Origin of the sequence: Micromonospora sp. CA-263727 (assembly GCF_050942455.1) — a bacterium.
Classification (GTDB): Bacteria; Actinomycetota; Actinomycetes; order Mycobacteriales; family Micromonosporaceae; genus Micromonospora.
The window spans coordinates 3,955,968-4,186,653 of sequence record NZ_CP192031.1; the positions used below are offsets into that span (position 1 = coordinate 3,955,968).

Annotated in this window: 180 protein-coding genes and 5 pseudogenes (2 of these 185 only partly in view); 75 read left to right on the plus strand and 110 right to left on the minus strand. The window is 72.4% G+C overall.

The window, feature by feature from the left end; translation table 11 throughout:
* Positions 1-375, minus strand: partial view of an NAD(P)-dependent alcohol dehydrogenase gene (locus ACQPYA_RS17385; RefSeq protein WP_433528133.1) — the beginning only. The gene continues 579 nt to the left of window position 1, outside the view; only the first 375 of its 954 coding nucleotides appear in the window; it begins with the start codon at positions 373-375; the stop codon falls past the left edge of the window.
* 84 nt (positions 376-459) lie between these two features.
* On the opposite strand from ACQPYA_RS17385, the gene ACQPYA_RS17390 reads away from it, so the two are divergent.
* On the plus strand, positions 460-1,242 hold the full coding sequence (locus ACQPYA_RS17390; RefSeq protein WP_433528134.1) for a TetR/AcrR family transcriptional regulator: 783 nt from the start codon (positions 460-462) through the stop codon (positions 1,240-1,242).
* A 90-nt stretch (positions 1,243-1,332) separates the two neighbouring features.
* On the opposite strand, the gene ACQPYA_RS17395 is transcribed toward ACQPYA_RS17390, so the two are convergent.
* The 12 genes from ACQPYA_RS17395 to ACQPYA_RS17450 all read right to left on the minus strand — a co-directional run bounded on the left by ACQPYA_RS17395 (position 1,333) and on the right by ACQPYA_RS17450 (position 13,941).
* Positions 1,333-1,770: a DUF4395 domain-containing protein gene (locus ACQPYA_RS17395; RefSeq protein WP_433528135.1), complete on the minus strand. Its 438-nt coding sequence runs from the start codon at positions 1,768-1,770 to the stop codon at positions 1,333-1,335.
* A 154-nt stretch (positions 1,771-1,924) separates the two neighbouring features.
* Positions 1,925-2,371 (minus strand): thioredoxin family protein, encoded by a 447-nt coding sequence (locus tag ACQPYA_RS17400; protein ID WP_433528136.1) that lies wholly within the window; start codon positions 2,369-2,371, stop codon positions 1,925-1,927.
* Between the two features lie 104 nt (positions 2,372-2,475).
* Entirely contained in the window at positions 2,476-3,591 is a 1,116-nt protein-coding gene (locus tag ACQPYA_RS17405; RefSeq protein ID WP_433528137.1) for an LLM class flavin-dependent oxidoreductase, read from the minus strand.
* 18 nt (positions 3,592-3,609) lie between these two features.
* Positions 3,610-4,677, minus strand: a complete 1,068-nt coding sequence (locus ACQPYA_RS17410) for an LLM class flavin-dependent oxidoreductase (protein WP_433528138.1) — start codon at positions 4,675-4,677, stop codon at positions 3,610-3,612.
* Positions 4,674-6,029, minus strand: coding sequence for an NtaA/DmoA family FMN-dependent monooxygenase (locus ACQPYA_RS17415; protein WP_433528139.1), 1,356 nt, complete (start codon positions 6,027-6,029; stop codon positions 4,674-4,676). The genes ACQPYA_RS17410 and ACQPYA_RS17415 overlap by 4 nt, the downstream gene beginning before the upstream one ends.
* A 15-nt stretch (positions 6,030-6,044) precedes the next feature.
* The gene (locus tag ACQPYA_RS17420; protein WP_433528140.1) at positions 6,045-7,253 is read right to left on the minus strand and encodes an LLM class flavin-dependent oxidoreductase; all 1,209 of its coding nucleotides are present in this window, start codon (positions 7,251-7,253) and stop codon (positions 6,045-6,047) included.
* Between the two features lie 11 nt (positions 7,254-7,264).
* Complete coding sequence (locus tag ACQPYA_RS17425; protein WP_433528141.1) at positions 7,265-8,890, minus strand: dipeptide ABC transporter ATP-binding protein; 1,626 nt, start codon at positions 8,888-8,890, stop codon at positions 7,265-7,267.
* Complete coding sequence (locus ACQPYA_RS17430; protein WP_433528142.1) at positions 8,890-9,783, minus strand: ABC transporter permease; 894 nt, start codon at positions 9,781-9,783, stop codon at positions 8,890-8,892. Before ACQPYA_RS17430 ends, ACQPYA_RS17425 begins: the two co-directional genes overlap by 1 nt.
* Before the next feature lie 2 nt (positions 9,784-9,785).
* Complete coding sequence (locus tag ACQPYA_RS17435; protein WP_433528143.1) at positions 9,786-10,721, minus strand: ABC transporter permease; 936 nt, start codon at positions 10,719-10,721, stop codon at positions 9,786-9,788.
* A gap of 1 nt (position 10,722) precedes the next feature.
* On the minus strand, positions 10,723-12,360 hold the full coding sequence (locus ACQPYA_RS17440; protein ID WP_433528144.1) for an ABC transporter substrate-binding protein: 1,638 nt from the start codon (positions 12,358-12,360) through the stop codon (positions 10,723-10,725).
* Between the two features lie 125 nt (positions 12,361-12,485).
* Complete coding sequence (locus ACQPYA_RS17445) at positions 12,486-13,025, minus strand: flavin reductase family protein (protein ID WP_433528145.1); 540 nt, start codon at positions 13,023-13,025, stop codon at positions 12,486-12,488.
* A gap of 28 nt (positions 13,026-13,053) precedes the next feature.
* Positions 13,054-13,941 (minus strand): DUF1684 domain-containing protein, encoded by an 888-nt coding sequence (locus ACQPYA_RS17450; RefSeq protein ID WP_433528146.1) that lies wholly within the window; start codon positions 13,939-13,941, stop codon positions 13,054-13,056.
* Between the two features lie 633 nt (positions 13,942-14,574).
* On the opposite strand from ACQPYA_RS17450, the gene ACQPYA_RS17455 reads away from it, so the two are divergent.
* Genes ACQPYA_RS17455 through ACQPYA_RS17465 form a run of 3 tightly spaced genes read left to right on the plus strand, consistent with a single transcriptional unit; the run spans position 14,575 to position 17,227 of the window.
* Complete coding sequence (locus ACQPYA_RS17455) at positions 14,575-15,399, plus strand: ABC transporter ATP-binding protein (RefSeq protein WP_433528147.1); 825 nt, start codon at positions 14,575-14,577, stop codon at positions 15,397-15,399.
* Positions 15,396-16,391: an aliphatic sulfonate ABC transporter substrate-binding protein gene (locus tag ACQPYA_RS17460; protein WP_433528148.1), complete on the plus strand. Its 996-nt coding sequence runs from the start codon at positions 15,396-15,398 to the stop codon at positions 16,389-16,391. The genes ACQPYA_RS17455 and ACQPYA_RS17460 overlap by 4 nt, the downstream gene beginning before the upstream one ends.
* Positions 16,388-17,227: an ABC transporter permease gene (locus tag ACQPYA_RS17465; protein ID WP_433528149.1), complete on the plus strand. Its 840-nt coding sequence runs from the start codon at positions 16,388-16,390 to the stop codon at positions 17,225-17,227. Before ACQPYA_RS17460 ends, ACQPYA_RS17465 begins: the two co-directional genes overlap by 4 nt.
* A gap of 113 nt (positions 17,228-17,340) precedes the next feature.
* Here the strand turns inward: ACQPYA_RS17465 and ACQPYA_RS17470 are convergent, their stop codons facing one another.
* Both ACQPYA_RS17470 and ACQPYA_RS17475 read right to left on the minus strand, forming a co-directional pair.
* Entirely contained in the window at positions 17,341-18,672 is a 1,332-nt protein-coding gene (locus ACQPYA_RS17470) for an amylo-alpha-1,6-glucosidase (RefSeq protein WP_433528150.1), read from the minus strand.
* Between the two features lie 233 nt (positions 18,673-18,905).
* Positions 18,906-19,457 (minus strand): glycogen debranching N-terminal domain-containing protein, encoded by a 552-nt coding sequence (locus ACQPYA_RS17475; protein WP_433528151.1) that lies wholly within the window; start codon positions 19,455-19,457, stop codon positions 18,906-18,908.
* Positions 19,458-19,598: 141 nt separating this feature from the next.
* Here ACQPYA_RS17475 and ACQPYA_RS17480 point away from each other — a divergent pair, with 141 nt between their 5' ends.
* The 4 genes from ACQPYA_RS17480 (at position 19,599) to ACQPYA_RS17495 (ending at position 23,917) form a co-directional block, all read left to right on the plus strand.
* A complete protein-coding gene (locus ACQPYA_RS17480) occupies positions 19,599-20,591 on the plus strand; it encodes a LacI family DNA-binding transcriptional regulator (RefSeq protein WP_433528152.1) in 993 nt (330 codons plus the stop codon).
* A 32-nt stretch (positions 20,592-20,623) separates the two neighbouring features.
* Complete coding sequence (locus ACQPYA_RS17485; protein WP_433528153.1) at positions 20,624-21,874, plus strand: sugar ABC transporter substrate-binding protein; 1,251 nt, start codon at positions 20,624-20,626, stop codon at positions 21,872-21,874.
* 76 nt (positions 21,875-21,950) lie between these two features.
* Complete coding sequence (locus ACQPYA_RS17490; RefSeq protein ID WP_433528154.1) at positions 21,951-23,033, plus strand: carbohydrate ABC transporter permease; 1,083 nt, start codon at positions 21,951-21,953, stop codon at positions 23,031-23,033.
* Positions 23,030-23,917, plus strand: a complete 888-nt coding sequence (locus tag ACQPYA_RS17495; RefSeq protein ID WP_433528155.1) for a carbohydrate ABC transporter permease — start codon at positions 23,030-23,032, stop codon at positions 23,915-23,917. Before ACQPYA_RS17490 ends, ACQPYA_RS17495 begins: the two co-directional genes overlap by 4 nt.
* 7 nt (positions 23,918-23,924) lie before the next feature.
* Here ACQPYA_RS17495 and ACQPYA_RS17500 read toward each other — a convergent pair whose 3' ends face one another.
* Positions 23,925-25,277, minus strand: a complete 1,353-nt coding sequence (locus tag ACQPYA_RS17500) for a Tat pathway signal protein (protein ID WP_433528156.1) — start codon at positions 25,275-25,277, stop codon at positions 23,925-23,927.
* Between the two features lie 1,150 nt (positions 25,278-26,427).
* On the opposite strand from ACQPYA_RS17500, the gene ACQPYA_RS17505 reads away from it, so the two are divergent.
* The 4 genes from ACQPYA_RS17505 to ACQPYA_RS17520 all read left to right on the plus strand — a co-directional run bounded on the left by ACQPYA_RS17505 (position 26,428) and on the right by ACQPYA_RS17520 (position 29,893).
* Positions 26,428-27,171, plus strand: a complete 744-nt coding sequence (locus ACQPYA_RS17505) for a hypothetical protein (protein WP_433528157.1) — start codon at positions 26,428-26,430, stop codon at positions 27,169-27,171.
* A gap of 80 nt (positions 27,172-27,251) precedes the next feature.
* Positions 27,252-27,629, plus strand: coding sequence for a hypothetical protein (locus ACQPYA_RS17510; RefSeq protein ID WP_433528158.1), 378 nt, complete (start codon positions 27,252-27,254; stop codon positions 27,627-27,629).
* Between the two features lie 3 nt (positions 27,630-27,632).
* A complete protein-coding gene (locus tag ACQPYA_RS17515; RefSeq protein WP_433528159.1) occupies positions 27,633-28,313 on the plus strand; it encodes a class I SAM-dependent methyltransferase in 681 nt (226 codons plus the stop codon).
* A gap of 179 nt (positions 28,314-28,492) precedes the next feature.
* Positions 28,493-29,893, plus strand: a complete 1,401-nt coding sequence (locus ACQPYA_RS17520; RefSeq protein ID WP_433528160.1) for an IS4 family transposase — start codon at positions 28,493-28,495, stop codon at positions 29,891-29,893.
* A gap of 69 nt (positions 29,894-29,962) precedes the next feature.
* Here ACQPYA_RS17520 and ACQPYA_RS17525 read toward each other — a convergent pair whose 3' ends face one another.
* From ACQPYA_RS17525 to ACQPYA_RS17560, 8 genes and pseudogenes are all read right to left on the minus strand, one after another.
* A complete protein-coding gene (locus ACQPYA_RS17525; RefSeq protein WP_433528161.1) occupies positions 29,963-30,973 on the minus strand; it encodes a sulfate/molybdate ABC transporter ATP-binding protein in 1,011 nt (336 codons plus the stop codon).
* Positions 30,970-31,806: a sulfate ABC transporter permease gene (locus tag ACQPYA_RS17530; protein WP_433528162.1), complete on the minus strand. Its 837-nt coding sequence runs from the start codon at positions 31,804-31,806 to the stop codon at positions 30,970-30,972. Before ACQPYA_RS17530 ends, ACQPYA_RS17525 begins: the two co-directional genes overlap by 4 nt.
* A complete protein-coding gene (cysT, locus tag ACQPYA_RS17535; RefSeq protein ID WP_433528163.1) occupies positions 31,799-32,647 on the minus strand; it encodes a sulfate ABC transporter permease subunit CysT in 849 nt (282 codons plus the stop codon). Before cysT ends, ACQPYA_RS17530 begins: the two co-directional genes overlap by 8 nt.
* Positions 32,644-33,663, minus strand: coding sequence for a sulfate ABC transporter substrate-binding protein (locus ACQPYA_RS17540; protein ID WP_433528164.1), 1,020 nt, complete (start codon positions 33,661-33,663; stop codon positions 32,644-32,646). The genes cysT and ACQPYA_RS17540 overlap by 4 nt, the downstream gene beginning before the upstream one ends.
* 290 nt (positions 33,664-33,953) lie before the next feature.
* Positions 33,954-34,400: an RrF2 family transcriptional regulator gene (locus ACQPYA_RS17545; RefSeq protein WP_433528165.1), complete on the minus strand. Its 447-nt coding sequence runs from the start codon at positions 34,398-34,400 to the stop codon at positions 33,954-33,956.
* 148 nt (positions 34,401-34,548) lie between these two features.
* A pseudogene (locus tag ACQPYA_RS17550) lies at positions 34,549-36,078 on the minus strand (ABC transporter substrate-binding protein); the annotation flags it as partial.
* A gap of 138 nt (positions 36,079-36,216) precedes the next feature.
* Complete coding sequence (locus ACQPYA_RS17555) at positions 36,217-36,867, minus strand: M23 family metallopeptidase (protein WP_433533527.1); 651 nt, start codon at positions 36,865-36,867, stop codon at positions 36,217-36,219.
* A gap of 101 nt (positions 36,868-36,968) precedes the next feature.
* Positions 36,969-39,380, minus strand: a complete 2,412-nt coding sequence (locus tag ACQPYA_RS17560; RefSeq protein WP_433528166.1) for a glycoside hydrolase family 95 protein — start codon at positions 39,378-39,380, stop codon at positions 36,969-36,971.
* Between the two features lie 244 nt (positions 39,381-39,624).
* On the opposite strand from ACQPYA_RS17560, the gene ACQPYA_RS17565 reads away from it, so the two are divergent.
* From ACQPYA_RS17565 to ACQPYA_RS17600, 8 genes are all read left to right on the plus strand, one after another.
* The gene (locus ACQPYA_RS17565; protein ID WP_433528167.1) at positions 39,625-40,458 is read left to right on the plus strand and encodes a fumarylacetoacetate hydrolase family protein; all 834 of its coding nucleotides are present in this window, start codon (positions 39,625-39,627) and stop codon (positions 40,456-40,458) included.
* Entirely contained in the window at positions 40,455-41,789 is a 1,335-nt protein-coding gene (locus ACQPYA_RS17570) for an L-fuconate dehydratase (protein WP_433528168.1), read from the plus strand. Before ACQPYA_RS17565 ends, ACQPYA_RS17570 begins: the two co-directional genes overlap by 4 nt.
* Positions 41,786-42,550: an SDR family NAD(P)-dependent oxidoreductase gene (locus tag ACQPYA_RS17575; protein WP_433528169.1), complete on the plus strand. Its 765-nt coding sequence runs from the start codon at positions 41,786-41,788 to the stop codon at positions 42,548-42,550. Before ACQPYA_RS17570 ends, ACQPYA_RS17575 begins: the two co-directional genes overlap by 4 nt.
* Positions 42,551-42,617: 67 nt before the next feature.
* Positions 42,618-43,664, plus strand: coding sequence for a sugar ABC transporter substrate-binding protein (locus tag ACQPYA_RS17580; RefSeq protein WP_433528170.1), 1,047 nt, complete (start codon positions 42,618-42,620; stop codon positions 43,662-43,664).
* On the plus strand, positions 43,664-45,199 hold the full coding sequence (locus ACQPYA_RS17585; protein WP_433528171.1) for a sugar ABC transporter ATP-binding protein: 1,536 nt from the start codon (positions 43,664-43,666) through the stop codon (positions 45,197-45,199). The genes ACQPYA_RS17580 and ACQPYA_RS17585 overlap by 1 nt, the downstream gene beginning before the upstream one ends.
* The gene (locus ACQPYA_RS17590) at positions 45,196-46,221 is read left to right on the plus strand and encodes an ABC transporter permease (RefSeq protein ID WP_433528172.1); all 1,026 of its coding nucleotides are present in this window, start codon (positions 45,196-45,198) and stop codon (positions 46,219-46,221) included. Before ACQPYA_RS17585 ends, ACQPYA_RS17590 begins: the two co-directional genes overlap by 4 nt.
* Positions 46,222-46,233: 12 nt before the next feature.
* Positions 46,234-47,244 carry an aldo/keto reductase gene (locus ACQPYA_RS17595; RefSeq protein WP_433528173.1) on the plus strand — a complete coding sequence of 337 codons (1,011 nt, stop codon included), beginning with the start codon at positions 46,234-46,236 and terminating at the stop codon, positions 47,242-47,244.
* Between the two features lie 28 nt (positions 47,245-47,272).
* Complete coding sequence (locus tag ACQPYA_RS17600; RefSeq protein WP_433528174.1) at positions 47,273-47,944, plus strand: FadR/GntR family transcriptional regulator; 672 nt, start codon at positions 47,273-47,275, stop codon at positions 47,942-47,944.
* A 7-nt stretch (positions 47,945-47,951) separates the two neighbouring features.
* On the opposite strand, the gene ACQPYA_RS17605 is transcribed toward ACQPYA_RS17600, so the two are convergent.
* Positions 47,952-48,431, minus strand: a complete 480-nt coding sequence (locus ACQPYA_RS17605; RefSeq protein WP_433528175.1) for a MerR family transcriptional regulator — start codon at positions 48,429-48,431, stop codon at positions 47,952-47,954.
* A gap of 42 nt (positions 48,432-48,473) precedes the next feature.
* On the opposite strand from ACQPYA_RS17605, the gene ACQPYA_RS17610 reads away from it, so the two are divergent.
* Both ACQPYA_RS17610 and ACQPYA_RS17615 read left to right on the plus strand, forming a co-directional pair.
* Positions 48,474-49,655: an MFS transporter gene (locus tag ACQPYA_RS17610; protein WP_433528176.1), complete on the plus strand. Its 1,182-nt coding sequence runs from the start codon at positions 48,474-48,476 to the stop codon at positions 49,653-49,655.
* A gap of 89 nt (positions 49,656-49,744) precedes the next feature.
* Entirely contained in the window at positions 49,745-50,389 is a 645-nt protein-coding gene (locus ACQPYA_RS17615; protein ID WP_433528177.1) for a helix-turn-helix domain-containing protein, read from the plus strand.
* A gap of 65 nt (positions 50,390-50,454) precedes the next feature.
* Here the strand turns inward: ACQPYA_RS17615 and ACQPYA_RS17620 are convergent, their stop codons facing one another.
* The 21 genes from ACQPYA_RS17620 to ACQPYA_RS17720 all read right to left on the minus strand — a co-directional run bounded on the left by ACQPYA_RS17620 (position 50,455) and on the right by ACQPYA_RS17720 (position 74,351).
* Positions 50,455-51,573, minus strand: coding sequence for an alpha/beta hydrolase family protein (locus tag ACQPYA_RS17620; RefSeq protein ID WP_433528178.1), 1,119 nt, complete (start codon positions 51,571-51,573; stop codon positions 50,455-50,457).
* Positions 51,574-51,582: 9 nt separating this feature from the next.
* The gene (locus ACQPYA_RS17625) at positions 51,583-52,581 is read right to left on the minus strand and encodes an LLM class flavin-dependent oxidoreductase (RefSeq protein ID WP_433528179.1); all 999 of its coding nucleotides are present in this window, start codon (positions 52,579-52,581) and stop codon (positions 51,583-51,585) included.
* Positions 52,581-52,910 (minus strand): TIGR04076 family protein, encoded by a 330-nt coding sequence (locus tag ACQPYA_RS17630; RefSeq protein WP_433528180.1) that lies wholly within the window; start codon positions 52,908-52,910, stop codon positions 52,581-52,583. Before ACQPYA_RS17630 ends, ACQPYA_RS17625 begins: the two co-directional genes overlap by 1 nt.
* 2 nt (positions 52,911-52,912) lie before the next feature.
* Entirely contained in the window at positions 52,913-53,911 is a 999-nt protein-coding gene (locus tag ACQPYA_RS17635) for a zinc-binding dehydrogenase (RefSeq protein WP_433528181.1), read from the minus strand.
* Positions 53,908-54,321 carry a nuclear transport factor 2 family protein gene (locus tag ACQPYA_RS17640; protein ID WP_433528182.1) on the minus strand — a complete coding sequence of 138 codons (414 nt, stop codon included), beginning with the start codon at positions 54,319-54,321 and terminating at the stop codon, positions 53,908-53,910. The genes ACQPYA_RS17635 and ACQPYA_RS17640 overlap by 4 nt, the downstream gene beginning before the upstream one ends.
* A complete protein-coding gene (locus ACQPYA_RS17645; protein ID WP_433528183.1) occupies positions 54,318-55,568 on the minus strand; it encodes an amidohydrolase family protein in 1,251 nt (416 codons plus the stop codon). The genes ACQPYA_RS17640 and ACQPYA_RS17645 overlap by 4 nt, the downstream gene beginning before the upstream one ends.
* Positions 55,565-57,295: a hydantoinase B/oxoprolinase family protein gene (locus tag ACQPYA_RS17650; RefSeq protein ID WP_433528184.1), complete on the minus strand. Its 1,731-nt coding sequence runs from the start codon at positions 57,293-57,295 to the stop codon at positions 55,565-55,567. The genes ACQPYA_RS17645 and ACQPYA_RS17650 overlap by 4 nt, the downstream gene beginning before the upstream one ends.
* On the minus strand, positions 57,288-58,976 hold the full coding sequence (locus ACQPYA_RS17655) for a hydantoinase B/oxoprolinase family protein (RefSeq protein ID WP_433528185.1): 1,689 nt from the start codon (positions 58,974-58,976) through the stop codon (positions 57,288-57,290). The genes ACQPYA_RS17650 and ACQPYA_RS17655 overlap by 8 nt, the downstream gene beginning before the upstream one ends.
* On the minus strand, positions 58,973-61,024 hold the full coding sequence (locus ACQPYA_RS17660) for a hydantoinase/oxoprolinase family protein (RefSeq protein ID WP_433528186.1): 2,052 nt from the start codon (positions 61,022-61,024) through the stop codon (positions 58,973-58,975). Before ACQPYA_RS17660 ends, ACQPYA_RS17655 begins: the two co-directional genes overlap by 4 nt.
* Positions 61,021-63,078: a dipeptide ABC transporter ATP-binding protein gene (locus tag ACQPYA_RS17665; RefSeq protein ID WP_433533528.1), complete on the minus strand. Its 2,058-nt coding sequence runs from the start codon at positions 63,076-63,078 to the stop codon at positions 61,021-61,023. The genes ACQPYA_RS17660 and ACQPYA_RS17665 overlap by 4 nt, the downstream gene beginning before the upstream one ends.
* Before the next feature lie 2 nt (positions 63,079-63,080).
* Entirely contained in the window at positions 63,081-63,956 is an 876-nt protein-coding gene (locus ACQPYA_RS17670; RefSeq protein ID WP_433528187.1) for an ABC transporter permease, read from the minus strand.
* Positions 63,956-64,966: an ABC transporter permease gene (locus ACQPYA_RS17675; protein WP_433528188.1), complete on the minus strand. Its 1,011-nt coding sequence runs from the start codon at positions 64,964-64,966 to the stop codon at positions 63,956-63,958. The genes ACQPYA_RS17670 and ACQPYA_RS17675 overlap by 1 nt, the downstream gene beginning before the upstream one ends.
* Positions 64,967-64,984: 18 nt before the next feature.
* A complete protein-coding gene (locus ACQPYA_RS17680) occupies positions 64,985-66,640 on the minus strand; it encodes an ABC transporter substrate-binding protein (RefSeq protein ID WP_433528189.1) in 1,656 nt (551 codons plus the stop codon).
* Between the two features lie 480 nt (positions 66,641-67,120).
* Positions 67,121-68,107: a zinc-dependent alcohol dehydrogenase family protein gene (locus ACQPYA_RS17685; protein ID WP_433528190.1), complete on the minus strand. Its 987-nt coding sequence runs from the start codon at positions 68,105-68,107 to the stop codon at positions 67,121-67,123.
* The gene (locus ACQPYA_RS17690; RefSeq protein ID WP_433528191.1) at positions 68,104-68,982 is read right to left on the minus strand and encodes a carbohydrate ABC transporter permease; all 879 of its coding nucleotides are present in this window, start codon (positions 68,980-68,982) and stop codon (positions 68,104-68,106) included. The genes ACQPYA_RS17685 and ACQPYA_RS17690 overlap by 4 nt, the downstream gene beginning before the upstream one ends.
* Positions 68,979-69,911, minus strand: a complete 933-nt coding sequence (locus ACQPYA_RS17695) for a carbohydrate ABC transporter permease (protein ID WP_433528192.1) — start codon at positions 69,909-69,911, stop codon at positions 68,979-68,981. Before ACQPYA_RS17695 ends, ACQPYA_RS17690 begins: the two co-directional genes overlap by 4 nt.
* 54 nt (positions 69,912-69,965) lie before the next feature.
* Entirely contained in the window at positions 69,966-71,330 is a 1,365-nt protein-coding gene (locus ACQPYA_RS17700) for an ABC transporter substrate-binding protein (protein ID WP_433528193.1), read from the minus strand.
* 53 nt (positions 71,331-71,383) lie between these two features.
* A complete protein-coding gene (locus ACQPYA_RS17705) occupies positions 71,384-72,145 on the minus strand; it encodes a DeoR/GlpR family DNA-binding transcription regulator (RefSeq protein WP_433528194.1) in 762 nt (253 codons plus the stop codon).
* A 221-nt stretch (positions 72,146-72,366) separates the two neighbouring features.
* Positions 72,367-72,783 (minus strand): hypothetical protein, encoded by a 417-nt coding sequence (locus ACQPYA_RS17710; protein WP_433528195.1) that lies wholly within the window; start codon positions 72,781-72,783, stop codon positions 72,367-72,369.
* Between the two features lie 366 nt (positions 72,784-73,149).
* Positions 73,150-73,665, minus strand: coding sequence for an RNA polymerase sigma factor (locus tag ACQPYA_RS17715; RefSeq protein WP_433528196.1), 516 nt, complete (start codon positions 73,663-73,665; stop codon positions 73,150-73,152).
* A gap of 20 nt (positions 73,666-73,685) precedes the next feature.
* Positions 73,686-74,351 carry a hypothetical protein gene (locus ACQPYA_RS17720; RefSeq protein ID WP_433533529.1) on the minus strand — a complete coding sequence of 222 codons (666 nt, stop codon included), beginning with the start codon at positions 74,349-74,351 and terminating at the stop codon, positions 73,686-73,688.
* 210 nt (positions 74,352-74,561) lie between these two features.
* Between ACQPYA_RS17720 and ACQPYA_RS17725 the strand changes: the two genes are divergently transcribed.
* Positions 74,562-76,193 (plus strand): GMC family oxidoreductase, encoded by a 1,632-nt coding sequence (locus ACQPYA_RS17725; protein WP_433528197.1) that lies wholly within the window; start codon positions 74,562-74,564, stop codon positions 76,191-76,193.
* A 21-nt stretch (positions 76,194-76,214) separates the two neighbouring features.
* On the opposite strand, the gene ACQPYA_RS17730 is transcribed toward ACQPYA_RS17725, so the two are convergent.
* The gene (locus ACQPYA_RS17730; protein ID WP_433528198.1) at positions 76,215-77,279 is read right to left on the minus strand and encodes an LLM class flavin-dependent oxidoreductase; all 1,065 of its coding nucleotides are present in this window, start codon (positions 77,277-77,279) and stop codon (positions 76,215-76,217) included.
* The gene (locus ACQPYA_RS17735) at positions 77,276-78,415 is read right to left on the minus strand and encodes an acyl-CoA dehydrogenase family protein (RefSeq protein ID WP_433528199.1); all 1,140 of its coding nucleotides are present in this window, start codon (positions 78,413-78,415) and stop codon (positions 77,276-77,278) included. The genes ACQPYA_RS17730 and ACQPYA_RS17735 overlap by 4 nt, the downstream gene beginning before the upstream one ends.
* A gap of 452 nt (positions 78,416-78,867) precedes the next feature.
* On the opposite strand from ACQPYA_RS17735, the gene ACQPYA_RS17740 reads away from it, so the two are divergent.
* The 11 genes from ACQPYA_RS17740 to ACQPYA_RS17790 are packed head-to-tail and all read left to right on the plus strand — an operon-like array spanning position 78,868 to position 93,101.
* Positions 78,868-80,583, plus strand: coding sequence for an ABC transporter substrate-binding protein (locus ACQPYA_RS17740; RefSeq protein ID WP_433528200.1), 1,716 nt, complete (start codon positions 78,868-78,870; stop codon positions 80,581-80,583).
* The gene (locus ACQPYA_RS17745; protein WP_433528201.1) at positions 80,580-81,605 is read left to right on the plus strand and encodes an ABC transporter permease; all 1,026 of its coding nucleotides are present in this window, start codon (positions 80,580-80,582) and stop codon (positions 81,603-81,605) included. The genes ACQPYA_RS17740 and ACQPYA_RS17745 overlap by 4 nt, the downstream gene beginning before the upstream one ends.
* A gap of 12 nt (positions 81,606-81,617) precedes the next feature.
* Positions 81,618-82,544 carry an ABC transporter permease gene (locus ACQPYA_RS17750; RefSeq protein WP_433528202.1) on the plus strand — a complete coding sequence of 309 codons (927 nt, stop codon included), beginning with the start codon at positions 81,618-81,620 and terminating at the stop codon, positions 82,542-82,544.
* The gene (locus tag ACQPYA_RS17755) at positions 82,541-84,229 is read left to right on the plus strand and encodes a dipeptide ABC transporter ATP-binding protein (RefSeq protein WP_433528203.1); all 1,689 of its coding nucleotides are present in this window, start codon (positions 82,541-82,543) and stop codon (positions 84,227-84,229) included. The genes ACQPYA_RS17750 and ACQPYA_RS17755 overlap by 4 nt, the downstream gene beginning before the upstream one ends.
* A 12-nt stretch (positions 84,230-84,241) precedes the next feature.
* Complete coding sequence (locus ACQPYA_RS17760) at positions 84,242-85,477, plus strand: LLM class flavin-dependent oxidoreductase (protein WP_433528204.1); 1,236 nt, start codon at positions 84,242-84,244, stop codon at positions 85,475-85,477.
* A 34-nt stretch (positions 85,478-85,511) separates the two neighbouring features.
* Positions 85,512-86,480: an LLM class flavin-dependent oxidoreductase gene (locus tag ACQPYA_RS17765; RefSeq protein WP_433528205.1), complete on the plus strand. Its 969-nt coding sequence runs from the start codon at positions 85,512-85,514 to the stop codon at positions 86,478-86,480.
* Positions 86,477-87,706 (plus strand): acyl-CoA dehydrogenase family protein, encoded by a 1,230-nt coding sequence (locus ACQPYA_RS17770; protein ID WP_433528206.1) that lies wholly within the window; start codon positions 86,477-86,479, stop codon positions 87,704-87,706. The genes ACQPYA_RS17765 and ACQPYA_RS17770 overlap by 4 nt, the downstream gene beginning before the upstream one ends.
* Before the next feature lie 16 nt (positions 87,707-87,722).
* Positions 87,723-88,763 carry an aldo/keto reductase gene (locus ACQPYA_RS17775; RefSeq protein ID WP_433528207.1) on the plus strand — a complete coding sequence of 347 codons (1,041 nt, stop codon included), beginning with the start codon at positions 87,723-87,725 and terminating at the stop codon, positions 88,761-88,763.
* 18 nt (positions 88,764-88,781) lie between these two features.
* Complete coding sequence (locus ACQPYA_RS17780; RefSeq protein WP_433528208.1) at positions 88,782-89,813, plus strand: aldo/keto reductase; 1,032 nt, start codon at positions 88,782-88,784, stop codon at positions 89,811-89,813.
* Between the two features lies 1 nt (position 89,814).
* Complete coding sequence (locus ACQPYA_RS17785; protein ID WP_433528209.1) at positions 89,815-90,945, plus strand: LLM class flavin-dependent oxidoreductase; 1,131 nt, start codon at positions 89,815-89,817, stop codon at positions 90,943-90,945.
* A complete protein-coding gene (locus ACQPYA_RS17790; RefSeq protein WP_433528210.1) occupies positions 90,942-93,101 on the plus strand; it encodes an NtaA/DmoA family FMN-dependent monooxygenase in 2,160 nt (719 codons plus the stop codon). Before ACQPYA_RS17785 ends, ACQPYA_RS17790 begins: the two co-directional genes overlap by 4 nt.
* A 42-nt stretch (positions 93,102-93,143) precedes the next feature.
* Here the strand turns inward: ACQPYA_RS17790 and ACQPYA_RS17795 are convergent, their stop codons facing one another.
* The 5 genes from ACQPYA_RS17795 to ACQPYA_RS17815 are packed head-to-tail and all read right to left on the minus strand — an operon-like array spanning position 93,144 to position 96,641.
* Entirely contained in the window at positions 93,144-93,389 is a 246-nt protein-coding gene (locus ACQPYA_RS17795; protein ID WP_433533530.1) for a GNAT family N-acetyltransferase, read from the minus strand.
* Between the two features lie 6 nt (positions 93,390-93,395).
* Entirely contained in the window at positions 93,396-93,857 is a 462-nt protein-coding gene (locus tag ACQPYA_RS17800; protein WP_433528211.1) for a hypothetical protein, read from the minus strand.
* 13 nt (positions 93,858-93,870) lie between these two features.
* A complete protein-coding gene (locus ACQPYA_RS17805) occupies positions 93,871-94,836 on the minus strand; it encodes an ABC transporter substrate-binding protein (RefSeq protein ID WP_433528212.1) in 966 nt (321 codons plus the stop codon).
* A gap of 39 nt (positions 94,837-94,875) precedes the next feature.
* Positions 94,876-95,628, minus strand: coding sequence for an amino acid ABC transporter ATP-binding protein (locus ACQPYA_RS17810; protein ID WP_433533531.1), 753 nt, complete (start codon positions 95,626-95,628; stop codon positions 94,876-94,878).
* 8 nt (positions 95,629-95,636) lie between these two features.
* The gene (locus tag ACQPYA_RS17815; RefSeq protein ID WP_433528213.1) at positions 95,637-96,641 is read right to left on the minus strand and encodes an amino acid ABC transporter permease; all 1,005 of its coding nucleotides are present in this window, start codon (positions 96,639-96,641) and stop codon (positions 95,637-95,639) included.
* Between the two features lie 226 nt (positions 96,642-96,867).
* Here ACQPYA_RS17815 and ACQPYA_RS17820 point away from each other — a divergent pair, with 226 nt between their 5' ends.
* From ACQPYA_RS17820 to ACQPYA_RS17830, 3 genes are all read left to right on the plus strand, one after another.
* The gene (locus tag ACQPYA_RS17820; protein WP_433533532.1) at positions 96,868-98,091 is read left to right on the plus strand and encodes a multidrug effflux MFS transporter; all 1,224 of its coding nucleotides are present in this window, start codon (positions 96,868-96,870) and stop codon (positions 98,089-98,091) included.
* A 70-nt stretch (positions 98,092-98,161) separates the two neighbouring features.
* Positions 98,162-99,499, plus strand: coding sequence for an SWIM zinc finger family protein (locus ACQPYA_RS17825; protein WP_433528214.1), 1,338 nt, complete (start codon positions 98,162-98,164; stop codon positions 99,497-99,499).
* Positions 99,496-102,156: a DUF6493 family protein gene (locus tag ACQPYA_RS17830; RefSeq protein ID WP_433528215.1), complete on the plus strand. Its 2,661-nt coding sequence runs from the start codon at positions 99,496-99,498 to the stop codon at positions 102,154-102,156. Before ACQPYA_RS17825 ends, ACQPYA_RS17830 begins: the two co-directional genes overlap by 4 nt.
* A gap of 179 nt (positions 102,157-102,335) precedes the next feature.
* Here the strand turns inward: ACQPYA_RS17830 and ACQPYA_RS17835 are convergent, their stop codons facing one another.
* Positions 102,336-102,959, minus strand: coding sequence for a class I SAM-dependent methyltransferase (locus ACQPYA_RS17835; protein ID WP_433528216.1), 624 nt, complete (start codon positions 102,957-102,959; stop codon positions 102,336-102,338).
* Positions 102,960-103,106: 147 nt separating this feature from the next.
* Here ACQPYA_RS17835 and ACQPYA_RS17840 point away from each other — a divergent pair, with 147 nt between their 5' ends.
* The gene (locus tag ACQPYA_RS17840) at positions 103,107-103,532 is read left to right on the plus strand and encodes a hypothetical protein (protein ID WP_433528217.1); all 426 of its coding nucleotides are present in this window, start codon (positions 103,107-103,109) and stop codon (positions 103,530-103,532) included.
* Positions 103,533-103,565: 33 nt separating this feature from the next.
* Positions 103,566-106,184 (plus strand): caspase, EACC1-associated type, encoded by a 2,619-nt coding sequence (locus ACQPYA_RS17845; RefSeq protein WP_433528218.1) that lies wholly within the window; start codon positions 103,566-103,568, stop codon positions 106,182-106,184.
* A 63-nt stretch (positions 106,185-106,247) separates the two neighbouring features.
* On the opposite strand, the gene ACQPYA_RS17850 is transcribed toward ACQPYA_RS17845, so the two are convergent.
* Complete coding sequence (locus tag ACQPYA_RS17850) at positions 106,248-106,496, minus strand: CstA-like transporter-associated (seleno)protein (RefSeq protein WP_433528219.1); 249 nt, start codon at positions 106,494-106,496, stop codon at positions 106,248-106,250.
* On the minus strand, positions 106,493-108,724 hold the full coding sequence (locus ACQPYA_RS17855) for a carbon starvation CstA family protein (RefSeq protein ID WP_433528220.1): 2,232 nt from the start codon (positions 108,722-108,724) through the stop codon (positions 106,493-106,495). The genes ACQPYA_RS17850 and ACQPYA_RS17855 overlap by 4 nt, the downstream gene beginning before the upstream one ends.
* A gap of 217 nt (positions 108,725-108,941) precedes the next feature.
* Between ACQPYA_RS17855 and ACQPYA_RS17860 the strand changes: the two genes are divergently transcribed.
* Genes ACQPYA_RS17860 through ACQPYA_RS17870 form a run of 3 tightly spaced genes read left to right on the plus strand, consistent with a single transcriptional unit; the run spans position 108,942 to position 112,455 of the window.
* A complete protein-coding gene (locus ACQPYA_RS17860) occupies positions 108,942-110,627 on the plus strand; it encodes a circularly permuted type 2 ATP-grasp protein (protein ID WP_433528221.1) in 1,686 nt (561 codons plus the stop codon).
* Entirely contained in the window at positions 110,621-111,577 is a 957-nt protein-coding gene (locus ACQPYA_RS17865) for an alpha-E domain-containing protein (protein ID WP_433528222.1), read from the plus strand. Before ACQPYA_RS17860 ends, ACQPYA_RS17865 begins: the two co-directional genes overlap by 7 nt.
* Positions 111,574-112,455, plus strand: coding sequence for a transglutaminase family protein (locus tag ACQPYA_RS17870; protein WP_433528223.1), 882 nt, complete (start codon positions 111,574-111,576; stop codon positions 112,453-112,455). Before ACQPYA_RS17865 ends, ACQPYA_RS17870 begins: the two co-directional genes overlap by 4 nt.
* Here ACQPYA_RS17870 and ACQPYA_RS17875 read toward each other — a convergent pair.
* The 15 genes and pseudogenes from ACQPYA_RS17875 to ACQPYA_RS17945 all read right to left on the minus strand — a co-directional run bounded on the left by ACQPYA_RS17875 (position 112,439) and on the right by ACQPYA_RS17945 (position 133,642).
* Positions 112,439-113,695 carry a TIGR02679 family protein gene (locus ACQPYA_RS17875; protein WP_433528224.1) on the minus strand — a complete coding sequence of 419 codons (1,257 nt, stop codon included), beginning with the start codon at positions 113,693-113,695 and terminating at the stop codon, positions 112,439-112,441. The genes ACQPYA_RS17870 and ACQPYA_RS17875 overlap by 17 nt on opposite strands.
* Positions 113,692-117,837 (minus strand): TIGR02680 family protein, encoded by a 4,146-nt coding sequence (locus tag ACQPYA_RS17880; RefSeq protein WP_433528225.1) that lies wholly within the window; start codon positions 117,835-117,837, stop codon positions 113,692-113,694. The genes ACQPYA_RS17875 and ACQPYA_RS17880 overlap by 4 nt, the downstream gene beginning before the upstream one ends.
* Positions 117,838-117,851: 14 nt before the next feature.
* On the minus strand, positions 117,852-119,219 hold the full coding sequence (locus tag ACQPYA_RS17885; RefSeq protein WP_433528226.1) for a TIGR02678 family protein: 1,368 nt from the start codon (positions 119,217-119,219) through the stop codon (positions 117,852-117,854).
* A gap of 22 nt (positions 119,220-119,241) precedes the next feature.
* Complete coding sequence (locus ACQPYA_RS17890; protein ID WP_433528227.1) at positions 119,242-120,810, minus strand: TIGR02677 family protein; 1,569 nt, start codon at positions 120,808-120,810, stop codon at positions 119,242-119,244.
* Positions 120,811-121,091: 281 nt separating this feature from the next.
* A complete protein-coding gene (gene pntB, locus ACQPYA_RS17895; protein WP_433528228.1) occupies positions 121,092-122,510 on the minus strand; it encodes a Re/Si-specific NAD(P)(+) transhydrogenase subunit beta in 1,419 nt (472 codons plus the stop codon).
* Between the two features lie 4 nt (positions 122,511-122,514).
* A complete protein-coding gene (locus tag ACQPYA_RS17900; protein ID WP_433528229.1) occupies positions 122,515-124,275 on the minus strand; it encodes a Re/Si-specific NAD(P)(+) transhydrogenase subunit alpha in 1,761 nt (586 codons plus the stop codon).
* 73 nt (positions 124,276-124,348) lie between these two features.
* Positions 124,349-124,591, minus strand: a pseudogene (locus ACQPYA_RS17905) (hypothetical protein).
* A gap of 405 nt (positions 124,592-124,996) precedes the next feature.
* Positions 124,997-125,458, minus strand: a complete 462-nt coding sequence (locus tag ACQPYA_RS17910; protein ID WP_433528230.1) for a hypothetical protein — start codon at positions 125,456-125,458, stop codon at positions 124,997-124,999.
* Between the two features lie 310 nt (positions 125,459-125,768).
* Positions 125,769-126,575: an SAM-dependent methyltransferase gene (locus ACQPYA_RS17915; protein ID WP_433528231.1), complete on the minus strand. Its 807-nt coding sequence runs from the start codon at positions 126,573-126,575 to the stop codon at positions 125,769-125,771.
* Between the two features lie 160 nt (positions 126,576-126,735).
* On the minus strand, positions 126,736-127,143 hold the full coding sequence (locus tag ACQPYA_RS17920) for an OsmC family protein (protein WP_433528232.1): 408 nt from the start codon (positions 127,141-127,143) through the stop codon (positions 126,736-126,738).
* Positions 127,144-127,236: 93 nt separating this feature from the next.
* On the minus strand, positions 127,237-128,556 hold the full coding sequence (locus ACQPYA_RS17925) for an NtaA/DmoA family FMN-dependent monooxygenase (RefSeq protein WP_433528233.1): 1,320 nt from the start codon (positions 128,554-128,556) through the stop codon (positions 127,237-127,239).
* Entirely contained in the window at positions 128,553-130,184 is a 1,632-nt protein-coding gene (locus ACQPYA_RS17930; protein ID WP_433528234.1) for a dipeptide ABC transporter ATP-binding protein, read from the minus strand. The genes ACQPYA_RS17925 and ACQPYA_RS17930 overlap by 4 nt, the downstream gene beginning before the upstream one ends.
* Positions 130,181-131,002, minus strand: a complete 822-nt coding sequence (locus ACQPYA_RS17935) for an ABC transporter permease (RefSeq protein ID WP_433528235.1) — start codon at positions 131,000-131,002, stop codon at positions 130,181-130,183. Before ACQPYA_RS17935 ends, ACQPYA_RS17930 begins: the two co-directional genes overlap by 4 nt.
* Positions 130,999-131,958 (minus strand): ABC transporter permease, encoded by a 960-nt coding sequence (locus ACQPYA_RS17940; protein WP_433528236.1) that lies wholly within the window; start codon positions 131,956-131,958, stop codon positions 130,999-131,001. The genes ACQPYA_RS17935 and ACQPYA_RS17940 overlap by 4 nt, the downstream gene beginning before the upstream one ends.
* Positions 131,959-132,022: 64 nt before the next feature.
* Positions 132,023-133,642, minus strand: a complete 1,620-nt coding sequence (locus tag ACQPYA_RS17945; protein WP_433528237.1) for an ABC transporter substrate-binding protein — start codon at positions 133,640-133,642, stop codon at positions 132,023-132,025.
* Between the two features lie 219 nt (positions 133,643-133,861).
* Here ACQPYA_RS17945 and ACQPYA_RS17950 point away from each other — a divergent pair, with 219 nt between their 5' ends.
* Positions 133,862-134,518, plus strand: coding sequence for a CGNR zinc finger domain-containing protein (locus ACQPYA_RS17950; RefSeq protein ID WP_433528238.1), 657 nt, complete (start codon positions 133,862-133,864; stop codon positions 134,516-134,518).
* A gap of 426 nt (positions 134,519-134,944) precedes the next feature.
* On the opposite strand, the gene ACQPYA_RS17955 is transcribed toward ACQPYA_RS17950, so the two are convergent.
* Positions 134,945-136,150 carry an IS256 family transposase gene (locus tag ACQPYA_RS17955; protein WP_433533476.1) on the minus strand — a complete coding sequence of 402 codons (1,206 nt, stop codon included), beginning with the start codon at positions 136,148-136,150 and terminating at the stop codon, positions 134,945-134,947.
* 357 nt (positions 136,151-136,507) lie between these two features.
* Here ACQPYA_RS17955 and ACQPYA_RS17960 point away from each other — a divergent pair, with 357 nt between their 5' ends.
* Positions 136,508-136,864: a hemerythrin domain-containing protein gene (locus tag ACQPYA_RS17960; RefSeq protein WP_433528239.1), complete on the plus strand. Its 357-nt coding sequence runs from the start codon at positions 136,508-136,510 to the stop codon at positions 136,862-136,864.
* Positions 136,865-136,949: 85 nt separating this feature from the next.
* On the opposite strand, the gene ACQPYA_RS17965 is transcribed toward ACQPYA_RS17960, so the two are convergent.
* The 3 genes from ACQPYA_RS17965 to ACQPYA_RS17975 form a co-directional block, all read right to left on the minus strand.
* A complete protein-coding gene (locus tag ACQPYA_RS17965; RefSeq protein WP_433528240.1) occupies positions 136,950-137,573 on the minus strand; it encodes an AAA family ATPase in 624 nt (207 codons plus the stop codon).
* 11 nt (positions 137,574-137,584) lie between these two features.
* Positions 137,585-139,561: an ABC transporter ATP-binding protein gene (locus ACQPYA_RS17970; RefSeq protein WP_433528241.1), complete on the minus strand. Its 1,977-nt coding sequence runs from the start codon at positions 139,559-139,561 to the stop codon at positions 137,585-137,587.
* Positions 139,562-139,694: 133 nt separating this feature from the next.
* Positions 139,695-140,015 carry a hypothetical protein gene (locus tag ACQPYA_RS17975; RefSeq protein WP_433528242.1) on the minus strand — a complete coding sequence of 107 codons (321 nt, stop codon included), beginning with the start codon at positions 140,013-140,015 and terminating at the stop codon, positions 139,695-139,697.
* A gap of 257 nt (positions 140,016-140,272) precedes the next feature.
* On the opposite strand from ACQPYA_RS17975, the pseudogene ACQPYA_RS17980 reads away from it, so the two are divergent.
* Positions 140,273-140,947: pseudogene (locus tag ACQPYA_RS17980) on the plus strand (helix-turn-helix domain-containing protein); the annotation flags it as partial.
* Between the two features lie 696 nt (positions 140,948-141,643).
* Here the strand turns inward: ACQPYA_RS17980 and ACQPYA_RS17985 are convergent.
* Positions 141,644-142,576 (minus strand): AraC family transcriptional regulator, encoded by a 933-nt coding sequence (locus ACQPYA_RS17985; protein ID WP_433528243.1) that lies wholly within the window; start codon positions 142,574-142,576, stop codon positions 141,644-141,646.
* 81 nt (positions 142,577-142,657) lie between these two features.
* On the opposite strand from ACQPYA_RS17985, the gene ACQPYA_RS17990 reads away from it, so the two are divergent.
* The 10 genes from ACQPYA_RS17990 to ACQPYA_RS18035 all read left to right on the plus strand — a co-directional run bounded on the left by ACQPYA_RS17990 (position 142,658) and on the right by ACQPYA_RS18035 (position 155,008).
* A complete protein-coding gene (locus tag ACQPYA_RS17990) occupies positions 142,658-143,479 on the plus strand; it encodes an NAD(P)H-binding protein (protein WP_433528244.1) in 822 nt (273 codons plus the stop codon).
* A 292-nt stretch (positions 143,480-143,771) separates the two neighbouring features.
* Entirely contained in the window at positions 143,772-144,401 is a 630-nt protein-coding gene (locus ACQPYA_RS17995) for a response regulator transcription factor (protein ID WP_433528245.1), read from the plus strand.
* Between the two features lie 29 nt (positions 144,402-144,430).
* Positions 144,431-145,036 carry a response regulator transcription factor gene (locus tag ACQPYA_RS18000; RefSeq protein ID WP_433528246.1) on the plus strand — a complete coding sequence of 202 codons (606 nt, stop codon included), beginning with the start codon at positions 144,431-144,433 and terminating at the stop codon, positions 145,034-145,036.
* Positions 145,037-145,159: 123 nt separating this feature from the next.
* A complete protein-coding gene (gene ectB / locus ACQPYA_RS18005) occupies positions 145,160-146,467 on the plus strand; it encodes a diaminobutyrate--2-oxoglutarate transaminase (RefSeq protein ID WP_433528247.1) in 1,308 nt (435 codons plus the stop codon).
* A 9-nt stretch (positions 146,468-146,476) separates the two neighbouring features.
* Positions 146,477-147,409 (plus strand): ornithine carbamoyltransferase, encoded by a 933-nt coding sequence (locus ACQPYA_RS18010; protein ID WP_433528248.1) that lies wholly within the window; start codon positions 146,477-146,479, stop codon positions 147,407-147,409.
* Entirely contained in the window at positions 147,403-148,641 is a 1,239-nt protein-coding gene (locus ACQPYA_RS18015) for an MFS transporter (protein WP_433528249.1), read from the plus strand. Before ACQPYA_RS18010 ends, ACQPYA_RS18015 begins: the two co-directional genes overlap by 7 nt.
* Positions 148,634-150,943, plus strand: coding sequence for a lantibiotic dehydratase (locus ACQPYA_RS18020; protein ID WP_433528250.1), 2,310 nt, complete (start codon positions 148,634-148,636; stop codon positions 150,941-150,943). Before ACQPYA_RS18015 ends, ACQPYA_RS18020 begins: the two co-directional genes overlap by 8 nt.
* Before the next feature lie 4 nt (positions 150,944-150,947).
* Positions 150,948-152,444 carry an amino acid adenylation domain-containing protein gene (locus ACQPYA_RS18025; RefSeq protein ID WP_433533533.1) on the plus strand — a complete coding sequence of 499 codons (1,497 nt, stop codon included), beginning with the start codon at positions 150,948-150,950 and terminating at the stop codon, positions 152,442-152,444.
* Between the two features lie 34 nt (positions 152,445-152,478).
* On the plus strand, positions 152,479-152,733 hold the full coding sequence (locus ACQPYA_RS18030) for a phosphopantetheine-binding protein (RefSeq protein WP_433528251.1): 255 nt from the start codon (positions 152,479-152,481) through the stop codon (positions 152,731-152,733).
* 1 nt (position 152,734) lies between these two features.
* Positions 152,735-155,008: a lantibiotic dehydratase gene (locus tag ACQPYA_RS18035; protein ID WP_433528252.1), complete on the plus strand. Its 2,274-nt coding sequence runs from the start codon at positions 152,735-152,737 to the stop codon at positions 155,006-155,008.
* Positions 155,009-155,183: 175 nt separating this feature from the next.
* On the opposite strand, the gene ACQPYA_RS18040 is transcribed toward ACQPYA_RS18035, so the two are convergent.
* From ACQPYA_RS18040 to ACQPYA_RS18060, 5 genes are all read right to left on the minus strand, one after another.
* A complete protein-coding gene (locus ACQPYA_RS18040) occupies positions 155,184-155,975 on the minus strand; it encodes a 2-keto-4-pentenoate hydratase (protein ID WP_433528253.1) in 792 nt (263 codons plus the stop codon).
* Positions 155,975-156,958 carry a class I SAM-dependent methyltransferase gene (locus ACQPYA_RS18045; protein WP_433528254.1) on the minus strand — a complete coding sequence of 328 codons (984 nt, stop codon included), beginning with the start codon at positions 156,956-156,958 and terminating at the stop codon, positions 155,975-155,977. Before ACQPYA_RS18045 ends, ACQPYA_RS18040 begins: the two co-directional genes overlap by 1 nt.
* Positions 156,959-157,025: 67 nt before the next feature.
* Positions 157,026-158,063, minus strand: a complete 1,038-nt coding sequence (dmpG, locus tag ACQPYA_RS18050) for a 4-hydroxy-2-oxovalerate aldolase (protein WP_433528255.1) — start codon at positions 158,061-158,063, stop codon at positions 157,026-157,028.
* Positions 158,060-158,950, minus strand: coding sequence for an acetaldehyde dehydrogenase (acetylating) (locus tag ACQPYA_RS18055; protein ID WP_433528256.1), 891 nt, complete (start codon positions 158,948-158,950; stop codon positions 158,060-158,062). The genes dmpG and ACQPYA_RS18055 overlap by 4 nt, the downstream gene beginning before the upstream one ends.
* 64 nt (positions 158,951-159,014) lie before the next feature.
* A complete protein-coding gene (locus ACQPYA_RS18060; RefSeq protein ID WP_433528257.1) occupies positions 159,015-166,139 on the minus strand; it encodes an amino acid adenylation domain-containing protein in 7,125 nt (2,374 codons plus the stop codon).
* Positions 166,140-166,339: 200 nt separating this feature from the next.
* Here ACQPYA_RS18060 and sbnA point away from each other — a divergent pair, with 200 nt between their 5' ends.
* Positions 166,340-167,347 carry a 2,3-diaminopropionate biosynthesis protein SbnA gene (gene sbnA / locus ACQPYA_RS18065; protein WP_433528258.1) on the plus strand — a complete coding sequence of 336 codons (1,008 nt, stop codon included), beginning with the start codon at positions 166,340-166,342 and terminating at the stop codon, positions 167,345-167,347.
* Positions 167,341-168,327: a 2,3-diaminopropionate biosynthesis protein SbnB gene (gene sbnB, locus ACQPYA_RS18070; protein ID WP_433528259.1), complete on the plus strand. Its 987-nt coding sequence runs from the start codon at positions 167,341-167,343 to the stop codon at positions 168,325-168,327. The genes sbnA and sbnB overlap by 7 nt, the downstream gene beginning before the upstream one ends.
* 199 nt (positions 168,328-168,526) lie before the next feature.
* Here the strand turns inward: sbnB and ACQPYA_RS18075 are convergent, their stop codons facing one another.
* Entirely contained in the window at positions 168,527-168,730 is a 204-nt protein-coding gene (locus ACQPYA_RS18075; protein WP_433533534.1) for an MbtH family protein, read from the minus strand.
* Between the two features lie 259 nt (positions 168,731-168,989).
* Between ACQPYA_RS18075 and ACQPYA_RS18080 the strand changes: the two genes are divergently transcribed.
* Both ACQPYA_RS18080 and ACQPYA_RS18085 read left to right on the plus strand, forming a co-directional pair.
* Entirely contained in the window at positions 168,990-169,967 is a 978-nt protein-coding gene (locus ACQPYA_RS18080; protein WP_433528260.1) for a TauD/TfdA family dioxygenase, read from the plus strand.
* Positions 169,964-176,350, plus strand: coding sequence for an amino acid adenylation domain-containing protein (locus ACQPYA_RS18085; protein ID WP_433528261.1), 6,387 nt, complete (start codon positions 169,964-169,966; stop codon positions 176,348-176,350). The genes ACQPYA_RS18080 and ACQPYA_RS18085 overlap by 4 nt, the downstream gene beginning before the upstream one ends.
* A 15-nt stretch (positions 176,351-176,365) precedes the next feature.
* On the opposite strand, the gene ACQPYA_RS18090 is transcribed toward ACQPYA_RS18085, so the two are convergent.
* From ACQPYA_RS18090 to ACQPYA_RS18100, 3 genes are all read right to left on the minus strand, one after another.
* Positions 176,366-179,245, minus strand: a complete 2,880-nt coding sequence (locus tag ACQPYA_RS18090) for an AAA family ATPase (RefSeq protein WP_433528262.1) — start codon at positions 179,243-179,245, stop codon at positions 176,366-176,368.
* A 93-nt stretch (positions 179,246-179,338) separates the two neighbouring features.
* Positions 179,339-179,584, minus strand: coding sequence for a hypothetical protein (locus ACQPYA_RS18095; RefSeq protein ID WP_433528263.1), 246 nt, complete (start codon positions 179,582-179,584; stop codon positions 179,339-179,341).
* A gap of 5 nt (positions 179,585-179,589) precedes the next feature.
* On the minus strand, positions 179,590-182,715 hold the full coding sequence (locus tag ACQPYA_RS18100) for a type 2 lanthipeptide synthetase LanM family protein (RefSeq protein ID WP_433528264.1): 3,126 nt from the start codon (positions 182,713-182,715) through the stop codon (positions 179,590-179,592).
* A gap of 490 nt (positions 182,716-183,205) precedes the next feature.
* On the opposite strand from ACQPYA_RS18100, the gene ACQPYA_RS18105 reads away from it, so the two are divergent.
* The 3 genes and pseudogenes from ACQPYA_RS18105 to ACQPYA_RS18115 all read left to right on the plus strand — a co-directional run bounded on the left by ACQPYA_RS18105 (position 183,206) and on the right by ACQPYA_RS18115 (position 184,371).
* A complete protein-coding gene (locus tag ACQPYA_RS18105) occupies positions 183,206-183,496 on the plus strand; it encodes a hypothetical protein (RefSeq protein WP_433528265.1) in 291 nt (96 codons plus the stop codon).
* A gap of 447 nt (positions 183,497-183,943) precedes the next feature.
* Positions 183,944-184,057 (plus strand): annotated as a pseudogene (locus ACQPYA_RS18110) (uridylate kinase); the annotation flags it as partial.
* Between the two features lie 182 nt (positions 184,058-184,239).
* Complete coding sequence (locus ACQPYA_RS18115) at positions 184,240-184,371, plus strand: hypothetical protein (RefSeq protein ID WP_433528266.1); 132 nt, start codon at positions 184,240-184,242, stop codon at positions 184,369-184,371.
* A 352-nt stretch (positions 184,372-184,723) separates the two neighbouring features.
* Here the strand turns inward: ACQPYA_RS18115 and ACQPYA_RS18120 are convergent, their stop codons facing one another.
* Together ACQPYA_RS18120 and ACQPYA_RS18125 are read right to left on the minus strand one after the other, a co-directional pair.
* Positions 184,724-184,969, minus strand: a complete 246-nt coding sequence (locus tag ACQPYA_RS18120) for a DUF397 domain-containing protein (RefSeq protein WP_433528267.1) — start codon at positions 184,967-184,969, stop codon at positions 184,724-184,726.
* A complete protein-coding gene (locus ACQPYA_RS18125; protein WP_433528268.1) occupies positions 184,966-185,820 on the minus strand; it encodes a helix-turn-helix domain-containing protein in 855 nt (284 codons plus the stop codon). The genes ACQPYA_RS18120 and ACQPYA_RS18125 overlap by 4 nt, the downstream gene beginning before the upstream one ends.
* A gap of 546 nt (positions 185,821-186,366) precedes the next feature.
* On the opposite strand from ACQPYA_RS18125, the gene ACQPYA_RS18130 reads away from it, so the two are divergent.
* The 9 genes and pseudogenes from ACQPYA_RS18130 to ACQPYA_RS18170 all read left to right on the plus strand — a co-directional run.
* Positions 186,367-186,621: a hypothetical protein gene (locus tag ACQPYA_RS18130; protein ID WP_433528269.1), complete on the plus strand. Its 255-nt coding sequence runs from the start codon at positions 186,367-186,369 to the stop codon at positions 186,619-186,621.
* A gap of 900 nt (positions 186,622-187,521) precedes the next feature.
* The gene (locus ACQPYA_RS18135) at positions 187,522-189,324 is read left to right on the plus strand and encodes a reverse transcriptase domain-containing protein (RefSeq protein ID WP_433528270.1); all 1,803 of its coding nucleotides are present in this window, start codon (positions 187,522-187,524) and stop codon (positions 189,322-189,324) included.
* 74 nt (positions 189,325-189,398) lie between these two features.
* Positions 189,399-189,920 (plus strand): hypothetical protein, encoded by a 522-nt coding sequence (locus ACQPYA_RS18140; RefSeq protein ID WP_433528271.1) that lies wholly within the window; start codon positions 189,399-189,401, stop codon positions 189,918-189,920.
* Positions 189,917-190,561 carry a helix-turn-helix domain-containing protein gene (locus ACQPYA_RS18145; RefSeq protein WP_433528272.1) on the plus strand — a complete coding sequence of 215 codons (645 nt, stop codon included), beginning with the start codon at positions 189,917-189,919 and terminating at the stop codon, positions 190,559-190,561. The genes ACQPYA_RS18140 and ACQPYA_RS18145 overlap by 4 nt, the downstream gene beginning before the upstream one ends.
* A 105-nt stretch (positions 190,562-190,666) precedes the next feature.
* On the plus strand, positions 190,667-191,011 hold the full coding sequence (locus ACQPYA_RS18150; RefSeq protein WP_433528273.1) for a hypothetical protein: 345 nt from the start codon (positions 190,667-190,669) through the stop codon (positions 191,009-191,011).
* Positions 191,012-191,377: 366 nt separating this feature from the next.
* Positions 191,378-191,914 carry an AAA family ATPase gene (locus ACQPYA_RS18155; protein WP_433528274.1) on the plus strand — a complete coding sequence of 179 codons (537 nt, stop codon included), beginning with the start codon at positions 191,378-191,380 and terminating at the stop codon, positions 191,912-191,914.
* A 218-nt stretch (positions 191,915-192,132) separates the two neighbouring features.
* Positions 192,133-192,915: a transposase family protein gene (locus ACQPYA_RS18160; RefSeq protein ID WP_433528275.1), complete on the plus strand. Its 783-nt coding sequence runs from the start codon at positions 192,133-192,135 to the stop codon at positions 192,913-192,915.
* 172 nt (positions 192,916-193,087) lie between these two features.
* Positions 193,088-194,293: an IS256 family transposase gene (locus ACQPYA_RS18165; protein ID WP_433533476.1), complete on the plus strand. Its 1,206-nt coding sequence runs from the start codon at positions 193,088-193,090 to the stop codon at positions 194,291-194,293.
* Positions 194,294-194,550: 257 nt separating this feature from the next.
* A pseudogene (locus tag ACQPYA_RS18170) lies at positions 194,551-195,000 on the plus strand (uridylate kinase); the annotation flags it as partial.
* A 13-nt stretch (positions 195,001-195,013) separates the two neighbouring features.
* Here the strand turns inward: ACQPYA_RS18170 and ACQPYA_RS18175 are convergent.
* The 8 genes from ACQPYA_RS18175 to ACQPYA_RS18210 form a co-directional block, all read right to left on the minus strand.
* Positions 195,014-198,940, minus strand: a complete 3,927-nt coding sequence (locus ACQPYA_RS18175) for an amino acid adenylation domain-containing protein (RefSeq protein WP_433528276.1) — start codon at positions 198,938-198,940, stop codon at positions 195,014-195,016.
* The gene (locus tag ACQPYA_RS18180; RefSeq protein WP_433528277.1) at positions 198,937-199,848 is read right to left on the minus strand and encodes an isochorismatase family protein; all 912 of its coding nucleotides are present in this window, start codon (positions 199,846-199,848) and stop codon (positions 198,937-198,939) included. Before ACQPYA_RS18180 ends, ACQPYA_RS18175 begins: the two co-directional genes overlap by 4 nt.
* Positions 199,845-201,512: a (2,3-dihydroxybenzoyl)adenylate synthase gene (locus tag ACQPYA_RS18185; RefSeq protein ID WP_433528278.1), complete on the minus strand. Its 1,668-nt coding sequence runs from the start codon at positions 201,510-201,512 to the stop codon at positions 199,845-199,847. Before ACQPYA_RS18185 ends, ACQPYA_RS18180 begins: the two co-directional genes overlap by 4 nt.
* Positions 201,509-202,651 carry an isochorismate synthase gene (locus tag ACQPYA_RS18190; RefSeq protein WP_433528279.1) on the minus strand — a complete coding sequence of 381 codons (1,143 nt, stop codon included), beginning with the start codon at positions 202,649-202,651 and terminating at the stop codon, positions 201,509-201,511. Before ACQPYA_RS18190 ends, ACQPYA_RS18185 begins: the two co-directional genes overlap by 4 nt.
* Positions 202,648-203,418: an SDR family oxidoreductase gene (locus tag ACQPYA_RS18195; protein ID WP_433528280.1), complete on the minus strand. Its 771-nt coding sequence runs from the start codon at positions 203,416-203,418 to the stop codon at positions 202,648-202,650. Before ACQPYA_RS18195 ends, ACQPYA_RS18190 begins: the two co-directional genes overlap by 4 nt.
* Before the next feature lie 84 nt (positions 203,419-203,502).
* Positions 203,503-204,762: an enterochelin esterase gene (gene fes, locus ACQPYA_RS18200; RefSeq protein WP_433528281.1), complete on the minus strand. Its 1,260-nt coding sequence runs from the start codon at positions 204,760-204,762 to the stop codon at positions 203,503-203,505.
* A complete protein-coding gene (locus tag ACQPYA_RS18205; protein WP_433528282.1) occupies positions 204,750-206,132 on the minus strand; it encodes an amidohydrolase in 1,383 nt (460 codons plus the stop codon). Before ACQPYA_RS18205 ends, fes begins: the two co-directional genes overlap by 13 nt.
* A 67-nt stretch (positions 206,133-206,199) precedes the next feature.
* Positions 206,200-207,204 carry a glycosyltransferase family 2 protein gene (locus ACQPYA_RS18210; RefSeq protein ID WP_433528283.1) on the minus strand — a complete coding sequence of 335 codons (1,005 nt, stop codon included), beginning with the start codon at positions 207,202-207,204 and terminating at the stop codon, positions 206,200-206,202.
* A gap of 139 nt (positions 207,205-207,343) precedes the next feature.
* Between ACQPYA_RS18210 and ACQPYA_RS18215 the strand changes: the two genes are divergently transcribed.
* Both ACQPYA_RS18215 and ACQPYA_RS18220 read left to right on the plus strand, forming a co-directional pair.
* Positions 207,344-209,893, plus strand: coding sequence for an alpha/beta fold hydrolase (locus ACQPYA_RS18215; protein ID WP_433528284.1), 2,550 nt, complete (start codon positions 207,344-207,346; stop codon positions 209,891-209,893).
* A gap of 79 nt (positions 209,894-209,972) precedes the next feature.
* The gene (locus ACQPYA_RS18220; protein WP_433528285.1) at positions 209,973-210,662 is read left to right on the plus strand and encodes a FadR/GntR family transcriptional regulator; all 690 of its coding nucleotides are present in this window, start codon (positions 209,973-209,975) and stop codon (positions 210,660-210,662) included.
* A 24-nt stretch (positions 210,663-210,686) separates the two neighbouring features.
* Here ACQPYA_RS18220 and ACQPYA_RS18225 read toward each other — a convergent pair whose 3' ends face one another.
* Both ACQPYA_RS18225 and ACQPYA_RS18230 read right to left on the minus strand, forming a co-directional pair.
* Positions 210,687-211,940, minus strand: a complete 1,254-nt coding sequence (locus tag ACQPYA_RS18225; RefSeq protein ID WP_433528286.1) for a 4-hydroxybenzoate 3-monooxygenase — start codon at positions 211,938-211,940, stop codon at positions 210,687-210,689.
* Positions 211,937-212,743, minus strand: a complete 807-nt coding sequence (locus ACQPYA_RS18230) for an arylamine N-acetyltransferase family protein (RefSeq protein WP_433528287.1) — start codon at positions 212,741-212,743, stop codon at positions 211,937-211,939. Before ACQPYA_RS18230 ends, ACQPYA_RS18225 begins: the two co-directional genes overlap by 4 nt.
* Positions 212,744-212,806: 63 nt before the next feature.
* Between ACQPYA_RS18230 and ACQPYA_RS18235 the strand changes: the two genes are divergently transcribed.
* On the plus strand, positions 212,807-213,619 hold the full coding sequence (locus tag ACQPYA_RS18235; protein ID WP_433528288.1) for a 2-amino-3,7-dideoxy-D-threo-hept-6-ulosonate synthase: 813 nt from the start codon (positions 212,807-212,809) through the stop codon (positions 213,617-213,619).
* A gap of 43 nt (positions 213,620-213,662) precedes the next feature.
* On the plus strand, positions 213,663-214,823 hold the full coding sequence (locus ACQPYA_RS18240; protein WP_433528289.1) for a 3-dehydroquinate synthase II family protein: 1,161 nt from the start codon (positions 213,663-213,665) through the stop codon (positions 214,821-214,823).
* A gap of 74 nt (positions 214,824-214,897) precedes the next feature.
* Here the strand turns inward: ACQPYA_RS18240 and ACQPYA_RS18245 are convergent, their stop codons facing one another.
* From ACQPYA_RS18245 to ACQPYA_RS18305, 13 genes are all read right to left on the minus strand, one after another.
* Entirely contained in the window at positions 214,898-215,932 is a 1,035-nt protein-coding gene (locus tag ACQPYA_RS18245) for a FecCD family ABC transporter permease (RefSeq protein ID WP_433528290.1), read from the minus strand.
* Complete coding sequence (locus ACQPYA_RS18250; RefSeq protein WP_433528291.1) at positions 215,929-217,071, minus strand: FecCD family ABC transporter permease; 1,143 nt, start codon at positions 217,069-217,071, stop codon at positions 215,929-215,931. The genes ACQPYA_RS18245 and ACQPYA_RS18250 overlap by 4 nt, the downstream gene beginning before the upstream one ends.
* Positions 217,068-217,826: a hypothetical protein gene (locus ACQPYA_RS18255; RefSeq protein WP_433528292.1), complete on the minus strand. Its 759-nt coding sequence runs from the start codon at positions 217,824-217,826 to the stop codon at positions 217,068-217,070. Before ACQPYA_RS18255 ends, ACQPYA_RS18250 begins: the two co-directional genes overlap by 4 nt.
* Positions 217,823-219,049, minus strand: a complete 1,227-nt coding sequence (locus tag ACQPYA_RS18260; protein WP_433528293.1) for an LPXTG cell wall anchor domain-containing protein — start codon at positions 219,047-219,049, stop codon at positions 217,823-217,825. The genes ACQPYA_RS18255 and ACQPYA_RS18260 overlap by 4 nt, the downstream gene beginning before the upstream one ends.
* Positions 219,046-220,029, minus strand: coding sequence for an ABC transporter substrate-binding protein (locus ACQPYA_RS18265; protein ID WP_433528294.1), 984 nt, complete (start codon positions 220,027-220,029; stop codon positions 219,046-219,048). Before ACQPYA_RS18265 ends, ACQPYA_RS18260 begins: the two co-directional genes overlap by 4 nt.
* Complete coding sequence (locus ACQPYA_RS18270; protein ID WP_433528295.1) at positions 220,019-221,197, minus strand: COG1470 family protein; 1,179 nt, start codon at positions 221,195-221,197, stop codon at positions 220,019-220,021. Before ACQPYA_RS18270 ends, ACQPYA_RS18265 begins: the two co-directional genes overlap by 11 nt.
* Position 221,198: 1 nt before the next feature.
* Positions 221,199-223,250: a YncE family protein gene (locus tag ACQPYA_RS18275; RefSeq protein ID WP_433528296.1), complete on the minus strand. Its 2,052-nt coding sequence runs from the start codon at positions 223,248-223,250 to the stop codon at positions 221,199-221,201.
* A 110-nt stretch (positions 223,251-223,360) separates the two neighbouring features.
* The gene (locus ACQPYA_RS18280) at positions 223,361-224,176 is read right to left on the minus strand and encodes a glycoside hydrolase family 16 protein (protein WP_433528297.1); all 816 of its coding nucleotides are present in this window, start codon (positions 224,174-224,176) and stop codon (positions 223,361-223,363) included.
* Positions 224,173-224,469, minus strand: a complete 297-nt coding sequence (locus ACQPYA_RS18285; RefSeq protein ID WP_433528298.1) for a hypothetical protein — start codon at positions 224,467-224,469, stop codon at positions 224,173-224,175. Before ACQPYA_RS18285 ends, ACQPYA_RS18280 begins: the two co-directional genes overlap by 4 nt.
* A gap of 2 nt (positions 224,470-224,471) precedes the next feature.
* The gene (locus ACQPYA_RS18290; RefSeq protein WP_433528299.1) at positions 224,472-226,673 is read right to left on the minus strand and encodes a hypothetical protein; all 2,202 of its coding nucleotides are present in this window, start codon (positions 226,671-226,673) and stop codon (positions 224,472-224,474) included.
* Positions 226,673-228,907 carry a glycosyltransferase gene (locus tag ACQPYA_RS18295; RefSeq protein WP_433528300.1) on the minus strand — a complete coding sequence of 745 codons (2,235 nt, stop codon included), beginning with the start codon at positions 228,905-228,907 and terminating at the stop codon, positions 226,673-226,675. Before ACQPYA_RS18295 ends, ACQPYA_RS18290 begins: the two co-directional genes overlap by 1 nt.
* A complete protein-coding gene (locus ACQPYA_RS18300; RefSeq protein ID WP_433528301.1) occupies positions 228,897-229,829 on the minus strand; it encodes a glycosyltransferase family 2 protein in 933 nt (310 codons plus the stop codon). The genes ACQPYA_RS18295 and ACQPYA_RS18300 overlap by 11 nt, the downstream gene beginning before the upstream one ends.
* Positions 229,826-230,686 carry the 3' portion of a lipopolysaccharide biosynthesis protein gene (locus tag ACQPYA_RS18305; RefSeq protein WP_433528302.1) on the minus strand. The gene runs 420 nt beyond the window's last position, so only the last 861 of its 1,281 coding nucleotides appear in the window; its start codon lies off the right edge, out of view — the gene reads right to left on this strand; it ends in the stop codon at positions 229,826-229,828. The genes ACQPYA_RS18300 and ACQPYA_RS18305 overlap by 4 nt, the downstream gene beginning before the upstream one ends.

A 230,686-nucleotide genomic window follows, 5' to 3' on the forward strand; every position in this document is an offset into this window, starting at 1 on the left:
CTCGGCGGGCTTGCGGGCGAGCCGGTCCGCCCGCACCGCCACGTACTCGGCGTGCGCGCCGAGGCTGAGGCCGGTCATGCCGCACACCTCGTCACCGGGGGCGACGTCACCGACCCGGGAGCCGACCTGCTCGACGACGCCGGAGAAGGAGCCGCCCAGGGTCGGGCGGCGGGGCCGGACGACGCCGAACATCAGCCTCGCCGGGACGCCGAACCCGGCCGGGAACCGCGCGCCCCGGATCCGCGAGTCGGCCGAGGTCACCGCCGACGCCCTGACCCGCACCAGCACCTCGCCAGCGCCCGGTACCGGCCGGGCGACCTCGGCGACGCGTACCACGTCGGGCGTGCCGTATCGATCCATGACTGCTGCCAGCACCGGGCTCTCCTTACGCTCGTAAGTCTGGTTGGATGGTAACCTTACGACCGTAAGTCGGCAATCAGGACCGGAGAAACGTTTGTGATGGCCCGTCGCCCAGCGCTCAGCCACGACCGCATCATCGAGGCGGCGGTCCGGGTCGCCGACCGGGGCGGGATCTCCCAGGTGAGCATGCGCAACGTCGGCAAGGAGCTCGGTGTCGAGGCGATGTCGCTCTACCACCACCTCGCCGGCAAGGACGCGTTGCTCGACGGCCTGGCGAACTGGATCTTCACGCAGATCGAGCTGCCCGACCCGCAGCGGCCGTGGCGGCCGGCGATGGCCGAACGCGCCGAGTCGAGTCGGCGCGCCTTGTCCCGGCATCCCTGGGCCCTGGGTCTCGTCGAGTCGCGCCGCTCACCCCTGCCGGCGCTCCTGCGGCACCACGAGACCGTGCTCGCCTGCCTGCGACGCAACGGCTTCCCGGTCACCCTGGCGTCACACGCGTTCTCGGCGATCGACGCCTACGTGTACGGCTTCGTGCTGACCGAGCTCAACCTCCCGTTCGAGGCCGACGGGGGAGCGGACGGGTTCGTCGACGAGATCCGACACGCGCTGCCGGCCGACGAGTACCCACACCTGGTGGAGATGATCACCAACCAGGTCGTCGGCCGGAACTACAGCTACGGCGACGAGTTCGGGTTCGGTCTCGACCTCATCCTCGACAGCCTCGAACGGCACCTCGCCGGTCAGCGGCTGCCGGAGGACCCCCGGGCGGGCGAGGCGGATCCCAGACCGCGATCCGGCCCGGCAGAGCCTGGTCCGGACGCCGGTGTTGTGTCCGGACCAGGCGCCAACGCCGCCGGCCGTCGGCTGGGCCCGCCGTAGCCGCCGCGCTGCTCTCCGGCCGCCGGCATGACGTCGTGACCGGTTCCGGCCCCCGGCGGCTGCGCGACGCCGGGGCACCGGACCGGCCGGTCAGGAACCGGCCGGGACCCGGGCCGCGAGCGGGCGGCCGACGAGCCGGCGCAGCGCCAGGTAGCCCACGCAGCCGAGGCAGAGGTCGAACGCGGCGTTGAGAAACGCCGCAGCCAGGGCCGCGCCCGTCGCGACCAGGGCGAGCACCGGCAGTCCGGCGAGCTGGCCGACCAGCGCCGCCCCGACGAAGACCAAGCCGACCACCTGCGCGAACCGGACCGGAGCGGCCGGTTCCAGCTCGCTGGGCGGGGCGAGTCGCGGAGCGACGAGCGTGCGGTAGAGCAGCCCGTACGGGCCGAGGCGGGGGTTGGCCGCGGTGATCGCGAAGACCACGGCCTGGACGAACAGCAGCGGGGTTCCGCCGCCGAGCAGGGCGGCGGCGAGCACGACGGTGGTGACGGCCGCGGCGAACCGGGGCGCACGAGGATCGAGAAGCATGGCGATTCCTGGGGGCTTGGGCACGGCGGGCCGGGTGGCCGGCACCGGCACGGAGGGATGTACGGAAACGGTCAGCGGCGACGGTCGGGGCGACAGAGGCTGGCCGCCAGCCGGCCATGGTCCACCGTCCGGCGGCGGGTGAGCGCCACGGCCCTCACCGGGTCACCCCGGCGGTCAACTCGCGCAACGCCGTGGCCAGCTGACCGGCGTCCGGCACCCCGGAGACCCGCCGGACGACCCGACCGCCGGCATCCACCAGCAACACCGTCGGCGTACGCCAGATGCCCAGTTCACGCGCGGCGTCGAGGTGCTGCTCGGCATCCACCTCCAGCAGACGCACCCCGCTGACGGTGGCGGTGACCCGGTCCAGGACCCGTCGGGTGGCCCGGCAGGGCGCGCAGACGGCCGAGGAGAACTGCACCAGCGTCGGCCCGCCGGCGACGACGCCGAGGCCAGCGAGCGCGGCGGAGGGACCAGCGGCCGGCGACGACGACACGGCTCGGATCCGCCCGTTGCGCCGGCTGTGCCACACGCCGACGACGGTGGCCGCCAGCAGCACGCCGGCCAGCACCACCGCCCTGATCAGCCCGGGGTCTCGCACCGCTCTAGCTTGCCACGCCGTGGTGGCGGGCCGCCTCCGCCACCTGCCTGGTGTTAAGAGGGGGCCCTGCTCTACAGCAGGCGTTAACAGGGGGCCCTTCCTTCTCAGAGCCATTGTTTGGCGAGGAGGTCGTAGGAGGTTGCGCGGTCGGCGGGGTCGTGGGTGATGGTGGTGACGAGCAGTTCGTCGGCGCCGGTGACGTCGCGCAGGGTCCGCAGCAGCGCGGCCACCGTCTCCGGCGAACCGACGAACTGGGTGTCCACCCGGTCGGCGACCAGATCCTGATCCGCGTCGGTCCAGGGCTGCCCGGCGACGTCCTCGGGCCGGGGGAACGGGATCGCCCCCTCGCCGGTGCGGATGCTGCGTACCCAGGTCGGGTAGGGGGCGGCCAGCCGCCGGGCCGCGTCGTCCGTGGCGGCGACCACCACGTCGGCGGAGACCATCACGTAGGGCTGGGCGAGCACCGGCGACGGCTGGAACGCCGCCCGGTAGGCGCTCACCGCGTCGAGCACGGAGGCGGGGCTGACGTGGTAGTTGGCGGCGAAGGGCAGGCCCAGCGTCCCGGCGAGCTGGGCGCTCTCCCCGCCGCTGCTGCCGAGCAGCCAGACCTGTAGGTCGGCGCCCTCCCCCGGCGTCGCGTGCGCGTCGAGCCCGTCGGCGTCGCGGTAGTCGCCCCGGATGAGGGCGAGGATGTCGGCGACCTGCCCGGCGAACGGCGGCGGTACCGCGCCGGGCTGGTGCAGCAGGGCGCTGGCCTGGGCGAACCTCGGTGAGGCGAGCACCTGCGCGTAGGCGAACGGCGGCGGGATGAGCAGGCCGTCGACCACCCGCGCCGGTGCTGGAACCGGTGCAGACTGCGCCTGGACCGCCTCGACCCGGCGCTGGCCGGAGCGACCGATCCCGAGGTCGATGCGGCCGGGATGAAGGGCGTCCAGGGTGCCGAACTCCTCGACCACGGACAGCGCGGTGCGGTGACCCACCTGGACCGCGCCGGAGCCGACCCGGATGGTGCTGGTGGCGGCGGCGACCTGCCCGATGAGTACCGCCGGGGCGGAGCTGGCCACCCCGCTGGCGAGGTGGTGTTCGGCCAGCCAGTACCGGTGGTAGCCGAGGTCTTCGGCCCGGCGGGCCAGATCGACGGTGGCGCGCAGCGCGTCGCCGGCGGTGCGCCCGGCGCTCACCGGGGCGAGGTCGAGCACGGACAGCGGGGTGGGTGGCATGGCGCTTCCTAACTTCACTCAGGCCGTCACGGCGGCGGACGACGGGGGGCGCAGAGGGCGGCTGGGTATCTCCCGGCGCAGCACGGGCGCGATCTCAGCCTGGAAGAGTTCCAGGCTCGCCCGGTGCTCCGCGTCGGTGAGCCCGTCGCGGTCGGTCGGTAGATGGATCACCTCGTGACCGAGCGCCGCGTGATAGCGCGACACCTTGTCGATGATCTGCTGCGGGCTGCCGACCAGGATCGAGCTGCGTTCCACGGCGTCCTCCAGGGTCGGGAAGACCGGTGCGACGCCCAGCCGGCGGAACGCCTCCAGGCGGGCCTGATAGATGGGCCGGTAGGTGTCGATCGCCTCCTGCGAGGTGCGGGCGGCGTAGAACCCGGCGGTGCCGGCGCCGACCAGCGCGTCGGCGGGATCGTGGCCGTAGTGGACCCAGCGGTCCCGGTAGTGCCGGACGAGTTCCGCGTAGGGCTCGACGGGGTTGGTGACATTGGCGGAGAAGATCGGATCACCGTGGCGGGCGGCGAGGTCGACCGAGTCCCTGCTGGTGGCGCTGCCGTGCCAGACCCGGATGGGCTGTTGCAGCGGTCGGGGCCAGGTTTCCGCCTCGGTCAGCGACGGCCGGTACCGGCCCGTCCAGGTCACCCTCTCCTCCCGCCAGAGCCTACGGAACAGCTCGTATCCCTCGCGGTTGCGGTCCCACTGGTCGGCGGGGGTGACGTGGAACAGCTGGGCCTGGGCGGTGCCGTTGCCCTTGCCGATGATCAGTTCCAGCCGGCCGCCGGAGAGATGGTCGAGGGTGGCGTAGTCCTCGTAGGCGCGTACCGGGTCGAGCAGGCTCAGCGTGGTGACCGCGGTGAAGAGCCGGATGGTGCTGGTCTTCGCGGCGATGTGGCTGAGCACCACCGGGGGCGAGGAGGAGATGAAGGGCCGTTCGTGCCGTTCGCCGACGCCGAAGCCGTCGAAGCCGAGTTCCTCGGCGAGCACCGCGCCCTCGACGACGTCGCGGAACCGTTCGGTGGTGCTGCGCAGCCGGCCGGTGACCGGGTCGGGCAGGTGCGCGATCAGGGTGATCAGCAGGAACTTCATGCCACTGCCTCCGCGCGGACCGGTCGGGCCGCCGGCAGGCCGAGGTGCTCGCGCAGCGTGGCGCCGGTGTACTCGGTCCGGAAGACGCCGCGCTCCTGGAGCAGCGGAACCACCTGGTCGACGAACTCGTCCAGGCCGCCGGGGGTCAGGTGGGGCACCAGGATGAAGCCGTCGGCGGCGTCGGCCTGCACGAAGTGGTTCATGCGCTCGGCGACCTCCCCTGGCGTGCCGACGAACGACTGCCGACCGGTGACCTCGATGACCATGTCCCGGATACCGAGGTTCTTCTCCTCGGCCAGCGCGCGCCACCGGTGGGCGGTCGCGACCGGGTCGTCGAAGAGGCGGGTCCGCCCCTTGCTGATCGAGTCGTCGGAGACCTGCGGGTCGTCGGTGGGCAGCGGGCCGTCCGGGTCGTAGCCGGACAGGTCCCGATTCCAGAGCTGTTCCAGCAACAGGATCGCCGTCTGCGGGGAGACCTGCTGGCGGCGGATGTGGGCGGCCCGTTCCTGGGCCTCGGCGGCGGTGGCCCCGAGCACGAAGGTGACCCCAGGGATGATCTTCAGTTCGTCGGCTGCCCGGCCGTGCCGGGCCAGGCGCGACTTCACGTCCCGGTAGAACTCCTGGCCGTCCTCCAGCGTGCCGTGCCGGGAGAAGATCGCGTCCGCGCTGCCGGCGGCGAACTCCCGGCCCTCCGGTGAGTCGCCGGCCTGGAGGATCACCGGGTGCAGCTGCGGGCTGCGGGGCACGGTGAAGTGTCCGGAGATGTCGAACTGGTCGCCCCGGTGGGCGAAGGCCCCGGCCTCGGCGGTGGCGAGGTAGCGACCGGCGGCGCGATCCCCCACCACCGCGTCCGGCTGCCACGACTCCCACAGCTCCCGGGCGGTACGCACGAACTCCGCGGCCCGCTGGTAGCGCAGCGACCGGTCCAGGTAGCCGCCCCGGCGGAAGTTCTCCCCGGTGAAGGCGTCCGAGGTGGTGACCACGTTCCAGGCGGCCCGGCCGCCGGAGAGGTGGTCGAGGCTGGCCAGTTGCCGGGCCAGCTCGTACGGCTCCCGGTAGGTGGTGTTCAGGGTGCCGGCCAGCCCCAGGTGGGTGGTGACCGCGGCGAGGCCGGCCAGCACGGTCAGCGTGTCCGGCCGGCCGACGACGTCCAGGTCGTGGATCCGGCCGCGCTGCTCACGCAGCCGCAGTCCCTCGGCGAGGAAGAAGAAGTCGAACTTGCCCCGCTCGGCGGCGCGGGCCAGGTGCACGAAGGAGGCGAAGTCGATCTGGCTGCCGGACTCGGGGTCGCTCCACACGGTGGTGTTGTTCACGCCGGGGAAGTGCGCGGCGAGGATGATCTGCTTGGGCATGGCGGTCTCCTCAGGTCAGGCGGGCGACGCGGCGGCGAAGCGGTTGGCCGGTCGGGCCAGGCCGAGCAGGTCGCGCAGGGTCCCGCCGGGATAGCGGGTGCGGAACAGAGCCCGGTCCCGCAGCGCCGGCACGAGGGCGCGGGCGATCGTGGTGAGGTCGTCGGGCAGCACGGCAGGGCGCAGCCGGAAGCCGTCCACGCCGGACCGACGCCAGTCGGCGAGCAGGTCGGCCAGCAACGTGGGGGTGCCGGTGAAGACGGCCGCGTCCGAGACGTGCTCCGCGCCGTCGAGGCCGTCGAGGCGGTCCCGTCGCCGGCGGGCCAGCGTGGGCGTCTCGTCGAGCAGCACCACGAGGTCGGCGAGGATCCGCAGCGGTGGGCCGGTACGTCCGGCGGCGGTCTCGGCGGCACGTACCTCGGCGACGATCGCGGCGGCGTGGTCGGCGTCGGACGGCGTGACGAAGACGATGTCGGCCTGCGCCGCAGCGAACGCGTACGCGACCGGCACGTGGGCCAGCGCGGCGACCGGCGGCTGGCCCTGCGGCGGCCGGGGCACGATGGACGGTCCTTTCACCGCGAACCACCGGCCCGTGAAGTCGGCGTAGTGCAGCCGTTCCCGGTCGACGAACCGGCCGGTCGCCACGTCCCGGATCACCGCGTCGTCCTGCCAGCTGTCCCAGAGCCGGCGGACCACCTCGACCGCGTCGGCGGCCTCGGCGAACAGCTCCTCGACGAGCCGCGCGGTGGCCGGGTCGTCGAGCCGACGCAGGTCGATCGGTGGCACGTCCCGCCGGCCGAAGTGCCGGGCCTCGGCCGGCGTGGCCGAGACGCGGGGGCGCCAACCGGCCCGTCCGCCGCTGACGTAGTCCAGGGTCGCCACGGCCGTGGACACGTGGAACGGCTCGGTGTGCGTCACGCTGGTCGTCGGGACCAGCCCGACGTGCCGGGTCGACGGGGCGATCCGGGCCGCGATCTGGACCGCGTCGAGGCGTCCCCGGAGCTGGTCGGTACGGCCGTCGGGGCCGTCGGGCCGGGACGACTGCACCGCGAGACCGTCCTCGATGGTGAGCAGGTCCAGCGTGCCGCGTTCGGCCTCGGCGGCCAGGTCGAGCCACCACCGGGCGGTCAGCGGCGCGGTGGGTTCGGCCGGGGAGAGCCGCCAGGCGGCGGGGTGCCAGCCGAGACCGTCGAGGGCGACGGCGAGATGCAGGGTGGAGTCGGGCACGGGTGGGCCTCCTACGGTCGGCCGGTGGTGACGAGCGCCGGCAGCGCGGCGATCAGCGAACGGGTGTGGTCGTGCCGGGGGTAGTTGAAGACGTCGCCGACCGGGCCCTGCTCGACGACCTCGCCGTCCTGCATGACCAGCACCCGGTCGGCGAGGTGGTGCACCACGCCGAGATCGTGGGAGATGAAGAGCAGGGCGGTGCCGTCGACCGCCCGCAGGTCGGCGAGCAGGTCGAGGACCTGGGCCTGGACGGAGACGTCGAGCGCGGAGACGGGTTCGTCGCAGACGAGCAGGCTGGGGCGGGGGGCGATGGCGCGGGCGATGGCGACCCGTTGCCGCTGCCCGCCGGAGAGCCCTCGGGGGTGGCGGCCGAGCAGGTCCGGACCGAGACCGACCCGCCGGAGCAGGCCGACGACGTGGTCGAGCCGGTCGGCCCGGGGCAGGCTCGGGTCGAGGTTCTCGGCCACCACCCGCCCGACGGTCCAGCGGGGGTCGAAGGAGCCGAGCGGATCCTGCGAGATCACCTGAAGCCGGCGGCGACGAGGGCGACGGGTCCGCTCCGGCACCCCACTCCAGCGCTCACCCTCGAAGGTGACCGTGCCGGTGTCGGCATCGAGCAGGCCGGCGACGATCCGGGCCACCGTGCTCTTGCCGGAACCGGATTCGCCGACCAGCCCGAGCGTCTCGCCCCGGGCGACGGCGAGGCTGACGTCCCGCACGACGGTGTGCCGACCGTACCTCTTGACCAGCCCGATCGCGTCGAGAACCGGGTCGCCACGGCGGACCTCCGGTCGGGGCGGCAGCTCGACCCGGGCAGCACCGGCGCTGGCGGCGAGCCGCCGGCCGCGCGACGACGCCGACGGCACCGCGCCGAGCAGTTGCCGGGTGTACGGGTGCTCCGGTGCCCGCAGCAGCCGAGCGGTGGGCCCCTCCTCGACGACCTGCCCGTCCCGCATGACCAGGACCCGGTCGGCGATCTGGGCGACCACTGCGAGGTCGTGGCTGATCAGCAGCAGGCTCAGCCCGGCGGCCCGCCGCTCGGCGAGCAGGTGCAGGATCTGCGCCTGCACGGTGACGTCCAGCGCGGTGGTGGGCTCGTCGGCGATCAGCAGGGCCGGCTCCCCGGCCAGCGCCGAGGCGATCAGCGCGCGCTGCCGGAGGCCGCCGGAGAGCTGGTGCGGGTACTGCCGGGCCCGCCGGTCGGGTTCCGGCACGTGCACCAGGTCGAGCAGATGGCGGACCCGGCCGGCGCGTTCCCGACGGCCGACGATGCCGTGGGTGGCCAGCACCTCGGCGATCTCGGCACCGACGGTGCGCAGCGGGTCCAGGGAGACCAGGGCGTCCTGGAGGACCAGCCCGGCGAACCGGCCGCGCAACCGCCGCCAGTCCCGGGGGCGGTGCCCGCGTACGTCGATGCCGGCGAGTTCCAGTCGGGCGGCGTGCACCCGGGCGCCGGGGCCGGCGAGACCGACCAGGGTACGCGCGGTCACGCTCTTGCCGGAGCCGGACTCCCCGACGACCGCCACGCACTCGCCCGCCTCGACGGTGAGGCTGACCCCCCGCACGGCGGCGACCTCGCCGGTCGGGGTGTCGAAGGTGACGTGCAGGTCCTCGACCGCGACCAGCGGGCCGCCCATCAGCGCTGCCGCCCGTCGAGGCGGGCCTGCCAGTGCCGGCCGAGGGCGGTGAGCGACACCACGGTCGCGGTGACCGCGAGGCCGGGCAGGACGCTGATCCACCAGGCCACCTGGAGGTAGTTGCGTCCCTCGGAGAGCATCGCGCCCCACTCCGGTGACGGTGGTTGCGGCCCCAGGCCGAGGAAGCTCAGGCCGGCGGCGATGATGATCGCCTCGCCGAGCCCGATCACGACGAGCACCGGGACGGGGCCGATCGCGTTGGGCAGCACGTGCCGCAGCACCAGCCGGGGCCGGGACAGTCCGAAGGTGACGGCCTGTTCGACGTAGCCGGAGCGGCGTACCAGCAGGGTCTGTCCCCGGACCACCCGGGCGAAACGGGGCAGGGCGGCGAGGCCGATGGCGCCGATCAGGCTCGCCGTGCCCGGGCCGGCGACGGCGATGAACAGCAGTGCGAGCAGCAGGATCGGGAACGCCGAGAGCGCGTCGAAGGAGCGGCTGAGCGCCTCGTCGGCGAGCCGGTGCAGCAGCCCGGCGAGCAGGCCGAGCAGCACCCCGGCGGTGACCGCGACGGCGGTCGCGGCGACTCCGATGGTGAGCGAGTGCCCGGCGCCGTGCACCACCCGGGTCCAGACGTCCCGCCCCAGCTGGTCGGTGCCGAACCAGTGCCCGGAGTCCGGTGGGGACAGCACCCGCAGCGGGTCGGCGGCGAGCGGGTCGCCGGGGGCCAGGGCGGCTGGCCAGACCGCCGCCACGAGCAGCACGGCGAGGTACGCCCCGGCGGCGAGCAGCCCGATCCGGGGCCGGCGGCGACGGCCGGCCGCGGGTGCCGCCGACTCGGCGGCGGGGGTGCGGCGGACGGCGCCGGCCGGTACGCCGCCGAACGTCACGGTCATCGTCAGCTCCTTCGCAGCCGCGGGTCGACGATCAGGTACGCCAGGTCGGCGGCGGTGCTGACCACCACGTAGACGGCGGCGGAGAGGGTCACCACGGCCAGCACCACCGGCATGTCCTTGCTGGTCACCGCCGTGAGGGTGACCTGGCCCAGGCCGGGGCGGCCGAACACCTGCTCGACGATGACGGCGCCGCCGAGCGCCGTGCCGAAGAGCCAGCCGGCGAGGGTGACCGCCGGCAGGGTGGCGTGCCGCAGCGCGTGCCGCAGCAGTACCGCCCGCTCCCGCAGTCCGCGCGAGCGGGCGGTGAGCACGAACGGCTCCTCCAGGGCCCGGTCGATGCCGTCCCGGAGCACCTGGGCGAGCAGCCCGGCGATCGGCAGGGCGAGGGTGACCGCCGGCAGGACCAGCGCGGCGAGGCCCTGGTCGCCGGCGACCGGGAACAGCCCGAACCGGAACGACAGCACGCTGAGCAGCACGATTCCGATCAGGAACGGCGGGGTGGAGACCAGCAGCAGTTCGGTGCCGGAGCTGACCCGGCGCAGCCAGGGCCGGCGGTCGCCGGCGGTGACGACGGCGATGACCAGCGCCAGCAGCACGCCGAGCCCGGCGGCGGTGACCGCGAGGAGCAGCGTCGGGCCGAGCTGCTCGCCGATCACCTCGGCCACCGGCCGCTGCAACAGGTAGGACCGGCCGAGGTCGCCGCCGGCGAGCCGCCACAGGTAGTCGAGGTACTGCAGGACGGCCGGGCGGTCCAGGCCCCACTCGGCGACGATCTCGGCGCGGATCTGCGGGGTGTCCGCCCCGTCGCCGATGATGCTGTCCACGGTCTCCCCGGGCGCGGCCAACAGCACCAGGTAGGCGGCGGTGGCCGCGGCCCAGAGCACGGCCAGGCCGGCGCCGACCCGGCGGATCACCTCCCGCAGTCGCGGCCGTGCCATGTCACTGGCCGATCCACAGGTCGTACGCGCTGGCCGGTACCCCGGCGGTGGGTTCGAACCGGACGCCACCGACGGCGGTGCTGGCGGCGATCTGGTCGGCGGGGGCGTAGAGCGGCAGCGCCAGGGCCTGCTCGGCGACGACCCGCTGTTGCAGGTCGGCGTAGAGGACGGCCCGCCGGGCCGGGTCGGCGGTGGCCTGCCCCTGCTCCAGCAACTGGTCGACACGCGGGTCGTTGGCCCGGGTCCGGTTGATGCCGCCGCCGGAGTGCAGCAGCAGGTTGAGCGCCGCCCCGGCGTCGGTGTCGGCCCGCGAGTTGTCGAAGACCTCGTACTCGTTGGTGTCGAAGGCCTCCTGGGCGGTGCCCTGGTCGACCAGGCTGACCTTGAGGTCGATGCCGGCGCTCTGCTTGACGGCGGCCTGCACGGCCTGGGCGAGGACGTCGCGGCGGTCGCGGACGAACGGTGCGGCCTGGAGCAGCCGTACGGTGAGCCGCCGGCCCTCCTTGACCCGGTATCCGTCGGCGTCGCGCCCGGCCCAGCCGGCCTGGTCGAGGAGGCTGTTGGCCTTGGCGGTGTCGCCGCCGTAGCCGCCCTCCAGGCGCTTGTCGTAGAGCGGGCTGGCCGGGCTGACCACGCTCCAGGCCCGGGTGGCGGTGTCCCGGTAGACGGCGGTCAGCACCGTCTGCACGTCGACGGCCTCCCGGAACGCCTGCCGGACCCGCAGGTCGTCGAAGGGTGCCCGGGAGGTGTTGAAGTAGTACGAGTAGGCCGAGCCGGAGTTGAGTTCCCGGGTCAGCCGCAGCCGTGGGTCTGCGGTGACCAGGGGCACGTCGGTGGCGGGTACGCCCTCGACGAGGTGCACCTGACCGGAGGTGAGCGCGCCGACCCGGACCGCGGACTCCTTGAGGAAGCGGTAGGTGATGCCGTCGAGGTGGGCCGGTCCGGTGTGGCGGGCGGTGGGTGGCGCCCAGTCATAGGTGGGGTTGCGGACGTAGCGCAGTTCCTGGCCGGGGACGTACCGGTCGAGGAGGAACGGGCCGGTGCCCGCGACGTCGGTGCCGCCGGCCTTGAGGTTCTTCGCTTCGACCAGGGACCGGGGCGAGACCTGGGCGCCCTGCGGCGAGGCGAGGAAGTCCAGGATCAGCACGTCCGGCGCGCTGAGGACCAGCCGCACGGTACGCGGGTCGACCACCTCGACGGCCTTGAGGTTGCGCAGTTGCACGGCGGCGACGCCCGGTGCGTAGCCGGCCTCGCGGAGCTTGTCGAAGTTGGCCTTGACGGCGGCGGCGTCGAAGGGGACGCCGTCGGTGAAGGTGACCCCGTCGCGCAGCGTCAACGTGTAGGCGAGACCGTCGGGTGCCGCCTGCCAGCCGGTGGCCAGCCACGGGACGAGGTCACCCCGCTCGTCGTAGGCGAGCAGCGCCTCGAAGCTGTTCCACACCAGCAGACGGGCCTTGGCCTGGGCATACTGGTGCGGGTTGAGCGTGATCGGCTCGGTCTCGATCGCCCAGGTGACGGTGCCGCCGGAGCGGGGCTGGCCAGCGGCCTCGGCGGACGGCGCGGCGGTGCTGGCACAGGCGGTGACGAGCAGCAGCAGGGGTAGGGCGACGGCGAGGGCGGGTGAGCGGCGGACGGGCATGGCGAACTCTCCTGTCCATTCAGGCAGAAGGGGTACGACGGCGTCCCGGCCGGCACGGTGCTGCGGGCCGCCGCTTCGATGCGGGTGCCGTCGTGATGGTCGACGCAGGCGGTGAACCGCTCCGGTCAGGCGGCTATCCGCCCGGCCCAGCCGTCGGAGCCGGCCGCCAGGCCGGTGTAGCGACCCCGGTGGTAGAGCAGCGGCGAGCCGGTGTCCGGGCTCCGCACCAGTTCCGGCTCGGCCAGCACGATGGCGTGACTGCCGACGGTCACCCGGTCGACCACCCGGCAGAGCAGCCAGGCGAGGGTGCCGTCGAGAATCGGTACCCCCTCGGGCCCGGTCAGCCAGCGGGTCGGCGCGGCGAACCGGTCGATCCCGCTGGTGGCGAAGGTGCGCGCGAGCTCCTGCTGGTGCTGGGCGAGCAGGTGCACCCCCACGTGCCGGGCGGCGGCCACCGTGGGCCAACTGGACGAGTCGAGGTTCAGGCAGAACGACACGACCGGCGGCGACAGCGACACCGACGTGAAGGACGTGGCGGTGAAACCGACCGCGGGCGGTCCCGGCGCCGTGACCACGGTGACGGTGCTGGCCTGGTGGCGCAGCAGGGTCCGGATCTCCTCGGCGTTGGCGTCGACGGGCGGTTGAACGTTGGTGGGCGGGGTCATGGGTCCTCCCGGGGGCGGTCGGAGGTGGCTAGGGCTGGGCGGGGAGATCCGCCGCCAGCCGCTCGTACGGGATCTGTTCGCCGGCCTCGATGGCGATCGGCAGCCGGTTCTCCGCCGGTGGCAGGGGGCAGGTCGCGAAGTCGGTGTAGGCGCACGGCAGGTTGATGGCCCGGTTGAAGTCCAGCGTCACCCGGCCCTGCTCGTCGGGCGGGTCGATCGCCAGGGCCCGGTTCGCGGCGTACGTCGTCACACCGGAGGTCCCGTCGGTGAACAGCACCGACAGGCTCCCCGGTGACCTGCCGTTGAACGCGGTCAGCCGCAGCGGCACACCGTCCACGGCAAACTCGACCGCACCCGGCGCGTCGTACACGTGTTGAAGCCCTTCCACCGCCGCGCCGACCCGGGTCGGCCGCGCGGTGTCGAACGGCACGAACCGTCCGGACAGGACCCAGCGGGTGGTCGGCGGGTACGCCGGGGTGCCCCGGTAGCCGGTGCGCAGCGGGTGCTCCGGGCGGCGTGGCCGCAGGATGTCGTATCCGCCCCGACGGGCGATCTCCAGCACGCCGCCGTCGATGCCGACGGTGATGCCGTCGCGTTCCTCGATCGGGCCGAACTCGTGACGGCCGGTCACCGGCCGGTCGTCGACGACGACCAGTTCGCCGTCGGCCAGCGAGACGACCACGCCGCGCGGTCCGCTGTGCCACTGCCCCGGCACGCCGGGGAAACGCCGGGGACGCGCGGCGAGCCAGTGCAGTCCGGTCACCGCGAGGAACCCGTGCGGGTCGGCCAGGGCCCGCTCGTGGTGGTCGTGCCATTCCTGCCATTCCCGGACGAACGTGTCGGGCTGCCGGTCGCCGCCCTCGGACGCGCCGGCCGACGATGCCACGGCTGCCGCGTGCGGGTGGGTGCGGGTCATGTCGGGATTCCTTCCCGTCGAAGGTGGACGCTGCGGGCGCGACGTGGCTGCGGCGGCCCGTGCGGGTGGGCGGTCGCGGCACGACAGGGCTGGCGGCCGGGGGCGATGAGCCGGGACCCGGTCGGTTGGATGGATGGGACGTCGACCAGGACGCGACCGCGGCCGTCGAGAGATGGAGGTGACGCGTCGACGCGGCGGGCCACGGTGGCCGCGGCGGCGGGACGTGTCGCGACGGTGTTCCGGTGTCACCTCACCCAGCGTCAGGCAAGGATCGAGGGGGTTCAGCGGGTTCGGTCGCTCGGTGGCGCCGTCGGACTCAACAGGCGCTGCTACACACCCGGAGGAAGTCGACGAAGCGGCGCCGAACGAGACGCGTGCTCCGGTACATGCCAGGACCGTAGCGCGGTGTTCGCGCCGAGTCACCCTGACTGTGACTGCGCTCACAGGCCCTTCCCTCCCCTGGACGGACCACTCGACGCCGCCCGAAAGAGCAGCTCAACCACGGTCCACCAGCGACGGTCCACGACCCACCCCCGAGTGCCGGCCGACGAGAGCACGACGATAAACTCTACTCAGCCGGTAGGTTATATAGGTATTGTGAGCCCATCGGCCCGGTGTGACAAGGAGGTGTCCATGACGACAAGCGTCGCGCCGCTCGCGCCGGGGCTGCACGCCGACCCCGCGCCCGTCGAGTTACGCCAGGTCGGACGGGCCTTCACCGGACGCCGCGGCAGGCACCACGTGCTCCGCGACGTCACATTGCGAATCGCCGCCGGGGAGGTGGTGGCGCTGCTCGGCGCCTCCGGCTGCGGGAAGTCGACCCTGCTCCGGCTCGTCGGCGGGCTCGACCAGCCGAGCGCCGGTGAGATCCGCGTCGACAGCCACCCGGTGCGCGGGGTGGAGTCGCGTACCGCGATGGTCTTCCAGGATCCCCGCCTGCTGCCGTGGCGGAGCCTGGCCGGCAACGTGGCCTTCGGCCTCTCCCCCGGCCGCGACCGCGCGAGCGCCCGCGCCGACGTGCGGCAGTGGCTGGAGGTGGTCGGGCTGGCCGCCTTCGCCGAGCACCGCCCCCGGCAGGTCTCCGGCGGGATGGCCCAGCGCACCGCGCTCGCCCGGGCGCTCGCCCGCCGGCCCGGCGTGCTGCTGCTCGACGAGCCCTTCGCCGCCCTCGACGCCCTCACCCGGCTACGCATGCAGGACCTCGTCGAGCAGGTGCAACGGGCCGCCGGCACCACGGTGCTGCTGGTTACCCACGACGTCGACGAGGCGCTGCGGCTGGCCGACCGGATCGTCGTGCTCGGCCCCGTCGGGCCGGCCGGGCCGGGGTCGACGATCCAGCTGATCACCACGGTTCCGGGGGCCCGACCCCGGGACCGCAACCTCTCCGCCCTGGCCACCCTGCGTACCGAACTACTCGACCGCCTCGGCGTACCACGTGAAGGAGACCGAACCCCATGAGGAAGACGGCCGCTGTCGTGCTGACCGCTGCCCTGCTGCTGCTCACCGGCTGCGTGGCCGGCGAGGACACCGACGGCTCGTCCGCCACCGGCACGACCCAGCTACGCCTCGACTACGCGTACTGGAACCCGGCGAGCCTGGTGCTGCGCGAGCAGCGCTGGCTGGAGGACGACCTCGCCGACGACGGGGTGTCGGTCAGCTGGTTGCAGTCCGCCGGCAGCAACAAGGCCAACGAGAACCTGCGCGCCGCCGCGCTCGACATCGGCTCGACGGCCGGCGTCGCCGCGCTGGTGGCCCGGGCCAACGGCTCCCCGATCAAGACCATCGGCGTGTTCAGCCAGCCGGAGTGGGCCGCCGTCGTGGTGGCCAAGGGCTCCCCGATCACCTCCGTGCAGCAGCTCAAGGGCCGCAAGGTCGCCGCGACCAAGGGCACCGACCCGTACTTCTTCCTCTTGCAGGCGATCGACGAGGCCGGGCTGACGCCGAGCGACGTCACGGTGGTCAACCTCCAGCACGCCGACGGCAAGACGGCGCTGGAGCGGGGCGACGTCGACGCCTGGGCCGGCCTCGACCCGCACATGGCCCAGACCCAGGTCGACGCCGGCTCCACGCTGCTCTACCGCAACGTCGCCTTCAACACCTACGGCGTGCTCAACGCCCGCGAGGAGTTCATCTCCGCCCACCCCGAGCTGGTGCAGGAGGTGGTGAACGCCTACGAACGAGCCCGGCAGTGGATCGTCGAGCACCCCGACGAGGCGGTGGCGCTGCTGGCCCGCGAGTCGAAGGTCTCCCCCGAGGTGGCCCGGGTCGTCCTCGCCGAACGCACCCGGTTCGACGTCGATCCGGTGCCGGGAGCGGCGCAGCAGCAGGTCTTCGCGCGGGTGCTGCCCATCCTGGTCGCCGACGGCAACGTACGCACCGACGCCGAGGCCCGCACGGCGCTGGAGAGCATCTTCGAGCCGCGCTTCGCCCAGGCCCGGCCCAAGCCGTGAGCGCGAGCAGTCCGGTGGCGGTCGAGCCACCGCCGACCCACCCGGCCGAGACGCCGGAGCCGGTCGCCGCCGGTCGCCGTGGCCCCGCCCGGTTCGGGTACGCCGTCGCCGGTCTGCTGCTCCCGCTCGCCCTGCTCGCCGGCTGGCACCTGCTGGCCGTCTCCGGCGGCTACTCCCGGGCCCAGCTGCCGCCGCCGTACGACGTGCTGCTGGCGCTGCGGGAACTGATCTCCCGGGGCGAGCTGTGGCAGCACCTGGCGATCAGCGTGCAGCGGGTGCTGCTCGGCTTCACCGCCGGCTCCGCCGCCGGTCTGCTGCTCGGCGGCCTGGTGGGACTCTCCCGGGCCGCCCGTTCGCTGTTCGGCCCGACCGTCCAGGCGGTCCGGGCCATCCCGTCCCTGGCCTGGGTGCCGTTGCTGCTGCTCTGGTTCGGCATCGGCGAGACGCCGAAGATCACCCTGGTCGCGATCGGCGCGTTCTTCCCGGTCTACACCACCGTCGCCGCCGCCCTCTCCCACGTCGACCCGCACCTGGTCGAGCTGGGGCGGGCGTACGGGCGCACCGGGGTCCGGCTGCTCGGCACGGTGCTGCTGCCCGCCGCCACGCCGCCGGTGCTGGCCGGCCTGCGCCTGGCCATGGCGCAGTCCTGGCTCTTCCTGGTGGCGGCCGAGTTGATCGCCTCGTCGATGGGGCTGGGCTTCCTGCTCATCGACAGCCAGAACACCGGCCGCACCGACATCATCCTGCTCGCCATCGTGCTGCTGGCGGTGCTGGGAAAGCTCGCCGACACCCTGCTCGGCCTCCTGGAACGCCGGATTCTCGCAGCCTGGACCTGACCTCGCCGCGCCGCTCAGCACCGGGGGCGGCCGCGGTCGCGGCCCGGAGCAGCGGAACGACCAGCTGGCGGCGCCGGGCCGGCCAGCGGCGTGGCCGGCCCGGCGAGCGACACTCACCGCCGGGGCGCGGTCTCCGGCTCCGGGATCCGCTGGGCGGGGATCGCGGCCGTGGTCACGGTCAGCCCGTCCGGCAGCCCCGAGACCGTGGCGTGCCCGGCGGCGTCGACGGTGACCCCGAGTTCGGCGTCGGCGACCCGCAGGCCGGTCACCGACACCGCGCCGAAGCCCGGACCGGCCAGCGGCGCCACGCGTACCGTGCCGGCGGGCACGTCGGGGTAGACGCCGGCGGCGACGTGCAGCAGCGACACCGCGGCGGCGGCCGACCAGGCCTGCGGACGGCAGGCGGCCGGGTACGGCACGGGACGGCCGAGCGCGTTGCGGTCATCGCCGCCGTGCAGCTCCGGCATCTGGTAGTCGAACGCCTCGGCGGCGGCCAGCAGCCCGTCGGCCAGGCGCAGGGCGGGCTCGTGGAACCCGGCGCGGGCCAGTCCGGCGAGCACGATGGCGGTGTCGTGGGTCCAGACCGAGCCGCAGTGGTACGACAGCGGGCTGAAGCCGGCATCGTGGGTGGACATCGTACGCAGCCCGAACGCCCCGGAGAGCGCGTCGCCGCCGAGCAGCCGGGCGACCTGTGCCTGCTCCTCGCCGTCGAGCAGGCCGGTGCCGAGCAGATGGCCGATGTTGCTGGTCAGCGAGTTGACCGGGCGCTTGTCGCGATCCAGGGCGAGGGCCGGTTGAGGGCCCTCCGGACCGTCCACCCAGTAGGCGGCCCGGAACCGGGCGGCGAGCCGGCCGGCCCACTCGCGCCAGCGGTCGGCGCCCGGCCGGTCGAAGGCGTCGAGCAGGGCGGCTCCGTTGACGGCGGCCTCGTGCGCGTACCCCTGCACCTCGGCGAGGGCGATCGGCGCGGTGGCCAGCCTCCCGTCGCGGAACCGGATGGCGTCGCCGGAGTCCTTCCAACCCTGGTTGGAGAGCCCGTGTCCGGTGCTGTCGACGTACTCCAGTAGGCCGTCGCCGTCGGCGTCGGCGTGGTCGCGTAGCCAGCCGAGCGCGGCGTCCAGGTGCGCGAGCAGCGGCTCGACCTGCTCGGCGGGGAGCCCCCAGCGCCAGGCGTCGTGCAGCAGGTTGATCCAGAGCAGGGTGGCGTCCACCGTGCCGTAGTAGGCGGGCGGCAGCCGCAGGCCCACGTCGGGCAGGCTGACCTCGCCGCGGCGCAGCTCGTGCAGGATCTTGCCGGGCTGCTCGCCGGTGGCCGGGTCGGTGCGCCGGCCCTGCCGCCGGGCCAGCACCCGCAGGGTGCCGGCGGCCAGCTCGGTGCCGAGCGGCAGCAGCATCCGGGCGCCCCAGAGGCTGTCCCGCCCGAAGAGGGTGAGGAACCAGGGCACGCCGGCGGCGAGGAAGACGTCGCCGGGGGCCTCGGGGTCGGCCAGGCGTAGCGCGTGCAGGTCGTCGAGGGCGCGGTGGAGCAGCCGGTTCAGCCGCCGGTCGTCGGCGTGCAGCCGCGGCCGGGCCCAGGTCGGCTCGGTCGGCGGGTACGCGACGACGGCGCGGGGGTCGGTGACGGTGAGCCGCCAGCGCAGGGTCAGGCTGGCCCGGGGCGCGAGGGTGACCGGCCAGGTCAGCCGGGGGCGGTGGCCCGGTCCCCGGCGAGGTCGAGTGCCGCGTCGGCGGCGGTGACGGTGACGGTGGCGCCGCCGGTGGCCCAGCTGAGCTGGCCCGGCGCCGGGGCCCGGGCCGGCAGCGGCGGGCTGGTGAAGCCGGTCTTCACCCGCTCGATCGGGGCGAGGTCGCAGCCGAGGTCGAGGGTGACGGTGGCCGACACGGGCTCGGCGGCGGTGGAGACGAGGTGGATCTCCTCGGTCAGGCCGTGCTGGTCGAGGCGGCGGGTCCGTTCGACGCGGACCGTCGGGTCGGCGCCGGGGTCGCCGAGCCAACGGGCCAGGCCGACGAAGCGGGTGGCGTGGGCGGTCACCGGCGCGTGGCCGATCGCCTCGGGCTCGCGCTCGTCGACGCGCAGTTCGGCGCGGGACAGGACGCGGCTGTCGGCGTGGAAGACGCCCTGGACGCCGAGCGGCCGGATCTGCCCGGCGGAATCCCCGAGCGCACTGGTGGGAGCGAGCACGACTCCCACCAGATCGTGCAGCAAGGGTTGCAGGTGGCGTGCGGTCACGTACGGCTCCAGGTTCGTTATGGAACGGCGTCTTGACAGGCGGTTCCGGGAGGGTGCAGAGTCCGAAACACTCCAGCAACTTGAACGATCCAATCCTGCCCCATCCAAATTGGATCGTTCAAGCCCCACGAAAGGTGTGATGTGGCGGAAAAGGTGACCATTGCCACGGTGGCCCGGCATGCCCGGGTCAGCCGGCAGACCGTGTCGAACGTCATCAACGCGCCGCACATCGTGCGGCCGGAGACCCGGCAACGGGTCCAGGAGTCCATCGTCACCCTCGGCTACCGCGCCAACCAGGCCGCCCGGCAGATGCGTACCGGCCGTTCCCGGCTGATCGCGGTCCGTATCGAACCGACCCGGGACGGCATCAACGGCTCGGTGCTCGACCGCTTCCTGCACGGGCTCACCGAGACCGCCGAAGCGGCCGGCTACCGCGTCATGCTCTACACCGCCGCCGACGTCGACCGCGAGATCGCCGCCTACGGCGACCTGCTCAGCGCGTACGACCTGGACGGGTTCGTGATCACCGGCACCGACCACGGTGACCCGCGTACCGCCTGGCTGGCCGAGCGGGAGATCCCGTTCGTCACCTTCGGCCGGCCGTGGGACCACCCGCAGGCGCACAGCTGGGTCGACGTCGACGGCGCCGCCGGCACCCGGGAGGCGACCGCCTACCTCATCGAGGCCGGCCATCGCCGGATCGCCTTCCTCGGCTGGCCGGCCGGCTCGGGCGTCGGCGACGACCGGCGGGCGGGCTGGCGTCGCGCCCTGCTCGCCGAGGGCATCGACCCCGACGGGCTCGATGCCGAGACCGAGGACGGCATCGCCAAAGGCGCGCGTACCGCCCGCGAAGTGCTCGACCGGCCCACCCCACCCACCGCCGTCATCTGCGCCAGCGACTCCCTCGCCCTCGGCGCCCTCCAGGCCGCGCGCGCGGCCGGCACCGCCCTACCGGTGATCGGCTTCGACGACACCCCGGTCGCCGCCGCGATCGGCCTGAGCAGTGTCAGCCAACCCCTCGGCGACGCCGCCGCCCGCTGCGTCGACCTGCTCACCGACCTCCTTGACGGGCCGCACCGCGACCCGCGGCAGGTGCTGCTACGACCCGCGTTGGTCCTGCGGCACCTCGCCTGAACTCCCCGTCCCTCACCTCAGGAGAAAGCACGATGACACCCCGCGTTCTCACCCGAGCCGCCGTGGCCGGCCTCACCGCCGCCGCGCTCTTCGGCTCGACCGCCTGCGGCGGCGGCTTCGACGACCCCGCCGGCGAGACCACCCAGTCCACCGGGCCGGCCAGCCTGCAAATCATGATCGGCTCCTCCGGTGACGCCGAGACCAAGGCCGTGCAGGATGCCGCCGCCGCCTGGGCCGCCGCCTCCGGCAACCAGGCCACCGTCGTCCCCGCCCAGGACCTGACGCAGCAGCTGGGCCAGGGCCTGGCCGGCGGCAACCCGCCGGACGTGTTCTACGTCGACGCCAGCCGCTTCGCCGACTACGCCAGCGTCGGCGCTCTCGAACCGTACGGCGACAAGATCAGCAACGTCGGCGACTTCTACGAGAGCCTGCGCAACACCTTCACCTACGACGGCAAGCTGTACTGCGCGCCCAAGGACTTCTCCACCCTGGCCCTTCAGATCAACACCGAGCTCTGGTCGAAGGCCGGCCTGACCGACGCCGACGTGCCGACCACCTGGGACCAGCTCACCGCCGCCGCCCGCAAGATCAAGGCCAAGGGCATGGTGCCGCTGGTGCTCGGTGACACCCGCGACCGCATCGGCGCGTTCTTCGTACAGAACGGCGGCTGGCTGCTCAGCGCGGACGGCAAGTCCGCCACCGGCGAGACCCCGCAGAACGTGGCCGCGCTGACCCACGTCAAGGAGATGATCACCGAGGGGCTGGTCCGCTTCCCGAAGCAGCTCGACGCGGGCTGGTCGGGTGAGGCGTTCGGCAAGGGCGCCGCGGTGATGACCGTCGAGGGCAACTGGATCAAGGGCGCCATGCAGAACGACTTCCCGAAGGTGAAGTACCAGGTCGTCGAGCTGCCGGCGGGTCCCGCGGGCAAGGGCACGCTCTCCTTCACGCAGTGCTGGGGCATCGCGGCCAAGAGCCAGTACAAGGAGCAGGCGATCAAGTTCGTGGAGGCGATGACCAGCGGCGAGCAGCAGATGGCCTTCGCCAAGGCGTTCGGCGTCATGCCGTCCCGGGAGTCGGTCCGCGACCAGTACACCGCCGAGTTCCCCGCCGACAAGCCGTTCATCGACGGCGCCGCGTACGCCCAGGGCCCGGTGAACGCCCCGAAGATGGACAGCGTCCTGCAGGACCTTGAGGCCGGTCTCCAGGGTCTGGCCAACGGCGACCCGAAGAGCATCCTGGCCAACTTCGACAAGAACGCGAAAGCCGCGCTCGGCGGCAGCTGAGTGATTGCAGGGGCCCCCTCCTATACCCCAGGCGTTAAGAAGGGGCCCCTGCTTATCCCCGCCGAAGGGAGGAAAGATGGCCGAGGGCCGCAGGCGTGGCGTACGCGCCAACGAGAACATCGCCGGCTGGCTGTTCGTCGCGCCGGTGATCGTCATCCTCGGGCTGTTCCTGCTGCTGCCGATCCTGATGGCGCTCTGGGTGAGCCTGACCGACTGGAACGGGCAGGGCAGCCCGTTCACCGGTCAGGTGCCGTTCGTCGGCACCGACAACTACACCCGGCTCTTCACCGAGGACGGCCTGGCCCGCCGGGACTTCATGACCGCCATCCGCAACAACATCTACTACGTGGCGCTGGTCGTGCCGACGCAGACGGTGCTCGCCCTGGGGCTGGCGCTGGTGGTCAACAACCGGCTGCTCAAGGGCAAGAGCTTCTTCCGGACCGCCTTCTACTTCCCCTCCGTCACCAGCTCGGTGGCGATCAGCGTGGTCTTCCTGTTCCTGTTCGCCAACTCCGGCGCGGTCAACAACCTGCTGCGGATGTTCGGCATCAGCGGGCCACAGTGGTTCGCCGACTCCCGGGGTGTGCTGCACCTGCTGCTCGGCGTGGTCGGGGTGGAGAACCCACCGGCCGCGCTGACCCAGGGCGGGCCGTTGGGGCTGAGCTGGTGGGAGTGGATCTCCGGCCCCAGCGTCGCGATGATGTCCATCATCACGCTGGTCATCTGGACCACCTCCGGCACCTTCATGCTGATGTTCCTCGCGGCCCTACAGAACGTGCCGGTCACGCTGGAGGAGGCGAGCACGCTCGACGGCGCGAGCCGCTGGCAGCGGTTCCGCCACGTCACCCTGCCGATGATCAAGCCGACAATGTTCCTGGTGCTCACCCTCGGCCTGATCGGCTCCTGGCAGGTCTTCGACCAGGTGTACGTGATGAGCCAGGGCGACCCGGCCAAGACCACCCTCACCCCGGCCTACCTGTCGTACCGCACCGCGTTCCGGGACTTCGAGTACGGCTCCGGCGCGGCGATCTCGTTCGTGCTGTTCCTGATCATCATCGTGCTCACCCTCGTGCAGCGCCGGGTGATGGCCGACCGGGACCCCGACCGGCCCCGGTGGGGTCGGCGGCACCGGCGCGCATCGGAAGGATCCGCGAGATGACCACACTGGCCGACCGGCCCACGACGCCCACCCGGCGCCGCGGCGACCAGGGCGCCCGCACCCTGGCCACCCGGTTCCTGGGGTACGCCGTCCTGGTCTTCTTCTCGCTGGTCTTCCTGTACCCGTTCGTGATCCAGATCGGGAACTCGCTCAAGACCGAGCCGGACGCCGCCGCCAACCCGCTCTCGCCGATCCCCGACACGGTGGTGCTCGACGGCTTCGTCCGGATCTTCACCGGCACCAACTTCCCGCTCTGGCTCGGCAACTCCCTGCTGGTGACGGTGGTGGCCACCACCGGGCGGGTGTTCTTCTGCTCCCTCGCCGGGTACGCGCTGGCCCGGCTGCGCTTCCGGGGTCGGGCCGGACTCTTCGCGGCGGTCATCGCCGTGATGGCGGTACCCGGTGTGGTGCTGCTGATCCCCAAGTTTCTGGTGCTCAACCAGCTCGGCATCTACAACAGCTACACCGCCCTGATCGTGCCCCTGCTCGCCGACGCGGCCGGCGTCTTCATCATGAAACAGTTCTTCGAGTCCATCCCGGTCAGCGTGGAGGAGGCGGCCCGCATCGACGGCGCGAGCATCTTCCGCACCTTCTGGTCCGTGGTGCTGCCGATGGCGAAGCCGGCGCTGATCACCCTGACCATCCTCTCCTTCCAGGGCACCTGGAACGAGTTTCCGCACAGCCTGGTCTCGGTGCAGGATCCCAGCCTGTTCACCCTGCCCCGGGGCCTCGCCGACCTGGTCAGCGGCTCGCTCGGCAAGGGCACCCAGTACCCGCTGAAGCTCGGCGCGGCGCTGCTCGCCACCATCCCGGTAGCGATCATCTTCGTCCTTTTCCAGCGCTACTTCGTCCGGGACGCCAACGAGGGAGCCGACAAGGGATAGACCAGGGTTAGGCCGTCCGGAGACAATCGGCAGCGCGCTGGTCGAGTCGCTTGGCGAATGTAGGCAGGCGCGGGCCGAGGCTACTGAGGCGGGTACGGATGTTCGTCACCGCCGAATGCGCGCGGCCCGACTTGACGCCTGCCATCGCGTCCATGGCATGGTTCCAGTTCTCGGCCGCCTCGCTCAACCGTCCCTGCGTGCATTGCACGTCGGCAAGATTAGCCAACGTCAGGGTGTGGATCCGGCGGTACGTTTCAGCGTTTCGAGTGGCGATCGATCGACGGAGTTGCCTTTCGGCACCCGGTAGATCACCCAGGTCACGAAGGGCCTGGCCAGCTTGGCTGGCTAGGGAGGTTTCGGTGAACCCGCTGGTACGAATCCACATGGGCTCGTCTTCGGGTGAGGCGTTCGAGAGGTGGGTTTCGGCAGCAGAGATTGCCGAAGAAGTGCGCGCGCTGTCGCTTGTCGCCGCATGGCCACGAGCAGTGAGGATAGTAAAGAGCGCGGTCGCGGCCGGCGTTGCCCTTCCCTTCGACCATTCGAGGGATGAACTGGCGAGTTCAAGTGCTTCCTGCCCGTGGCCGAGGTCAACGGCTTGGTGCGCCATAGCGCGCAGCGTGAATCCGGCGAGTGCCCGGTCATCGGCTTCGTTCGCTAGACGTAGAGACTGGACGTAGTAGCGCTGGGCCAGACCGTGCAGAGACGAGTCGAAGGCTTTCCATCCAGCAAGGTAGGTCATCTCCGCTGCGGCGCTGAACATGGCCCTGCGATCGGCATCAGAGGAAAAGCTTCCGCGAAGGTACCCGGCGACATCGGAGGTGAGGTACTGGACCACTGCTAGGCGGGCGTGGCCGCCCCCAAACCGCTCGTCGGCTTTGCCGAACACAGCCAGCATGTCCCGTACAGCGGCGATCTCGCTGCGGCCCACGGCGACATCGCCGCCTTGCGCCCGTCGTCCACGCTCTGCGATCTCCTGCCAGGAGTCCAGAGGGACGGCGAGCGCTGCCAGCGAGTAGAGGGCGGTGAGCCCGAACGCCCGTCGCTCCAAGTCGGCCCTCCCGACTGTCAGGAGATCGGTGGCTGGATCGTGCTTCCACCAGTCCAGACCACCTAGGTCAGGCTCCAGGCTACCGCCTGTGGAGAATCCGAGATCGGTTGGATGGACCACGTAGCCGAGGCGACGAGAGATCGCTTCGGCTAGGTATCGCTGGGTTTGTGCGCTGGGCCTTACCCCGCCGACCCAATGCCCGACATGGGACCGGTCGCAGGACGACAGGTCATCGTTGTGTTCGCGGGCGACAGCGCGGACGGCGGCCGCACACGCGTCATAGGACCACTGGCATTCCTTGACTGCTGCCAACAACTTCTCGTTGCGCTGCCTCGGCGTCCGCGCCATCCGCCGGCCTTCCTGCTCGATCTGCGTTCAACGCGTTCAACATGCCCAGTGTCCTATCAGGCTACCGACGGTGATGGCGAGCCAGTTCACTACACGTAGACCTTATGACACGGGAGGTGAGCGTGGCGATGACCGTTCCAGCACCGTCGGTGAGCGAGAACGCAACGGTGATGTCAGTGATGGCCGCGCACACCGAGCACAAGGCGGCCCTGACGGCTCGGAATGAGTGTCAGCCGGGCGACCAGGGTCGCCACACGAACGAGGGCCAGAGGCTCGGGATTACTCCCCGACACCACGTGACTAAGGGCTCCGTGATGTCGGGTGAACGGGTAGAGCGCACCGCGCGGCCCACTGGCGCGTCGGACGTGCGCGGCCGAGCGGTGCGCTCCACTCACCAGAACGAAGGTAGGGGAAGGTGACGACGTATCACGGTGGACCACAGCTTGATCAGGCGCAGGCGACATTGGAGCGTCACGCGGTATCCAGCGCGGACGGTCTCTGCCTGGCCTGTCGGGTGCCCGGTCCGTGCGGTGAGCACGAGGCTGCGATGCGAGTGTTCTGGTTGTCTGCGCAGCTGCCTCGGCGGGTGCCGGGCGCGACCCGTCCGGAGTTGATCGGCGCGCGGCGTCTCGGCCGCCCTGGGATGCTGGTCCGGGTGCGCTGAAATGCCCGCGCCGCTACGCGACTGCGAGGTTGCCGGAAGCATCCCTCGCGCCAGCGATGACGACTGGATGCGCTTTGTGGCTAGCGCGCAGGAGACCGCTGGTTTCCACCGGCGAGGAACGGGCGGTCTGTGTATCGGCTGCCTCGATGCCTGGCGGCGCGCTGTCCCGTATCCCTGCATGCAGGCCGAGTGGGCTTGGCAGGTTCTCGATCGCATCGCCGCGATCTCCGTACGAGATGGCGCGGATGCGTCGCGTTCCGCGCCCCGGGTGGTGGTCTCCGCGTGATCAAACTGCTCCCGGTCAGGGTGCGTGGCCCACCGCCGCTGCCTTGGAGGTACATGCACCCGATGACACAAGGAAGGGTGATCCTGCCCGCCGTCACGCATGACAGGACCACCCGACCACCGGCAACGACGAACTCGATACGAGATGTAGAGGAGTAGGCCGCTATGACGGTGGCTACCGACGAGATTATCAACGTCACTCTGCCGACAGAGTTCACGAAAGCCTGGGAGCGGATCCCCGGCCTGAAGGTCGACGGTAGGACGTTGACCATCGATCCCGCGCAGTTCTTCTTCCGCTTCGAGAACCCGACCTGGTTGCTCTGCGACTGGCGGCAGGTCCGCGACCGGCTGCTACCGATGGTGGAGACCACGGAGACGGCCATCGAACAGATGGTGCTCGACTTTGTGCGCACCCACAGCTACCAGAGCACCGATCCAGCCGAGGTGCTGCGCACCGCGCACGATGTCTACACGTACATGTTCCGCGAGGAACATCTGGAGGACCCGGGCCTGGACTTCGTACCGCCGAACACGCTGCTGATGCTGCGGGAGTGCGGCACGCTGATGGCGCTCAACCGCGTTGAAATGGACGGGCACATCAGCAACGTCTCCCCGGCCTGGATGCTGTGCGCCGCCGCGCAGGTGGTCTACGATCTGGACAAGGCGACCGCTGAAGTGCTCGATGAGCTGTATCACGGCACCTGGTTCAACGAGTCGCGGCGGCGTGAGAGCGTCCTCGCGCACGCGGCTCTGGGCGGCAGGCTGGTTCACGCCTGCCAGGGAGCACCGAACATGTCCGGTGGCTGCGTCGTGCCCTTCGGGGCCGACGTGGAAGCTATGCGCCGCGAGCTGGCCGGCATGCGCGTTCCCTGGATCGAGGCCACCCTCGCCCCCGCCACCGACCAGTAGCGACGACCGGTCAGCGGTCGCGCGTACCCGCACCTCGGGTACGCGCGACCGTCCCGATTCCGTGAAAGCGAGCAGCAGCCATGATCACCAATTCGGTACCCAGGGACAGCGGCGGCCGAGTGGCCCAGGTCCACGACGGGCTCAACGGCATCAGCACCAGCCTCAAATACGTCAACTACCAGCTCGACACGGCCGGTCCCGGCCACGAGCCCCACCCCTGGCTGTGGACCGCCTCCACCGGCCATCTCCGCAGCGTCGTCACCAAGGAAGCGGAACTCGTCGGACACCTGGCCACCGCGATAGAACGCTGGATCAAGGCAAACCCCGACGCCGACCCGCCGAACGTCGCGGCAATGCGGCAAGCGGTCAAGCACTACCGAAGTATCGCCCGCAGCCTGCTCACCTGTGCCCGAAACGCCCGCAACGCGCAGGCCAACCTCGATGTCACGAACACCTGACCCATGGACGGCGCCTCAATCAACCGGAACGCGTGGAACGCCCAGGCACACGCCCTCCTACCGAACGATCACGCGCAGAACGCACCGGGCCGGTTCGAGTGGACCCAATACCCCGGACACGGCCCCGGCATCGAGTTGTTCGGGCAGCTACACGGGCAACACGTGGTCGAACTCGGTTGCGGCAACGGAGACAACCTCGCCGCCGTTGCCATGACTGCTGCGCGCTGCACCGGCGTTGATGTCGCCCCAGGGCAAATCCGCCGCGCACGCATACGTTGGGGCCACCTCGGTATCCGCTACGCCTGCGATGACGCCGGGACGTACTTGACCTTGCACCGCGCCCCACTGGACATCTGCTACTCAGTGTTCGGTGCGATCGGGCACACGCCACCAGCACAGATCCTTCCGCTCATCGCGGCACGCCTACGTCCCGGCGGACATCTTCTGTTCTCGGTGGCCGATCCGGACTGGCTCGGTCAGAATCGCCGAGCCCTCCAGCTACCAAGCGGCGGCACCGTCCCGGTGGCCCGCTGGCTAGCCAGCCCTACCGGCTGGCGACAAGCAACCCGCGCCGCTGGCTTCGTGGTCACCGACACCCACGAGGTAGACGCGCCCGCTGGCAGCGCACGTTGCTGCTTCGTCATCTCAGCGACCAAACCGAAACAGCGTTCGGCGGCAAGATAGCCGTTCCCCACGCTCGATCCCGGATCGAGTGGCATCCCAGCGGCCATGAGGCCACTCGATCCGGGACAACGTTGTTGCGTTAGCGGTGTGGTCGGTGGGTCAACCCCTGCCGGGTAGCGGGAACGGGACTCCTGGTAGATCAACTTGTGTCGAGCAAGGCGATCATCGGGAGTCCCGTCATGGAGAAGTCTGTCATCACCAGGTTGGTGGAGGTGGCCGGGGGTGTGTACGCGCCGGGGCATCTGGGTGAGTTGACGCAGGTCATCGATTTCGACCTGGTGGACGCGGTGGTGCAGGAGACGGGGGTGCGGGAGAAGCGGGTGCGGCTGTTGCCGTCTCGGGTGGTGGTGTATTTCGTGCTCGCGCTCGCGGTGTTCGAGGATTGTTCGTATCGGGCGACGTGGGGGAAGTTGACCGCTGCTCTGGCCGGGTTGGGGCTTGTCCGGCCGAGCGTGTCGGCGCTTGCGCGGGCCCGCCGTCGGGTCGGGCCGGCGCCGTTGCGTCGGTTGTTCGAGACGTTGGCCGGTGTCGTGGGGCTGCCTGGTCAGCCTGGCGTGTTCTACCGGGGCCTACGCACCGTGGCCGTTGACGGCACGTATCTGCACATACCCGAGCGGGAACAGATCACCCGCTGCTATCGCAAACGGGTAGGCCGGCGCGAGGCCGGCTATCCGCTGCTGCGGCTGCTCGTGCTGATCGAGTGCGGCACCCGCGCGTTGCTCGCCTGCGCGTTCGGCCCCGACAGCGACGGCGAACCGGTCTACGGACGCCAGCTGCTGGACGCTCTGGACTCCCCGATGCTGCTGCTGGCCGACGCCAACTTCGACGACGCGGCATTCCTGCACGCCGTCGGTGAACACGGCGCACACTTCCTGGTCCGCTCGACGGCCTGCCGCCGCCCCGTCATCGGCCAACGCCTACCCGACGGCTCCTACCTGACCCGCATCGGCTACGGCAAACTACCCGCCCTCATGCTCGTGCGGATCATCGAAGCGCAGGTCACCGTCACCCTCGCCGACGGCACCGTCCGCCACGAACCCTGGCGGCTGATCACCAGCCTGACCGACCACACCCGCTACCCCGCCCACGAACTCATCGACCTCTACCACGAACGCTGGCAGAGCGAAACCACCTACTACTCCATCAAAGCCACCATGCTCCACGGCCGTGTCCTGCGCTCCCGCAGCATCCCCGGCATCGAACAAGAGGTCTACGCCCTACTCACCGTCTACCAGACGCTCATCCGCACCGCCGCGGACACCGTCTACACCCAACCCGGACTCGACACCGACCGGATCAGCTTCACCACCCTGCTCACCACCGCCGCCGACACCATCACCACCGCCACCGCAGTCCTACCCACCACCCCCACCACCCTGATCGGCCCGATCGGCCACGCCGCACTGACCCATCTCCTACCCACCGGACGTCCCCGACGCGTCAAAGCCCGCACCCGCAAAAACCCCACCAGCAAATACGGCCCCAACGCCGGCCAACACCCCGCAACCACACAGACCTACACCTTCCACGCCACCATCACAATCTTCGAAAAAGGACTTGACCCCCGCACAAAACGCTAAACGCAACAACGTTGCGATCCGGGATCGAGCATGATCTTGCACGGTGCGCGCCGAGGGGCGCGTGTCGGTTCAGTGGGTTGCGGCGAGGGTGGGCGCCGCAGCCCGTTGCGTGGGCGAGGTGACCGTGGTGGTGGGGCTGTTCGGGGCGAGGCGGATCCGCACCGTGGAATCGACCTCGGTGCCCAGGGCGAGGAACTCGTTGCGGGTGAGGGTCACCGTCACGGTCTGACCGTCGTCGGCGGTGATCTCGACACGGATCTCGAAGCCGATCCGGGTGATCCGGGTGACCCGGCCGGGCAGGCCGGCGTTGTCGCCGTCCTCGGTGGAGAGTTGGAGGTCGTGCGGGCGCACCAACTGGTCGCCGAGCTGGGTGACCGGGCCGAGGAAGCGCATGACGAACTCGTTGGCGGGGCTGTCGTACAGGTCGTCGGGGGACCCGATCTGTTCCACCCGCCCGTCGTTGATCACCACGATCTCGTCGGCGACCTCAAGGGCCTCCTCCTGGTCGTGGGTGACGAAGACGGTGGTGACGTGCACCTCGTCGTGCAGCCGGCGCAGCCAGTCCCGCAGTTCCTTGCGGACCTTGGCGTCGAGCGCGCCGAACGGCTCGTCGAGCAGCAGCACGGTCGGCTCGACGGCCAGCGCCCGGGCCAGCGCCATCCGCTGGCGCTGCCCGCCGGAGAGCTGCGCGGGGAGCCGGTCGGCGAACTGTTCCAGGTGGACCAGCGCGAGCAACTCGTCGACGCGGCGACGGATCTCGTCCTTGGGCCGCTTGCGGATCTCCAGGCCGAAGGCGACGTTGCGCCGCACCGACAGGTGCTTGAAGGCCGCGTAGTGCTGGAACACGAACCCGACGTTGCGCTTCTGCGGCGGCAGCCCGGTCGCGTCCACGCCCTCGATCTCGATCTTTCCAGTGTCGGCGCGTTCCAGGCCCGCGATGATCCGCAACAGCGTGGACTTGCCGCCGCCGGAGGGGCCGAGCAGCGCCGTGAGCCGGCCGGACGGGATGCTCACCGACACGTCGTCCAGCGCGACGAAACTTCCGAAACGCTTGCCGACGTTGACAATCTCGATGCTCAACGGTCTTCCTTCGGCCTCAGGACGGATACGACGATGATGCAGGCGACGGCGACGAGGGCGAGGAGGAAGGCGGTGGCGTACGCGCCGCCCTTGTCGAAGTTGAGGTACTTCTCCTCGACCACGAGCGTGGCCGTACGGGTCTCACCGAGCACGTTGCCGGAGACGACCTTGACCGCGCCGAACTCGCCGAGCGAACGGGCCAGGCTGAGCACGACACCGTAGATCACGCCCCACTTGATCGACGGCAGGGTGATCCGGCGGAACGTCTGTAGGGCGTTGGCCCCGAGGCTGCGGGCGGCCTGTTCCTGCTCGTCGCCGACCTCCTGGAGAATCGGCACGACCTCCCGGATGACCAGCGGCAGCGCCACGAACACGGTGGCCAGCACCATGCCCGGCACGGCGAAGATGATCTGTAGGCCGGCCGCTTCGAGCGTCGGGCCGAACCAGCCGTCCCGACCGCCGTAGACCAGGATCAGGGCGAGGCCGACGACGATCGGTGATACCGACAGCGGCATGTCGAGCAGGGCGTTGAGCGCCCGCTTGCCGGGGAAGTCGTAACGGACCAGCAGGATCGAGATGCCGACGCCGAACACCGTGTTGATGATCACGGCGGTCACCGCGATGACCACGGTGAGCCGCAGCGCGTGGGTCACGTCGGGATCGGTGAGGATGTCGTTGAGGTTGGTGAACCCGTCGGCGAACGCGTTCCGCCCGACGAGGTACAACGGCCACGCCACCAGGAAGAACAGGTACGCCGTGACGACGACCCGCAGGGCGTACCGGCCCGGACCGCGACCCACCTGGGTGCGGGCGGCGATCGAGTGGTCAGCCACGGCGCATCACCCTCCGCTGGATGGCGTCGAGCACGACGATGACGGCCAACGAGATGGCCAGCAGCACCACCGCGACCGCCGCCGCGCTGTCGGGGTTGTCGTTCTCGATGCTGCTGAGGATGCGGACCGAGGCCACCTCGGTGCGCATCGGCAGGTTGCCGGAGAGCAGGACCAGTGAGCCGTACTCGCCGACCGCGCGGGCGAAGGAGAGCGCGGCGCCGGCCGCGATGGCCGGGGTGAGGCTCGGCAGGACGATGCGGCGGAAGGTGGTGTAGCGGCTGGATCCCAACGAGGCCGCGGCCTCCTCGACCTCCGGGTCGAGTTCGGCCAGCACCGGCTGCACGGTACGCACGATGAACGGCAGCGTGACGAAGAGGAACGCGAGGAACACCGCGATCCGGGTGTTGGCGATGTTGACCCCGAGCGGGCTGTCCGGCCCGTAGAGCGACAGCAGCACCAGCCCGGCGACGATGGTCGGCAGCGCGAAGGGGACGTCGATGAGGATCTCCAGCGCGCGCTTGCCGAAGAACCGGTCCCGCACCAGCACCCAGGCGATCAGGGTGCCCATGACGATGTTGACCAGCGTGACTGCCAGCGCGGTGCCCACGGTGAGGCGGATGGTGGCGGCGGTCTGTTCGTTGGTCACCGTCTGCCAGAACCCGGCCCACCCGCCCTGCGAGGCGGTCACCGCCACGGCCGCCAGCGGGATGAGCACGAGCAGGCTGAACCACACCATCGCCACGCCGAGGCCCAGACCGGAGACCCGGGTGAGCGGCAGGCCGCCCCGGGCCGACCGGCGGTTGCCCGCCGGCCGGTCCGGGACGAGCGTGGTCGAGGTCACTTCGCCTTCCCGGAGGCCGCGATGACCTTGGTTACGATGCCCTCTTTCTCGTCGAAGAACTTCTTCGACAGCGCCGACCAGCTCTCGAAGTCCTGCTCGACCGTCAGCAGCTTCTGCGGGGCGGGGAACGGGTTGGCCGGGTCGATCGCGCCCTCGATACCGCTGGTGTCGACGCCGTCGATGATCGGCCGGAAGCCGGTCAGCGCGAACTGCCGCTGACCCTGCGGTCCGAGCACGAAGTCCAGCCACTCCTTCGCCTTCGGATCGGCGGCCTTGAGGATCGCGCCCGGATTCTGGATCAGGATGGTCGTGGCGGGCAGCACCCAGTCGAGTTCCTCGCCGTTCTGCCGGGCCAGGATGGTCTCGTTCTCGTAGGCGAGCAGCACGTCACCGGTGCCACCGAGGAAGGTGGTGGTGGCGTCCCGGCCGCTGTTGGGCAGCGACACCACGTTGGTGAAGAGCTTGGTGAGGAACTCCTCCGCCTGGGCGTCCGTTCCGCCGTTGGCGGCGACGTGCCCCCAGGCGGCGAGGGCGTTCCACCGGGCGGCGCCCGACGACGCGGGATTGGGCGTGACGATGCCGATGCCGGGCTTGATCAGGTCGTCCCAGCCCTGGATGTTCTTAGGGTTGCCCTTGCGTACCGCCAGCACCACGACCGAGGAGGAGACGATGCCCTTGGTCGGGCCGTCGTCCCAACTCTCCTCGACCAGACCGGCGTCGACCAGCCGGGTCACGTCGCTGGTCACGGAGAAGTGGACGTAGTCGGCCTTCAGGCCGGACACCACCGCGCGGCTCTGGTCGCCGGAGGCACCGTAGGAGGTCTTGAACCTGACCCCCTTGCCCGCGTCGGTCTTGTTCCACTCCGCGGCGATGGCCTTGTTCGCCGCCTCGGGCACCGCGAAACCGACGATGCTCAGCGTGGCGGAGCTGCCCGCCGCGTCGCCGCCACCGCAACCCGACAACGCCAGGCCGGTCACCATGGCAAGAGCGACTGCCGCTCTGATCCGGTGTCTCATCGCAGATCCCGTCCTCCATCCAGTGCGCGCCCGCACTATATAAATCCGACCAATTAGATAGGGAATTTGCCCGTTTTGAGTTGCCGTGGAGCATGAACAGTGATGGGTGCGGTCACGGATCGGGCCTCGATGCCCGGCTGGCAAACACCTCGACCGCGGCGATCAGCCGTCGCGCCCGGCCCCGTGCCGGCGCGGCAGCCGTGATCCCCCGCGCCGACCGCGCACCGAATATCCCACCAACTCGACAGGTTTTCAAGCCTTACCTGCGCGGCGCGGCCACCCGACCCCCGTCACGCCACGCACGGTGGACGATCGGCGGCATCGCGCGCCGGTCGATCGACCGGCGCGAGCAGGTCGGCCAGGCTGGCCCGGTCGACCACCCCCTCGATGGCCCGGTGCACCGAAAGCCACACCTCACCCAGCCCGACGGCCACCCCGCGATACGCCGTCACCTCGGCCGGCACTCCCCGGACGGTCGTCAACGCCCCGCCGGTAGCGCGCAGCACGTCACCCACGGTGATCTCCCCGGGCGCACGGGTCAGCGCGTATCCGCCGTCGGCGCCGCGCAGGCTGTGCAGCAGTCCGGCCCGCCGCAGATCCAGCAGGATGCCCTGTAGGAACGAGTAGGGGATGTCCTGATTCGCCGCCAGCACCGCCGCCTTCACCACCTCCGGATGACGCTGCGCCACCGCCAGCATGGCCCGTACGGCGTAGTCCGATCGCGCCGAGACGTACACGACTACACCCCCGATCCCCCACATACTCCATCAGACATATAGGGATAGTGGCCAGAGCGCGGGTGGCACGTCAAGACGAGTTTTTGGCGGGCAGCTCACCGCACCCGCATCGCCCGCACGGCCTCCCCCGCAAACGGGCAGACCACCCGGCGAGGGCCACGTCACGGAACCGGATCGCCCGGTCGGTGCGTACCTCATAGCCGGAGACCTGCCGGGACCAGCCCTGCGCCACGTCCGGGTTGTAGAGGTAGATGTAGCTGGCGTCGTCCACGATCTGCTTGGCCACCTGCTCGTACCGCTGTTTGCGGGCGGCCTGGTCGGTCTCCGTCCGGGCCTGGTCGAGCAGCCGGTCCACGGCGGGGTTGCGGTACTTGTGGAAGTTGAACGTGCCGCCGCTGTGGTGCTGGGTGTAGTAGAACTCGTCGGGGTCGACGTTGCCCAGCCAGCCGAGCAGGAACGAGTCGAAGTTGCCCTTGCCCTGCTCGTCGAGCCACTGCGCGAAGTCCAGCGTACGGATCCTGACGTTGACGCCGATGGCCGCCAGCTGGGCCGCGATGACCTGCGCCGCGGTGACCGTCTCCGGGTACTCGCTGGTGACCATCAGGTCCATGGTCAGGTCGCGGACGCCGGCCTGGTCGAGCAGCTGCCGCGCCTGGTTCGAGTCGTGCCGGTACGGCGCGTACTCGTAGTGGAAGGCGCTGCTCTGCGGGATGGCGGTCTGGTTGACGGTGGCCAGCCCGAACCTGGCCGCCTTGGTGATCGCCTCCCGGTCGAGCGCGAACGCGACCGCGCGGCGCACGTTGACGTCGTCGTACGGCTTGCGGGCCTGGTTGAGGGCGAGGAACCAGTAGTCGCTGGACGGCACCGAACGCACCGTGATGTCGTCGCCGTCGAGCAGCGCGGGGACCTGCTGGGGTGGCAGGTTGTCGGTCCACTGCACCTCGCCGCCGCGCAGGTTCTGTAGGGCCGCCGTGGGGTCCTTGACGAAGGTGAAGGTCACCCCGTCGAGCTTGGGCCGGTCACCCCAGTAGTTGTCGTTGCGGACCAGCCGGATGTGGTCACCGGAGCTGTGGGCGGCGAGCGCGAACGGGCCGCTGCCGACCGGCTTGGTGGTCACCTCACCGGATTCCACGTTGGACCTCTGCACGATCGCCACGCCCTTGGAGCCGCCGAGGTTGGCCAGCAGGTTCGGGGTGGGGGCGGTGAGGGTGATGACCACGGTGGTCGGGTCCGGCGCGGTCACCGACTTGACGGTGCCGAACCGGTACGCGTTGTTCAGCTTCTCGTCGATGATCCGGGTGTAGGAGTAGACCACGTCCTGCGAGGTCAACGCCGACCCGTCGGAGAACTTGACGCCCTCGCGGAGGGTGAACGTCCAGGTCAGCTGGTCGTCGCTGGTGGTCCAGCCGGTGGCCAGCGACGGCCTCATCGCCAGCTCCGCGTCCGGCTCGACGAGGGTGTCGTAGACGTTCTCCAACACCTGGAAGCTGTGGTAGGCGGAGGTCTTGTGCGGGTCGAGCCGGTCGGGCTCACCGCCGATGGCGGCCCTGAGCACGCTCCCGGCGCCGGCTCCGTCGGCTCCGTCCACATCGACGCTCTCGGCCGCGGTACAGCCGCTCAGCGCACCGAGCGTCAGGGCGAGTGCGGCGCCGGCCATCGTGGGTCTGGTGCTGGACATGGTCCTCCCGTCTCCCGGCCTCGCCCCACGCTAACCGCAGACCCGCTGGCCGGCAGGGCACGGAGCTGCCGGTCCGGCTCTTGGCGGTACGCCGGAGGAGCCGCCGGCCAAGCCCGGAGGCGGTTCACGCGACGCCGGCTACGGCTGCCCTGCGGGACAGTTGTTGCTGGTCAGCCGAACGGTGTACTCGGCGTCGTCGTGGGTGATGCCGGACGGCGCCCCGTCGAACCAGGTTTCCACCTTCTGCCAGCCCCGCCGTTGCTCGTAGTGCAGGTGCGGTGCCCCGGAGTTGCCGGTGCTGCCGAGCCGCCCGATCTGCTCGCCCCGGGCGACCCGCTGCCCGACCCGCACCAGCGGCGGTTCGAGCAGGTGCAGGTACTGCGTCTCCCACCGACCACCATGATCGATCTTCACCCAGTAACCGCCGCCACGGCCGCGGGGGCCGTCCGGGTTCTCCGGGGTACGGCCACCCAGCGACCCGTTGATGCCGGCCACGGTGACCGTGCCGGCGGCGGAGGCGAGCACCGGCCGCCCCCAGGACTCCCCCTCGGTCGGGAAGAGGTCCACGTCGTAGTCGTCGTGGCCGGGATAGGTGCCCAGCTGCCACGTCTCGCCACAGGCGACCGGCAACTGGAACGGCGGGCGCGGGCCCGGTGGCAGCAGCAGCGGCACCACGAACGCGGCGACCGCGGCCAGGGCGGCGACCGCGGCGAGGGCGAGCAGGACGCGGAGCAGGCGGCGGGCACGGCGATGGGTACGGGGGTGGCCGTTCGTCACCCGCCAGAGCATGGCAGACCCGGGCAAGCCTGCCTCCGGGGACCGCCGCCGGACGGGTCAGCCGAAGGCGCGCGCCGGCCAGGTGCCGACCTGGCTGGCCGGGAGCGCCCCGGTCAGCGGTCGGCGACGCTGTCCCCGCTGGTGGGGTCCCCGGCGACGAGCGGGTGGGCCGGATCCGGTTGGCCGCAGGGCAACGGTACGGGCACGGTGGCGACGTAGCGGTGCCCCTGCTGCGCGGTGAAGGTGAGCCGCTCACCCTGCGGCCGGGCCGTGACCCGCTTGCCGGTCCCGGCGTCCACCAGCTGGTACGGCCCGGCGAAGAGCGGACTGCGCAGTGTCACCGCGCCCGTCCGGCCGGCGGTGACGGCGATCTCGGTCGCGGCGCCGGCCGACCACCTCGTGTCGACCGTCAGGTCGCCACGGGCCCGCAGGCCGCTGACCGAGCCGTCCGCCCAGGCGCTGGGCAGCGCCGGCAGGATCTGGACCTCGCCGCTCTGGCTCTGCAACAGCATCTCCGCCACCCCGGAGGTGGCCCCGAAGTTCCCGTCGATCTGGAACGGGGGGTGGGTGTCCCAGAGATTGCCGAGGGTGCTGTGCCGGAGTTGTTCGGTGAGCATCTTGTGGGCGTGGTCGCCGTCGAGCAGCCGGGCCCAGAAGTTGATCTTCCATGCCTTGCTCCAACCGGTGCCGCCGTCGCCCCGCGCGGTCAACGAGACCCGGGCCGCGGCGGCCAGCTCGGGGTCACGCAGCGCGGAGATCTGCGCGCCGGGGTGCAGGGCGAACAGGTGCGAGACGTGCCGGTGCTCGTTACCCGGGTCGTCCAGGTCCGCCTTCCACTCCTGCAACTGGCCCCAGGAGCCGACCCGGACGCCCGGATCGAGCCGGCCGAGCGCGCTGCGCAGCTCCTGCCGGAACGCGGTGTCGCCACCGAGGATCCCGGCGGCCTCGATGGTGTGGGTGAACAGCTCCCAGACGATCTGCTGGGACATCGACGCGCCGGCGGTGAAGTCGCCCTGCTCGGGCGAGTAGCTCGGTGACACGACCAGCTTGCCGTCGCGCGGGTCGACGACCAGCTCGTCCAGCCAGAACTCGGCCAGCTGCCTCATCACCGGGTACGCCCGGTCCCGCAGGAACGCCCGGTCCCGGCTGAACTGGTAGCGCTGGAAGTAGTGCTGGGCCAGCCAGGCGCCGGCCTCCGGGAACCAGAAGGCGGTGGCCCAGTCGTGCACGCCGGTGAAGCCGTAGACGTTGGTCTCGTTGTTCACCACCCAGCCCCGGCTGCCGAAGATCTCCCGCGCGCTGACCTGACCCGGCGGCACCATCGCGTCGACGTAGTCGAAGAGTGGCGCGGTGGTCTCCGAGAGGTTGGTGGTCTCGGCCGGCCAGTAGCTCATCTGGAGGTTGATGTTGACGTGGTAGTCGGCGTCCCAGGGCGGATTGGTGACGTTGTTCCAGACCCCCTGCAGGTTCGCCGGCAGCGACCCGGCCCGCGACGACGCGATCAGCAGGTAGCGGCCGTACTGGAAGAAGAGCGCCTCCAGGGCGCGGTCGGCCGGGGATCCGCCGCCGGTGTAGCCGCGCAGCAGGTCGTCGGTGGGGAGGTCGGGCATCTGCTGGCCGATGTCCAGCCGGACCCGGTCGAAGAGCGCCCGGTGGTCGGCGGTGTGCGCGGCGCGCAGCTGGGCGTACGTCCTGCCGGCCGCGGCGCTCACGGCGGCCGTCACGGCCGCGTGCGGGTCCACGCCCCGGTAGGTGGGGTGGCGGGGCGCGTAGTCGGTGCCGGCCGCCAGGATCAGCGTGGCGGCGTCGGCGTCGCGCACGGTGACCGTGCCGTCGGCGGCGTCGGTGACCGCGCCACCCTCCGCCCGGACCTGGATCTGGGACTCGTACCTGAGGCGGTTGTCGTCGAGCGCGCCGGTGAAGGTGATGCGGCCACCGCTGGCGGTGGCCGCCTTCGACCGGTTGTTCGGCGCGGTGACCCCGGCGGTGAAGCCGATCCGGCCGGGCTGGTCGGCGGTGAGCCGGACCACCAACACCCCGTCCGGATAGCTGGCGAAGTACTCGCGGGTGTAGCGCACCCCGCCGGCGAGGTAGGAGACCCGGGCCACCGCGGTGCCGATGTTCAGCTCGCGCCGATAGTCCTGGACCGGGCCGGGGTCCCGGGTGAGCCGCAGCGACAGGTCACCGAAGGTGTCGTACGAGCCGAATCCGCTCTTGGGCTGGCCGAGGCGGCCCGCCACCTCCGGGGGCGACAGTCGGCCATGCTCGTCGATCAGGCGCTGCACCTCCTCGATGGTGTCCGGTCGCGGCGACGTCCAGTTGCCGAAGTTGTACCCGTTCGCCGAGCCGGGACCGCCGGTCCAGAGGGTCTTCTCGTTGACCTGCACGGTCTCCGTGGCCACCCGGCCGAAGATCATGCCGCCGAGGGCGCCGTTGCCGATCGGCAGCGCCTGGGTCTCCCAGTCGGCGGCCGGTTCGTCGTACCAGAGGGTGTGCGGGTCCCGGGCGGGGGCAGCGGTCGTCAAGCGACGTGGGCGCCGGCGCGGATCGTCCATCGATGCCTCCGGATCGTCCGAGGTCAGGGGGGCGAACGGACCGGCCGGACCACCCGCGGCATGCATCCGATGTTTGAGCACGAGGCTACAAAGGACGTCACGAGGAAACAAGGGCTCGATACCTTGTGGACAACTCGGCAGCCTGATAGACATCCGATGTATTGCTGGTTCATGACGGCACGGTGACTGGGGGCGACGGGTGAGGCTGTTGCGGGTGGGCGCACCGGGGCGGGAGACCCCGGCGCTGCTGGACGAGGCCGGGCGGTTACGTGACCTCAGTGGAGTGATCGGTGACCTGGACGCCGCCTTCCTGGCGGCCGGCGGCCCGGCCCGGTTGGCCGCGATCGGCGTGGACGAGCTACCGCTGCTCGACGCGGCCGAGGTACGCGTGGGCCCGCCGCTGCGGCCCGGCAAGATCGTCTGCATCGGCCTGAACTACCGGGACCACGCCGCCGAGACCAGTGCGCCGCTGCCCACCGAGCCGGTGGTCTTCCTGAAGGCCCCGGACACGGTGGTCGGTCCGGACGATCCGGTGTTGGTGCCCCGCGGCAGCACCAAGACGGACTGGGAGGTCGAACTCGCCGTCGTCATCGGCCGCCGGGCGCGCTACCTGGACTCCGCCGAGGAGGCGATGGGCTGCGTCGCCGGGTACGCCATCTCCAACGACGTCTCCGAGCGGGAGTTCCAGCTCGAACGGGGCGGCCAGTGGGACAAGGGCAAGTCCTGCGAGACGTTCAACCCGTTCGGCCCCTGGCTGGTGACCGCCGACGAGATCCCGGACCCGCAGGACCTCGGGCTGCGGCTCTGGGTCAACGGCGTACCACGACAGGACGGCACCACGAAGAACATGCTCTTCCCGGTGGCCGAGATCGTGCGTTACCTGAGCCGGTTCATGGTGCTGCACCCCGGCGACGTGATCAACACCGGCACCCCGGCCGGCGTCGCCCTCGGCGCGCCCGACCCGAAGCCGTACCTGGCCGCGGGAGACGTGGTCGAGTTGGAGATCGACGGCCTGGGTCGGCAGCGTCAGGTGGTGGCAGCCGCATGATCTTCACCGACCTGGAGATCTCCGACCTGCGCTTCCCCACCTCGCGGGAGCTGGACGGCTCCGACGCGATGAACCCCGACCCGGACTACTCGGCCGCGTACGTGATCCTCCACACCGACGCCGGGGACGGTCACCAGGGCCACGGCTTCGCCTTCACCATCGGCCGCGGCAACGAGGTCCAGGCGGCGGCGATCGCGGCGCTGCGCCCGTACCTGGTCGGCCGACCGGTGGCGGCGGTCCTGGCCGACCTGGGCGGCTTCTGGCGCGAGCTGGTGCACGACTCCCAACTGCGCTGGCTCGGGCCGGAGAAGGGCGTCATGCACATGGCGATCGCCGCGGTCGTCAACGCGCTGTGGGACCTGCGGGCCAAGCGGGCCGGGCTGCCGCTGTGGCAGTTGCTCAGCCGGCTCAGCCCGGAGGAGCTGGTCGACCTGGTGGACTTCCGCTACCTCAGCGACGCGTTGACCCGCGAGGAGGCGTTGCAGATCCTGCGCGCGGCGCGGCCGGGCCGGGCCGGGCGCGAGCGGCACCTGCTGCGGGAGGGCTTCCCCGCGTACACCACCTCGCCCGGCTGGCTCGGCTACGACGACGACAAGCTGCGCCGGCTCTGCAAGGAGGCGGTGGCCGACGGGTTCGGCCAGATCAAGTTGAAGGTCGGCGCCGACCTGGCCGACGACATCCGGCGGATGACCATCGCCCGGCAGACCTGCGGACCGGACTTCCGGATCGCGGTGGACGCCAACCAGCGCTGGGACGTGCCGACCGCCATCGACTGGATGCGTGAGCTGGCCCCCTTCGACCCGTACTGGATCGAGGAGCCGACCAGCCCCGACGATGTGGTCGGGCACGCCACCATCGCCCGCGAGCTGGCCCCCGTGCCGGTCGCCACCGGCGAGCACGTCGCCAACCGCGTGCTGTTCAAGCAGCTGCTCCAGCTCGGCGGGGTCTCCTATCTGCAGATCGACGCGACCCGGGTGGCCGGGGTCAACGAGAACATCGTGATCCTGCTGCTGGCGGCGAAGTTCGGCGTCCCGGTCTGCCCGCACGCCGGTGGGGTCGGGCTCTGCGAGTTGGTCCAGCACCTGGCCATGTTCGACTACGTGGCGGTGGCCGGCGAGATGCAGGACCGCGTCATCGAGTACGTCGACCACCTGCACGAACACTTCGTCGATCCGGTGGTGATCCGCCGGGGCCGGTACGTCGCCCCGACCGCACCCGGCGCGAGCGCCGCGATCCGGCCACGGACCCGCAGCGAGTACGCCTACCCGGACGGGCCGATCTGGTCGGGGCCGGCGGCCGGACGCCCGGCCGGAGAAGAGGTGACACCGTGAACGCCGACCAGCGGGAGTTCGCCGGCCTGGCCGCGGTGGTCACCGGCGGGGCGTCGGGCATCGGCCGGGCGACCGCGACCCTGCTCGCGAGCCGGGGTGCCCGGGTGGCCTGCCTGGACCTGAACCCGCAGGACGTGCCCGAGCCACTGCTCGGGCTGGCCGCCGACGTCACCGACGACGGGTCCGTGCGCGCCGCGGTCACCGCCGCCCGGGAGGCGCTGGGCGGCCTCGACATCCTGGTCAACAACGCCGGCATCGGCGCGCGGGGCAGCGTGGAGGCCAACTCGGACGAGGAGTGGCACCGGGTCCTCGACGTGAACGTGGTCGGCATCGTCCGGGTGACCCGGGCCGCGCTGCCGCACCTGCGCGCCTCGGCGCACCCCGCGATCGTCAACACCTGCTCCATCGCCGCCTGGGCCGGGCTGCCCCAGCGGGCGCTCTACAGCGCCAGCAAGGGCGCGGTGCAGGCGCTCACCCTGGCGATGGCCGCCGATCACGTCCGCGAGGGCATCCGGGTCAACTGCGTCAACCCCGGGACGGTCGACACCCCGTGGGTGCGCCGGCTGCTCGACGCGGCGGCGGATCCGGCTGCGGAACTGGCCGCGTTGCGGGCCCGCCAGCCGACCGGCCGCCTCGTCACCGCGGAGGAGGTGGCCGCCGCGATCGCCTACCTGGCCAGTCCGCTGGCCGCCACCACCGGCAGCGTGCTCGCCGTCGACGGCGGGATGCACGGCCTGCGCCTGCCGCCGCCGCCCGGGTAGCACCCCGCCCGACCAGTAACAGCCTCCGAGAAACGCCGCACCGTACCCACCCCACTGGAGGACCACCGTGAGACATACCGCCAGAACCATCCTCGCCACAGCGCTGGCCACGACCCTGGCCCTCGGCACCGCCGGCTGCGGCGACCCGTCCGACGGGACGGGCGGCCAGGCCGGCGCCGGCCCGCAGATCGGCATCGACCTGCCGCGCGCCGACTCCGACTTCTGGAACTCCTACGCCAAGTACGTCCCCCGGTTCGCCGACGAGTACGACATCAACCTGATGTCGCCGACCAACTCGCAGAACGACGTGGCCAAGCTCGTCGCCAACGTCCAGGCGATGACCAGCCAGGGCGCGAAGGCCATCGTGATGGCCCCCCAGGACACCGGCGCGATCGCCTCCACACTGGACACCCTGGAGTCCCGGAAGATCCCGGTGGTCTCCGTCGACACCCGACCCGACCGCGGCCGGGTCTTCATGGTGGTCCGCGCCGACAACCGCGCGTACGGGCAGAAGGCCTGCGAGTTCCTCGGCGAGAAGCTCGGCGGCACGGGCAAGGTGATCGAGTTCCAGGGTTCGCTCTCCTCGATCAACGGCCGGGACCGCTCGGAGGCCTTCGCCGAGTGCATGAAGACGAAGTTCCCCGGCATCACCGTCTTCGAGGAGCCGACCGACTGGGAGGGCGCGCGGGCCGCGGCGGCACTACAGACCCGACTCGCCCAGCACCCCGACATCAAGGGCATCTACCTGCAGGCCGGCGGCGTCTTCCTGGCCCCGACGCTACAGGTGCTGCGGTCGAAGAACCTGCTGGTCGCGCCGGAGGACCCGAAGCACATCTTCATCGTCTCCAACGACGGCATCCCGCAGGAGTTCGAGGCCATCCGCAAGGGTGAGATCGACGCCACCGTCTCCCAGCCGGCCGACCTGTACGCCAAGTGGGCGCTCTACTACGCCAAGGCCGCCGCCGAGGGCAGGACCTTCCAGCCCGGCCCGACCGACCACGACAGCACCATCATCGACATCGGCAACGGTCTGGAGGACCAGATCGCCGCGCCGCTGGTCACCCGGGAGAACGTCGACGACCCGGCGCTCTGGGGAAACCAGATCGGCAAGTGATGACCGATCACGAGCAGACGGTGGACACCACGGCCCGGGGCACCGTCCCGGCCGTGGCGGCCCACGGCGTCTCCAAGCGGTACGGCGCGACCGTGGCGCTGCGCTCCGCCGGCATCAGCGTCGCCACCGGCGAGACCCACGCGCTGGTCGGGCGCAACGGCGCCGGCAAGTCCACCCTGGTGTCGATCCTGACCGGGTTGCAGCGGCCGGACAGCGGCGAGGTCCGCTTCGACGGGGCCCCGGCGCCGGCGCTGGCGGACCGGGACGCCTGGCGGCAACGGGTCGCCTGCGTCTACCAGAAGTCCACCATCATCCCCACCCTGACGGTCGCGGAGAACCTCTTCCTCAACCGCCAGGCCGGTCGCGGCCCGATCGACTGGCGCGGCCTGCGACGCCGCGCCACCGACCTGCTCACCGGGTACGGGGTCGCGGTCGACCCGGCCGCGCTCGCCGGCTCGCTCACCGTGGAGCAACGGCAGCTCGTGGAGATCGCCCGGGCGCTCTCGTTCGGCGCCCGGTTCATCATCCTCGACGAGCCGACCGCGCAGCTCGACGGCGCCGCCATCGGACGGCTCTTCACCCGGATGCGCGAACTCCAGGCCGCCGGGGTCACCTTCCTGTTCATCTCGCACCACCTTCAGGAGGTGTACGACGTGTGCCAGACGGTGACCGTGCTGCGCGACGCGCGGCACATCCTCACCCAGCCGGTCGACACCCTGCCCCGTGACGATCTGGTCGCCGCGATGACCGGTGACACCGCCCACCTGCTCGCCACCGGCGCCGACCGGCCGCCGGCATCTTCGACCGCACCCGTGGTGCTCGACGTGCACGGGCTGCGGCTGGCCGGCTGCTACGACGGCGTCGACCTCTCGGTACGGGCCGGTGAACTGGTCGGCCTGATCGGTTCGGGCAGCAGCGGCAAGGTGGCGCTGGCCGAGACAGTCGCCGGGCTCCGGGCGGCCGACGCCGGCACGGTGACGATCGCCGGGAGCGTCCCGAAACCGGGCAGCGTGCCGGCCGCGCTCGACGCCGGGCTCGGCTATCTGCCTCAGGACCGGCACCGGGAGGGCCTCGTCCCGCTGCTGTCGGTGGCGGAGAACGCCACCCTGCCGATCACCGACCGGCTCGGCCCGATCGGCGTCGTGCTGCCGGCCCGGCTACGCGCCACCGCCGAGCGCATGATCAACACGTACGACATCAAGACCGACGGGCCGCGCCAGCCGGTCAACGGCCTCTCCGGTGGCAACGCCCAGAAGGTCGTGCTGGCCCGGGCGTTGGCCAACGACCCGAAGGCGCTCGTCCTGGTCAGCCCCACCGCCGGCGTGGACGTCCGGTCCAAGGCGTCCCTGCTGCACGCCGTCGCCGAGGCCGCGGCGGGCGGCACCGGCGTCCTGATCGTCTCCGACGAGCTGGACGACCTGCGCTCGTGCGACCGGGTGCTGGTGCTGTACCACGGCCGGCTGGTGCGGAAGTTTTCCCGAGGTTGGACGGACGCCGAACTGGTGGCCGCAGTGGAGGGAGTGGAGCAGCCGTGACCGGCACCCCGACGATCGCCAGGCCGCCGACACCGACCGGTCCCCGGCCCGGTCTCGGCCGGCTCCCGCTGGCCCGGCTGCGGGACTTCGCACTGGTACCGGCGATCCTGCTGCTGGTGGTGGTGGGCGCGCTCATCGACCCGGTGTTCCTCAGCACCGCCAACATCACCAACGTGCTGCAACAGCAGACCGAACTGGCGCTGCTGGTGCTGGCCGAGGCGATCATCCTGATCTCCGGCAAGTTCGACCTCTCGCTGGAGTCGACGATCGCGCTGGCCCCGGCGTTGGCCGTCGCGCTGGTCATCCCGGCGGCCAGCAACGGGCTGGGCACCGAACTTCCGGCCAGCCTGGCCATCGTGCTCTGCCTGCTCACCGGGCTGGCCATCGGCGCCTTCAACGGCCTGCTCATCCTGCGCTTCCAGCTCTCCGCCTTCATCGTGACGCTGGGCATGCTGATCGTGCTGCGCGGTCTACAGATCGGGATCACCGGCGGGCAGAACCTCTTCGACATCCCGCCCTCGGTGCTCTACCTGGGCAGTGCGGTCTGGCTCGGCCTGCCCGCGTCGATCTGGATCAGCGGCACGCTCTTCGCGGTGGGCATCGCCGTGCTCGGCTTCTTCCGGCACGGCCGGGCCGTCTACGCCATCGGCGGCAACACCGACGCGGCCCGGGCCGCCGGCATCCGTACCGATCGGGTGGTCTGGGTGGTCCTGATGATCGGCGGCGTGCTGGCGGCGCTGGCCGGCCTGCTGATGACCGGCCGCCTCGGCTCGGTCGCGGCGGCGCAGGGCGACGGCATGATCTTCACCGTCTTCGCCGCGGCGGTCATCGGCGGGATCAGCCTCGACGGTGGCAAGGGGACGCTCTTCGGCGCGCTCTGCGGCGTCATCGTCCTCGGTCTGATCAACAACATCCTGACCCTCGGCGGGGTCTCCGCCCAGTGGATCCAGGCCATCTACGGCGGGATCATCCTGGTCGCGCTGATCCTGGCCCGGCTCACCTCCGGCAAGGCCCAGGACTAGGAAGGAGCAGGCATGACCGGCGTACGGGTGGGACGGTCGGCGGCGACGGTGAGCCGGTTCGGCCTCGGCTGCGCCCAGCTCGGCAACCTCTACACCCCGATCGGCGAGGCGGACGCCACCGCCACCGTGGCGACCGCCTGGGACTGCGGGGTCCGGTACTTCGACACCGCCCCGCACTACGGTCTGGGGCTCTCCGAGCGCCGGCTGGGCGACGCGCTGCGGGCCCTGCCCCGCTCGGCGTACACGGTCAGCACGAAGGTGGGCCGGCTGCTCGTGCCGGATCGCTCCGGGGCCGGCCGGCGCGACCCGGAGGGCTTCGACGTGCCCGCCGACCATCGGCGGGTGTGGGACTTCACCGCCGACGGGGTACGGCGTTCCCTGGCGGCGAGCCTGGTCCGGCTCGGCCTCGACCGGATCGACATCGCGCTGATCCACGACCCGGAGGAACACCGGGCGGCGGCGCTTGAGCAGACCTACCCGGCGCTGCACGAGCTGCGGGCCCAGGGCGTCATCGGCGCGATCGGTGTCGGGTCGAAGCAGTGGCAGGTGTTGCACCGGTTCGTCACCGAGACCGACGTCGACGCGGTCATGGTCGCCGGCCGGTACACCCTGCTGGAACAGCCGGCGCTCGACGCGCTGCTGCCCGATTGCCAGCGCCGGGGCGTCTCGGTGCTCAACGCGGGCGTCTTCAACAGCGGCCTGCTCGCCGTGGAGCGCCCCCACCCCGGCCTGCCGTACGAGTATTCCGACGTGCCGGCCGCGGTGCTCGCCCGGGTGCGGGCGATCGCCGAGGTCTGCACCCGGCACGGCACCTCGCTGCCGGCCGCGGCGCTGGCGTTCGCCGTCGCGCATCCGGCGGTGGCGGCGGTGGTGGTCGGCGCCCACCATCCCGGGCAGGTCCGGCGCAACGCCGCGCTGTTGGCAGCGCCACCCCCGCCGGAGGAGTTCTGGTCGGAGCTGGTGGCCGAGGGTCTGCTGCGCCCCGACGCCCCACTGCCCACCTCACCGGTGGGTACGGGATGATCGTGCGCGAGGAGGGTGGAGGCAGAACGTGGCAGTCACGGACGAGGCGATCGACAAGATCAAGCAGATGATCGTGGCCGGTGAGTTGCGCCCCGGCGACCGCCTGCCCCGCGAACCGGACCTGGCCGAGCGGCTCGGGCTGTCCCGCAACTCGCTGCGGGAGGCGGTCCGGGCGCTGGCGCTGATCCGGGTGCTCGACGTGCGGCAGGGCGACGGCACGTACGTGACAAGCCTGGATCCCGCGCTGCTGCTCGACGCCCTGAGCTTCGTCGTCGACTTCCACCGCGACGACACGGTGCTGGACTTCCTTGAGGTCCGGCGGATCCTCGAACCGGCCGCGACCGCGCTGGCCGCGCAGCGGGCCAGCGACGAGGACGTGGCGGCGCTGCGGGAGGTTCTCGACGGCCTCGGCGACAGCCCGACCATCGAGGAGCTGGTCGCCAACGACCTGGAGTTCCATCGGCTGATCGCCGCCTGTGCGGGCAACAACGTGCTCTCGTCGCTGCTGGACAGCCTCTCCGGGCCGACCACCCGGGCCCGGATCTGGCGCGGCCTCACCCAGGAGGGCGCGGTCGACCGGACCCGCGAGCAGCACGCGGCGATCCTCGATGCGATCGCCGCCCGGCAGCCGGAGCTGGCCCGCTCCTGGGCCACCGTGCACGTCGCCGGGGTCGAGGAGTGGCTACGCCGCGTCCTCTGAGGTGCCCTCAGCGGCGGGCGGCTCGGGCGGCCGCGTCGGCGTGACCGATGGCCGGACCCGCTTTGCGGACCGATCGGCGCACCACCTCGCAGCCCGGATCGCCGGGCCGGCCGGGCCCCACCACGTCGCCCCGGACATCGGTGACGATGGTGGCGAGCAGGTCCCGGCTGTGTTGCAGGGCGGCGATCTTCTCGGTCAGCATGTCCAACTCGCCCTGTAGCGTCTCGGCGAGTTCGGCGCGGTCGGCGGGCTCGTCGGGGATCGCGGCCCGCCCGTCCAGCAGGAACTTCAGCGCCTGCCCGACCACGCCGGACGGCAGCGCGGCGGAGAGCATGCACCGGATGCGGGCCACCCGGTCCACGTCGGCCTCCCGGTAGACCCGGTAGCCCGAGTTGGTCCGCCCGGGCGTCAACAGCCCCTGCTCCTCGTAGTAGCGCAGCATCCGTTCCGAGGCTCCGGTACGCGCGCTCAACTCGCCTATCCGCATACCTTGACTCTAACGTCAGTGTCAGGCTTTAGCGTCGATCCCGTGATCATTTACGTCCTTTTCGTCTGCTCGTTCGCCGTGGCCACCGCCGAGTTCGTGCTCGTCGGTCTGCTCCCCCAGGTCGCCACCGACCTGGACGTGTCGGTACCCGCCGCCGGGCAACTGGTCACCGCGTACATGGTGGTGGTCACCGTGGGTGGACCGGTCGCCACCGTGCTGACCCGCCGGTTGCCCCGACGCGAACTGCTGGCCGCCACCATGGCGTTGGCCACCGGGTCGGCGGCGGCCAGCGCCATGGCCACCTCATACCCGATGCTGCTCTCGGCCCGGCTGGGCTCGGCGCTGGCGCAGGCCCTGTTCATGGCGGTGGCCTCCCAGGTGGCCATGGCCTCGGTGCCACCCGAGCGGCAGACCACCGCGGTGGCCCGGCTGTTCGGCGGGTTCGCCCTGGCCACGGTTCTCGGCCTGCCGCTGGGTAGCCTCGTCGGTGCGGCGTTCGGCTGGCCGGCCACCTTCGCGGCGGTCTCCGGCCTGGCCGCCGTCGGGCTGCTCGGCGTGCTCGTCTTCTGCCCCCGGATTCCCACGCCACCGCCGTCCGGGGTACGCGAGAGCGTCGGCAAGCTGTTCCGGCCCGCCATCCTCGCCGGGCTCGCGGTCACCCTGCTGACGCTGACCGGATTCGTGGCCGCGTTCACCTACGTCGCCCCCATGCTGCGGGAGGTCACCGGCCTGAGCCCGGGCTGGGTCAGCGTCGGGCTGGTCGGCTACGGCCTGGGCACCATCGCCGGCAACCTGCTCGCCGGCCGGGTACGCCCCCACACCATCAGCCGCCGCCTGCCGGTGGCGGTCGGCGCCCTGGCCCTGATCCTGCTGGCGCAGCCGGTCCTGCTCCCCGTCGCGCCGGTGGCGCTGACCGGGCTGGCCCTGCTGGGCGCGGCGGCGTTCCTGGTCGTGCCGCTGGTCCAGACCTGGCTGATGGGTCAGGTGGACCCGGGCGCCACCGGGCTGGTCGCCGCCGTCAACATCTCGGTCGCCGGAGCGGCCGGCGCGCTCGGGGCGGCGCTCGGCGGCGCGGTGCTCGCGGTCGGGCTCGGTGCGGCCTGGATCGGCCCGGTCGCCGCCGTCTCGGTGCTGGTCGCCACCGCCGTCGCCGCCGGCATCGCCCGGCGGCGGCCACCGCTGCCCGACGTGACCGCCGCGCCGGCACGGGGCGGCGCGGCATGACAGCCCCGCCCTTCCCGGTACGCCTTCGTTCGATACCATCGAACACAGGTGGCGGACCAGGGACTGCCAGCCGCGACAGGAGGTGCCGCATGCGTTCCATGGGAGGTCATCCCGTTCCCGAGCAGGCCCGCCCCGCGCCCGCGGTCACCGGCAGCACGCCGGCCAGCCTGGTCGGTACCCGGATCCGGCAGTACCGCAAGGAGCGTGGGCTGACGCTGCGCGGCCTCGCCGCCCGCGCCGACCTGTCGATCGGCTTCCTCTCCCAGGTCGAGCGCGGCATCTCCTCGATCGGGCTGACGGCCCTCGGCAGCGTCGCCAAGGCGCTCGACCGCACGGTGGGCGACTTCTTCGACGCCGACGCCGGGTCCTCAGGCGCCACCGTCACCCCGCTGCCCAGCCATTTCACGCTGACCAGGGCGGAGACCACCGCCATCCAGTACGTCTCGGGTCAGCAGACCTACCGGATGCTCTCCGAACGCGGGCCGGACCTGCTCCTCGAACCGATGCTGGTGCACATCGCGCCGGGCGGCCGGCGGGAGAACGCGTACGGCCACGCCGGTGAGGAGTTCGCCTACGTCATCTCCGGCGAGCTGCTGTACGAGGTCAACGGCGTCGAGCACCGCCTGCACCCGGGCGACAGCGTGCATCTGCGCTCGTCGGTGCCGCACCGCATGTACAACGACACCGACTCCGTCACCACCGTGGTCTCGGTCGTCACGCCCCGACTGTTCTGAGACCGGACAGGCAGCCGGTCTTGTTCACTGTCATGAAATGTGCTGGCGATCCGGGTGCCGCCGGCTCAGCGCCGGAGCCGGCGGTCCACCTGTTCCAGGGTGGCCCGCCAGATGGCCGTGCCGGGGTCGATGACGTCGAAGTGGTCGCCCGGCAGTTCGAGGTGGCCGAGGTCGTCGCCGGCCGCCCGACCGGCCGCCGCGAAGCGCCGGTTGATGTCGACGAGGTCCAGGCTGTCCCCTGCCCCCTGGACCAGCAGGATGGGCACCGTCAGCGGCAGCCGCGCCATCGGGTCGCTGGTGGCGTACCGCTGCGGTACGGTCGCCGGGGCCCCGTCGAGCGCCGCGGCGACCGCGCCGTCGCCGAGTTGACGGCGCTCGGACTCCGCGAGGTCGAGGACGCCGGCCAGCGACACCACCAGCCGCAGGCCCGGGGCGGCGTTCCCGGAACGGTGCGGGCCTGGACCGGTGCCGGCAACCAGGTCGGCTGCGGCCCGTAGCGCCAGTTGCCCACCGGCCGAGTGACCGAGGACGACGATCCGGTCCAGGTCCAGCACGCCGGTGCCGGCGAGGTCGGGCAGCACCGCCAGGGCGCTCGCCACGTCGGCGGTGGTGGCGTCCCAGCCGTGCTGGTCCGGCCGTCGGTACTCCACGTTCCACGAGGCGTATCCCCGGGCGGTGAGGTCGACGGCGAGGGCGTCCATCAGGTCGGCGCCCCAGACGGAGCGCCAGAAGCCACCGTGCAGGAGCACCGCGACCGGCGCCGGGGGTGGGCCGGTCGGGGACGGCAGTCGCAGGTCGCCCCACTGGTCGGGATCTGGACCGTAGGCGATCCGGGCGGCCGGCGACCGGAGGCGGTGCACCGCGTGGCGGATCGCCCACGCCAGCCCCCACACGCCCCGGCCGTGCAGGTGGAGCGCACCGGCGACGGGGGTCTCGGCGGTGAGGTCGTACCAGAGCACGTGCGGCGCGGCACCGGTGATCAGGGCCCGCGCCTCGGGGGTGGGACCGGGTAGCACCACCACCGGCGGTGCCGTCGCCGCCACGGATGCCCGCAGCGCGTCGGCCGAGTCGGCGACGAGCAGCCGGCCGGAGACCCCGAGACCCGCCGCCGTGGCGGTGGTAAGCGACTCCAGCAGCGCGATGTCGGCGGTCAGCTCCGGACCGGCCACCACGGTGACGTCCATCCACTCTCCTCAGCGGCGAAGCAGGGGCAGCACGGCCGAGCCGAGCAGCTCCACGCCACGGTCGTCGGTCAGCCCGTGCGGTGTGCCGAACTCGACCCGCCGGACCCCGGCGTCGATGAGCCGCTGGGCCTGGGCGGCGACCTGGGCCGGGGTGCCGGAGAAGGCGAACCGGTCGAGCACCTCGTCGGGAACGAGACGGCCGGCGGCGTCGTGCTCGCCCGCGTCGACCAGCTGCCCGACCCGCGCCACCAGGCCGTCCGGCAGGGTGACGGTCGGGTCCAGCTCCGCCACCACGGCGAGGTACATGGCGACCTCCGTGCGGGCCCGGCTCCGGGCCGCCTCGCCGTCGGTGTCGACCACGGTCACGGCACCGAGCACGATGCCGATCTCGTCGACGTCGCGTCCGGCGGCGACCGCGCCGACCCGGAGCCGGTCGCGGACGACCGGCACCATGTCGGGGTTGGCGCTGCCGCCCACCTTGATCTCGTCGGCGATCCGGCCGGCCAGGGCCGCTCCCCGGGGCCCCCAGGCACCGATCAGCAGCGGCGGATCGGGCCGCTGCACGGCGTAGCGCAGCGCGGTCTCCGGGGCCAGCGAGAAGACCTGTCCCCGATAGCCGGTCCGGTCACCGCGCAGCAGCCGGTAGACGACCGCCGTCGCGTCCTCGATCGTGGCCAGCGGCCTCGGCTGGGCCAGGCCGACCGCCCCGAGCCAGGTCCCGCGGGCCAGGCCCAGGTAGGCCCGGCCCCGGGAGGCGAGGTCGAGCGCGGCGATCTGCCCGGCGATCTCGTACGGCGCCAGGGAGTACGGGTTGAGGCAGGCCGGGCCGAGCCGTACCCGGCTGGTCGCCTGCGCGATCTCCAGCAACGGGAAGATCGGCGGCTGGTACATCAGGTCGCCGAAGACGGTCAGCACGTCGAAGCCGTACGATTCGGCGGCGCGGGCCAGCCGGGCGTAGGCGCCGGCGGGTTTGTCGCTCTGCAGGCCGAGTCCGATCTCGACGGTCATCAGGTGAGGTCCGCCGAGTTCATCCGCCGCCGGCAGGTGCGTTCCACCTTCATGACGAGCCGCTCCTCCGGGTCCGGGCAGGCGAAGTGCGAGTCCTGGGCGAGCCAGTCACCGGCGGCCAGGTCGCGCTGCTTGGCGGCGAGGAAGGGCAGCACCGCGGCGAGGGCGTACACGCAGAAGTGTCGGCCGTCGGGCAGTCGCAGGTGGGCGCTGTTGGTCAGCTCGAACGAGTCGCCGGTCGCCATGCCGCAGACCGACCGCCCCTCGATCCGGTCCACGGTCACCTTGAGGTCGTAGATCTCCATGTCGCCGTCGGCGCTGCCGGTCATGATCACTCCTTCTCGTCGAGCCGTACGATGATCTTGCCGATCGTCCGCCGGCCGGCCAGTTCGTCGAGCGCCGCCGGCGCCTGCGGAAGCGACACCACCCGGCTGACCGGTGGTCGGACCGCCCCGGAGCCGCAGAGGTCGAAGAGGGCCTGGTAGGCGGCGCGGACCTGCTCCGGGCGGCGCCACGGGTACCGGGACCCCCAGGAGAGCCCGACGAGGTCGGCGTTGGCCGCGATCAGCCGGCCCGGGTCGACCGGCGGTGGTGCGCCGCCGGCCGCGCCCACGGTGACCAACCGGCCCTCGAACGCGAGGCAGTCCAGCGACCGGGCCAGCACGTCACCGCCGACCGGGTCGACGACCACGTCGACGCCGCCTCCGTCGGTGGCGTCGCGGACCGCGGCCACGAAGTCCTCGCTCGTGTAGTCGACGGCCAGTTCGGCGCCCTGGTCCCGGCAGACGGCGGTCTTCGCCGGGCCGCCCGCGGTGGCGATGACCCGCGCCCCACGGGCGACCGCGAGCTGGGTGACGGCGATGCCCACCCCACCGGCGCCCGCGTGCACCAGCACCGTCTCTCCGGCGGTCAGCCGGGCCCGCGCCAGCGCGAACCACGCGGTCTGGTACGTGACCGGCAGCGCCGCCGCAATGGTCGGGTCGATCGTGGACGGACGGGGCACCACCACGGCGGCGTCCACCGTCACCGTGGAGCCGAGCGCGCCACGCGGCAGCGCCGGACAGGCGACGACCTCCTGGCCCAGCAGCTGCTCGGCGCCGGCACCGGCCGCGACCACCCGGCCCGCCGCCTCGACCCCGGGGGTCATCGGCGGGTCCGGCCGCACCGGGTACTCCCCTCGGCAGAGGGAGACGTCGAGGAAGTTCAGGCCGACGGCCCGTACGGCGAGCTGGACCTCGCCGGGGCCGGGTGGTGGGTCGTCCGGCAGCTCGGCCACCGACAGCACCTGCGTGGGCTCGCCGGTGCGGTAGGCGACCAGCCGGCGGATCATCGCGTACCCACCGGATCGCGCAACAGCTCGGCGTGGTGGTGCACGATCTGCCAGCGGCCGTCGACGCGTCGCAGCACGTCGGTGACGCGGCTCGCCGACGGCGGGTCCTCGTCGCCGCTCCGCGCGACCAGGACGTAGCGGGCGAGGCCGACCTCGCCCCAGACGTCGATGCGCTTGTCCTGCGCGGTGAGCACGGCCAGCCGGGGCCGTTGCCCGGCGGCGTCCCGCTGGTCGCGGTACGCGTCCAGCTCCGCGCGGCTGCGCAGCGGCCCGGGTAGGTGGGTTTCCCAGGTGGTCACGTCGGCGTGCAGGTGCCCGTCGAAGCGCTGGCGGTCGCCGGTGAGGAAGGCCGCGTACAGGTCGTCGATCAGCGCGGCGATCAGTGCCGCGTCGGCGGTCACGAACGTCATGCCGCCCCTCCCCGGTCGTCCCGGGCGATCCGGCCGCCCTTCATCACCCATCGCACGCCCCGGAACGCCGACGTGTCGGCGAGCGGGTCGTCCTCCATCGCGATCAGGTCGGCCACCTTGCCGGCCTGCACGGTGCCCCGGTCCGCCTCGACCCCCAGCCACCGGACGGGTCCCCGGGTGCCGGCGTGGATGGCCCGCGCCGGGCCGATCCGCTCGGCCATGTACTCCAGCTCCCGGACGGTGGCGTTGGTGCCCTCGAAGTGCCAGAAGGGCGGCATGTCGCTGCCGAGCAGCACCTCCACGCCAGCGTCCACGGCCATCGCGAAGCTCTCCAGGTGCCGGGGGCCGGCCCCAAGCGAGCGGCACTGCATCCACTCCGGTACGCCGAGTTCGTCGAAGAACTCCTTGCAGCGGGTCACCAGCAGCGTCGGCACCAGCGCGGTGCCCCGCTCGGCCATCCGGGCCACCACCTGCGGGGTGAGCTGATAGCCGTGCTCCACGCAGTCCAGCCCCAGCTCGACCGCCGCGCCGATCACCTCGGCCGGTCCGGCGTGCGCGGTCACCTTGCGTCCCCACGCGTGCGCCGTCTCCAGCACGGCCGCCAGCTCGTCGGTGAAGAGTTGGGGGGTGTGGATGCCCTCGTGCTCGCCGGCGATGCCGCCGGAGATCATCACCTTGATCAGGTCCGCGCCGGCCTTGATCTGGCTGCGCACACCGTGCCGGAACCCGACCGGCCCGTCGCATTCCAGGGTGTCGCTGCTCTCGTGCCCGTGCCCGCCGGTGCAGACCAGTGCGCGGCCGGCGGTGTGGATGCGGGGGCCGGGAATCCGGCCGGCGGTGATGGCGCGGCGCAGCGCGAAGTCGGCGTGGTCCTTCTCGGCGACGCAGCGCACCGTGGTCACGCCGTGGTGCAGCGTGCGTCGTGCCCCGTCGGCCATGTAGTAGGCCAGGTCGTGCGGGCCCATGGTCTTCACGTTGTCGCCGCCGGAGCCGGGCAGCGACAGCGAGAAGTGGGTGTGCATGTTGGCCAGGCCGGGGGTGAGGTACGCCCCGTCGAGGTCCACGTCGGTCACCGCACCGGCGACCCGCGCCTGGGCCGCCACCTCGGCGTACGGGCCGACGGCGGCGATCCGGTCGTCGCGTACCCAGACTCCGGCGTCCGGCACCGGGGCCAGGCCGTCCAGCACCCGGGCGTCGAGGACGGTGCAGTTGCCGAGCAGCAGGCTCGGCGGGTCGCCGGCGGTCACAGGATCACCCCGTAGATGTCGCGGGCGGCCTGGGCCGACACGTACCCCTCCGCCACGTCACGACGCACCGCCTCCGGATCCCGCAACCCCGGATCACCATGACCACCACCACCAGCGGTCAACAACGACACCCGATCACCAGCAACCACCCCCGTACGACACGTACTCACCCGCGCCTCACGACCCGTACCCGCAAACACCACCACCTGATTCGGCTCCGGCGACAACCCACCCGCCAACGCCCACGGCGCACTCCGCGTCTTCTTGATCACCGAAAGAAACTCCCCCGACGACACAAAACGAATATCCCGCCGCAACCCACACCCACCCCGAAAACGCCCCGCACCCCCCGAATCCACCCGAATCTCCACCCGCTCAAAGAACATCCCGGTCTTCGCTTCGAGGACCTCCACGGGGGTGTTGCGGGCCTGGGTCTGGCAGAGATGGTTCGCCGGTCCGATGCCGTCGTGGTCGGCGGTCGCGCCCCAGCCCACCGGGTCGTTGTTGCTGACGGCGAAGATCCGACCGGTCTCCGGATCCACGCCGACCATCATGAACCCCGGCACGTCACCCCCGCTGGACGCCGGCGACCGCTCCGGCATCCCCTGCGCCAACGCCTTGTAGATCAGTTCCAGGGCGACCGTCCCGGTCCACTGGGTGAAGGTCGCCGCCGGGTACTCGGCGTGGAACAGCGACCCGGGTTCGGCGCGTACCCGCAGCGGGGCGAAGTGTCCGGCGTTGGTCTGCTCGGTGGGGGTGGTGATCGCCTTGAAGGCGACGCGGCAGGTGGCGATGGTCGCGCCGAACGGCAGGTTGACCGGTCCCGGCACGGCCGGCGAGGAGCCGGCGAAGTCGACGGTGAAGGTGCCGTCGGCGACGGTCACGGTGACCCGCATCAGGATCGGGTCGGAGGTGACGCCGTCGTCGTCGAGCCAGTCCTCGGCGCTCCAGGTGCCCTGCGGCAGCGCGGCCACCGCCTCGGCGGCGGAGTCGGCGGCCGTGGCGATGAGCCGCTCGACGACGGCGTCCACGGTGGCCGTGCCGTGCCGCCGGTGCACCTCGACCAGCCGGCGTTCGCCGGTGCGGAGAGCGGCGATCTGGGCGTGCAGGTCCCCCAGCACCGCGTCCGGCATCCGCGAGTTGAACCGGATCAACTCGTGGATCTCCCGCACCGGCTCTCCCCGGGACACCACCTTCGTCCCCGGGAAGATCACGCCCTCCTGGTGCATGTCCGTCGAGTCCAGCACGTACCCCGGATCCTTCGCCCCCAGATCCATCCAGTGCGCCCGGATGCAGAGGAAGCCGACCAGCTCGCCGTCGCCGTCGCCGTCGCCGTCGGCGGCAGCGGCAGCGGCAGCGGCAGCGGCGGGGCCGGCCGGGGCGGGCAGGAAGACCGGCGCGAAGAGGGTGGCGTCGTAGGTGTGCGCGGCGTTCCAGTACGGGTAGTTCAGCAGCACCACGTCGCCCGGGTGCAGGTTCTCCCGACCCACGTACGCCACCCCCTTGGCCAGCGAGTAGTCGTTCGCGCCGAGGAACCGGGACAGGCCGGTCGACTCGGCGACCAGGCGCAGGTGGCGGTCGTAGACGGAGATGCCGAAGTCGTGCACCTCGTAGATGACCGGGTTGAAGGCGGTCCGCACCAGCGTCACCCGCATCTCCTCGGCGGCCGAGGTGAGGTAGCTGCCGATCACCTCGACGGTTGCCCCGTCGACCGTGGACTCAGCCATCGACGTCGACCCCGTAGATGTCGCGGGCGGCCTCGGCGGAGACGTACCCCTCCGCCACGTCACGACGCACCGCCTCCGGATCCCGCAACCCCGGATCACCATGACCACCACCACCAGCGGTCAACAACGACACCCGATCACCAGCAACCACCCCCGTACGACACGTACTCACCCGCGCCTCACGACCCGTACCCGCAAACACCACCACCTGATTCGGCTCCGGCGACAACCCACCCGCCAACGCCCACGGCGCACTCCGCGTCTTCTTGATCACCGAAAGAAACTCCCCCGACGACACAAAACGAATATCCCGCCGCAACCCACACCCACCCCGAAAACGCCCCGCACCCCCCGAATCCACCCGAATCTCCACCCGCTCGAAGAACATCCCGGTGCGGGCCTCCATCACCTCGATCGGCGTGCCCCGACCGGTGCTGCCGGAGACATGGGTGGCGGCCTCCATCCCGTCGTGGTCGGCGGTCGCGCCCCAGCCGACCAGGTCGTTGTTGCTGACCGCGAAGATCCGACCGGTCCCCGGATCCGCGCCGACCATCATGAACCCCGGCACGTCGCCCCCACTGGACGCCGGCAATCGCTCCGGCATCCCCTGCGCCAACGCCTTGAGGATCAGCTCGACGGCGACGATGCCGGTCCAGAGCGTGAAGGTCGGCTGCGGGTAGACGGCGTGGAAGAGGGTGCCCGGTTCCGCGCGGACCTCCAGCGGGGCGACCGTGCCGGCGTTCGAGGGCTCGTCGGGTGAGGTCAACGACTTGAGGATGACCTTGCAGATCGCCTCGGTCGCGCCGAACGGCATGTTGATCGGGCCCCGGGTGGCCGGGGCCGAGCCGGCGAAGTCCACGGTGAACCGCCCGTCGGCGATGGTGACCGTGACCCGCATCTTCACCGGGTCGTCGGTGATGCCGTCGTCGTCGAGCCAGTCCTCGGCGCTCCAGGTGCCCTGCGGCAGGGCGGCGAGCGCGGCCCGGGTCCGGGCCTCGCCGTCGGCGATGATGTGGTCGACCGCGGCGGCCACGGTGGGGCGGCCGAACTTCTCGACGATCTCCAGCAGCCGGCGCTCTCCGGTGCGCAGAGCGGCGATCTGGGCGTGCAGGTCCCCCAGCACCGCGTCCGGCATCCGCGAGTTGAACCGGATCAACTCGTGGATCTCCCGCACCGGCTCTCCCCGGGACACCACCTTCGTCCCCGGAAAAATCAACCCCTCTTGGTGCATGTCCGTCGAGTCCAGCACGTACCCCGGATCCTTCGCCCCCAGATCCATCCAGTGCGCCCGGACGCAGAGGAAACCCACCAGCTCGCCGTCGCCGTCGGCGTCCGCCGGATCCGGTCGGAAGACCGGCGCGAAGAGGGTGGCGTCGTAGGTGTGCGCGGCGTTCCAGTACGGGTAGTTCAGCAGCACCACGTCACCCGGGTGCAGGTTCTCCCGACCCACGTACGCCACCCCCTTGGCCAGCGAGTAGTCGTTGGCCCCCAGGAAGAAGGTCAGCCCGGTGGCCTCGGCGACCAGCCGCAGGTCGGCGTCGTAGATCGACAGGCCGAAGTCGTGCACCTCGTAGATGACCGGGTTGAACGAGGTCCGGATCAGCGTGGCCCGCATCTCCTCGGCCGCCGACAGCAGGTAGCTGCGCACGACCTCGACCCGAGCGCCATCCAGTGTGGTCATCGCGCCTCCTCCAGGGTCACCAGCAGGTAGCGGTGCTCGTCGACGGTGACCCGCTGGCCGCTGGGCACCACCGTGGTCGAGGTGCCCTCGTCGACCAGCGCCGGTCCGGCGAAGGTGTCGCCGGGCTCCAGCGCGGCCCGGTCGTACACCGCGAACGGCACCACGGCGCGCCGGCCGAAGTCGTACGCGTCGCGGTGGGTGAGCAGCGCCCGGGTCGGGTCGCCGTCGCCGCGCGGGTGCGTGCCCAGCTCCGGGCGGACGGTCCGGCCGATGCCGCGTACCCGCAGGTTGAGCAGTTGCAGCGGGTTGCCCATGGTGTGGCCGTAACGGCCGCGGTGCAGCTCGTCGAAGGCGGCCCGGACCGCGTCGCGGTCCAGCGTCGACCCGACGGTCACCATCAGGCTGTGTTCCTGGCCCAGGTAGCGCACCTCGAACTGGCGCTCCAGCACGGCCTGGTCACCCGGCACGCCCTGGGCCACCAGCGAGGCGACCGCCTCCGCCTCGACCGCCTTGAACAGCTCCTCCAGGTCGGCCAGGTCCACGTCGTCCAGGGCGGCCATCACGGTACGGCTGAAGTCGTTGACGATGTCCGCCGACAACATCCCCCAGGCGGAGAAGCCGGACGGCGCGAAGGGCACGATGACCTCGCCGATGCCCATCTCCCGGGCCAGCAACGGCGCCAGCAGGGGCCCGGCGCCACCGAAGGCGAGCAGCGCGAAGTGCCGGGGGTCGTGTCCCCGCTCGACGGTGATCTGGCGTACCGCGCCGACCGTGCGGGCCAGCAGCACGTCGAAGACCCCCGCCGCCGCGCCCGCCGCGCTGAGGCCGAGCGGCTCGGCCAGCTGTTCCCTGATCGCCGTGCGGGCCGCCGCGTCGTGCAGCCCCATCGTGCCGGCGAGGAAGCGGTCGGGGTCCACGTAGCCGAGTACCACCGCCGCGTCGGTGACGGTCGGGCTGGCGCCGCCCCGGCCGTAGCAGACCGGCCCGGGATCGGCTCCGGCGCTCTGCGGCCCCACCTTGAGCAGCCCCCGGTCCAGCCAGGCGATCGAACCGCCGCCGGCGCCGATGGTGCGGATGTCGTACGTCGGGATGAGCAGCGGGAAGTGCTCCAGCTGGGCCTCGTACGCGGCGACCGCGGCGCCGTTCTCGATCACGCAGGCGTCCAGCGAGGTGCCGCCGATGTCGAAGGTGAGCAGCCGCTCGCGCCCCAGTTCGGTGGCCAGGTAGGCGGCGCCGACGATGCCACCGGCCGGGCCGGAGAGGACGGTGTGCGTGGGCGAGGTCTTCGCCACCGCGCTGGTCATCGAACCGCCGCCGGAGCGCATGATGAGGAACTGCCCGGCGAAGCCCCGCTCGGCGAGTCCGGACTCCAGCTCGTCGACGTACCGCTCGAAGATCGGCCGGATGTACGCCTCCAGCACGGTGGTGCTGGTGCGCTCGTACTCGCGGTACTCCCGCACGATGTCGGTGGAGAGCGAGAGGCTGACGCCGGGGAACTCCTCCCGGATCAGCCGCGCGGCCTCCCGTTCGTGGCTCGGGTCCAGGAACGAGTGCAGGAAGCAGATGGCGATCGAGGTGACCTGCTGCTCCACGACCAGGTTGCGGGCGGCGGCCCGGACACTGTCCGGATCCAGCTCCTCGACCACCCGGCCCCGATGGTCGAGGCGGCCCCGTACGCCCGCGGTGAAGCGGCGCTGCACCAGGCTCGGCGGGCGCTGGTAGGTGAAGTCGTACATGTGGTCCGGCGGGACGTTGCCCCGGCCGATCAGGAAGATGTCCCGGAATCCCTCGTTGGTGATGATGCCGGTCCGGCCGCCACGGCGCTCCAGGACCGCGTTCAACCCCAGGGTGGTCCCGTGGGTGAAGAGCTCCACCTCGGACAGGTCGGTGCCGAGCGCGGCGATCGCGGCGAGCACCCCGTCGGCGGGACGGGCCGGCGTGGTGGACGCCTTGCGGAAGCGCACCCGGTTGCTCCGCGTGTCCAACTCCATCGCGTCGACGAAGGTGCCGCCGATGTCGACGGCCAGCCGGATGGGACGACGGGTCATGGCGTGACGGCCTGCTTTCCGATCAGGGCGGCGAGTTCCGGGATCCGCCAGCAGGCGGCCCGGCTCGCGCCGTACGACTGAAGGTGTTGCGGCTGGGAGCGGCAGGTGTCGGTGACGAACGGGCACCGGGCGGCGAGCGCGCAGCCGGTCGCCGCGTCGGTCTCCTCCAGGTCCTTGACCAGCTCCACCCCGCCGGTGCCGGCGGGCGGTCCGCCGAGGCGGGGGGCGCTGGCGAGCAGCGCCCGGGTGTAGGGATGCCGGGGGGTGTCGAAGACGACGTCGACCGGTCCCTCCTCGACGACCCGGCCGAGGTAGAGCACCGCGACCCGGTCGGCGAAGCCTCGGACGGTGGCCAGGTCGTGCGAGATGAAGACCGAGGCCCGGTCGGTGTCGGCGGTCACGTCGGCGATCAGGTCGAGGATCTGGGCCTGGACGGTGACGTCGAGGGCCGAGGTCGGCTCGTCGAAGACGATCAGGTCCGGCTCGCCGACCAGGGCGCGGGCGATGCCGATGCGCTGTGCCTGGCCGCCCGAGAGTTCATGCGGGTACCGCCGCAGGATCGAGCGGTCGAGTTCCATGCGGTCCAGCACCGCGGCGACCCGGGCGTCACGCTGGGCGGCGGGCAGCCCGGCGGCCCTCAGCGGTTCGGCGACGGAGTCGCCGACGGTGCGGCGCGGACTGAGCGAGCCGATCGGGTCCTGGAAGACGAGTTGGACGCGGGTACGCAGCCGGCGCAGCGCCCGTCCCCGGGCCGCGGGACGTCCCGGCTGCCGCACCAGGTGCTGCCCGGCGACGGTGACCGTGCCGGCGGTGGGCGCGACCAGACCCATGATGAGTTTGGCGAGGGTGCTCTTGCCGCAGCCGCTCTCCCCGACCACGCCGAGCGTCTCGCCGGGGGCCAGCCGCAGGCTCACACCCCGCAGCGCGTGGTGCCCGCCGGAGCCGAACCGGCTGCGGTAGACGACGTGCGCGTCCTCGATCTCCAGTACCGCCGGTCCCGGCGGCGCGGCCTCGGGTCCGGTGTCGCGGGCCGGCACCGCGTCGGCGGCGTCGACCGGTCCCACCTGGGCTGGCGTCGCCGGGCCGGTGACGATCAGCCCGCTCTGCGGGTGGAAGCAGGCCAGCGACCAGTCCTCGGTGGGGCCGGCGACGGGCATGGTGAGCGGGCGGCGGGCCGTGCAGTCGCCGTCGGCGTGGGCACAACGGGTCGCGAACGGGCAGCTCCGCGGTGCCGCTCGGAGCAGCGGCATGGCGCCCGGGGTGGCCACGACCGGCCGACCGTCGACGCCGGGCACCGAGCGCAGCAGCGCCCGGGTGTAGGGGTGCGCCGGCTCACCGAAGACCTGCCCGGCGGGTCCGCTCTCCACCACCGTGCCGGCGTAGAGCACCACCACCCGGTCGCAGACCTGTGCGATCGAGGCGAGGTCGTGGGAGATCAGCAGGACGCTGCGGCCGTCCACGTCGGCGGCGTGCCGGAACTGCCGCAGGATCTCCCGGGTCAGCGTCACGTCCAGGCCGGTGGTCGGCTCGTCGGCGATCAGCAGGCCGGGAGCGCAGCCGGTGGCCAGCGAGATCATCACCCGCTGGGCCATGCCCCCGGAGAGCTCGTGCGGGTACGCGTCGAGCCGGCGCTGCGGGTTGCGGATGCCGACCGCCTCGAACAGCTCCCGGGCGGCCTCCCGGGCCCGCTCGGCGGACATGTCCTGATGGGTGACGAGCCGGTCGGTCAGTTGACGCCCGACGGTCCGGGTCGGGCTGAGCGCCCCGCGCGGGTTCTGGAAACAGATCGCCGCGCCCCGTCCCCGGTGCCCGGCCAGGGCGGTCTCGTCCATCCGCAGCACGTCCGCGTCGCCGAAGCGGACCCGTCCGCTGGTCTGCGCGCCGACGGGAAGCAGCCCGACCACGGCGCGGGCGACCATGCTCTTGCCGCCGCCGCTCTCCCCCACCAGACCGACCACCTCGCCCGGCCGCACGGCGAGGGTGACGTCGCTGAGCGCGGCCACCTGCCGGCCGGCGCGGTGGATGACCACGGAGAGGTTCTCGATGGAGAGCATGGTCACCGCCGCTTCGCGTTCGCGCGTTCCTGCAGGCCCTCGCCGAGCAGGCTGAACCCCAGGACGGAGACGAACAGGGCCAGACCGGGCGGGACGCTGGTCCACCACCGGCCGCCGACCACGTCCGCCGCGCCGAGGCTGATCATGGCCCCCCACTCGGCCTCCGGGATGCTCACGCCCAGGCCGAGGAAGGAGAGCCCGGCCAGGGTGAGCATCGCCCAGCCGCAGTTCAGCGGGGCGATCACCCGGACCGGGGTGAGGCTGTTGGGCAGCAGGTGCCGCCAGAGGATGCCCGCCGTCGAGGCGCCGGAGGTCACCGCGGCGTCGACGAAGGGCAACTCGCGCTGGGTGCGTACCTCGGCGCGGACCAGCCGCGCGTACGCCGGGGCGTTCACCGCCGCGATGGTGATGATCAGGTTGACGGTGCCGTTGCCGAGCAGGGCGGCCACCGCCAGCGCGAGGATGAAGGTGGGGAAGGCCTGGAAGATGTCGACCACGCGCATCAGCACGTCGTCGAGCCAGCCGCCACGGTAGCCGGCCACCAGGCCGAGCAGCGTGCCGACCAGCACGGCGAGCGCGACGGCGGCCACCGCGATGCCCAGGTCCAGCCGGGCGGCGTACAGCACCCGGCTCCAGATGTCCATGCCGTTGCCGTCGGTGCCGAGCAGGTGGTCGCCGCCCGGCGCGGCCAGGGTGGCGGCCGGGTCGATCTCCGTCGCGCCCCACGAGCTGAACAGAGGCGCGCCCACCGCGGCGACCGCGACCAGCGCCAGGATGGTCGCGCCGGTGATGATCAGTACGCGGGAGAAACGGTCCTCCCGGCGGCGCGTGACGGGTGCCGCGCCCTCTGCGGGACCGGCGGTGCGCAGGTCGGCCATCAGACCCTCACTCTCGGGTCGAGAATCGCGTGGACCACGTCGGCGATGAGGAACACCAGCACATAGCAGAGCGCGATCACCAGGACGGACGCCTGTACCACCGGGTAGTCCCGGTAGAGCAGGCCGCGCAGCGCCCACTGGCCGAAGCCCTGCCAGGAGAAGACGTACTCGACCAGGACGGTGGAGCCGATGGCGGTGCCGAACACCAGTGCGGCCAGCGCCGGCAGGCGCAGCAGGGTCGACCGCAGCAGGTAGCCGTAGAGCAGGGTTCGTTGCGGCAGTCCGTGCGCCGCCGCCGCGGCGTACGCCTCGGAGTTCAGCACCTCCAGCGCCGAGGCCCGTACGCTGCGCAGCAGCGGCGCCACCACGCCGACGACCAGCGTGAGTACCGGCAGCGCCAGGTGGGCGGCGGCGCTGGTGACGGCCGCTCCGTTCCCGGTGAGCACGGCGTCGACGAGGTCGGCGCCGGTCAGCGGGGTCAGGTTGGTGTCCGGGTCGACCCGCCCGCTGGGCGCGGGAAACCAGCCCAGCACGCTGTAGCCGACCAGGACGAGCACCAGGCCGAGCCAGAACTCCGGGATGGAGTTGCCGGCCAGGGCGAACAGCCGGATGCTGTGGTCGCCGAGGCGGTTGGCGTGCCGGGCCGACCAGACGCCGAGCACGGTGGCCACCACCAGCGCGATGGAGACCGCGATCGCGACCAGTTCCAGGGTCGGCCCCACCCGCAACGCCATCTCGCCGCCGACCGGAGCGCCGCTCTGGATGGACGTGCCGAAATCTCCGGTGACCAGACCACCGAGGTAGTCGAGGAACTGTCGCCACAGCGGCTGGTCCAGCCCGAACCGGGCGCGGGCCGCGGCAGCATCCGCCTCGCTGGCGTTCTGCCCGAGGATGGTCCGGATGGGGTCGCCGGGCAGCACCCGGACCAGGAGGAACGTCAGGACGACCACCCCGAGCAGCACCGGGATGAGCTGGAGCAGCCGCCTGACGACGAAACGGAGAATTCGCATGAAGGGCGCCGGTCCGGGTCAGGCGGAGGCGGTCAGGTAACGCAGTCGGGCCAGGCCGTCCATCGGCTGCACCCAGCCGGCCACAGCCTCGCGTACCGGCAGGTTGAAGTTGGGTTGGCAGACCACCACCCAGGGCACGTCCGTGGCGAGGATCTGCTGCACCCGCTTCCAGAGCGCGTTGCGGGCCGACTCGTCGACGGTGGTGTGGGACTGCTCGTAGATCTGCTCGATCTCCGGATTGGTGTAGTTGGAATAGTTGAGGTTCGCGCCCTTGACGAAGCTGGTGGCGAGCATGTACTCGACGTCGTTGACCCAGAGCTGTCCGGAGGTGAGCTGCAACGGGATGTTCTTGCGGGTCCGCCGCTCGCCGAGGGTGGCCGGGTCCAGCGGGGTCAGCTTGAGGTTGATGCCGACCTTCGCCGCCTCGCTCTGCACCTGCACGGCGATGCGCTGCTGCTCCTCGTTGTCCGCCTCGAAGACGAGTTCCGAGTCGACCGTGCTCCGGCCGGCGGCGGCCAGCGCGGCCCGCGCCTGGTCGAGATCATGGGTGAACGGGTAGCCGCTCTCGTCGTACCCGGGCATGTCCAGCGGCACCGGGCTCTTGGTGGGGCGGGCGTCGCCGCCGTACACGTTGTTGATGATCTGCTCGTAGGGCACCGCGTAGGCGAGGGCCTTGCGGACGTCGACGTTGTCGAACGGCGCCGAGGTGACCGACATCTGGATGGCGACCTGCCGGTTGCTGGCCGCCGAGATCACCTTGATCCCGTCGGCATTGCGCAGGTCCTGGACGTCCCGCTGGCTGACGCCGAGGGCGATGTCGATGTCGCCGGCCTCCAGTTGCAGCCGCTGGTTCGCGGCGGCCGGCACCACGGAGATCCGGATCGTCGGCGTCCGGGCCGGGTCGGGCCCCGGGTAGCCGGTGTTCGCGGTGAGTTCGATCTCCTGCCCCTGGGTGGCCTTGGCGACGTTGTAGTAGCCGCCGGTGGGGGCGTTCTTGGCGAACCACTCCTTGGCCCAGGGGTCGTCGGCGGTGGCGTGCTTCTTGGCCTCCACCGAGTCGAAGACGTACAGCGAGATCGCCTGGATCTGCCGGGCGAGGGCGCTGGGGAAGGCCTGGTGGAACTCGACGGTGTAGTCGTCGACGACCTTGACCTGGTCGGCGGCGGTCAGGCCGATGGTGCGGTAGATGCCGGCCACGTTCGCCTGGGCGGCGAACGCCCGGTCCTTGGACCACTTGACGTCCGCCGAGGTCATCTCGTTGCCGCTGGCGAACTTGACGCCGCGGCGCAGCTTGAGGGTCCAGACCTTCTGCTCGGCGTCCGGCTCGAAGGACTCGGCGAAGGTCGGGGTGATGTTCTGGGTGTCGAGGATCTGGCTGTCGCCCGCGTTGGTGACGCCGTAGTCGATCATGTAGGGGAAGACGTTCTTGTAGAGCATCAGCGCGGTCAGGTCGAAGCCGACGAAATCCTGATCCCAGCTGGACAGGTAGCTCGACACCGCGATCCGCAGCGTGCTGGCGGTCGGGCCACCGGACGCGCCGTTGTCCGTTTTCGAGCCGCTGTTCGCGGCGCAGGCGCCGGTGCCGAGCAGGAGCGCGATGCTGCCGCCCAACTGCAGCACCCCGCGGCGGGAGATGGCGGGCGAGGAGGAGCCCGCACCAGGTGAACGTGCCATGAAGTAGTCCTCCTAGAACTACGAGGCGGACGGGCCGCGCAGCGGACCTCCTCGTGTTCTATCGGATTACGTGACAGCGAACAAGAGCCCGCACGTTGTTCACAACCAGACTCCCGAAATCGGCACCAAGCACCACCCGAACGGCCGATGACGTGCGAAGAAACTGTTCACACGAGTTCACACGACCGACACGAACAGCTGTTCACGGCCACCCCGGAGTCAGACGCCTCCCACGGAGATCACCCGAAAGCCACGCCGCAGCCAGCCCACCGACCGGCTACTCGACTACACCCGCCCGACCTACCGCCGACGCCCGCCAGCCCGCCAGCCAGTCCCTCCCGAACAGATCCAGCCCCAGACAGACCCGCCCCGGATCGAGTCGCCCAAACGCGCACCCCGGCCAACACCCCGTCGAGGCGTGTTAATAGGGGACCCCTCCTCTACCGCAGGCGTTAAGAAGGGCCCCCTCCTTACCATCGGTTAGGTGATGAGGAGTTTTCGGCCGATGCCGGCGCGGAACTGGGTCATGGCGTCGGCGTAGGAGGCCAGGGGGAAGCGGTGGCTGATGAAGACCGCCGGGTCCAGGACACCGACGGCGAAGAGTTCGGCGGCGCGCTCGAAGCTGTGCAGGACGGCCATCGAGCCGGTGATGCTGATCTCCTGGTTGTAGATGCGGTACGGCTCGACGGGCACCCGGGTCTTGTACTCGGAGACGCCGAACTGGAGGAACGTGCCGGCCGGGGCGACCCGGCGCAGGCCGTCTTCGATGGCGGCCTGCACGCCGGTGCAGTCGATCACCACGTCCCAGCCGCGCGGCCGGTCCAGTTCGTCGGCGCTGGCCGCGTGCACCGAGCAGCCCAGCTGCACCGCCGTGGCGAGGCGATCCGGGTTCAGGTCGACCACGCTGACGGTCGCCGCGCCGCAGCGCTTGGCCAGCTCCAGCATCATCAGGCCCATGGTGCCCGCGCCGTAGATGAGGTAGTGGTCGGCCAGCCGTCGGGGCAGCACGTCGAAGCCGCGTACGGCGCAGGAGAGCGGCTCGATCAGGGCGGCGTCGGCCGGCGCGACGCCTTCGGGCAGGGCGACGCAGTTGCGGACCGGCGCGAGGGCGTACTCGGCCGCGCCGCCGGAGACGGTGACCCCGATGGCGTTCCAGCGTTCGCAGAGGTTTCCCCGGGCGCGCCGGCACTGGTAGCACTCGCCGCAGTGCAGCGACGGGTCGACGGCGACCGGGTCGCCGACCCGCAGCTCGGTGACGTCCCGCCCGAGGGCGACCACCGTGCCGGCGAACTCGTGGCCCGGCACGATCGGGTACGCGGGGGCGAACTCGCCGTCCATGATGTGCAGGTCGGTGCCGCAGATCCCGCACCCGGCCACCTCGACGACCACGTCCCGCGGGCCGGGCGTGGGGTCCGGCACGGACTCCACGCTGATCTGACCCGGCGTGACGATGACTGCTGCCTTCACTTGACCGCCCCCATGGAGAGTCCTCGGACGAGTTGTTTCTGGGCGATCCAGCCGGCGAGCACGACCGGCAGCGACACGATCGTCGCCGCGGCGCAGAGCCGGGCCAGGAAGAGCCCTTCGGAGGTGATGAAACCGACCAGGAAGATCGGCGAGGTGCCGGCCCGGGTGGCGGTCAGGTTGACCGCGAAGAAGAACTCGTTCCAGCTGAAGATGAAGCAGATCAGCGCGGTGGCGGCGAGGCCGGGCGCGACGATCGGCAGCAGGATGCGCCGGATGGTGACGATCAGGTTGGCCCCGTCCATCGCCGCCGCCTCGATCAGCGCCGGCGGCACCTCCAGCAGGAACGAGCGCATCATCCACACCGCGAGCGGCAGGTTCATGGCCGTGTAGAGCACGACCATGGTCCAGATGTTGTCCAGCATGCCGAGTTCCTTGACCAGCAGGTAGATCGGCAGCAGGGCGGCGACCATCGGCAGCATCTTCGTGCTGATGAAGAAGAAGAGCACGTCGCGCCACTTGGCGACCGGCCGGATCGACAGCGCGTACGCCGCCGGGGTGGCCAGCAGCAGCACCAGCAGCGTGGACATCACGCTGGCCATCACCGAGTTGAGCAGGTACGGCGCGATGTCCCGGTCGAAGACCTGCCGGTAGCCGTCCAGCACCGGGGTGAAGAACCAGGACGGCGGGTTGCTGGCGGCGTCGACCTCCCGCTTGAAGCCGGTGAGCACCATCCAGAACACCGGCAGGAAGAACAGCAGCCCGGCGAGCCAGGCCAGTACGGTCCAGACCGCTCCGGTCAGGCCGGCGCTGCGCCGGGCCGGGCTGGCGGTGCTGCGACGGGTCGCGCCGGCGGCGCGTTGACGTAGCGCGGTCATCGAGCGTCCTCCATCCGGAACAGGCTGGAGATCACCCGCAGCGCGAAGGTGGCGACGATGATGGTGCCGATCACCACCACGACGCCGGCCGCGGCGGCCTCGCCGTACTCGAACTTGCGGAAGGTGGTCAGATAGATCTCGTACGGCAGGTTGGTGGTGGCCCGGCCCGGCCCGCCCTGGGTGATGGTGAAGACGGCGTCGAAGGTCTGCACCAGGTAGATGGAGCCGAGCAGGGCGCCCAGTTCCAGGTACGGCCGCAGGTAGGGCAGGGTCACCCGGGTGAAGGTCTGCCAGGGCCCGGCGCCGTCCACCCGGGCGGCTTCGAGGGTCTCCAGGGACTGGCCCTGCAAGCCGGCCAGGATGATCAGCATCATGAACGGGGTCCACTGCCAGACCAGCGCGGCGACCACGGAGACCATCGGGTACTGCGACACCCAGTCGGTGCTGCCGCCGAGGATGCCGTTGATCAGGCCGTAGGACGGGTTGTAGATGGCGTGCTTCCAGAGCAGGGCCGCCGCCATCGGCATCACCAGGAACGGGGTGATGAGCAGGGTCCGCACGATGCCCCGGCCGGGGAACTTGCGGTCGAGCAGGATGGCCAGGCCGAGGCCGAGCAGCACGGAGAGGATCACCGACGAGGCGGTGAGCACCACCGTGTTGAGCAGGGCGGCGCGCAGCCGGTCGTCGGTGAGCACCCGCCCGTAGTTGGCCAGCCCGATGAACTCGCGGCTGCCGGGACGCAGCACGTTCCAGCTCTGGGTGGAGAGATAGAGGGTGAACAGGAACGGCAGTTGGGTCACCACGATGGCGAAGATGAGGGCGGGCAGCAGCGGGGCCCGGCGGGACCAGCGTTGCCCCCGGCCGGGCTGGGAGGGTCGTGCGGTGGGGCGCGGTGTCGCGCCCGCACCGGTGGTGATGGTCGTGGTCATCGATCCGCCTCGGGCAGGGCCGGGGCCGGCCGGTCGGCCGGCCCCGGCGCGCGACTACCGGTGTTTGTTCGCGACGTCCTCGGCCAGCCGCTGGCCGTCGGCGAGCGCCTTGTCGACGCTGACCTGGCCGGCGATGGCGGCCGACACCTCCTGGGAGACCTTCGTGCCGAGGTCGGCGAACTCCGGGATGCCGACGAACTGCACTCCGAGCGCGGGCCGCGGCTGCACTCCCGGGTTGACCGGGTCGGCCTCCTGGATGGACTTGAGCGTGATGTCCGCGAAGGCGGTGGCGGAGTCCCGGTACTCGGCGATCTGGTAGGTGGACTGGCGCTTGCCGGCCGGCACCCGGGACCAGCCGAGCGAGGAGCCGATCAGCGCCTCGTACTCCTTACCGGTGGCCCAGGAGATGAACTTCCAGGCGGCGTCGGCGTTCTTAGTGGTCTTCGGCATGGCCAGCGCCCAGGCCCAGAGCCAGCCCGAGGAGTCCGTCTTGTTGACCGGCGCGTACGCGTAGCCGACCTTGCCGGCCACGGTGCTGGAGTTGGGGTCCTCCAGCGTGCCCGCGGCGGAGGTGGCGTCGTACCACATCGCCGCCTTGCCCTGGCCGAACGTGTTGAGGCACTCGGTGAAGCCGGCCTGCGGGGCGCCCGGTTGGCCGTGCGAGCGGATCAGGTCGACGTAGAACTTTGTCGCCTCGGTGAACTCGGGCGAGTTCACCTTGGGCGTCCAGTCCTTCTCGAACCAGGTGCCGCCGAAGGTGTTCACCACGGTGGTCAGCGGCGCGAACAGCTCGCCCCAGCCGGGCAGGCCGCGCAGGCAGATGCCGGACACCCCGGCGCTCTTGTCGTCGAGCTGGGCGGCGAACTGGGCCACCTGCTGCCAGGTCGGCCGCTCCGGCATGGTGATGCCCTTGGCCGCGAAGAGTTCCTTGTTGTACATCAGGAAGGACGACTCGCCGTAGAACGGCGCGGCGTAGAGCTTGCCGTCGTCGCCGGAGAGCGAGGCGACCATCGGCTGGAGCAGGTCGCCCTTGTCGTATCCGGTGTCGGCGTCGGCGTAGGAGCTGAGTTCGTGCAGCCAGTCGTTCTGCGCCCAGATCGGCGCCTCGTATGCGCCGATGGTCGCCACGTCGTACTGCCCGCCCTGGGTGGCGACGTCCTGGGTCACCTTGTCGCGCAGTTCGTTCTCCGGCAGGATCGTGAACCGCACCGTGATCCCGGTCTGCTTGGTGAAGTTGTCGGCGGTGACCTTGGCCAGGTCCTCCATCTGCGGGTTGCCGACCATGAGCACGGTGATGGCGGTGCCGTCGCCGCCGGAGGAGCCGCCGCCGGCTCCGGAGCAGGCGGTCGAGGCCAGGCCGACCGTGAGGGCTACGGCGACCGCGCCGCGCCATCGGCGAGAAGACCGTGTATTGGGCACAGCAAACCTCCGTGGTGGTGTGGTGGGTGAAGGAGAGGATCAGCCGGGGGCGCTCAGACGCGCAGCACCACCGGGCCGAGCAGTGAGTACCGGTGTGCCTCGGAGGCCGGCAGCGCGGCGTCCGTGACGATGGTGTCGACGTCGGCGACGTCGGCGAAGCGGCAGAAGCTGTGGCCGCCGAACTTGGTGTGCACCCCGGCGAACACCACCCGCCGGGACACCGACATCACCCGGGCCTTGACGTCCGCCACCGCCGGATCCGGCGTGGTCAGGCCGTGCTCGCGGGAGATGCCGTTCGCGCCGACGAAGGCCAGGTCGATGACGAAGCCGGCGAGCATGCGGGTGGCCCAGTGGTCGACCGTGGCCAGCGTGCGTCCACGGACCCGGCCGCCGAGCAACAGCACGGTGATGCTCGGGTACGCGGCCAGCGCCGCCGCGGTGGGCAGTGAGGCGGTCACCACGGTCAGCGGCCGGTGGGTGGGCAACGCCTCGGCCACCAGTTGCGGGGTGTAACCCTCGTCGATGAAGACCGACTCGGCGTCGCCGAGGTGCTCCACGGCCGCGGCGGCGATCCGCCGCTTCTCCACGACCATCCTGGTGGCCCGGGTCTCCAGGGTGGTCTCGAAGCGGGCGGTCTCCACCGGGTACGCGCCGCCGTGGGTCCGGCGTACCAGGCCCTGCTGTGCCAGCAGGCTGAGGTCACGCCGGATCGTCTCCGGCGCGACGGCCAGGTCGGCGGCGAGCTTCTGCACGTCGACGTCGCCCTGCCGGCGCGCCAAGGTGAGGATGTGGTGTCTGCGCTGTGTTGCGTCCACTTCTCACCTCCCGCCCGGCCGTGTGTCTTTTTGTAACACCGTTAACGGCGGGTGACCGCGGTCACATGCAGGTCAATCTGGTGGATTTGCTGCCCGTCCGCAAGCCCCGAACGGGCAGGCCGGAACGGGCATCAGCGGCATATCCGTTCATAACGATCGCCCGTTTGGCATCGCCGGTTGCCCGGTCCCCACCCGAGACGCCCGCTCGGGCACGCCGGTGGTCACTGCGGAGCGGGGCCGTTGTCGACGAGCCGGAACCGGGTGGTCAGCGGCGCGTCGCCGAGTTCCTCAAGAATCAGGCCACGGGTCGAGGAGTTCTGTAGGTACGCGGCGTTGTTGCTGATCGCGTACGTCGGCTTGCCGTCGCGCTGGCCGTCGCGGACGACCGTGAACCGCTGCCTCGGCTCGTCGGCCGCGCAGGGGGCCGAGACGACCCGCAGTGGCTCGCTGCCCGCCGAGCGGACCTCCCAGCAGGTGTCGGTCAGGTCGCCGGTGCCCCGCTCCGCGGTGCGGATCAGGTACGTGTCCGGCCCCTGCGGAGCGAACACGAACAGTTGACGACCCTCGTCGCCGTCGACCTCGGCGAGCCGCCCGTCGTCGAGCAGCGACAGCCCGGCCGCCTGGTCGGAGACTCGCACGACGGTGACCTGGCGCTGGCCGGAGAGCACCGCGTCGGTGCCCGACGGGCTGGACGTGCCGCCGGTCGGCCCGGAGTTGGGCGGCCCGGAGCTGGACGGGGTGGCAGTGGGCGGGGCGGCGCTGGGCGGGGCGGTGGCCGCCGTCGGCCCGGCCGGGCCGACGGGGTGCCCGGCGGCGCGCCGACGAGGCGGGCCACCACGGCGCCGCCGCCGAGCACGCCGACCAGGAGGGCGCCCACCGCGACCGACGCGACCTGCCGGCGGCGACGCCGCAGGTCACCCCGGCGGCGGATGTCGGAGACGACCGGGACCCGCCCCTGCCCGCCGTGTCGGGCCAGCGCCCGCAGGGCCTCGTCGAGATTCTGCTCAGAGGTCATGGCTCCTCCCCCCGCCCGTGCTCTCGTACTCGTTCTCGGTCAGGTACGCGGCGAGGGCCCGACGCCCCCGGGCGAGCCGTGTCTTGACGGTGTTGGCGTTGGCGCCGGTCTCCGCCGCGATCTCGGCCACGCTGAGGCCGACCAGGTGGTGCAGCACGACGACCCGGCGCTGGTCGGCGGAGATCCGGCGCAGGGCGTCCACCACGGCGACATGATCGACCGACGCCGCCTCGACGTGCCGCTCGGTGGACTCCCGGCGGTGAGCGCGCAACCGGTTCACCGTCTTGCGCCACGCGCTCACCGCCACCCGGTACGCCACGCTGCGCACCCACGCCTCCGGGCTGTCACACTGCCGCACCGACGCCCAGCGGTCCCACGCCCGGGCATACGCCTCCGCCACCGCGTCCTCGACCTCGGTCCGGCTGCCGACCATCGCGTACAGGTGTCCCAGCACCCGGTGGGCCGACGCGGCGTAGAAGGCGTCGAACTCCTCGGCGTCGCGCATCGATCAACTCCTCGGAGGCGTCACCCGCGTCGGGGCGCCGGGCCGGTGTCGTTGAGCCGGAAGCTACTCGCCGGCGGGGCGTCGCCCAACTCCTCCATGATCAGACCCGACCGCGCCGAGTCCCGAAGGTACGCCCACCGATTGCTGATCACGTACTCCCGGGCACCGCCACCGGCCGCCGGGGCGATGACGAACCGCTGAGCCGAGTCGTCCGCCCGGCAGGCGGCGCCCCGCACCACCAGCGGATGCGCGTTGCCGGGGTTCTGCACCTGCCAACAGACGGGCTGCCCCGTGCCACCGCTGTAGTACGCCTTGACCAGGAACTCCTGACCGCCGAGCGGGGTCGGCACGAAGACCTGCCGACCGCGGTCGTCGTCCACCTCGGCGAGCCGCCCCCGGTCGAGCAGGGACAGCCCCGACTCGAACGCGCCGACCCGCACGATCGTGACCCGGCGCTTACCGGAGAGCAGCGGGTCGGCGCTCGGCGTCGCCTGCGGGGAGGCCGTCGCACCGTCGACGGTCGGGCTCACCGCCGCCGCACCATCGGCGATCGGGGTCGCCGCCACCGGGGCCGTCCCGGCCGGTCCGGTGTCGCCGTCGGAGCCGGACGCCAGCCCGTACACCCCCACGGCGGCGCCGGCCAACGCCACCAGGCCCACACCTGCGAGCCATCTACCCACCACCATCATCGCCTCCCCGGCTGCCGGTTGTCGGTGTGGCCAAACCGTCCTGGCCCGCCACCGCGTACAGCCTCATGACGCGCGGGTCCGGGGGGTGGTTTCACCGATCCGCCAGAACTTTCGCCCTCGCCGGACGGCACGACCAGCACCCTTCCCATTCAGTGATCAAGGCAATACGGTGGGTACGGCGCTGGGGTCACGGATCGGAGGTCCCAGGTGGCGGAGTTCGACTACATCGTGGTTGGCGCGGGTTCGGCGGGGTGCGTGCTGGCCAACCGGCTGACCGAGGATCCGGGCATCCGGGTGCTGCTCGTCGAGGCCGGCGGGTGGGACAGCAGCCCGTGGGTGCGCATTCCCAAGGGGTTCAGCCGGCTGATGGACGACCGGCGCACCGCCTGGCACTACCCCGCCGAGGTAACGCCGGGGCGGCAGGAGATCTGGCAACGCGGTCGACTGATCGGCGGCTCAAGCTCGATCAACGGCATGGTGTACGCCCGCGGCGACCGGCTCGACTACGACGAACTGGAACGCCGGGGCAACCCCGGCTGGGGCTGGGACACCATGCTGCCGATCTTCAAGCGGTTGGAGGACAACCCGCTCGGGGCCTCCGAGGTGCGCGGCGCCGGCGGCCCGTTGCGGTTGTCCACCGCCACCGGCACCGACGAGATCTGCGAGGAGACCATCGCCGCCGCCGAGGAACTGGGCTGGCGCCGGGTCGACGACCTGAACGCCACCGAAGACGAGCGGATCGGCTACCTGATGGCGACCATCCGTGACGGTCGCCGCAGCAGCGCCGCCGACGCCTTCCTGCACCCGGTCCGCCAGCGGCCCAACCTGACCGTGGCGGTGCGGACGGTCGTGCTGCGGGTCCTCGTCGAGCGGGGTCGCGCCGTCGGCGTACGCGCCCGCCGGGGCGGGCAGACGGTCGACCACCGGGCCGCCGCCGAGGTCGTCCTCGCTGCCGGCGCGATCGCCACGCCACAGCTGTTGCAGGTCTCCGGCATCGGCCCGGCCGACACCCTGCGCCGGGCCGGCGTCCCGGTGCTGCTCGACCGGCCCCGGGTCGGTGCCGGCCTGCGGGAGCACCGGACCACGCCGATGCAGCACCGGCTGGTCGGCCGGGCCGGCTACAACCCGCGGCTGAGCAGCCTGCCCGGGCAGGCCCGGGAGATGCTGCGGTACGTGTTCACCCGGCGCGGTCCGCTCGCCCTGCCGGTGTACGACCTCGGGGCGTACCTCCGGGCCGAGCCGGAGGCCGACCACCCGGACGCCCAGATGCTGATCGCGCCCTTCTCGGCGGCGCCCCGGCGACCCGGACGAGCGATCGAGCTGGAGTCCGAGTCGGGGCTGATGGCCCAGGTCACGGTGACCCGGCCGGAGAGCGAGGGCAGCCTCGCGATCACCTCGGCCGACCCGGGCGCCGCGCCGCGGATCGTCGCCAGCTACTTCGACGCCGGACACGACCGGCGGGTGGCGGTCGCCGCCTTCCGGCGGGCGCGGGAGTTGTTCGCCACCGGGCCGATCGCCAAGCGGATCTCGGCGGAGACCGTGCCCGGTCCCGAGGTGCAGCACGACGACGAGATCATCCAGGCGGGGCGGTCGCTCGGCTACTGCGGCTACCACGCGGTGGGCACCTGCGCGATGGGCCCCGGCGACGACTTCGTGGTGGACCCGCAGTTGCGGGTCCGGGGCGTGGCCGGCCTGCGCATCGTGGACGCCTCGGTCCTGCCGATCCTCGTCTCCGGCTACCTCAACGCCCCCATCATGGCCCTGGCCTGGCGGGCCGCCGACCTGATCCGGGCCACCTCCCGAGATCCTGGCACCGGACAGCCCTCCGAGGGGCGTTGACATACCGAGATCTCGGACGGCTCAGGGGCGTAGCAGGGGTAGGAGTTGGGTGCCCTGGCGTTGGATTTCCGGCAGGTAGGGGGTGTCGGAGAGGACGAAGTGGGTCACCCCGAGGCTCTGGTATCTGCGCAGCGACTTCGCCACGTCCTCGGCGGAGCCGACCAGCCAGGTGGTGCCCGCCCCGCCGCCGCCGAAGGTGCCGGGGGTGGTGTAGAGGTTGTCGTCGAGCACCTCCCCCCGGGCCGCGAGGTCGAGCAGCCGCTGCTGACCGACGGCGGCGTGCCGGTTCGGGTCGCGGGCGATGAGGCCCTTGCCGGTCGCCATCTGCGCGACCTTCGCCTCGGCGTCGGCCCACGCCTGCTCGGTGGTGTCCCGGATCAGGGTGGTGACGCGCAGCCCGAACTCCAGCGGCGGGTGCTCCCGACCCAACTTCTCGCCAAGGCGCCGGAGACGCTCGATCCGCTCGGCGACGCCGTCGAGCGGCTCCCCCCAGAACAACTGCACGTCGGCCTCGGTGGCGGCCACCGACTCCGCGGCCGCCGAGGCGCCGCCGAAGTAGAGCCGGGGGTGCCGGCGGGAGCCCCGTTCGACGGGTCGGGGCACCACCGTCGAGTCGGTGACCGAGAAGTGTTCACCGTGGTGTGTGACCCGCTCCTCGGTCCACAGGCGACGGACGATCCGGATGAACTCCCGGGTGCGGGCGTAGCGGTGGGCCTGGTCGCCCTCGTCGTCACCGTACGCCGCCAGGTTGTCCTTGCCGGACACGATGTTGACCAGCACCCGTCCCCCGGTGAGATGGTCCAGGGTCGCGGCGGCGGAGGCGAAGTTGGCCGGCCGCCAGTAGCCGGGCCGGATCGCGATCAGCGGCTGAAACGTGGTGGTCCGCGCGGCGAGCGCGGTCGCGACCGTGAAGGTGTCCGGCCGTCCCCAGCCGGTGCCGATGAGGGCGCCCGCCCAGCCGTGCTCTTCGAGGGCCAGGGCGTGGCTGGTGAGGGTCGCCAGGCTGTTGTGGCGCTCGACGACGTCGTCGCCCCGGTGGCCGGGCTGGACCTGGTTCGGGATGTACCAGAGGAATTCGAGGCTCATGACAGGTCTTCCTTTCGGTTGGGTGCGCGGTGGACGAAGTGGGCGAGCTGGGCCTCGCGGACGGCCGTGGACTGGCCTTGGACAAGGAGGAAGAGGGCCGACCGCGCGTGCAGTTGGGCGGTGTCCTCGCTGGCGATGCCGTGCCCGGAGCGGGCGACGAGCAGGGCGCGGGTGAGGGTGCCGAGCGCCTCGCCGGTGGCGACCTTGAGGGCGAGGCGCTCGTCGAGCCGGTACGGCCCGCCGCCGGCCGCGGCGGCCTCGTCGGAGAGTCCGTAGGCGTCCGCGCGCAGCTGCCCGATTCGCGGGGCCCATGCCGCGGCCACCTGCGGCGCCAGCGGGTGGGACGCGGCCCCCAGTTCGCGCAGTACGGTCGCCGCCAGCCCGAAGTGGTGGGGGCGGGCGTCGCTCGCGGTGGCGAGGTCGGCCGTGCGCCACCGGGCGATCGGCTGCGTGCCGAGAACGTGCTCCTCGGGTACGGCGACCTGGTCGAGCCGTACCCGTCGGGTGCGGCTGCCGGTGACGGCGCTGAGCCGCAGGGGGGTCGCCGGGGTCTGCTCGCCGACCGGCACGAGCGCGGTCACCACGGTGCCGGCGCCCGGCTCGACGGCGGCGACGGCGAGCGCCTCGTTGAGTCCCCAGCCGCTGACCCAGGTGATGGTGCCGTCAAGGATCCAGCCGCCCCGGGCGGGCGTGGCGGAGATGAAGTGCTCCGGGAAGCGGCGAACATCGCTGATGCCGGCGCCGGCGAGCAGCCGGCCACGGAGCAGCCGCTCGGCCAGCTCGCTCGGTGCGCGCCCTTCGGCGAGCGATGCCGCGACACGTCCGACGATCGGGGCGTGCTGCGCCCAGACCAGCCAGGTGTTGACGCAGGCGCCGGCGATGGTCTCGTGCAGGCGCCGGTCGGCGCCGCGGTCGAGCCCGGCACCGCCGTACGCGACGGGAGCCAGGTGGTTGAGCGCGCCCAGCTCGGCCAGGCGGTTGATGGTCTCGGCGGGGACCTCGGTCCGGTCGGTCTTCAGCGCGGCCGGCCGGAGGGTCTGCTCGGCGTACTGTCGGAGGCGGGCGACGAAGGGGTGCCGGTCGGCCGCCTCGACGGCCTGGGCTGCGCTGTTGGCCGCCGTCGTGGTGGATGTCATCACTCTCCCCGGTGCCGGCCCGTCCCGGGCCAGCTCGTCAAGGCTTCCCCCCGGCGGCGCCGAAGGTATGGCCGAAATCACGATTAACTCCTATCAAGCCTATAGGTATTGTATAGATCATGGCCGGGTTGCTTCTCTACTCCAGGCGCGAGATCGACTTCGCGCTCTTCGCCAGCGCGCTCTGTCAGCGCTGATCGGTCGTCGCGCCGCCCTCGACGAGTCGGCGCTGACCAGCCCCCGATCCGCAGCCACTTGGCGGTGATCGGCCCGTGGACGACCGCCACGGCGGCGTCATCGTCGACGCCCGATCCCGCCACGCCCCCCGTCAGCCGCCCGGAACGCCGCGCCCCCACCAACCCGGGAACCGCGCGCCCACCGGCCGGCCCACTCGCGTCATCTGAGAGCCGGTAGCCGGAGCCATGCCCGGCTGCCTCGACCACTGAGAGAAGCCGATGTCTGACCTCCGAAGTTCGATCGAGAACGCCACACCGGGCCGCCGTACCTGGCCCTGGCTCGCCGGGTTCGCCGTCCTCGCGCTCGTCGCCGGGATCGGGTTCGCCGCCGCCCGCGGCGGCGACTCCGCGGACCAGGCCGCCGCCGACGGCGCACCCGTACGCGGCGGCACCCTGCAGTTCGCGCTCATCGACTACCAGCGCAGCCCCGACCCGCACTGGGGCACGAACTACGCCGAATCCCTGATCGGGAACAACGTCACCGACAAGCTGACCTGGCAGGACCCGGACACCGGCGAGATCACGCCGTGGCTGGCGGAGTCCTGGGAGTACAACGACGACCTCACCGAGTTCACGTTCCGCCTGCGCACGGACGTCACGTTCAGCGACGGCACCCCGTTCGACGCGGAGGCCGTCAAGGCCAACTTCGACCAGTACGTGCGGGGCGACGAGAAGCTGGGCATCAACCCCAACGGCGCCGTCCTGCTCCCCGGCTACCTGGAAACCCGGACGCCGGACCAGCACACCGTGGTGGTCCGCTTCGAGAAGCCGCTCGCCAGCTTCCTCCAGGCGTCCGCGTTCACCGCCAACGCCCAGCCCGGGTTCCTGTCACTGTCGACGCTGAAGCTGAGCGCAGAGCAACGCACCGACCCGACGAAGATCATCGGCACCGGGCCGTTCGTGTACGAGTCGTGGGAGGAGCAGGTCAAGACCGTCCTGGTCCGGCGCGCGGGCTACCACTGGTCGCCGCCCGCGATCGGGCACGACGGCGAGGCGTACCTGGACCGGGTCGTCTTCAACACGATCCCGGAGGCCAGCGTCCGGACCGGCTCGCTGGCCTCCGGCAGCATCGACGCCACGCTCGACGTCGGAACCACCGACGAGAAGCCACTGGCCGCCCAGGGATTTAAGATCATCAGTCGCGGTGTCTCCGGCACCGCGATCTTCTTCAACCTCAACTCCCAACTCTTCCCGACCAACGACATCGCGGTACGCAGGGCGATCCAGCTCGGCTGGGACCGGGAGGCCGTCAAGCAGACCGTGCTGACCGACTCCTACTCGGTCGCCACCTCGGTGCTCGCGCCCTCCGTTCCCGGCTACGTCGACTACAGCGCCTCGGTGCTCCGGTACGACCCCGACGAGGCCGCGCGACTGCTCGACGCGGCCGGCTGGGCACCCGGCCCGGACGGGATCCGGGTCAAGGACGGCAGGAAGCTCGTCGTCAAGCTGCTCGGCATCAGCAACCTGGTGGTGAACAAGCCGGCCTACGAGTCGGTCCAGCAGGACCTCAAGAAGATCGGCATCGACCTGCAACTCACCGTCGTGCCGATCCCGGACTACTCGGCAAACGTCGCCAATGCGAAGACCGACTGGAACATCACCGCCGCCAACCGCTCCCGCAACGACCCGGCCGTGCTCAACCTGCAGTACAGCCCGCTGCTCGGCAACGGCGCCCACCTCACCCAGGACTCCACCGGCGTCGACGTCGACGAGGTCACGCAGGCCCTGGGCCAGCTCGAACTCACCCTCGACCCGGCCCGGCGCAACCAGTACGCCAAGGCCGCCCAGGATCTCCTGCTGGACAAGTACGCGCTGGTCAGCCCGGTCTACAACCCGTCGCAGGTGATCGCCCACGCGGACCACGTCCACGGGATCATCTTCGACGCCCAGTCCCGCAACCACTTCGTCGACGCCTGGAAGAGCAACGGGAAGTGACGGTCGGTGGTCGCCGGGGACGGATCCCCGGCGACCACCCGCCCACCCGGGAAAGGAACGTCGTGCTCCGCTACGTCGCGCTGAAGATCTGCCGGGCCCTGTTCGTGGTCTGGGCCGCGTTCACGCTGACCTTCGTCCTGCTGTTCGTACTGCCGGCGAACCCGGTGGACCTGCTCTTCGACCCGGCCGAGCTCAACACCGTTCCGCCCGAGGTCCGCGAGCAGATGGCGCAGAACTACGGCTTCGACAAGCCGGTGGTGTTGCAGTACCTCGACCGGCTGGGTCACGCCCTGGCCGGTGACTTCGGCAGCTCGGTGCAGTCGGGCCGGCCGGTCACCGCCGCGATCCTCGACGTGCTGCCGAGCACCCTGCTCCTCGCCGCCGGCGCGCTGGTGCTGGCCCTGCTCATCGCCTTCGTCATCGCGCTGGTCGCCACCGCGACCCGCCACGTCTGGCTCCGCAACCTGGTCGAGGCGCTACCGTCGGCCTCGGTGTCGGTGCCGGTCTTCCTCTCCGGGATCCTGATCCTGCAGGTCTTCTCGTTCCGGCTGGGCTGGTTCCCGGCCTTCGGCGACGACGGTCTCAGGAGTCTCGTCCTGCCGCTGGTCACGCTGGCGATCCCGGTGTCGGGCCCGATCGCGCAACTGCTCGTGCGCAGCTTCGCCACCGAGTTCCACTCCGGCTACGTCACCACGAGTTGGGCCAAGGGAGCCACCCGCCGCCGCATCATCGTCGGCGACGTCTTCCGGAACGCCAGTCTGCCGGCGCTCACCATCGCCGGCATCACCTTCGGCAACCTGATCGCCGGCTCCGTCATTACCGAGACCGTCTTCGCCCGCCGGGGCATCGGCCGGATGACGCAGAACGCGATCAACACCCTCGACGTCCCGCTGGTCCAGGGAATCGTGGTGCTCGTGGCGGTCAGCTTCGCGTTGATCAACTTGATCGTCGACCTGATCTATCCGCTGCTGGATCCGCGACTGCGGGCCACGCTCGCCGCCTCCCCCTCCCCGGCAGCGTGAGGAGAACACGCGATGACCGCCGAACCTCACACCCTCGCCCCGCCCCGTACCCCGGACCCGACGGCGCCGCGCGCGACGCCCGCCCCCGTGCCGGGCAGGGGGCCGGCCGCCGCCCGCGCGCTCGCCCGGCGACTCGGTGAACCCGCCCGGCAACCGACCCTCCTGGTCGCCTGGATCGTCGTGCTCGTCGTGATCGGCTGGGCCGTCGCCCCGCAACTGTTCACCTCCTACAGCCCCTACCAGGGCGACCCCAGCGCGAGCTTCGCGGCACCGAGCGCCGAGCACTGGTTCGGCACCGACCGGCTGGGCCGGGACCTCTTCGCCCGCAGCGTCTACGGGGCGCGCACCACCCTCACCGCGACCCTGCTGGCGGTACTCATCGCCTTCGGCATCGGCACGGTGGTCGGGCTGGTCGCCGGCTTCGCCCGGGGCGTCGTCGACACCGCCATCATGCGGGTGGTCGACGTCTTCCTGGCGATCCCCAGCCTGCTGCTGGCCATGGTGGTGGTGTCGGTGCTCGGCTACTCCACGCACAACATCGCCCTGGCGGTCGGCATCTCCTCGATCGCCTCGTTCGCGCGGGTGATGCGAGCCGAGGTGTTCACGGTGATGACCCAGGACTACGTCAAGGCCGCGTACGGCCTCGGGGTGCGCCGGTGGGGCGTACTGGCCCGGCACGTCGTACCCAACTCGCTCAGCTCGGTGGTCGCGCTGGCCGCGCTGGAGGTTGGTGCGGCCGTGCTCGCCGTCGCCTCGCTCGGCTTCCTCGGCTACGGCGCGCCACCGCCGCAGCCGGAGTGGGGGCTGCTGGTGGCCGAGGGCCGCGACTACGTCGCGGTCCACCCGTGGACCTCGATCCTGCCGGGCGCGGCCCTCGCCATCGTCGTCATCGCCACCCACCGCATCAGCACCTCGTTCCGGAAGGGCCACCGCCGATGACCGACACCGCCCGCACCAGGTCCACCGCCGCGGCCGACCCGGCGTCGGACCCCCTGCTGCGGATCGCCGACCTCACCGTCGACTACCGGACCGGACGTCGTCAGTGGACGCCCGCCGTGCGGAGCGTCAGCCTCCACGTCGAGCCGGGCGAGTTCGTCTCGCTGGTCGGGGAATCCGGCTCGGGCAAGACCACCCTGGTCCAGGGCGCCCTCGGGCTGCTGCCCGCCGCCGCGCGGATCCGGTCCGGCGCGATCGCCTACTCCGGCGTCGACGTCACCGGCTGGCACGACCGGCGGATGGCGCTGGTGCGGGGCAACTACGTGGGTTTCATCCCGCAGGACCCGAACACCTCGCTGAACCCGGTCAAGCGGATCGGCCAGCAGGTGGTCGAGGCGGTACGGTTCAACGCGCCCCGGACGGCCGACGCGGCGCGGCACCGTGACGCCGCGCTGGAGAGCCTGCGTACCGCCGGGTTGTCCGACGTCGAGCGGGTGTTCCAGCAGTACCCGCACGAGCTCTCCGGCGGCATGAAACAGCGGGCGCTCATCGCCATCGCCCTGGCCGGCCAACCGAAGATCATCCTGGCCGACGAGCCGACCAGCGCCCTCGACGTCACCGTCCAGAAGGTCATCCTCGACCACCTGATCCGGTTGCGCGAGGAACTCGGCATCGGCATCCTGCTGGTCACCCACGACCTCGGTGTCGCACTGGACCGCTCCGACCGGATCCTGGTCATGCGCAACGGCGAGATCGTCGAGCAGGGCCCGGTACGCCGGGTGCTGGAGCACCCGACCGACGACTACACCCGCCGGCTGCTCGATGCCGCCCCCAACCGGCACCGCGGCCGGCTCGAACCCACCTCCGGCCGGCGGCCGGCGGCGGCCGACCCGCCGGCCGTGCTGCGGGCCCACGCGCTCACCAAGACCTACCACCTGCGGGGCCGGGACCAGCGGCGGGAGCTGCGCGCGCTGGACGCCGCCGACCTGCTGGTGCGCGAAGGCACCACGCACGCGATCGTCGGCGAGTCCGGCGCCGGGAAGTCCACCCTGGCCAGCATCCTGGTCGGCTTCGCCACCGCCGACGCCGGCACCGTCCACGTCGGCGACCGCCTCCTGACCGGGCTGCGTGGCGCGCGGCTCCGGGAGCTTCGCCGCGACCTCCAGTTCGTGTTCCAGAACCCGTTCACCTCGCTCGACCCCCGCTTTCCGGTGCGCCGGATCATCGCCGAGCCGCTGCGGGCGTTCCGGTTGGCGACCAGCGCGCGGCAACGCACCGACCGGGTGGTCGAGCTGTTGCGGGCGGTGGCCCTGGACGAGAGCTACCTGGACCGGCTGCCGGGCCAGCTCTCCGGCGGCCAGCGGCAGCGGGTGGCGATCGCCCGGGCGATCGCGCTCAACCCCCGGATCCTGGTGCTGGACGAGGCGGTGAGCGCACTCGACGCCTCGGTGCAGGCCCAGATCCTGCAACTGCTGGTCGACCTACAGGCCGAGTTGGGGCTCAGCTACGTCTTCGTCACCCACGACCTCGGCGTGGTCCGCCTGATCGCCGACGACGTCACGGTGATGCGGGACGGGACGGTGGTCGAGACCGGCCGGGCCGAAGAGGTCTTCCGCGCACCACGACACGACTACACCCGACAGCTGCTGGCGGCGATCCCGGGCACCCGGCTCGCCGCCGCCCGGTAAAGGGAGAAGGCCATGCTGCACCTCAACGTCAACATCCTCAACGCGGGCGTCTTCGGTGGCTCCTGGCGCTTCCCGGGCACCGACGGCACCGCCAGCTACACCATCGAGCACTACACCTCGATCGCGAAGAAGGCCGAGCGGGCCAAGCTCGACGCCGTCTTCCTGGCGGACGGCCCGCTGCTCGACCCGAGCATCGCCCACCGCACCGGAAACAACCTCGAACCCACCACCGTCCTGGCCCGCATCGCCGCGCAGACCGAGCGGATCGGCCTGATCGGCACCCTCTCCTCCTCCTACAACGACCCCGTCGAGCTGGCCCGCCGCCTGGGTGACCTCGACTATCTCAGCGGCGGCCGGTTCGGCTGGAACGTGGTGACCACCGCGGGAGCGGTGGCCGCCCGCAACTTCGGCCGGACCAGCGAACCCGAGCACGCCCTGCGCTACCGGCGGGCCGCCGAGTTCGCCGCGCACGTCGTCGCCAGCTGGGCGGGACGTACCGAACTCGCCTCCCCGCAGGGCCGCCCGGTCGTGGTCCAGGCTGGCGGCTCCCGGGACGGCCGCCGGCTCGCCGCCCAGGTCGGCGAGGTCATCTTCTCCGCCGACCAGGATCTCGACCACGCGCGGGCCTTCCGCGCCGAGATCCGCGAGAGCGCCACCGCGTTCGGACGCCGTCCGGAGGACGTCGTGATCCTGCCCGGCATCTCCACCGTCGTGGGCAGCACCGAGGCCGAGGCGCACGCCCGGCGGCAGCTGCTCGACGAGATCCTGCCCGACGCGTACGCCCGCCAGCGCCTCGCCGGCCAGCTCGGGATCGCCCTCGACGGGCTTGCCGACGACGAGCCGATCCCGACCGAACTGCTCGTGGATCCCGACCACGCCGGTGGCTCGCAGACCTTCTACCGGATCGTCAAGGCGATCATCGACACCGAACGCCCGACCCTCGGCCAACTGCTGAAGAAGCTCTCCGGCGGCGGCGGGCACCGCATCGTCGTCGGCACCCCGGAGCAGATCGCCGACGACATCGAGACCTGGTTCCGGGCGGGCGCGGCCGACGGCTTCAACGTGATGCCCGACGTGCTGCCGTCGGGCTTCGACGACTTCGCCGACCACGTGGTGCCCGAGCTGCAACGGCGCGGCCTGTTCCGCACCGAGTACGACGGCCGGACCCTGCGCGAGCACCTCGGGCTCGGCCTGCCGGCGGTCCCGGCCCCGGCGGCCGAGCCGCGCGCCGTCGAACCCGCCCGGTGACCATCCCCATTCGCAACCTGGAGGTGATCGATTCATGAGTACGGCTGTCCAGCTCGCCCTCGCGGTCGGGGTACCGGACCCGCACCGGGCCGACGGCCCGGCGGTGGTCTCCCTCGCCGGGGCCCGCACCATCGCCGCGGTGGCACGGCAGGTCGGTGTCGCCGCGATCCGGATCGCCGACGGCGGGCCGACCGGGCGCACCCTCGACCCGACGGTGGTCGCCGCCTACCTCGCCGGGGTCCACGACGGCGTCGGCTACGTCGCCGAGATCCCGACCACCCGGCACGCGCCGTACAACGTCGCCCGCCGCGTGCTCTCCCTCGACCGGGCCACCGCCGGTCGCGCCGGCATCGCCCTGCGAGCCGGTCAGGGCGACGAGGTCAGCGAGGCAGCCGCCGCGGGCCACGACGCGACGGATCCCGCCCGGCGCTGGGCGGAGTACGTCCAGGTGCTGACCCGGCTGTGGGAGTCGTTCCCGCAGGCGGCGCTCGTCGGCGATCAGCAGGCCGGCATCGTCGTCGACACGGCACTGGTCAAACCGATCAACCACGAGGGCGCCTACTACCGGGTCGCCGGCCCGCTGGACGGGCCGTCCTCCCGGCAGGGACGCCCGGTGGTCGTGGCCGACCTGGGCACCCTCGACGCGGCAGCGGTCGCGGAACACGCGGACGTCGTCGTGGTCGACCGCTGGCGGGCCGCCGGCGCCGACGCCGCGTTGACCGATGCCCTGCGGCGCGCCGGCCGGTCCCGGCACGACGTCGCGCTGCTCGGCCGGGCCGAGCTGGCCCGGCCCGGACCGGCCGCCGTGGCTCTCGGTGACGAGTTGCGGGCCTGGGCCGCCGAGCAGCGGCTCGACGGGGTCGAACTGCTCGCCCGGGGTGGCACCGAGCAGGTGGTGAGCGCGCTGCGCACGGTGGTGCCGCGACTGGTGCAGACCGGCGCACCGCCGCCCACCCTGCGGGCCGCGCTGGGCCTGGCCGAGGTCGCGGCGGTGCTGGCATGACCGCCGGACTGGTCGGCACCGCCCCGGCCGGCCCCGCCGACCCGGCACCCGCCTTCACCGTCGAGGGCATCCGGGCCGCGATCCGGCCGGTCCTGGACCGCCTCGGCGTCAGCGCCGCCGCTCGCGAGCAGGCCCGCGACTACGCGTTCGACGACGTGCGGGCGCTGGCCGAGCAGCGGATCACCCTGACCGGCATCGCCCGGGTCGACGGCGGCGCCGGCGGCACGCTACGGGACGTGACCGACCTGATCATCGACATCGCCCGGGCCGACTCCAACGTGGCCCAGGCGCTGCGCAACAGCTTCCTCACCGCCCATCAGGTGGCGACCCGCCCCGACCTGCCCCACCGGGCGGTCACCCTGCGGCGGCTGCGCGCCGGCGACCTCTTCGCCGGCACCGCCAACGAACGCTCCGGCGGGGCCAGCGGCTCGGTCAACACCACCATCCGGCGCGACGGCGACGGGTACGTCATCAACGGCGAGAAGTACTACTCGACCGGCGGGCTGTACGCCTCGTGGTTCTCCGGTTCGGCCAGGGACGAGAACGGCGCCGTGTTCGGCTTCACCGTGCCGGTGGAGCGTGACGGCGTACACCGGCTCGACGACTTCGACGCGGTCGGCCAGCGCCTGACGGCCAGCGGCACCACCCGGCTGGTGGACGTACGGGTCGCCGCCGACGAGATCGTGAAGCGGGACAACAGCCGGTTGGACAACCCGTGGCTGGGATCGTTCGCCCAGCTCTACCTGGCCGCGGTCGAGGCCGGCATCGCCGCCGCCGCGCTCGACGACGCCGTCTGGTTCGTCCGCGAGAAGGCCCGGCCGATCAAGCACAGCACGGCGAGCCGCAGCGGTGACGACCCCTACGTGCGACAGACCGTGGGCGAGATCGCCGCCCGTGCCCACGCGGCCCGGTCGGTGGTGCTACTCGCCGCCGACGTGCTCCAGGGCGTACCCGGCCTGACCGGTCCGGCGGCACGTGCCGCCGGCGCCGAGGCCGCGGTCACCGTGGCGCAGACCGGGGTGGTCGCCATCGAGTCCGCGCTGCGCGCCGCCGAGCTGCTCTTCGACGTCGCCGGTGGTTCGATCACCGGCCGTGACCTCGGCTTCGACCGGCACTGGCGCAACGCCCGCACGGTCGCCAACCACAACCCCCGGCAGTGGAAGGCATCGGTTGCCGGCGCGTACCACCTGGTCGGGGAGGAACCGCCGACCACGGGCCTGTTCTGAAGGAGGAGACGAACGAATGACCGTCAAGGCGAACCGCGTACTGGGCCGCACCGGCGTCCTGGTCGCCCCGCTCACGCTCGGCACGATGAACTTCGGCCGGTGGCAGGAGGAGGCCGAGAGCATCCGGATCATCCAGGCCGCCCTCGACGCCGGCATCACCACCGTCGACACCGCCGACGTCTACGCCCACGGCGCCTCGGAGGAGATCCTCGCCAGGGCGCTGCGGGGACGCCGCGACGATGTCTTCCTGGCCACCAAGTTCCACGGCCAGATCGGCGACAATCCCCAACACGCGGGCAACTCGCGCCGCTGGATCGTCCGGGCGGTGGAGGACAGCCTGCGCCGGCTCGACACCGACCACATCGATCTCTACCAGGCGCACCGGCCGGATCCGCACACCGACCTGCTGGAGACACTGCGTACCCTCAACGACCTGATCCAGCAGGGGAAGATCCGCTACTACGGCACCTCCGTCTTCCCCGCGTACCAACTGGTCGAGGCGCAGTGGCTGGCCGACCGGCACGGGCTCGTCGCCCCGCACACCGAGCAGCTGCCGTACTCCCTGCTGGTGCGCAGCGCCGAACGGGAGGTCTTTCCGGTCGCCCGCACGTACGGCGTCGGCGTGCTCAGCTACGGCCCGCTGGCCGCCGGCTGGTTGTCCGGCCGGTACCGGGTCGGCGGCGAGCAGCCGGAGTCGGCGCGCGCCGACCTCATCCCCGGCCGGTTCGACATCGGCCTGGAGCGCAACCAGCGCAAGCTGGCCGCCGCCGACGCCCTGGCCCGGCTCGCCGAGGAGAACGGCCTGACCCTGGTCGACCTGGCCCTGGCGTTCACGCTCAACCACCCGGCGGTGAGCAGCGTGATCATCGGCCCGCGCACCCTCGACCACCTGGAGGGCTACCTCAAGGCGGCCACCGTCGAACTCGACCCGCGCCTCCTCGACCGGATCGACGAGATCGTCGCCCCCGGCACCCACTTCGTCGAACGCGACACCGGCCGGGACCTTCCGTCCCTGACCCCCGCCGCGCTGCGCCGCAACCACCCGACCACCAACTGACCCGCACGGGAGACACCCATGAGCTACGGCGCCTTCGACCAGACCTACGCGGCGGCCGGGGACCGCTACCAGCGGCTGGAGTACCGCCGGGCCGGCAACTCCGGGCTCGACCTGCCCGCGTTCTCCTTCGGCCTGTGGCAGAAGTTCGGCACCGACTACCCCTTCCACACCCAGCGCGACATCGTGCTGCACGCCTTCGACCTGGGCATCACCCACTTCGACAACGCCGACCGGTACGGCCCGCCACACCGCGCCGCGCAGCAGTTCTTCGGCAGGGTGCTCGGCCGGGACCTGGCCCCCTACCGGGACGAGCTGATCCTGTCGACCAAGGCGGGCAACCCGATCGGCCCCAGCCCCTACCTCAAGGGCGGCTCCCGCAAGTCGCTGCTCACCTCGCTGGAGCACAGCCTGCGCGACCTGAACACCGACTACGTCGACATCTTCTACAGCCACAGCCCGGACCTCACCACGCCGATCGAGGAAACCGTCGGTGCCCTGGTCAGCGCGGTGCAGCAGGGCAAGGCCCTCTACGTCGGGATCTCCAACTACGGCACCGAGCGGGCGCAGGAAACCGCCGCGCTGCTCCGCCATGCCGGTGTGCCGTTGCTGGTCCACCAGCCGCGGTACTCGATCTTCGACCGTCGACCCGAGCTGAACGGCCTGCTCAAGCTGGCCGCCGAGGACGGCTTCGGCCTGGTCGTCTACTCACCGCTGGCCCAGGGCCTGCTCACCGACAAGTACCTCGACGGCATCCCGTCGGGCGCCCGCGCCGAGAACAGCACGTTCCTGTCGCCCGACGTCATCGACGGCACCTACCGGCAGCGGGCCACCGCCCTCCACCGGCTCGCCGAGCAGCGCGGCCAGTCCCTGGCGCAGCTGGCACTGCAGTGGGTGCTGCGGCAGCCGCAGGTGACCTCCGCGCTGATCGGCGCCAGCTCCACCTGGCAGCTGGACCACAACGTGAGGGCGCTCGACTTCCCGCCCCTGACCGAGCAGGAGCTGGCGCTCATCGACGAGCACGGCGTACACGGGACCGGGTTGAGGCTTTGACATGCCCGAACTCGCCGCACCGATCGGCGCCGGCGTCGAGGACGGACGCCCGTTCCGGCTGGGTTTCCTCCTGCACCTCGACACCGACGTTTCGCCAGCACGCGCCTACCGGGAGGCGGTCGAGGTTTTCGTGGCCGCCGAGGAGCTGGGCTACGACTCGGGCTGGGTGATCCAGCGGCACTTCCGGCAGGGCAACGAGCACGTCTCGGCACCGCTGCTGGTGCTCGCCGCGATCGCCGAGCACACCACCCGGATCGGGCTGGGCACCGGCGTGCTCGTACTTCCGTTGGAGGATCCCCTCAAGGTCGCCGAGGACGCGGCCACCCTCGACGCGATCAGTGGTGGCCGCCTCGAACTCGGCGTCGGCTCGGGTCCGTTCCCGGGCGCCTGGGAGGCGTTCGGGAAGGACCTGGCCGGCCGGCACCAGCTCTTCGACGCCGCGGTGGGCCGGCTGCACCAGCTGCTGGCGGGCGTCCCGGTCAACAGCCTCGGCGAGGTGCTGCACCCACCCGCGAACGGCCTGCGGCGACGGCTCTGGCAGGCCACCACCAGCGACCCGGGACGGGCGCACGCCGCCGCGGCCGCTGCCGGGCTCGCCGGTGACGGGCTGCAACTCTCCCGCGCCACCGGCTGGCGCGACGGCACGGTACGTGAGGCCCAGCGGCACCAGGCCGAGTGGATCGCCGCCTACCGGGCGGCATGGCGGGAGCCCGACCGGCGGCCCCGGATACAGGTCTCCCGGGCCGCCTACCCCCACCCGGACCGGACGGAGGCCGTCCGGCTGGTCACGCCCGGGGTCCGCCGGTGGCAGAGCTGGCAGTCCGCCCGGCGCGACGTCGCCGGCCTCGGCGTCGAGGAGTACCTGGCGGCCGACGGCGGCCTGCTCGGGCCGCCCGAGGCCATCGTGGCGGAGCTGGCCGCCGATCCGGCGCTGCGGCACGCCACCGACCTGCTGCTGAGCTTCGTTCCCGGTGTCCCCGCCTTCGACGAGCACCTCCGTCTGCTCGCCGCCGGGGCGCGGCAGCTGGCGCCCGCGCTCGGCTGGCGGCCGGCCACGAGCCGACCGATCCCACCCACCGACCGACCCGCGCCCGCGCACCGCCACGTCGCCGCCTCCGGAGGGACGCCATGACCGGATTCCACCTCAACCTGTCCCTGATGACCCCGGGTCACTTCCGGCACGCCTGGCGGCTGCCGCACGCCGACCCGCTGGCCTACCTGGACATCGACCACTTCGGGCGGCTGGCGCGGATCGCCGAGGCCGCGAAGATCGACGCGATCTTCCTGGGTGACGGCCCCGCGCTGCGTGGCGAGATCGAGGAGGCGCCGGGCACCGGCCTCGACCCGCTCGTCCTGCTGGGCCACCTGGCGGCCACCACCCGGAACCTCGGTGTCGTCATCACCAGCTCGACGACCTACAACTCGCCGTACAACCTGGCCCGACGGTTCCAGGCGCTGGACCATGTCACCCGGGGCCGGGCGGCCGTCAACATCGTCACCACCGGGACCCCCGCCGCCGCCGCGAACTTCGGCCTGACCGCACACCCGGACAAGCAGACCCGCTACCGCCGGGCGTACGAGTTCCTCGACGTGGCCACCCGCCTCTGGGACGGCTGGGATCCCGAGGCGATCGTCGCCGACAAGAGCAGCGGCCGGTACGCCGACCTGGCCCGCATCCATCAGATCGACCATGTCGGCGAGTTCTTCTCGGTCGCCGGGCCGCTCCCGGTCCCGGCCGGGCCGCAGGGTCGACCGGTCATCGTCCAGGCCGGCGGTTCCCCGGGCGGGCTCGCTCTCGCCGGCACCTTCGCGGATGTCGTGTTCACCGTGGCGCAGACCCGGTCCGCCGCGACCGCGTTCCGCGACGAGATCCGCCGACGGGCGGCATCGGCCGGACGGCACCCCGACGACGTGAAGGTCTCCCTCGGCGTGGTGGTGCTCGTGGCCGCGACCGAGGAGGAGGCCCGGCACCGGGAACAGCAGCTCTACGCGACCCTGCCGATCGACCGGTTGACCGCCGCCCTCACCCGCAACCTGGGCCTCCCGGACGGCGTCTACGGGCCGGACGACCCGATCACCGTCGACGACCTGCCCGACGCCATCCCCGGCGACGCCTTCTCCGCGGGTTTCAGCGCCGCCACCCGCGCGCTGATCGCCGCCGGCCCGCGTACTCCACGGGAGCTGGTCCAGCGTGGTGCCGGCGGCTCCGGACACCGGCTGCTCGTGGGCTCGGCCGAGCAGGTGGCCGACGACCTCCAGGGCTGGTACGAGGCGGGCACCGCGGACGGGTTCACGGTGATGCCGGCCGACACCTCCGTCGACCTGGAGAACTTCGCCGAACTGGTGGTGCCGATCCTGCAACGACGCGGCCTGTTCCAGCGCGAATACCGCCACCCGACGCTGCGCGCCCGGCTCGGCCTGCCGCTGCCCCGCCGGCAGCGATCGCCCCGGACGGCCACGCCCGTGCCCGGCAACGGCGGCCCCGAGCTGACCTCCGTCGCCGCCCGGTACGGCGACCCCGCCGCGACGCTCGGCGTGGCCACCGACACGATCCGCGGGCAACTCGCGCACCGCTCGGTGCGCAGGTTCGGCCCCCGCGCGGTCACCGACGACGAGCTGACCGCGCTGGTCGCGGCGGCACAGTCGGCCGCCACGTCGTCCAACCTCCAACCGTGGAGCGTCGTCGCGGTACGCGATCCCGCGCGCCGGGCACGGCTCGCCGCGCTCGCCGGCAACCAGGGCTTCATCGCGCAGGCGCCGCTGTTCCTGGTCTGGATCGCCGATCTCGGTCGGGCCCACCGACTCGCCGACCGCGGCGGAGCGCCACTCGCCGCCACGGACTACCTGGAGAGCACCCTCATCGGCTTCGTCGACACCGCGCTGGCGGCCCAGAACGCCGTGGTGGCCGCGGAGTCGCTCGGTCTGGGCACCGTCTTCGTCGGCGCCATCCGCAACCACCCCGAGCAGGTCGCCGCCGAGTTGGCGCTGCCGCCACACGCGGTGGCCACGTTCGGGCTGGCCGTCGGCGCGCCGGACCCGGCCGAGCGGGCCGGGGTCAAGCCCCGGCTGCCCCTCGATGCCGTGCTGCATCGGGAGCGCTACGACGCCGACGCGGCGGACGGGCACATCGGCACCTACGACAAGCGGCTGGGCGCCTACAACGCGCGGTACGGGCTGCCGGGCACCTGGAGCGACCGGCTGCTCGCCCGGCTCAGGGGGCCGGAGTCGATGGCCGGGCGGCACCGCCTTCGGGAGGCGCTGGCCCGCCTCGGCCTGCCCTCCCGGTGACCATTCTCCGCCGAGGGTGACCGGCTCCCGAGCAGCGCGGTATCAGGCGCCGGTGACGGTGCCGACCGGCACGGGCGCCGGATCGGGCGTGCGGTACGCGTCGAACATGGTGTGCCGGCGCAGGTCGAACCCGAGCGAACGGTAGAGCCGGATCGCCCGGGTGTTCTCGGCCGCGGTGTGCAGGAACGGGGTCTCGCCGCGGGCCCGGATGCCGGCGGCCACCGCACGGACCAGGCGGGAGGCGAGCCCCAGCCGCCGGTATGCCGGGTCCGTGCAGACCGCGCTGATCTCGGTTCAGCCCGGCGGGTGCAGGCGCTCGCCCGCCATCGCCGCGAGCCGGCCGCCGATCCGGATGCCCAGGTAGGTGCCGAGTTCGATGGTGCGGGGCCGGAACGGCCCCGGTTCGGTGCGGGCCACCAGGTCGAGCATCTCCGGCACGTCGGCCGGGCGCAGGCGGACCGCTTCCGGGTCGGGGGCGTCGCGCAGGGCGGTGGCGACCATCTGGACTCCGGGGATCCGCTCCACCCGGTCCCAACCGGCGGGCGGGTCACCGCTGACCCCGGTCACCGCCACCACCGTGGCGGGGCCGATCAGCGCCGCGAGGTCGGCCCAGGCCCGCTCGTCATGGCCGGCCGCCAGGGTGGCGAACGGGGCGACGTCCGGGTGGTAGCGCGCCGCCTGGCCGTTGACCTGGGCCAGGTGGGCGTGTGGGCCGGTGAGCCCGGCCCACACCGGGTTGTCCAGGATGTCCGTCACGGTGCCTCCAGGCTCAGGGGCGCGGCAGGCCGGGTGGATTGACCTCGGAGGCCGGGATGGCTTCGTCGCTCAACCCCCACCGGGCCAGCACCTCCTGGTACCGCCCGTTCCGGATGACGACGTTGAGCGCCTCGCTGAGCGCCGGGACCAGGTTGTTGTCCTTCTTGGTCATCGCGGCGATCTGGGCCGGTACCTCGCCGCCGCCCGGCACCACCCCGACGATCTTGGTCTCCCCGCTGACCGCGGCGTGGTAGACCAGGGCCGGGTTCGGCCCGAAGTACGCGTCGATCCGCCCGGAGCGGAGGGCCAACTGGTACTCCGTCGGGCGCTGGTAGTAGACGATCTTCGCCTCGGCCAGCCCGGCGGCCTTGTTCTGCTCGTTCCAGCGCAGCAGCACCTGTTCCTGGTTGGTGCCGGAGCCGACGGAGACGGTGAGCCCGGCGATGTCGGCCGGCTTCTCGATCTTCTCGATCTTCCCGTCCTTCTTGACCTCCCAGCCGAGCGAGTCGACCCGGTAGGACGCGAAGTCGTAGATGTCCTTGCGCTCCTCGGTCACGGTGATGTTGGAGAAGCCGACCTCGTTCTGCCCGGAGCGGATGACCAGGAAGAGGTTCTCCCAGGAGGTCGGTTGCAGCTCCAGCTCCAGGCCGAGCACGTCGGCGACGAGCTGGGCGATGTCCGGTTCGACACCGATCAGGGTCCGGTCGTCGTCGGCGCGGAACGCCAACGGCGGGTAGCCCTCGCCGCTCACGCCGACGGTGAGCTTGCCGTCCGCGCGGATCGCCTCAGGCACCTTCGCGGCGATCTCGGCCACCTTGTCGGCCCGGATGCGCGGCTGGTCCGGGCTGGTGTTGATCACCTGGCCACCGGTGGCGGACGGGCCGACGGGCACCGACCGTTCGGCCTCCGGCGTGCCACAGGCGGCCAACGCGAGGACGCCGACCAGGGAAACCAGGACAGCGTTGGGCCATCGGGGCATGACGGGCTCCTTTGCTCGGGAGGACTTCGGTGGGTTGGGTCAGAGGACCTTGGCGAGAAAGGCGCGGGTGCGTTCGTGTCGTGGGTCGTCCAGGAGACGCCGGGGCGGGCCCTGCTCGACGACGCGGCCGTCGTCCATGAACACGACCGTGTCGGCGACCTCGCGGGCGAAGCCGATCTCGTGGGTGACGACGATCATGGTGGTGCCGCCGCGGGCGAGGTCCCGCATCACGTCGAGGACCTCGCCGACCAGTTCCGGGTCCAGGGCGGAGGTCGGCTCGTCGAAGAGGACAACCTTCGGCTCCAGTGCGAGCGCCCGGGCGATGGCGACCCGCTGCTGCTGGCCGCCGGAGAGTTGGCGCGGGTAGCTCTGCGCCTTCTCGGCGAGGCCGACCCGGTCGAGCAGCCGGGCAGCCGACTCCGCCACGTCGCGTCGCCGCCGCCCCTGCGCCGAGACCGGCGCCTCCATGACGTTCTCCAGCACGGTCAGGTGCGGGAAGAGGTTGAAGTTCTGGAACACGAACCCGATGTGCGTACGCTGGCGGAGCACCTCCCGCTCCTTCAGCTCGCGCAGCCGCCCCCCGGCCTGGCGGTAGCCGACGAGTTCACCGTCGATGCGCACGTACCCCCGGTTGACCTTCTCCAGGTGGTTGATGCTGCGCAGCAGCGTCGACTTGCCGGAGCCCGACGGGCCGAGGATGACGACCACCTGGCCGGCCTCGACCTCCAGGTCGATGCCGCGCAGCACCTCCAGCGGGCCGAAGCTCTTGTGGATGCCGCGCACCTCCACCATCAGCTGGCTCACCGGCCGGCCTCCCGGTCGAGCGCGTCGGCGAGGTGCGCGTGCTCGGCCCGCCGCTGGCGGCGCGCCGCCGCCAGGTTGCCCAACACCCGGCGGGTCCGCTGCCACGGCGTCTGCGGCAGTACCCGCACCGCGCCACGCGCGTAGTAGCGCTCGACGTAGTACTGGGCGATGGAGAGCACGGTGGTCAGGGCCAGGTACCAGATCGCGGCGACGAGCAGCAGCGCGATCACCCGACCGTTACGGGCATAGATGATCTGCACCTGGTAGAACAGCTCCGGGATGGCCATGATGTAGACCACCGACGTGCCCTTGACCAGGCCGATGATCTCGTTGCCGGCGGTCGGGATGATGGTCCGCATCGCCTGGGGCAGCAGGATGCGTCGGATCTGGCGACGCCGGGGGATGCCGAGCGCCATCGCCGCCTCCAACTGCCCCTGGTCGACGGAGAGAAACCCGGACCGCACGATCTCCGCGCAGTACGCCGCCTGGTGTAGCGCCAGGCCGAGCGCCGCGGCGGTCAACGGTCCGATCAGGTCCTGGGTGCCGATGTCGAAGAAGGCCGGCCCGAACGGGATCCCGAACGAGATGCGGTCGTAGAGCAGCGCGAGGTTGAACCAGAAGAGCAACTGCAGGATCAGCGGTACGGAGCGGAACAGCCAGACGTAGCCCCAGGAGACGCCCTGCAGCAGCGGGCTGCTGGACAGCCGCATCAGCGCCAGCACCGTGCCGAGCGCGAAGCCCAGCACGATGCCCAGGGCGGTCAGCTGCAGGGTCACCCCGACCGCCCGGAGCACCGTCTCGTAGAAGAGGTACTGGCTGACGACGTGCCACTCCCAGGCCGGGTTGGTGACCAGCGCGTGCAGCAGCATCGCCAGCAGCACCGCGACCACGACGCTCGCCGCCCACCGCCACGGGTGCCGGGCCGGCACCACCTTGAGCGACCGAAGGTCGTCCGGCGGCGGGCGCGTCCCACTGGCCGGCGCCGCGGAGATCGCTGTCATCGCCAGTTCCTCACATTGCCTATTATCCCTATAGGAAATAGGGGATGCAAGACCCATCACCGTCGATCCGTCCGGCTGTGAGTTGCGTTACCTATGCTCGGACCGGGAATCAGCTCACCGGTTCCGGGTTGGAGCCAGATATGACCGTCGCACCATTGCCTGCCGCGCGTCCGGACCGGCCGGAGGTCACCCGGTGACCGCCGCCCCGCTGATGCCGGGTGATCTGATGAGCCGCCGGCAACGCCTGCGGCTCATCCTCGTCCTCGGCTCGCTGATCGCGGTGGGCCCGCTCACCATCGACATGTACCTTCCCGCGCTTCCCGCGATCGTCGACGACCTCGCCACCAGCTCGGCGGCGGTCCAGATGACCCTCACCGGAACCCTGGTCGGGCTCGCCCTGGGGCAGTTGCTGATCGGCCCGCTGTCGGACGCGGTCGGCCGGCGCACCCCGCTGATCGCGGGCACCGCGCTGCACGTCGTCGCCTCGGTCTGCTGCGCCCTGGCCCCGAACGTCGCGGTGCTCGGCGCGCTGCGGGTCGTCCAGGGGCTCGGCGCGGCCGCCGCCGCGGTGATCGCCATGGCGGTGGTACGCGACCTGTTCAGCGGCGCGGCCTTCGCGCAGTTGCTCTCCCGCCTGCTGCTGGTGATGGGGGCCGCCCCGATCCTCGCGCCGACCCTCGGCAGCGAACTGCTGCGGTGGACGCAGTGGCGCGGGGTCTTCGCGGCGCTGGCCGTCTTCGGCGTGCTGCTGATGTTGATCGCCCTGCTCGGCCTGCGGGAGACCCTGCCGCCCGCCCGACGCCAGCGCGGCGGGGTGCGCCCCACCATCCGGCTCTACCGCTCGCTGCTGCGCGACCGCGCCTTCGTCGGGCTGGTGCTGGTCGCCGGGCTGGCCATGGCGGCCCTCTTCGCCTACGTCGGCGGATCCTCGTTCGTCCTCCAGCAGCACTACGGGCTCGACGAACAGCAGTTCGGGATCGCGTTCGGCGCGGGCGCGGTCGGCCTGATCGCCGCCACCCAGGGCAACGTCCGGCTGCTGCGGCGCTACTCCCCGCAACGGATCCTGCTGGCCGCCCTGCTCGTGGGCACCGGCGCCGCGCTGGTGCTGCTCGGCGTCGCCGCGACCGGGCTCGGTGGGCTGCCCGCCCTGCTCGCGTCGCTGTGGGTGGTGCTCGCCTCGGCCGGGCTGGCGCTGCCGAACGCCCCCGCGCTGGCGCTGACCCGGCACGGCGAGGCGGCCGGCACGGCCTCCGCGCTGCTCGGCGCGGTGCAGTTCGGCATCGGCGCGCTGGCCGCGCCGCTGGTGGGCGTACTCGGCACCGGCGCGGTGGCGATGGCCCTGGTGATCGCCGTCGGCCTGGCCTCGGCGCTGGTCGTGCTCCTGCTCGTGGTGCGGCCGACCCGGCTGGCCACGGTGGAGCCGGAGCTGGTGGCCGTCGCGGCCCACTGACCGCCGGCGAGGGCACGGCCGGCCTGCCGCCGGACGGTTGTGTCGGTGGGGTGCTCTACCGTCCGGCGTCGTGAACGCAGTGCAGACGTACCGCTATCTCGCCTCCTCCGCGCTCGGCCGGGGCTCGCTCGCCCTACAGACCAGCGGCGGGCCGGCGCCGAATCCCCGATTCTTCACCGGCTTCCTCACCACGCCGCAGGCCGCCGCGGTCGGTCTGCTGGCGGTGGCCGAGGTGGCCCGCACCCGCTACCACCGGCCGGTCAGCCCGGCCAGCCTCGACCCGGTGGTCACCGGTAGCCGGGACCGGCTCCGCTTCGAGTCCTTCTCCGGTTGCTGCGGGGTGTACGCGCGGCTGGACGCGCTGCCGGCCGGGCTCGACGGTGACGCGGTCGAGCACGGCACCACCAACGTCGACGTCAACACCCCGCTGCGTGCGGCGCTGACCCGCGTCGGCGGCCTGGATCCGCTGCACCTGTCGGTCGGCCCCGACGACCTGACGGTGTCCACGATGGATGGCGAGGTGGTGGAGAAGAAGGTTCCGCTGCCCGTACGCTGGCTGCGCGGCTTCGCCGAGGTGCAGGTGCTGGCCGCCCGGTTCGAGCCCCGGGCGGAGCTGCCGGCGGCCGAGGCGACGGCGTTCCTACGCCGGCTGCCGAGCGGCAACGACCGGTCGGTGTTCTGGGTGGTGCCCGCCGGCCGGTCCCTGCGGCTGACCTCCCGGCCCGTCGCCGGGGCGGTCTGCCTGGCCGGGCCGAGCCGACTCACCGCGCTGCGCCCGATGTTGCGCTTCGCGAAGACCCTGCGGGTGTACGGGCCGACCGTGACGGCCGGTTCCGCCCCGGTGCCGAGCGTCTGGGAGTTGGACACCGGCGCGCTGCGGCTCTCCCTCACCCTCTCCCCCGAGCCGTACCGGGGCTTCTCCGGCGAGGGCGCGGCGCTCACCGCGCTGGCCGGCGACGACGTCGTCGACGACGCCGACCTGATCTCCGCCCTGCTCTCCTGGGACCCGACCGTCGACGTGGACCGGCTGGCCAGCCAGGCGGGCCTCGACGCCGGGCGCGTCCGGGGCGCCCTGGCCCAGCTCGGCACCGCCGGCCGGGTCGGCTACGACGTGGCGGAGGCGGCGTACTTCCACCGGGTCATGCCGTACGACGCGGGCCGGGCCGAGCGGGACAATCCTCGGCTGGTCGGCGCGCGGGCCCTGCTCGACGCCGGGGCGGTGCAGCTCGACGGCGCCTGCGCCACGGTGCGCAGCGGCGACGAGGTGTACCGGGTCCGCCAACTGCCCGACGGCGGCCTCACCTGCACCTGCCCCTGGTGGGCCAAGCACCGGGGGCAACGGGGGCCGTGCCGGCACGCCCTGGCCACCCGGATGTCGACCGCCAACCAGGTCGAGGAGGAGGTGTGAAGCCGGCGGAGCGGCTCACCACGATGATGAGCACGGTTCGGCGACGCCGGGAGCTGGCGGCCGACGGCACGAGCGACCTGTTCGACCTGGTGTCGAAGGGCCACGCCGAATCGATCGCGGCGGCCCTGACCGGGCTGCCCGAACAGCGCCGCCGGGCGGTCGGCGTCGAGCTGGCCGCCTGGTTCAAGAAGCGCGACCGGGAGACCTGGTGGGGCTCCGGCACCGGCACCGCCCTGGCGGTGGCGGTGGTCGGCTGCCTGCCCACCGCCGCCCAGGCGGCGGCGATCCTCGGCCGCGGCTCGGTCTTCGTGGACGGCGTCCGGGCGGCGAGGCTGGTCCGCAGCGTGGCCGAGGAGCGGGGGGTCGGCTGGCTCGCCGACCTGGCGCACCGGATGGCCGCGCGGTTCACCCAGGACGACTGGGTCGAGCGGTGGCAGTTCGTCGCCACCCTGCTGCACGCCGAGGGCGCCGCGCCGCCCACCGACGACCGCTCCGTACAGCTGTGGCTGAGCGCCGTCGAGTTCGCCGACCGGCAGCATCGGCGGCGGCCGGTGCCGGTGGCCGACCGGTTGCGCGCCGACCCGTTCCTCTCCACCATGCTGCCCCGCCTCTTCGAGGTGGACGGCCTCGGCACCCGGATGATGTCCGACGTCGTGTTCCACGTCTGGGACGATCGGGAGCGGCACGCCCTGCTGACCGCGCTGGCCCAGCTCGCCGCCGACGGAGTGGTCGACCGGGTGATGCTGGTCGACGGCTCGATCGGCCGGCTGCTGCGCGGCGACCGCCCCGGTGCCCTGCGCGCCTTCACCACCCTGCTCGGCCTGCTCCAGCCGACCCCCGCCGAGGTCGCCGCCCGCAGCGCCGACTACCTGCGGCTGCTCACCGACGCACCGGCCCCGGTGGCCACCATGGCCCAGAAGGCGCTGCGGGAGCTACCCGTGCGGGAGTGGGAGGCGCTGCTGGACGCCGCCCGGCAGGTGCTGGCGCGTCCCGACAGGACCCTGGTCCGCAGCCAGCTCGCCTGGCTCGACCGGCTGGCCCGCCAGCACCGGGACCGGGCCGTCGAGATCGCCGAGGTGATCGCGGTCGCCGCCGAGCATCCCGCCGTCGAACTGCGCGATCGGGCGACCACGCTGGCCGTCCGGCACGGCTTCGAGCCGACGCCGGCCGGTTCCGGTGCGACGGTCAGCCGGCCGCGCGGCGACGACCTGCCCCCGCCCCTGCCGCCGGCACCGGCCGCCGAGCCGATCACCGACGTGGACGAGCTGGCCGAGGAGGTCGCGGCGCTGCTCGGCACGCCGTCGCCGGGCAGCGGGCTGGAGCGCATCCTCGACGGGCTGGTCCGGCTCAGCGCCAGCCACGCCGTCGGGGTCGCCGAGGCGCTGGGCCCGGTCATCGAGCGACGGCACTGGTCCTGGGGCCACGAGCACAGCTACCAGCCGATGTGCCTCTGCGCCGTGGTGGTCGACCTGTTCCGGAGCGTGGTCGAGCGGCATCCCCGACGGCGCAGCCGCTGGCAGGCCCTGCTCGCCGCGGCAAGCCCCGCCGATCCGGCGCGGTCGGCACCGGAACTGGCCACCACCGACCCCCGGATGCCGCCGCCACACCGCCTGCTGCGGGCCCGGCTCGCCGAGATCGGCATCCGCTTCGGCGAGCCGGGACTACCCGGCCTGCTCTCCGCCCCGACGAGCGGAAACGGGGCGCTCGATCCGCTCGCCCTGGTGGAGCGGCTGGCCGCGCTGGGCGAGCGGACGCCGTGGCGGTGGGACCTCACCCAGGCACTGCTGCGGCTGCCCGCCGACGCCGACGAGGCGGTGGCCGGCAAGGCGGCGGCGCTGGGCACGCCGGCCGGGGACCGGCTCGCCGGGTGGCTGCGCGACGGCGGGCTGCCGCAGCCGGTCATGCGGGCCGCCCCGGTCGCCCGGCGACCGCGCCGGTCCGGCTACGACTGGGAGTACGACCAGCTGCCGGCGCGGCGGATCCTGGTCGAGTTGCGCCCGCCCGAGGGGTACCACGACCGCTATGGGCTGCTCACCGCCGACCCGGCACCGATCGGGATGGAGCACTCCGGTTGGGCCAACCTGTGGCCGTCGATCCTGCCCGGGCACCGGGGCGTGGTCGCCGCGTACCTGCTGCCGATGGTGGCCGGCACGGCGGACATGGACCAGCGCGACGGCACCGCCGTGCTGCCGCTGCTCGCCGAGGCGACCGGACCGGGTGGGGTGGCCCTCGACCTGGCGGTGGCATACGGCCTCGGCGCCCGGCACGGCGCGGACCGGATCGCCACCCTGGACGCCCTGCTCGCGCTCGCCGCCGCCGGTCAGTTCGACCCGACGGGCACCGGCGAGCAGTTGGGGGCGCTGGTCGCCGGGCAGTCGGTAAAGCTGTCCCGGGCGGTCGAGCCGCTGCGCGACGCCGTCGGGGCGGGCGCGCCGCTGACCGTGTGGCGGTTGCTGGCCGCCGCGCTGCCCGCGGTGCTCGCCGCGCCCACCCCACCGCGCGGCGCGCCCGACCTGCTCACCGTGGCCACCGAGACGGCCACCACCACCGGCGTACGGATCGAGGTGCCCGGCCTGGCCGAGGTCGCCGGGCGGGGCGGGTCGAGTCGCCTGGTCACCGAGGCCCGCCGCCTGCACCGCGCGCTGGCCACGGCGTGACGCCGGGCGCGGGGCCGCCCGTGACCGGTCCCGCGCCCGCCGCGGCGGCACACCTCGTCACCGCTGGTCCGCCGGCAACGTCCTCGTAGTACGCGATCTTGGACAGTTCCCGTGAGCCACAAACGGGAACTGTCCAAGATCGGCCGTGCCGCGGGTGGCGACTGGTCGGCGCGGTGGGTTCAGGGGTGGGTGGGCTTGCGGGCGTGGACGCGCTCGATGGCGCCGTAGGTCAGGCGCTCCGTGTCGACCGTCTCGAAGCCGAGTCGCCGGACGGTGTGCAGCGGACGCCGGGTGTAGTGCTCACCCTGCAACGGGATGCTCACCAGCTCGGCGACGTGCTGGACGGCGCGCACGACCGGGTGGGAGGCGACGATGTGATCGGCGAGCAGCAGGTTGCCGCCGGGCCGCAGCACCCGGACCGCTTCGATGAGGGCGGCGCGTTCGTCGGGGACGCAGCACAGGGCAAAGGTGCACAGCACGGTGTCGAACTCCTCGTCGGCGAAGGGCAGCGCCACGGCGTCCGCCCGGACGAGCGCGACCGGTCGGGCCGCCCGGCTGGCCCGCCGGGCGGCGGTCCGCAGCATCTCCGGGCTCCAGTCGACCCCGGTGAGGCGTACGTCGTCGGGGTAGTGCGGGAAGTTGAGCCCGGTGCCGACGGCCAGCTCAAGGGTGGCGCCGGTGGCCCGCCGGCACAGCCAGCGACGGCTTGCGGCGAGGAGACGACGCTCCACCGTGGCCGTCTTCTGCTCGTAGCCAGCAGCCCGGTCGTCCCAGTAGTGAACGAGCCGCGCCCGTCGTGGCACCTGGGTCCCCGATCCCTCCGGCCCGCCCTCGCCGGGCTTCCTCGGCAAGGCTAGCTGAGCGGCTGCGGTCAGCGCGAGGTCGGTTGGTCCACCCGGTGTCCGCTCTGTCCCTTGCACCTGATCACGGCCAGGGACCACCATGGGATCATGGCCGAAGGAATGATCTTGCGGGTCGTGTCCGACGGGCCGGTGACCGATGAGGAACTGGCCGAGCAGGCGCGCCATCTGAAGGACCACCTGAACCAGCTGCCGGGTGTCGAGGCGACGGAGATGGCCGCGGAGGCCGAGCCGGGGACGCGGGATCGGGTCAACTTCATCTTCGGCGTACTCGCGCTGAGCGTCTTCGCCGTGCCGACCGTGCGGCGGGCGGCGGCGGACATCCGGCACCTGGCCGAGGTCATCAAGCGCTACCAGGAACGCAACACGGACACGCGACTGCGGATGACCCTGCCGGACCACACCGAGATCGACGTGCAGGACGTGTCGGAGCAGACCCTGACCGAGGCCATCACGTCGGCGTCGGCGACCCAGCGGGGCACGCCCACCCGGCCGCCGAAGAACGACGGTGAGTGACACCGGGGGATCCGGATCGGATGGGGCGTCGCGGTGAAGCGCGCGCTGCTGATCGGCGTGGGCGCCTACGCCAGCGAGGCGCTGCCGGAACTCGACTCACCCGCCAGTGACCTGAGGGACTGGGCCCGGCTGCTCCGGGATCCCGGCATCGGCGCGTTCGACGACGTCCGGGCCGGTCTCGACGACGACTCGCACACCGTGCAGGTGACGCTCTACGACTTCCTGAAGAGCGCGGAGCCGCACGACTTCCTGCTCGTGTACTACTCCGGCCACGGGCGGCTGCACGAGGGCCACCGCCTGTACCTCACCGCGACCGACACCAACCCGGACCGCCTGCCACCGACCGCGATCCCCACCGACGAGCTGCGGCACTGGATCGACGAGTGCCGGGCCAGCGAGCTGGTGCTGATCCTGGACTGCTGCCACGCGGGCGCCTTCGGCGACCTCAAGCAGCGCGGCGATCGCAGCCGGATCGTGGTGGTCTCCGCCGGAGCCACCGAGTTGGCCCACGAGGGGGACGGCTACCGGCAGCACGCGCTGCCCTCCGCGTTCTCCGGCCCGTTCCTCGAAGGGCTGCGGACCGGCGCCGCCGACCGCGACGGCAACGGGATCATCAGCGTCCGGGAGGCCTTCGAGTACGCGGCGGTCCGGATGGTCGACCGGGAACGCCGGCAGACGCCCCAGATGCGGGCCGCCGGAGTCGGGGACCTGATCCTCGGCAACGCGCCCCGCCGGCCCGAGCTGATTCCCGGCGACCTGCTCGCGCTCACCCGCAACGGACTCCCGGCGGCCCGGGTGCTGGCCGTGGAGGAACTGAGCAACTGGGCGCACGGCAAGCACCGGAGCCGGGAACAGTTGGTGGCGGTGTTCGAGACGCTGGAGACCCTGGAGCGGGATCCGGCCGAGCGGGTGGCCGAGCGGGCCCGGCAGGCCCTGTCGGGTCGGCTCCGCGTCGCCCGCGCCGAGGTCGCCGAGGAGCCCGGCCCGGCGCCACCGGGCGACCCGAACTGGGCGGCCGGCAGCACGTTCTACGAGGTGAACGTGCGGTTCTTCTACGACTCGGACGGTGACGGCCACGGCGACCTGCGGGGCGTCACCGAGAAGCTGGACTACCTGCGCCGGCTCGGCGTCGACTGCCTGCTGCTGAACCCGATCATGGCGTCGCCGGCGCTCGGCGACGGGCGGGCGGCGACCGACTTCGAGGCCATCGACGAGGGGCTCGGGCAGCCGTCGCACCTGCTGGAGCTGCTCAGCCTCGCCCGCCGGCAGGGCCTGCGGGTGGTGCTGGACCTGGTGCTCAACCACACCAGCGACCAGCACCCGTGGTTCGAGGCCTCGCGCGGCGACCCGACCGGCCCGTACGGGAACTTCTACGTGTGGAGTGACACCGACGAGGGCTACGCCGAGGCGGACGACCCGCTGGGCAGCCAAGGCGCGGGATGGACGTACGACGGCCGGCGGCGTCAGTACTACTGGCACCGTTACGGCCGGCACGAGCCGGACCTGAACTACGACGCGCCCGAGGTGCACGCCGCGATGCGCGACGTGATGGACTTCTGGCTGCGGCACGGGGTCGACGGCCTACGGCTGCTCACCGTCCCCTACCTGTTCGAGCGCAGCGGCACGTCGAGCAAGGGACTCGACGAGACCCACAACTACCTGCGGGAACTGCGGTCCTGGCTGGACTCGACGTACCCGAACCGGATCATCGTCGCGTGGAGCGAGGACTGGCCGGAGGGCGCGAGCGCGTACTTCGGCACCGACGAGCACCCCGAGTGCCACCTGGTCACGTACGCCTCGCTGATGCCGAGCCTGCTGCTCGCCATGCGACGGGAGACGCACCGGCCGGTCTCCCGGGTGCTGGCGCAGATGCGGGACCAGCCGGGTGACCGGCACTGGGCGGTCTTCCTGCGCAACGGCGACGACATGCCGCTGGGCCTGCTGCACGAGCGGGAACGCGACGAGCTGCTGCGCGCGTACGCGCCGTTGGCCCGGATGCGCGGCGCGACCGGCATCCGCCGGCGCACGGCCAGCCTGCTCAACGACGACCGGGGGCAACTGGAACTCGCCTTCGCGCTGTTGCTCTCCCTGCCCGGCGTGCCGGTCGTCTACTACGGCGACGAGATCGGCATGGGCGAGAACCTGTCGCTGCCGGGCCACCTGGCGGTCAACACGCCGATGCAGTGGGCGCCGGACCGCAACGGCGGTTTCTCCGTGGCACAGCCGGAGAACCTGCCGGCGCCGCTGATCCACGAGTCGATCTACGGCTACATGGCGGTCAACGTGGAGAACCAGCTCCGCTCGCGCTCCTCGCTGCTGCACGTGGTCGAGAAGCTGATCGAGACGCGGCACGCCTGGCCGGCCTTTGCCCGCCCGGGCTGCCGCATCGTCCGGTCGACCAACCCGGCGGTCCTGGCGTTCCTCCGCGGCGAGCCCGGCGACGAGGTGCTCTGCGTCTTCAACTTCTCGCGGTACCCGCAGACCACGACGATGGACCTGTCGTCGCACACCGGCCGCCGGCCGCGGGAGCTGATGGGCGGAGCCGAGTTCCCCAAGGTGCAGGAGTCCGGCGAGTACGACCTCGGCGTGGCCGGTCACGGCGTCTACTGGCTCTCCCTGTCCACGACGGAGGCACGGCCCCGGACGCGGTGACGGCCACCGGCCGTCACCGCGTCCACCGCCACGGCCGCCCGGGGCAGGACCGGCACCGCGTTCTCAGCAGCAGCGGCTGTTCGGCCGGGTTTCGAGCCGTTCCGTCTTGGCCTGCTCGAACACCCGCCGCGACACGGGTCGGGTGTGCGGGTGGTGGCGGCGCAGGTGATCCAGGTAGTGCTGGTAGTCGTTCTCGCCGACCACCTCCCGGGCGTACCAGATGACGTGCCGGCAGCCGCGGCCCAGGGCCGACCAGGCGGACCTGGCGTAGTCCTGGGCGCGCGGCCTGCCGTCGCGGGCGGACCTGGTCACTCGCGGCCGGCCAGGACCGCGGGCGCCTCCGGCGACTCGGGGCGGTGCTGCGCCCACATCTGCTGGATGCGCTTCTCCTCGGCGGTGGCGAAGAGCCCGGCCGGGGCGAAGACCTTCGACGGTTCGTGCGGATGCTCGCTGTCGCTGATCCGCCCGCTGCGCAGGTGGGACACGCAGACCCGGATGGCGTCGGCCAGGATCACGATGATGAGCACGGCGAAGAGGATCGACAGCGTCCCCTGGACGAAGGTGTTCCGCACCACCGCCTCCATCTGGTCGAGGTTCGACGCCGGCCCGAGCTGGGTCTGACCCGCCGCGATCGCGTCCCGGTACTGGGTGTGCTGGGCCCAGTAGCCGATCCTCGGGTCGTCGCTGAAGATCTTCTGCCAGCTGGCGGTGAGGGTGACGACCGCGTCCCAGGCCAGCGGGATGCCGGGCACCCAGGCGTACCGGACCCGGCCGGTCTTGCAGAGGATGGTGACGCAGACCGCCAGCGCCACCGCGGCCAGCAACTGGTTGGAGATGCCGAAGAGCGGGAACAGGGTGTTGATGCCGCCCAGCGGGTCGGTGACTCCCATCAGCAGGATCGACCCCCAGGCGGCGACGATGACCGCGCTGGCGAGGACGGAGCCGACCTTCCAGGACGTGTCCTTGAAGCGCGGGATCACGTTGCCGACGGTGTCCTGCAACATGAACCGGCCGACCCGGGTGCCGGCGTCGACCGTGGTGAGGATGAACAGGGCCTCGAACATGATGGCGAAGTGGTACCAGAACGCCTTGGCGCCGGCGCCCCCGAAGATGGCACTGAGAATCTCCGATATGCCGATCGCCAGGGTGGGGGCCCCACCGGTACGCGAGACGAGCGATTCCTCCTGCACCGCCGCGGCGGCGGCGTTCAGGTCCTCGGCGGTGATCGAGACACCGGCCAGCCCCAGGCCGTTGACGAAGTCCGCGGCGCCGGCCGCGGTGCCGCCGGTGGCCCCGGCCGCCGAGTTCATCGCGAAGTACAGCCCCTGGTCGATCGTGCAGGCCGCGACCAGAGCCATGATGGCCACGAACGACTCGGTCAGCATGCCGCCGTAGCCGACGAGGCGGACCTGGCGCTCCTTCTCGATCATCTTCGGCGTGGTGCCGGAGGCGATCAGCGCGTGGAAGCCGGACAACGCGCCGCAGGCGATGATGATGAAGACGAACGGGAAGAGCGCGCCGGCGAAGACCGGACCGGCGCCGTTGAAGGCGAAGTCGGTGAACGCCGGCATGGTGGTGGAGGGCGCGGCCACCAGGATGCCGACGGCCAGCAGGCCGATGGTGCCGACCTTCATGAAGGTGGACAGGTAGTCGCGCGGCGCCAGGAGCATCCAGACCGGCAGCACCGATGCGGCGAACCCGTAGCCGATCAGGCACCAGACCAGGGTCACCTTGTCGAGGGTGAACATCGGGGCCAGCGACGAGGCGGCGACCCAGCCGCCGGAGACGATCGCCAGGATGAGCAGCCCGCAGCCGAGCAGGCTCACCTCGACGATCCGCCCCGGGCGCAGGTACCGCAGGTAGACGCCCATGAAGAAGGCGATGGGAATGGTCATCGCGATGGAGAAGACGCCCCACGGCGACTCCGCCAGCGCGTTGACGACGACCAGCGCCAGCACCGCCAGAATCATGATCATGATGGCCAGCACGGCGACGAGCGCCGCGATCCCGCCCACCGGGCCGATGTCCTGCCGGGCCATCTGCCCCAGCGAACGCCCGTTGCGTCGCATCGAGAAGAACAGCACCATCAGGTCCTGCACGGCACCGGCGACGATGACCCCGACGATGATCCAGATGGTCCCCGGAAGGTAGCCCATCTGGGCGGCCAGCACCGGGCCGACCAGCGGCCCCGCACCGGCGATGGCGGCGAAGTGGTGACCGTAGGTGACCCGCCGGTCGGTGCGGTTGTAGTCGAGCCCGTTCTCCAGCCGCTCGGCCGGAGTCGCCCGGGTGTCGTCCGCCCGCAGGACGCGGGTGACGATGAACCGGGCGTAGAACCGGTACGCGATCGCGTACGAGCAGAGCGCCGCGAAGACGAACCAGATGGCGTTGACCGTCTCGCCCCGGCCCAGCGCCAGGATCGACCAGGCGATACCGCCCAGCAGCGCGATGCCGGCCCAGACCGCGATCCGTCGAGGTGTCCATTTCGGTGGCCGGTCGTCCGGGACGCTCACCGGCGGTTGCTGCTCCTGCACAACCATGCGCTTACTCCTGTCGATCGATGCGGCGGCGGTTGACGGCGCTGCGCCCGGCCGGGGACAGACCGGGGACGGGCCGCCATGCGGATCGAGCCTGGTTCGTGACGAGAAGGGGCGGTTGAGGTTATTTTCGCGATCATGGTCCAGCCCGTAGACCGTTGTCAATCCTTCGCGTCGGCTGTGTTACCGCTCAGAAACGAGATCGGCGTAACGTCAGCTCATGGCGGACTTGTTCGAGGACTACCGCCTCGGCCCTGGTTGGGACGAGATGTTCAGCGAGCCGGGCATCCCCCGGGAGACGTACGAGGCGCTGCACGCCACGCTCCAGGCCCTCTCCAGCGCCGAGCTCGGCGGCCGGGCCGAGGTACTGGCCCGCGCCTTCCTGGACCAGGGGATCACCTTCGCGCTCAAGGGCGTCGAGCGCCCCTTCCCGCTCGACATCGTGCCGCGCATCATCTCCGCCGAGCAGTGGCGGGTGGTCGAGGTCGGAGTGGCGCAGCGGGTCCGCGCGCTGGAGGCGTTCCTAGCCGACATCTACGGGCCGGCGCAGGTGCTCGCCGACCGGGTGGTGCCCCGCCGGGTGGTGGTGACCAGCGCACACTTCCACCGGGAGGCCGCCGGTGTCGTCCCGCCCAACGGGGTACGCGTCCACGTCGCCGGGGTCGACCTGATCCGCGACGAGGTCGGCGACTTCCGGGTGCTGGAGGACAACGTCCGGGTGCCGTCCGGGGTCAGCTACGTGATGGAGAACCGCCGGGCCATGGCCAACGTGCTGCCCGAGGTCTTCGCGGCCACCCGGATCCAGCCGGTCGACTCGTACCCCGGGCAGCTGTTGCGGGCCCTGCGCGCCGCGGCGCCGGCCGGGACCGCCGACCCCACGGTGGTGGTGCTGACCCCCGGGGTGCACAACTCCGCGTACTTCGAGCATGCGCTGCTGGCCCGCGAGATGGGGGTCGAGCTGGTCGAGGGACGTGACCTGGTCTGCGTGGACAACGAGGTCGCGATGCGCACGACGGCGGGCGAGCAACGGGTCGACGTGATCTACCGGCGGATCGACGACGAGTTCCTCGATCCGGTGCACTTCCGGGCCGACTCGGTGCTCGGTGTCGCCGGCCTGCTCAACGCGGCCCGCGCCGGACGGGTGACCATCGCCAACGCGGTCGGCAACGGGGTCGCCGACGACAAGCTGCTCTACACCTACGTCCCCGACCTGATCCGGTACTACCTCGGCGAGGAGCCGGTCCTGCCCAACGTGGAGACCTACCGGCTGGAGGACCCGGACGTCCTCGACCACGTCCTGGGCCGGCTCGACCAACTGGTGCTCAAGCCGGTCGACGGCTCCGGCGGCGCCGGCATCGTGATCGGTTCGCAGGCGACCGACGAAGAGCTCGCCGGGCTGCGTGGGCAGGTCCGGCGCGACCCGCGCGGATGGATCGCCCAGCGGGAGGTGGCGCTCTCCATGGTGCCGACGCTGGTCGGCAACCGGCTGCGGGCCCGCCACGTCGACCTGCGGCCGTTCGCGGTCAACGACGGGCAGCAGGTCCGGGTGCTGCCCGGCGGTCTCACCCGGGTGGCGCTGCCGGAGGGCGCGCTGGTGGTCAACTCCAGCCAGGGCGGAGGCTCGAAGGACACCTGGGTGCTGGCCCCGGCGCCGCGCGGCGCCGTCGAGCCGGACGTCGCGGCGCTGCCTGCCGCTCCCCGGGACGGCACGTCGGCGCGGCCGGCGCCTCGCGGTGGCCCGTCGGCGCGGCCGCTGGCACCCGGTGGCCCGCCGGCGCCCGACGGCGTGACCGGCGGCCTGCCCCCGACGCGTCGTCCCGACCCCGGGCCGGACGCCGGCCCGGTCGCCGCGCAGCAGCAACAACAGCAACAGGCGAGCCGGCTCGACGGAGGCACGCCATGCTGAGCCGGATCGCCGAGTCGCTCTACTGGATCGGCCGGTACGCCGAGCGGGCCGAGGACACCGCCCGGATCCTCGACGTGCACCTGCACCGCATCCTCGCCGATCCCCTGGTCGACGAGGAGGCCGCCTGCCGCTCGCTGCTCGCCGTGATGGGCGTGGCGCAGCCGGCGCAACCCGTCTCCATGGCCCGGGTGGTCGAACTGCTCGGCCTCGACCCGGGCAGCCCGAGTTCCGTGGTGGGCGCCCTGGCCGCCGCCCGGGAGAACGCCCGCGGGGCCCGGGAGACCATCTCGGCCGACATGTGGGAATGCCTCAACGCCACCTGGCATGCGCTGCCCGCCACCCGCCGCCGGGTCGAACAGCAGGGCATGCACGCCTTCTTCCGCTGGGTACGGGAACGCTGCTCGGTCCTGGCCGGCCTCGGCGACGCCACCATGAGCCGCGACGAGGGCTGGCACTTCCTGGTGCTCGGCCGCAGCATCGAGCGGGTCGACATGACGGCCCGACTCCTGCTGACCCATGCCCGGGCCAGCACCGCCGTCCCGTCGTGGGTGACCTTGCTGCGCTCGTGCGGCGCGTGGGAGACCTTCCTGCGCACCTACCGCGGCTCCCTCGACGACCGGCACGCCGCCGAGTTCCTCCTGCTCGACCGCCTCTTTCCACGATCGGTCTTCGCCGCCCTCTCCACCGCGGAGTCCCGCCTGCACGAGCTGGAGCGCACGGGCGGATCGGGTCCGGGCAGCGGGCGCACCGGCGTGGTCACCGACGCCCAGCGGATCATCGGCCGGGCCCGCACCAACCTGGAGTTCCGGGGCGCCGACGAGCTGATCGCCGACCTCGGCACGGTGCTGGACGGCCTGCAGAACACCTGCTCGCAGGTGAACGACGCGGTGACGCTCCGATACTTCCGGCAGACCTCGGCGGTCAGCTGGGTGCCGGAGGCGGTGGCGTGAGTGGGGACGGTGGCGTGATGGTCGACAGCTGGCGGTTGCGGATCCAGCACAAGACCGGCTTCGCGTACGCGGGACAGGTCGGTTCCTCGTACAACGAGGCCCGCATGTCGCCGCGTAACGAGCCGCGCCAGGCGGTGCTCGACAGCCGGCTGGAGGTCTGGCCCTCGGCCCGCACCCATCGCTACGAGGACTACTGGGGCACCCAGGTGACCGCCCTGGACGTGCACAGCCCGCACGATCATCTGGAGGTGACCGCCACCTCGACGGTCGAGACGCTGCCGCCCGGCGATCTGATCGAGCCCGGCGGCGGGGCCGACTGGGCCCAGCTCGCCGTGCCGGAGCATGTGGACCGCTGGTACGAGCTGCTGCTGCCGACGCCGCGTACGGCGCTGGACGAGGAGCTGACCGCGCTCGCCGAGTCGATCCGCGGCGGCCACGCCACCCCGCACGCCGCGGCCCTGGCGCTCTGCGAGCAGGTCCGCGCGGAGGTGGCGTACGCGGCCGGCGCCACCGGCGTGCAGACCGACGCGGTGCACGCCTGGCGCCAGCGCAAGGGCGTCTGCCAGGACATCAGCCACCTCGTCGTCGGCCTGCTGCGCAGCATGGGCGTCCCGGCGCGCTATGTCTCCGGCTACCTGCACCCGACACCGTCGGCGCAGATCGGCGACGACGTCGTCGGGCAGAGTCACGCCTGGGTGGAGTGGTGGGCCGGCCGGTGGACGGCGTTCGACCCCACCAACGGGGTCCCGGTGGGCGCCCGGCACGTCGTGGTGGGACGCGGGCGGGAGTACGGCGACGTGCCGCCGCTCAAGGGCGTCTACTCCGGTCCGGCCAACACCGGCCAGTCCGTCGAGGTGACCATCACCCGGCTGCGCTGACCGAGCCGGGCCCGCCGCCGGCCGCCGGCCGTCGCCGGCCGGCAGCCCGCAGGTCGTCGAGCAGCAGCGCGAGCAGGCGTTCCTCCATCACGGCCCGCCCAGCCTGCCGCATGGCAGCCGAGAGCGGCGGATCCCAGCCGGTGGCGGCGGGCGCGCCGATCAGCGCCGGGCCGGAGCCGGCCGCCGGGGCGTACTCGGCGGTGGTCATCCGCCATGGCACAGCCGTCGGGTAGCGGTCGAGGGCGGCGGCGGTCAGCCGTACGCCCGTCCAGTCGAAGTCGTTGCGCCACCTGATCACGGTGTCGCCGACCGCGCGCAGCAGGGTGTGCACCGCGGCCGACGGCACGCCCTCGGTGCAGATCAGCGGTGGTGACTGCGCCCCGAGCGCGCCGGTCGCGGTCCGCAGCACGGCCGGGTTCTCGCAGACGAAGATCTCACCGGCGGTCACCGCCAGCGGGAAGCGGCGAAGCTGATGCAGGGTGACCCGGACCGGCTCGCCTGCGGCGGCGGCCTCGGTCAGCCATCGGCCGAGCAGACCACCGTCGGCCGGCAGGTTGAGCACCAGGACCTGGCTGGCGAGATCGTCCGGGACCAGTCCGACGGACTCCCACAGCGCGCGCTCGGATTCGCCGCCGGCCGGCACCGGCACCTGCTGCCAGGCGGCGACCGCCCGCAGCACCAGGCCACGCAGGGGTCCTTCGCTGAGCGCCTTGGTGTCGTCGAGCACCCGGTCGGCGAAGACCGGGATCGGCTCGTCCGCCGCCGGCAGGGCATCCAGCGCCCGGACCACATCCCGGAACGGCAGCCCCGCCCGGACGACCCGGGTCAGCGTGCCGTCGCGGCGCAGCCCGTCGAGCCACCGCGCGTACCAGCCGGCGGCGGCGTACCGGCCCTCGCCGGCGAGGTCGAGCAGGGCGTCCCGGGCCACCGCGTCCCGCTTCGCGTCGGCCGCGCGGTCGCGCAGCGGCGTCGCGGCGGCGAGCAGGTCGCGCAGCCCCACCCCGTGGACGGCGCGCAGCTGACCGTCCACATCGGCCAGCCGTACGCTGAGCCGCGCCGTCCCGGCGGGCCGGTGTACGCCGGTGATCCCGATGACGACCAGCCGCTCGTCGTCGCTGGGTGACGGGAGGCTCACCGACCCGTCGAGTCGTCCCCCGTTGCGTTCCAGGCTGCGCCGCGCCGCGGCCAACAGCCGCCGCCAGCCCGGATCCTCCACCAGCCGCCGTGGGTCGTTCGTCACTGGTCGGTGGTGAGGTCGAGGAGGAGCGGCCCGTCGGCGTCGGGACCGGCCACGGCCAGCCTCCGACGGGTCTCCGGGGAACCCAGCGCGCGGGCCAACGTTCCATCGAAGTCGGCGATGTTGACCGACCCGTCCCAGACCAGCAGCAGGCTGGAGACGGTGTGTTCGGTGGCGGAGTGGGACAGGTCGTAGTGGGCCGCGCCGTGGACGGCCGGATGGGTGGCCCACAGGTCGTACCCGGTCATGAAGAGGTCCAGGTCGAACTGCTTGGCCAGCGCCATCAGCTCGCCCCGACCGGTGTCGTCCACCCCGGCGAACGCCTCGTCCAGGCCGAGCAGCCGGGGTGCGTCCGGTCGGGCCGAGCCGAACAGCGCGTTGGCGGCGGCGAAGAGCGGCAGGTGCAGCGACACGGACTGCTCGCCGCCGGAGAGCTGGCTGTGCCGGGCCCGGGTCAGGGCTTCGGTGCCGCCGCCCGGCCGGTGCAGGGTGAACGCGAACGTGCGCCACTGCCGGTAGTCGAGCACCTCACCGAGCAGCTCCCGGTACGGCCGCTCGGGATGCAGCGCGCGGGCCGCCTTGATCCGGGCGGCGAAGTGCCGGCGCATCGTGGTCAGCGGCGCCGGCCCCAACCGGGCGGGGTCCCGTTCCAGCAGCTTGCAGACCTCACGCTGCTCCTCGTCGAGGTCGTCGGCGAGCCGCCAGCCCACCCCGACGGTGAGCCCGCTGGACATCCGGCGGGCCCGCATCTGGGTGTCCATCGCCGACACCAGGTCACGGGCCTCGATGGTCCGGTGGTGGATCTGCCGGGCCAGCTGGCCGAGCAGCGCGTCCTCCAGGACCCGCTGCTCGGCGTCGGTGAGCAGTTGCTCCTGATCCCGCCGCTCGCGGGCGATCCGGTCGGCGAAGTGCGCGACCGGCGTGAGTCCCTGTTCGTCGGCGACCCGGACGAGGATCACCCCGTCGTCGGTCTCCCACTCGGGGCGGTGGTCGAGACCGGCCGCCGGCAACTGCGCCTGCAACTCGGTCAGCGCGGTGGTGAGCCGGGTGGCGCTCTGTTTGAGCGAGGTCTCGGTGGGGCTCAGCTCCCGGGTGGCGGTGAGGATCGCCTCGTGCAGCGCGACCACCTCCGGCGCCAGCTGGACGCCCGACGCCTCGTCGGTCGCCCGCGCCGGCCAGCGCAGCTCGGTCGGGCAGCGGAGCAACCCCAGCAGGTCGGGCCGGGCGTACGGGCGCAGCCGCAGCGCGTCGTGATGCGCCTCGGTCACCGCCGCGGTGACCGCCTGCTCACTCAACTCGACCCGGGTCACCGCCGCGGCCCGCCGCTGCTGGGCGGCGCTCAGTTCGGCCCGGACCCGATCGAGAGCGGCCTCGGCCTGTTCGATCTCGTCGGTGGTGCGGGCCACGTCGGCCAGCACCCGCTCCGCCTCGGCACCGATGCTGGCGCGCAGGGTCTGGTACGCCTCGGCCTTCTCCCGGTGCCGGTCCGTGGCGGCACGGGCCGCCTCTTCGGCGGCGAGCAGCCGGTCGACGGCCTCGTCGTGCCGCCGCTGTGCCTGCTCCTCCTGTTCGACGGCGCGCACGGTGGCCGGGTGAGCGCTGTCGAGGCGTACCCCACGGCGTTCGAACCGGTCCACCGCGTCGGCGGTGGCGTCCAGGCGGTCCAGCGGCAGGGAGCGCTCGGCCGTGATCCGGCGCAGCGCCGCCTCGGCGGTGGCCCGTTCGGCAAGCGCCTGGTCCAGTCGGGCGTTGGCCGCGGCCGCCGCCTCCTGCCGGCCACGCAGCGTGGCCGCGGCCCGTTCCAGCTCCCGCAACGCGGTGTGGATCGGGGCGAGGGACGGCAGCTGTCCGGCGGCGGCAGCCACGGCGGTCAGCAGCCGTTCGGTGGCCGCCCGCCGCTCGTCGAGCAGGCCCAGTTCGGCATCGAGGGCGGCGAGTTGCCGGTCGCACTCGGCCACCCGGGCGGCGCGTCGGGCCGCCCGGGCGGTGGCGCCGATGAACTCGCAGCGGTCCTTGGCGAACCGTCCGGCCGCGACGCCCTGGGCGTACCGGCCGTCGGTGCCGATCGCCGCCGCGGCGCTCTGCTCCGGCTCGATCACGTCGGCCAGCGCCACCGAGGCGAGCACGTCGGCGACGCGGTCGGCCGGCACCTCGTCCTGTGCCTCGGCGACCAGCACGTCGGCGAGGGTGGCACCGGCCGGACGGCGGTGCGCCGGCAGGGGCAGCAGGTAGCCGTCCAGGTCGCCGCCGGCCAGCGCCGCCGCGGCGGAGCCGGCGTCGGGGTGCACCCACGCGTCCAGCAGTCCGGCGGCGTGCAGGGCCGCCTCGATGGCGGCGGCGTCGTCGGCGGGCACCGACTCGCGGTACCGGACCAGCCGCCACAGCGGGGCGCCCGCCCGGTCCGCACGCCCGGCGGTACGGGTCAGCGGGGCCGGCGGAGCGTCGTCCTGTTCGGCGCGGATCCGGTCCCGTTCGGCGGCCAACTCGGACCGACGGCCGGTCAGCACCGTCCGCTGGGCGTTCAGTTCGGCGAGCCGGTCCCGGTGCCGGTGCACCGCTGGCGCGGTGGTGTCCGCGTACAGCTCCCGCAGGGTCGGCGCGCCGGGTTCGCCGACGGCGTCGACGGCACCGGCCAGCAGCGCCGCAAAATCCGGCTGGTCGAGGTCGGGCAGCAGGGCGGCGTGCTGGCGTGCCCACCGGTCCAGGTCGGCGCGCAGCTCTGCCCGGGTCTGCGCAACCGCCTGCTCGGCACGCTGCTCGGCCTGCTCGGCGTCGGTGAGCGCCTCCGCCGCCGCGGTGGCCTCCCCGGCGGCGCGGATCTGGTCGCGCTCGGCCTGGGCGTGCCGGGACGCCCGCTCACGAACGGCACGCACGTCGTCGCGGCGGGCGCCGGCCCGGGCGCCGAGTCGGGTGGCCAGTCCCCCGGCCGCGTTGTCCTCGGCCGACCAGACGATCCCGGCCGCCTCGGCGTCGAGCAGCAACTCGGTGGCGAGGCGGTCGGCCGCCGCCCGGGCATCCCGGGCCGCCACGACGGCCTGCTCCCACTCGCCGCGCCGCCGGGTGCTGGCCGTCTGCTCGTCGGAGACCGAACTGCCGGCCCGCTCGGCCGCCACGGCTAGGTCGTGCACGTGCCGTTCCAGGTCGGCGAGCTGCTCGTGGGACTGGTACGCCGCGGAACTCTTCAGCCGGTCCAGGTGCGCCCGCAGCCGACCCGGCTCCCCCTCGACGCTCCGCAGGGCGCTGCCGGCCGCCTCCTCCGCCGCGCTCGCCGCTGTGGCCTCGTGGCCCGCCTCGGTCAGCGCCCGGGACCGGCCGGCGATCGCGTCCCGGCGTGCGGTCAGCAGGTCCGCCGCGGCCCGGGCGTGGGTGCGCAGGTAGGTGGAGTAGACGGTGAGGAAGGCGGCGGTGGCGCCGTCCGCCGCGGCCAGCCCTTCGAGGGTACGGGCGACCGCCTCCATGTCGTCGAACGAGCGGGCCGCCTCGACGAGCAGATGGTCCTCGATGGGCCGCAGGCCCCGTTGCAGGGTCCGGGACAGCTCCACCGGGTTGAGGTCCTTGGCCAGTTGCGGCTTGCGCAGCGTCAACACCAGATCGAGCAGTTGCTCATAGCGCGCCGGACCGAGCCCGAACAGCCGGCTGTCGATCAGGTGCCGGTGCTCCTCCGGCGAGTCCTTCACCGCCTCGGCACCGAGCTGATTGATCAGATCGCGCCGGGTCAACGGCCGGTCGTCGGCGTCCAGCAGGGAGAAATCGAGACCGACCCGGCCGTCGGTGACGAAGTGCCAGCGGGTCACCCGGTCGACGTGCCGGTGGGCGCGCAGCCCGATCCCGACCGTCACGTACGACTCGCCGTTGCCGAACTCCATCCACACGTAGGAGTGGGCGACGTCCTGCCCCCGGTAGAGCAGGTTCGACTTCATCGTCCGGTCCTCGCTGGCGAACGGGTTGAGCCGACGCGGCTCGATCCGCCCGTCCAACACGTACGGGAAGAGGACCTCCAGGGCCTTGGTCTTGCCGGAGCCGTTCGGCCCGCGCAGCACCAGCCAACCGTCGACGAAGAGGAACTCCTCGTCGCGGTAGTCCCACAGGTTGATGATCCCCGCCCGGGTGGGCGCGAAACGGCGGACGGCACGTTGTTCGATCACGTCGGTTCCCGGGGTCAGAAGAGGGTCTCGGTGGCGGCCCGTTGCCGGACCGCCGCGACGGTGCTGCGGTACCGCCCGACCAGCGGCCGGACCAGCACGCCGCCGGGCACGCGGATGACCGCGCCGAAGCGTTCCAGCAGCGCGACCGCCTCGCTGCCCAGCCGCTGCGGGTCGGCGTGCCACTGGGCGCCGAACGCGGACCCGTAGCGCCGCAGGATCTCCGCCACCGCGTCGCGCAGGAAACTCTCGGTGACCAGCGGCAGCCGGATCTCGCCGGGCACCTGCGCCGACCCGTCCGGCTCGGCCGTGGCGGGCGCCGGCATCTCGTCGTCGAGCCGCACGAACGTGGCGGCCGGCAGGCCGGCGTCGACCTGGTCGACGAGCACGCGCTGCCGCGCGGACTCGTCGGGCGCGGTGAGCCGGCGGACCCGGCGACCGTCCGGATCGAGGGCCCGCTCGGCCAGCTCGACGGCGAGCAGCACCGCGACCTGCGCCACCGACCCGGTGCCGGGGAACCGCTCCACGCTCAGGCCCACGGTGTCCACCAGCAGCACGCCCTCGGCCCGCCGTTCCAGCCGCAACCCCGTCAGCCGGGTCAGGTCGGCCGCGAGGGCGGCACCGCGCAGATGGTTGGCGACCGCGGAATCGACGTCGCTCAGGTAGACCACCGGGGACTCCACCACCGTCCGGCGGGCCACCTGCGCGCTGCGCCGGCGCTCGGCGTTGCCGCTGCTGGCCAGTGAGCGGTCGAGCAGCGCCTCCGCCGAGTCGACATGTTGCAGCACCCGGACCGGGCGGAACAGCGCGACGACCACGTCGCGCGCCACGTCGTACAGCGCCTCGCCGGCACCCGGGTCGGTGGCCCAGGCCGACGTGGACCCGTCGGTCAGCCGGAGCGCGCCCCGCTCCTCCAGCCAGCCCACCGCGTCCACGAAGGCCCGCCGGTCGGCGCCCTGATCCGGATCGAGTCCGAGCCCGCTGATCCGGCCCGCGTCGGCGGCCACCGAGTCCGCCAGCTCGCTGAGCGTGATCTGGACGCCGGCCCGGCCCAACACGGCCAGGCAGAGCGCGAGGTACGCGTAGCGCCGGCGGTCGAACGGGCGGCCGGTGCGCGACCGGGCCGGGTGGGTGGGGTCCAACCGGTCCTTTGCCCGGACCAGCCGAGCCGTGCTGCCGTGCAACTCCAGCCGGTAGCCGAACGCCTCGGAGAGGTCCCGGCGCAGCGTCGTGGCGAACCGCCGGACCCGGGGCAGCGCCCGCTCGTCCGGCCAGGTCGCGGTGATCAGCGGGTGGCGCAGCACCAGGCGGACGGCCCGCTGATAGTCGGCGAGTTCCAGATCGGTGATGTCGGTGGCGAACCGGTGCCGGACGGGTTCGGTCATGCCGTCGCTCCGTCCCGCACGCTCACGCCGGCACCAGTTCCCGGCGGTGCACGGCGGTGTGGCTGGCAGCGGCCACGGTCAGCGCGTACCCGTCGAGATGCAGCCGGCCGGCGGCGGTGCGTACCGTGGTAAACCGGCCCGGCGTCGGCGTGAGGGTGAGTCGCACACCGTGCGCGGCCGCGGCGAGCGGCACCGCACGGGCGGCGCCGACCCGCACGGCGAGGGCAAGGTCGAGCAGCCGCAGCAGCACGGAGGTCTGCTCCGCGTCCAACCGGTGTTCGTCGAGGTCCGCCTCGGCCAGCACGGCCGCCGCCTCGGCGAGCCGGCGCTCCCGGGCCAACTGGTCGGCGCGCAGCCGGTGCCGGCGCTCGTCGCCCCGGTCGATCCGGGCCGGCCGGCCCCGCCCCTGCCCGGGCTCCCGACCGCTCACCACCAGGCTCCGGGACAGCTCCACCGCCGGCGCCTCCCACCAGGACAGCCGGGTCGGGATCGCCTCCGGGTCGGCGTGGGTCACCGCGACGTGCCGGGGCGCGCCCAGGCCGAACACGGCGTCGAAGAGCGCGTCGGCGGCCTCCTGCGACGGCACCCGGGTGAACCAGGCGGCGAGGTGACGCAGCTGCGACTCGCGGCTCACCCCACCGCGGCGGGCCTCGGTGACCCGCCGGAGCAGGGCCAGCACGTCGCCGATGGCGGCCACCGTGGCGTCGGCGAGCCGGTCGGCCTCGCTGACCTCCTCGGCGCCCGGTGGCGCCAGCCACGACCGCAGCCCCCGCCACCGGCGTCGCCAGTCCTCCAGCCGCTGCACCGGGGTGTGGAAGAGCCGCTCGTCCGCCTCGGCCGCCGCCTCGATCAGACGGTCCAGGCCGGTCGCCTCCACCTCGTGCACCGCCGCCCGCAACCGCGGCGTGTAGCGCTGCAACTCGTCGTGGAAGTCCCGCAGATGGGTCAGCAGGGCGTCCTTGTGGGCGAGGAACGCCTCCGGGCGTACGTCGTTGGTGCGGCTCAGGTCACCCAGCATGTGATAGAACCGGGCCGCCCGCTCGGCGATGTCGGCCAACGCCCGGTCGAGGCGGTTGAGCTTGCGGTAGACCTCCTCGGCGTCGCCGGCCTCGTTGGCGGCGGCGAGCGCGGCCAGGTCGGCGAGCAGGTCGGCGAAGACCAGACGGGACAGCGTGCTGTCGTCCATCGTGGCGGTGAGGACCGCCTCCACCGCCCGGTGAGCCCGGTAGCCGGCCTCGGTGAACTGGTAGACCGAGTGCCGGTTGCGATACTCGGCGAGGGTGTTCGCCCGGGTGCCGTCCTGGCCCCGGTCGAGAACCCCCCACTCGACCAGCGCGTCGAGCAGCCGCGGCAGTTCCAGCTCGGCGGGATCGGGGCAGTCCGGGTTCGCCCCGTGCAGCACACTGAGCATCGCCGCGACGTCGGCGGTGTGCAGCATGACGTGGTAGCTGGAACGCGCCGACTCGAAGGCGCGCAGCAGCCAGCGATAGGCGAACCGGTTCTCCGCCGTGACGTAGCCGAACAGCCGCATCCGGTCGTCCAGCCCGAACTCGTCCAAGCCGAACGTGGTCCTCGACGGCTGGTCAGTCATCGTCGTCCTTCCGGCGGCGGTCCCTCCGGCGACCCACCCTACCGAGCCCGCCGGACACCGCCCCCTCCGCCCGCCGGGCGTGTCCGCGCGTCACGTGTCGCTTCGCCGGCCACCTGGCCGGGGTACGCCCATGCCATCATCGCGACCCGGCTCATGGTGTGGCTCGCCCAGGGCGCCGTGCCGGCGGACCGGATCGCCCAGGCCGTGGGGCGGCGTGTCCCCGGCCGGGACGGCAACACCAGCCCCGAGGAACACGACCTCGACTGACCGGGAGTCATGGGTCAGAGGGCGCGGAGAATGTCCTCCACCCGGTCCTTCGCGTCACCGAAGAGCATCGCACTGTTCTCCCGGAAGAACAGAGGATTCTGCACGCCCGCGTAGCCGGAGGCCATCGAGCGCTTGAAGACGATGACGTTGTCGGCCTCCCAGACTCTGAGGACGGGCATGCCGGCGATGGGACTCGCGGGGTCCTCGGTAGCGGCAGGGTTGACCGTGTCGTTGGCCCCGATGACCAGGACGATCGAGGTGTTCGCGAAGTCGTCGTTGATCTCGTCCATCTCCAGGACGATGTCGTAGGGCACCTTGGCCTCGGCGAGCAGCACGTTCATGTGCCCCGGGAGGCGGCCAGCCACGGGGTGGATGCCGAAGCGGACGTCGACGTTTCTCTCGCGGAGCCGACGGGTGAGTTCGGCGACGCCGTGCTGCGCCTGGGCGACCGCCATGCCGTACCCGGGTGTGATGACGACGGAGTCGGCCGCGGCGAGCATCTTGGCGAGGTCCTCGGCCGTGGTCTCCCGGTACTCGCCGTAGTCCCGGTCGTCGGCGGGCCCGGCCTCGATGCCGAAGCCACCGGCGATCACGGAGATGAACGACCGGTTCATCGCCTTGCACATGATGTAGGACAGGTAGGCGCCCGAGGAGCCGACCAGCGCGCCGGTGACGATCAGCAGATCGTTCTCGAGCAGGAAGCCGGCGGCGGCTGCCGCCCAGCCGGAATAGCTGTTGAGCATCGACACCACCACCGGCATGTCGCCCCCGCCGATGGAGGCGACCAGGTGCACGCCGAGGAGCAGGGCGATCACGGTGACGACGATCAGCAGCCACAGCTGTGGCTCGACGACGAACCAGGCCGTGAACACACCGAACGCGGCGAGCGCACCAAGGTTGAAAATGTTCTTGCCCGGCAGCATCATCGGGTTGGAGTTGATCCGGGCGGACAGTTTCAGGTAGGCGACGATCGAGCCGGTGAAGGTCACGGCACCGATGAAGACGCCGATGAAGACCTCGGCGCTGTGGACCCCGAGCAGGCCCTGGCGGCGCAGCAACTCAGCAGCCGCACCACCCAGGTCGGCCTCCACGTGGAGATACCCGTTCCACCCGACGAGCACGGCGGCAAGGCCCACGAAGCTGTGCAGGAGGGCGATCAGCTCCGGCATGCCGGTCATCTCGACCTTGCCCGCCCGGTACAGCCCGATCGTGGCGCCGACGACGGTCGCCACGATGAGCAGGGTCAGACCAAGGTTGCTGATGTCGTGGACGACTGCGAGCGCGATGGTCGCCGCCAGCGCCAGAACCATGCCGGCGATGCCGAAGGTGTTCCCGGCCTTGGCCGTTTCGTGCTTGGACAGACCGGCCAGCGCCAGGATGAACAGCAGGGCGGCGATGATGTACGCCGCATGCGCCGCAGCCTCGACGGTCATCAGATCAGCTCCTGGAGAACATGGCGAGCATGCGGCGGGTCACCGCGAAGCCACCGAAGACGTTGATGCTGGCCAACAGGATCGCGGCGAAAGAGAGCACGGTCACGAGGTTGTCGCCGTGCCCGAGCTGTAGCAGGGCACCGACCACGATGATCCCCGAGATTGCGTTGGTCACCGACATCAGCGGTGTGTGCAGGGCGTGGTGCACCTGGCCGATCACGTAGTAGCCGATGACGATCGCCAGCGCGAAGACGGTGAGATGGCCCCGCAGGGCGGCCGGCGACATCGCCGCGACAAGGAACAGCGCTGCGGCACCGGCCCCTGCCAGCGTCAACCGCCGATGCCACGAGGCCGGCGCCTTCTCGTGAGCTTCGGTCGAGGCGGTCGCCGATGGGGCGGCTGGCGTCTTCACCGGTGCCGCCGACACCGGTACCGGTGGGGGCGGCCAGGTCAGCTCGCCGTCCCGTACGACGGTCATCGAGCGCTGAACGACGTCATCGAGGTCCAGTGCCAGCTGTCCGTCCCGACCTGGCGTCAGCAGCTTCATCAGGTTCACCAGATTGGTGCCGTACAGCTGTGATGCCTGCGCGGGGAGGCGTCCGGCCAGGTCGGTGTAACCGATGATGGTGACGCCGTTCTCGGTGACCGCGGCCTGGCCTGGGATGGTTCCCTCGACGTTTCCACCGTTGGCGGCCGCCATGTCGACGATCACGCTGCCCGGCTTCATGCTGGCCACCATCTCGGCGGTGATCAGCCGCGGCGCCGGCCTACCGGGGATCAGCGCCGTCGTGATGACGATGTCGACATCCTTGGCCTGCTCGGCGTAGAGCCGGGCAGCGCGCTGGTTGTAGTCGTCCGACATCTCCTTGGCGTAGCCGGTCGCGGAGACCTCCACGTCCGTGGTCTCGACGGACAGGTACTCGCCGCCCAGAGACTTGACCTGGTCGGCCACCTCCGGCCGCGGGTCGGTCGCCCGCACGATTCCACCCAGACTCCCGGCGGTACCGATCGCCGCCAGGCCGGCGACACCCGCGCCGGCGACGAGCACCTTGGCCGGCGGGACCTTGCCCGCGGCGGTCACCTGCCCGGTGAAGAACCGGCCGAACACGTGCGCCGCCTCTACCACCGCCCGGTAGCCAGCGATGTTGGCCATCGATGACAGCACGTCCAGCGACTGGGCCCGCGATATCCGGGGTACGGCATCCATCGCCAGTGCCGTGATGGGTCGCCGGGACAGGTCTTCGACCAGGTCCGGGTTCAGGCTCGGGTGCAGTATGCCGACGAGCGTGGCGCCCTTGGGCAGCCTGTCCAGCTGTTCGGTCGACGGCGCGTTGACGGCGAACACGATGTCGGCCTTCAGCGCGTCACCGATCGCCGCGCCCGACTCGACGTACGCCTCGTCGGAGAACGAGGACGCGAGCCCCGCGCCGGACTCCACCACCACCTCGTAACCCAGCTTGGTCAACTCCACGACGGTGGCGGGCGTCGCCGCCACGCGCGTCTCGTCCGAGCGTGACTCCCGAAGCACACCGATGATCATCACTAGCTCCACAAGACAGGGCTGAAGGTGAGGGCGCCGGACAAGTTGCGGGTCCGAACATCTCGACAAACCTTCGGCACAAATGTGATCGCGTTGAGAAATTGTCGCCGACGGGGCGTCAACGCGAAAATGATCCATATCACATCGCCGGGCGGCGGCTTGATCGGCGGCGATGACGGCGCCGCCGCGTCGACCGGTCAAGCCGCAACGTTCTCCGGCCGGCACGGGCTTGCACTCCGCGCGCCAGCCGATCCCGACGGCAACGGGTACCGCGTGAGAGGGATGAGCGACAGTCACCTCATCGGCGCAGGCGGCGGGCGCAGGGGCCGTCGTGGTCGACGTGCAGCAGGCAGCTGGGCAGCCGCAGGCCGCAGAAGACCCGATGGCGTACGCCCTGGGCATCCTCGGTGGAGACGGTGGTCTCGCCCGGGCCGGCCCACGGCATGATGATCATCCGGGCCAGGCGCTACGCGGTGGGCGGGTCGACGGCGACGACGGGCAGATGGATGACGTAGCGGCGGGTTTCGGTGAGTTCGGTGATCTGCGCGGTCAGGGCAGCCTGTTGGATGGTCGCCGCTGCCTCATCGCGGTCGAACTCGGCGGCCTCGCGGCGTTGATCGGCCAGCAGCACGTTGAGGGTTTCCAGTCGGGTGCTGAGTTCCTCGGCCAGTTTCGCTGCTTCTGTCGCGGCCCGGACCGCCCTGCGTGCCTCGGTGACCTTCGACGTCGCCTGGGCCGTCCAGGGCGCAGCTCACGGGCGAGTTCTGCGGCCATGCCGGCCAGTCGGCGCTGCCGTACGTCAAGGTGCCGGGCCTCTGTGGCCTATGGTGCCCTCGTTGGTGCACGCGCCGTGTCCATGAGAGAGCTTCTGGCGCCCGCCGTCTGATCTGAGGCATTGCCCGGCGGCCCCGCCAGCTGCCGGGTGTCTCTTCGGCAGCCCCCGCGCCTACTTGGAGGTCAGTTGCTGCGCCAGCCGATCCATGCCGCTCTTGATCAGTTGCCCGTACTCGTCATCGCCAAGGGCACCGACCCCCGCCTGCGCACGCTGGAGGTACTCACGCGCACGGCCGAGATCGCCAAGCTTGCGATAGCAGTCACTCAGATTGAGGTGCAACGACGGATACAGACCGGCCACCGACATTGGCAGCCCAGCCTGTGCAACCCGGGCATCGGAAAGCAGGTCGGCCGCCGCCAGCGCTCGCTCGTCCCAGACCAACTCCTGCTGGACATCGTCCTGCACATCGGCCATCGAGTGCGCGAGGACGCAAACGTGCAAAGGATCGCCTCGCTCCCCACCGATCTCATCCCAGATCTGCGCAAACAAGTCGCGAGCAGCCTCACGCTGGCCCTGATGATGATGCAACTGCACCCCTTGGTTGACGCGGGCTAGCGTTGCATCGATGATCATCGTCTGCTCCTGCGCGGCCTCATGTCGCGACGATGGCATGAATCGCACCTGCCTACAAGCCTCGGCGGAACGCCTGGTAACTCTCGGTCCACCTGCCTGACGGTGGTGAGGTTGAGAGCGACCGGCAATGGGCGGTGGAGGCGAGGCGGGTCCTGAACACCGACGGTGGCACGAACGGGTCCGCAGCGGCGTGGGTCCGCCACGCGAAGAGTCCGTCGCCGTGCGGTGGGCCGGTGACCGCTGGTCCAGCGGTCAATTCCGGTGCGTGGAGAGGCTGCCCTCGTGGCTGACCGGTGTCGAGAGGCTCAGCTCAGCCGATGCGGCCGACGCCGCCGAACAGGTAGACCTCCGGCTCGTCGGACTCCGGGTCGGGGCGCCAGCGCGAGCACGTGACGACGCCGGGTTCCAGCAGATCCAACCCGTCGAAGAAGCGTTCGAGTTCCATCTTCGTCCGGGCGCGGATCGGCGTGCCGCCGCGCTCGGTGGTCTCCCGCATCACGCGCAGCATCGGCTCGCCGTGAATCTCCGCGGTGGAATGGGTGAGCACCAAATGGCTACCGGTGGGCATCGCCTGCACCAACTGCGCGACGCAGCCGTACGCCACGTCGTCGTCCATGAGGTGGTTGACGACGCCGAGGAGCATGAGCCCGATTGGCTGCGAGAGGTCGAGCGTCTGCCGCGCGGACGCGAGTATCGTGTCAGGCTGCCGTAGATCGGCTTCGACGTAGTCGCAGCTGCCTTCCGGCGTACTGGTGAGCAGCGCACGCGCATGCGCCATGACGAGCGGGTCGTTGTCGATGTAGACCACCCGGCAGCGCGGGTCGAGGGACTGCGCGACCTCGTGGGTGTTGTCCGCCGAGGGGAGTCCGGTGCCGACGTCGAGGAACTGACGGATGCCGGCATCCTCGACGAGGAACCTGACCACACGCTTGAGAAACGCGCGCTCGGACTTGGCCCCGATGGGGATGTCCGGGATGTGTGCGATCACCTCGTCGCCGGCGGCCCGGTCGACCGCGAAGTTGTCCTTGCCGCCGAGCCAGTAGTTCCAGATCCGCGCCGAGTGCGGAACCGTGGTGTCCAGTTTGGAGTTTGAGGGCAACCCCCGGTCCTCGGTCATGAGGCTATCCTCGCGCACCGAAAAGGCGGTGACGCAAGCGGGGCAGCGGCCCGACGGCACGGCAGGCTCCGATTCGCCAGCATTTCCGCCACCACGGCGCCGCTCGGTCCTTCGCCGCGTTCCACGCCTTGCGTAGCGGGCGGCGGACCCCACGGCCTCATCAGGCGAGGATCCGCAGCTCCACCTCGACGGGCACCGTCGCCGCGATGGTGGAGTAGATCGGGCAGGTGGTGCGGTACGCCTCGGCGATGTCGGCAAGCTGCCCCTGGGTGATGCCGGTGACGGAGACCGTGATGTGGATCCCGGAGAAGCCGACCGGTTCCGTGACGGTCTCACCGGTGACGGTCACCTCGACCCGGCCCACCGGGTTGCCCTGCTCCCGGGCCCAGTACTGGAAGCTGGAGGCGGTGCAGGTGGCGAGCGAGGCGAGGAACACCTCCACCGGTTGGATCGCCTCGCCGGTGCCGCCCCGCCGTTCGGAGGCGTCGACGACCAGGTGGTTGGTGCGGCTGGTCAGCACGAACCGACCGAAGTCGAGGCTGCTGGTCGCGTGGACGGTGGTGGACATGGCCATTCCTTTCAGGTCGGGTCCGTACCCGACAGTAGGTCCGGGCGTACCGACGGCCCGGCGGGGCGGATGGTCTTCTGGAACGTCGAGGGCCTAGCCGAATTCGGGTTCGGGCAGCGCGTAGTGCCCGCGCAGCGTCGACGTGTCGTACCCGTGCCGAACGAGACCGGCGGCCCGTAGATGTGGCAGCACCTCGTCGATCAGGGCCGGGACACCGTCGCTGAGGACGTCGGGCATGAGATTGAAGCCGTCGGCCGCGCCTGCGGCGTGCCACTGCGCGATGTCCTGGGCCACCTGCTCGCCGGTGCCGACGAACACCCGGTGGCCGCCGGTGCCGGCGCGGCGCAGCACCTCGCGGACCGGAAGACCCTGCCGGGCCAGGGCCAGCAGCGCCTGGTAGTTGCCCTCCGAGGGGGCCAGGTCGGCGAGGTCGGCGCGGAACGCCCCGGCCGGCACCGGCTCGTCGAGCCGCAGGTCGGCCACGTCGACGGCGAGTCCGAACGCCAGCCGCCGCAGCGTGTCGGCGGGGTCGCTCAGTTCGTGGAGGTCGTCGGCGCGTTGTCGGGCCTCCTGCTCGGTGCCCCCGAGCACGGTGATCAGCCCGGGAAGGATGGCCACGGAGCGCGGGTCGCGGCGGTGCTCGGCGGCCAGGGCGCGTACGTCGGCGGCGAAGGCGCGGCCGTGCGTGACAGTGGTCGCGGAGGAGAAGATCACGTCGGCGGTCCGGGCCGCCAACGCCCGGCCCTGCGGGGAGCCGCCAGCCTGCACGATCACGGGGTGGCCCTGCGGTGACGGGGGCAGGGTGAGTGGACCGGCGACCTCAAAGTGACGGCCGCGATGGTCGATAGCGCGGATCAGTGCCGGGTCGGCGTAGGTGCCGCCGGCCACGTCGGCGATCACGGCGTCGGGGTGCCAACTCCGCCAGAGCGCCAGGACGACGTCCACGAACTCCTCGGCGCGCGCGTACCGTCCGCTCTTGTCCGGAAAGGCCAGGTGCCCGAAGTTCGCCGCGGCGGCCGGGGTGCCGGTCACCACGACGTTCCAGCCGACCCGGCCACCGCTGGCCACGTCGACCGATTGGATCCGACGGGCCAGGTCGTACGGTTCGCTCAGGGTGGTGGAGGCGGTGACGATGACGCCGATCCGTTGCGTCACGGCGGTGACGGCGGTGGCGATCACCACGGGATCGAAGCCCTGTAGTTGGGGGTGGTGCGCGATGCCGTCGCGCAGGGCGGGGGTGTCGGCGAGGAAGACCGCGTCCAGCAGGCCCCGCTCGCTGTGCCGGGCGGCGGTCACGTACGACTCGATCGAGGCGAACGCGGACGGGTCGTTTCCCGGCCAACGCCACGCCCCGGTGTGCGCGCCGGCACCGATCAGGTTCATGTTGAGCAGGAGTCTTCGCTGGCTGGTCACGTCGTGCCGTCCTCGTTCTCAGGGGTGGGTGTTCCCGGGCCCCGCCACCGGGGCACCGCGTCGAGCAACGTGCGGGTATAGAGGTGCCGGGGCCGGTCGAGGACCTGCCCGGCGTCACCGGCCTCCACGACGCGTCCGCCCTGCATGACCACCACCTGGTGGGCCAGTTGCCGGACGACGGCGATGTCGTGCGAGATGAACAGATAGGTCAGCCCGAGGTCGACCTGTAGTCGACGCAGGAGGTCGAGCACCTGCGCCTGGACGGAGACGTCCAGCGCCGAGACGGCCTCGTCGAGCACCAGCAGGTCCGGCCGCAGGGCGATCGCCCGGGCGATCGCGACCCGCTGCCGCTGCCCGCCGGAGAGCTGCCGGGCGCGGCGGGTGACCAGCGCCGGGTCGAGTCCGACCCGGGCCAACAGCTCCGGGACCACCTCGGCCGGCCGGGGCCGTTCGCGCGGCGGCAGGGTGCGGAACGGTTCGTGGACGAGCTGCGCGACGGTGAAGCGGGGGTCGAGCGAGCCGTACGGATTCTGGTAGACGATCTGCGCGCGGCGCCGGAAGTCGCGTAGGCGCTGGCCGCGCGCGGCGCGGACGTCGAGCCCGTCGAAGTCGATGGCCCCGGTGGTGGCCGGGGTCAGGCGCAACAGCATCCGGGCCAGGGTCGTCTTGCCGGACCCCGATTCCCCCACCACCGCGGTCGTGCGGCCCTGGCCGATCACCAGGTCCACCCCGTCGACGGCGGCGGTCGAGGCCCGCCATCCGGTGCGGTAGCGCTTGGTCAGCCGCGCCACGCGAACCAGCGGCGCTCCGGTTGCGAGGGCCGGCGTCGGCACCGGCACCGTGGGGTCCGGTATGGCGGCCAGCAGTTCCCGGGTGTGCTGGTGGTGGGCCGCGCGGAACACCGACCCGGTGGGCCCGCTCTCGACGACGCGCCCGGCGTGCAGGACGTACAGGGTGTCGCTGCGTTCGGCGGCGACGGCGAGGTCGTGGGTGATCAGCAGCAGCCCGGCACCGTGGGCGCGGACAACGTTCGTGAGCAGGTCGAGGACGGATCGGCGCGCGGTGGCGTCCAGGGCGCTGGTCGGCTCGTCGGCGAGGATCAACCGGGGACCGGCCGCGATCGCCTGGGCGATGAGGACGCGTTGCCGCATCCCGCCGGAGAGTTCGTGGGGGTACTGCCGGGCCCGCTGGGCGGGACGGTCGATGCCCATCTCGTCGAGGAGTTCCACGGCCCGGTGGGCCGCCTCCCGCCGGGTGCCGAGGCCGTGCCGGCGGATCACCTCGGCGATCTGGGCCCCTACGTGCTTGACCGGGTTGAGCGATAAGCCGGGGTCCTCGGGAACCAGCGCGACGTGCCGGCCCCGGATGCCGTACATGCGGGTTTCGGAGAGGCGGGTCAGGTCGACACCGTCGAGCCGGACCGACCCGGCGGTGACGCGGGCCTCGGGCGGCAGTTGCCGCAGGATCGCCGTGGCGGTGGTCGACTTGCCGGATCCCGACTGTCCGACCAGGGCGACGATCTCGCCGGCTGCCACCCGTAGCGACAGGCCGTCGACGGCGGGTGCCGGTGCCGGCGGATAGGTGATCGTCAGGCCGCTGACCTCGAGGAGTGCTCCGGGTGGGTTCATCGTTCCCCCTGCACGGCTCGCGCGATCCGGTTGAGTGAGACCACCAGCGCGACGATGGTCAGGCCCGGCAACGTCGTCATCCACCATGAGGTGGCGAGGTGGTCGCGTCCCTCGGCGACCAGCACACCCCACTCGGGAGCGGGCGGCTGGGCGCCGTAGCCGAGGAAGCTCAACGCCGCGACCGACAGGATCGCCATCGCGAACTCCACGATCACCAGTGCCAGGACGGGACCCGCGCTGTTGGGCAGCACGTGCCGGGCGACGATCTGAAGGTGGCCGATGCCGATGGCGCGAGCTGCCTCGACGTACTCGCGGGTGCGGACGCGGATAACTTCGGAGCGGGTCAGCCGGGCGAAGGCGGCGATGCTGCCGACGCCGACCGCGACCGCGATGTTGACCGTGCCCCGGCCCAGCGCGGCGACGATGGCCAGGGACAGCAGGAGCGACGGTATCGCCAGGAGGACGTCGGTGAGCCGGGACAGGATGCTGTCGACCAGCCCGCCGGCATATCCGGCGGCGAGGCCGAAGGCGGTGCCGGTGACCGCGCCGAGCGCGACGGCCAGGCCGGTCGCGCCGAGGGAGAGCCGGGTGCCGTGCACGACCCGGGTGAACAGGTCACGGCCGAGGTGGTCGGTGCCGAAGAGGTGCCGGCCGTCGGGTGCGGTGAGGCGTTCGGTGAGGTCACCGGCGAGTGGGTCGCCGCCGGCCAGCAGGGACGGCCGGATCAGGGCCGCGAGTACGAGCAGTCCGAACAGGACACTGAGGGCGAGTCCGGGACGCCGGATCAGCCGGCGGGCCCGGGTCGACGTGGTGCTCACGGTGCGTCCCCGGAGATGCCGGGGCGGGCGACCCGGGGATCGATCAGCGGATAGAGCAGGTCGACGAGGAGGTTCGTCAGGACGAAGACGACCGCGCCCAGCAGCACGGCGCCCTGCACCATGGGGATGTCCTGGACGCTGACGGCGCGGGCGACGAGCCGACCCAGGCCGGGACGGGAGAAGACCGTCTCGACGATCACCGACCCGGCGAGGGTGTTGCCCACCACCAGGCCCAGCACGGTGAAGCTGGGGATGAGCGCGTTGCGCAGCGCGTGCGAGACGATCACCTGGCGCCGGCGTAGCCCTTTGGCGATGGCGACCTGGATGTACGGCTCGGCGAGTGTCTGACTGAGGCTGCGGGCGAAGACCTGTCCCAGGATCGCGCCGTTGGGCAGGCCCAGGGTCACCGCCGGCAGGACCAGGCCGTGCAGGGTGTCCGTGCTGGTCGCGGGGAACAGATGCCATCGGAACGAGAAGACCTGTAGCAGGACCAGACCGAGCCAGAACGTCGGGATCGACACGATGAGCGCGGGGGTGGAGTAGGCCAGTTCCGCCGCCCAGCGCGCCCGGTTCATGTTCGCGGCCAGGCCGATGGCGAGCGCCACGGGAAGGGCCACCGCGAGGGAGCCGAGCGCGAGCGGGAGGGTGACCGGCAGCGCCTGCATGATCACCTGCACCACGGGCCGGCCGCTGGTGATGGACCGCCCGAGGTCACCGCCGAGCGCGCTGGTCAGCCGGTCGAGGTACTGCGCCGCCACCGGTTGGTCGAAGCCGTACTCGGCGCGGAGCTGGTCGAGGTAGGCGGGGTCGAGGTCCGGGTTCTCCAGCCCGCCGCTGGCCAGGATCCGTACCGGGTCACCGGGTAGCAGGTAGAGGATCACGAAGCTCAGCGTCCAGGCCGCCCACAGCACGAAGGCGGCCTGGGCGAGGCGGGCGGTGACGTAGCGAGGTCTCATCGTTCTCCCAGCCGTCGGCGGCGGGCCGGCGCTCGTGTCCGGCCCGCCGCAGGGTCAGACCGGCTTACTGGTCCTTCCAGACGTCGTGCAGGCGCAGCCGGGACGAGGCGTCGAGGGAGACACCGTGCAGCTTGACCGAGGCGCCCACGGCCGTGGTCAGCTCGACCAACGGGATCCCGTAGAGCTTGTCTACGATCTCGCGCTGGGCGGCGGCGAGGAGTTCGGCGCGCTTGGCGGGATCGGGCTCGGCGGCCTGCTCGTCGAGGGTTGCGTCGAGGCTGGTGGCCGGCACGTGGAACTGGTTGTTCAGCTTGCTGCTGAAGGTGCTGCGCAGCACGTCACCGTCGGCTCGGGTGACGGTGGTCAGGATGACGTCGAACGCGCCGCTACCCAGGCTCTCGACGAAGGTCGCCTGATCCTGCTCGACCAGGGTGAGGTCGATGCCCACGGCCTTGGCGTACTGCTGGACCAGTTCCAGCAGCGTCTTGTTCCCGACGGCACCGTTGGTCCAGACGGCGCGGACCACCAGGCGTTTGCCGTCCTTGACCCGGATGCCGTCGCTGCCGGCGATCCACCCCGCGGCGTCGAGCACCTGCTGGGCCTCCTGCGGCGCGTGGCGCAGTTGCTGGCCGAGGTCCTCGTGGGCGGGGGTGGCGCTGGACAGGATGCTGGTGGCCGCCTTGGTGCCGGGCACGTAGTTGACGGAGGCGATCTGCTGCCGGTCGATGGCCAGCGAGAGCGCCTTGCGGACCGCCAGGTCGGAGATGATCGGGGCGTCGTTGCGGGCCGCGAGTTGGAATCCGATGCCGCCGTTGGTCTTGACGACCAAGGCGGCGCCGCTGGACTCCAGCAGCGTCACATCCTGTGCGGAAACGCCGGCGATGGCGTCGAACTCGCCGGACTGCAGGCCCCCGGTACGGACGCTCGACTCACTCACGATCCGGAAGCGGGCGGATTCGAGGTGTGCCTCCCCCTTGTTGTCCCACAACTGCGACGCCCACGCGTAGCCGCTGCGCCGGGCGAGGTCCACGCCTTCTCCCTCGGCGTAGCGTTCCAGCACGAACGGACCCGAGGCGATGACGCCGGCGCACCGTTGGTCTGCGGTCCTGGCCAGGCTAGCCGGGGCCACGATGCCGAGCTGGAAGGTGGAGGTGGCCTGCAGGAACTGGGCGTTGGGCGCCTCGAACCGGACCCGCACCCGGTTGTCGTCGAGCACGTCGCTGCCCTGGTACCCGCGCAGGTAGCCGACGCCGGTGGCGGCCCGTGCGCCCAGGTCGACCAGGGTGTCGAAGTTCTTCTTGACGGCTTCGGCGTCGACCTTGCTGCCGTCGGAGAACGTCGCGTCGGTGCGGAGGGTGAAGGTGAAGGCGGTGGCGTCGGCCGATGTCTCCCACGCGGTGGCCAGCCAGGGGAGGATCTCGCCGTTCTCCGGGTCCTGCTCGGTCAGCGAGTCGACGATCTGACGGGCCCAGTACCCGGCATCGAGGCTGGTGACCTGCTGCGGGTCGGCGCATCCCGGGTCGGAGAGCACGGCGAAGGCGAGCGATCCGCCCTTGCGCGGCGCGGTTGCCCCGGCCGTCGACGACCCGTCGCTGTCCTCCGTGGAGCAGGCACCAAGCGTGGCGACCAACCCCAGTGCGACCATCGCGGTGGTGATGAACGATCTCGGATACGAAGACTTCATTCCTTCACGTGCTCCTCTGTTGTCGCCGCCACGAGACGAGGTGAGGCTCGCACCGGGGGGTGGCTGTCGGTAGCCGACCGGATGACCACGGGCAGCAACGTACGGTGATGTCGCGTCAGCGGGCAAGACACTGATGATGTGATTCCAATATGTGGAACACGGTCGCGCGGGGGGATGGCGCGGCTCACTAGGCTCCCAGGAGGGTCGGGAAGGGAAGAGATGGCTGAGCAAAATTTCACGGACGGTGACGATCGGGCTGGGCGAAGATTGCCCCGGACGCGGTTCCCGGATCCGGTCGACAACGCCCGTGGCTGGCGCTTCATCTGCCGTTCGGACTGCCTGTGTCTGGACTTCGCCGCCACCCGCACCGGAGTGGGGCGTCGCGACACCGAGCGCCTGACCTCGCCGCACCTGCTCCAGGAGTGGTGCCAGCGGGTCGATCTGGCGACCGTCCCGCCGCCCTTCGGCGCGGCGGATCTCGATGCCGCGCGGGTCCTGCGTGAGGCGGTCCACGCCGTTGCCCTGGCGGTGGTCCACGACCATCGCCCGGTCCGGTCCGACGTGGACACGATCAACCGTTTCGCCTTGTCGCCGCTGGTCCCTCCGGTGCTCGACGCCGAGGCGCGCACCGCGCGGCGACCGCCGCTGGGCACCGCGCAGGAGGTGTTCTCGATGATCGCCCGGGACGCCGTCGACCTCTTCGGTGGTCCGCTGCGCGCGCGCATCCGCGACTGCGAGCACGAGGACTGCACGGTCCTGTTCGTCGATACCTCTCGATCGGGAAACCGCCGGTGGTGCGCGATGTCGCCCTGCGGCAACAAGATCAACGCTCGCCGGTACCGGGCCCGTCAGCGGATCTTCGGCGTACCCGACTGAACGGTCGGGGGCGGGTCGCTGCGCCGCCCGCCGCTACCGCAGGATCGCTACCGAGAGTAGTTTTCCGGATAATGCGGCGCCGCGGTGTTGTGGTGCTGGGGCCCTCCGGCACTGCGCGATACATCACCCGCAATTCCCCTATGCCAGATAGGATTTATGACTACCTCGGGAGCGGCCCGCGCCGCGTCCCGCACGATCCGTTCCGGTATCGCGCTGTCCGCGATCGCCCCAAGCCCGAGCCCGAGCCCGCCGATCCCACTACCCAACGCAGGCAGGCCAAGGTCCATGTCCGGCTTCAAGATCACACCGGATACCGGACCGAGTGGCTATTTCTGCGCTTCGATGCCACTCGATCATGGACAACGTTGTTGCGTTAGCGGTGTGGGGGAGTGTCAAGTTAACGGCTGATCTTGGTTGTTGAGGTGGTCAGTGGTTGGCCGGGGTGAGCCGGCCTTCGAAGGCGATCTGGAAGGCGTTCAGAGGTGCCTTCCAGCGCATGGTCCAGCGCCGGCGGCCCGCGCCGGTCGGGTCGAGGCTCATCAAGGCCATGTAGACGCACTTGAGTGCGGCTTGCTCGTTCGGGAAGTGGCCACGAGCTCGCACGGCCTTGCGGATACGGGCGTTGACCGACTCGATCGCGTTCGTGGAGCAGATGACCTTGCGGATCTCGACGTCGAAGGCGAGGAACGGTACGAACTCCGCCCAGGCGTTCTCCCACAGCTTCACGATCGCCGGATACTTACGGCCCCACGCCTCGGCGAACTCGAGGAACCGCTCGGTGGCGGCGTCCTCGGTCGGTGCGGTGTAGACCGGCCGCAGCGCTTTGGCGATCTTGTCCCAGTCCTGCCGGGCGGCGTAGCGGAACGAGTTGCGCAGCAGATGCACCACACACGTCTGCACGATTGTGCGCGGCCAGACCGTCTCCACCGCCTCCGGCAGTCCCTTGAGCCCGTCACAGACCAGCATGAGCACGTCGGCCACGCCGCGGTTCTTCAACTCGGTGAGCACGTGCAGCCAGTGCTTGGCGCCCTCGCCGCCGTCACCGGCCCAGATACCGAGGATGTCACGGTGGCCGTCGACGGTGACCGCCATGGCCAGGTAGATCGGCCGGTTCGCGACCTGCCCGTCCCTGATCTTGACGTTGATGGCATCGATGAACACGACCGGATACACCCGGTCCAGGGGCCGGTTCTGCCACTCCGCCATGCCGTCCATGACCTTGTCCGTGATCGTGGAGATGGTCTGCTTGGACACCTCAGCGCCGTAGACCTCGGCCAGGTGCGCGGCGATCTCCCCGTGGGTCAGGCCCTTAGCAGACAGCGACAGCACCATGTCGTCGACACCGGTCAGGCGCCGCTGCCGCTTACGCACGATCTGCGGCTCGAACGTCCCCGCCGCGTCGCGTGGGACCCGCACCTCGACCGGCCCGACGTCGGTGAGCACCGTCTTGGTCCGGCTGCCGTTACGGGTGTTCCCGCTACCCCGACCCGCCGAGTCATGCCTGTCGTAGCCGACGTGGTCGGTGATCTCCCCGTCCAACGCCGATTCGAGGACCCGCTTCGTCAACTGCTGCAGCAGCCCGCCCTCGCCGGTCAGCTTCAGCCCGTCCCCACGAGCCCGATCGACCAGCATCGCGATCAACTGCTCATCCGTGACCGCACCCACCGGCCCCACGGCCGGCTGTCCCACGGTGGCCTCGGTCGTCATCTGGCGTCTCTCCCTTGATCGGTCAATCAGCCGTTATTTGTACAGTCCCGCGTTTACGGACTGTGGGCATGGCAGTCTTTCGCTCTTCCGTCAGCTGATCTCGATGAACTACGCTTCGGGGAGCGTCGCGTGTCGGTGGCAGGCCGTGTCAGGCATGGAGGCGTCCGACCGAGGGAGAACGACGATGTTGACGTCGTATCCTTCGTCTTCGCGTGACTGAGCGCGAGACGACCAGGTTCGTCGCCTGGAGCCGTGAGCTTCGCCAGGTGCACGCGCGTCTGCGTGAGGCGCTGGACCTCACGCGCGGTGCTGCTGTACTGCCACGGGTTCTGCGCGGCCCTGGACGGGCATCATCGGGGCGAGGACCACACTCTGTTCCCGGCGATCGAGGCGCTGCACCCGGAGCTGAGGCCCGTACTCCGCCAGCTAACCCAGGACCACTCGATGATCGCGCACCTGCTCGCCGGCCTCCAAGCCGCGGTCGATCGGGCCGCGCCGGCAGCCGAGTTGGATCGTCGCCTTGAGGGCGTCGCAGCCATCATGGAGAACCATTTCCGGTACGAGGAGCGTCAGCTGCTCAGCGTGCTCGAGACGCTTGCGCTGGATGCGTCACCCGGGGAGGTCCTGGGCCCGCTGTGAGCAGCCCGGACCCGCGAAACAGGGGGCCCGGGCTGCTTCGGCTGGAATGTCAGAGCGGTTGGCGCGGCGAAGGTCCGTACCGGTTTCAAGAAGCCGGAGCCGGAGTGGCGATCTCGGCGGATTCGCGGGCGCAGTGCCGGCAACGCCGTGGGCAGGGTGTCTGTGGTGTCGCACTGTCGAGGCCGCTGGTGCGCAGGATCGTGGTGACCGTCTCCTCGAAGGTGTTGGTCTCGGCGATGACGGTTTCTCCGGGAACGCCCAGCAGGTCACGGTGGGCGTACCAGCGGCGCATCTCGTCGGGGGTGACGGGAATGGGCTCGTTCCGGTTGAGGTGGCGGCGGACGGTCTCGTCGAAGGACACGTCCAGGTAGAAGAGGGCGACCGGTCCGGCATGGCTGTCGGTGAGCTGGTGTAGGACGGTGGCGTAACGTTCGGTGTGCAGGATGCCTTCGAGGATGACGTGGTAACCCAGGTCGAGGGCGGTGCGGGCGGTCGCGGTGATGAACTCCGGTGCGACTGGGTCGATGCGGGTGCTGTCGTGTTCCCGAAGCAGAGTGCGGCGCAGGTAGTCCTGTTCGAGGAGTGCGGCTCCGCGTCCGAAGCGGCGGCGGACCTCGCGGGCGGTGGTCGTCTTTCCGCTGCCGGAATTGCCGCGAATGATCAACAGTGTCGGTGAGCCTGGCGGGTTCACAGGGTTCGGCGTCGACATGGTGTGGCCTCTCAGGCGGTTGCGGTCTGCCGGGGCAGCGGTGCGGCGGTGCTGGCCGGGGTGGTGTCGTAGCCGGCGGCCTGGAGGGTGAACAGGTCGGCGTACCGTCCGCCGGCGGCCATGAGGTGATCGTGGGTGCCGGCCTCGACAAGGCGACCGTGGTGCAGGACGTAGATGCGGTCGGCGTGGCGGACGTTGGCCAGCCGGTGACTGATCAGGATCGTGATCCGGTGCCCCTGCCGGTCCCGGATCGCCTGAAACAGGGCGTCCTCGGCGCGGGGGTCGAGGGCGGACGACGGTTCGTCCATGATGAGCAGGTCGGCGTCGCGCAGGAACCCGCGGGCGGCGGTGATGCGTTGCCACTGCCCGCCGGAGAGGTCCTGCCCACCGGCGAAGGTGCGGTCGAGCAGCGTCTCGTAGCCGCGGGGCAGGTCGCGGATCATGTCGTGGGCGACCGCGCGGGCGGCGGCGGCCTCGATGCGGTCCTGCTCCGGTGTGGTGGTGATGTCGCCGATGGCGATGTTCGTGGCGGCGGTGAAGGGCCACTTGTGGTACTCCTGCGTCACCACCGCGATCCGGGCCCGCAACGCGTCGGTGCCCCAGTCGTCGGCGGGCTGGCCGTTGTAGCGGATGGCGCCGGCGCTCGGCGTGCGCAGGGTGGCGATCATGGTGGCTAGGGTCGACTTGCCGGAACCGTTCTCCCCGACGAACGCGACCGTCTGCCCCGCCTCGATAGACAGGCTCACCTCGTCGACGGCCGCGGCGTCACGGTCGGGGTAGCGCAGGCAAACCCCTTCGACGGTGATCTGCCGCAGCCGCTGCGACGGCCCGGTGTGGCCCGCGTGGGTACGCGGTTCAGGAAGGTAGTCGGCGGCGCGGGACATGAATCCGGTGTAGTCGCGGAAGTGCTGGCCCTCGGTGTAGACGCGGTCGATCTGGAAGGTGACCACCGCCAGGGACCGTTGCGCGGCCTGCACCGCGATAACGCAGGTCGCGGCGGCGGCGAGCGGAATCTGACCGTCGATGAGCAGCAGGCCGAGCAGCACGTAGACCACGGCGGTGGCGATCCCGCCGATCATCGCGCCGACCGTGGTGGTCGTGGTGACCCTGCGGGCCAGCGCGAGTTGGATGCCGGTCTCGACACCCATGACCCGGTCGTACTGGTCGAGCAGGAAACCCCGCAGACCGTAGGAGCGCAGCTCCGGGGCGGAATCCCGTTCGGCCATCAGCCGGTGCAACAACCACAGCCGGCGCCGCCGTACCGATCCGGCGGCATACGTCTGGTAACGCAGGTGCCCGGCCCGCAGCGACGCCCACCCGTTCGGCACCGTCGCCACCAGCAACGCCAGCAGCAGCAACGGATGCACCACCACCACGGCGACCGCGACCGCAAGAACGCCGGCCAGGCCGGCGAGCAGGTTCATCGACGCCTGCACCAGGCCGGTGGTCGAGGCGGCGCCACGGGAAGCGCGTTCCATGTCGTCGGCGAACGCGTCGGCGTCGAACGCCTCCAACCGCACCGCCGTGGTCACCTCGAACAACCCCCGCTCGACCTCCCGATCGACCTTCGGGGTGAGGCCGTTCTGCGCGTACCCCATCGCCGTCGCCATCCCGGCGCGCAGCGCGGTCACCGCCGCCAGAGCGACCAGCGCGGGCAACGCGGCGAGCACCTTGTCCGCGGTCGGCCCGCCAGCGAACAACTCCACCAGCACCCGCTGCGCCGCGAGGAGCCCGAACGCCGACATCACCCCCGCACCGACCGTCGTGGCAGCGACGACCGACGTACGGACCCGATCGGCACGCCAACTCACCACCAACGCGGACCGGACCAGGCGCGGCAGCTCGGAGAACACGGCGAACAGACCCGCCTGCGCCCGCGCCCGCACCCCCGTCTCCCACCACAACTCCCGCAGCTCCGGCAACACCGAATCCCGCCGTGCAGCCCCCGCAGGGGCGGACTGATCGTCGAAGTGGCGTGTTCTGGGCATGGAGATACCTCCCGACAACGAGAAGGACGCGGTACGAACGCGGGTAGTGCGCGACGGCGGAGGCGCCGGTGCCCCCGCCGGTGATGTCGGCTGGTGTCGCCGGGAACTGTGCAGGCAGCGGTCAGGCCGCCAGTCAGGTGGCCGTGCCGCCGTCTTCGAGGTAGAAGCCGCACCCGTCAGCGCGGGCCCGCAACGCCTCAGCGATCCGGCGGGCCGGCAGCGGCCGTGGCCGCTGGCCTGTCTGTGGCGGGTCGGACCAGGCCCAACCCCTCAACGCGCCAGGCGGCGGCACGACCCCTGCCGCTATTTCCAGTGTGGGGATGCCACCGTCGTAGACCACCACGACGTCCTCCGCGTGCCCGTACCTGGCCGGCACCGGGTCGGTGACCAGCGGCCCCACGGCCGTCCGGTTACGAGGCGGGCCGGCGGTCAGGTGGCGGCGTTCGGAGGGCATGCAGGGACCGTAGGACGCGGCCGGGGCGACACGCCCGCAGCGCCGTGCGCCGACAATGTCGGCAGATGCCGACAGCACCGCGACCGCCACCGACGAGGTCAGCGCCACCGCCGTGACACTCCCCCACTGGCTCACGACCTGGGCGATCACGACACGGCCGGCAGCCGAGCCGGGGGACTTTCCGCACTCCCGAAAACGTCGCAGGGCACGGCTATGGTGTCCGCTTATCGTGACCGCAGCGACCGGGGGTGGCAGCGATGGGCGACCACGACGAGATCACCGCCGCCCGCCGCGCCCTCGGCCGTCACCTCGCCCGCCTACGCAAGGCCGCCGGCCACACCCAGCACGCACTGGCCCGGCTCGTGCAATACGGACGCAGTTCCGTGGCGAACACCGAAACCGGCCGCCAACACCCCGAACAGCCGTTCTGGACCCGCTGCGACACCGTGCTGCGCACCGGGGGAACACTGACCGCCGAATACGAGCGAATCGCCGATATTCACCACCAACGCCGCCACCACCAGCCGGCCCGCGCCGCCCGCACCAGTCCCCCGTCCGGCGGTGCCGAGATGCTGTGGGAGACCAAGGACCGCATCAACGCCCGCCGGCTCGCGCTGACCTCCACCGGCGACGACGACGCCCGGCTGGCACACCTGGAAGGCGAGATCCAGAAGGCGATCGCGGACAACGAACACCCACCCGCCCGCCTCCTCGCCCGGCTTCGTCCGCTGCGGGCCAGCGCCGACCAGCTCATGACCGCCCACCAGCACCCACCACAACGCGCCCGTCTCTACACCGCCGCCGCCCACCTGGCCGGCCTCCTCGCCGCCCTCGCCCTAGACATGCGCGTCTACCACATCGCACACGCCTACGCCGCCGAGACGTTCGACCTCGCCCACGCCGCCCGACAGCCCGACACCCAGGCATGGGCTCGCACGATCCAAAGCCTCGCCGCCTTCCACACCGGCGACCTCCACGACGCCCTCGCCTACGCCGAGGACGGTCTACGCCACGCCAACATCGGCCCGACCTGCCCCACCATCAGCGGCAGAGCGTCGGCCCCCGCCCACCTCGACAAACGTCCCGACATCGACCGTACGTCCGCTCCGCCGTCCCAGCACGAACCGTCATCGAACGCCCCGGTCACCATCGACCTCGACCCGGTCGGCCCCACCAGGCCACGACCAACCCGGCGACCACCCGCCCAGCCTCCGGCGACAGCAGCCACGTCGTCGACCATCTCGACGTCGGTGCTCTGGTGCTCGCCGGTGCCAGGATCGGACTTCGAGGCGCGCAGATAGGCGGCGATGCCGCCCGGGGTGGGATTCACGTCCCACGCGAGACATGTCCGTGGCGCGCCATCTCCCGATCCCGTCGCCGCACCGTCGCCGCGCCGTCACCGACCAGCGCCAGCGAACGGCGCGGTCCTCGGATCCGCAGCGGCACGACGATCCGGCCGCCGTCCGACAGACATCTGGGTCCGGTTGAGTCTGTCCAGCGGCTGGCGTCGTCTGCGGTTCCGTCGTGCGGTTGGCTGGATCGTTGCAGACAGCGCGAGATCTTCCGGGGGCCCGTTCGGCGCGGGTTAGTTCCAGTGCGTGCGGGCGGGGCTGGACCGCTCCGGCGGTTCAGCGCCCTGATCGGTGGGGCGGTCGGCGGTGGTCGCTGGGCCGCGAGCCGCGTACCCGTTTGAACGCCACGCTCAACGCGAACGCCCCGGAGTAGCCGACCCGCCGGGCGATCGCGTCGACGGTCAGGTCGGTGTCGCGCAGCAACTCGACGGCGAGGGCAATCCGGCAGCCTGTCAGGTAGGTCATCGGCGGTTCGCCGACCAGCGCCGTGAAGCGGCGGGCGAACGCTGCCCGCGACATCCCGGTCTTCGCGGCCAGCTCGGCCACCGTCCACGGGCGCGCCGGACTGTCGTGCATCAGCCGCAGGGCGCTGCCCGCCCACGGGTCGTCCAGGGCGCGGCACCAGCCCGGGGCGTCGTCGAACCACCCGCGTAGCGCCGAAACCAGGATCAGGTCCAGCAACCGTTCCAGCACCAGCTTCTGCCCCGGCCGGTTGCGGGTCACCTCCTCGGCCATCGCGTCCGTCGACGGGATCTCGCTGCCGGCGGCGGGCACGACCAGGAGGCCGGGCAGGGCCTGCGGCAAACGGCCGCTGAGCCCGCCCCGGCCTTCGAACGCCCCGCTGAGCAGCACGGGGCTGTCGTCGGGGCCGTCGTCGTCCCGCCTGCCGCAGGAACGCGTCGGCCCGGTGCCGCCGGGGCAGAAGTCGGCCGCGGTGACCGTCCACGTCGGGTCCGACGACAGGGCCGACGATGGGGCGTCGGCCACGGCGTACGGCACGTCGCCGCGCACGACGGCGACGTCGCCCTCGGCGATGCGCACCGGATCCCGCCCGTCGGCGAGCACCCAGGCGTGGCCTCGCAGCATCGTGGCCAGCATCAGCGGGGCGCCGGTGGACATCCGCAGCGCCCAGGGCGGCCGCAGGACCGTCGGCCGGAACACCGCGCCGCGGCCCCACACATCCGCCAGCAGCTCGGAGACGGCATCCACCGCCCGGAGTGTAGACGCCGTGACATCGATCGGATCGTCCAGAGCATGGATCCCCGCGTCCCGTCCCGGTTGGCTCGGGTCATGAACGCACAACCGATCCTCGTCACCGGGGCCACCGGCAAGTCCGGCCGCCGCGTCGTCGCCCGTCTGCGCGCCCGCGGGATACCGGTGCGCGCGGCGTCCCGCACCGGCGAGCACCTCTTCGACTGGACCGACCCCGGCACCTGGGACGCCGCGCTCGACGGCGTACGCGCGCTCTACCTGGTGCAGCTCAACGGCAGCCGGCTCGTTCGCCGGTTCGTCGACAGCGCGGTGCGCCACGGAGTGCGGCGCATCGTCCTGGCCTCGGGCCGCGGCCTCGACGATCCCGACTACATCCAGGGCAGCGGAGACATCCGGGACGCGGCGCTCGACAGCGAAGCCGCCGTACGCGACAGCGGGCTGGAATGGACGATCAGCCGCCCCGGCTGGTTCGCGCAGACCTTCACCGAAGGCCTCTACGCCAACGCCGTACGCGCCGGAGAGCTGCGCCTGCCCGCCGGCGACGGCGCCGCCAGCTTCCTCGACGCCGACGACGTCGCCGCGGTGGTGGCCGCCGCCCTCACCGAGGACGGCCACACGGGCCAGACCTACGAGCTGTCCGGCCCAACCGCTGTGACGCTGACCGAAGTCGCCGCCGCCCTCTCCGAGGCCACCGGCCGCACCATCCGCTACGTGCCACTGTCGAGGCGGAAGTACGTCGCCGAACTCCTGGGGCAGGGCGTACCGGCCACGCACGCCGAAGCGCTCGCCAACGTGGCCGAGTCACTCCGCCTGGGCAAGGACGCGCACGTCTCCGACGGTGTGCAGCGCGCTCTCGGCCGCCCACCACGAACCTTCGCCGAGGCGATCCAGGGCGGGTAGCCCGCCACGGCGTGAACGACGGCGGCGGTGCCCTCGCCGCCGCGGCGACGGCGCGCGGTGCGGGTTCTCGAACTGGCCGGCCGCGGCCCGTCCGGCTGCCGCAGGCGCGCCGATTCGGCGCATCGGGATGGCCTACCCAGATTCTCTCGGCCCGGGCGCGGGAATCGGCCGGGGCGGCCGGGCGGGCCGGGCCGGAGCCCCGGTGCTCGGGCCCATCCGGTGGGCGGGTCGGGCGGAATCCGGGTATCCCGACCCCATGTATCGCCCGCACGGCAGCGCCGAAGGTGGTCACGTGGCATCACGGATACCCCTCCCGCGGCCGGCCGGCGACGAACGGTTGCGGGCCTGCCTGACCACGCGGAGCCCCCGGGCCCGCATCGGCCTGACCGCCCTCCTGAAGCGGGCCGGCGCCCAGCTTGAGCCGCAGCCGGAGAAGTCGCCGCCGACGGTCGTCGTGGCCGTCGGGCGCAGCGTCGAGGAGGCGGTCGACACCTGCCCCGCTTCGTACCGGCACGGGGACTATCCCCTGCTGGTCGTGGCGGACGAATTCTCCCCGTCCGGGGTGCGACGCGCGTTGCAGGGCGGGGTCCGCGTCATGCTCCTCTCCGCCGAGGTGACGCCGAACCACCTGCGCGCCGCCCTGCGCTCGGCGCGGCACGGTGACGGGCGGCTGCCGTACCAGGTGCTGGTCGGGTTGCTCAACCGCTCGGCGGCACCGGTCCGGCCGATCGAGAAGCTCACCATCCGCCAGTCCGAGGTGCTCAACCTGATCGCCGACGGGCACGGCAACGCCGCGATCGCCCGCGTCCTGTCGTGCTCCGAGCACACGGTGAAGAACGTCATCTACGACCTGATGGCCCGGCTACAGGTCAACAACCGGGCGCAGGCGGTCGCCCAGGGAATCCGTACGGGGCTCATCTGAACTGTCCGGTCGACGGAAGGAGCTTGGCCATGGGCGACCCGGTCACGGTCAACGTGATCGCACTGGATCCCGTGCTGGAGTCCGGTACGACCACCGCGTTGAACGGCACCCCCGACCTCGGTGTGGTCACCCGCGACGAACCGGCGTCGGTCACAGTGATCATCGGAGACAAGGTCGACGACCTGGTCCTCAACCTCGTCCGGACGACGCGCGCCAGCAGTCACCGTCCGGAGATCGTCGTGCTGGCCACCGACATGGCACCGGCCCAGGCGTTGCAGACGATCGCCTCGGGGGCGCGCGGGCTGCTCTGGCGCCGCGACGCCAGCGCCGCTCGGCTCACCCGCGCCGTTCTGGCCGCCGCGAGCGGCGACTGCACCGTGCCACCCGAGATGCTCGACCGGCTGCTGGAGATGGACGGCCCGGGCCGACCGGACCCACCGGGCGGCGGCCTGAGCGAGCGGGAACGGGCGGTGCTCGGCATGGTCGCCGAGGGCCGAGAGACCGACGAGATCGCCCGGGAGCTGTGCTACTCGTCGCGGACGGTGACCAGCATCGTGCACGACATCACGCACCGGTTCCGGCTCCGCAACCGGGCCCACGCGGTCGCGTACGCGCTGCGCGCCGGGCTGCTCTGAGCCGGCACCGGGAAGAACCGGCATCCACACCTACCGGCGCTTCTCTGCCTCGCACCGGAGCAGCAGGCGAGGCTGACGAAAACACCCGAACCACAGTCGCCCTTTTCGAGAATGCGGAGATCGATGACGACCACACTGGCTTCGGCCGAACCGCTGACCGACGACTTCTCGGTCTTCGAAGAGTTGGAGTCCAACGTCCGCAGCTACTGCCGGAAGTTCCCGGCGGTGTTCCACCGGGCCAAGGGCGCCGAGTTGTACGCGGCCGACGGCCAGGTGTTCATCGACTTCTTCTGTGGCGCCGGCACCCTGAACTTCGGCCACAACAACGACTTCATCAAGCGCCGGTTGACCGACTACCTCGCCGAGGACGGTCTGGTGCACGGCCTGGACATGTACACGTCGGCGAAGCGGGAGCTGCTGACCACGTTCACCGAGACCGTGCTGCGCCCGCGGGGACTCCGCTACAAGGCCCAGTTCTGCGGCCCGACCGGCACCGACGCGGTGGAGGCGGCGCTGAAGCTGGCCCGCAAGGTGACCGGCCGGACCGGCCTGTTCGCGTTCACCGGCGCCTACCATGGCATGTCCCGTGGCTCGCTCGGCGTCACCGGCAGCCGGAGGGCGCGGCGGGCCGGCGGGGTCAGCGGACAGGACGTCACCTTCCTGCCCTACGAAGACGGCCCGCAGGGGCCGTTCGACTCGATATCGCTGATGGAACGGCTGCTCTCCGACCCCTCCTCCGGTGTCGACGTGCCGGCCGCGGTCATCGTCGAGCCGCTACAGATGGAGGGCGGCGTCTACCCGGCCTCGGCCGAGTGGATGCGGCGGCTACGGGCGGTCACCGAACGGTACGGCATCCTGCTCATCGTCGACGAGATCCAGGCCGGCTGCGGGCGCACCGGACGGTTCTTCTGCTTCGAACACGCCGGCATCGTGCCCGACATGGTCACCGTGTCGAAGGCGATCGGCGGTTATGGCCTGCCGATGTCGCTGGTGCTGTTCCACCCCGACCTCGACGTGTGGCAGCCCGGCGAGCACACCGGGACGTTCCGTGGCAACCAGTTGGCGTTCGTCGCCGCCACCGCCGCCTGCGATCTGTGGCGGCAGGAGGAGTTCCAGCTCGGGCTGGTCGCCGCCGCGGACCGGCTCGGCCAGTTCGGCCGGGACCTCGCCGCCGAACATCCCGGCATCGCCGTGCGGGGGCGGGGCATGGTCCTCGGCATCGACCTCGGCGCGGCCGGCGGCGGCGAACGCGCCGAGCGGGTGCAGCGCTACGCCTTCGAGCACGGCGTGGTGGTGGAACTGTGCGGCCGCCACGACGAGGTGATCAAGATTCTGCCCCCGCTGACCATCGACCTCACCCTGCTCGACCGTGGCCTCGGCGTCCTGCGCGACGCGCTGGTGATGGTCGACCGGCCGGGTGTCCTGAGCTAAGGAATCGCCATGGCTGATCGCCGCCACCTCATCTCCCTCGACGACCTGGATGACTCGGACCTGCACCGGATCGTGCGACGCGGCGTGTGGCATGCCTCGGGCGGTCGCTCCGAGGCGCTACGCGACGACATCGTGGCGGTGCTGTTCCGCAACACCTCCACGCGAACCCGGACCGCCTTCTCCGCGGGGGCGCTCCGCCTCGGCGCGCGGCTGATCACGTACGGGCCGGACGACCTGCAACTGAACACCGGTGAGACCGTCGAGGACACCGCGGCGGTGCTCTCCCGCATGGTGGACCTGCTGGTCGTCCGCAGCGCCGCCGGAGAGGAGGTACGCGAGTTCGCCCGCTCGGACCGGATGGGCGTCATCAACGCGATGAGCGCGGCCGAGCATCCGACCCAGGCGCTCGCCGACCTCACCACGATGAGCCGGCGCTTCGGGCGGGTGGAGGGCCTGCGGGTGCTCTACGTCGGCGAGGGCAACAACACCGCCGCCGCGCTGAGCCTGGGGCTCACCCGGTTCGCCGGCACCGAGTTGCACCTGCGGACGCCCCCGGGCTACGGGGTGGCGCAGTCCTTCATCGACCGGGCAGAGCGGCACGCCAAGGCCAGCGGCGCCCACCTCGACCAGCGCCACGATCTGCGGGACCTGCCGCAGGTCGACGTCGTCTACACCACCCGCTGGCAGACCACCGGCTCGACGAAGCCCACCGCCGACTGGCGGGACCGGTTCGCGCCGTTCCGGCTCGACCAGGCGCTGATGGACCGGTGTCCGGGCGCCGTGTTCATGCACGACCTGCCGGCCCACCGTGGCGAGGAGGTCACCGCCGAGGTTCTCGACGGCCCCGCGAGCATCGCCTTCGAGCAGGCCGAGAACAAGTACCACAGCGGACGGGCGGTGCTGGAGTGGTGCGCCGGTCGCCTGCCGGCCGAGCCATGGTGACGGCCGGACGCCACGCCCGGGTGGGCGTCTACGCCGCCGGGGCCGTCTCGGCGTTCGGCACCCAGATGACGATGCTGGCCCTGCCGTGGCTGGTGCTCGAGAGCACCGGCTCGGCGACCCGGACCGGCCTGGTCTTCGCCGTGCAGGTGCTGCCGATGGCCGTGCTCGGCTTCGTCGGCGGCAGCGTGCTTCAGCACCTGGGCGCCCGGCGGACCATGCTGCTCGGCGACCTCACCCGGGCACCGCTGGTGGCGCTGGTCCCGCTGCTGCACTCGGCCGGCCTGCTGGAGCTGTGGGTGCTGCTCGGCCTGGTCATGCTGATCGGGCTCTGCGGGGTGCCGTACGCCGCGGCGCAGCGGGTGCTGACGGTGACCCTGATCGGTGGCGACGACCCGCGTGCGCTGACCCGCGCCTACGGTGCGCTCGACGGGATCTACAACGTGGCGGCCGTCGGCGGTCCGGCCGCCGCCGGCGCGCTCATCGTGATGGTGGGTCCCACCACGGTGCTCTGGCTGGACGCGGCGTCGTATCTGGTGTCGTTCCTGGTGCTGCTGCTCCTGGTGCCCCGCTCGGCCGCCAGCGCCACGGCGCCGGCCGACCAGCGCGGGCCGCTCAGCGGTCTGCGGTTCCTACGCCGGGACACCTTCCTCGGCCAGGCGGTGATCTCCACGGTGCTGTTCGGTTTCGCCCTGCGTTCGCTGGCGGTCACGCTTCCGGTGCTCGCCTTCCTGCGCTTTGGTCAGGACGCCCGCACCGGTGGCCTGCTGGTCGCCGGTTCCGGGGCCGGCGCCCTGGCCGGGTCACTGCTGACCTACCTGGTCGCCACCCGGATCGCACCGGCGCCACTCGCCCGCGTCGCCATGGTCCTGGTCGCGGCCCCGCTCTGGTTGCTGCTGCTGCCGACCCCGCCGACGGTGCTGATCGTGGCCGTGGCCATCTCCTCCGCCGCGGTCACGGTCTCCAACGCGCCGTTCGCCGCGATCATCAGCCGTCGGGTGCCGGAGCAGTTGCTGCCCAGCGTGTTGCAGACCGTCATCACGATCAGCAACATCGCCGGCCCGCTGGGGCTGTTGCTCACCGGCGTACTCATCGAGCGGGCCGGGATCTGGGCGAGCCTGGCGCTGGTCGCGACCATCGCCACGGTCGCCGCCACGAACGCGCTGTTCGCCCTGGTTCGGCTGGAGCGCAACCCCACGGTCCCGACTCCCGAAAGGGCCCTGACCCATGCCTGATCCCACGCTGGCCGGCGGCTGGCGCGTCTGGCGGCAGTTCGCCCTGCGGGGCCCCGGGTTTCCCGCCGAGGGCGTGCTACGCCTCGCACCGCCGGGCCTCGGCGAGGCCGCCGACAAGTTCGGCGAGGGCACCGCCGGTGCCGCCATGTCCGGCCCCGACTGGGACGCGTTCGTCGACTCCTTCGGGGACGCGGCCGTCCGGACGGCGGGGACGCTGCAACAGATCGCCGCCCAGCCCTCCTTCCAGGCAGCGGTGGCCTGGCAGAACCGGGCCGTGCTGCGATCCGGCATCGCACCGTTCCTGGCCTGGCAGCCGTCGGCCGCCGGGCGGACCAGCATGCCCCGCCAGCGCGAGGAACTCGTCGCGCACTACTGGCAGCGCTTCTGCGTGAAGAACGACACCATCGGCTTCTTCGGGCCGGTGGGCTGGGGCCGGTTCGACCCGGGTGTCCCCGGCGTCGAGGTGGCGTCCGGCGACCGGCTCATCGCCCGCTCCGAGGTCTACTTCTCCAGCTGGGCAATTGACGCCCTGGCCCGCAGCATCGAGGCCGATCCCGCCGTCCGGCGCTGGCTGCCCCCACGACGGGTGGCCTTCGTCCGGGTCACCGGCGACACGGTCACCATGCCGGGCCGCCCACCGGCTCCGATCGACGCGCTCGGCCGCCGGGTCCTGGCGCTCTGCGACGGCGTTCGTACGCCCGAGACGATCGCGACGGCGGTGGGCGAGTCGCCGCCGGCGGTGCTGACCGTCCTGGGTGAGCTGCTCCGACGGCGCCTCGTCGTCTGGCGGATCGAGGTGCCGGCGAGTGCCCATCCCGACCGTGAGCTGCGCCGCCGCCTGGAGGCCATCGGCGACCCGGAGATCCGCGAGGCCGCGCTGGAGAAGCTCCGGGTCCTGGAGCGAGCGCGGGAAGGGTTGCGACCGGTGGTACGCGACCCGGAGGCGCTGGTGCCGGCGCTGGCCGCGATGGAAGCCTCGTTCATCGAGCTGACCCGGTCGGCGGCGCAGCGCGACAAGGGCGCGAAGTCCGCGCCGTGCCGCGCGCTGGCCTACTCCGACTCGTTACGCGAGGCCACGGTGCGGGTCGGACCCGCCGTGGTGGACTCCCTGGCTCCGCTGTCGCTGTGCCTGACCGCCGCCCGCTGGCTGGTCCACCAGTTCGCCGACGTGGCCCTGGCCCGCATCCGTGCGGCGTACGAGCAGTTGCGGGCCGACAACTCGACCGTGCACCTGTCGGAGCTGTGGATGCGGTGCATGCCGAACCCGTACCACGGCGCGCCCGAGGACGCCGAGCGGATCAGTCAGCGACTGCGGCAGCTCTGGTCGGAGATCATCGCCGCGCCGGCCGGTGCCCGTCGGGTGCATCGCAGCAGCGCCGAACTCGCCGCCCGGGTGCGGGACGTCTTCGACGAGCCGGGCCGGGGCTGGAGCCTGGCCCGGTACATGAGCCCCGACGTGCTGCTCCTCGCCGCCGACGTGGCCGCCGCGCGGCGCGGCGACGTCGACGTCGTCCTCGGCGAGATGCACGTCGGCACGAACACGCTGACCCAGTCGCTGTTCGTCCTGCAACATCCCGACGCCGCCGAGCTGTTCGCCGAGACCGACATCGACTACCCCGGCCCACGGCTGATGCCGATGTTGCCGAAGGAGTCGGTGCTGCTCCGCTGGTCGACGCGCAACCGTCACGCGCTCATCCGCCCGGCGGACTACCTCGTCGGACCGGTCGACCACACCGCCGACCCGCACCGGCCACGCACCCTGATGGGAGCCGACGTCCGGGTGGACGAGCGCGACGGCGAGCTGGTCGCGGTGCTGCCCGACGGCGCCGTCTTCGACCTGCTGGACGTGTTCGGGCACGCCCTGACCAACCAGGTGATGAACCGCTTCTCGTTGCGACCGGCCGGTGACCACGCTCCCCGGGTCGTCATCGACCGGATGGTGGTCAGCCGCGAGTCATGGCGGTTCCCGGTGGGCGACCTGGCGTTCGCCGCCGAGAAGTCCGAGCCGCGACGTTTCGTGCTGGCCCGTCGCTGGCGTGACTCGCACGACGTGCCCCGGTTCGCCTTCGTCGTCCTGCCCACCGAACCCCGGCCGTTCTACGTCGACTTCGACAGCCCGGTGTACGTGAACATCCTGGCCAAGGCGGTTCGCCGGCTGCACCGCCGCGACCCGGCGGGCGCGGTGACGGTCACCGAGATGCTGCCGGCGCCGCACCAGACGTGGCTGACCGACGAGCAGGGCGCCCGCTACTGCGCCGAGCTGCGGTTGGTCGTCGTGGACCAGACCTCATCCGGGAGCTGAAATGATCACGACCTTCGTCCAGCACCTCCCGGACAACGACCGGACCGCGGTGGTCACCCCCGACGGCCACCTCACCTACCGGCAGCTGGGGCAGCGGATCAACCGGCTGGCCCGGGTGCTGGCGCACCGCGGGATCGGCCCCGAACGGGTCTGCGTCGTGGCACTCGAACGCGGTGCCGACCCGGTCGTGGCGATCGCGGCGATCGTCCGCGCCGGGGCGGCGTTCCTCGCGGTGGATGTGGACCAGCCCGACGGCCGGATCGCGACGTTCGTCCGGGGCGCGCACGCGGTGGTGACCAGCCCCGCGCTGGCCGGCCGGATGGCCGGTCTCGACCTGCCCGAGACCGTGCTGCTCGACGGCGACCGGATCGACGGCGGCACCCGCGACACCGAGGGGCCGGTGGTGGAGCTGCCCGCGGCGGTGGCACCCCGGTCGCTCGCGTACGTCGGTCACACGTCCGGCTCCACCGGCACCCCGAACGCGGTCCTGATCGAGCATCGGTGGCTGCACCCGTACCTGCGTTTCATCGCCCGCGACTACGGCCTCGGGCCGGACACCGTCGCCCTGCAACTGGCCCCGCTCGGCTTCGACGCGGCCATCCGGGACACCTTCGCGCCGCTGGTCGCCGGCGGCACGCTGGTCCTGCTGCCGCGCGCCACGCTGCTGCGTCCGGCCGACCTCTTCGCCGCCCTCGCCGCGTACCGGGTCAACACCATGCTGAGCGCCACCCCGACGCTGCTCAGCTTCCTGGCCGGGCAGCCCGGTTCCGCGGCGCACCTGGCAGGGCTCCGTCTGGTCGCCACGACCGGCGAGGCGGTGCGGCCCTTCCTCGCCGCCGGTGGCCGCGAGCTCATGCCGGGACGCATGATCAACCAGTACGGGCCGACCGAGATCACGATGACGGCGACCCGGTTCGAGGTACCCGGCGAGCCGGAGACGGCCGACATCATCGGCCGACCGATCGACGCCGTGCCGGTCCGGCTGCTCGACGCCGAACTCAGGCCGGTGCCGCCGGGCGCCGACGGCGAGATCTGCATCGGCGGTCCCGGTGTCGCCCGCGGCTACGCGGACGCGCCGGCGCTGACCGCCGAGCGCTTCGTCCCCGATCCGGACGGTCCGCCGGGCACACGCCTCTACCGCACGGGTGACCTGGCCCGTCGCCGTCCCGACGGCACGCTGGAGTTCCGCGGTCGCCGGGACCGCCAGATCAAGATCCGGGGTTACCGGATCGACCCGGGCGAGATCGAGGGGGTCCTGCTGTCACACCCCGACGTGACCGGCGCCGCCGTCACGACCGCGGCGGACGGGCGGGCCCGCCCGTACCTGGTGGCACACCTGACCGGCGACCTGGCGGCGGTGACCGACGCGGCCCTGCGCTTCCACCTGGCCCGGACGCTGCCGCCGCACATGATGCCCCGCCGGTTCGACCGGCGGGTCCGGTTCCCGACGACCCGCACCGGAAAGATCGACCGCCTCGCTCTCGCCGGCGAGAGCCGATGAGGCGCCGCACCTCCATCATCGAAAGGGAGCGATCATGACCGACGACACCCTCGTCGCCCCAGTCGACCTCACGGACCTGATCACGGAGATCTACCGCGAGACGCTGCTCAACCCGAGCCTCGACGCCGACAGCGACTTCTTCGAGGCCGGCGGCGACTCGCTGGCCGCCTTCCAGGTGACCGCCCGGCTGCGGGACACGATCGGCGCCGACGTACCGGTGGCGCTGGTCTTCTCCTACCCGTCGCCGGCCGACCTGGCCGGCGTGGTCGAGACCGATCGGGTCGGCTGAGATGGGCGCCACGAACCCCGAGATCCGGCTGGGCGGGCGGTGGCGGCTGTGGGACCAGTTCGCCCTGCGGGCGCCCGGCTTCCCGGCCGACGGCGTGCTGCGCCTGGCCGCCGGGGAGCTGACGCTCGCGGCCGACCGGCTCGACACCCGCCTACCGCCGGCCACCGCGCAGTGGCGGGCCTTCGAGGAGGCGTACCAGGCGGCGGCGGTCAAGGCGTTCCTGACGCTTCAGGAGGTGGCGGTCTCGCCCGAGTACCAGATGGCGGTCGCCTGGCAGAACCCGGCGCTGCTCGGCCGCGCCGTGCGTCCCTTTCTCAACTGGACGTCGACCGCGAACCGGACCAGCCAGGTGCGGCAGCGGGCGGACCTGGTGGCGCACTACTGGCAGCGGTTCACCGTCAAGAACGACACGATCGGGTTCTTCGGTCCGGTCGGCTGGGGCCGGTGCGACCCGGCCGTGACCGGTGCCCTCGTCACCGCCGGCACCGGCCTGGTCGAGGAGTCCACCGTCTACTTCGCGAGCTGGGCGCTGGACGCCCTCGCCCGCCGCCTGGGCGCCGAACCGGACCTGCGTCCCTGGGTGGCGCCGCAGCGGGTGCCGTTCGTACGGGTGGACGGGGACACCGCCGCGCTGCCCGGCCGGCCGGCCGTCACCCTGGACCCGCGGCTGGCTCGCGTGCTCGCGCTCTGCGACGGCACCCGTCCGGCCGTGGAGATCGGCCGGCAGGTGGGCGACGACGCCGGTGACGCGATCGACGAGCTGGTCCGTCGCCGGCTGGTCGTGTGGCGGCTCGACCTGCCCGCCGACGCCTATCCGGAACGACACCTGCGGGCCTGGCTGGACCGCGTCGGGGATCCCGTGGCCCGGCAACGGGGCCTCGACCAGCTTGACCGCCTGGAGCGGGGCCGGGCGCGGGTACGGGCGGCGAGCGGGCCGGACGAGCTGTTGACGGCGCTCTCCGCGCTGGAGGGCGATTTCACGGAACTCGCCGACGCGAGCGCGCGGGACAAGAGCGACACCACCACGCCCGGCCGCCGGCTGGCCTACTCGGACAGTCGCCGCTCGGCGAGCGTACGCCTGGGCGACGAGGTCGTCGCCGCGCTGGCCCCGCTCGACCTCATGCTCACCAGCGCGACCTGGCTCACCTCGGCGGTGGCCGACCGGGTCCGCGAGCGGGTCCGGCGGGTCTACGACTCGACCGGTCCGGTCGACCTCGCCTCGTTCTGGTTCACCTGCATGTCGATCCTGCACTCCGACGCCGTCGCCGACGCCGCCGAGTTGCAGCGGGAGTACTGGGCACGCTGGGACAGCGTGCTGCATCTTCCCGAGGACGCCCGCCGGGTGCACCGGTCGCTGTCGGAGGTGTCCGGGCCGCTGCACGAGGCATTCCCGGCCGAGGGGGGTGGCTGGCCGACGGCCCGCTACCTCAGCCCGGACGTGATGATCGCCGCGGACGACGTCGAGGCGATCGGCCGGGGCGAGTTCGAGATCGTGCTCGGTGAGTTGCACGTCGCCATCAACACCCTGGGCGCCTCGCTCTACCTGAACCAGCATCCGTGCCCGGAGGAGCTGTTCGCGCTGACCGACCGCGACCATCCACTCCCCCGCCTGATGCCGGCCACGGCCAAGGAGAATCGGGCCCGGCTGTCGACGCGGATCCGGTACAGCCTGGTCCGGCCGGAGGACCAGGTGGTCGCGCTCACCGAGCTGACCACGCGACCGGGGCGGCCGGGTAGCAGCAACAGCGCCGACGTCCAGGTCCGGTCCCGGGGCGACCAGCTGGTCGCGGTGCTGCCCGACGGGGCCGAGTTCGACCTGTTCGACGTCTTCGCGCACGTGCTGACCACGCTGGTGATGGACCGCTGGCGCATCCTGCCCGAACGGGACCACACGCCCCGGGTCACCGTCGACCGGCTCGTCCTGGCCCGGGAGACGTGGCGGTTCGACGCCGGTGACCTGGCGTTCGCGGCGGAGAAGAACGAGGCCCGGCGGTTCGTGCGGACCCGCGGGTTCCGGGCCGCCCATGGGTTGCCCCGGTTCGTCTTCGTCACCTCGCCGGCCGAGCCGCGCCCGCTCTTCGTCGACTTCGACAGCCCGGTCTACGTGAACCTGTTCACCAAGGCGGCCCGCCGCCTGGCGACCCATGACGCCGAGGCCCGGATGACGGTCGCGGAGATGCTGCCCACCCCGGAGCAGACCTGGCTCGTCGACGACCGGGGTAACCGCTACACCTCCGAACTGCGCCTGGTCGCCTTCGACACCGCCGCCCGCTGACCCCGGGCACCGCCACATGGTCCCCGCGCCGGGCGCGGGGACCATGTGGCATGCGCCGCGTCCACGCCCGTGCCCGGCAGGACGGTCCGCGGGCGGCCGGGCGGCCGGCACGCCGATTCGCCCAGGCGCCGTTGTGGGCGCCTGGGCGACGGGCAGACAGGGTGGAGCAGCCGGATCAGGTCGACCCGCGGGTCGTCAGGGACACGCTGCCCAGGGCGTCGAAGGACGCCTGGACGGTCTCGCCGGGGAGCAGGTCGACGGCCGCTGCCAGGGAACCGGAGAGCACGAGCTGACCCGCCCTGATCCCGGTGCCGAAGCCGGCCAGGATCCGTACCAGACACGCCACCGACTCGGCCGGATGGCCCATGACGGCCGAGCCGGCGCCCGCCCGCACGGCCTGGCCGGCGCGCAGCTGCATACGCTCGGCCGCCAGGTCCGTCGCGTCGGGTGCCACGCCGGCGCCGACCACGGCCAACGCCGAGGAGGCGTTGTCCGCGACGGTGTCCACGAGACCGATCTGCCAGTCCTGGATCCGGCTGTCGAGCACCTCCAGGGCCGGCAGCACCTCCGCGGTGGCGTCCAGCACGTCGCGCGCCGTCACCGTCGGCCCGGCCAGGTCCTGCGCGAACCGGAAGGCGATCTCGCCCTCGATCTTCGGTGAGATGAAGCGGCCCAGGTCGAGTTCGGCGCCGTCGGCGAGGACCATCCGGTCGGTCAGGTAGCCGAAGTCGGGATGGTCGATGCCGAACATCGACTGGATCGCCTCGCTCGTCGCGCCGATCTTGAGCCCGGCGAGGACCGCGCCGGAGGCCAGGTCCAGACCACGCAGCTCGCTCTGGACGGCGTACGCGTCCGCGAGATCGAGGTCCGGGTGCCGCTTGGACACCGGCGGCACCGGCCGGCGGGTCCGCCCGGCGTGCCAGAGTTCGAGCGCGAGGTCGCGGTGCAGGGCCGTCGTGGTGCGCACTACTTGACCGCCACGAAGAGACGGCCACCGGGCACGCCGAGCGGCACGCACTCCGTCTTCGAGAAGCCCGCCGCCTCGAACGTGTCCCGCCACTCCCGCTCGGTGGGCAGGTGCACCCGCATGAAGGTGGCGTGCAGGTAGGTGAAGAGCGCGCTGAACCGCCGCTCGGGTCCGGGCGCGTAGGAGACCGCGTCGGCGACCGCCAGGAACCCGTCCGGTTCGAGCGCGGCACGGCAGGTGCTCAGCACGGACCGGGCCACCGACCGATCGGCCATCACGTCGTGCATGACGAAACAGGCCAGGATGGCGTCCGCGCCCTGCACCGGGCCGGGATCGTCGACCAGCGACTCGACCGGACGCTCGACGACCCGGAGCCGGTCCTGAACCCCGGCGGCGACGGCGGCCTCCCGCGCCGCATCGCAGGCGCGACCGCTGATGTCGAGGGCCACCCCGGTCCGGGCCGGATCCTGCCGCAGCAGCTTGATGAGCAGCCCTCCGGCGCCGGCGCCGAGGTCCGTGACGCGCCGGGCGCCCGACGAGACGACCCGGTCGATGATCGCCGGGTAGAACGCCCGCTCGCCGATCCATCGGGAGCTGAGCGCGACCCGCCGCCCGTCCCGGTGGTGCGTCCGGTAGGCCGTCTCCGGGTCGGTCAGGAACTCCCGGGCATTGCCGAGGAACGGGCCGTTGGCGGTCATCGACCAGGACACGTATCCGGCCGCGTACCGCTGGTCCGGGTAATCCCGCGCCGCCTGGTACCGGTTCGGGATCTCGGTGTCGACCACCAGCCCCGCGGCGACCAACGCCGCGAGGTAGTCGGTGACGCCGTCGGGCGGGAGGTCGGCCAGCTTGGCCAGATCCGCGGCGCTGAAGGTGACGCCCGAGTCCAGCAGCTGGTCCACTCCGAGTTCCGCGCCGATCTGTAGAAGCGCGGCCACCGCGGCCAGGTCGGCCGCGGTGGCGAGCGAGGACTGGTCTTCCATGGTTCCTCCCGTACCGCTTGACGCGGTCTCTCAGATCTTGGAGTCGGCGACCCGGCGGGCGGCCGTTTCAGTTCTGGCTCAGTGCCTGCCGCTCGGCGGCCAGCGCCATGGCGACCTCGATGATGGTGTCCTCCTGGCCCGCCACCACCCGCCGCTTGCCCAGCTCCAGCAGGATCTGCCGGGGGTCGACGTTGAAGCGGGCCCCGGCGCGCCGCACCGGGGCGGCGAACCCGGAGAAGACGCCGGCGATCCCGCTGGCGATGGTGACGCTGTCGTTGGTGGGCACGTGCTTGACGAAGTGCTCCTGCGCCACGTCCGCCGCGTCCAGGGCCTCGAAGAGCTGTATCCCGGTCTCCACCTGCTCCACGTGCAGGTTCGCCGCGACGAGTTCGATCGGCGCGTTGCCCGCCCCGGCGCCGAAGCCGCGCGCGGTGACGTCGACGATGCTCGCACCGGCCTGCACCGCGGTCATGCTGTTGACCACCGACATGCCGAGGTTGTTGTGCGCGTGGAAGCCGATCTCGATGTCCAGGCGTTCGACCAGCTCGCCCACCTTCTCGCGGACGCTGTCCGGGGTGTACGCCCCGGCGGAGTCCATCAGGATGACCGCCTCGGCGCCGTAGCTCTGCATGAGCCGCGCCTGTTCCACGAGCTTCGCCGCGCTGGCCATGTGGCTCATCAGCAGCATTCCCTTGACCGCCACGCCCATCGCCCGCAGCATCGTGATCTGCTGGCGGGTGACGTCCGCCTCGGTGCAGTGCGCGCCGACCCGGACCTCGTCCACACCGCAGTCCAACGCCGGCTTCAGGTCACGCTCGACGCTGGCGAAACCGGGGATGGACAGGGCGCCGAGCCGGGCCGTACGCAGCTCGGCCTTGGCGGTCCGCAGCATCTCCGCGTCGCTGAGCGCGGCCACGCCGACCTGGATGGACGATGCGCCGAGTCCGTTGCCGTGGCCGACCTCGACGACGTCCACTCCGGCCGCCTCGGCGGCCCGCGCGTACGCCCTGATGTCGTTGCGGCCGAGTTGGTGGGCGACCGCGTGGTTGCCGTCGCGCAGGGTCGTGTCGCAGATGCTGAGTCCGCGCCGCAGCGTGCCGTTCATGACCGCCCCCGCTCTGCCCGCGCCTCGGCGACCGCCATGCCCGCGCAGGTGATGATGTCGAGGTTGCCGGCGTACCGGGGGAACCAGTCACCCCGGCCCTCGACCTCCACCATGATCGTGATCCGGTCGCCGGTGGCCACCGGCGGCACGACGACCCGGTAGCCGGGCACGTACGACCTGATCAGCTTCTCCATGGTCTCGACGGACGCGCGGAGAGCGTCCAGGTCGACCCGCTCGGAGGTGGAGACGGCGATGGAGTTACGCATCACGATGCCCGGCTCCGCGGGGTTGATGACCAACACGGTCTTGGTGCGTCGCACACCGCAGAACTCGATGGTCGCCTGCTCCGTGGTGTGCACGTACTCGTCCAGGTTCGCCCGCGAGGCGGGGCCGACACTGGCCGAGGCGCTGGCCGAGACGATCTCCAGATAGTCGATTTCGGTCGCCGCCTCGGCGATGCAGTGGGCCATCGGCACCGCCGCCTGCCCGCCGCAGGTGACCATGCTCAGGTACTGCTCGTCGAGGCACTCGTCCAGGTTGAGCGCCGGCACGCAGAACTTCCCGAGATGCGCCGGCGTGAGGTCGACGAACGGTAGCCCGGTCGGCTCGATGGCCGCCCAGTGGCGGATGGCGTCCTCGGCCGACGTGGCGTCGAAGACCAGGTCGATGTGGGACGCGTCGGCGACGATCGCGTCGATCCCGGCCACGCTCGTCGGCACGCCGTGGCTGCGGGCCAGCTCGATGCCGGGCGACTCGGCGCGGCGCCCGGCGAACAGCACGCAGTCCAGCAGCGGCGACGCCTCGACTTTCAACAGCAGGTCCGTTCCGATGTTCCCGGTGCCCACGATCGCCACCTGTAGCGGCGCCCGGTTCGTCTGCGTACTCATCCAGTCCTTCCTCTCGCCGGCCGCGCCCGGCGGGCGCGGCCGGCATCCATGAGCCGTGACACCGTCAGCTCTCGCCGAGCACTTCGGCGATGGCCCGGGCCAGCTCGACGACATGCGGTTTCTTCATGACGCTGAAGTGGTCGCCGGGCACCCGGTGCACCCGCACCCCGCCGGTGCACAGTTCGCCCCAGCGCGCCAGGTAGTCCGGGTAGCTCTGGCCCGAGGTCACCTCGTGCCGGCCGTCGGCGAGTTCGTCGCTGACGATCAGCTCCAGCCGCCCCGGCCAGGGACGGTGCCGGTACTCGACGTCCACCTCCATGACCTCGCGCCAGATCCGCACCTGCCGGGGCCACGAGTCGCCGACACCCTGGTCCGGCAGCGTGATGCCGGTCTCCTCGTTGACGTCGTCGACCAGGTGCTCCAGCAGGGCGAGGATCTCCCGGCGACGCTCCGGCGTGTCGGCCTCACTGCCGCCGACGCGCACCTCCTCCAGCAACTCTTCGAGGCGGCGGATCAGGGCGAGTTCGTTCCAGGCGTCGACACGGGTGTGGATGTCCAGGCCCGGATCGAGCAGGATCAGGGTCACCTCGTGGCCGTCCTGGACCAGCCGGTGCGCGATCTCGCTGGCGATGCCGCTGCCGCCGCACCAGCTGAACAGCCGGTACGGACCCTGCGGCTGGGCCCGGCGGAGTTCACGGTCGTAGCGTTGCGCCATCTCCGCCGTGGTCGGCGTGCCCTCCGGGTGCGGTCCCGGCCATTCGAACGCCGCCACCGGCTGGTCCGGGTGCAGGTGCGGGGCCAGGCGCAGATACCAGTGGGCGCTGCCGCCACCGGGGTGCACGCAGAACAGCGGTGCCCGGCCGGCAACGCCACGGCGCAGCCACATCATCGCGCCGGCCGGCGCCGCCGGGTCCTGGAGCACCGCGGCCAGTCCGGCGACGGTGCGGTGTTCGACGAACGAGCCGAAGGTCAGTTCGTACCCGTGCCGGCTGCGCAACATCGCGGTCAGCCGCATCATCGCCAGCGAGTGGCCGCCGAGATCGAAGAAGTCGTCGTGCACCCCGATCCGCGCGATGCCGAGCACCTCGCCCCAGGCCGAGGCGAGGTGCCGTTCGACGTCCGAGCGCGGTGCGACGTACTCGGCGTCGGTCGCCGGCCGTGAGCCGTCCGGCGACGGCAGGGCACTGCGGTCGACCTTGCCGTTGCGGGTGTACGTGAAGTCGTCCACGGAAAGGTAGTGGTGCGGGACGAGGTGCTGCGGCAGCCGCTCGCGCAGGTGTTCGCGCAGCGCGGCCGCGGACGCCGGCGCCCCGCCCGCCGGACGGGTGTAGGCGACCAGCGAGGCGTCCGGGGTGCCCGCCCGGTGCACGGCGACCACCGCCGCAGCCACCGCCGGATGGGCGGCGAGGGCGTGCTCGATCTCGCCGAGTTCGATGCGGAACCCGCGGACCTTGACCTGGTGGTCACGGCGACCGTGGAAGTGCAGGGTGCCGTCGGGGTCGCGGGAGACCACGTCGCCGGTGCGGTACACGCGCTCCCCCGGTCGGGACGCGTACGGGTCCGGGACGAAACGCTCGGCGGTGAGCTCCGGCCGGTTGAGGTAGCCGCGCACCACACCCGCCCCGCCGAGCACCAGTTCCCCGCGTACGCCCGGAGGCAGCAGCCGGAGCTGGTCGTCGACGACGTAGGCGCGCACGTTGTCCAGCGGTAGCCCGATCGGCGGCGCTGCCGTCTGCGTGGCCGCGAGCTCGGCGATGGTGGCCACGACGGTGGTCTCGGTGGGCCCGTAGGCGTGCAGGACGCGGACCCGGTCCGCCCACCGGGCCGCCTGCTCGGCCGTGCACGCCTCCCCACCGGTGACCAGCACCCGCAGCCTCGGGAAGGCGGCCGGGTCGAGGCGGTCCAGCAGCGGCGGCGGCAGCGTCATGTGGGTCAGCTCGGCGGCGTGCCGGCGCAGGTCGCCGGGGTCGGCGTCCGGCGGTGGCAGCACCAGCGTGGCGCCGTGGACGAGGGCCAGCAGGATCTCCCAGACGGAGGCGTCGAAGCTCGGCGAGGCGAACTGCAACACCTCGTCGCCGACCCCGGTGGCGAGGATCCGGCGCTGCGCGTGGCAGAAGTTCAGCACCGTACGGTGGGTGACCGCGACGCCCTTGGGCCGCCCGGTGGAACCGGAGGTGTAGATGACGTAGGCCAGGTTGTCGCCGCTGAGCCGGACCACCGGCGGGCGCTCCGCCCGGCGCCCGTCGGTCACTTCGCCGACCAGCAGCGTCGTCGTCGGGTGCGGCAGCGCCGGGGCCAGGGCCGCGTCGGTCAGCACGGCCACCGGCGACGCGTCCCGGATCATGTCGCCGATCCGCTCGGCGGGGTAGGCGGGATCGAGGGGCAGGTACGCGCCGCCGGCCTTGAGGACGGCCAGCATCGCGACGAAGAGGTCGATTCCGCGGGGCAGGTGGATGCCGACGACCGTGTCGGCCCGGACACCGATCCCCGCCAGGTGGGCGGCGAGGCGGTCGGATCTCTCGTCGAGCTGGGCGTAGGTGAGGGTGGAATCGCCGTGGCGCAGCGCCGGGGCGGCCGGATCGGTGGCCGCGCGGCGGGCGATCAGCTCGTGGACCAGCGGCGTCGTCGGGAAGGGTTCGGACGGCTGGTGCGCCTCGGCTGCCCAGGCCCGGTCGGTCGGGCTCAACCCGATGTCCGTGTCGCCGTCCGGCTCGGCGGCCATCGCCTCCAGCACGTGCCGGTAGGTGCGGGCCAGCAGGTCCAGGTAGGGCCGGTCGATGTGCGCGGGCCGGGCGCCCAGCCGCAGCGTCCCCGGGAAGGTCCACACGTCCAGCCCCACGCTGCTCGGGCTGAAGTCGTCGATCATCTCGACCGACTCGGCGCGTCCGTCGAGCACGTGGAAGTCCAGGTACGAGAAGCCCACCGTCAGCAGTGGACGGCCGTTGCCCCACTCGCGTTGCATGGACGGCAGCGGGTACCGGCGGTGCGGCCACAGCCGCGCCTCCTCGGCGAACACCGCCTGCACCAGCGCCCGCCAGGTGCGGGGCGAGGTGTCGGCGGCGAACGGCACGGTGTTGAGGAACATGCCGAACACCTCGTCGCCGCGCAGCTGCTCCGGCCGGCCGTTGCAGAGCAGGCCGCTGAAGAACCGCTGCCGGCCGGTGACGATGCTCATCGCCTTGAGGTGCGCGGCGTGCAGCACGCTCTTGAGCGACGTGCCGGCGGCGGCGGAGAGCCGGCGCAGCCCGGGACGCAGGTCGGCCCAGGGCACCTCGACGATGTTCGCCGGCGCGTCCGAGTCGACGCCCCACTCCGGTGGCAGTTCCAGCCGGTCCGACCCGGCGACGGTCTCCGCCCAGAAGTCGCGGGCCGCCGTCGAGGCCAGGGCGGCCCGCTCGCGGGCCACGAAGTCGGCGAAGCGCACCGCCGGTGGCGCCGGCAGTTCGGGGCGCTCGCCCCGGCGCAGCGTCCGGTACAGCGAGACGAGCATCGCCACCGTGGAGGTGTGGCTCCAGCCGTCGAGGATGGCGTGGCTCTCCGAATGGGTCAGCCGCCATTCTCCGTCGCTGAGCTGGTGCACGTGGTACCGCAGCAGCGGCGCCTCGGTGATGTCGAACGGCCGGGTCCGCTCGGCCCGCAGATGCGCGTGGACCGTCTTCTCCGCCGCCTCGGCGGGCAGGTCACGCAGGTCGTCGTAGCCGATCGGCAGCTCGACCGAGGCGTGCACCAGCTGCATCAGTTCCGAGTAGCCGGACAGGTCGAACGAGGTACGCAGGATCTCGTGCCGGTCGGTGAGCAGCCGGCCGGCCTCCCGCAGGGTCTCCAGTGAGAACGGCAGCGGGTCGTGGATCCGGTAGCAGGAGACGTTGCGGTAGACCGGCCGGTCACCGCCGGAGAGCATCTCGAACAGCATGCCGGCCTGGTTCTCGGTGATCGGGTACGCGTCCGCCAGCCCCGCCGGCAACCGGCTCCGGTCCGCCTCGCTCACCAGCTCGAACGGGCCGACCGCCGGCTCCGCCTCCTCGGCCGGCTCGGTCGGGAGCACGACGCCGGCCAGGTCCGCCACGCTCTGGTGGGTGAACAGGTCCTGTACCGCCACCGCGAGCCCGGCCGCGCGGAGCAGGCCCACCATCCGGATCGCCCGCATCGAGTCGCCGCCGAGCAGGAAGAAGCTCTCCGTCACGCCGACGGTGTCCAGGCCGAGCGCGGCGCCGAACGCCTCGGCGATCCGCGCCTCCAGCTCGTTGCGCGGGGCGACGAGGCTCTCCGCCGAGCCGTCCCGTACCGGGTCGGGGGCCGGCAGCGCCCGGCGGTCCACCTTGCCGCTGCTGGTCAGCGGCAACGCGGGCAGGGTCGCCCAGCGTGCCGGGACCATCGCGTCCGGCAGGCGGTCGAGCAGGTACGTCCGTACCTGGTGCACGTCGGCCGGACCGACCACGTACCCGACCAGCTGCTCGTCGCGGACCGTGACCGCGGCGGCGGTGACCCCGGGTGCCGTGTGCAGCACGGCCTCGACCTCACCCAGTTCGATGCGCTGGCCGCGGACCTTCACCTGGTGGTCGATCCGGCCGAGGTACTCGATGCTGCCGTCGGGGCGGTGCCGCGCCAGGTCACCGGTGCGGTACAGGCGACCGCCCGGCGTGGCGGCGAACGGGTCGGGGATGAACCGTTCGGCGGTCAGCGCGGCGCGCCCGAGGTAGCCCCGGGCCAGTTGCACCCCGCCGATCAGCAGTTCGCCGGGCACCCCGACCGGGACGGGCTCCAGGCGGGCGTCGACGATGTACGCGGTGGTGTTGGCGATCGGGCGGCCGATGGTGACCGGTTCGCCGGGCGTACAGCGGAGGGCGGTGACGTCCACGGCGGTCTCGGTCGGGCCGTACAGGTTGTGCAGCGCGCAGCCGATCCGTTCGTGCACCTGGTCGGCCAGGTCGGGCGGGAGCGCCTCGCCGCTACAGATCATGCGCCGCAGGGACGGCAGCGGCCCCACCGGCTCGGCCAGGAACGCCCGCAACATCGACGGCACGAAGTGGACGGTGGTGATCCCGGCGGTCCGGATCTCCTCGGCCAGGTAGGCCGGGTCACGGTGACCGCCCGGACGGGCGAGGACCAGGGTCGCGCCGGTGATCAACGGCCAGAACAGCTCCCACACCGACACGTCGAAGCCGATCGGTGTCTTCTGCAGCACCCGGTCGGAGGCGTCGAGCCGGTAGGTGTCCTGCATCCACAGCAGCCGGTTGACGATCGCCCGGTGTTCGATCAGCGCGCCCTTGGGACGGCCGGTCGAGCCGGACGTGTAGATGAGGTAGGCGGCGTGCCCCGGCGTCACCGCCTCGGCCGGCTCGGGTCGCACGTCGTCGGCCGTGGTGTGCTCCACCGCCGACAGGTACTCCTCGGTGATCACCACGCGCGCGCCGGAGTCGCGGACCATGAACTCGCGCCACCGCTGCGGATGGTCCGGGTCCAGCGGCAGGTAGGCGGCGCCGGCCTTCAGGATCGCCAGCATGGCCCGCAGCAGGTCCAGGCCCCGGGGCAGGCAGACCCCGACGATGGACTCCGCTCCGACGCCGTCCCGCCGCAGCCGCCGGCTGAGGAGGTCGGCCTCCGCGTGCAACCGCCGGTAGCTCAGCTCCTCGCCGCCGAACCGGAGCGCGACCGCCTCCGGTGTGCGGTCGGCCTGCGCCCGCAGCAGCTCGGTCAGGGTCACGTCGGGACAGCTCGCCGCGGTGTTGTTCCAGTCGACCGTCAGCCGGCGGCGCTGGGCCGGGCTGAGCAGGGCCAGGCGGTCCACGGGCAGCTGCGGTTCGGCGGCGGCCCCGGCCAGCAGCTGGCCGTAGTGTGCCGCCATCCGCTCGACGGTGGCGCGGTCGAACAGCGAGGTCGCGTAGTTGAATCCGACCCGTACCGATCCGTCGGGTCGTTGCGCGACGGCCACGGTCAGGTCGAACTTGGCGCTGCTCTCGCCGACCGGCATGCGCTCGACGCGCAGCCCGCCGGCCGCCGAGCCGGAGGTCACCGCGTCGTCCCAGACGAACATCGTGGAGAACAGCGGGCTGCGGGACGGGTCGCGCTCCGGGGCCAGTTCGTCGATCAGCCACTCGAAGGGCAGCTCCCGATGGTCGTGCGCGTCCAGCGTGGCGGCCCGGACCCGGTCCAGCACGTCGAGGAAGGACGGGCTGCCCGACAGGTCGGTGCGGAGCACGACCGTGTTGAGCAGCAGGCCGACCAGGTCCTGGACCTCGGGCCGGTCCCGGCCGGCGATCGGCGCGCCGACCGCGATGTCGGTCTGTCCGGTGTAGCGGGACAGCAGCACCACGTACCCGGCCAGCAGGACCTGGTACGGGGTGGCGCCGTGCGACCGGGCCAGGCGGCGCAGCGCCTCGGCGGTCGGTGCGGCCAGCTCGACGGAGAACAGGTCGCCGGCGGAGTCCCGCACCGGCGGGCGGGGCCGGTCGGTCGGCAGCTCCAGCGGGGTCAGCCCGGCCAGGCGGTCCCGCCAGTAGATGAGCTCCCGTTCCAGGCCCGCCCGGAAGCGCGCCGACCGCTGCCACACGGCCAGGTCGGCGTAGTGCACCGGCAGCGGGGGCTCCCCGGCCGGCCGGCCGGCCACCGCGGCGGCGTAGCGGCGGGTCAGCTCGGCGATGACGATCCCCTCGGACCAGCCGTCGACGGCGATGTGGTGCACGGTCAGCAGCAGGGCGTGCTCGTCGGCGGCCAGCCGGACGAGGGTGGCCCGCAGCACCGGACCGGTCGCCAGGCTCACCGGGCACCGCTCGGAGGTGGCGAGGGCGGCCACGCGCCGCTCCCGCTCCGGCGGGTCCTGCCCGCGCAGGTCGACGGTGACCAGCTCCACCGGTGCCGGCGCGTCGATCACCTGGACCGGTTCGCCGGCCACCACGGGGTAGCGGGTGCGCAGCACCTCGTGGCGGGCCACGAGCCCGTCAAGCGCGGTCCGCAGGGCGGCCCGGTCCAGCCGGCCCCGCAACCGCAGCGCCGTCGTCATCAGGTATTCGGTGCCGCCCGGTCGCAGCTGGTCGAGCAGCCACATCCGGTGCTGGGCGTACGACAGCGGCACGGCGTCGGGCCGGACGGCTGGCGCGATCCCACCACCGGGCGTCGGCGTGGCCTCCCCGCGCAGCCGTCGGCGTACCAGTTCCGCCCGAAGTGCCGCCCGGTCCAGGGTCTCGGTCATAGCGCATCCTCCTCGGTGCCAGCCTCGCCGCGCGGCGGTCGGCGCAAGGAGAGAACAACCCGCTCAGTCGTGATGCCGGTGTGTCTGCGCTTCCTTCTCTGCGGTCGCGGGCGGCCGGCCCCAACACTCGACCCATGACGCCGTACGCCGCGTCGCGCCCTCCGCTCGCAACGCTGCGGCTCCGCAGAAGGGCTCCTCGCATGAAGACTCAGGAATTCGTCACAGGACTCACCGGTGCCATCGGCGCCACCCCATTGGTCGAGCTGACCCGGCTCGGTGAAGCTGGTCGGTTTCGGGCGTTCGCCAAGCTGGAAGGCGTCAACCCCGGCGGCAGCATGAAGGACCGGGTCGCGCTGCGGATCGTCCGCGAGGCGATCCGCAGCGGGCAGATCGTGACCGGGCGTACGGTGCTGATCGAGTCCAGTTCCGGCAATCTGGGCATCGGGTTGGCCCACATGTGCGCCTACTTCGGCATCCGGTTCATCTGTGTGGTCGACCCGCGCAGCAACGCCCAGAACATCGCCATCATGCGTGCCCTCGGCGCCGAGGTGGAGATGGTCACCGAGACGGACCCGGCCACCGGCGAGTACCTGCCGGCGCGCATCGCCCGGGCCCGCGAGCTGGCCGCGACCACGCCGAACGGCTTCTGGACCGACCAGTACTCGAACCCGCTCAACGCGCAGGCGCACCACGACACGATGCGGGAGATCACCGAGGCGGCCGGACCGGTCGACCTGTTGTTCTGCCCCACCAGTTCCTGCGGCACGCTACGCGGGTGCGCCGACTACATCCGGGCGCACGGGCTGCCCACCCGGATCGTCGCGGTGGACGCGGTGGGCAGCGTCATCTTCGGCCAGCCGGCCGGGCCCCGGCTCATCCCCGGTCACGGCGCGGCCGTCCGTCCGAAGCTGTACGGCGAGGGCCTGGCCGACCGGGTGGTCCACGTCGACGACGCCGACTGCGTCGTGGGCTGCCGCCGGCTCGCCCGGCGGGAGGCCATCCTGGCCGGGGGTTCGTCGGGGGCCGTGGTGGCCGCCCTGGACCAGGTGCGCGACCAGATCCCACCGGGCGCGACCTGCGTGCTGATCCTGCCCGACCGGGGTGAGCGCTACCTGGACACGATCTACAACGACGCCTGGGTCAACACCCATTTCGGCGACATGTCGCACCTGTGGAAACAAGCCGACGCGGAGGTCGCATCATGCTGATCCTGGGTAACGAGCAGGTGCGGAGCCTGCTCTCGGACGCCGACGACGAGGTGCTGGCGGCCGTCCGGGCGGCGTACGTCGAGCACGAGCGGGGACGCACCGCGCTGCCGCACTCGGTGTTCCTCCGGTTCCCCGAGGAACAGCGCAACCGGATCATCGCGTTACCGGCCTACCTGGGCGGGGACGATCCGGTGACGGGCGTGAAGTGGATCTCCTCGTTTCCCGGCAACGTGGCCGCCGGCCAGCCCCGGGCGAGCGGTGTGATCGTGCTGAACTCGGTCCACACCGGAGTGCCCGAGGCGCTGCTGAACGCGGCCGTGATCTCGGCCCGGCGGACCGCGGCGAGTGCCGCGCTGGCCGCCGCCACGATCCGCTCGGTGGTACCCGACACCGGCATCGCCCTCGTCGGCTGCGGCGTCATCAACGGGGAGGTGCTGCGCTTCGTCACCAGGGCGATGCCTCTGGTCGACACGGTGACCCTCTTCGACACCGACCTCGCCCGCGCGGAGGCGTTCGCCGCCGACTGCGCGCACCGGCACCCCGGGCTCAAGGTCGAGGTCGCCGCCGACATCGCCACGGCGCTCGGCGCGCACCGCCTGGTCTCGCTGGCGACCACGGCGGTCACCCCCCACCTGGACGGCGGGCAGTTGCGCCCCGGCACCCTGGTGCTGCACCTGTCCCTGCGCGACCTCACCGCGGCGACGGTCCTCGCCAGCGCCAACATCGTCGACGACGTCGACCACGTTTGCCGGGCGTCGACGTCCGTGCACCTCGCCGCGGAGCAGGCCGGACACACGCGTTTCGTCTCCGCCTCGCTGGGCGCCCTGCTGCTCGCCGACGAGCCGTACCGGCGCGACGAGCGGGGCCTGACACTGTTCTCCCCATTCGGGCTCGGCATTCTGGATCTGGCCGTGTCGAACCTCGTCCGACGGCGCGCGCTGGCCCGCGGCGTCGGCACCGAGCTGGCCGATTTCACCTGATGCCTGGTTCCTGATGCGGAAACCGCCGTCCGTGGCTCCACAGAGCAGGGACGGTCGCCCACCGCCGTGTGTCCTCTACCGGGGGCGCACGAGCCGAAGAGCAACCGCCGCCCGTCACTCCACAGAGGACGGGCGGCGGTTGCTCGGCGTCTGTGGGGGGTCACCACGGTGGGGTGACCCCCCGTCCGGGGGCGGTCCGTCAAGCCTGGGCCTGCGCCATGTGCCGGCGCAGGCTTGACGGACGCATGTCCGTCCACACCTGGCCGATGTGCGCCAGGCACTCCTCGCGTCCGCCACGGGTGCCCTCGGCGCGCCAGCCGGCGGGCAGCTCACGGTCGGCCAACCAGATCGAGTACTGCTCCTCGTCGTTGACGACCACCTGATACGTACGCTCGTCCGTCAGGTCCTCAGACACGTCCCCATCCTTCCTACCGCGCGCCGCCGATCTGGCCGTCGCTAACGCGAGCCTGCGTCCGGACGGGTGACGGCGGCAGAGAATAACCGGCACGGACGTCCGCGCCGTGCCCGGCGGCGACCGGCCGCACCCGCTCGTCCAGCACGGACAAGAGAAAGGTACGCAGACCGGGCGGCACCGACGACGCGGACGCCGACCGCCGTTCGTACCCTCCCCCGGCCCGACGCGCCGCGGGCACCCTCAGCTCATGCCTATCTCCGCCACGCGGGCCCTACCGTTCGAGATGGCGCCCGACACCCCGGGGGCGCCGATCTCCGCCGCCACGATCGACGTCCCCACCGTTCGCCGCCGTCTGCACGAGCACGGTGCGGTGCTGCTGCGCGGGTTCGGCGTGCGCAGCGTCGACGGCTTCGACGAGGCCGTGCGGACCATCGCCGGCGCACCGCTGAGCTACACCGAACGCTCGTCGCCGCGCAGCACCATCGCGGGGAACATCTACACGTCGACCGACTACCCGCCGAGCGAGGAGATCTTCCTCCACAACGAGAACTCCTACCAGGCGCGTTGGCCGTTGACGCTCTTCTTCTACTGCCAGCGCCCGCCGGACACGCTGGGCGCCACCCCGCTGGCCGACACGCGCACGGTCCACCAGGCCATCGACCCGGCTGTCCGCGACGAGTTCGCCGCCCGGGGCTGGATGGTGGTCCGCAACTTCAACGGCGACCACGGCGTGCCGTGGCAGCAGGCGTTCGGCACCGAGGACCGCTCCGCGGTCGTCGCGTACTGCGAGCGCAACGGCATGACAGCGGAGTGGGTCGGCTCGCGGGGGCTGCGGACCCGGGCCCGGCGGCAGGCGCTGCACCGGCACCCGGTCACCGGCGAGGAGGTCTGGTTCAACCATCTGACCTTCTTCCATGTCACCACGCTCGCCCCGGACGTCTGTGCCGGTTTGCGGGAGATGCTCGACGAGGCCGACCTGCCGACGAACACCTACTACGGCGACGGCGCCCCGATCCCCGACGACGTCGTGGCGCACCTGCGTGAGGCGTACCGCGGGGCCCTGCGCCGCTTCGACTGGCAGGCCGACGACGTCCTGGTCGTGGACAACATGCTGGCCGCGCACGGCCGCGAGCCCTTCACCGGCCCGCGCCGCATCGCGGTGGCGATGGCCGAACCGTGGGACCCGGCCACCGGCGACCGTGGCGAGAACAGGAGCCAGCCGTGACCACCGACGACGACCGGCTTCTGCTGTCAGCTGCCCAGGAGCAGCTGTGGTTCGTCGACCAGTTGCGCCCCGGCGCGGCGGTCGACCAGTTGCTCTCCGCCGCGCTGCGGCTGCGGGGGCCGCTGGAGGTCGACGCGCTCGGTGTCGCGCTGACCCAGGTGGCCACCAGGCACGCCGTCCTGCGCTCCCGCTACGACACGGTCGACGACACCGCGGTCATGGTGGTCGACCCGGCCACGCCGGTCCCGCTGCCCGTGGCGGACCTGACCGCGCTGGGGCCGGCCGAGCGGGAGCACGAGTTGGACCGCCTCCGCGCCGAGGAGCTGCGCATCCCCATCGACCTGGGCCGGCAGGCGCCGTGGCGGACCCGCCTCGTCCGGCTCGCCCCGGACGAGGCCGTCCTGCTGGTGACCGTGCACCACATCGCCTTCGACGGACTCTCCTGGGGGGTGCTCGCCCGCGAGCTGGACGTGCTCTACGCCGCCGCGTCGGCGGGCCGGACGCCGGAGCTCGCGCCCCTGGCGACGCAGTACCACGAGGTCGCCCGCCGCGAACGGGAACGGGACGGCAACGGGACGACGGCACCGGCGCTGGCGTACTGGCGTGAGCGGCTGACCGGGTTGGCGCCGCTGGAACTGCCGACCGACCGGCCACGTCCGGCGCGGTGGGCGCCCGACGGCGCGAGCGTCCCGGTCGTCGTCCCCGCCGAACTCGCCAACCGGTTGCGGGCGCTCGGGCGAGCCGGCCGGGCCACCCCGTTCATGGTGCACATGGCCGCCTTCCAACTCCTGCTGAGCCGCTACAGCGGCCAGACGGACATCGGCGTCGGCGTGTCGACCAACACCCGCACCGAGCCGGAGACCGCCGGGCTGATCGGCCTGTTCGTCGACACCGTCGCCATCCGCTCGGTGGTGGCGGAGACGGCCGGGTTCACCGATCTGGTGGCACAGGTCCGGGAACGGGTCCTGGAGGCGCTGCGCCACGCGGTGCCGTTCAGCCGGGTCATGCCGCAGCTCGACCCGGCGCGCGACGCCGCACGCAATCCCGTGTTCCAGGCCGGGTTCGGGTGGGCCGCCGCGCGGCGGGAGTCCTTCCGCCTCGCCGGGCTGGAGGTCGAGGTGTGCCCGCCGGTCTGGGCCGGCTCCACCTTCGACGTGTCGCTGCAACTGGCCGAGCACCCGGACGGGACCGTGGTCGGCCAGTTCGTCTACCCGACGAGCCTCTTCGACCGCAGCCGCGTCGAACGGCTGGCCGCCGGCTACCTGTGCCTGCTGCGATCGATCGCGCAGCAGCCCGACCGCCCGGTCGCGGAACTGGAGCTGCTGCCCGCCGAGGAACGGGAGCGCATCGCCGGCTGGAACCGTACGGACCTGCCCGGACCGGACCGGTCGCTGCCGGCGCTCTTCCTCGACCGGGCGCGGTCCGAGCCGGACGGCGTCGCCGTGCGCTGGGCGGACCAGCAACTCACCTACGCCGAGGTCGGCGCGCGGGTCCAGCGCCTCGCCAGCTACCTGCGCCGGCACGGCGTCGTGGCCGAGACACCGGTCGGCGTGGCCCTACCACGGGGACCGCAGTTGCCGGTGGCCGTGCTCGCGGTCCTCGCCGCCGGCGGCACGTACGTGCCGCTGCCGCCGGAGTACCCGGCCGAGCGCCTCGCATACATGATCTCCGACTCCGGCACGGCCCTGATCCTGACCGACTCCACCATGGAGGGGCTGCCGGCCGGGGTGGCCACCGTCGACCTCGACGCGGCGTGGGACGCGATCGCCACGCAGCCACCGGGCGACCTACCGGAGATCGCCGACGACCAGGCCGCCTACGTCGTCTACACCTCCGGCTCGACGGGCCGGCCCAAGGGCGTGGTCGTCACCCACGCCGGCATCCGCAACCGGGTGCTCTGGTCGGTACGGCGGTACGCGATGACGGCGGCGGACCGCCTGCTGCACAAGACCACCATCGGGTTCGACGCGGCGGTGTGGGAGCTGCTGTCGCCGCTGGTCTCCGGCGGGTCGATCGTCATGGCCCCGCCCGACGGGCACCGCGACCCGGCCGTGATGACGGCGGCGATCACGCGTCACGAGGTCACCATCGTGCAGGTGGTGCCGTCGGTGCTGCGGCTGCTGGCAGGCGATCCCGGGCTCGCCCGCTGCACCTCGCTGCGCCTGGTCTGCTCGGCCGGCGAGGCGCTGCCGGCGGCGCTGGCCCGCCGGCTCGTCGCGCTGCCCGGCATCGAGGTGGTCAACACGTACGGGCCGACCGAGTCGTCGATCGACGCGACGGCCTGGACGTTCCGGGCCGACGACCCGGCGGAGACGGTGCCGATCGGCGGCCCGCTGCCCAACGTCGAGGTGTACGTCGTCGACCGGGCCGACCAGCTGGCGCCCATCGGGGTCCCCGGCGAGCTGCGGCTGGGCGGCGTCGGCCTCGCACGCGGCTATCTCGGCCGGCCGGACCTCACCGCCGACAGGTTCACCCCCAACCCCTACGCGACCCGGCCCGGCCAGCGCTGGTACCACACCGGGGACGTGGCCCGGTGGCGCGAGGACGGCGCACTGGAGTTCCTCGGGCGCACCGACGGACAGGTCAAGGTCAACGGCGTACGCGTCGAGACCGCCGAGATCGAGTTCGTGTTGCGCGAGCATCCCGAGGTCGACGCCGCGGTGGTGATCGGGCGGAGCACGGAGGCCGGCGACACGCACCTCGTGGCGTACGTCTGCCCCGCGGCCCCGGCCGACCTGCGGGACCACCTGGCCGAGCGGCTGCCCGCCGCGATGGTGCCGGCGCAGGTCGTCCCGATCGGGCAGCTGCCGTTGACGCCGAACGGCAAGGTCGACCGGGCGGCCCTGCTCGCCGTCGGGTCCGCCGCCGACGAGGTGACGACGGGACTCGCCCCGGAGACGCCGATGGAGCGGGACATCGCCGCGGTGATGGCCGAGATCCTGGGCGCCGGCGAGGTCGGCGTGACCGACGACTTCTTCGCCTGCGGCGGACACTCGCTGGCCGCCATCCGGCTGGTCATGCGATTGCGCCGGATGTACGGCGTCGAGATGACCGTGGGCGACGTGTTCGGCCGGCCGACGGTACGCGGGATGGCCGAGTGGATCGACGAGCAGTTGACCCCGACCGACGATCGCATGATCACACCGGTCCCCCGTGACCGTCCGCTGCCGCTCTCCTTCGCCCAGCGCCGGCTGTGGTTCCTCGACCAGCTCACCCCGGGCACGGCCGAGTACCTCATCCCCCTGGCGGTACGGGTCCGGGGTGCGCTCGATCCGCGCCGGTTGCGTCGGGCGATGGTGGCCGTGGTGCGCCGGCACGAGGTGCTGCGGACCCGCTACCTGGACCGGGACGGCGAACCCGGGCAGGTCGTCGACCCACCGGGGGACGTGGCCTTCGAGCAGGTCGACCTCTCCGGTCGCCCGGACGCCGAGGCGGCCGGGCGGGAACTGCTCGACCGGGCCGCCGGCCGACCGTTCGACCTCGCCACCGAGCACCCGCTGCGGGTCACCCTCATCCGGGTCGGACCCGACCACCACCTGCTCCTGCTGGCCCTTCACCACATCGCCTTCGACGCCTGGTCCATGGGCATCTTCCTGGCCGACCTCGACGCCGCCTACACCGCCGGCGCCGACCCGTGGAGGGGTGACGGGTCGCGGCCGGCGTTGCAGTACGCGGACTTCGCGTCCTGGCAGCAGCAGGACGACCAGGGCGGACAGCTGGCGTACTGGCGGGACCGGCTGGCCGGGCTGGCGCCGCTGGAGCTGCTGACCGACCGGCCGCGCGGCGCGCAACGCGACCCGAGCGGCGCGCTGCTGGCGTTGGACGTGCCCGAGACGCTCGCCCGGTCCGTCCTCTCCCTCGCGGGTGACCGCGCCGCCACCCCGTTCATGGTGCTGCTGGCCGCCTTCCAGGTCCTGCTGGCCCGCCATGCGCGGCGGACCGACGTCGCGGTGGGAACCCCGGTGGCCGGTCGCACCCGGCCGGAGACCGAGGAGCTGCTCGGCCTCTTCACCAACACCCTCGTGATCCGCAGCGACCTCGCCGGCGACCCCCGCTTCGTCGACCTGTTGGAGCAGGTACGGACGGTGACCCTGGAGGCCTTCGCGCACCAGGACGTCCCGTTCGAGCACGTGGTCGACGCCGTGCAGCCGGAGCGGGACCTGTCCCGCAACCCGCTCTTCCAGATCATGTTCGACGTGCAGCATCTGGACCGGTTTCCGCCCACCCTCGGCGGGGCCGCGATCGAGCCGGTCCGCTCCGGTCCGGCGGTGTCGAAGTTCGACCTGAGCCTGACGGTGCAGCAGCGGGCCGGTGGCCGGTTGCGCTGCGTCTTCGAGTACGCGACCGAGCTGTTCGACCGGAGCACGGTCGAGCGGCTGGCCGGGCAGTACCTACGGCTGCTGACCAGCATCGTCGACGAGCCGCGCGACCGCCTGGGCGAACTCGACCTGTTGACCGACGACGAACGGCACCTGCTGCTGCGGCAGTGGCCGGGCTCCGGCGGCGACCTCGTCGACCGGCTCGACCCGGTCACGGAACACCACCTCTGCGTGCCGCAGCTGTTCGAGGAGCGGGCGCGGCGTGCCCCGCTCGCGCCGGCGGTGGTGTTCGGCCCGGCCCAGCTGACGTACGCGCAGCTCGACGACGCGGCCAACCGGTTCGCCCGCCGCCTGCGCGGGCTCGGCGTGACCACGGAGACGACCGTCGCGGTGTGCCTGGAACGCAGCCTCGACGCGGTCGTGGTGCTGCTCGGCGTGCTCAAGGCCGGTGGCGTCTACACGCCGCTGGACCCGACCCAGCCGGTGGAGCGCCGCGACTTCATGATCTCCGACTCCGGCGCCCGGGTCGTCGTCACCACCCGGGAGCTCGCGCCGACCCTCGACGGCCCGTACCAGGTGGTGGCCGTCGACGACGAGCCGGAGCAGGCCGACGGCGAGCCGGGCGGCGACCTCACGGCCGTGGCGCGACCGGGCAACCTCGCCTACCTGATTTACACCTCCGGCTCCACCGGGCGGCCCAAGGCGGTGATGATCGAGCATCGGGCGTACGCGCACCACTGCCGGGTCATCGCCGACGCCTACCGCATCACGCCCGGTGACCGGGTGGTGCTGCTGTCGGCGCTCACCTTCGACGTGGCGATGGACCAGATCGCGGCGACGCTGCTGGCCGGCGCGACGATCGTGGTGAGTGACCCGGTCTTCTGGGCGCCGGCCGACCTGCCCGCCCGGCTCGCCGAGCACCAGGTGACGATCATGGAGATCACCCCGGCGTACTACCGGGAGATGCTGGAGTACGACGTGAGCGGGCTGGAACGGCTCGCGCTCATGAACGTCGGCAGCGACGTGGTCACGGTCTCCGACGCGCGGCGGTGGGCCGCGACCGGGCTGCCCGGCCGGTTCCTGTGCAACTACGGCCCGACCGAGGCGACCGTCACCTGCTTCCTGCACCCGGTGGAGAACGACGGGCACCGGTCGGGGCCCGAGACGGCGGCGCTGCCGATCGGCCGGCCGGTGGCCGGCACCCGGGCGTACGTGCTCGATCCCGACCTGCGGCCGGTCCCGGTCGGCGTACCGGGCGAGCTGTGCCTCGGTGGGGTACGGCTGGCACGCGGGTACCACGGCCGGCCGGAACTGACTGCGCGCCAGTTCGTGCCGGACCCGCTCTCCGGTGCGCCGGGAGCGCGCCTGTACCGCACCGGTGACCTGGTCCGCTACCGTCCGGACGGTGCGATCGAGTTCCTCGGCCGGATCGACCAGCAGGTCAAGATCCGCGGCCTGCGGATGGAGATCGGTGAGATCGAGGCCGCGTTGGCCCGGCACCCGGCGGTGCAGGCCGCGGCCGTCGTCGCGGCCGAGGTGACCCCGGGCGACAAGGGGCTCGCCGCCTATCTGGTCCTGCGCCCCGGAGACGAGCCGAGCACCGCCGACCTGCGTGAGCACCTGCGGGGGCTGCTGCCGGAGAACATGGTTCCGTCGTGGTGGACGGTCCTGCCGGAGCTGCCCATGACGTCGAGCAAGAAGGTCGACCGCCGGGCGCTCCCGGCGCCCACGCCCGGCGCGGGCCCGGCGTCGCGGGCCCCGGCCACGGCGACCGAGCAGCTCATCGCGGGCATCTGGCAGGAGGTGCTCGGCCTCGACGAGGTGGGGGTGGACGACGACTTCTTCGCCGTGGGCGGTCACTCGCTGCTCGCCACCCGGGTCCTCGCCCGCCTGCGCCGGGCCTTCGCGGTGGAGTTCCCGCTGCGCCGGTTGTTCGAGGCCAGGACGGTCGCCCAGCTGGCCGAGGCGGTCACCGAGGCGGTCGAGGCCGACGTCGCCGCGCTCTCCGACGCGGAACTGGAGGCGCTGCTGGCCGGAACGGTTTCCGGCGGGCAGGGCGACTGAACGGTCGATCGCCGATCAGGGGTCGAGCCGGCTGAGTCCCAGCCGGCTCGTCTGCCCCGTCTTCACCAGGAGGCTGGCCACATGCTTCTCGACGGTCCGGGGCGACAGGTGCAGTCGTTCGGCGATCTCCCGGTTGCCGAGCCGCTCGCGCAGCAGCCGCAGGATCTCGAACTCGCGCACGGTCACCCCGGCCGTGCGCAGCTGCGCCGGAACCTCCTCGACCCCGCGACGCCGCTGGCCGACCGGGGCACCGGCCCGGCGCAGCAGCGCGCGGCAGGCGCTCGCCACCGGGGCCATGCCGGTGCCGTGGAAGTACTGTTCCGCCGCGCGCAGCCACGGCACCGGCGTGCCCCAGGCGTCGTCCAGCGCCGCCTCCGCGACGAGACGCAGACCCAGGTGGCGGCTCATCTCGTACGGCTCGCTCAGCTTCTCCATCTCGGACACCGCGGCGACCGCCTCCGCCACCCGACCGGCCCGACCGGCCAGCACCGCCTCAGCCAGCAGCAGAAACTGGCGGTCCCAGCGCAGCCGGCCGGCCGACGCGCCGGTCAGCGACCCGAGTTCCCGCTCGTCCAGCTCACCGGCGAGGGCCCGCAGCAGCGGATCGAGACCGTGCCGGCCGCTGAGCGGGAAGACCGTCGGGCTCCGCGCCTCGGCCGCCAGCCCACGGTCCAGGTCCGCCCTCGCCCGGGGCCGGTCCTCCTCGACCAGGGCGCAGAACGCGCGGACCAGACCGTGCACCCTCGGCGCGTGCAGCGGCAGGTCGCCCCCGGCCGTCCGGAACTCGGTCAACGCCTCCTCCATCGGCCGCCGCCGGCCCTGATGGGCGGCGAGGATCGCCCGGGAGAGCAGGAGGTACTGCGTCGTCTCCAGCAGGGTGAGCCGCCGCGTGTCCGGCAGGATGTTGTCGATGAGCCGCTCCGCCTCGGCGTACCGGCCCATCAGCACCAGGTGCAGCGCGATGCTCGACTCGGCCTGGTATCCGACCGTCACCACGCCGAGCCGGCGGGCGGTGTCCCGGGCCAGGGTCAACCGGTCGAGCGTCCCGTCGTGCAGCGCGTCGTCGTTGCCGAGCCGCACCAGCACGTCGGCTTCCGCGATCGGCAGCCGGTGCCGCACCGCGATGGCCCGGGCGCGTTCCAGGCAGGCGGTGCCCTCCGCCGGGTCGCGCACCCGGACGACCGCGCCCAGCAGTTGCCACACCTGGCAGGCGACGTCGGGCAACGGCACCGCCTCGGCCACCGTCACCGCCCGGCGGGCCAGCGCCTCGGCGGCGGCGTACCCACCGCCCTGCTGGTCGAGCATCAGATGCGCCTCGACCGCGTCGACCCGCGCCGCCGCCGCCGGATCCGGGTCGGCGCCGAGCAGCGCCCGGGCGGCCTGCACCTGGGCCATGGCGCTGTCGGGACGGCCGCCGATCATTGCCGCCCAGGCCAGCCGGGTATGGCAGGCCGAGCGTCGCCGCTGGTCGAGCACACCGCCGAGCCGTTCGAGCCCCTCGACCGAGGCCAGCGCACGCTCGACCTGACCGACCTCCACGTACGTGAGCAGCAGCGCCTCCTGCGTGTCCGCTCGCGCCTCCACGTCACCCTCGGCGGCGAGCATCTCCTCGGCCCGTTCGAGCAGGGTGACCGCGGAGCGTGCGGCGCCCTGGGCGAGCGCCCGTCGGCCCGCCTCGGTGAAGAGCCGGCCGGCGGCGACGTGCTCGCCTGCGGTGACCCGCAGTGTCGCCGCCTGCTGGCACCACTCGCCGGGCAGCCCGGGATGCAGTTGCTCGATCGCGTCCGCGGCACGCCGCGCCAGCGCGGCCCGTCGCGCCGCCGGGAGCAGACCGCGCAGCGACTCGGCCAGCAGCGGATGGTGGAACGCGTACCAGTCGGGCTGCTGCTCGTCCGGGGCGACCAGGTGGGCCGCGCTCCCGCCGGAGACGTGGCCGAGCAGGTCCCGGTCATCCAGCCCGGTGACCTCCTGCACCACGGCCAGCGGGAAGCGGTGGCCGAGGACCGCCGCCGCGGAGAGCACCTCGCGGGCCTCCGCGGAGAGCAGGTCGAGCCGGTGCGCGAGGCTCGGCGCGAGCGTCATCGGCAACGCGACCGGCACCGGACCGGCCACCTGCCAGCCCTCCCCGGTACGCCGCAGCACGTCACCGTCGCACAGGTCGTTGAGCAGTTCCTCGGCATGCAGCGGATTGCCGGCGCTGCCGGCCCAGAGCAGGTCCACGACGGACGCTCCGATCTCGGCCGGCGGCGCCTCCAGGCAGCTCGCGGCGAGATCACGGACCCCGTCCCGGCTCAGCGGGCGCAGCCGCACCACCCTCGCCAGCCGACGTTGCACCGACGACCGGGCCAGCTCCGGAGCAGCGCCAGGGTCCGGACGGAACGCCCCGACGAGCAGGGTCGCCTGCCGCTCGATGTGATGGATCAGGTACTCGAAGACTGCCAGGCTCTCCGCGTCGGCCTCGTGCAGGTCATCGAGCACCAGCAGGCAGCCACGATCCCGGGCGACCAGGGCGGTGAGACGCAGCACCGCCTCCGCGATGATCACGAGGGAGTCGTCGGCGCCGCTGACCGCGACGCCGTCGTGCCAGTCCGGCACGAGCCGGGACAGGATGGGCCGGTACGGTCCCAGCTCGGCGATGTCGACCCGCTGGCCGGAGTGGCGCAGGGACAGCAGCAGCTCGGTCAGGCACCGGAAGGGAAGAATCGGCCCGATCGTGCTGCCGCGACCGCGCAGGACACACATGTCGACCGAGAGACCGTGCTCGACGGCGACGTCGGCCAGCCGCGACTTGCCGATCCCGGCCTCGCCGGTGATGAAGACCGCCCCACCCCGACCGGCGCGGGCGCCATCCACCGCCTGGTGGATGGCGCCCAGCTCGGTTTTTCTGTCCACCACAGCCGTAGCACGGGCGTACACCATTGAGATCCTAGTAGAGACTGTCCACATCGGCATAGGTCGACGGCGGCCCGCCCCCTACCCTGCGACGCGTCACTCGACCGTGTTGGGGTCACCCGGGCAGCAGGTCGTGTGGAACGGCACGACGAACCCGCTGTCGCCGGCCAGCGGCGCGACGTCGGTGGGACCGGTCGCCGCGGCCACGCCGAGGAGTGCGGCGACGCCCGCCCCGAAGGTGGCCGCGCGGATCGCCAGCGACCGGGCCGCCGGTGCCGGTCCGGACGCTCCGGCGGGCTCGCCCATCGGCCAGGTGTCTTCCGCGGCGTTCACAGTGGACATGCGGCTCATCCTTTCGAAAGGTTCCTCGGTTGCGGTTGCGACCGAGGGGACATCTGGTTGGCGGACCCGAAGAGGAGCACCGACGGGACCTGTTCGGGAAAGCCGGCACGGAGCAGCCCGTACCCGATGCCGGCCAGCCCGTTGAGCAGTCCGGGGGTCGCCACCCCGCCGGGTGTGCCGCAGCCGGCTCCGGTCCGGGCGATCATGTCGCAGACCTGACCGGCCCGGCGGCGGCGGATCCGCGCGGCCTCGCGGCCCCGCCACACCGCGAGCGCCTCAAGGACGCCCAGTTCCCCGTGGCAGAGGCTGAGGTCACGCAGCACCGGCCGGGTCGCGTACCCGGCCAGCACCGCCGGGTCCTCGGGCAGGCCGGCGGCGTACCGGGCCGCGTGCACCCCGGCCCGCCCGGCGCACCAGCCGTACTCGTCGCCGGCCGTCGTGGCGTCGCGGAGCAGGCGGGCGCCGAGCGCGTCGAGCCGGGCCGCGCCGGGCGCCGCCGCGGCGGATCGCGCGTGGCGCACCAGCGCCCAGCCGATGCCGGCGGTTCCCGCGGCGAACCCCTGCGCGTCGGGCGACTCGTCGGCCCGCTCCGCGAGGAGGGCCGCGCAGCGGTCGGCGGTCCGCGACGCCTCGGGCAGGCCGATCTCGTCGTGCACCGCCGTCATCGCCGCCAGGCAACCGGCCAGCCCGGTGCTGACACCGAGCGGCGCGTCGGCGGCGACGCAGCGGTCGGCGAGGCCGATCGCGGATCGCGTCCCCTCCCCCGGCACGGTGTCGCCGAGCCGGTTGGTGAGCCGGGCCAGCGCGTAGGCGATACCACCGAAGCCGGCCAGGCCACCGCAGCCCACCGCGCGCACCGCCGCGTCGCTGCCCGCGAGCGCGGCCAGCAGCGGCGGCACCCGGCGGACCACCGACCGGGCCACGGCCGCGTACCGCTCCACGCCGGTCAGCACCCACAGCTCGGCCAGGAAGAGAGCGACGCCGGTGTACCCGGTGGCCAGTCCCGCGCCCATCGGCAGCACCAGCCACTGGCGCTCCTCGACCAGCTCCAACCCCAGCCAGTTGACGTCGTCGCCCCGGCGGGCCGCCGACGCCACCAGCCGGTCGGCGATCCCCCGGGCCCCGGCCAGCAGCCGCGCCGGCTCAGCGGCCGTCTCCCGGCCCTGCACGCCCGGTCCGCACCGGTGCCCGGACGGCTGACGACGGGTGGCCAGCGTCGCCGAGATGATCCACTCCTGGTCCCGGAGATCCGCGTCGCTCATCGCGTCGAGCTGCTCCAACGCGCCGGCCAACCCCTGGCGCTCGAAGAGCCCGCCCACCGCCGTGCCGTCCGCCGTCCGTACGTCCGTCTCGGCCGGGGTGGTGGCGAACAGCGGCACGTCGCCCGACCACAGCTCGGCCAGCTCGTGCCGGACCAGCGCGGTCGAATCCGGCTGCGACTGTGCCGCCGGCACCCACAGCGCGTCCAGCACGCGGTCCCGGTCGAGCGCGTCGTGCAGCACCGCCGGATGGCTCGCCTGGCGCAGCAGGGTCCGGTAGAGCTGGGTGGGGCGGACCACCACGCGCGTCTCGGCATCGGCGAAGCGACGCAGCAGCACACCGACGTCGACGCGCTGCCGCATGATCGCGTGGTAGACGGCCCGGAATCCGGCGATCAGGTCCGTCTCGTGGTCGGCCGGGTCGCGCTCCACACCGTCCAGACGGACCCGGTTGCCCCGGTTGGTCAGCACGGTGCCCCGACGTGCCAGGTGCATACGATCGGTGCCGGCCTCGTCCCAGAACTCCGTGCCCCCGGGGGCCGCGCCGTCGCCGCCGAGCGCGGAGATGTCGGCCGCCCCGTGGTCACCGACCAGCATCATCGGCAGCACGCCGGTGCGGTAGACCGACGACGCGAGCCGGTGGGCGGCGGGATCCGAGGCCAGCCAGGGAGCGGGCGTCACCGGATGGAGAACCGTCTCCACATCGACGACGACCGGCTGGTCACCGGCGGCCACGACGTTCTCCCAGTGGATGTCGACGGCGCCCACCAGGTGCAGCAGTGCGAGCAACGCCCCCTGCCGCCGGTAGAAGCGTTCGGCGGCGGCCGGGTCGGCGACCGGTTCACCGGCGACGAACTCCACCCAGCCGTAGCCGTCGCGGACAACGGTCGCCGGCGTCCGCAGGCCGATGCCGGGCAACGCGCCATTGAGCCAGCCGACGAGCGCGGCGAAGCGCTCATGGACCTCGATGTTCCGCGGCTTGTAGATCACCCGCCGCCCGTCGGTGAAGACCAGCGCCGCCACCGAACGGCCGCCACGGTGCGGGTCGGCGAGCATGTCGTCGATCGCGACCAGGCGACCCGGGTCCCGCCCGGAGAGCAGCGCATCCACCACCGCCGTCCGGTCCGCGACGAACCGGGCAAGCAGCTCGCGGCGACTCTCGACCGCGTGCCTGGCACACTGTTCGAGCAACCGGCCGAGGACCGGGTACCGGGTCAGCAGGGCCGCCAGGCCGTGCGGGGCGGCAAGCTGCCGGACGAAGTCGGCGAACCGCTCGCGGCCGTCCGCACCGCGCAGCTCGCCGCGCCGGCTCGCCGCATGTAACTCGGTGACCAGCACGGGCGCGGCGAGGGCCGCCAGCCGCCGGCCCAGCCGCCGCGCGTACGCCTCGTCGAGGGTCTCGGCGTCGACGACGTCCGGCAGCGGATCCGCCGTCAGCTGTCGGCAGGCGTCGGCCACGAACGGGCGTACCACGCCCGTGAACACATCGGAACCCCGCGCCTCGGGGTCGACCCGCGCCGACGGTGGGTTCCGCAGGGCACGCTCCACCGACCCTGCCCACCCTGGGCGCACGGCACGCGCCGCGAGGTGGGGGGCAGGCTCGGCGAGCAGCGCCCGCAGCCCGGCCTCGTCGACCCCGGCGTCCGCCAACCGGCGCGTGAACTGGCCGGCACCGGCCTGCTCACAGGTTCGCCGCCAGTCCTCGAACCGCTGGTCGGCCCCCCGGGGGATCCGCTCCTCGGCGCCCGGCTCGACGGCGTGCCGGGCGGGCGTGCCGATAGACAGGCGCTCGCCGAGCGTGAGAGCCGCCGCCCACCAGTGCCCCAGCGCGGGCGATGGGGGCGGGGCCGATGTCGTTGGCGGGGCTGTCACGCCCCGAATCCTGGCAGGCGGCGGGTGCGCCCGGCATGGGTAGAAAACGCGTACATTCTGCCGCCCCGACCCGACCTGCGGAAACCTTCGCCGGCGGTCGGCGCAAGCCTGCTGGGCCCGCAGGCCGGACGTGGTGGGTGGATCCCCACGGTCGATGACCACACCGGCGGTGGCTGATCAACGACACACCATCCATAGCTCTCCACGACCGGCGCGTCCAGACTCGACGAACTCGGAGGCCGCCGGCGAGTAACGGGCCCGGTCGGCCGGCATGGCCATCCGGGATCGCCCCGGGCTGAGTTCCCACCCGGGCGCGCACCGGGTCCACCTGCCGGAGGACCCGGGCGGCCGGACTCACCCGCCTGGTGTACGCGGCGGTCAGGTCGTGGGCCGACGACCAGAGCCCGTCCTCGGCGCAGCATGTAACGCATCGTTCATCGACGGACGCCCCGGCCGGACATCCGGCCCGGGCACGTGGGAGGAGATCCCGATGCGCAAACAATCGCTGCGGCAGCGACTGACCCGGACGATCGTGGTGGCCACCCTGGTCGCCAGTGGCCTGGGCACGACGGCCGGGGCAGCCCAGGCCGCCCCGGTCACCGCCGTGAAGTCGGCGGTGAGTGCCGCGCCGGTCACGCTGGCCGCGGCGGGTCACTGGGGGCTCCAAGGTATCTTCCCCGACCCGATCACCTGCCACATCGCCGGAATCGCCTCCGGGCGGGAGTACGTCTGCGTCTGGTACGTCCTCGCCTGGGCCCTGAACGTCTGGCAGGAGGACTAGGTCGCTGCCCTCGAACAGCGAGCCGTATCCCGTGCCGGCTCGCGATCACGGGCCGTCCTGATCGCCGCGTGCAGGTCGGCGTGGATAGGCCGGGGCGCCCCGACCGGGCGCCACGCCGAACGCCGACGGCCGACGGCCGACCACGCGCCGCGCCATCGGGATGGACGCCGACGTGTGCGACGTGGCGGAGCGCACCGCCGCCAACCGAGACACGGACATCGACGGTGCGCCGCGCCACCTGATCGAGGTGCCGACGCCTCGGGCTCCTGCCGACGACGAGAACTGAGCCAGCGCGCAACACAGGTTTGCCCGGTCCGCCCTGGCGGACCGGGCAAACCTGCCGGTGCTCCTGCCGCCTACTCGCAGGAGACATTGCTCGCGGGCGGCGGCGAGCAGCCGTCGCGCGGCGCGTGGGGAACTATGTAACCGGGTAGGCTGGGGCAGGACATGGACCAGGGCACCCGCGACGAGATGCTCGGCCGCCTGGCCGAGGCAGTCGGGTCCGTCACAGTCGCACACCCGACGCGGGTTGCCATCGACGACCGCCCGCCGCCCGCGAGCCCCATCCCGGGATATGACGCATATTCATCCCCGCCCATTGCCCTGATTTGCCAGGTAATGACCACCAGCCGTGGCTGCTGGCAGCGCCAAACCACCACCGTCTGCTCTGCCCCCGCCGCTCCTACCGCCGGTTTGGTCCCGCCGTTCGCGGTGCCCTCCTTCTCGGCTGAGGGGGTGGGTTGATGATCAGCCGTGCCGACAAGGTGCTGCGGGCGTTGACCTGGCTCACGGTTGCCGTCCTGGCGATCGTGGCCGGAGCGATCTCCTTCACTCACATGACCGAGCTGGCCATCAAACACGGCCAGACAGGCTGAAAAGCCTATGCCTTCCCGATCAGTGTCGACGGCCTGGAGATCGTGGCCAGCCTTTACCTCGTCGTCCAACGCCGCGCCGGACCGCCTGCTTTGGACCAGAGCTGATGATGCGGGCGGCCCGTCGGCGGCGGTGAGTTTCGACTCGTCGGGACCTACGGGTTAGCGTCCAGCCGCCGGTGAAAGGTTGATCAAGGTAGGGGCACCCCTGGACCTGTGTACCCCCACCTGCCTTGATGCTCCCGCGACGACGAGATGACTGTCGGTAGCAGCAGGTAGAAAGCAAACAGCGACCCCCTCTATGTGATGGGAGTCGCCCGTCCGTCCTGTCATCTAAGCCGGTCACGGCGTGTGCCTAGTCGAAGAAGTCGAACTCGCCTTCGCGGACCCCGCCAATGAACGCTTCCCACTCGGCTCGGGTGTAGATGATGACGGAGCCGTCGGGGTGGTGACTGTGCCGCACGGCGACCCGCCCGCTTCCATCGGCGAGCGGCCCAGCCTCGACGCAACTCGCGCCACCGTTGTCACTCTTGGTGCTGATGTGCCAGGCGACGCCCGCTAGGTCCGGACGGCCCGGCGCGTGCGTCTCTGCTGCCTTCACGTTATCTCCTCTGTCGCTGCCGAGATGCGCTCGGCTGACTCTTCCGGTGTCAAGGTCACACGCTGCAACCGATCGTACGTCTGGGCGAACCGTTCAGCGCCTGGGGTCTCGACGTAGATCGCGCCGCCGAGCGTCTCGGTGTACGCGACATCGGGGTACGGCTCCACCATCGTGAACACCTTGAACGCGCCCGCCGGGCTGGCGTGTGCACCCGCTTTGAATGGTAGTACCCGGATCTCGATGTTCGGCCTGTGGGCGCACTCGCTGAGGTGTCGAAGCTGATCACGCATCGCCTCGGGCTTGAGGACCGCGCGCAGCAACAGGGCCTCATCGAGGATCGCGCGAAGCTGCGTTGGCCTGTCGCCGGTGAGCACTTGCTGACGCATGATCCGAAGCTCGACCGCCCGCATGACCTGCTCGTCTCCAAGGTCCGGATCGGCTGCACGAATCGCTGCCTCGGCGTACGGACTGGTCTGGAGCAGGCCAGGCAGGAGGGTGCCATCGAACGAGTGGATCGCTTGGGCGCGGGATTCGAGCCACACGTAGTCGATGAACCGTCGATCCACCGCGTCGGCGAAGCCGTCCCACCAGCCCTTCTGCCACACCTCCTCCCGCAAGGTCAGCAGACCCGCGCGGCGCCGCTGATCGCTGACCGAGTAGAAGTCGAGCAACGCGAGTAGATCCGCACGCCGGATGGGGTACTCGGCCGACTCGAACCGGCTCACGGTCGACGGGTCGCGTTCCAGATACTCACCCGCCTGCTTCAGGGTGACTCCGGCCCCTTCGCGAATTTCCTTGATCTGCTGGCCCAGCCACTGCGCCCGCAGTGTCGGCCCGTGCCTCGTCGTCACGCTGACCATCGTCCGCTACACGATCGGTGAGGTGCAACCAGGTGATCATGACTGGTCCGCGATCCCCGGTTCTGTGTCCTACAAGTTTGCGTGATCCACAAACTTGTATCCTACGGATATGTGTGCCATTCTCGTCGTGTTGGGCTTCCACGGCACAGTTGGGCGTTTCCCGCAGACTTGTCATGATCTCGCCCAGACGGCAGGCCGGGGCGGTTCAGCTTGCAAGCCCGTCCGCTCTGGCCCCCTGATCCGCGAAGGAGGTGGTGCTGCATGTTGTTGGGAGCCACGCTCGCCGCGTTGCTGGTGGGCTACCTCGCAGGGTTGTGGTCGTTCAAGGTCAAAAGTCGGTGGTGTCCGTGTTGCGGCGCGACGACTAGCGATCTCCATCAGCACGCAGGGCACGGCTCATGATCACGTTCGGGGGTCGGCGATGTGATCGAGGCCGACGACCCCGACTGCGAACGCCGCACCGGCAGGCCGGTTTACGGGTAAGGGCAATCGAGGATGCAGTTCACCTGCTCCACCACGGACGCAGGGGTTCGTGACATGGCGATGACCTATCACGGCGGTCAGAAGATCGATCATGCGCAATCGATGTTGGACCGACACGCAGTGTCCAGCGGGGACGGGTTGTGTGTGGAGTGCAAGGTGCTCGGCCCGTGCGCGGAGTACGAAGCGGCGGCGAAGGTGTTCCTGCTGTCGGCCCGGTTGCCTCGGCGGCGGCCGGGCGCAACACGGCCGGAGCTGATGGGTGCCGAGCAGGGTGACTTCAGTTGGCTGTCAACACGGACGGCGAGCTGACATGCCGACCGTGACCATTGCCGAGCATTGAAGTCGCGGGTTACGCCCATCGCAGGCAGAAGCCCCGGGTAGGTCGTGGCCGAACTCCAACGTCGCGCGGTCGTCGTCGTACCCGCCGAGACCTCCACCTGTCCGCGACTCTCGCCCCAACAGTCACCGCACAAGGAACGGAAGTTACTTCCATGGCTTATCGACCGGGACCGAACGAGTTGCTGCGGGCAGCACGACTGGCGCTGCGGTCTCCTTCGGGATCGGGTCGGCCGTTGTCGCGCCAGGAGTTGGCCGAAGCGGTCAACGCCTACCTGTACGAGCACGCCGGGCAGCGCTTCGCCATCGCGGGCCACTACATCGGCAACCTGGAACGCGGCCGTGCGCCACGAGGCGCCTGGTTGTATCCCCGGCGCAGCCGGGAGGAACTCGGAGGGAGGTTCCTGGGTCCGATGGCTTACCTGGATCCGAAAGGTGAAGGGGACCGCAGCATGCCAGGAAATCAGCGGCCGGGTCCAGACGTTGGGGACGGTGCGTTGAGGGACCCGCACGATATGGCGAAGGCTGGATGGCCTGAATCCCAATCTCCAGAAGAGGAAAGTTCCCCTCCGCCGGAAAGACGTCTGAAACCGGTGCCAGCCCTGCGGCCAAGTTCGCCTCAGTACGCCGCAACCTTCGGGGCCATGGAGCGATGTCCAGTGAGGGCATTCAAGGAGATGAGTGGGACGCCTACGTCGTGCTCGTACGTATGACCAGGACGAACGTGGGATCGCCTACGGGACGCGAGTCCTATGGCGACGGAGGCCCAGTAGTAGTCGCCGGAGTTACGCCCGGCCGAGGAGGACGGGAAAGCCGTCCGCAGGGCGAAGTGGGCCAGGTGATCGGGTGTCTTGATGCCGGGAGGTATGCGTAATGCAGAACGCCGAAACGGTGCTGGATGTCCTGCGTGAGCGCGGTAGGCGTGGCCTGCCGCTGGAGCAACTGTATCGGCAGATGTTCAACCCGCAGTTGTATCTGTTGGCTTACGGCCGCGTCTACGCCAACAAGGGTGCGATGACGGCCGGGGTCACACAGGAAACCGTGGACGGCATGTCGCTGGGCAAGATCGACCGGATCATCGAGGCGATGCGCTTCGAGCGGTACCGGTTCCGCCCGGTGCGGCGGGTGCCTATCCCGAAGAAGTCGGGGAAGGGCAAGACGCGCCCGCTTGGCCTGCCGACGTGGTCGGACAAGCTGGTCGGTGAGGTCGTGCGCCTGCTGTTGGAGGCGTATTACGACGTCCAGTTCTCCGACCGCTCCCACGGGTTCCGCCCACGGCGCGGCTGTCACACCGCTTTGCGGGAGATCGCCAACACCTGGAGCGGAACAACCTGGTTCATCGAGGGAGACGTCTCCGACTGTTTCGGGTCGCTCGACCACACGGTCATGATCGACACGCTGGCGGAGAAGATCCACGACAACCGGTTCCTGCGGCTGGTGCGCGCCATGCTCACCGCCGGGTACCTGCAGGACTGGGTCTGGCATGAGACGCTGTCGGGCGCCCCGCAAGGCGGCGTCGCTTCGCCGATCTTGTCGAACATCTACCTGCACCGCCTCGATCAGTTCGTGGAGACGGTGCTGATCCCGCAATACACCCGAGGGAAACGCCGGGAACGTAACCCGGCCTACCGTCAGGTGGAGTACGCGCTCGTGACGGCCCGCCGGCGGGGTGACCGCGCACACGCGCGTGATCTTTACCGGCGGTTGCACAGCCTGCCCAGCCAGGACCCTCGGGACCCCGGCTACCGCAGGCTGAAGTATTGCCGTTACGCGGACGACACCTTGCTCGGGTTCGTCGGACCGAAGGCCGAAGCCGAGGAGATCAAACAGCGTCTGGCGGCGTTCCTGCGAGACGAGCTCAAGCTCACCCTCTCGCAGGACAAGACGCTAATCACCCATGCCCGTAGCCAGCGGGCCAGGTTCCTCGGCTACGAGATCCGCGTCGCTGCCAGCGACCGCAGGACCCGACGACCGTCGGCAACCGATCGGCGTAACCGCCGGTCGGTCAACGGTGTCGTCGCCCTGCACGTGCCCAGAGACGTGATCACCGCCAAAAGTGCCCACTACATGGCCCGCGGCACACCCGCCTGCCGCTGCCCACTCGTCAACGAGGGTGACTTCACCATCGTGGCGAAGTACGGGGCCGAGTACCGGGGCATCGTCCAGTACTACCTGCTGGCCGGTGACGTCATGCGGCTACACCGGCTGCGCTGGGTCATGGAGACATCCATGCTCAAGACCCTGGCCCGTAAGCACAAATCGACGGTGTCGAGAATGGCCGCCAGACACAAGGCCAAGACCGTCACACCGTACGGGCCGCGCACGTGCTTCGAGGCCCGCCTCGACCGCGACAGCAGGAGTTCACTGGTCGCACGGTTCGGCGGGATCCCGCTCAAACGACAGAAGACGGCGACCCTCGTCGACCGTCAGCCGACCCGGCCGATCTACGCCCACAAGGAACTCATCCAGAGACTCCGTAAGGGCAGATGCGAGCTATGCCAACAATCGGAAAACATCCAAGTGCACCATATCCGAGGGTTGGCTGATCTCACACCGGCCGGACCGGCACAGCCCGCATGGGAAAAGATCATGACAAACAAGCGCCGCAAGACCCTCGTGGTCTGCGACCACTGCCATGACCTCATCCATGCAACGCCAACCGAACTCACGCCATGATCACTGGAGAGCCGGGTACTCGGAAACGGGTCCGCCCGGTTCGGAGGGAGGCCGCACGGAAAAGGACCTGCTCGATGAGCAGGCACCTCGCCGGGCGGCCCACCCTACAGACCCGATGGCCGTCCGCGCACTACCGCACCGCGCTGCGCGCATTACTGAACAAGGCCACGGACGCCGAACTCGGCTTCTTCATCATCCAAGGCCACGCCAACGACCCCGACGCCGCTTCCCCCGAGCCGCCCCCATCCGTGGGGCCGTCCCAGGTGGCGGTATCCGACGTCCACCCGGCGATGCTGCCAACTGTCACCGTCCCTCCAGCAGCCGCCCTTGCAAGTTCGGATGGCGCCGTGCCGTTGGGCATGACCGCAGAGAGGGCGGTGGTGCAGGTCAGCATGCCCGGGGATGCGGCGGTCACGGTGGTGTACCACGACGCTGTGCCGCCCGGCCATGTCGCGGTCGTGGCCGGACGGGCCCGGTTGCTGATCAACCCCGCCGGTGAGGTGCTCACAGAAGTCGCTCCGGCCGTGGTGGGTACGCCGACGGTGGCCGGTCAAGCACCGAAGTACTCGGTCACGCAACCGAGGCGGTCACGATGACGCCGCTACCACCTGCGCGGCCCCAGCGTCGGCATGTTCGGTCCGCACCGCGCCGCATCAGCACGGCCGCCGGAATCACCCCCGCCCACCTAGCGGAGGCGGGTAAGGACCTCGGCCGATATCTGGCCCACTGGCGCACCGCCGCCGGGCTGAGACAGGTTGACCTCGCCGCGCTCATCCGCAACTTCCGCAGCCAGATCGCCAACGTCGAGAACGGCCGGGACAACACCACCCTCCACGCGAACGGAGCGCTGCTGGCCGTCTACGACCAGGCACACGCACTCATGCGCGACTTCCAGACCCAGACCGAACTGGCCAGCGACCAGAAACGCCAACTTTCCACCACACAGCCGGCACCACTCACCTCAGTCCCCGCTGCTTCCCCGACCCTGTGCAAGGGGTGTGGACCGACCGTCGTCGGCCGGTGGACCAGACGCGAGATCCACGCGCTACGCGAGGCGCTACGGATGAGCATTCGAGCGTTCGCCGAACACCTCGGCGTAGCCCCGGGGGCCGTCACAGCCTGGGAACACCGGAACCACCCCCGCAACCCCGAACCTCGCGGCACAGTCGATGTTGGACCAGGCCCTCACCCTCGCCGACACCGACTCCAAGGCCCGCTTCCGACTTCTTTTCCGTAACTCTGACGGCGCTGCCCACCAACGTGAGCACCGACCAACGGCAAGTAAGTCCACCGGCACGTCGATGCCTCACGAGGACCAGACGCCACCGGCACCCTGACCACCATGGCGGCCGAGACGAAAAGGGGCGGCGAGATGAACAGACCGATTCCCACCCTGCGCGGCACCCTGACCCATATCACCGCCATCGAGCTGTATCAGCGCCACGACACAACCACCACGACCTGCGCCGCATGCGGCAATCCGACTCCATGCCGAGTACGGGCGTTCGCCGCCTCGGTCATCGCAGCAGCCGGGGAGATCCCTGGGTGGCATGACACGCCGCAGGCACCTCCCGCTATTGCCAAGATCGACATGGGGCGGACGTCACCTGAATACGCGGGTTGGGCGATTGGTAGGCGCAGCCAGCGACCGATTCCCGAGGGCCTGCTCTACGAGCGCGAAGACTAATTGATTTGAGATATAGTCGTTGACCCCCGAAAGGGGTGCCACGACCGGCGATTCCGACACTCCCGTGACAGCCGCAATCCCACAACCGAGAGTTCCGATTGCCTCACCTAAGGTGGTTTCCGTCCGAGGATTGCGAGTCGTTTACGGTGGTGGAACCAGCGGGCGCGGGCTTAATGTCGGCTGCGCCATGTCGTCCAGGAAGCCTTCAAAGTCGTACACTACGAAAGACCGGGACCCTTGGACGGATCGAGGCCGGGAACGCCGAGGACGGCAAGAGTTGCAGGACGTGGCGTTTGAGTCCGCGTCCGGTGCTGTTGTCGTCTACCGTCACAGGATCGGATGCCACATAGAACGGAAGGTGTGCACGTGCGGGTGATCTGGTTGAACGGTGCGTTCGGCGCGGGAAAGACTACCCTTGCGGAACGGCTGATCGAGAATCATCCGCAGCTGTTGCTGTTTGATGCTGAACTGCCGGGGTTCATGTTCCGGGAGATCGTGTCGCTGCCGCCCGGCGGCGATTTTCAGGATCTTCGGGTGTGGCGACGCGGGGTGGTGGACACGGCGGTATCCCTGCTTGAGGAGTATGGCCGTGATTTGGTGGTCCCGATGACGGTCGTCGTACCGGCGTACCTGGACGAGATCTTCGGCGGCTTGCGTGCGCGGGGCGTTCGCGTCGACCACTACTTTCTTAATGTCACCGCTGGCGTCCTGCGGAAGCGCTGCGAGGCGCAGTCGATCTGGCCGGATGATCCCGGCCGGGACGCGGAGGTACGCGCATGGCGGTTGGCGCAGGTTGACCGGTGTGTCGCAGCGGCGAGCGGATTGCCAGCTGGAACGGTCGTCCTCGATGGCGAACTGCCAGTGGGCGAGTTGGCGGCGCAGATAGCACGGGCAGCGGACTGACTCGTAAGCCCGCCGCCCGGCCAATGAGTAAGCGTCCTCCAGCGTCCCGGAACTGGGCTTACAGGCTGCGATGGATCAGGGGCGGGGCATCCGTGAGCCTTTTTCAAGCTGATCTTGCAGCTCGGGGTGGGTGCGGCAGGGCCGGTGATCGATGGGTGCGAGGCTCCAGGTAGGACAGCTGTCGACCAAGACTCGAAGCCCCGACCGGGAGCCTCGCCATGCTGTCCTACCCCGCCACGATTCCGTTGTCCAGCCGCACCCTGAACCACCTCGCCGAACGCATCCGCGGCCACCGTAAGCAGCGCCGATCCCGGTGGCGGCGCCTCGAACCCGGCCGGCAGGCGCTGCTCGCTCTCGCCCATCTGCGCAACGGCGACACCTACACCCGACTCGCGGCTGGCTTCGAGATCGGCGTTGCCACCGCCTGGCGCTACGTCCAGGAGGCGATAGCCTTGCTCAGCTCGGGAGCCGACGACCTGGACACCGCGATGCGACGCATCCGTCTGCTGGCGTACGCGATCCTGGACGGCACGCTGATCCCGATCGACCGGGTCGCCGAGCAGAAGCCCTACTACAGCGGCAAACACAAACGCCACGGCGTGAACGTGCAGGTCATCGCGGACGCCGCCGGCCGGCTCGTGTGGGCATCACCGGCACTGCCCGGTTCGGCACACGACCTGACCGCCGCCCGCAGTCACGGCATTCTCGATGCCCTGACCAACGCGGACGTGATGACCTTCGCCGACAAGGGCTACCAAGGCGCCCGTGGCAGCGTGCGCACGCCGTTCAAGCGGCGCCGCTTCCGGCCGAAGCTGTCACGCAGGCAGAAGGCCGTGAACCGGGCCCACGCGAAGATCCGCGCCCGCGGAGAACGAGCGATCGCCACGCTCAAGACCTGGAAGATCCTGATCAAGCTGCGCTGCTGCCCACGCCGAGCCACCGCGATCATCCAAGCCATCCTCGTCCTACACCACGCCGAAGCGAACCGCTACGCACGATGAAAAAGGCTCCGTGTAGATGTCGCCGATGGTGATCGCTTCGGTTGCCTGGGGACTGTACAAATAACGGCTGATTGACCGATCAAGGGAGAGACGCCAGATGACGACCGAGGCCACCGTGGGACAGCCGGCCGTGGGGCCGGTGGGTGCGGTCACGGATGAGCAGTTGATCGCGATGCTGGTCGATCGGGCTCGTGGGGACGGGCTGAAGCTGACCGGCGAGGGCGGGCTGCTGCAGCAGTTGACGAAGCGGGTCCTCGAATCGGCGTTGGACGGGGAGATCACCGACCACGTCGGCTACGACAGGCATGACTCGGCGGGTCGGGGTAGCGGGAACACCCGTAACGGCAGCCGGACCAAGACGGTGCTCACCGACGTCGGGCCGGTCGAGGTGCGGGTCCCACGCGACGCGGCGGGGACGTTCGAGCCGCAGATCGTGCGTAAGCGGCAGCGGCGCCTGACCGGTGTCGACGACATGGTGCTGTCGCTGTCTGCTAAGGGCCTGACCCACGGGGAGATCGCCGCGCACCTGGCCGAGGTCTACGGCGCTGAGGTGTCCAAGCAGACCATCTCCACGATCACGGACAAGGTCATGGACGGCATGGCGGAGTGGCAGAACCGGCCCCTGGACCGGGTGTATCCGGTCGTGTTCATCGATGCCATCAACGTCAAGATCAGGGACGGGCAGGTCGCGAACCGGCCGATCTACCTGGCCATGGCGGTCACCGTCGACGGCCACCGTGACATCCTCGGTATCTGGGCCGGTGACGGCGGCGAGGGCGCCAAGCACTGGCTGCACGTGCTCACCGAGTTGAAGAACCGCGGCGTGGCCGACGTGCTCATGCTGGTCTGTGACGGGCTCAAGGGACTGCCGGAGGCGGTGGAGACGGTCTGGCCGCGCACAATCGTGCAGACGTGTGTGGTGCATCTGCTGCGCAACTCGTTCCGCTACGCCGCCCGGCAGGACTGGGACAAGATCGCCAAAGCGCTGCGGCCGGTCTACACCGCACCGACCGAGGACGCCGCCACCGAGCGGTTCCTCGAGTTCGCCGAGGCGTGGGGCCGTAAGTATCCGGCGATCGTGAAGCTGTGGGAGAACGCCTGGGCGGAGTTCGTACCGTTCCTCGCCTTCGACGTCGAGATCCGCAAGGTCATCTGCTCCACGAACGCGATCGAGTCGGTCAACGCCCGTATCCGCAAGGCCGTGCGAGCTCGTGGCCACTTCCCGAACGAGCAAGCCGCACTCAAGTGCGTCTACATGGCCTTGATGAGCCTCGACCCGACCGGCGCGGGCCGCCGGCGCTGGACCATGCGCTGGAAGGCACCTCTGAACGCCTTCCAGATCGCCTTCGAAGGCCGGCTCACCCCGGCCAACCACTGACCACCTCAACAACCAAGATCAGCCGTTAACTTGACACTCCCCATACCCTCCAAGCCGTTGACGCGATCGCCATAGCCCAATGACTTCCCGCAGTTGCCGTTGAGTGAAGGGGACTGTAAGCGACGGCAAGGTGGGACACCTCCGCGCCTGCGGTGAGCAGCCCGAGCGCCCGCCAGAAAGCTGGGGACATGGCCAGGATGGGGAACGGTGGTTGCGCCACCGAGCACGAGTGCTCGACAGACTCGGCCAGGACGGCCGAGTACTCGGCCGAAGGGTGCTACTTCGACACCCACGACCACAACGCGCTGAACCGGGTCCTGCTCGATCCGCTCGGCCCGGACGGCGATCGACGCTTCCAACCCGCCGTCTACGACCACACCTCGGACAGCGCGCTCTCCCCGCCGGTCACGACTGCCCCCGCCGACGCCGTGCTGGTCTTCGACGGCGTCTTCCTCCTGCGCCCGGAGCTGATCGACCGGTGGGACCTACGCATCTTCGTCTCGACCACCCTCGACGCGACCGTGGATCGTGCCGTGATCCGAGAGCACCGCGTGTCATCCCGGGCCGAAGTCGAGCGCCGCTGGCGCGAACGTTACATTCCCTCCCAACAGTTCTACTTCGCTACGGTCCATCCGACCGATCACGCCGACATCGTCGTGCACAACGACGAGCCCCAGCAGCCGGCCTGGGCGACCCGGGCACACTGACCGCACCAGTGCATCAAGGCCCGAGCCGCTCGGCGAGAACGGCACCGATCCGGTCGATGGCGGGGGCGCGCACCAGGTCCGGATGGGTTGCCGGCAGGTCGATCACCTCGACGCGGCGAGCGTATCTGCGCCAGCCCGCCGGGTCGAGCCACTGCTCGGGGCGGGGCGCCGCCGCGCGGAACAGCAGCAGATCTCCCGGGTACCGGGTATGCCGTGCGTGGCGAACCAGCGCCGTGCCGTGTATGACACACCGGATGCTCGCGGCGAGCACCGCCTCCGGCAGGGCGGCCATGGGGCTGGCGCTGGCCCGTAGCACGTGCCGCACCTGCTCGTCGTCGAGCGTCGCGTCCTCGGCGACCAGGTGTTCGGCACCGGCCATCCGCAGGATCCCGCGCAGCGCCTCGGCTCGGGTCGGCTCGCCGAGATGTCGCCACTGATCGGCCGGGTACGCGTCGAGTAGCGCCACCACGCCGACCGGGTGCCCGGCGGCGCTGGCCGAGGCGGCGACGGCATGGGCCGCCATGCCGCCGATCGACCAGCCCGCGACGTGGAAGGGCCCGTCGCCGACGACCGAGCGGATGGCGGACAGGTAGCCGGCGGCGAGGGTGTCCAGGTCGGCCGGCAGCGCCGCGTCGGGGTGCGCGAAGGAGGAGGACTGGAGGGCGATCAGCCGGATCCGGCCCGGCAGTGACCGCAGCAGCGGGGCGTAGCACCAGCCGAGCCCGCCGGCCGGCGGGAGGAGGAACAGTGGTGGCCCGTCAGCGTCGCGCAGGGGCAGCACTTCGGCCAGGTCGCGGCGGGCCCGGTCGGGGCCGGCGACCGCGCGGGCGAGTCGGGCCGGGGTCGGTGCGGTGAAGACGTCGATCAGTGCCAGCCGCCGCCCGAGGACCGCCTCGATCCGGTCCAACAGCCGCAGCGCGGACAGCGAGTCGCCGCCGGCGTCGAAGAAGTCCGCATCCGCCGGCAGCGCCGTGCCGGTGCCGAGAAGGCCGGCCATCAGCACGCCGATCTGCTGCTGCCACACGTCGCCGGGGGCCGCGCCGCAGGTCGGGTCCGTCCGGGGCATCCCTCGCGCGGCGAGGGCGCGCCGGTCCACCTTGCCGCTGGGAGTCAGCGGCAGGTCGGCGATCCGGGCGTAGGCGGCGGGCCGCATCGCCTCGGGCAGCGCGTCTCGCGCGGCGGCGCGCAGGGCGGCGACGGGTGCGGTGCCGGTGAAGTACGCGACGAGCCGGGTCGGCTCCGTCGGGTCGCCGGCGCCCACCGCCGCCACCTGCCCGGCGCCCGGCACCATGCCGAGCACCGCCTCGACCTCGCCCGGCTCCAGCCGCTGGCCGCGGATCTTGAGTTGGTCGTCGACCCGGCCGAGATAGAGCAGCGCGCCGTCACCGCGCCAGCTCGCGAGGTCGCCCGTGCGGTACATGCGCTCGTCCGGCACGAAGGGGTCCGCCGGGAACCGCTGCGCGGTCAGCTCGGCCTCTCCGGCGTACCCGTCGGAGAGCTGCACCCCGGCGAGGTACAGCTCACCGCGCGCGCCGGGCGGCAGCAGCCGCCGACGGGCGTCGAGCACGTAGGCGCGGGTGTTCCAGACCGGGCGGCCGATCGGCACGATCTCGCCGTCCCGCTCCGGGTCGCAGTTCCAGTAGGTCACGTCGACCGCGGCCTCGGTCGGTCCGTAGAGGTTGGTCGGCGGCACGCCGAGCCGGGCGGTCGCGGTCCGGACCAGGTCACCGGTGAGCGCCTCGCCGCTACAGACCAGCCGGGTCAGCGTGCCGCCGCCGGCCACCCGCTCGCTCGCCGGGTCGGCGCAGAACGCCCGCAGCATCGACGGTACGAAGTGCACGGTGCTGATCCGCTCGTCCACCATGAGCCGGGCCAGGTAGCCGGGGTCGCGGTGCCCGCCGGGCCGGGCGATCACCACGCAGCCGCCCACCCGTAGCGGCCAGTACAGCTCCCAGATGGACACGTCGAAGGAGATCGGGGTCTTGTGCAGCACCCGCTCTGCGGGACGGAGCCGGAAGTGGGACTGCATCCAGGCGAGCCGGTTGTCGATGGCCCGGTGGCTGATCCGCACACCTTTGGGCCGGCCGGTGGACCCGGACGTGAAGATCACGTAAGCGGTGTCGTCCGGTCGTACCCGGGACGTGCCGGCTCCGGCCGGGTGGGCCGCCCCGGCCGACAGCGGGGAACCGGGGTCGAGGGAGAGCACCCGCAGCCCCGGATGGGCTTCCGCCAGCCCGGTGAGCCCGGCCGACCCGTCGGTCAGCAGCCAGCCGCTGCCGGCGTCGGCGAGCATGCCGGCGATCCTGGCGTGCGGCAGGTCCGGGTCCGCCGGCAGGTAGACCGCGCCGAGGTGCAGCAACGCGTAGACCGCCACATACAGGTCGATGCCGCGGCGCAGCCCCACGCCGACCACGTCGCGCGGGCGCACGCCGTGCCGGCGCAGGGTCCCGGCCAGCCGGGCGGCCCGGTCGTCCAGCTCGGCGTAGGTCAGCTCGCGGCCCTCGTAGCGCAGGGCGGGCGCGTGCGGGGTGCGTGCCCGCTGCGCCCGGAACGCCGCCAGCAGGTCGGTGGCCGGTCGCCGCACCACCGGTCCGGCGAAGTCGGTCAGCATCCGGCACCGGTCGGTCTGGGTCACCAGCGGCAGCGCATCGACCGGGTCGGCCGGGTCGGCGGCGGCAAACGTCTCGATCCACGCGGCCAGCCGCTCGGCGTGCCCGCGTACGTCGTCGGCCGGGTAGAGCCGCGGATTCGCGTCCACCTCGAACCGGACCGGCCGGCCGCCACCCGGCACGCCGCGCAGGCACCACGTCATGTCCTCGACCGGCCCGGCGGTGACGTTGCGGACCACGCCGGTCGCCGCGCCGAAGCTCAGCCGCAGGTCGAACGGGAGGAGGTTGACCTGCGGGCCGAAAAGCTGGCCGCCACCGGCCCGCCGCAGCCGGCGGGCCAGCTCCTCCTGCCGGGTGTACGGATGCTCCCGGACCTCGGCGGCCTCGGCCCGCACCTGGGCGGTCAGTTCGCCCACGGTCGCCGTGCCGGTCCGGGCGGCCACCGGCAGCACGTTCATCGCGGTGCAGACGGTCCGGGCGGCGGCCGACGTGCCGGAACCGGGTACCACCCGGTTCATCGACGGCAGCCCGATCCGCACCTCGTCGAGTCCGGCCATCCGGCCGAGGTAGGCGGCGCAGGCGGCGGTGGCGACGTCGGTCCAGGTGACGCCGTGCCGCTGCGCGGCCTTCAGGAGCGCGGCCTGCGCGGCGGAGGTCAGGTCGGTCGCGGCGCGGACCGCGACCGGCGCCGGGTCGGCGACCCGGCCGGCCAGGGTGGAGAGTCCGACGCCGGCGAGGCGGCCCGCCCAGAACTCGTCGTCGGCCGCGACGCGTGCCGGATCGGCGCCCCGGGCCCGGTCCTCCGCCACGACGTCGGCGAGGGTGGCGGTGACCGGCGCCGGTGGCGGGCCGCCGACGAGGGCGCCGTACCAGGCGGCCACCCGGCGGGCGAGCTGGGCGTAGCCGTACCCGTCGAGCAGCACGTGGTGCGCGCAGTGGTACCACCGCGCCCGATCTGGCGCGATCCGGAACAGCACGGTCCGCACCAGCTCGCCCGTGTCGAGGTCGAGTGGCCGGGCCACGTCGGCGCGGACCAGCCGGTCGGCCGCCGCCTCCGGGTCGGCGTGGTCGCGCAGGTCCACCACCCGCAGCCGGGTCGGCGGGTCCGGGCGTACGCGCTGCTGCGGTCCCTCGGGCCGCAGTCGCAGCTCGATCCGGAGCTGTTCGAAGTCGAGGTACGCGCGGCGAAGCGCCCCGTCCAGCGCGGCCGGGTCGAGTGGGCCGCAGATCTCCACCACCTCGGCGGTGGAGTAGGCCGGGCTGCGCGGGTCGAGCTGGTGGGCGAAGTAGAGGCCACGGGCGGCCGAGGTCAGCGGCAGCCAAGCGGTCATCCGAGCGGCCCTGGCACGGGCACCCGGTGCTGCGGCGCGGCGCCGATGCGCTCCCGCAGGAAGGCGACGGTCCCGGTGGAGATGAAGTCACCGAAGTCGACGTGCACTCCGCGTTCTTCCAGGGCGGCCAGCAGGGCCATGGCGCGGATCGAGTCGAGGCCGAGCGCGAAGAGGTCGCCGTCGGGCTCGGCCAGCGCGGCCTCGACCGCCTCGGGCCCGTCCATCAGCGCGCCGAGCACCTCGCGGAGCATGCGGTCCGCGCCCGGCTCCCCTGCCGCCAGCGCGCTGCGTACCGCCGCCGCGGTGGTGACGACCGCGCAGCTGTCGGCGGCCTGTCGCAGCGCCCGCAGGTGGCCCGACCGGTCGAACGCGGCGACCGCGTCGGCCACGACGAACGGGGCGATGTCCCGACAGAACGCGTCCAGCGCCGTCGCCAGCACCCCGAACTGCGCGTAGATGCCGGTGACGACGAGCTGGTCGCGTCCCCGTTCGCGGAGCCACTGGGCCAGGTCGGTGCGGGCGAACGCGCTGTACCGGTGTTTGGTCAGCACCCGGTCACCGGGCTGCGGGGCGAGTTGCGGCAGGATCTGGGTGTCGGCCGGCACCGCGCGCAGTCCCGGTCCCCACAGGTCGGCCTGTAGGCCCCGCCCGGCCGGGTCCTGGTCGCCGGGCTGTGCCGTGTAGACGACCGGTACGCCGTGCTGGCGCGCCACGCGCAGCAGTGATGCCGTCGCCGACACCGCAGACTCCAGCGCGACGCTGCCCGGCCGGTACACCCGCGCGAAGTATTCCTGCATGTCGTGCACGAGCAGGGCGGCGCGACCGCTGGCAAGCGTCCACCGGGCGCGGCTGGTGGGTAGCTCCGATTCGGCCGGTGGGGCATAGTCGCCGGGCGCGGGCAGGCTCATCGCGGGCTCCGTTCGGGATTCGTGGCCAGCAGGCGGGTCAGGTCGCGGCGCAGCTCGCGGCGGCTGGTCTTGCCGACCGCGGAGACGGGAAACTCGGCGACGACCTCGAATCGGTCCGGCATCTTGTACTCCGCGATGCCCCGCTCGCGCAGGTGTTGCCGTAGCTCCACGGCGGTCGGCGCGGGCGGACCGGCGGGGATGACGAAGGCGCAGATGCGCTCACCGAGAAAAGCGTCGGGCATGGCGACCACCGCCGCGTCGCGCAGCCGTGGGTGGGTCAGTAGGTGCCCCTCGACCTCCTCGGCGGCCACCTTGTCACCGCCGCGGTTGATCTGGTCCTTGGCCCGGCCGGTGACGACGAGATGTCCGGTGGGGAGTTGGCGGACGAGGTCGCCGGTGCGGTAGAAGCCGTCCGCGGTGAACGCCGCCGCGCCGTCGACGCCGGCCCGGTAGTAGCCCCGGATGGTGTAGGGCCCCCGGGTCAGGAGCAGTCCCTCGGCGCCCGCCGGCACGTCCCGGTCGTCGTCGTCGACCACCCGGATCTCGTCGTCGGGGCTGATCGGCCGCCCCTGGGTGCGGGTCACGAGGTCGTCCGGGTCGTCGAGCCGGGTGTAGTTGACCAGACCCTCGGCCATCCCGAAGACCTGTTGCAGCCGGGCGCCGAGGTCAGGGCGGACGCGGGCGGCGACCGCGTCCGCCAGCCGGGCGCCGCCGACCTGGATGACGTCGAGGCTGCCGAGGTCGTGGCCGGTACGCGTGGCGGCGGGAAGCCACGCCTGCAGGATCGGGGGGACGACCGAGGTCATGGTGACGCGCTCGGACTCGATCAGCCGGAAGGCGGTCGACGGGCTGGGATCGGGGGCCAGCACCACGGTGCCGCCGGCGTACAGCACGCCGAGGATGCCGGGCGAGCTCATCGGGAAGTTGTGCGCCACGGGTAGCGCCACGAGCATCACGGTCCGCTCGTCGACGCCGCAGATCCGGGCCGATTCGCGCACCGAGTACAGGTAGTCGGCGGCGGTGCGCGGGATCAGCTTCGGTGTCCCGGTGGTGCCGCCGGAGAGTTGCAGGAAGGCGACCTCCTCGGCGGCGACGTCGGCCGCCACCGGCGCCTCGGCCGGCGCGGGGAGGCCGGCTCCGACGTCGATCACGAGCGGTGGTGGATGGCCGGCGGCGCGCAGCCGCTCGGCCACCCGCCGGGCCACGGCCGGTGGGTCGCCGCCGCGCGGGCCGCGTCCGGTCAGCACGTGGGCGGCGGCATCCGCGACGAGACAGAACTGGGTCAGCTCCGCCTCGCGGTGCCCGGGCAGCGCGAACACGGGCCAGGCACCGGCGCGGAAGATGCCGAACAGGTAGCTGACGTACTCCACGCAGTTGGGTAGTTGCAGGACGATCCGGTCGCGCGGCCGGATCCCGGCGGCCCGCAGGGCGGCGTGCACGGTGGTGGCCGCCCGGTCCAGTTCCGGGTAGCTGAGCCTGACCCATTCCCCGCTCCGGGCCGACCGGCCCACGATGGCCGTCCGGTCCGGGTGTTGGGCGGCGCGGCTGGCCAGCAGCGCGCCGAACGTCTCGTCCCGCCAGTAGCCGAGCGCCCGGTAGCGGGCGGCGAGGTCGGCCGGCCAGCCGGCGACGGGTTCCGGAGCGCTGCGGCGGGGGAGGCTCATCCGGCCACCGCCGGTTCGATCGGCCGGGGTACGGCGACGCCGAGCGCGCCGAGCATGGTCGCCAGTTTCGCGCCGGTCTCGGCCACCTCGGCGGCGGGGTCGGACCCGGGCACGATGCCGGCGCCGGCGAAGAGCCGCAGTCGTCGGCCACGCAGGACACCGGCGCGGATCGTCACCGCCCAGTCGCCGTCGCCGGCCCCGTCCAGCCACCCGACCGCACCGGTCAGCGGGCCGCGGTCGGCCGGTTCGAGCTGCTCGATCAGGTGGTACGCGGCCTCTCGGGGGGTGCCGCACACCGCCGGTGTCGGGTGCAGCAGCTGGGCCAGCCGCAGCGCGCTGGTGGCCGGGCCGACCTCCCGTAGCTCGCCGACGATCGGGCTGGCCAGGTGCCACATGGTGTCGGTGTGGACCAGCGTGGGAGCGGCGGGTACGGCCAGGCGCCGGCAGAGCGGGCCGAGCGCCTCGGCGACGGCGTCGACCACGAGCGCGTGTTCGTGCCGGTCCTTGGCCGAGTCACGGAGCAGGTCGGCGCGGATCCGGTCCTCGGCCGGGTCCGCCGCCCGGGGCAGCGACCCCGCCAGCGGGGTGGACCGCACCCGCCGGCCGCGCCGGCCGACCAGCAGTTCGGGGCTGGCGCCGAGCAGGTATCCGGCGCTGCGTCCCAGTGGTACGCCGAAGATGTGCCCGGCCGGGTGGCGGCCGGCGAGCGCGGCGAGCAGGTGGTCCGGTGCGGGGTCGCCGGCGCTGGTCAGGTCCAGCCAGCGGCCGAGCACGACCTTGCGTAGTCCGGCGTCGCCGGTGAGGCGGTCGACGGCGGCGGAGACGGTGGCCGCGTACTCCGCCGCGGCCGGCACCTCGATCGCGGTGGACCAGGCGTATCGCGGTGCGGGGCGGTCCAGCGCCGACCGGGGTAGGCGTCGGGCGGCGCCGGACAGGAGCGCGGTGGCGGGGCCGTCGGGGCGGAAGCTCAGCACGCCGATCGCCAACGGGTCCCCGGCAGTGTGGGCGAGCGCGGTCAGGGTGGTGTCGGCCCAGCGCGTGTCGTCGGAGCGATCCGTGGTCAGCCGGCGTGGCCGGCCGTCGGTGACGAGGGCGTAGTCGGCGGTGGCGAAGAGTGCGGTCGAGGCGGGGGCGGTCATAGCGAGGCGCCGCCGTCCACGGCGACGGTCTGGAGCGTGACGTGCCGGGCCCGCTCCGAGAGCAGGAACGCGGCCACGTCGGCGATGTCGTCGGGTGCGGCGATGCGGCGCAGCGGCACGCCGACCCGGTACGTCTCCGGCTCGCCGTCGAGCGCGGCGCGGACGCCGGCCGCCGGATCCGGCCACACGGCCCGCTGCATCGGGGTGTCGGTGGAGCCGGGCAGGATCGCGTTGCAGCGGATGCCGTAGCCGGCGAGTTCCAGGCCGGCGGCGCGGGTCAGGGCGGTCGAGGCGGCCTTCGACGCGGCGTACGCGAGCATCTGCTGGCGGGGCACCACGGCGGCGTTGGAGGTGACGACGACGATCGCGCCGGTCCGTCGCCGGGTCATGATCCGGGCGACGGCGCGCAGGCAGTGGAAGACGCCGGTGCTGTTGACCGCGAACTGCTCGGCCCAGTCGGCGTCCGTGGTGGTCAGCAGCCCGCCCGGGGCCAGCACGCCGGCGACGCAGGCGAGTTGGGTGACCGGGCCCAACCGCGCCTCGACCGACTCGACGGCCGCGTCGACCTCGTCCGGCCGGCGTACGTCGGCCTCGATCGGCAGTGCGGTCAGCCCGGCACGGCGTAGGCCGGCGGCGACGCCGTCGAGGTCGCAACCGGGCAGGTCGAGCAGGCCCACGGCACTGCCCTCGCGGGCCAGCGCGGCGGCGGTCGCCCGACCGATGCCGCCCGCCGCGCCGGTCACCAGGGCGACGTCGTGAGGTGCCATGGATTCATCAGACAATAGTAAGGGCATCCTTAGCAAGGATGATCGCGGAAAAGTGTCCCGGACGACTCGGCGGAGGGTTCGGCGTCAGACCTCGCGGAGCAGCGCGGTCAGCCCGTTCGCCAGGCTGCCACGCCAGCAGGCGATGTCGTGCCCACCGTCGTACTCCGCGTACGTCAGCGGGTAGCCCCGTCCATTCAGCACGTCGCGGAACCGCCGGACCGGTCCGATCAGGTCCCACTCCCGGGTGCCGACCTCCAGGTACCAACGAAGCGGCCGGGCGGGGGCGTCCGCGTAGCGGCCGGTGAGCCACTCCGCCGCCGGGCCACCGGGAAACCAGAGCGACGGGGACTGGCACAGCACCGCACCGAAACGGTGCGGCGCGCAGAGCGCGGCGTACGCGGCGGTGAGCCCGCCGAGGCTCTGTCCGGCGAGGACGGTGCGGGCCGCGTCGGCGGTCACCGGCCAGCGATCGGCCGCCCAGCCGAGCAGGTCGTCGGCGAGAAAGGCCGCGAACCCGGGGTCGCAGCCCAGGACCCGGGTACGGGTCGGCACGTCGCCGGAGTCGACCATCAGGACCACGGCCGGTGGTATCCGTCCCGCGTGCGCCAGGTTGTCCATCGTGGACGGCAGCCGGCCGTCGGCGGCCCAGACCTCCCCGTCGAGAAGCACGACGACCGGCAGGTCCCGGCCCCGTGCCCCCGGGGGCAGATAGGTCCGCACGACGTGCCCGCCCACCCGGTGCGTGGTGACCGTGCCACGCGGGACGCCGCGCTGGCGCGCCAGCCAGGGCTGCGCGGGCGCGCCGGGCAGCGTCACCACCGACAGTGGCGGTCTGCCGGTCCGCTCACGCAGGGGCATCCGGTTGAGGGGATCGGTCCGAGCCGCGGCACGCAACGCCCGCCAGGCCGCCCGGTCCGGGATGGCCGGCGAGCCGGGTGCCGCAAGCGGCTCGGTCAGCGGGCCGATGCGATAACTGGCGCGCCAGGTCGCCGGCATCCGGTAGCTCAGGTGCCAGACGTCCGTGCCGGGCAGCCGGCGCATCAGGCTCTGCCCGAGGTCACGGAAGTCGGTCAGCCGGTTCGCGTGCAGGAGCACCGCCGCGGCGACCGGGTCGCGCCAGAGGAAGGTCACCACGTACCCGTCGGCGTCCGGCTCCACCAGCGGCGTGCCGCGCCGCGCCGCCTCGACCCAGAACGCCTCGACGGCGCCCGGTCCCGCGCCGCTGGCCAGCGTCGCCGCCAGCGCCCGCACCCGGTCGCCCTGGACGACGTCGAGCGGGTACGGCCGCGGCGTGTGTGGCGGCACGGCCGGGCCCCCCGGGGGCGGGATCGTCAGCACGTCCACGGCTCCGCCGCCTCCGGGTAGCGGGCACGGCGGGTGGTCGCCCGCATCGCGTCGACATAGCCGGCCCGGGTGTGCCGTGGCCGGTAGCCGGCGATCGCGTCGCGGGCCGCCGCCGCGTCCCCGTGCAGCAGGTCCACCACGGTCCAGGCGAGCGCCTTGGCCGGCTGCACGTACGCCCGGACCGGGTCCACGACCCGGAACCGCGCCGAGTGGTTGACCCCGGCGCAGCCGCCGTGGGTGGCGTGCATGACCGGCATCAGGTGACTGAGGTCGCCGGCATCCGTCGACGCCGCCGAGAAGTCGTGCTCGGCCCAGCCCGCGTCGCCGGCCAGCACCAGCGCGTTGCGGCGGAACAGCCCGCCGAGGGTGCGGTCCACGGCCAGCGGCAGGAACCCGGGGGCCGAGGTCAGCTCGACGACCGCCCCGACAGCCAGGGCGCCCGCCCGCAACGCCCGGTCCACCCGCCGTTCCGCGTCGGCGATCGACCTGGCGCTGCGGCCCCGGATCAGGGTGTCCACGGTGGCCTGGTCGGCGATCACGTTGAGCGAGGCCGGATGCGCCCGCAGGACGGGATGCACCCGGACGTCCTCGGCGAACGTCCCGCGCTGGGCGTCGATGGCGTGCAGCGCGATCCGGGCCGCGGCCGACGCGTCGACCCCGTGACCGGCCGCCGACGACGCATGCGCCGACCGGCCGTGGAAGACGGCCCGTCTCGTGGTGAACCCCGTGTACTGCCAGTCCATGCCGAGCGCGGCGGTGGGCCTCCCGGCGCCGGGGGCGGCGGGGGCCACCTCGGGTACGCCGCTGGCGTGGGCCATCAGCGCCAGCCCCACGCCGTCGAAGCAACCGAGACGGATCAGCTCCTGCTTGCCGCCGGGGAACTCCACGTCGGACACGCCCGGCCGGCCGATGTCGCTGTACTCCTCGGCGGGCACCGCGAAGAACACCACCTCCCCGGCCAGTTCGCCGGCCGCCGCCCGCTCGGTCATCGCCCGCGCCACCCCGACCAGGTGGGCGACCTGGGCGTTGTGACCGCACGCGTGGGCGGCGCCGGTACCCGGGTCGGCCGCCGGATGCTCGGGCGCGTGCAGCGCGTCCAACTCGGCGAGCACGCACACCACCGGGCCGGGACGGCTGCCGACGACACGGGCCCGCACGCCGGTGCGGGCCAGCCCCTCCTCGACCGGCAGGCCGAGCGCGCGCAGTTCCCGGGCCACCACGTCGGCGGTCCGGAACTCCTGGTAGGCCAGCTCCGGATGGGCGAAGATGTCGTCACCGACGGCGGCGATGTGCGCCGCGTCGTGGTCGATCGCGGCGGCGAGCGACTCCTTGAGGCCGGCCGCCGGGCCGTCGAGCGGATCGATGCTCATGGCCGTGCTCACCTCGCCGTGGCCGGCCACAGGACCCCATCCGTCCCGCACTCGTCGGCCCGCCGGCTCATCGATGGGCCAGGACGCGCGAGTAGAGCCCCGGCGCGACCTTGAGCACCCCGCCGGCCAGAGCGGTCCGGAGCCGACCGGCCGCGGCGAGCATGGCCAGGTCCAGCGCGCGGGTCCGCCGCCGGGCGGCGGCCACCGCGGCCCGGGTCTCCCCGTCGCGGCGGCCCGCGTGCTCCGCGCGCAGCGCCATGTTCGCCAACGGCAGCACCACGTTGAGGTAGCGGTAGTGGAGATGCTCCGCGCGCCAGGCCCGCGACAGCCCCCGGCGGGCGAGTTCGGCGCCGACGTCATCGCCGACGTCGAGCAGGTCGAAGGTGTGCCGGCCGAAGCGGGCGGAGACCGAGACCGGGTTCGCCGTGTAGCGGTAGAGCGGGTCGTCGACGAGCGCGACCCGGCGCGCGTCCAGCAGCAGCCGCAGCACCGGGAGGAAGTCCTCGTAGGCGCGCCCCACGTCGAAGACACCGGCGGGCAGCGCCCGCCGCCGGAAGATCTTGTTGCAGGGGTACGCGCGCATCCGGTTGCCCAACAGCAGCCGCGCCGCCCCGGCGCCGGAGATGACCGGCCGACCCCAGGGCGCCTCGTCCACTCCCCACGCGACGCCGTCCGGACCGACCCGCCGGGTGCGGCAGGCCACGATGTCGACGCCGTACGCGGTGCCTGCCTCGACCATGCGCGCCAGGAAGCTCGGCTCGGCCCCGTCGTCGCTGTCCAGGAACCAGACCCAGTCCCCGGTGACGTGGGTGAGTCCGGTGTTGCGGGCGGCGCCCGCGCCCCGGTTGCGGTCGTGGGCCACCACCCGGTACGGCAGCTCCAGCCCGGACAGCGCTCGACGCGCCACGGCCACGGCGTCGTCGCGGCCCCGGTCGTCGACCAGGACGACCTCGGCCGGACGGAGGGTCTGCGCCGCCACCGACCGTAGGCAGGCGGCGATCCGGTCGGCGGTGTTGTGGACCGGAACCACCACCGACACGGTGCCGCCGGGTTCGCTCACTCTTGCGTTCATGCCGTCTCCCGCGAACCTCTCCACGCCACGCCGCCCTGGGCGGACATCAGAACAACCCGACCAACCTATTGTCAGATGATGGTTAGGCTACCCTAAAGTTATCCCCCGTTGGCACGCCGGGTGGATCAAGGGAGCGGGTGTGAGCAGCGATCTGTTGCGGACGAGCGCGGTACCCGGGCAACACGAGGAGACGGTGGCGCCGCTGACCGTGCCGGGTGAGTGGAGGTCGATCGGCCATCGGCTGCGCTATCTCGCCGGGGTCACGCCCGACGCGCCGGCCGTCGCCTCGCCCGACGCCGCCTACACCTACGCCGACCTGCTGCGTACGGCCGAACGCTGGGCGCGCGCCCTGCCCGCCATCCCGGCCGGCTCACCCGTCGCGATCGACGTCGCGCCCACCGCCGACTGCGTCGTCGCACTCCTCGCCGTCGTCCTCTCCGGCCGCGCCGCGGTGTTGCTCGATCCGATGCTGCCCGACGCACGGATCGCGCAGATCCTCACCGCCAGCGGCGCGCACCACCTCGGCGTGGCGGCGCTGGCCACACCGGAGCCCACCGACACTCCCCTGCCCTCCGGCGACCTCCACGACCCGGCGGTGATCGTCTACACCTCCGGCTCGACCGGGCGGCCCAAGGGCGTCGTGCACAGCCACGCCAGCTGGCTCGGCCAGGCGTACGGGTACCGCGTGGCGATGGAACTCGGGCCGGCGGACCGGCACGCGCTGGTGCTGCCGCTCAGCTTCGGCGGCGGGCTCGACGTCGTCTTCACGGCCCTGCTCACCGGGGGCAGCCTGCACGTGTACGACCCGCGCGTACTCGGCCTGGCCGGGCTGCCCGGCTGGCTGCGCGAGCAGCGGGTCAGCGCCGTGTACGCCACGCCGGCGCTGCTCCGCTCCATCCTGGACACCCCCGGCGCCCCCGATCTCCTGTCCGGCCTGCGTCACGTCACCACCTGCGGCGAGGCGATCCACGCCTCCCTCGTCGCGCGGCTGCGGGAGCAGTTGGGGCCGGACTCGACCTACGTCGGCCTCTCCGGCGCGTCCGAGATCGGCAGCCTGGCCTTCTTCCCGCTGCCGGCGTCCGCACCGCTCCCGCCCGGCATCCTCCCGGTGGGCCACCCCGCCGCCAACCGCGTCGTCGAGGTGGTCGACGAGAACGGCGACCCGCTGCCCGCCGGTGTCACCGGCGAGGTGGCGGTCACCTCGCACTACCTCTCCTCCGGCTACTTCGGCGACCCGGCGGCGACCGCGAAGCGGTTCCGCCGCAACCCGGACGGCAGCACCACGTACCGCGGTGGCGACCTCGGCCGGTGGGACGGTGACGGGTTGCTCCACCTCGCCGGTCGCGCCGACGCCGCGGTGAAGATCGGTGGCTACCTGGTCGAGCCGGCCGAGGTGGAGGCGGCGCTGCTGGACTCCCCCGACGTGCGGGAGGCGGTGGTCAGCGCGGTGCCGGCGACCGACGACACCGGTGCCACGCGGGCCAGCCTGGTCGCGCACGTGGTGCCGGTGACCAGGGAACGCGCGACGACTCCGGCCGCGATACGGCGCGCCCTGCGCGGGCGGCTCCCGTCCTGGATGGTGCCCGCCCGCGTGGTCCTGCTGACCGAACTACCTCGCAACGAACGCGGCAAGGTGGACCGGCCCGCGCTGCCGGCCGCCCCGGACCACCGTCCGGTCGCGCCCGCCACGCCGACCGAGAGGCTGCTCGCCGAGATCTGGCGCAACGTGCTCGGTCTCGCCGAGGCGCCGGTGAACGTGGACTTCTGGGAGTTGGGCGCCGACTCGCTGGCGGTCGAGGAGATGATCGCCGCCACCCGCCAGGCGACCGGCAGCGCCATCGGCTCCGCCGACCTCACCGCCGCGCCCACCATCGCCGAGCTGGCCCGGCTGCTGGACGGCAGCGCCGCCCGCCGCCAGCACCTGCCTCCCACCGCGGTCACGCTGCGTAGCTCGGCTGCCCCGGCCCCCGCCGTGTTCGCGTACGCGGGCGGCGGCGCGGCGGCGCTCTCGCTGCTGCCACTCGCCACCGCGCTGCGGGCGGAGGTGCCCGTCATCGGCTTCCAGGCGAGCGGGTTCGAGCATCGTGGCCGGCCGGACTGGAGCCTGGCCGCCGTGGTGCGCCGCCACCTGGGCGTGCTCCGGCAGGCCGCACCGGACGGCCCGTACGTCCTCATCGGGCACTCCTTCGGCGGCCTGCTGGCGCTGGAGACCGCCGCCGCGCTCGCCGCGGACGGCGCGGAGGTGCCGCTGGTCGTGCTGCTCGACACGATCCTGCCGGAGCAGGTGACCGCGCCCGCCCGGCGTACGGACGGTACGCCCGCACCGCCGGCACTCGCACCGCCACCGCTGCGCCAGCGGCTGCTCATGCACGCCCGACTGGCCGGCGCCGGGATGGTGCGCTACCCGGCGTCCGTACGCGAGGCGGTGTTCTGGGAGCAGAGCCTCCGGATGGTCAACCGGCACCGGCTGGCCACCTGGCACGGCCGGACGCTGCTCTTCACCGCCGAGGACAACCCCGACCGGCCGGCCTGGTGGAGCCGGGTACTGACCGGGACACACGAGGTGATCCCCGTCACCGGGGGCCACTCCTCGATCCTGCGCCCACCTTTTCTCCAGCCGATCGTGGACCGCCTCGACGTCGAGTTCTCCGCGATCTCCGGCCGGCCGGATCGGGACCGCCCCGCCTGACGTCGCGGTCGCCGTAAGCCGCGTCGCGTATCGTTTGGGACATGAACCAGCGCGGCGCAGCACCACGAGCTGGGTGCCGATGACGAGAAGCTCACGGTCCCGGGTCGTGGCGGAGTGGATGCAACAGCAGATCCGTGACGGCAACTGGCCGCTCAACACTCGCATTCCCACCGAGGCCCAACTGGCCGAGACGCTCGCCGTTGGACGGAGCACCATCCGGGAGGCGACCCGCGCGCTGGCCAACACGGGGATGCTGGAGAGTGTGGCCGGGGTGGGGACGTTCGTCCGGGCCCGCAGCCCGGTCAACGCGGTGCTGAGCGAGCATCTGGTGCACCAGCCGGTCGCCGCCGTCCTCGGCCTGCGCCGCGCGCTGGAGGTGGAGGCTGCCGGCTTGGCCGCCGCGCGCCGCACCGAGGAGGACCTGGAACGGATGCGCCGGTCACTGGAGGCCGGCAACGCGGCGGTGACCGACCCGGGCCCCGCGCCGGCCCTGCCCTCCCCCGGTTCGTTCCACGCCGACATGTTCGCCGCCGCCGGCAACCCGCTGCTCGCCGAGTTCTACCAGTGCGCGATGGTCGCCATCCGGTACGCGATGGGCAGCGGGCAGTTGCGACCGGGCACCCGCGAGGACCGGGCCCACGATCACCGGCAGATCTTCGAGGCGATCGTGGCGGCGGATCCGGACGCTGCCCGCGCCGCCGCCGCGGCCCACGCCGACCGCGACTTCACCCCCGCTGGCGTCCCCGAGCCGACGACCACGGCCCGCTGACCTGACTGGACGGTCATGGTCGCCTCACGGGCCGGCATGCGGATCGTCGCCGGAGGTCCAGCGCCACGGGGTGGGAAAGGGCGTACCCGTGTACAGGCGACCGAGGGCGTGCCGCGCGTCCGGGTTGTCGATCAGCTCGTCGAGCTTCGCGCACCGGATCCGCCAGGCGTGTGGGTCGTCGGAGGTGTGCAGCAGGTCGGTCATGCTCGACGAGAACATCTGGGACTGCCAGACGCGGCGCAGCGCGCGGTCGCTGTAGCGGTCGAGTTCTCCCACGCCGGCGCCGGCGAAGAGCGCGCCGAGCGCGTACGAGAGCACAGTGGCGTCGGACACCGCGAGGTTGAGTCCCTTGGCGCCGGTCGGCGGCATGATGTGGGCCGCGTCCCCGACGAGGAGGAGCCGACCCACCCGCATCGGCTCGGTGACCGCGCTGCGGATGGTGATCACCGTACGGTCGACGATCTCGCCGGTCGCGAGCGGAGGATGGTCGTCGCTGGCGCTGCGCCGGCGTAGCTCGGCCCAGATGCGCTCGTCGGGCCAGTCCCGCAGCGCCGCTCCGGCGGGCACCTGGAGGTACTGCCGGGTCAGTTGCGGGCCCCGCGAACTGTGCAGGCTCATGCCGTGGCGGCTCACGCAGTACATGCCTTCCGCCGGGTCGGGTGCGGTCCGGGCCAGGATGCCGAGCCAGCCGAACGGGTAGCTGCGCGCGTGGGTACGGACGGCGGGGTCTCCGGCGAGGGCGTGCGCCCGGCCGATCCCGTGGAATCCGTCGCAGGCGGCGACCACGGTGGCGCGTACCCGCAACGGGCCGGCCGGGCCGCGCGCGTGCACGACGACCGGGCGGTCGCCGGTGCGGCCGGCGCGCAGCGGCGCGCGGTAGCCGTCGATCGCGACCGCGGCGGTGTCGAAGAGGGTCGTCTGCCCCGCCTCGTCCGCGGCGTCGATGAGGTCGGCGACGAGTTCCTGCTGCGGGTAGAGCATGGCCGCGCCCCGGCCCTGGGAGCGGAAGTCCAGGTGGTGCGTGCGCCGCAGGTGGCGCAGGTGGAAGCCGGCGTGCTCGACGCCGAGCTGGTTCATCCGCCCGTCGACGCCGAGTTCGCCCATCACCTGCCGGGTCGGCTGTTCCACGATCCCCGCGCGCTGGGTCGTGCGGAGCCGGTGCCGGCTCTGCTGTTCCAGCACGACCGTGTCGATGCCCTGGAGGGTCAGCATCCGGGCCAACGACAGCCCGGCCGGTCCGGCGCCGACGACGGCGACCTGGGTGGCGAGGTCCCTCACCGCGACGCCTCGACGCTGGCCGGCGCGTACCGGATCAGGGTGTGCGGCAACGGTTCCCGCAGCCCGAAGAGGTCGCGTGCGGTGCGCTGGGCGGCGGCCGGTGTCAGCTCCCGCTGCCCACCTCCCGTGGTTCGCAGGTGGAAGCTCAGTGGCTGGCCGCTGCCGGCGAGCGTGGTGGTCCGCCCGCCGCTGGTGGTCGACACCACCACCGACGACGTGAAGCGTGAGCGTGGGCTGGTGCTGTGCCACCACGCCATCGCCTCGAAGTCGGAGAGGTCGCGCGGGCGCGGGTCGACCTCGTAGCTTGCTCCGCTGGGGGTGTGCAGCCGCGTCCGGCGCTCGGGCAGCGGAACGAGCAGGCCCTCGCCACCGAAGCCGACGTCGGCCAGCCAGCAGGCCCCGCCGACCGTCACGACGCAGGCGGCATGCCCGAGCGGGACTCCCGTCGCCCCGGACGGGCCCACCACCGCGCCGGCGACGAGCGCGCTACGGGCGCCCAGCCCGGCCAGGAGCGCGGCGAGACCACCGTTGAGTTCATAGCAGATCCCACCGGCGTGCCGGGTGACCAGGCGCTCGTAGATCCGGGCGGGGTCGACCGAGGCTGCCTCACCGCGATGGATCCGGGTGTTCTCGAACGGCACGGTCGCCACGTGCGCGGCGACGAGCGTGCGTAGCGCCGTCTCGTCGAGGGGGCGCAGCTCCTCGGGGGTCAGCCCGACCCGGGCGAGATACCTGTCGCGCCGGGCGGGCGGTAGGGGACGGGCACCCGTGCAGGTGTCCGAGGTCATGCTAGGAATCACCACCGGTGTAGGTTAGCCTACCCTAACCATTATCTGACAATAGCTTCGCCACAACGAGGAGACGACGTGTCCGGTCCTGGCGGCGCCATCCTCCTGCGCCCCTACGGCAAGGCGCTGCGCCTGGCGCGGCTCACCGGGCGGCACAAGGGGCGTGCCCTCTTCGTGCCCCTCGACCACTCGGTGACCAGCGGGCAGATCGCCTGCGGCCGGCCGTACGCGGGCCTGGTCCGGGATCTCGTCGACGCCGGTGTCGACGCCGTAATCGTCCACAAGGGACGGATCAGGTCCATCGAGCCCGCGACGTTCGTCGGCGCCGGCCTCATCGTCCATCTCTCCGCCGGGACGGTGCACCACGCCGACCCGAACTCCAAAGTCCTGGTCGGCTCGGTCGAGGAGGCGGCACGCTGGGGCGCCGACGCCGTGAGCGTCCACGTCAACGTCGGCTCGCCCACCGAACCCGCGCAACTGCGCGACCTGGGTCTGGTGGCCGGCGAGTGCGACCGCCTCGGTCTGCCCCTGCTGGCGATGATGTACGCCCGGGGGGATTCGGTCAGCGCCGACCCGTTCTCCCCCCGAACCCTCATCCATCTCGCCTGCATCGCCGCGGACCTCGGCGCCGACCTGGTGAAGCTCCCCTACCCGGGCACGGTCGAGGCGATGCGCGAGGTCGTCGCGGCATCCGCGCTACCGGTCTACGTGGCCGGCGGCGATCCGTCCGGCGGGATCGAGGAGACCGTCGAGCTGACCCGGCACATCCTCGGAGCCGGGGCGGCCGGGCTGAGCTTCGGCCGGTGCATCTTCGACGCCGCCGACCCCGCGGCGATCGCCTCCGCGGTCGCCGCGGTGGCGAACGGCTTCGACCCGGAACCGCTGACCTGAGATGCGAGCCCTGCCCACCCGACCCGAGGGAGCCCAGACCGCCATGGACACCGCGATCGTCACGGACGCCATCACCCCCGCCACGGCCCGCCCCGCCGAGCCGGCGGTGAGTCCGGGCGGGCGCCACTTCGCCTGGATCGACCTGCGGTCCGTCGCACCCCATCTCGTGGACGCCGTCACGGAGGCGGCGCTGCACCAGCGCGTCGACGGCATCGTCTCCGACTCCGCCACCCGCCTCGCCACCCTGCCGCCGACGGTACGGCGGATCCTCGCCGCGGACCCGTCCGGTCCCGACATCCCGGCCGGCGTCGCCGACCTCGTGCTGTGGGACGCCGACGCCGCGCCGGAGGGCGCGGCGCAGGCCGCAGTCCAGCTCGTGGTCTCCGACGCGCCGAGCCTCACCCGCGCCTGTGAACTCGTGCGCCAGGCGCCATGGACCGTGCTGACCTTCACCGACCCGACGAAGATTCCCCTGGAGATCGTCATCGCCGCGGCCGGAGACTCCGGCGGTCGCATCGTCACGGCGGTGGAGGATCTCACGGACGCGGAGATCGTGCGGCTCGTGCTGGAGCACGGCTCCGACGGGCTGCTGCTGCGTCCGCTCGGCGTCGACGACGTGGCGCGGGTCCAGCGGCTGGTCAACCCGCAGGCCGCGGCGGTCGACCTGGTCACCCTCGTGGTCGACCGGATCGAGCACGTCGGTCTCGGCGACCGCGCCTGCATCGACACCTGCTCCCTGTTGGAGAGCGACGAGGGCTGCCTGATCGGATCGTTCGCGACCGGTTTCTTCCTGTCCTGCTCCGAGACCCACCCGTTGCCCTACATGCCGACCCGTCCGTTCCGCTGGAACGCGGGCGCGGTGCACTCGTACGTCCTGGTACCGGGCGACCGCACGAGATACGTGACCGAGCTGGCGGCCGGCGCGCCGATCCTCGCGGTCCGTTCCGACGGCAGCGCCCGCGAGGTCCGGGTCGGCCGGGTCAAGATCGAACGCCGGCCGTTGCTCTCCATCTCGGCGGTGACGCCCGGCGGCGCGGTGGTGAACGTCGTGACGCAGGACGACTGGCACGTGCGCCTGCTGGGGCCGGGCGGGGTGGTGCACAACGTGACGGAACTTCGTCCGGGCGATCGCCTGCTCGGCCACGTACCCACCGCGTCCAGGCACGTCGGCCTGCCCATCGCCGAATTCTGCGTCGAGCGCTGAGCGACCTGCCCGCCCGCCGGCTTCAGCCGGCGGGCGGCCGCCGCCTCCGCCCGGCCCGGCGGCGCCGGGCCGGGCTACCCCCGGCGCTGCCGCACCTGCCGGGACAGCAGCCAGAGCATGTAGACACCGCCCAGCGACCCGGTGACCACACCGACCGGAAGCTGCACCGGCGCGAAGAGTCGCTGCGCCACCTGGTCGCAGCAGAGCACGAGGGCCGCCCCCATCGCCATCGACACGGTCAGCGCCGGCTCCGGCGCTCCGGTCAACCGCCTGGCCAGCTGGGGCGCGGCCAGCGCGACGAACGCGATCGGCCCGGCGATCGCCGTGGCCAGGGAGACCAGGGCGACGCCGACCGCGATGCAGGCGGCGCGTACCTGCCGTGGCCGGGTGCCCAGCCCGGCGGCGACATCGTCGCCCAGCACGATCAGCGTGAGCGGCCGGGACAGCGTCACGGCGAGGCCGCAGAGCAGCAGCCCCGCCCCACCGGCGACGGTGACCGTGGGCCACGACATCGCGTTGAGGGAGCCGGCCAGCCAGACCGCGGCGGTCTGCGCGGCGGCGAGCGAGGCGCGGACGAGCAGGAGGGAGTTGACCGCCGTCAACACCGCGCCGACCCCGACGCCGACCAGCACGAGTCGGGGCCCGGTGACGCCGCCGCCCCGACGCGCCAGCAGGAAGACGCCCGCCGCCACGGCGAAGCCGCCCACCAGCGCGCCGATCGCGACCTGCGTCGGCGTGCCGCCGAAGAGGATGATCGTGGTCACCGCGCCGGTCGCCGCGCCGACGGTGAACCCGATGATGTCCGGGCTGCCCAGCGGATTGCCGGAGAGCGCCTGGAAGATCGCCCCCGAGCCGCCGAGGGCCGCGCCCACCACCACCGCGGCGAGCGCGCGGGGCAGCCGCACCTCGCGTACGAAGACCTGCGCCAGGACGTCACCGCGGCCGAGCAGCGCGTCCAGCGCCCGGTCCGGTGTCGACGGGTACTCGCCGGAGAGGACCGCCACCGCGGCGACCCCGGCGATCACCAGGAACAGCACCGCGCCGACCGCCACGGCCCGCCGACGCAGCCGTACCGACCAGGGCCCGAGGCGAACCGGCAGCACGCTCACATCGCCACCCGGCGGCGGCGCACGACCGCCACGAAGACCGGGCCCCCGACCACCGCGGTGATGATGCCGACCTGCACCTCGGCACCGGAGACGAGCCGACGCCCCACCACGTCGGCCAGCAGCACCAGCACCGGGGCGTACAGCAGGGTGACCAGGACGATCCACCGCTGGTCCTGGCCGACGAGAACCCGGGCCAGCAGCGGTACGCCGAGCCCGACGAAACCGATCGGACCGACCGCGGCGGTGGCGGCCCCGCAGAGCAGGGTGACCGCGGCCATCGCCACCGCGGCGGTGACCCGTGGGCGCGCGCCGAGCGCCGCACCCGTGTCGGAGCCGAGGGCGAGCACGTTGAGCGCGGGCGCCACGGCTGCCGCGAGCAGCAGCCCGGCCGCCACGAAGGGGGTGACCGCGAGCAGGATCTCCCAGCGCCGCCCTTCCAGCGAGCCGGCGGCCCAGAACCGGAACTCGTTGAACGCCCGCTGATCGGTGAGGATGACGGTCTGCACGAGGGAGCCCGCCGCGGCGCTGATCGCCACCCCGGCGAGCGCCAGCCGGGCGGGCGTGGCGAACGCGCCCGCGACCGCGCCGAGCAGGTAGACGGCGGTCGCGGCGAACGCGGCGCCGGCGAACGCGAACCACAGGTAGAACCAGACCCCGACGAACCCGGTCAACGCGACCGCGCTCACCACGGCGAGGCTCGCGCCGGCGTTCACCCCGAGGATGCCCGGATCGGCGAGCGGGTTGCGGGTCAGCGCCTGCATCACGGCGCCCGCGACGCCCAGCGCGGCGCCGATCTCGATCGCCAGCAGGGTACGCGGAAGCCGCTGGCCACGCACGATCGTCGCGGCGACGGAGTCGTCGGGGTGCAGCAACGCGCGCCACACCTGCTCCGGCGGCACCGCGCGCGATCCCACCGACAGGCTGGCCACGACGGCGCCGGCGAGCAGCGCGACCGCGGCAGCGACCACCAGCGTCCGGCGCCACCTGCGGCGACGTGCCCGGGCCAGCGCGGCGGCCTGCGCCCGGGTGGCCGCACGCTGCGCCACCGCCCTGCGCGGCAGGCCCACCACCTGCACGGGTGACTCCGGCGGGGACGTCGGGTCGGCGTCGCCGACCGCGGGCGTGGATCGCCGGGTCATCCCGGGCCCGGCGGCTGCCGTCGCCGGATCAGGTAGCCGACCGTGCCGCCGGCTGACGCGAGCAGCGCCGCGCCCAGGATCGCCCAGAGCACGACGTCGCCGCCCCCGCCGCTGCCGGCGCTGCGGGTGATGGCCACGCCGCTGGCGGGCGAGCCGGCGGGGGACGCCACCGCACCGGAGGCGGTCCCGGACGGCGTCGCCGGGGTGTCCGCCGGCGCCGTGCTCGGCGCGGAGGCGGTCGACGGGCGGGACGCGGGCGTGGTGGCGGGCGTGGTGGCGGGCGTGGTGGCCTCCTGGCCCGCGCCGACCACCGTGAAGTCGGCGCCGCCGCGCCGCGTGTAACCGTTGACGCCCTGCTGAGCACCGTTGGCGTCGAGGATCTGCTCGGTCGCGAGGAAGCGCAGCCAGTGCGCGCCCGCAGCGAGGTCCCGGGGAAGGAGGAAGCTGCCCGCGGCGGTGCCGTCCGACCGGATCTTCTGGACGTGCACCACGCAGGCCCCGTGCACCGCCGCCTCGGCGCAGAACTGGCCATCATCGATCTTGATGTGCACCGTCTCGCCGGGCGGGAATCCCCCGACCGTGAACGAGATCCGGGCGCCGGGCGCGAGGCTGCGGGGCGAGACCGAGGCGCTGGTGCCGGGGGTGTCGGCACCCGCGCCGCCGGGCGGGAGGGCGGACGCGGCTGCCGGTGCCGCCAGCCCGAGGGCGAGCGCCACGGCGGTCACGGCCACCGCACGGCGCGCGAGCGACCTCATGCGCCGGCCTCCCGTTCCGGTGTCGCCGAGCCGGGGAACAGCCGCCGCCGGGTGGAGACCAGCGCGACGCTTCCGGCCAGCAGGAACAGCCCACCGAGCAACGCCGCGCGGTAGGTCTCGGGGCCGGTACGCGGAAGCTGCTCGCCGGCCGCGACGGTGATGTCGTCCCAGCCGAGCAGCTCGCCCTCGCGGTCGAGGACCGCCACCTTCTGCGTACCCTCGGCGATGTCCACCCCGGCGAGCGAGGCGGTGGCGGTCCGCTCCGCGCCGACGGCGAACCAGCCGACCGGGCGCGGCGAGGAGCCGGAGTACGCATAGAGGAAGATCCAGTCTCCCGATGCCGCCCCGGGCACCGTGACCCGCAGCGTCGCGCCGCTCCTGGCGATCGTCACGCCGCCACGCGTCGCCGAGGTCAGGTCCTCGTCGGCGTCATACGGGTCCGGCACGCCGGTCGGACGGCCCGGCGGCTCGTCCCCGCCTGAGCCGGCGGCGGTGACCGTGAACGACGTCGTCTGCACCGAACGGACCGTGTCGCCGGCCCGCAGCGATCCGGTCAGCAGCCGCAGGGTGTACGACCCGGCGGTGAACGCCGGCGTCGAGTTGGACGCGGTCGGCAGCTGGACGTCGACCGCGAAGCTGCCGTCGTCGTTCGCCTCGACCACCTGCCAGACGGTGAGGTTGGGATTCGGGCCGGCGCCCGGCAGGTGGCTGAACGCACCATCGTTGATCTTCACGGCGATGGCGGAGCCGCCGCCGCCCGGGTGGCACCAGCCGGTGCCACTGAGCCTGATCGTGCCGCCGATCCGGGCCGATCTCGCCAGCTCGCTGGTCACCGATCCGCCGGGGTCGGGGCAGGCGGCCGCGGCCACCCGGACCGCCGCCTCGCCCAGACCGGTGACGGCCGCCGGGTCCGCCGACGACGACGCCCGCCCGGACCCCGCAACCGGAGGCGTCACGACGGGCGTGCTGGGGGGCGGATCCGCGGAGGGTGTCGAGGCGGACGGAGCCGCGGTGGGCTCCATGGTGGACGTCGGGGTGGCGGACGGCGTCGGGGTCGTGACCGACGCCGGGGTGGTCACGGTCGGGGTGGCCGGCGGGGTCCCCGCCGGCTCGGCCAGGGCGGCCGGGGCGAGCACGGTGACTCCGGTCGTCACGGCGACCGCCAGCGTCGCACCGGCGAGCGCCAGTGCTCCGCGCGGCCGGGATGATGTCTTGCCTGTCATGGGATGGTCAGCGCCCTCTCCACGTCGTCAACGATCAGGTTCATGAGCAGTGGGCCGCCGGTGGAGGTCCACAGCGAGCCGTCGACGGGCACGATCCGCCCGGCCCGGTACGCCGTGAGCGCGGTGAACCCGGGCACCCGGGCGGCCTCCGCCAGCGCCTCCCGGGCGGCCTCGACGCCAGCGCCCCCGCCCGCCTCCGGATTGCCGACCGACGACCCGCCGAGCGTGCCGAAGAAGATCCAGTCGGCGTCTATCTCGGCGAGGTTCTCCAGCGACACCGGCTCGCTGTGCCCCCGACCGGTCCGGTCCTGGTTCGGCGGCCGGCTCAGGCCCAGATCCACCAGGGCGAGCCCGGCGGGCAACTCCTTGAGGATCAGCGCGGCGGACGAGCCCTGCCAACGGACGACCGAGTACGTCTCGTCCAGCCGTGGCCCGAGCCGCCCGTGCACGGCGGTGACCCGGGCGTCGTAGCCGGCGAGCACTTCGCGCCCCCGGTCCACCTGGTTCAGCGCCTCGGCGACGTAGCCGAAGGTGACCCGCCAGTCGCCACCGGCGTATCCGGCGTACACGGTCGGCGCGATCTTGCGAAGCAGCTCGATCACGGGCGGGTTGTTGTTGATGGAGGTGCCGTCGACCAGGATGAGATCGGGCCGGGCCTGACCGATCGCCTCGAAGTTCGGCTGGGCGACGCTGCCGAGCAGCGGGATGCCGCCGGCCTGGGGCACCAGGTAGTTCGACACGCCGGACTGGCCACGCCCGGTGGTGGTGCCGACGGGCGTGACGCCGAGTGCGAGGGCACCGTCGAGGGTCGGCTCGCTGAGCGTGACCACCCGCTGCGGTCGCTCCGGCACCACGACCCGGGTTCCTTCGATGTCGACGACCACCCGCGTGCCGCTGGCCGGTGCCACCTCTGCGTTGCACGCCGTCGCGGCGAGCACAGCGAGCAGGACCGCCAGGCGGGCCAGCCACCTAGCCATCATCGCCCCGCCGCTCCGTCCCGGCGTCGGCCGGCTTCGCCGTACCGTCCGCAGCCGCGTCACCGTCCGCAGCCGCGTCACCGTGCGGAGGCGCGTCGCCGTCCGCAGCCGCATCACCGTCCGGGGTGGCGTCGCGGTCCCGTCTGCCCTCCTCGCGGGCCTGCTCGACCGCGATCGCCAGCCGACGCCGCCAACGGCCCCGGTTCTGCACCACGGCGGTGACCGCGGCGACGAGCACCAGCAGCACCAGCGTCCAGAACCATGGCATCGCCCAGACCCGGCGGCCCGCGACCCCCTCGGGCAGCGGCTCGGGGACCGTGTCCTCGCCGACGGCACGGGGTTCCACCCGGGCCGTCGCGGTCAGCATTACCAGCGCCGGCACGTCCTCCACCGTCAGCTCGACGTGGAAACGCGCGCCCGGCAGCAGTTCGGGGACGTCCCCGACGTCGAACCGGCGTGACCACACCCCGAACGGCGCGGAGAGTTCGACCGTGGCCCGGCCGGAGAGCCGGAGGTTGCCGGTGTTCCGCACGTCGAACGCGACCCGCGCGGTGCCGGTGCCCCCGCTCCCCCAGCCACCGGCGAAGTCCACGTCCGGATCGGTCGGCGTGAGCACCGGGTTCAGGTCACCGGCGACCCGCAGGTGGACCCGGGCGCCGACACGACGCTCCACGGCGACCGCACCGTCCACCCTGGCGCCGCCGACCGCGGCGACGATGCCGGCGGGGTGGTCCCCCGGCGTCGCGTCCGCCGGGATCGTGATCGTGAACGGGACCGTGCGGCTCGCCTTGGCGGCCAGCCTGACCTCGGGCGTGTCGAGGCGGATCCAGGAACCACCGTCCCGCGGCGGCTCGCCGCCGGGCAGCAGGTCGAAGACGCCGGCCGACGTGGTCACGCCGTCGCTGGCGTACAACCGGAAGGTGACCGATCGGTCGCTGAGGTTGGTGACCGTGACGTGGTCGCTGACCGCCGCGCCGGGGTCGAGTTCGTACCGGAACGACACCCGCCGGTCCGGGCCGTCCGCGGTGGACGGCTGCACGGCCCAGGTGACCTCGTCGGAAGATGCCGCGTACGCCGCCGCGGGACCGGCCGGGGCCAGCCCCGCGGCGGCACCCGCCAGGGCGAGCGCGAGGATGCGCGCGCCCCGGCGGGCCAGTTGACGGATGAACATGTCAGTCGGTCGGGAAGAGCGAGACGGTGAGGGAGGCGGTGTACAGGCCGGGGTCGGTGGTCAGCGGCACCGCGAGCGTGAGATCCGCCCCCGCCCGCGTACTGCCGACCCGGCCGGCGCTGTTGGCGGTGGCCATGGTGGCGCTCGCCCCGAGACCCGCGCCGCCGTCGAGCCGTCCGCTCACCGTCGGTCCGGCCGTGACGCCGTCGCGTGGGGTGAGCACCCGCGGCACCCAGCCGAGGTGATCGGCGCCGACCTGCCCGGCGTCCGAGGTGAACGCACCGCTCTGCGCCGACAGGGCCCATCCGCCGCCCGCGGCGGCCTCGGCGGAGCGGGCGTCGACGACCGTCACCGCCGGGAGCGCGCCGGTGAACGCGAGCCGGTCGAGTACCTCCTGCCGTTGCAGCGTCACCGCCGCTGCCGGGTCCACGGTCAGGGTCAGCGGGCCGGTGAGCCCGTTCGGCACCTGCGCGCGTACCGTGATGGTGCCCCGGTTCTCGCCCGGCTCGCCCGGCCCGCCCGGCTCACCAGGGCCGCCGGGGCCGCCCGGGTCGGGCACCTCGGTCGGTACGATCTTGATGATCGAGTCCTGGGGTCCGCCGCCGAAGGTGGCCCGGTCCACCACGTACGCCGCGCCGTCGACGACCTCGACGTCGTTCGGGTGCACGGCGGTGTCCGACACGGTGTGCACGACGGTGTTGGTGGCGGTGTCGATGATGCTGATCGTGTGGGCGAAGAAGTTCGCCACGTAGAGCAGGCCGGTCCGGGGATCCGCGTCGAGCGCGAGCGCGCCGTGGCCGGTCGGGATCGACGCCACGTGGGCGCCGGTGCCGGTGTCCAGCACGGTCACGTCCGCCGAGTCCTGGTTGGCGGTGTAGACCCGGTTGCGCTGCGGGAAGACCGCCACGTTGGAGGACCGGTCGGCGCCGGGCAGCGCGTGGTGGGTGACCTGCCGGCTGGCCACGTCGACCACCGCGAGCTTGTCGGTGTCGAGCGTGCTCGTGTAGAGCTTGCCCGCCGCCTCGTCGAGGTCGAGCCCCATCGGCTGGCCGTCGATCGCGATGTCCGGGCCGCGCTCCAGCGTGTCGGCGTCGAAGGTGGCGATGTACTGGCCGTTGACCGCGGAGACGTAGACGGTGCCGCGATCCTCGTCGACTGCGACCTCGCGGCCGTGGTTGATGCCGTCGAAGCTCTTCAGGTGCTCGCCGGTGGCCTGGTCGTAGACGGCCACCCGGTTGAGCCGGGTGGACGACGTCCAGATGGTGTTGCGCTTGTCGTCCACGTCGATGCCGAAGACGCCCTCCGCGGTGGACGTCGGCTCGTCCCAGGGCACCCGGTACGAGGCCAGGATCTCCAGCGTCTCCGGGTCCACCTTGAGCAGCCGCGACGTGGTCACCGGCGGGGGGCCCGCCTGGGTCACCCAGAACACTTCGTTGCGGGCCGAGTAGGCGATCTGGTACTGACCGTTGCCGAGTTCCTTGCGCTGCACGTCGAACGTCCACCCGCCCGGCTCGCCGGGCTCTCCCGGCTCGCCGGGGCCCGTCGGGTCGACGAGGGTGAAGTCGGCGCCGAGTGACCGGGGGGCGTCGCCGGTGACCAGGCTGCCGGTGAGGAAGCGGATGCTGTGTGTCTGGCCGGCCGCCCAGTTGGCGTTCGAGTTGGCGGAGGTCGGGAACTCGACCTCCGCGCGCCACGCGCCCGTGCTGTCGGCCTGGGCGATCGCGTAGATCGTCTTGTTCTGCTGCACCTCGCCGGTGACCGGGTGGGCGATGTCGCGGGTGGTGGTGACCGCGCCGTCGTCGAGTTTGATCGCGATGATCGACCCTCGGTCACCGGCGGCCGTCTTCCAGCCGTTGCCGGAGACGACGATGGTCTTACCGACCTCGACCTGGGACGGGACGGAGTAGGTGACGGTGGGATCGAGCGGGCTGGTGTAGTCGTCGGCGTATGCGGGGCCGGCGGCCTGCACCGCGGCGGCGACAGCCAACAGCAGTGCGGCGGTCGCCGCGGCGGCGCGGCGTAGCGCGCCGCGCGATGGACTGAGTGGGATCACGGCAAGGTCCTCGACTTCCTCAGGTTGCCGATTCGCAGTAACCACTGAACTTCCTAGAAGTTAGGTAAGGCTAACCATTGTCTGATGAATAGGCAAGGTAGGTGACCGGCTCAGCTGGGCCGGTAGACCGCAATCCAGTCCACATCGACCGAAGCGCGGTCGGGCACCCCGGCCACCGGGCAGTCCGGGAACCCGTAGTCGCGCTTGCGTTGACAGCCGCCGGCCTGCGCCTGGAGGGCGAGCCACATCGGCTCGTCCGGCACCCCGGGCGAGTCGACGGTGGCCCAGACCTCGCCGTCGACCAGGTAGCGCACGCTGCCCGCGCGCCACTCCACGCCCACCGTGCGCCACCGGGTGAAGTCCACACCGGACAGATCGCGCTGGACGCGCCGCCGCTGGTCACCCTCCCGGTAGTGCAGGAAGGCGGCCAACCCCGAACGGTCACCACCGAAGTCCTCGGCGAAGTCGATCTCGGGTGGCCAGCTGTCGCTCTGCGGCCAGAGCAGGAAGTGGTAGGTGATCTCGTCGCTGGCCTGCGCCCGGAACCGCACCTCCCAGCGCCCGTACGTCCGGGTCACCGGCCAGTTCGACACCCCGCCGGTGGTCCAGGCCCCGTCGCGCCGGTACCCCTCCAGCACCAGCATGCCGTCCCGCAGGCCGACATGCTCCGGGTGCCAGACCGAGTACGGGTCGCCGCCGGGCCGGCCGGAGTACGCGGAGTAGTTCGACCCCAGCTCCGCCCGACCGAAGTCGTCGGTGAAGACCAGCTCCCAGCCGGGCAGGTCGGTGCTGGGCGGCGCGACGCCGGAGACCGTCGGCCAGCCGGGCGGGGCCGGCGACTCCGGGGCCGCCGGCACCGCCGTGCACGCGGCAAGGAGCACCACGAGCAGCGCCGGGACCGCCCGGCGCCTGCGCCGACGGCTCATCCCGGCGGCCCTCCCCCGTCCGAGAGCACCGCGATCCGCACCACCGTCAGCACCAGCAGGACGGTCACGGCCAGCGCCAGCAGCACCGCGGTCACCGTACGGCCCCAGCCCAGCAACGCCCGCCGCAGCCGTCCGGCGCGGCGCAGCCGCACCCCGCCCACCACCGGATCGACCGTGGCGGAATCACCGAGCCACGCCTCCCGCAGCGCGGTACCGGCGAGGCAGAGCAGGACCGCCACCCCGACGAGCACCGCGAACACGGGCGAGGGAAGCAGCCGTTCCACGTCGTCCACGATCAGGACTCTCCTTCCGCATCCGGGCCGCCCGGCACGACGCGTTCCAGCACGGTCACCTCGGTGCTGCGGACGATCACCCGGTAGCCACCGCCGCCGAGCAGCTCGTCCACGATCCGGTCGGTCCAGCCGGCCGGCAGCCCTGAGCGCAACTGCCCGGCCTTCTCCTGCGTGCCCGTCACGTACACGAACCCGGGGCCGGCCGAGCCGTCCGGCCCCACCTGCTCCCGCAGGCAGGCCGGGACGTCGTCGCGGCACCCCGGGGGCGGCATGCCGACGGCCGACACCTCGCCGAACCGGGCCAGCGGTAACGGGCCGACCGCCTCGACCGTGCCGACGACGGCCCCGTTCGGAGCCGCCGCGAGCAGCGTCCGGGCCTGCGCCACCTGGGCGGCGGTGACCCGCTCGAATGACGCGTTCAGCCCGCGCGTGGTGGTCAGCGCGGCGAACGCGCCCGCCAGCAACACCACCGCCGCGCCGAAGCGCACCGCCCGGCCCACCGGCGCCGCCGTCCCGGGTAGCCGGCCGAGCAGTCGGGTGACCGCGCGGCCCGTGCCGGCCACGGCTACCGCGGCGAGCGGCGCCAGCACCGGGCTGGCGTAGAGCGCGCAGCGGATCACCACCTCGCCGCCGTACGACTGCACCGCCAGCAGGCTGGCCGGCGCCACGGCCAGGCCGGCGAAGAGCGCGGCGCCCCGGTGGCGGCGCACCAGCGGCCAGCCGGCCATCCCGGCGAGGCAGAGCAGCCCGGTCCAGCCGATTCGGCTGTACTGCATCTGCTGGTAGACGGGGTCACCGACGATGCGCTCCCCCACGCCCGTCGCGACGTTGCCCCCCAGCCGCCCGAGGTCGCCGAAGAGGTCCTCGATGTGCCCGGTCCAGAACCCGGTCGCGCCGTAGGAGAACCAGCCGACGAACATCGCGGTCGCGCCGACCCAGAGGGTGCGCAGCCGGGTGGCGCCGGTCAGCACGAAACAGACCAGCGCGGCGACCAGCGCCACCGGAGTCAGCTGGTGGCTCACGACCAGGGCGGCGCTGACGACGGTCAGCGCCGCCTCCAGCCCGATGACTGTGCCGGCGGGGACGGCACGACCGGCCGGGCCGGCACGCGGCCGGCCGGGGATCCGGTGTGCCGCGCCGAGCCAGGCCCGCCAGCGCGGTCCGGGCAGCGGCGGCACCTCGGCCGCGGAGAACGCCCAGAGCAGGACGGCGAGCACTCCGGTGTAGAGCACGAAGCCCACCGCCTGCGCCGACAGGTAGTCCTGCTGGTACCAGTTGAAGGCGACGTACAGCAGGACACCGAGCCAGGCCGACCGCGGGCTGCCGGTGACCACCCGGCCGATCAGCCACAGCGCCGGCAGGACCAGCGCGGCGAAGAACGCCGGTGCGGGCAGCGCCAGCGGCGCCGCGTCGGCCACCCCCGCGACGGCCACGAGCTGCGCCGTGCCGGCGAGGAAGCCCGGCCAGCTGAACCGCGCGTCCGCCCCGGTGGCCAGGTCCCCGGTGCGCGAGACGAAGTCCACGAAACCGACGTGCACCCAGGTGGTGCCCGGCCCGGCCGCTCCGTCGGCGACGTTGACCAGCAGGTAGCAGCAGACCACGGCGGCCAGGCAGGCGGCGGCGAGCACCACGTGGTCGAGGGCGGGCCGCAGCAGCGCCCAGGCGAGGACGACGGCGAGCACGAGCAGCGCCGCCCAGTAGGTGACCGGAACCACCGCCACCAGGCCGGTGGCCCCGGCGGCGCCCGCATCCGTCTGCCGCGACGCCACCCACCAGAGGCCCAGCGCGACCGCGACCCCGGCCAGTCCACCGACCCGCGCCATCACCGGCGGAGCCGGGCGCGGGGAATCCGGTGCGGGCGGCGCGGACTGGATCCCCGACACCGCGAACGGGGTGGCCAACAGTCCCACGGCGGCGGTCGCGGTCACCACGGTGAACGGGTCCCACCGGCCGGACAGCGCGCCGAGCGCGCCACCGAGCAGGGTGGTGGCGATCGACAGGCAGAGGGCGAGGACGACGGTGGCGAGGCGGTTCGGCAGGCGCACCGCGTACGCCAGCGGGATGCCGGGCACCAGCACGACGAAGGCGACCGCGGCGAGCGCGCGACCCGGCAGCGCGGCGTCCAGGCCGGTGAGCGTCGGCACCAGCACGGCGAGCGCCGCCGCCAGCGCGACCGCGCCCAGGTCGAAGCGCCGTCCGGCCATCACGTGACCCGCCGGGCGCGGAGCCGGCCGCGCAGCAGCAGCCACGGTCCGGCGAGGTAGCCGAGCGCCTCCGCGACACCGAGCACGACGGGAAACCCGCGCGAGCGCCCGGCGTACTTGGGCGAGCGGGGATCGGCCACCACCCGCAACGCCCGGGGCATCCCGCGCGCCATCCGCCAGGCGGTGCGCGGACTCGACAGCAGGTGCTTGGTGACGACCGCGGTGAAGCCGGCGCCGTACCCGTACAGCTGGCGGCGCAGCGCCGACCCGGTCGCCCGGTGGTAGTGCCGCACCAGGGCGCTGGGGGTGTACCGGATGACGTGGCCGGCGACCAGCACCGCCCGGAAGGCGTCGAGGTCCTCGCCGCCGCGCGCCGGGCTGCCCGCGCCGAGGGCGGGATCGAAGCCACCGGCGGCGCGCAGCACCTCGGCGCGGAACGCCATGTTGTTGCCGGAGCCGTAGTTGCCCCCGGCGTACGGGAAGAGCGGGCCCCGCTCGCCGGTGACGGCGGTCCGGGCGACCGCCTCGGGTAGCTGCCCCACCGACCATGCCTTGTCGACGTATCCCTTGTCGAAGCCGCCGTGCTCCTCGAAGTACCGTTCCCACCGCGTCGCCAGCCGGGCCGGCGTGACCAGGCCGGTGACGCAGCCGACCTGCGGGGCGCTGTCGAAGCCACGGAGCAGCTCCGCCACCCAGTGGGCGTCGGGGAGCGCGTCGTCGTCGGTGAAGGCGACCACCGCGCCGTGCGCCGCGGCGAGTCCGGTGTTGCGAGCGTGCGACAGGCCGCGCCGCGGCTCGGGGACGATCCGCAGCCGGGGATCGTCCAGCCCGGACAGCAGGCGGGCCGTGGCACCGGTGGCGGGGGCGTTGTCGACGACCACGACGTCCAGGTCGGCGTGGCTCTGGGCGAGCACGGCCTCGACCGCCGGGCTTAGTCGTGGCTCGGTGCCGAGGGTGCAGAGCACCACCGTCACCAGCCGGCCGGACGGCGCCGGTGGCGTGCCGGGCGGGCAGGCGCGGGCGGCGGCCAGCACCGCCCCGGCAGCGGCCTGCGGTGGTACCGGCGCTCCGGCGCGTTCGAGGTGCGGGCGCAGCGCCGCGGTGAGCGACGCCTCGACGGCCGACTCCAGCGAGGTCGCCGGATCGTCGAGGCTCACCCGGCCGACGGGGATGCCGCGCAGCCGGACCAGGACACTCGCGGGCGCTGATGGTGCGGCCAGCGGAGCGGTGGCGGTGCCGGCCAGCTCCACCTCCGCCACCTCGGTCGGCGGGTCGGCCGCGCCGCGCCGCGCCGGCGCGAGGAACCCCCACGCGGTCGTGGTGAGACCAGCCACCAGCAGCGCGCCGCGCGCCGGGCCGGCGAGGTCGCCCCGGAGCAGCGCGGCGGCATGGCGCAGTACGCCGGCCGGGAGGGTACGGAGCACGTACCGGCGCTCGGTCGACAGGGAGGCCGCGCGGCCGGCCGCGGCGGCCAGCAGCGCCTTGGACCGTCCCTCGTGGCGGCATCGGGACAGGAAGTAGCCGACCGTGGCGCGCGACGGCGGGACCCGGTGGCGCACGGCGGGCGTACCGGTGCGTACCACCGCACCGGGGCCGAACGCGCGGCCGACGCGGATGCCGAGTTCGGTCTCCTCGCAGCCGGCCGGCACCGTGCCGAGCCGGCCGAGCCGGGAGGTGAACGGGCCGACCCGGTCCAGTGCGGAGCGCCGGATGGCCATGTTGGCCCCGATCGGGTTCCGGACGGCGGCCCCGGAGGGCGCGATCCCGCGGTAGTCGCATCCGACCACCCAGCCGAACTCCTCCGGGAACCACCGGGGGGCCCGTCCCGCGCTCCAGTCCGGCGAGACGGCACCGCCGGCCATCATGACCGACGGGTCGGCGAAGGCCCGACGCCAGGCGGACAGCCAGCCGGGGCCTGGCACGGCGTCGTCGTCCAGGAACACCACGACCGGCGCGGTCGAGGCGGCGACGCCGGTGTTGCGCGCGGCGGAGAGGCCACGCTCACCCGCGTTCGCGACCACGGTCACGCCGGGCAACTCGGCGGCGAGCAGCCGGAGCAGTCGCTCGTTGTGGTCCACCACGACGACGAGTTCGTCGCCGTCGCGGCCGAGCTGGTCGCCCGCCACCGCCACGGCCTCCCGGATGCCGGGCAACCGCTCGGCCGTGTAGACACAGATCACCACGGCGACCGCGTCGGTCCGGGCCGGGGCGAGCGGGCCCGCGCTACCGGGCATTGCCGACCCCCACCGGCTGCGTGGCCGGCTGGGTTCGCCGGCGTGGCCGCAGTGCGGTGTTCAACCGCTCCCGGATGAGCCGCACGGCGGTCCGGGCGCCGTGCAGTCCGGCGGCTCGGGCCGCGACGCCGAACAGGTGCGGCGCCTCGCGGTACAGGTAGGTCCAGGCCGCGCCCACACCGCGCCCGTCCAGCCAGATCATCCGTGCCAGCGTGCCGTCGTCGACGGTGGAGACGCCGCACCCGGCCAGGTTCTCCCGCATGATCCGCAACGTCGTGGCCCGCTGCTCGGCCAGCCTCGTCGCGCTGACCTGGCCGTCGGCGACCCGGTAGCGCAGGCCGACGTACGGCAGGTTGGCCAGGTCACCGTGCTGGCTCAGCTCGGTGAAGAGCCGGTAGTCCTCCGCGTACCCGTACTCCGGGCGGTACCGGATGCCGGCCGAGCGCAGCGCGGCGAGCCGGATGGCGGCGGAGCTGTGCGCGATGCAGGTACCGAAGAGCAGGCGGGCCCGGCACGCTGCCGGGGTGCGCGGCATCCGCACCCGCCCCGACATCGCGCCGAACAGCTCGTAGTCCGTCCCGCAGGCGACCACCTCCGGGTTGCGGTCGAGGTACGCCACCTGGCGGGCGAGGCGTTCGGGGCCCATGACGTCGTCCGCGTCCATCCGGGCGAGCAACTCGCCGCGCGCCTCGTCGAGCCCGGCGTTGAGGGACGCGACGATGCCGGCCCGGGGCCGGTGCAGGACCCGCAGTCGCGGGTCGGTGATCGAGGCGACCACCGCCTCGGTCCGGTCCGTGGACCCGTCGTCCACGACCAGCAGTTCCAGGTCCCGGTACGTCTGGCGAAGGACACTGCCGATCGCCGCCTCGACGTAGTCGGCGGCGTTGTGCACCGGCATGAGAACGGTTACCCGTGGCGTCATGACCCCACTCCGATCGGCTCGGTCGACTTCTCCGCCGGGCGGGCCACCCGGCGGCACTCCTGGATCAGCGGCGCCGCCACGATCGCCGCCCCGACGGCCTGGGCCGCCATCGCCGCCAGGCCGACACCGGCCAGGCCGACGACGGACACCAGGCCGAACGCGCCGGCGACGGTCAGTGCCACGACCGTCGCCTGGGCCAGCACGAGCAGCCGCATTCGCCGCCGCACCTGGGCCAGCGCGGCGTAGGCCGCGGTCACCGTGGCGAAGACCGTCTCCCCGGCGAGCAGCAGCACCAGGGGCGTCCCCGCCGTGACGTACTCGTCGCCGACCAGCCACAGCAGCAGCGGGCCACCGGCGGCCAGACCGACCGCGCAGAGCCCGCCCACGGCGGCCATCAGCACCACCATGCGCCGGGTGAGCGCGGCCCATGCCGCGCCCGGGGCGGACGCCGCGATGACGTACGACGCGATGACGTTGCCGCGCAGCATGCCGGCCGCCGCGCCGAGCGCGGCGACCAGGTTGTAGTACGCGGAGGACTCCGGACCGAGCCGGGCCAGCACGACGAGCGGCAGGCAGAGCGGTGTCACCGTCATCACCAGGAACATGGCGAGCGACGCGCCCTGGAAGGCCCAGATCTGCCGTGCCGGCGGGAGCGCGGGCAGGACGTCCCGGGTGGCCACCAGCCCGACGCGCAGCAGCCAGACCATGGCCACCGCGGAGATCGCCGCGGTGAGCAGGAACCAGGACCCGGTCAGGGCGAGGCCGGTCGCCGTGTACGCCAGCAGCGGCAGCGGCAGGACCTTGAGGACGGAGAGCGCCGTGTTCTTCGCGGCGACCAGGCGGGCCTGGTGCAACCC

Bases quoted from the DNA above. Each gene is read 5' to 3' on its own strand.
- ACQPYA_RS17390 (WP_433528134.1), top strand. From the start codon at position 460: ATGGCCCGTCGCCCAGCGCTCAGCCACGACCGCATCATCGAGGCGGCG.
- ACQPYA_RS17395 (WP_433528135.1), bottom strand. From the start codon at position 1,770: ATGCTTCTCGATCCTCGTGCGCCCCGGTTCGCCGCGGCCGTCACCACC.
- ACQPYA_RS17405 (WP_433528137.1), bottom strand. From the start codon at position 3,591: ATGCCACCCACCCCGCTGTCCGTGCTCGACCTCGCCCCGGTGAGCGCC.
- ACQPYA_RS17410 (WP_433528138.1), bottom strand. From the start codon at position 4,677: ATGAAGTTCCTGCTGATCACCCTGATCGCGCACCTGCCCGACCCGGTC.
- ACQPYA_RS17415 (WP_433528139.1), bottom strand. From the start codon at position 6,029: ATGCCCAAGCAGATCATCCTCGCCGCGCACTTCCCCGGCGTGAACAAC.
- ACQPYA_RS17425 (WP_433528141.1), bottom strand. From the start codon at position 8,890: ATGGGCGGCCCGCTGGTCGCGGTCGAGGACCTGCACGTCACCTTCGAC.
- ACQPYA_RS17430 (WP_433528142.1), bottom strand. From the start codon at position 9,783: ATGACCGTGACGTTCGGCGGCGTACCGGCCGGCGCCGTCCGCCGCACC.
- ACQPYA_RS17435 (WP_433528143.1), bottom strand. From the start codon at position 10,721: ATGGCACGGCCGCGACTGCGGGAGGTGATCCGCCGGGTCGGCGCCGGC.
- ACQPYA_RS17440 (WP_433528144.1), bottom strand. From the start codon at position 12,360: ATGCCCGTCCGCCGCTCACCCGCCCTCGCCGTCGCCCTACCCCTGCTG.
- ACQPYA_RS17445 (WP_433528145.1), bottom strand. From the start codon at position 13,025: ATGACCCCGCCCACCAACGTTCAACCGCCCGTCGACGCCAACGCCGAG.
- ACQPYA_RS17450 (WP_433528146.1), bottom strand. From the start codon at position 13,941: ATGACCCGCACCCACCCGCACGCGGCAGCCGTGGCATCGTCGGCCGGC.
- ACQPYA_RS17455 (WP_433528147.1), top strand. From the start codon at position 14,575: ATGACGACAAGCGTCGCGCCGCTCGCGCCGGGGCTGCACGCCGACCCC.
- ACQPYA_RS17460 (WP_433528148.1), top strand. From the start codon at position 15,396: ATGAGGAAGACGGCCGCTGTCGTGCTGACCGCTGCCCTGCTGCTGCTC.
- ACQPYA_RS17485 (WP_433528153.1), top strand. From the start codon at position 20,624: ATGACACCCCGCGTTCTCACCCGAGCCGCCGTGGCCGGCCTCACCGCC.
- ACQPYA_RS17490 (WP_433528154.1), top strand. From the start codon at position 21,951: ATGGCCGAGGGCCGCAGGCGTGGCGTACGCGCCAACGAGAACATCGCC.
- ACQPYA_RS17495 (WP_433528155.1), top strand. From the start codon at position 23,030: ATGACCACACTGGCCGACCGGCCCACGACGCCCACCCGGCGCCGCGGC.
- ACQPYA_RS17505 (WP_433528157.1), top strand. From the start codon at position 26,428: ATGACGGTGGCTACCGACGAGATTATCAACGTCACTCTGCCGACAGAG.
- ACQPYA_RS17510 (WP_433528158.1), top strand. From the start codon at position 27,252: ATGATCACCAATTCGGTACCCAGGGACAGCGGCGGCCGAGTGGCCCAG.
- ACQPYA_RS17515 (WP_433528159.1), top strand. From the start codon at position 27,633: ATGGACGGCGCCTCAATCAACCGGAACGCGTGGAACGCCCAGGCACAC.
- ACQPYA_RS17520 (WP_433528160.1), top strand. From the start codon at position 28,493: ATGGAGAAGTCTGTCATCACCAGGTTGGTGGAGGTGGCCGGGGGTGTG.
- ACQPYA_RS17540 (WP_433528164.1), bottom strand. From the start codon at position 33,663: ATGAGACACCGGATCAGAGCGGCAGTCGCTCTTGCCATGGTGACCGGC.
- ACQPYA_RS17555 (WP_433533527.1), bottom strand. From the start codon at position 36,867: ATGCTCTGGCGGGTGACGAACGGCCACCCCCGTACCCATCGCCGTGCC.
- ACQPYA_RS17570 (WP_433528168.1), top strand. From the start codon at position 40,455: ATGATCTTCACCGACCTGGAGATCTCCGACCTGCGCTTCCCCACCTCG.
- ACQPYA_RS17585 (WP_433528171.1), top strand. From the start codon at position 43,664: ATGACCGATCACGAGCAGACGGTGGACACCACGGCCCGGGGCACCGTC.
- ACQPYA_RS17595 (WP_433528173.1), top strand. From the start codon at position 46,234: ATGACCGGCGTACGGGTGGGACGGTCGGCGGCGACGGTGAGCCGGTTC.
- ACQPYA_RS17605 (WP_433528175.1), bottom strand. From the start codon at position 48,431: ATGCGGATAGGCGAGTTGAGCGCGCGTACCGGAGCCTCGGAACGGATG.
- ACQPYA_RS17615 (WP_433528177.1), top strand. From the start codon at position 49,745: ATGCGTTCCATGGGAGGTCATCCCGTTCCCGAGCAGGCCCGCCCCGCG.
- ACQPYA_RS17620 (WP_433528178.1), bottom strand. From the start codon at position 51,573: ATGGACGTCACCGTGGTGGCCGGTCCGGAGCTGACCGCCGACATCGCG.
- ACQPYA_RS17625 (WP_433528179.1), bottom strand. From the start codon at position 52,581: ATGACCGTCGAGATCGGACTCGGCCTGCAGAGCGACAAACCCGCCGGC.
- ACQPYA_RS17630 (WP_433528180.1), bottom strand. From the start codon at position 52,910: ATGACCGGCAGCGCCGACGGCGACATGGAGATCTACGACCTCAAGGTG.
- ACQPYA_RS17635 (WP_433528181.1), bottom strand. From the start codon at position 53,911: ATGATCCGCCGGCTGGTCGCCTACCGCACCGGCGAGCCCACGCAGGTG.
- ACQPYA_RS17640 (WP_433528182.1), bottom strand. From the start codon at position 54,321: ATGACGTTCGTGACCGCCGACGCGGCACTGATCGCCGCGCTGATCGAC.
- ACQPYA_RS17650 (WP_433528184.1), bottom strand. From the start codon at position 57,295: ATGGCTGAGTCCACGGTCGACGGGGCAACCGTCGAGGTGATCGGCAGC.
- ACQPYA_RS17655 (WP_433528185.1), bottom strand. From the start codon at position 58,976: ATGACCACACTGGATGGCGCTCGGGTCGAGGTCGTGCGCAGCTACCTG.
- ACQPYA_RS17660 (WP_433528186.1), bottom strand. From the start codon at position 61,024: ATGACCCGTCGTCCCATCCGGCTGGCCGTCGACATCGGCGGCACCTTC.
- ACQPYA_RS17665 (WP_433533528.1), bottom strand. From the start codon at position 63,078: ATGCTCTCCATCGAGAACCTCTCCGTGGTCATCCACCGCGCCGGCCGG.
- ACQPYA_RS17670 (WP_433528187.1), bottom strand. From the start codon at position 63,956: ATGGCCGACCTGCGCACCGCCGGTCCCGCAGAGGGCGCGGCACCCGTC.
- ACQPYA_RS17675 (WP_433528188.1), bottom strand. From the start codon at position 64,966: ATGCGAATTCTCCGTTTCGTCGTCAGGCGGCTGCTCCAGCTCATCCCG.
- ACQPYA_RS17680 (WP_433528189.1), bottom strand. From the start codon at position 66,640: ATGGCACGTTCACCTGGTGCGGGCTCCTCCTCGCCCGCCATCTCCCGC.
- ACQPYA_RS17690 (WP_433528191.1), bottom strand. From the start codon at position 68,982: ATGACCGCGCTACGTCAACGCGCCGCCGGCGCGACCCGTCGCAGCACC.
- ACQPYA_RS17695 (WP_433528192.1), bottom strand. From the start codon at position 69,911: ATGACCACGACCATCACCACCGGTGCGGGCGCGACACCGCGCCCCACC.
- ACQPYA_RS17715 (WP_433528196.1), bottom strand. From the start codon at position 73,665: ATGCGCGACGCCGAGGAGTTCGACGCCTTCTACGCCGCGTCGGCCCAC.
- ACQPYA_RS17720 (WP_433533529.1), bottom strand. From the start codon at position 74,351: ATGGTGGTGGGTAGATGGCTCGCAGGTGTGGGCCTGGTGGCGTTGGCC.
- ACQPYA_RS17730 (WP_433528198.1), bottom strand. From the start codon at position 77,279: ATGAGCCTCGAATTCCTCTGGTACATCCCGAACCAGGTCCAGCCCGGC.
- ACQPYA_RS17735 (WP_433528199.1), bottom strand. From the start codon at position 78,415: ATGACATCCACCACGACGGCGGCCAACAGCGCAGCCCAGGCCGTCGAG.
- ACQPYA_RS17740 (WP_433528200.1), top strand. From the start codon at position 78,868: ATGTCTGACCTCCGAAGTTCGATCGAGAACGCCACACCGGGCCGCCGT.
- ACQPYA_RS17750 (WP_433528202.1), top strand. From the start codon at position 81,618: ATGACCGCCGAACCTCACACCCTCGCCCCGCCCCGTACCCCGGACCCG.
- ACQPYA_RS17755 (WP_433528203.1), top strand. From the start codon at position 82,541: ATGACCGACACCGCCCGCACCAGGTCCACCGCCGCGGCCGACCCGGCG.
- ACQPYA_RS17760 (WP_433528204.1), top strand. From the start codon at position 84,242: ATGCTGCACCTCAACGTCAACATCCTCAACGCGGGCGTCTTCGGTGGC.
- ACQPYA_RS17765 (WP_433528205.1), top strand. From the start codon at position 85,512: ATGAGTACGGCTGTCCAGCTCGCCCTCGCGGTCGGGGTACCGGACCCG.
- ACQPYA_RS17770 (WP_433528206.1), top strand. From the start codon at position 86,477: ATGACCGCCGGACTGGTCGGCACCGCCCCGGCCGGCCCCGCCGACCCG.
- ACQPYA_RS17775 (WP_433528207.1), top strand. From the start codon at position 87,723: ATGACCGTCAAGGCGAACCGCGTACTGGGCCGCACCGGCGTCCTGGTC.
- ACQPYA_RS17780 (WP_433528208.1), top strand. From the start codon at position 88,782: ATGAGCTACGGCGCCTTCGACCAGACCTACGCGGCGGCCGGGGACCGC.
- ACQPYA_RS17785 (WP_433528209.1), top strand. From the start codon at position 89,815: ATGCCCGAACTCGCCGCACCGATCGGCGCCGGCGTCGAGGACGGACGC.
- ACQPYA_RS17790 (WP_433528210.1), top strand. From the start codon at position 90,942: ATGACCGGATTCCACCTCAACCTGTCCCTGATGACCCCGGGTCACTTC.
- ACQPYA_RS17805 (WP_433528212.1), bottom strand. From the start codon at position 94,836: ATGCCCCGATGGCCCAACGCTGTCCTGGTTTCCCTGGTCGGCGTCCTC.
- ACQPYA_RS17810 (WP_433533531.1), bottom strand. From the start codon at position 95,628: ATGGTGGAGGTGCGCGGCATCCACAAGAGCTTCGGCCCGCTGGAGGTG.
- ACQPYA_RS17815 (WP_433528213.1), bottom strand. From the start codon at position 96,641: ATGACAGCGATCTCCGCGGCGCCGGCCAGTGGGACGCGCCCGCCGCCG.
- ACQPYA_RS17820 (WP_433533532.1), top strand. From the start codon at position 96,868: ATGAGCCGCCGGCAACGCCTGCGGCTCATCCTCGTCCTCGGCTCGCTG.
- ACQPYA_RS17840 (WP_433528217.1), top strand. From the start codon at position 103,107: ATGGCCGAAGGAATGATCTTGCGGGTCGTGTCCGACGGGCCGGTGACC.
- ACQPYA_RS17855 (WP_433528220.1), bottom strand. From the start codon at position 108,724: ATGGTTGTGCAGGAGCAGCAACCGCCGGTGAGCGTCCCGGACGACCGG.
- ACQPYA_RS17860 (WP_433528221.1), top strand. From the start codon at position 108,942: ATGGCGGACTTGTTCGAGGACTACCGCCTCGGCCCTGGTTGGGACGAG.
- ACQPYA_RS17865 (WP_433528222.1), top strand. From the start codon at position 110,621: ATGCTGAGCCGGATCGCCGAGTCGCTCTACTGGATCGGCCGGTACGCC.
- ACQPYA_RS17885 (WP_433528226.1), bottom strand. From the start codon at position 119,219: ATGACCGAACCCGTCCGGCACCGGTTCGCCACCGACATCACCGATCTG.
- ACQPYA_RS17890 (WP_433528227.1), bottom strand. From the start codon at position 120,810: ATGACTGACCAGCCGTCGAGGACCACGTTCGGCTTGGACGAGTTCGGG.
- pntB (WP_433528228.1), bottom strand. From the start codon at position 122,510: ATGACCGTCGAGGCTGCGGCGCATGCGGCGTACATCATCGCCGCCCTG.
- ACQPYA_RS17910 (WP_433528230.1), bottom strand. From the start codon at position 125,458: ATGATCATCGATGCAACGCTAGCCCGCGTCAACCAAGGGGTGCAGTTG.
- ACQPYA_RS17915 (WP_433528231.1), bottom strand. From the start codon at position 126,575: ATGACCGAGGACCGGGGGTTGCCCTCAAACTCCAAACTGGACACCACG.
- ACQPYA_RS17920 (WP_433528232.1), bottom strand. From the start codon at position 127,143: ATGTCCACCACCGTCCACGCGACCAGCAGCCTCGACTTCGGTCGGTTC.
- ACQPYA_RS17930 (WP_433528234.1), bottom strand. From the start codon at position 130,184: ATGAACCCACCCGGAGCACTCCTCGAGGTCAGCGGCCTGACGATCACC.
- ACQPYA_RS17940 (WP_433528236.1), bottom strand. From the start codon at position 131,958: ATGAGACCTCGCTACGTCACCGCCCGCCTCGCCCAGGCCGCCTTCGTG.
- ACQPYA_RS17945 (WP_433528237.1), bottom strand. From the start codon at position 133,642: ATGAAGTCTTCGTATCCGAGATCGTTCATCACCACCGCGATGGTCGCA.
- ACQPYA_RS17950 (WP_433528238.1), top strand. From the start codon at position 133,862: ATGGCTGAGCAAAATTTCACGGACGGTGACGATCGGGCTGGGCGAAGA.
- ACQPYA_RS17955 (WP_433533476.1), bottom strand. From the start codon at position 136,150: ATGCTGGTCGATCGGGCTCGTGGGGACGGGCTGAAGCTGACCGGCGAG.
- ACQPYA_RS17965 (WP_433528240.1), bottom strand. From the start codon at position 137,573: ATGTCGACGCCGAACCCTGTGAACCCGCCAGGCTCACCGACACTGTTG.
- ACQPYA_RS17970 (WP_433528241.1), bottom strand. From the start codon at position 139,561: ATGCCCAGAACACGCCACTTCGACGATCAGTCCGCCCCTGCGGGGGCT.
- ACQPYA_RS17975 (WP_433528242.1), bottom strand. From the start codon at position 140,015: ATGCCCTCCGAACGCCGCCACCTGACCGCCGGCCCGCCTCGTAACCGG.
- ACQPYA_RS17990 (WP_433528244.1), top strand. From the start codon at position 142,658: ATGAACGCACAACCGATCCTCGTCACCGGGGCCACCGGCAAGTCCGGC.
- ACQPYA_RS18000 (WP_433528246.1), top strand. From the start codon at position 144,431: ATGGGCGACCCGGTCACGGTCAACGTGATCGCACTGGATCCCGTGCTG.
- ectB (WP_433528247.1), top strand. From the start codon at position 145,160: ATGACGACCACACTGGCTTCGGCCGAACCGCTGACCGACGACTTCTCG.
- ACQPYA_RS18010 (WP_433528248.1), top strand. From the start codon at position 146,477: ATGGCTGATCGCCGCCACCTCATCTCCCTCGACGACCTGGATGACTCG.
- ACQPYA_RS18015 (WP_433528249.1), top strand. From the start codon at position 147,403: ATGGTGACGGCCGGACGCCACGCCCGGGTGGGCGTCTACGCCGCCGGG.
- ACQPYA_RS18020 (WP_433528250.1), top strand. From the start codon at position 148,634: ATGCCTGATCCCACGCTGGCCGGCGGCTGGCGCGTCTGGCGGCAGTTC.
- ACQPYA_RS18030 (WP_433528251.1), top strand. From the start codon at position 152,479: ATGACCGACGACACCCTCGTCGCCCCAGTCGACCTCACGGACCTGATC.
- ACQPYA_RS18035 (WP_433528252.1), top strand. From the start codon at position 152,735: ATGGGCGCCACGAACCCCGAGATCCGGCTGGGCGGGCGGTGGCGGCTG.
- ACQPYA_RS18045 (WP_433528254.1), bottom strand. From the start codon at position 156,958: ATGGAAGACCAGTCCTCGCTCGCCACCGCGGCCGACCTGGCCGCGGTG.
- dmpG (WP_433528255.1), bottom strand. From the start codon at position 158,063: ATGAACGGCACGCTGCGGCGCGGACTCAGCATCTGCGACACGACCCTG.
- ACQPYA_RS18055 (WP_433528256.1), bottom strand. From the start codon at position 158,950: ATGAGTACGCAGACGAACCGGGCGCCGCTACAGGTGGCGATCGTGGGC.
- ACQPYA_RS18060 (WP_433528257.1), bottom strand. From the start codon at position 166,139: ATGACCGAGACCCTGGACCGGGCGGCACTTCGGGCGGAACTGGTACGC.
- sbnA (WP_433528258.1), top strand. From the start codon at position 166,340: ATGAAGACTCAGGAATTCGTCACAGGACTCACCGGTGCCATCGGCGCC.
- sbnB (WP_433528259.1), top strand. From the start codon at position 167,341: ATGCTGATCCTGGGTAACGAGCAGGTGCGGAGCCTGCTCTCGGACGCC.
- ACQPYA_RS18080 (WP_433528260.1), top strand. From the start codon at position 168,990: ATGCCTATCTCCGCCACGCGGGCCCTACCGTTCGAGATGGCGCCCGAC.
- ACQPYA_RS18095 (WP_433528263.1), bottom strand. From the start codon at position 179,584: ATGTCCACTGTGAACGCCGCGGAAGACACCTGGCCGATGGGCGAGCCC.
- ACQPYA_RS18105 (WP_433528265.1), top strand. From the start codon at position 183,206: ATGCGCAAACAATCGCTGCGGCAGCGACTGACCCGGACGATCGTGGTG.
- ACQPYA_RS18115 (WP_433528266.1), top strand. From the start codon at position 184,240: ATGATCAGCCGTGCCGACAAGGTGCTGCGGGCGTTGACCTGGCTCACG.
- ACQPYA_RS18130 (WP_433528269.1), top strand. From the start codon at position 186,367: ATGGCGATGACCTATCACGGCGGTCAGAAGATCGATCATGCGCAATCG.
- ACQPYA_RS18135 (WP_433528270.1), top strand. From the start codon at position 187,522: ATGCAGAACGCCGAAACGGTGCTGGATGTCCTGCGTGAGCGCGGTAGG.
- ACQPYA_RS18140 (WP_433528271.1), top strand. From the start codon at position 189,399: ATGAGCAGGCACCTCGCCGGGCGGCCCACCCTACAGACCCGATGGCCG.
- ACQPYA_RS18145 (WP_433528272.1), top strand. From the start codon at position 189,917: ATGACGCCGCTACCACCTGCGCGGCCCCAGCGTCGGCATGTTCGGTCC.
- ACQPYA_RS18150 (WP_433528273.1), top strand. From the start codon at position 190,667: ATGGCGGCCGAGACGAAAAGGGGCGGCGAGATGAACAGACCGATTCCC.
- ACQPYA_RS18160 (WP_433528275.1), top strand. From the start codon at position 192,133: ATGCTGTCCTACCCCGCCACGATTCCGTTGTCCAGCCGCACCCTGAAC.
- ACQPYA_RS18165 (WP_433533476.1), top strand. From the start codon at position 193,088: ATGCTGGTCGATCGGGCTCGTGGGGACGGGCTGAAGCTGACCGGCGAG.
- ACQPYA_RS18175 (WP_433528276.1), bottom strand. From the start codon at position 198,940: ATGACCGCTTGGCTGCCGCTGACCTCGGCCGCCCGTGGCCTCTACTTC.
- ACQPYA_RS18180 (WP_433528277.1), bottom strand. From the start codon at position 199,848: ATGAGCCTGCCCGCGCCCGGCGACTATGCCCCACCGGCCGAATCGGAG.
- ACQPYA_RS18185 (WP_433528278.1), bottom strand. From the start codon at position 201,512: ATGAGCCTCCCCCGCCGCAGCGCTCCGGAACCCGTCGCCGGCTGGCCG.
- ACQPYA_RS18190 (WP_433528279.1), bottom strand. From the start codon at position 202,651: ATGACCGCCCCCGCCTCGACCGCACTCTTCGCCACCGCCGACTACGCC.
- ACQPYA_RS18195 (WP_433528280.1), bottom strand. From the start codon at position 203,418: ATGGCACCTCACGACGTCGCCCTGGTGACCGGCGCGGCGGGCGGCATC.
- ACQPYA_RS18205 (WP_433528282.1), bottom strand. From the start codon at position 206,132: ATGAGCATCGATCCGCTCGACGGCCCGGCGGCCGGCCTCAAGGAGTCG.
- ACQPYA_RS18210 (WP_433528283.1), bottom strand. From the start codon at position 207,204: ATGAACGCAAGAGTGAGCGAACCCGGCGGCACCGTGTCGGTGGTGGTT.
- ACQPYA_RS18220 (WP_433528285.1), top strand. From the start codon at position 209,973: ATGACGAGAAGCTCACGGTCCCGGGTCGTGGCGGAGTGGATGCAACAG.
- ACQPYA_RS18240 (WP_433528289.1), top strand. From the start codon at position 213,663: ATGGACACCGCGATCGTCACGGACGCCATCACCCCCGCCACGGCCCGC.
- ACQPYA_RS18250 (WP_433528291.1), bottom strand. From the start codon at position 217,071: ATGACCCGGCGATCCACGCCCGCGGTCGGCGACGCCGACCCGACGTCC.
- ACQPYA_RS18255 (WP_433528292.1), bottom strand. From the start codon at position 217,826: ATGAGGTCGCTCGCGCGCCGTGCGGTGGCCGTGACCGCCGTGGCGCTC.
- ACQPYA_RS18260 (WP_433528293.1), bottom strand. From the start codon at position 219,049: ATGACAGGCAAGACATCATCCCGGCCGCGCGGAGCACTGGCGCTCGCC.
- ACQPYA_RS18265 (WP_433528294.1), bottom strand. From the start codon at position 220,029: ATGATGGCTAGGTGGCTGGCCCGCCTGGCGGTCCTGCTCGCTGTGCTC.
- ACQPYA_RS18270 (WP_433528295.1), bottom strand. From the start codon at position 221,197: ATGTTCATCCGTCAACTGGCCCGCCGGGGCGCGCGCATCCTCGCGCTC.
- ACQPYA_RS18280 (WP_433528297.1), bottom strand. From the start codon at position 224,176: ATGAGCCGTCGGCGCAGGCGCCGGGCGGTCCCGGCGCTGCTCGTGGTG.
- ACQPYA_RS18290 (WP_433528299.1), bottom strand. From the start codon at position 226,673: ATGGCCGGACGGCGCTTCGACCTGGGCGCGGTCGCGCTGGCGGCGGCG.
- ACQPYA_RS18295 (WP_433528300.1), bottom strand. From the start codon at position 228,907: ATGCCCGGTAGCGCGGGCCCGCTCGCCCCGGCCCGGACCGACGCGGTC.
- ACQPYA_RS18300 (WP_433528301.1), bottom strand. From the start codon at position 229,829: ATGACGCCACGGGTAACCGTTCTCATGCCGGTGCACAACGCCGCCGAC.